This is a genomic window from Nakamurella flava (assembly GCF_005298075.1).
In the GTDB taxonomy this organism is placed as follows: Bacteria; Actinomycetota; Actinomycetes; order Mycobacteriales; family Nakamurellaceae; genus Nakamurella; species Nakamurella flava.
Window position 1 is genome coordinate 1,092,114 of the sequence record NZ_SZZH01000001.1, and the last position, 230,686, is coordinate 1,322,799.

Here is a 230,686-nt window from a genome sequence, read left to right on the forward strand (position 1 = left end):
CTGGTCGCGATCGCCGCGCTGATGCTGGTCTGGATGATCGCCGGCGAGGCCAAGGTCCGGGCGGACCGCCGACGGCGGCCGTAGCTCTCACGGCATCACCCACGTGGCCCGCGACCTCGGCTACCGCCGGAACCAGTGGCCGTCCGGGGTCACCCTAGTGGACCTCGACGGTCGCTACGCGGCGATCAGGATTCGCCCGTCCGGCGTGGGTCTGCGCCGCAAGCCCGGTGACGGTGACTGGGACACGGTCGACGTCACCGGGGCGCGCCGGGCCCGCCGGCCCTGGGTGGTGCGCATCTCGCGGGCCGACGGACCGGACCTACTGGTCAAGCCGTTCCGCCCCGGTGCAGCGGGAATGCCCGACATCGGTCACCGGGTCGGTCGTTCGTCCGGCGACGACGATCCGGATACGGCCGATCTCGGCGACAACCCGGTGACCGCAGTGCTGTCGTTCCTGTACGACCTCGCCGCGATCGTCGTCTTCCCGATCGCGATCACCGCAGTGTTCAAGGACAGCCGCGCCGCTCGTGCTCTGCGGGACGCGCTCCGCGCTGCAGCGACCGCCCCGGCCGGCCCGAAGGCCTGACCGGAGCGGCCGCCGTTACTTCTCGGCCGCGGCCAACTGGCCGCAGGCCGCGGCGATCTCCTGGCCGCGGGTATCCCGCACGGTGCAAGTGACGCCCGCCGCCCGGACCCGACGGACGAACTCGTCCTGCACCGGCCGGGGTGAGGCGTCCCACTCCGACCCCGGGGTGGGGTTGAGCGGGATCAGGTTGACGTGCACGAGCTGCCCGAGGCGCTCGCGGAGCAGGCGGCCGAGCAGGTCGGCCCGCCACGGCTGGTCGTTGACGTCACGGATGAGGGCGTACTCGATGGAAACCCGCCGGCCGGTGGTGTCGGCGTACGTCCGGGCCGCCGTGAGCACCTCGTCGATCTTCCACCGGTCGTTGACCGGCACCAGGGTGTCGCGCAACTCGTCGTCCGGGGTATGCAACGAGACGGCCAGCCGGACGGGCAACCCTTCCGCGGTGAGCTTCTCGATGGCCGGGACCAGACCGACGGTCGACACGGTGACCGAGCGCGCCGAGATGCCGAGGCCGTGCGGAGCCGGGGCGGTGATCAACCGCACCGCTTCCATCACACGCTTGTAGTTGGCCAGCGGCTCGCCCATGCCCATGAAGACGATGTTCGAGAGGCGTCCGGGCTCGCCCATGGCCCCGTCCCGGGCGGCGCGCGCGGCCAGCCGGACCTGCTCCACGATCTCGCCGGTCGACAGGTTGCGCTGCAACCCACCCTGACCGGTGGCGCAGAACGGGCACGCCATGCCGCACCCGGCCTGGGACGACACGCAGAGGGTGATGCGGTCCGGGTACCGCATGAGGACGGACTCGATGAGGGTGCCGTCGTGGGCGCGCCACAGGGTCTTGCGGGTGTCGCCGTCGTCGCACGCGAGGGAGCGGACCTCGGTCAGCAGCTCGGGGAGGACGGCGTCGACGAACTCGGCGCGGCCGTTGGCCGGCAGGTCGGTCATCTCCGCCGGGTCGCGGGTCAGGTTGCCGAAGTAGTGGCGGGCGAGCTGATCGGCCCGGAAAGCCGGCTGGCCGGCGGCGGTGACCGCGGTCTTGCGGTCGGCGGGCGACAGGTCCGCCAGATGCGTCGGTGGGCGGCCGCGACGGGGCGCGGTGAAGACGAGAGGAAGGGAGATAGCCATGGCCCACCCATTGTCCCCGATCCGGCCGCCCGCGGGTGCCGGGCCGGGGGACGAAATCGACACAGCCGCGACACAAGCAGCGTTCCCCCTCAGTTGCCCGCCGGACGGGCCATTCCCACACGAACCCACATCGCTTTGTGTCCAGATCGGCCCGAATATTTCTGAACGTGTTGACATGACACTCGAAGGTGGCTTATAACTGTGGCTGTCGCCACAAGATGTCTCCCCCCGCCCAGCGGGTCGAGATGCCGGGTGACGCCAGGTTTGCCACGATTCAGCGCGGTGCGACGGATGCGGTCCGTTCACCGGGTCGAGACAACGGAGTCGACATGTACGCACCGGAGCGCCAGCAGGCCATCCTCGGCCGTGCTCGCGCGGAAGGCCGTGTCGACGTCACCTCCCTGGCCGCCGATCTGGACGTCACGTCCGAGACCATCCGCCGCGACCTGCGTGAGCTCGAGCGCCGCGGCACCCTGCGCCGGGTGCACGGTGGCGCGATCGCGGTCGAGCGGCGGCTGGGCATCGAGCCCGCGGTCGAGGAGCGGTACTCCGTCCAGGCCGACGCCAAGGAGCGCATCGCCAAGGCCGCCGTCGAGCACGTGCTGGGCCTGCTGCCGGACGGCGGCTCGCTCCTGCTGGACGCCGGCACCACGACCGTCCGGTTCGCCGATCTGCTGCCGATGGACCGCACCTACACCGTCGTCACCCACGCGCTGCCCATTGCCAGCCTGATGGTCGGCCGCCCCAACGTGACCGTCCATCTGGTCGGCGGGCAGGTCCGGCCCGGCACCCTCGCCGCCGTCGGGCCGTGGGCCGAGCGGGCCTTCGCCGAGGTCAGTGCCGACGTCGCGATCGCCGGTACCAACGGCATCAGCGCCGGGCGCGGGGTGACCACGCCCGACATGGCCGAGGCCGCGACCAAGCGCGCCATCCTGCGGTCGGCCCGGCAGTGCGTGCTGCTGGCCGACTCCTCCAAGTTCGGTCGCGACGAGTTCGCCCACGTCGCCGACCTCTCCGAGATCGACACGATCATCACCGACAGCGAGGTGGCCTCTGACATGGTCGACGAAATCCGTACCGCCGGCCCCGAGGTGGTCGAGGCATGAGCAGGGACATCGACGCCCTCGCCGCATTCCCAGTGGTCACCGTCACCCCGAACCCGAGCCTGGATCACACGGTGGAAATCACCGTGCTGGAGCGCGGTGAGGTGCAGCGCACCAGCCGCGCGCTCGTCGAGGCCGGCGGCAAGGGCGTCAACGTGGCCCGGGTGCTGGCCAAGCACGGCCACGCCGCCACCGCGATCCTGCCGGCCGGTGACGACGCACAACGCATGGTCAGTCTGCTGACCCCGCAGGCCGTGAAGACCGTCACGGTGCCCATCAGCGGCGCGATCCGCACCAACATCGCGGTCGTCGAGCAGGACGGCACCACGACCAAGCTCAACGAGCCGGGCGCCGATCTGACGTCGGCCGAGGTGGACGCCCTGCTGGCCGCCGTCGACAAGGCGGTCGAGTCGCACCTGGTCGGCACCGGCGGTTGGCTCGTCGCCGCCGGCAGCCTGCCGGGCGGGGCGCCCGACGACCTCTACGCCCGCATCGCCCGGATCGCCGGCCAGGCCGGTGTGCCGCTGGCGATCGACACCTCGGGCGCCGCGCTCACCGCGGCGATCACCTCCGGCGCCGACGTGCTCAAGCCCAACCTGGAGGAGCTCGAGGAGCTCACCGGGCGGGACCTGCGCACCGTCGCCGACGTCACCGCCGCGGCCGCCGCCCTGCGTGACCAGGGGGCGCGCGACCTGCTCGTCAGCATGGGCCCGCACGGCGCCCTGCTGCTGACCGACCAGGGCACCTGGTGGGCCGGCGGACCGGCCCTGGTGCCCCGCAGCACCGTCGGCGCGGGGGACTGCACCCTGTCCGGCTACATCCACGCCAGCCGCTCCGGCGTCGACCCGGCCGAGAAACTCGCGACCGCCGTCGCCTGGGGCCGCGCGGCCTGCCTGCAGCCCGGTTCCACCGTGCCCGCGCCGGCCGACACCAGCCAGCAGCGCGCCGAGGTGCAGGTCGTCACCGAGCCCGACCCCGGTCAATCCGTCAAGGACGGCTGATGCCCGTGCCCCCCGCTCCCCCACCCGCAGCCGTCACCACACCCCCGACCCATCCCTCAGCGAAGAAGGAAGCCCCATGACCGACCTGATCACTCCCGAACTGGTGGTGCTCGACCTCGCCGCCACGGACAAGGCCGACGCCACCCGTCAGCTGGCCCAGAAGCTCGCCGACGCGGGTCGCGTCACCGACCTCGAAGGCTTCCTGGCCGACGTGGCCGCCCGTGAGGCGCAGATGGCGACCGGCATGCCCGGCGGCATCGGCCTGCCGCACGCGCGGTCCGAGCACGTCACCGTCCCGTCCCTGGGCCTGGCCCGGGTGCCCGCCGGTGTCGACTTCGGTGCGCCCGACGGCCCCGCCAACCTGGTGTTCCTCATCGCCGCCCCCGCCGGTGGCGGTTCCGAGCACCTGACCATCCTCGCGGCGCTCGCCCGGCGGCTCGTCCGCCCCGCGTTCAAGGAGACCATCCAGCAGGCCCCCGACGCCGCGTCGGTCGCCTCCTACGTTCAGGGAGAGGTGGCTGGCTGATGAAGTTCGTCGCCGTAACGTCATGCCCCACGGGCATCGCGCACACCTACATGGCCGCTGAGAACCTCGAGCAGTCGGCCAAGGCCGTCGGCCACGAGGTCCAGGTCGAGACCCAGGGCTCCGCGGGCACCGTCCCGCTGTCCGATGACGTCATCGCCGCCGCGGACGGCGTCATCTTCGCCGCCGACCTCGAGGTCAAGGGCAAGGAACGGTTCGCCGGCAAGCCCACCATCGACGTCGGCGTGAAGAAGGCCGTGCACGACGGCCCCGCCGTCATCCAGCAGGCCATCGCGGCCGTCGAGAACGCCCCCAAGGCCGGCACCCCGGCCGCTGCCGCCGCGACGGCGGCAGCCGCTGCGGCCCCCCGCTCCGGTGGGAACGACGCCCGCAAGGTCGGCGCCGGCACCAAGGTCCGCCAGTGGCTGATGACCGGTGTCTCCTACATGATCCCGTTCGTCGCCGCCGGCGGCATCCTCATCGCCCTGGGCTTCCTGTTCGGCGGCGACGAGATCGTCACCAAGCTGTACGGCGGTGATTTCGAGGGCGTCACCTACGAGAACGTCGCCGGTAACCTGCCGCTCGGCTTCCCGACCGGCCAGAGCTTCGACACCCTGCTGGCCCAGGCCGGTTTCGCCGGGCTGCTGTTCGCGCTGGGCAAGATCGCGTTCTTCCTGTTGGTCCCGGTGCTGTCGGCGTACATCGCCTTCGGCATCGCCGACCGTCCGGGTCTGGTCCCCGGTTTCGTCGGTGGCCTGCTCGCCGCCGTGCTGGGCGCCGGCTTCCTCGGCGGCCTGATCTCCGGTTTCGCCGCCGGTGGTGTCGCCTACGCGATGACCCGCATCCCGGTCCACAAGGGTGTCCGCGGCATCATGCCCGTGGTCGTCATCCCGCTGGTGTCGGTGATCGTGGTCAGCCTGTTCATGATCTTCGTGGTCGGCAAGCCGGTTGCTGCGCTGACCACCGCGCTCACCGATTGGCTGAACGGCCTGGGCGGCAGCAGCGGCATCATCCTGGGCATCGTCCTGGGCCTGATGATGGCGTTCGACATGGGTGGCCCGCTGAACAAGGTGGCCTACACCTTCGCGGCGGCCGGTCTGACCACGGCCATCACCAGCGAGAGCGGTGGCCCGGCCCTGACCATCATGGCCGCGGTCATGGCCGCCGGCATGACCCCGCCGCTCGGCATGGCCCTGGCCACCCTGGTCCGCAAGAACCTGTGGACCCAGGCCGAGCGCGACAACGGTCTGGCCTGCTGGCTGCTGGGTGCCTCCTTCATCACCGAGGGCGCCATCCCGTTCGCCGCCGCCCACCCGCTGCGCGTCATCCCCTCGTGCATGCTCGGTTCGGCCGTCACCGGCGGTCTGGTCATGGGCATCGGCAACGAGCTGCGCGCCCCACACGGCGGCATCTTCGTCCTGCCGCTGATCAGCAATCCGGTCATGTACGTCGTGGCCATCGCTGTCGGCACCGTCATCACCGCGGCCGCCGTCATCGGTCTGATGACCCTGGACGCTCGCAAGACCGAGGCGTTGGCGAAGCAGGAAGACGCCCGCGAGGGTCTCGCCGTCTGATCTGATCCCGGTCGGTTCCGATCGGAATCCGGCGGGGAGTGGCCTGAACCACACCCTGCTGCTGCGCGACTGGTCCGGGGCTGCGACGATAGATGTCGCAGCCCCGGCCGTCGTGAAGCAGCTACAGTGCCCCACGCCCGGTCATCGGGCCGCGGGTGCGACCGGCCACCGGCCGTCCGGCCACTCCGCCGCACTCCGTTCCACCTCGCACCACCTGAGCACTTCCCGGTCCGGCTCGCCGGACCGTCACGTCGTCCGATCCCCCGGCGGCCCGCACCCCTGTGCGGGTCAATCTCCGGAACGTCCCCCGAGGAGCATGAATGCCCAGCCGCACCGTCAAGGTCGCGTCCAAGGTCGGTCTGCACGCCCGGCCCGCCTCGCTGTTCGTCCAGGCCGTCACCGCCACCGGCCTGCCCGTCACCATCGCCAAGGGTGACAACGACCCGGTCGACGCCCGCAGCATCCTGATGGTCATGGGCCTCGGGGTCGGTAACAACGACGAGGTCACCCTGACGGCCGAGGGTGATGGCGCGGACGAGGCTCTCGACCAGCTGGTCGAGCTGCTCGAGATCGACCACGACGCCGCTCACTGACGTCATCGGGCCGACGACCCGGGTCCGCGACCCGGACGATCGGCCCACCGCGTGGCGGATGTCGCGAGCTGCGTTCTGAACAGAACGGCGGTGCCTTCCGGTGACGGGATGGCACCGCCGTTGTCGTTCCGGACGACAACCGCAACGCCGTACCGCCGGCGATCGACCGTTCCATCCCACCCCCGATACCTCGGGAACCATCTGGCGTCCGGCTCGTCCTGCGGGGCATCCGAAAAGGAGTTGAATAGGCGTTATGACCTCCACCACTGCGAAGGCCGCGAACAGCACCGGAAGTGACAGCGGATCCGCCGCGGCCGACCTGAGCGGGGTCGGCGTCGGCCGGGGCTCTGCGGTCGGCACGGTCGTCAAGCTCGCCCCGCCGGTCCGGCCGCCCGCCGACGAGGCGGCGCCGGAAAACCTCGACGAGAGCGCGTCCCTGGTCAAGCAGTCGTTCGACGCGGTGGCCACCGAACTGCGGGTCAAGGCGGCCGGCGCGGATCCGACGGTGGCGGCCGTCCTGGAGGCCACCTCGCTGATGGCCCAGGACCCGGGCCTGTACGCCGACGTCGAGCGTCGGATGAAGGCCGGTACCGGTCCGGCCACCGCGGTCGACCAGGCCGTCGAGGGGTTCTGCACCGTCCTGGAATCGATGGGCGGCTACATGGCCGAGCGCGTCACCGACCTGCGGGACGTCCGGGACCGGATCGTCGCCCACGTACTGGGGGTCCCCGCGCCGGGCCTGCCGACGATGACGGAGCCGTCCGTGGTGGTGGCCGCCGACCTCGCCCCCGCCGACACCGCCACCCTCGACCTGGACCACGTGGTCGCGATCGTCACCGAGCTCGGCGGCCCGACCAGTCACACCGCGATCATCGCCGCCCAGCTCGACCTGCCCTGCGTGGTGCGGGTGTCCGGCGCGCTCACCCTGTCCGACGGTGACGTCGTCGCGGTCGATGCTGCGGCCGGGTCGATCACCCGTGACCCCGATCAGGCGCTCCGCGACGAGGTGACCGCCCGCGCCCACGCCCGCGCGGCCCTCAAGACCGCCGGTTCCGGCCCGGGCCGAACCAAGGACGGCGTCGGCATCCAGCTGCTGGCCAACGTCGGCAAGGTCGAGGACGCCGAACGGGCGGCCAAGGAGGACGTCGAGGGCGTCGGACTGTTCCGCACCGAGGTGCTGTTCCTGGACTCGGCGACCGCACCGAGCGTCGAGCAGCAGATCAAGGCCTACTCGCGGGTGTTCAGCGCGTTCGGTGACCGCAAGGTCGTCATCCGCACCCTGGACGCCGGCGCCGACAAGCCGCTGGCCTTCGCGCCCAGCGACGAGGAGGAGAACCCCGCGCTGGGGGTGCGTGGCCTGCGGATGGACAAGAAGTATCCGCAGCTGCTGGCCGACCAGCTCGAGGCCATCGCGCAGGCGGCCAAGGAGACCGGGACCAAGCCGTGGGTCATGGCACCCATGGTGTCGACCGTCCACGAGGCGGAGTCCTTCGAGGCCCAGGTCAAGGCCCAAGGCCTACCGGTCGGCGGCATCATGATTGAGGTCCCGGCCGCCGCGCTGCGGGGTCGCCATCTCATCGAGAAGGTCGACTTCTTCTCCATCGGCACCAACGACCTGACCCAGTACGCGATGGCCACCGACCGGATGGCCGGGGAGCTGGCCGAACTGCTCGATCCGTGGCAGCCGGCGGTGCTCGACCTCATCGCCTACGCCGGGGAGGCCGGGCAGGGTGCCGGCAAGCCGGTCGGCGTCTGCGGTGAGGCGGCGCGCGATCCGCTGCTCGCCCTGGTGCTGGTCGGGCTGGGCATCACGTCGCTGTCCATGGCCCCCAACGGGGTGCCCGCCGTGCGGTTCGCCCTGGCGCGGACGGATCTGGCCGAGTGCCAGGCCATGGCCGCCGCCGCCCGCGACGCCGTCGACGCTGCGAGCGCCCGCGCCGCCGTCGAGGCTCTGGTCGACCCCGAGGTGCTGCTCGCCATCTGAACGAGCCGACCGGTGGTGCGCCGGTCGCGTGCGCGGGGCCCGGTCGTCATGACCGGGCCTCGTGTCGTTCCGGCTCCGATCGACCCTGGCCGGGGTGGCGGCCGGCCGACCGGGGTAGTGATCACCACATGACCGTCGACTTCCCCGCCCCGGGCACCGTACGGATCGAGGACCACGCCGTCCTCGGCGACAGCGCCACCGCCGCGCTGGTCGCCACCGACGGCACGATCGACTGGCTCTGCCTACCCCGGTTCGACGGCCCCGCCGTCTTCGCGGCCCTGCTGGACCCGGCGACCGGTGGCCGGTGGGTCGTCCGTCCCCGCGGTCTGCGATCCGTCCACCAGGTCTACGAGACCGACACCGCAGTGCTGCGCACCCGGCTCACGGCCGACAGCGGGATCGTCGAGATCCGCGACGCCCTCGTGCTGTCGGCCCCGTTCCGGTCCGGCACCAGCTCCGCGGCCGGCGAGCTGCTCCGCCGGGTCGAGGTGCTCGAGGGTGCGGTCGATCTCGAGGTCGAGATCTCCGTCCGGGGCGGGGCCGCCCCGGTTCGCGAGGCCGACAGCGGTCTGCGCTGGCCGGGCGGACCAGCCCCGGACGGCTGGTCGGCCGATGTCCCGGAGCTGCGCTGCTGGTCCACCCGTGCGATGCCCGGCCTGGTCGACGGCGCCGACCGACTGCACCTCGTCGCGGGTGACACCTGCGCGTTCGGACTGACCTGGGCGGCCGACACCGGCCCGGCGGGCGACGGTTCCCATGCGGCGCCGGGCACGGCCGCGGCGGTCGCCGCGGTCGACGTCGCTCTCGACCGGACCATCGGTCACTGGCGGACCTGGGCGGCCTGCATCGACTACGACGGGCCGCATCGGGAGCTCGTCCGGCGCAGCGCGATCACCTTGAAGGTGTGCGACTACGGACCGAACGGCGCACTGGTCGCCGCCCCCACGTCGTCACTGCCGGAGACCCTGGGCGGCGTCCGTAACTGGGATTACCGCTTCACCTGGGTCCGCGATGCGGCCTACACGGTGTACGCGCTCCGCCGCGTCGGCCTGGTCGCCGAGGGCGAGGCGTTCCTGCGGTGGGTGCTCGACCACTGCGTCCGCAACGACCGCCCCCATCTGCTCTACACGCTCGACGGTGAGCAGCCGCGGACCGAGTCGGAGGATCCGCACCTGGCCGGGTACGCCGGCTCCCGGCCGGTGCGATGGGGCAACGCCGCCAGCGACCAGATCCAGCACGACGTGTACGGCGAGATCATCGACTGCGCCTACCAGTGGGTGCGGGCCGGTGGCGAGGTCGATGACGAGATGTGGTCCGCCCTGTGCGATCTCGGCCACCGGGCGCTGGACCAGTGGCAGACCCCGGACCACGGCATCTGGGAGATCCGCCAGGAGGGCAGGCCCTTCACCTACTCGGTGGCGCTCTGTCAGGTGGCGGTCGACCGGCTCGCCCGGATCGCCCGGTCGACCGGTCGATCCGAAGAGGCCCAGGGCTGGTCCGATGCGGCCGACGAGATCCTCGCCGCCGTGCGCGACCGCGCCCTGGACGACGAGAAAAGTCACTACACCGAGCATCTCGATCAGGGCGGGACGGTGGATGCCAGCCTGTTGACGCTGCCGTTGCGGCGGGTCGTGCCGGCCGACGAACCGGCGATGGTCGCCACCGTCGAGGCCGTGGTCGCCTCCCTCGGTCACCCGGAACCCGGCGCCGATCTGCTGCACCGTTACCACCCCGACGTCAGCCCCGACGGGCTGCCCGGTGAGGAGGGTGCGTTCGTCCTCTGTTCGTTCTGGTGGGTCGAGAACCTGACCCGACAGGGTCGCGACGCGGAGGCGGCCGCACTGCTCGACCGTCTGTGCTCCCGGGCCAATCATGTGGGTCTGCTGCCCGAGCAGATCGATCCGCGGACGGGCGCCTTCCTGGGCAACTTCCCGCAGGCGTTCAGCCACATCGGGTTGATCAGCGCGGCCGTCGACCTGGAGCGCCGGCGAACCCCGGCCTGACCCGGAGACGGTTGTCCGCCAACGACATCGGCCCCCACCGCAGGGTGGGGGCCGATGTCGACGGCGCGACGAGAGGCCGATCAGCTGGCGCTGGTCGGTTCCGCCGCGACGGAACTCGACGAGCCATCGGTCGGCGGCATGTCGGCACTGCGCAGCACCACGGCCCATGAGCCGCAGCCCAGCAGGTAGGACGCGTCCACGGCCTGGGTGTCGAGGATCAGGCCGATGACCCGACCGTCGGACGGGTCGAAGTCCACGTCCTTGAGCTTGCCGATCTCGACACCGGCGGTGCTGAGCACCCGCTTCCCCAGCATGGTGTGCTTCTTGTCGCTGAGCCGGGCCAACTCCTCGTCAGGGACGACGATGGCGTCGGCGGATGCCACGGTCACGGCGTCGGTGCCGACGGCCTTCAGGTTGGCCCACGGCAGCGCCGTGCCCTCGCCCGGCGTCTTGGCCAGGGTGAGCCCCACGACGGTACGCGTCTGGGCGTCGACGACGACGTCGGCGACCTTCCCGACGGTCACGGCCGTGTCGGTGGCGACGACCTTCTGGCCCACCACATCGGTGAACATCATCAGCGGTTCCCTCCCTCGTTCTCGAAACCGCGCAGGCGGGCACGGAAGTCGTCGACGGCGGCGCCGAACCCGGCCAGGTCGTCGGTGACGAAGTCGCGGGCCACCGCCGGCACGATGAGGTGCTCACCGGACACGGCCAGCGTGTCGGGCAACGGGATGAACAGCCGGTTCTTGCCGCGGCCGAGGCTCTCGGCGGGGTCGATCTCGTAGCCGACGACGTCGGCCTTGCCATGCTGGTCCGATCCGGCGGGTGCACCGATGCCGAGGACGACATCGACGACCACGCCGAGCGCCGTGCCGTCGTCGGTGAGCACCTGGGAACGCAGGACGTCCCCGGCCGCGCCGCCCGTGCCGTCCTCCCCGGCTGCCGCGGCCAGTAGCTCCTCGGGCGGGACGAGGGCGTCCTCGTCGGCGATGATGGCAGCGTCGGGGCCGAGCCCGACGACCTTGGCCCAGGGCAGCGTCACCTTGAGGGCCCCGGCGAAGAAGCCGCGGCCGTTCAGCGTGAAGCCGGCCACCTCTCCGCCGTTGCCGACGTACACGACGTCCTTGATCTGGGCCACGTCCTCTCCGGCGAACGTGACGACCGGCAGTTTGGCCACTTCACTGGCGCGTAGCAGCACACCCATGGTCTTGGTCCCTTCCCGCCGATCCTGTCGACCGACTCCGCTTGGCATTTCCCCGGCGGGGCGCCGACGAATCCCGCGGCGGCCGGTCCCGAACCGCCCGGGCCGCCGCGATCACCACCGGCGACCCGAATCCGACACCGCTGCTCCCAACACTGGTTTCGCCACTGTCCGCGACAGCGTGTCAACCCGCCGTCACACCGGCGGGCAACGCCGTGATCGTTTCCTTGCGACTTCGAGAAATCACGAATTCGCGTGTACGGTGAGGTCATGCCGCCAGTGGACATTGCCGCCGGACCCGTCCATGTGCGGAAGGCCGCGCTCTTCCGCGCCCTGGGCAGCCCGCTGCGCATCCGGGTGCTGGAGCTGTTGGCGGACGGCGAGGGAATGACGGTGGCTCAGCTGTTGGCCGCGACAGCGACCGAACCGTCCACCCTGTCCAGCAACCTGGCGGTGCTCCGCGGGGTGGGGGTCGTCGTCGCCCGGCGGTCCGGGTCGAGCGTGAGCTACCGACTGACCAACCCCTCGGTGGCCGGATTCCTGCGGGCGGCGCGCGAGTTCCTCCTGAGCACCTTGGACGAGGACCAGCTGTTGCGGTCCGACCTGGAGTCCGAGTTGGGTCGCAGCCGGCCGGCCGACGCGGAGGTTCGCGAGTGAGTGCCGCCATCACCGGCGGTCCACCTGCGGGCGGCCCCGTTCCCCCGGGGCGCCCCCTGGCCGGCCTGCTCCGGCACCTCGGTGCCGTGGCCCTCCCCCGGGCCGCGGACTACCGCGGCGCTCGCACGTCCTGGCGCGCCGACCTGACGGCCGGACTGACGGTCGGCGTCGTCGCGCTGCCCCTTGCCCTCGGATTCGGGGTCTCCTCCGGGCTGGGCGCCGCAGCCGGGCTGATCACCGCGGTGGTCGCCGGCGTGGTCGCCGCGGTCTTCGGTGGTTCCCACGTGCAGGTGTCCGGGCCGACCGGTGCGATGACGGTCGTGCTGGTGCCCATCGTCGCCCACTACGGGCCGGGTGCGGTCGCCGTCATCGGGCTGCTGGCGGGCGTCCTGGTGATGACGGCCGGGCTGGCCCGGCTGGGCCAGCTCGTCGCCTACCTGCCCTGGCCGGTCCTGGAGGGCTTCACCCTCGGCATCGCCGCCATCATCTTCCTCCAGCAGATCCCGCTGGTCTCCCCGGTCGAGCACAGCGGAGAGTCGACGGTCGCGGCGGCGGTGACGGCCACCCTGCACGCGAGCTGGCCGGCGGTGTGGCCATCGCTGGTCGTGGTGGCGGTCGTCGTGGCGATCATGGTCGTCCTGCCCCGGTGGGTGCGCGGCATCCCCGCGTCCCTGGTCGCGGTGGTCGTGTCGTCGGTCCTGGTGGCCGAGACGGGGCTGGCCGTGCCGACCATCGGCCCGCTCCCGGAAGGCCTGCCGACGCCGTCCCTACCGGTGCTGTCGCTGTCGGCGCTGCCGTCGCTGCTGGGTCCGGCCCTGGCGGTGGCCGCGCTGTGCGCCATCGAGTCGCTGCTGTCGGCCCGGGTGGCCGACCGCCTGGCCGGGGCCCCACCGGCCCGCCGCACGGAGCCCGACCGGGAGCTGTTCGGTCAGGGGCTGGCCTGTGTGGCGTCGGCGATGGTGGGCGGGATGCCGGCCACCGGAGCGATCGCGCGGACGGCGGTCAATGTCCGCACGGGTGCACGCACCCGGGTGGCGGCCGTCGTCCATTCCCTGGTGCTGCTCGCGGTCGTGCTGTTCGGCGCGACACTGGTCTCCGGGATCCCCTTGGCCGCGCTGGCCGCCGTGCTGATGGTCACCGCGGTCCGGATGGTCGAGTCCCGGGTGGTGCGTTCGGTGATCCACGCAGGCCGGGCGGAATGGGCGATCTTCGCAGTCACCGCCGCGGTGACCGTGCTGGTGGATCTGATCACCGCCATCGAGGTCGGCATCGTGCTCGCCGGTCTGCTGGCGCTGCGGGCGGTCGCGCGCAGCAGCCGACTGACCCCGGGCGCTGCCGGCACCGGTATCGACCCGCCGCCCGGTGTGGAGGTGCAGCGGGTCGACGGTTCGCTGTTCTTCGCGGCGGCCCCCACGTTGTTCTCGACGTTCGCACTGGCCCCGTCGACGTCGGTACTGGTGCTGCGGCTGTCGTCGGTGCACGCCCTGGACATCAGCGGCGCAGCCCATCTGGCCGAACGGATCGACCAGTGGACGGCGGACGGGGTGACCGTGCTGCTCAAGGGCACCCGCCCGGACCACGCGGCGACCCTTGAGGCCGCCGGACTGCCGCAGCGACTGCACTGCTCACTGCCGGCCGACGACCCGGACCACGTCGTCGACCACTCGTTCGCCGAGCTGGACCGAGCCGTCCAGCACGCCGCCCGACACGTGCAGCGCTGCTGAGCAGGCTGCTCCTCCTGCCCGGGTTCTGATCTGTCACCCGGAACATCGAATGTCTCCTGATTTCCCGATGGCTACCGCCGCTGGCCGGCCGTCGACGAACGACGCCGTCCGGTCGAGCCCCTCGCCGACCGGGCGGCGTCCATCGGGCCCCGCGGTTCAGCAGCGCAGCCGCGGGGCCCCCTGATCCCGGTCCCGTACGTGCCCCGGTCGGGGGCGGCACGTCCGCGCCGGCGGACCCACCACTCAGTCGGGGGTGGTGGGTCCGGTGGTCCGGTCCTGCAGCACCACGACGAGGCAGTAGGCGGCCAGTAGTACCAGAACGACCGGCACGGCCAGGTAGGCCGAGCGCAGGCCGACCGCGTCCGCGAGGACGGCCAATCCGAGCGGGGCGCCCGCGATGGCCAACCCCGACATGAGGGTGCCGAAGCGCGAGGACCGATCGGTCTCCCCCGGCCGGGCCGCGACCACCCGTCCGAGCAGTAGCGGATACATCAGCGCCACCCCGCCCCCGGCGATGAGCAGGCCCACGGCCGACCCGGCGACCGACGGAACCGTCCAGAAGACGACGAACCCGGCGAGCGCCGCGAGGGCCGCCACCCCGACCACGGCCAACGGATGACGCCCGGCGCTGAGCGGCGTCGAGAGCGCCCGGACCACCGCCATGCCGACGAGGAACGCCGAGCTGAGGGCAGCGGCGACGGCGACGTCCGCGCCGTGCCAATCGACGAACGCGCGCGCCGCCCAGAGCACGAAGCCGAACTCGACGCTGACGGCCAGCAGCACGGCCGCGAGACGCGGGGCCAGGCGCCCGGGCGCCAGGCCGGGCGCGGTCACCGGGGCCGGCGCACCGCCGACCGACGGGTCGGCGACCGCGGGCGTCGTGCGCGGCCCGCTCAGCCCGAGAGGCCGGCGCACCAGCAGGAAGAGCACGACCAGCGCCACCGGCAGGATCGGCAGCAGGTACCCGACTCGCCAGCCCCACCCGAGCCCCAGTGCCGTGGCGACGCAGATGGGGGCCAGCAGCGAGGTGATGCTGGCGACCGCGTTGGCCTCGCCCAGGACGGCCGGTCCGGCCGACTGGTGGCGGCCGGTCAGGGCCACCGGAACGAGCAGGACGGACAGGGCCGCCCCCAGTCCCAGGACGACGGCCCCGACCAGGGTGAGGAGCCGCGCCGGACTGGCCAGCAGGGCGGCACCGGCACCCAGCAGGGCGATGGACAGGATCAGTCCGGAGCGATGCCCGAGTCGGTGGACCAGCGGCCCGCCGAGCAGGCCCACCGCGATGAGCGCGACTGCGAAAAGGGTGGGATAGAAGGCGACGTCGGCCGCCGTCACCCCCAGCTGTTCCTGCAGCGGGACGAGGATCGATCCCAGACCGTTCAGCAGGAACGCCATCACCCCGAGCGCGGCGAAGAGGGTCAACGTCAGGGTGTCCCGGACCACCCCCGCCCCGGTGCCGGGGACCGTCGCGGCGGAAGAATCGGGAGCCTTCACCGGACGACCGTAAGCCCGACCGGCGGGGCGCACAGCCGTCAGGGCCCCGGATCCGGTGGGATCTGAGGCCCTGAGGTCGAAGTGATGGCTTCGATGCGGGTGGCGGTCGGAACCGCCACCCGCATCGACGATCCAGCGATCAGACGGCCCGGGCGGCCGCCTTGGCCATGCCGCGCTCGATGGCCTCGATCAGGTACGGCCGGAGTTCGGCCGCGGCGATGATCGTGTGCACCGACCCGACGTCACGGGCCCGGTTGATGTCGTGGATGCCCTCGAACTCGGCCGCGACCTCGGTCAGCTTCTCGGACCGCACGACCGCACGCAGGTCGGACAGCTCGACCGTGAGCTCGCGCTTGCGGGCCTCGTCGGTCTCTCCGGCGATGGCCGCCTCGGCGTCGACGATGCGCTGGTCCTTGGCCACCCGGTTGTTGACGTCCCGGGTGAAGACCACCGCAGCCGCCGGAGCACCACCGATGACCGAGGCGAACGAGCCCTCGACCGCGACGACCTCCATGTTGTCGTTGAGCGCCCCGGAGAACACGACGAACGCGCCGCCGTGGTAGCGGGAGATCAGGCAGAAGACGATCGGGCCGTCGAAATTGACGATGGCGCGGCCGATCTCGGCGCCGTTCTCCAGCTGGACGTTGCGCAGCGACTCGGGCGAACCGTCGAAGCCGGACAGGTTGGCCAGCACGACCAGGGGCCGGTTGCCCGAGGCCGCATTGATCGCCCGGGCCGCCTTCTTGCTCGACTTCGGGAACAGCGTGCCCGCGGTGAACTGGTCGGGCCCGTCGGTCGGCAGGAAGCCCTTGCGGGCGATCGGCCGGGACTCGATACCGATCACCGCGACCGGGTAGCCGCCCAGGTGGGCGTCCACCACGACCGCCGTGTCGGCCTCGGCCATGCCGGCCCAGCGCTCGAGGGTCGCGTGGTCCTGGTCGACGAGCGCGTTGATGACCGCGCGGATGTCGAACGGCTTCTTGCGGTCCTTGTTCGTCTCCGCCGAGAAGATCTCGCCGACCGTGGTGAACGGCGAGTCCGGGTGGACGTGCGGGAACTCCTGCACGTCGCGGTCCAGCGGGTCGGTGGTGTTGGCCCGACGCGGGAACCGCTCGCCGGGGGCCAGGTAGGCGTGGTCGTAGTGGGCGAAGAGGATGTCCACGGCGGCCGACAGGTTCGGCGCCCAGTACTGGGCCTCGCCGTTCGGCCCCATGACCCGGTCGTACCCGCCGATGCCGAAGTTGTCCTCGGCCGAGACGCCGCCGGAGTAGTCCAGCGAGATCTTGCCGGTGAGCACCATCGCGCTGTCCGGGGTCATCACGAGGATGCCCTTGGTGTGCTGCAGCATCGTGGCCTCGGCGTTCCAGTACGGCTGGGCGCCCACGTTGATCCCGGCGACGATGACGTTGATCTCGCCGCCGTCCTGGGTGAACGTGACGATGCGGCGCAGCGCCTTGGCCACCCCGTCCATGTTCTCCGTGCCGGAGTCCATGGCGATGGTCGCGCCGGAGGACAGGGTGAACCATTCCACCGGGATGCTGAGCGAGTCGGCCAGATCGATGGCCGCGACGATGAGCTTGCACTCCTGGACACCGACCGTCCCCAGGGCCTTCGTCGGGTCGCCGAACAGCGCGACGCGCTGCATGCCCTCGGGGTAGAGCTCGGTGGGCGTGGAGATCAGGCCGGCCACGACGCCACAGCTGTTGAGGCCGGGTGCCCGGTCGACCGGCCCGAACTCGCCGTCGGCGTCGAAGTCGTACTCGGTAAAGGTGCCGTCCGCGCCGGTGAGCAGCGGGACGATCTCGTACGGGTACGCGGTACCCCGCGCGGCCGAGCGCTGCACCTTCTGGGCGTAGGCGTCCAGCGGCTTGATCGGCTCGGTGGGCGGATCGCTGACGGTGACGGTGACGCCGGCGCCGGCCTGGTAGGTGAACCGGATGGCGACGTCCCGCAGTTCCTGACCGGCGGAACCGTCGGGGATCCGGCACAGCACGGTGATCTCGGCCAGTCCCGTGCCCAGCGTCAGCGGGGACACGACCTGGGCGAACCCGTTGAGGTCGGACAGCGGCACGGTCAGCGGCGGCCAGACGTGCAGGAATACCCGGTTGCCGGCGAACTTACTGCCGCTGTGGCTGGCCTGCGCCCGCCGCATCGACTCCAGGCAGGCGGCCAGGACGCGCTCGGCCGCGGGGAAGCCGGTGACCCGACCGTCGGCGTCGCGCAGCGGGGTGACGTCGCGGACCTCGGCCAGCGCGGCGAGCCGCTGGTCGGAGGGGTTGTCCGGGGCGACCAGGTGGAACAGGTAGGTGCCCTCGGCGGCCGGCAGCCGACTGCCGTTGAACTCCTTGAGCCGCCACAGATCCAGTCGCTGGCCGGTCAGCGGGTGCATGCCCCGGATGACGCGTTCCTCGGCGAGCCCGTCCGGACCGGGACGGAACGTGAACTGCAGGACCTCGGGTTCGTCCACCGACCCGTAGGCGACGGTGACGGTGATGCGTCGGCCACCGGCCAGGGTCGGCGCGGAGGCCAGGGCGGAACGCAGGTGGTCGGAGATGTCGTCCGGGTCCTGCGGCGCGTCGGCCCAGGCCAGGTAGATGTCGGTGACCAGATCGGACGGTTCGCTGAGGTCCGCCGCCACCGCCTCGACGGCCGGCAGGGTCGCGGCCAGGCTGGCGTGGGTGGCCACCGCGGACAGCAGGGTCAGCCGGCTCCCGGACAGCTCGTAGCTGCCGGTCAGGTACGGGGCGCCGTTGCCCAACTGCCCCGTGCTGACGTCTTCCAGGGTGCGGATCTTGTAGTACCGCCGGCTCATTACCTCCAGCATCTGGGGGACGGCCGGTCCGTCGGCGAGCAGCTGTTCGGCGAGGATGCGGACCACCGGCTCGGCGCTGCTGACGAGCGCCTCGGTGAGCTGACGGCGCTGGGCGTCGTCCTCGGCCGCGGTGAGGGCGGCGAGGTTGTCACGCACCTGCTGGTAGACCGCGGAACGGTTGCTGGCGATGACGGGCCGCTCGTAGACCTCGTACCGCAGCGAGCGGGCCAGGTCGCCGATCTGGGGGTAGCGCAGCCGGGTGGCGACGACGAGCCGCTCGACGACCACGCCGATCCGCTCCTGCACCTCCGGGCTCATCGACGCGGCACGGGTGCGCCAGCGCTCGAGAAGTCCGGCCACGATGGGGATCTGGTCGCCCGCCCGTTCCTGCGCGATGAAGACGCGGTAGACCGCGTCGCGCAGCGCCGGACCGGGCTCGAGGTCGGTGACGCCGTAGTGGGCCAGCGTCCGTTCCAGGCGGGTGCGGAACGAATCGGGCAGACCGCCGAAGTCGACGTCCAGCGACTGCAGGTAGGTGTGGAAGTGCTCGCGCGGGCTGTGCACCTGCTCGTCGCCCGATTCCTCGGCGCCGGCGGGTCGGTTCCGGGACAGTTCCGACAGGTCGGCGAAGGTGTCGAGCACGTCGAGCGCGGCGCCCAGGAGCTCGTCGTCGTCGGTGGGCAGCTGCGAGCGGACCCGGTCGTAGCGGGTCCAGACGGAGCGCGCCTCCGATCCGGCGACGTCGTATCCGAGGACGAGGGCCTTCATGGTGGCCAGGTCGGCCAGGGCCTGCTCCCGCGCGTCGTCGGGCGACTGGACCGCGTCGGAGCTGAAGTCGACCGTGGGGCGGGCGTCCGCAGTCTCGGCACCGGCCTCCTCGAACTTGTCGATCCGCAGCAGTGCGCCGCCGGCGTCGACCTGCTGGCTGACGCCGACCATGACCTCACGGATCCGGCCCGCGTACGGGGCCTTGACCGGGGTCTCCATCTTCATGGCCTCGAGGATGAGGACCGGATCGCCGGCCTGGACCTCGTCGCCCGGGTTCGCGCGCAGGGCGACGACGACGGCGGGGGCGGGCGAGCGGACGATGCCGCCCTCGTCACGGTTGACGCGGTGGCTGACGCTGTCGACCTCGACGAGGTAGCCGGACGGCGTCTCGGAGGCGACGACGTTGTGGCGGCGACCGCCGACGGTGACCCGGCTCTCGAAGCGGCCGAGCCGCTCGACCTCGACCTCGGTGACCTGACCGTCGACGGCGATGCGGTAGCGGCGGGGGCTGACCTGGTCGACCGTCAGGGTGTAGGTGGTGCCGGCGTAGCCGAGTTCGACCTCGCGGCCGACAGTGTGTGAGGCGCGGGGGCGCCCGCCACGGGCGGATCGGAGGAACGCCTCGCGCTCGAGGGCCTCTTCGGTCTCGTAGACGTCGGCGCCGACGAACAGCAGGGCGACGTCGGCGTGCGGGGCGAGAGCGCTGACGTCCAGGCCGCCGCGGTCCAGCCAGCCGGTGTCGGCGGTGCCGTCGATGACGGAGGGCTCGTCGAGCAGGCGCAGCAGGAACGACTTGATGGTCGTGCCGCCCTTGATGACGACGGTGGTGTCGCGCAGCGCGACGCGCAGCCGGGCCAGCGCCTCGTCGCGGTCACGACCCCAGGCGATGATCTTGGCGACCATCGAGTCGTAGTCCGGCGGGATGGTGTCGCCGGCGGAGATGCCGGTGTCGACGCGGATCCCGGGGCCGGTGGGGACGGAGAACAGCTCGACGAGGCCGGGGGCCGGGGCGAACCCGTTGTCGGCGTCCTCGGCGTTCAGCCGGACCTCGACGGCGTGGCCGTAGACGGGCGGGCAGTCCCCTTCGAGCTTGTGGCCGTCGGCCACCATGATCTGCAGCTTGACCAGGTCGAGCCCGGTCGACTCCTCGGTGATGGGGTGTTCCACCTGCAGACGGGTGTTGACCTCCAGGAACGCGAAGGTCTTCTTCTCCGGCTGGTAGAGGAACTCGACGGTGCCGGCGCCGCGGTAGCCGGCTTCCTTGACGAGGTCGATGGCGCGGGCGGCCAGTTCGTCGGACTGTTCCTTGGTCAGCGCCGGGGAGAACGACTCCTCGATGAGCTTCTGGTTGCGCCGCTGGATCGAACAGTCGCGGACGCCGGGGGCCCAGGCGTTGCCGTAGTTGTCGGCGATGACCTGGACCTCGATGTGCCGGCCGCCCTGGACCAGGTGCTCCATGAAGATGACGTGGTCGTTGAAGGCCTTCTGCGCCTCGGACTGGGTCCGCTCGATGGCCTCTTCCAGCTCGCTGGGGTCGAAGACCATGCGGATGCCGCGGCCGCCGCCGCCGGAGCGGGCCTTGAGGATCATCGGGTATCCGATGGCCTTGGCGTGCTCGAGCGCTTCTTCCATCGTCTCGACCGGTCCGCCGGACCAGGGGGCGACGGGGACGTTGGTGGCCTCGGCGAGGTACTTGGCCTCGACCTTGTCGCCGAGGCGGCGCATGGCCTCCGGGGGCGGGCCGATGAAGGTGACGCCCAGTTCCGCGCACAGTTCGGCGAAGGCGGGATCCTCGGCGACGAACCCCCACCCGACCCAGGCGGCGTCGGCCTTGGACTTGATGAGTGCCTTTCGCAGCTCGGCGTGGTCCAGGTAGGGGCTGCCGAGGTCGCCCTTGTCCCGCAGGGTGACCGAGTCGTCGGCCAGCCGGACGAACAGTGCACGGCGCTCCGACTCGGTGTGCAGCGCGACGACCTTGATGTCGTAGCCGAATTCGGCGTTCAATTCGCGGACGGCGCGGATGAGCCGTACTGCCGGCTCACCACGGTTGATCACTGCGATCCGAGAGAACATGTGCTCGGTTCACTCCATTTCTGACCATCTAGCCACGGGGTAGCCCACCGGTCCGGCAAGGGGTGGCCGGACGGAGCGGGCGTTGCAACAGGTCTACCGCTCGCGCGCCCGTCTGTCCTGCTGAACGGACGGTCTGGCCGGTCCCGTCTCCGAGATCGGTCGGGGGACGATCGGATCAGGACACCAAGCGCACGCGCGGTCGAACCGCGACGACCCTATCGGGGGTGATCATGCGGGCGTGGACGGTGTGACGTCGTCGGCGGAGTGGTTCCCGCCACGTCCTCGTTTCGTGAGGCACCGTTCACCTGCGGGTTTGTTCGAACAACTCGTCGCCGGGCAGCGAGATTGTTCCGAATGGCATCGGCCGTGCTATAAGCCGGCGTCAGCGCCCCGGGGTGAGCAGGAGCCGGTACTCGGAGACGGCGACGGCATCCGCCGCGGTGCCGGTCAGCGTCGCCGTACCCGTCTGCCCGGTGGTGGCCTGCCAGGTCACACCCCAGGTGGTCGTGACGGTCACCGGCCACTTCTCGGAGCCGCCGGTCCGCTCATCCGTCGACCGCCACCGGAACATGTGCCCGCACAGCGGCTCCGTCCTCCAGTCCACGCTCGCGTCGTACGGCGCGCCCGGGCCGCTGCACGTCACCGTCGCCGCCGGCCCCGATTGGAACCCGTCGCCGTCATTGCGGGCCGCCGGCTCCCCCAGCGTCCACGTCGTCGACTGCAGGGTCGCGGTGGCCGTCACGGAGACGCCCTGCAGCTCGACGGTGCTGGTGACCGGGGCGGGCGCGTCGATCCACAACCACGTCCACAGCTGCACGGCGATCGTCGACCGGTCGGGGCCGAAGTGGGGCTGGGGCATGGGGATCACGAGTTGATTGATGGCCTGCTCCGCGAGCACCGCCGGATCCGGCGGCGGTGGGGCGGCAGGCTGCGCGGGGACGCCGGGCTCGGCGAACGCCACAAAGAAGGGGACCCTGATCGTCGGCTGCACCCCGGCTCGGCACCTCTGGTACGCGATGTATCCGTCTGCTGCCGTGTGCCCCTGCCAGACAGCCGCGGTTCCTACAGGAATGTCGGGGAGTTCCTCAGTCCAGCAATCGGATTGTGGCGCTTCAATCTGCGTCCCGACCACGGAATCTTCGGCGGCGGATGATGGAAAGCCCCCCTCCGCTGGCGGGTTGTTTCCCGAATCGGTGTGCGAATTCTCAGAACCGATGCCACCGAGACTTAGAACGCATGTCGCACCGCCACTACAATCCACAGGGGTCGTGGTGAGCTGAGCCCCATTCGAGCCCGATCCACTGTCGCCGCAGCCGAAGTATTGACCTCCGCATCTCTCGGCAGTTGGATCCCTATCGACAGCCGCAAGAGAGCCGATCGCGAATGTCCCAGTCAGCAGTATCGGCATCGAAACCAAGGTCAACCAGCGCCGGCAGTTCAGCACGGGGAACCCATTTCAAAGTAATTATCATCCACCTTCCAGCCGCTCGCATATTCGCCCACCCGCGCGGATCCAGCCGTGCGAGTCTTGGTCTCAATTTGCTGCTGCACCGGCGCGCCTGCGGCGTCAACCAGCCTCCCCCGGGATCCGTCGACGCACAGTGCAAGCTGAACAGCCCCTGACTCCACCCGTTCGATTGTCACGAGCACGGAGCCTTGACCCTCAACATGCAGGCCCCTCTCACGAAATTCTGTGGCCGAGGACTGAAGGTCATTCGCTGCCGTTCCTGTGGCGACCTCAGCGATTCGGTTCGTCCAGTCGAGGGTTGGATTGGCTCCAAGACTGTTGGACAACGACCAGAACTGGCCGTATGCCGCAATGGCGGCTTCCGCTTGTTTCGTGTCCTCGGTACTCAACCCAGCTGGAAGCGGTGCGGCCGAGAAATATGGGTTCGATCCTGCACCGGCGACGACACCCTGCAAGGACTGGCTGGGTAATGGTGTTTCGGCTAACGATGTGTCTGCCTGCGAAACGGTAGTGGAACCGGAGTCGGGTGGCTCGACCCACGCGCTGGCCGTGACACTCACCGCCGTCGACGGCGCCGCCTCCGGCGTCGACGAACACGACGCTGTCACCAGCAGCATGGTCGCGGCCAGGGCCATGAGAGCGGAACGCAGCGGAGCGTGCACGGATCACCTCGTCTGAAGGGGCTTCCACGGCACCGTAAACGCCGATCAGCAGGGGTTTCAAACCCGAAGCCGAGATGGGGACAACCCATCGGTGCAGGTCAACCGGTCGTGATCGAACATCGTCCGAACGCCGCCGGTGAAGCTGGTCCGGGAGTCGCTGCGTGGACCGGATGCTCGATCGGGGACGGCGGCTCAGCCGCGTCGCGCCCGCCAGCAGGCGGTGTGCCAGTGCCGCCGATCGTCGAGACCGGCCTGGTCGCCGAAGAGGTGGTCGGCCGGCCAGACCACCAGGTGCGCACTGCTGGCGGCGATCAGTTGCTGACATCCGGGGCAGCGGTAGGACTTGCCCGCCGATGAACTGCCGGTGGTCGGTCGGACCTTCCAACTGCGTCCGTCGCCGGTGGTCTCGTCCCGGGCCCACCCGTGGGTGACTGCCCCGACGTTCAGCGGGATATGGCCGGCGCCGTAGTCGCGCTTGCGGGATCGTCGGGCCACGAGTCGAGGATAGGCGGACCGCTTACTCGCCCGGCTCGATCGCCCGGTCGTACACCCACCGGCCGTCTTCCCGGACGAACAGGCTGTTCTCCTGGTGCACCCCGGCGACGCCGCGGTACTCGAAGTGGGCCCGGAACTCGACCGTTCCGGTCGAGTGGAAGGCGGTGCCCCCGGTGGAACCGAGGATCTCCAGCCCCGTCCAGCGCAGGGCGTCATCGAAGTCGAGACGGCCGGGCCGTTGGGCGGACGACCAGGTTCGCAACAGGTGGTCCCGATCGCGCACCACGAACGCGGCGTAGCGGGAACGCATCAACTCGGCGGGGGTGGCCGCCGCCGCCCCGGCGTGCAGGCGGCCGCACCCATCGGCATACGTGGCCGGCTCCCCGCAGGGGCAGGTAGCGGTGGGGGCGACGGCGAGTGCGCGACGGCGGCGGGAGCGGGACGACACCCCTGCAGTGTCGCGCTACTCAACCTGTCGCGTTCAGCCGGGCTGCCTGCCGCAACAGGTGATCGCGCTCGGCCGCGTTCGTCGCTGCCGCGCTCGCCTCGGCGTACAACCGGGCCGCCACTGTTGTCTCGCCGGCGCTTTCGTGCAGGTGGGCGGCGACGGCGGTCCACCTCGGCACGGTGCAGGGCACGTCATTCAGCGCAGCCAGACCAGCTCGCGGACCGTCGGCCTCACCCACGGCCACCGCCCGATTGAGCCGGGCGACCGGGGTGTCGGCGAGCCGCAACAGTTCGTCGAACCATTCGACGATCTGCACCCAGTCGGTCTCGCCGGTGCTCGGCGCGTCGGCGTGCAGGGCGGCGATGGCTGCCTGGGCCTGGTACTCCCCCAGCCGGTCGCGGGCCAGGGCTGCCTGCAGGATTTCGACCCCCTCGGCGATCAGCCCCGTGTCCCAGCGGGAACGGTCCTGCTCGGCCAACGGCACCAACTGTCCAGCGGCGTCGGTGCGGGCGGGTCGACGGGCGTGGTGCAGGAGCATCAACGCGAGCAGACCGGCCACCTCCGGGTGGTCGACGACGGTGGCGAGCTGTCGGGCGAGGCGGATGGCTTCGGCGGCGAGATCGACGTCGCCCGAGTAGCCCTCGTTGAAGACGAGGTAGAGCACCCGAAGGACGGTGGTGACGTCGCCGGGCTGATCGAGCCGCACCCCCGACACGGTCCGCTTAGCCCGCGAGATACGTTGCGCCATCGTCGCTTCCGGCACGAGGTAGGCGTCGGCGATCTGTCGCGTGGTGAGGCCACCGAGCGCCCGCAGGGTGAGCGCCACCGCCGACGACGGGGACAGGCCAGGGTGGGCGCACAGGAAGTACAACCACAACGTGTCGTCGGCCGGCACCGGAGCTGCGTCGGTGAGCGGCACGGTCTGGGCGTGTGAACGATCTTCCCGTCGACGCCGGGCCGTCTCCGAACGATGCCCGTCCAGGTAGCGACGCCAGGCGACGGTCGTCAGCCAGGCCCGTGGCTCGCGCGGCGGGTCGCCGGGCCAGACGTCGACGGCTTCGACCAACGCCTCCTGGACGGCGTCCTCGGCCGCCGCGAACTCGGCGCCACGGTGGACGAGGACGCCCAGAACCAGTGGGATCAGCCGGCGGAGCGCATCCGCATCGAGCTCATCCATGACGGTCATTCGGTGATGGTGGGGGGCGCCTCCAGGAAGGGACGCAACTCGATCCATTCGTGCAGGGGCCGACCGCCGGCCCCCGGCGCGGAGGACAGCTCGGCCGCGACCTGTAGGGCTCGTTCCTCGCTGTCGACGTCGATGGCCATCCAGCCGGCGATGAGGTCCTTGGTCTCGGCGAACGGGCCGTCGGTCACCGGCGGGCGCCCATCACCGTCGAAGCGGACGAAGGTCCCGGTGGGTGCCAGCGCCTGGGCATCGACGAACTCGCCCGAGGCCTGCAGGCGATCGGCGAGGTCCTGCATGAAACGAATGTGGTCCGTCACCTCCTGCGGCGCCCAGCGGTCCATCGGGACGTCGTTGGCCGGAGCCGGTGCGCCACGGTAGTGCTTGAGCAGCAGGTACTTGGCCATCATCGTTCCTCTCGGTGCTGCGACCCGGGTGGTCGCCTCGTAGGGAAGACGGAGACGCAACCCGGTTCTCGACATGGTCCGCCGATCTTTCTCCGGATTCCTCCGCGGCGGCCGCACCTCAGTACGTGAGAACGGCGATTCCGGTCGCGGCGACCGGACCCTACGGTGCAGATCCCGCAACGATGCGATCGAGGAGCAGCTCATGCCGCTGGACAACCCGTTCTACTCCGCTGAACAGCAGGGCCCGTACGAGCTGATCTCGATCGGGCGTTTCGAGCTGGAAGATGGCGGGGTCATCCCCGACCTGCAGCTCGCGGTCGCGACCTACGGTGAGCTGAACGGGGCCAAGGACAACGTCATCCTCATCCCGACCTGGTTCTCGGGGTCACACGCCACGTGGTGGCAGGTCTACATCGGTGAGGGTCGGGCCCTGGACCCGACGAAGTACTTCATCGTCGTCGTCAACCAGATCGGTAACGGCCTGTCGACATCCCCGCACACCACCGACGACCCGAGCATCGCGATGTCGAAGTTCCCGCACGTCCGTATCGGGGACGACGTCCGGGCGCAGGAGATCCTGCTCCGCCAGCACTGGGGCGTCGAGAAGCTCGCACTCGTCGTCGGCGGATCGATGGGCGCGCAGCAGACCTGGGAGTGGGCCGTTCGGTTCCCCGAGAAGGTCGAGCGGGCCGCACCGATCGCGGGGACCGCGCAGGTCACCCCGCACGACTTCCTGTACGTGCAGACCCTGATGGACGCGATGACCAGCGATCCCGGATGGGCGGGTGGCGATTACACGTCCAACACCGAGGTGGCCGACGGCCTGCGTCGGCACGCCGACATCTGGGCGATCATGGGCCTGACCACTGATTTCTGGAAGTCCGGGTTTTGGAAGACGATCCCGCCGGTCGTCGAGGGCCACGGCTGGGAAACGTTCGAGGAGTTCCAGCAGAACTTCACCCGGCTGCTGTTCGGCCTGATGGATCCGAACGCGCTGCTCACCATGGGCTGGAAGTGGCAGCGCGGCGACGTCGCCCGCCTGGCCGACGGTGACCTCGCCGCCGCCCTCAGGCGGGTGACGGCCAAGGTGTTCGTCATGCCCATCGAGCAGGACATGTTGTTCCCGCCGCAGGACTGCGTGCCGGAGGCCGACCTCACCCCAGGTGCGGAGGTGCGGATGCTGCACAGCATCGCCGGCCACTTCGGGCTGTTCGGCTTCGAGCAGTCGTACCTGGACGAGGTCGACGCGGCGCTCACCGAGTTGCTCGCGACACCGAACTGACTCGGGAAAGCCGAATTGGTCACCGTTGTCGACCCGCCGATCAGAACGGCTGATAGCCGGCCCGGGCGATCGTGAAACCGAAACCACCGGGGCTGACGCAGGCCATGCCGACCTCCTCGACGGTGCACACATAGCTACCCAGCGCGGCGACGTCGCCGTACTCGAGGGTGGTCGCGTCGACGCCGTCGAGGATCTCGGCGCCGCACGAGCTGATGTCGCTGGGCCCGGTGCTGGCCAGACTGATCAGTGCCCCGGAACTCGGGGAAGGGCAGGACGGCAGGTCGAAGTCGTAGACGCCGATGGTGCAGAACAGGATCCCACCGACCACCCCGCAGGTGATGTTCCCGCTCGGCGACACGAGGCCGGAGACCGTCCGCCGGGTTCCGCCACCGCCCCCGCCAGCGGCTGCGGTCACGGTGGCCACCTCGGTGTGGGTGACGACGACCGGAGCCGGTGGCGGTTCCGCCGTGGTCGTCACCACCGAGGTGACCGCAGCGGGCGGCGCCACCGTCCTGGTCACCTCGACGACCGCTACAGCGGGCACGCTCGGGGTGGGTGCGAGCGCGGCCGTCGACGGGGTGCCGACGGCCGCGGTCCCGGCCGTCGTGCCGGAACAGGCGACCGTCACCGCCAGGAGCAGCACCGAAAGGCTGACGGTCACGATCCGAGCACAGCGCTGACGGAAGGGGTGGCCGGCTCGGCCGGGGGTGAAGGTCATGCCGATGTGACGCCCGCAACAAGTCACCGTCACGCCCACTGTCGAGTGACCGCTTGTCCGGATTGGGTGATCTGCCGGGATAGCCCACCCTGAGTCATTCAGACGTCAGGATGCCGCCGAGGCCTCCTCCGAACGGAGACCGGCGAGAACGGGCTGCCGGCGCTCGCCGATCCGGATGCCCAGCCCCTCCAGCCGTTCCCACACCGGTTCCATTGCCAGGTCCGGGTCACGGTAGAAGGCCGATCCGCGGATGCGCTCGAAAGTCCAGCCCGCCCGCTCGAGCACCTGCTGCCGCGCGCGGTCGCGATCCCACTCGGCCTCGGAATGCCAACGGTCGCCGTCACATTCGATGGCGAGCCGGGCGTCGGGGCCGCTGACGACGATGTCCAGCCGGTACTGACCGACCCGGTGCTGGACGGTGACGTCGGTGTACCCGCGAGCCAGGAGCTTGCGGACGACGCGTCGTTCGAACTCCGATTCGCACCGCGCCAACAGGTCGCCGCGTTCGTCGTCGTCGGCGGCGGTGGCCGAGCAGTGCGCGATCAGCGCGGCCCGGTAATCCCCGGGCGACAGCACCGAAGGGTCGACCGAGGTGACCACCCACAGCTGATCGCGGGCCCGGGACGCGGCGACGTTGATGCGGCGCTTGTCGGCCTCGCTGGTCATGGCCCCGTACCGGGTGCGCTCCTTCGACGGGTCAACGGCGATCACCGTGCTGACGACCATGACGTCCCGTTCGTCGCCCTGGAAGCTGGCCGCTTCCCCGACCCGGATCTGTCGACGTTCCACGGCGGCCGGGCCGAGGCCGTCGTACAGCAGCTCCTTGATCAGTGCCGACTGCTGGGTGCTCAGCAGGGAGATGACACCGAAGCTCATACCGTCGTACTCGGGGCGTCCGTCGAGGTCGCGCAACAGAGCGACGACAGCTTCGGCTTCGGGTCGGTTGACGAAGCCGGACCGGTAGCCGTCGGGTACCCGGACGGTGCGTACCGGCTGCCACCCGGGATGGGGTGGACGATCCCGCAACGGCACGATGCGCCCGTTGTAGGACAGCTGATTGGAGAATTCGATGATCTGCGGCAGACAGCGGAAGTGTTCGGTCAGCATGATCGGCTGCGAGAAGCGCAGCAGCGCGAGGTCGTACAGGCTCTTGTCGGGATCGAAAACCGTCCGGTAACCCGGGATGTCGCGAAGGTGGTCGTCCATCAGACGGTAGACCGGTTCGCGGTCCAGGCCGACGTTCTCCGGGCTGGTCTGCTGGTCGTCACCCACCACGATCGTCCGGCGGGCCAGGGCTAGCAGCGGCAGAGCCGTCATGCCGATCTGCGACGCCTCGTCGATGATCAGGACGTCGAACGGCGGCTCGGCCGAGGGTCGGAAGTTCAGCAGGGCCCGAGCAGTCGGCATGATCCAGACCGGCACGGCGGTCGTGGCGTTGCCCATGGCGCGGCGCATCTCGGCGATCCAGCGGCTGGCGTGTTTGCCTCCGGTCTTGCCGAAGCGCTTACTGGCTTGGACGTACTCCTCCAACGCCTGACGTTGCGGGTGCCCGAGGTTGTCGACCAGCCGCCGCCACGCCTTCTCGGTCACCAGCTCGGTGACGGTGCGTCGGCGTTCCGCGGTGACCTCGTCCAGCAGGGCCTGCAGGACGGCGGGCGCGGGCCGATCGGCGACGGCCCGTACCCAGGTCTCGAGGTGGCGCCACTGCCAGGCGGCACCCAGGTCCTCGGGCTCACCGGCAGCGGAGTGGTCCTGCGTCATCTCGGTCGCCCAGACGGGCGCGACCGCCGCCAGCTCCGCCAGCAGAGCGTCACGCCGGTCGATGCTCGGGCGCATCTCCGTGAGGCGGCGGACCCGATCGATGCCCGACTGCCAGGCTTCGGTGTCTTCCCGGTCGAGGGCGTCCCGCAGGTCGGACCAACTCGTCGCCGTCGACGCGGCCGCGCCCTGATCCAGCTGGCACCTCAGTTGGCCCAGGATGCTGTCGATCTCGGCGGTCCGCGCCACGGCGGCGACGTCGGCGACGGTGCTCGCGGCGGCGGCGAGAGCACGTGGCTCGGGCGGCAGAGCGGGCAGCTGGAGCGCGGCGGCACGGGAAGTCAGGTCGGCCCACCGGCCGGCGGTGCGCCGCACCTCAGCCAGCGTGTCGAGGTGGGGGCCGACCGACGTCTCCGGGTAGCCCGACAGGGCAGGCGCGTCGACGTCGGCGGTCTGGTTCCGCCAGCGGGTGGCCAACCGGTGGCGGAGCTGTTCGACGGTCAGTGAGTCCAGGCAGACCTGAATGGCGTCGGCGGTCGTCGGTACCTGCCCGTCGACCCGGCACGATTCGACCGCGGCCTTGGCATCCCGGGCGAAGAAGCCCAACTTGCCGGTGGTGCGCATGCGATGAGCGGCGTCGGCCAGGTCCTTCTCGAACTCCGCGCCGGGCTGCGGCGGCAGTTGGACATCGTGGGCGCGCACGTTCTTGCGCAGGGTGAAGACCTGATCGCGCAGGTCGGCCAGTGCTGCAGTGGCGTCCGCCCATTCAGCGTCCAGCCGGGGGTCGCTGCACTGCTGCACGACGCGCGCGACCCAGGTGCCGTCGACGCTTTGTCGCCAGTGGGCCTCACGGTCAAGGTCGGCGGCCAGGGTCCGGGCACGGTCGGCGGTGTCCGGCTCCACGGGTAGCGGGCCGGGAAGAACGGTGCGGGCCCGGGCGACGGCCGGCGCCAGGGCGGTGCGTTCACTCAGCAGGCCGGCGAGGTCGTGGCCGGAAGGCAGCCCGTCGACCGGGGGCAGATCGAGTACGGCCTGCCGGGCATCGGCGGGGTCGATGGTCCGCAGGGTGGCGAGCAACTCCCCGAATTCGGCGTCGGTGAGCGGGCAGGCGGTGCCGGGGGTGATGGGATCGGGGATGTAGCCGAGGTCGGCATGATCATGGACCCAGCCGGCCGCGATCTGCGGAGTGACCGCCGATCCGGCCGACCACTGCCCGGGCAGCGTGTCGAATTCCGCCCACCGGCTGGCCCGCAGCTGTTCGCTGACCTCCGCGTATTCGCGGTCGAGCCGGTCGATGGTCTCGGTGAGGGTGCGAATGCGTTCGTCGGCGACCCGTCGGTCGACCAGCCCCACCTTGGTCTGGATGCTGCGGATCGCATCGCCCAGTCGCTTGCGGCCGTCCTCGTCGGCCCCCAGGACGGAGACCGTCAGGTCGCGGATGTCCTCCGGCACCTTGTCCGCCAGGACCTTCAGTGCCTGTTCCTTCTCGGCCGTCACCAGCACCCGTTGCCCCTCGGCGACGAAGTGGCTGATGAGATTGGCGATGGTGTGCGACTTCCCGGTACCCGGCGGGCCCTGGACGACGACTCCGGCCTGCCGACGGCTGGTCCGCAGGATGCGTTCCTGCTGCTCGTTCGCCGGCAGGGGCAGCAGGAGCAGTTCGTCGTCGATCGTGGTGGAGGTTTCACCGTCCGACGCGGGGACTCCCGCCAGCGTGGCCGGGTCCTCGCTGGTGAGGATCCCCCGCAGTGGCGGTGGGATCACCTCGGGCAGATCCCGGTACAGCTCGCGCATCTCGTGCAGGAAACCCTCGGAGTCCGGCTGCCGGCGGCGGAGGAACAGCGTCCAACCCGGATGGACGACGGCTCGGGCGGTCCCCCTGCCGTCGTCCGCTGACGGCTGGGTGTCGACGGTGCGGACGGTGCCGTGGTCGTCGACAGCGCGGACCAACCGCCGGAGCACGTCGGCGATCTCGTCGCTCACCCAGGGATCGAGATCGCTGTCGGCGATCTCCTGGCGGGTGGCCGCGTAACCGGCCGGGTCATGCACGTCGAGACCGTTGATCATCCGCATCTCGATCTCCGGGCCACCGGCCGGGCGGACGGTGACGCGTTGCGTCCGGACGTCGATGTCCACCTCGACCGGAACCGTCAGCAGCGGATGGTCGACGGTCTCGCCGGACGCCGGATCCGTCCACGTCAGGCGACCGAAACCCCACACCAGCTCGTAGGTTTCGCGATCGACGGCGAGGACCTCGCGCTGCTCGAACAGGGCCCGATGCAACGACTTGACTGCTGCTGCGTTGCGGTGATCGTCCCTATAGAGGGCCCAGACACCGGACACCCAGTCGCGGGCCGGCCGGGTCAGCTGCTCCCACGCCGCGACCTGCTCGACGGTGGCGTCCGCTGCGGCCGGGATGATCGACGGCTCGGTGTCCGGCCGGACGGACGGCTCCATCAGGAGCGCGGCGATCTCGTCCGGAACCGCGGGTGGCTCGGGGAGGTCGACGAAATCGACGGTGAGCCATCGATCCTCGCCCGGATGGACGGTGACCGCCGGGTGCGTGGGCAGCGCCGCGGCGTCGATCCGGAACAGTCGGTGGTCGGCGGTCCGCCGCACCGGCGGATTGCGGATCGCCTCGAACGCCACCAGGTAGTCGATGAGGCGCAGCGCCTGATCGCGCGGCGACAGCATCGCTCCCTCGCCCTGCTCCATGCAGCGATCCCCCGTCACCGTTCTCATCAGCCGAAACACATCCGTGTCATTCGAACGGCCATTCTACGGACGCGGTCCGACAGTGCGATCACACGGCGGGCCCACGCGATCCCCGGCTCCCGCCGGTCTACCCGGACGCCACACCGTCACGGGCAGGCTGCCGCCCGGAACTCGTCCACCGGTCGGCGCTGAGCCCACTGTCCCGAAGCGCTCTGCACGAGACCCGGTGTCAGTGAACGCAAGTCCTCGGAGCTGAACGACACGTCGGTCAGGACGGCCTTGTCGCTGCGGGCAGAAGCGATCACCAGCATCTGTCCGTCGAGGGTCGACTGGGTCAGGGGCGACCCTGTCTGCCAGCCCACCGAGGGATCGAGGAGATTGAGTTCCTGGTAGCCGGACACGGGATCGACTGACGTGTAGGTGGCCAACTCTTCGTTGAATTGCGGTGTGCGGTTTGGTCCGACCACCCTCACCCGGTCGATCGATCCGCGGCAGACCATCATGACGAGGATTGGTTCGCCCTGCGTTGTGACGGTCACGCCCATCCGCCCGATCCGGCCAGCGTCCTCGTCACGGGGCTGGATGATGCGGACCGCGATGTAGCCGATCAGAAGCACGACGACCATGACGGCAGCGCCCCATGACCAGGTCGACCATGTCCGCGGATGGAGGCCATCGGACGCCCACAGCGCGGTCACCCCACCGATCAGGGCGGCATAGCAGAGAAGGATCAGCAGGCCGCCACCGATGTTCGGTCCGCCCCAACGCAACGGGTAGTACCCGGCCAACAGGCGATCCACGATGAGCCACAGCAGGCCGACCACCATGACAGCGACCGCTACCCAGCGAATCCACCTCTGGGCGCGGGGACTGCGGGATTCATTCGGACCGGTTTCGCGCTCAGGCATGACCAATCCTTGCACCCGGGGGACGGCGTCGGCCGTTTCAACCAGTGCCACCGCAGTTATCCACAGGCCAACGAACGGCCATGACAATGATCGGCTCGCTGCTTACGGTCGGATCGCGCAACCATCAGGAGCCGATCATGCCAGTCCATCTCCGTCCCCGACGGCCCGAAATCCGTTCGATCACATGCATACTCGCTTTGACCCTGTCCGGGTTCCTGGCCATTGCCAGCTCGCACGATGGGGCGGGGAATGGAACACATCGACACGAGCCCGGTGATGCTCTCGTCGAGAAGCTGGCCCGAAGCTCGAATGTCGAGTTTCCCTGCCGCTGGGTGGAGGTCACCTCAGATCTGGCTCACGCCATCCCTGTCGACATCGACCCCACGGCCGGGAGGGTCGAGCAGAAGTCCTGTGGGGCACCTGCCGGCGACACCACAGGGATGGGCGGACCCGTCGAACGGCGCGTCGTGCCGACCTCATGACGTCGCGGTAGCCCTCCGGTCGTCTCCGACCCCTGGTTCCGACGGCCTTCATCTTTTCTCGTCATCACCAGCCATGAACCGAGAGGGGACTCGAGCAATTGTTGCGATTCTGCGGTCTCAGTGCCGCCGACATTGTGATGGCACAGGCTAGCGATCACAGTGCGCGAAGCAGAAGGTAGACGAAGGCCAATGCCGCCACGACGGCGAGCCCGATCCTGGTCATCGAGTTCCATTGTGGTGGCCTGACCGCGCTGGCAGCGCCGGTGACCACCGCACCGGCGGTAACGGTGGCGTTGGCGGCGATGAGCAGGAACCCCCCGCCGATGTTGGGGCCTCCCCATCTCAGCGGCTGAAACTTCCGCAGCAGCGGATCGACGACCATCCAGCACAGCCCCACGACGACAAGCACGACGCCACCGATGCGGAAGGCTCCGGCTTGTTGGCCCGTCAAGTCGGCGTCCGCGTCGCTCACCAGGTCATTCTTGCCGGACCGCACTCCGTCGGCTTTGTGGGACTTGTCAGCGGCCGCCATCGACAAGCAGGATGCGGTACTCCCCCACCTCGACAGCGTCCTCGCTGGTGGCGGTCAAGGTGGTCGTCCCCGCCTGCCCGGTGTTCGACTGCCAGGTGACGTCCCACGACGTCGTCGCTGTGATGGGCCACTTGCCCGTCCCGTTGGTCCGCTCCGGTAGCGAACGCCAGCGGAACGTGTGGCCACATTCCGGTTCGGTCTTCCAGTCCACACCGGCCGGCGGGGGCACACCCGCCCCCTGACAAGTCAATGTGACCGCCGGACCCGACTTGTACCCCGAGAAAGACGGATTGCGCTCGGGTTCCCCTAGCGTCCACCTCGTGGCTGTGAGAGTCGCGCTCGCCGTCACAGTCACGGTTCCGGCTGTGACCGAAGCGGTCAGTTGTCCAGGGTCGTCGATCCACAACCACGTTGGGATCTGAACGTAGACCTCACCCATATCCGGGCCAAAATGAATTTCAGGCGAAGGAACGGCGAGTTCTCGAATTGCTCTTTCGGCTAGAACCCGAGGATCAACAACTACCGGTGGAGCGAGTTCTTCGTTCGCGAAGAACTGGGTGACTACGGGTCGACCATCTAAGTTGCCAGGAGATCCAGGGACGCCGGGCCTCAACACGGCACAGCTCTTCCACCTGATCTCCCCGCTTGAAGGGTCGTGCCCCTCCCATAGGGGGTCACCTGCGGCGGGAGGGGGGATATAGCGAGTCCAGCCGCATCCATCCCCCCAGTCGTGTTGGCTATGCCCGTTGGAGGAGTTCGACTGGTCAAGGTCAGTGGAATCGTTGCCGACCGGCCCACTCGAGCTGGGTGCCACCTGCCGTTCATGTTCTAGGCCACCGTCGGAGGCCACAAGATCGACGCTCTGGTCTGAGAGACCGTCCAAGCCTGCGCTCCGGCCCGGTTGCTGCGCAGGCTCGGCCGTTTGAATAAGTAGATTACTCTCGCTCGTCCAAATATTCCGCGGTGAATTGGAACGACTTGCTTCAGGATGCAATCCAACGGTGGAAAGACCAACACATAATATGACTGTGGCCGCAGAGAGCTTGGTTGCTAGCATTGGAGGTTCTCGATCCACTGCACGTTTTGGACTCTCCAGACGCCGTCTGATCCGCGCTCGAAACCCGCTTGAACGAAGTGGCGGTCGGCACCAAGAGCGTGAACCTCGCCCGTGCTCACAGAAATAGAGCCCCAGCCAGATTGATCCTGGCAATCGCGAAGAAGTGCGAACTGCTCGCCGTCGATAGGTTGGGGCCAGAACGGACGAAGAATCACTTCGCCATACTGGCCTAGGCCCTCCGCTTCGAATTGCGCCGCTGCCGCTAGTAGCTTTGCCTTCTGCGGGTCAACCGCCACCGGTTCGAGCAGCTGTTCCCGATCTTCTGCGGGAACTTTTGTCAGTCCGGCTAGCACATCCCAGTACTTGGCCCACTGCGCCTCGATTGCCGCTCGATCTGCCTGTTCAACAGGACTGAGGTTTCCAGGCGAGTCGGTACCGGACGGCGTCCCTAACACGCTAGAAGATCGCGAGAGCGGAGTGGAGCTGGCGATCGATGGCACCGGTGACTGGGTGGGCGCCGAAACCGTTGCGGTCGGCGAGACCGGTTCCGACGCAGCGACGACCGACGGCGACACAGTGACCGACAAGGGTGCCGTCGAACTCGGACCGGCACCGTCAGCCGAGCTGCACGCGACGAGCGAGCAGCTCAGACCGGTCACGAGCACCGCGGCCGCCGTTCGACGGACCACCTGCGACCTACGGGTCAGACCCCCGATCACGACACCACCTCACATCTGTCACATGCACCTCACATGCACGAGTTCGCCCGACGATAACTACCGCGTCCGCCGTGGGAATTCTGAAATACGAATGATGTGGACAACTCGGACTCCGCCGCCGAACGGCTGCACGCTGGTATCTCGCGTTCCGCGATCGACGCACTACGGAGCGAAGAGAAATCACTGGATCGGGAAGCGTTGACAGCCTGATCGAGGTCGGGCTGATAGTCGGGCTGCGAGGTCGTCGCTGGCCGCTAGGCCATCTGACGGGTTTTCCCAGTCCCGGGGTCACGACCTCATCACGCTCACCGTCGAGCGGGCTTCCGACGCTGTACCGACACTGGACGACCGGACGACGGCACATCTCCTGTGGCCGCCACCGATCATGTGCAGTTGTCGTCCGACCGCCCCGACATACACGTCGTGCCGACCCGGGTTCGGCCTCGTGACGGCCTCATGGATCGGTACAGTCCTTCGGACGAAGCAGTTCGAAGGGGGCGCCGGTGGCGAGGGACGACGGCCGGGTCACCATCTATGAGGTCGCCGACCGCGCCGGCGTGAGCATCTCGACGGTGTCGAATGTCCTGAACAAACCGGACCGGGTCAGCCTGGACACCCGCACGCGTGTACTGGCCGCGGCCGACGCCCTGGGTTTCGTTCCGAAGGCCCACGCGGCGACGCTGGCCCGTCGGGGCACGGGCCGTATCGCCGTGATGGCCCCGTTCACCGCCTACGCCTCGTACCTGCGTCGGCTCGCCGGCATCCTTGCCCCGGCCGCCCAGGACGATCTGGACGTCGTCGTCCTGGATCATGAATCCGCCGCGGTGGCCTCCTCCCCGGCGTTGGCCAGCATGCCCGTCCACGGTCGGCTCGACGGGGTCATCGTGATGGGCCTCGGTCTGGAGCCTGGCATCAGCCAGCGGCTGCGGGAGCGACGGCTGCCCACGGTCGTGGTGGACGCCGACAGCGACGATTTCAGTCGGGTCCTGATCGACGACTCGGCCGGTGGCCGACTCGCCGCCGAGCACCTGCTCGGCCGCGGCTACCAGCGGTTCGGCTATCTGCTGGAGCGGCAGATCGCCGACTACGAATCCCAGGCCATCAAGCGGCTCAACGGTTTTCGGTCGACAGTGCGTGCCGCGTCGGCCGGTGACGTCATGGTCGCGACGTGCGAGAACTCGGTCAGCGCCGCCCGTTCCGCCGCGGCCGAACTGCTCGATCGACCCGACCGGCCGGCGGCCGTCATGGCCCACCACGACCTGCTCGCCGTCGGCGCGCTGCTCGCCGCCCGCGACCGTGGCCTGCGGGTACCGCAGGACGTCGCGATCATGGGTTTCGACGACGGTGAGGCCGCCGAGGCCGCGGACCTGTCGACCGTCCGGCAACCGTTCGAACAGTCCGGTGGCGCGGCCCTGGCGGTGCTCCTCGGATTGGTCAACGGCAACTCCCTGCGGTCCACCACGATGCTGGACGTGGCCGTCGTCCCCCGCGCCACCACCTGAAGCGCGGCGCGCCCGGTCCGTTTCGCGACACCTGCGTCGGTGTGACGGCTCCCGCGACCGGTCTATAAAAGTGCTTCGATGAAACCGCTTGACGAACGGCCCCGCCGTCGAGTTGAGTGACCACCACAGACAGATCCCGGCCGGCCGAACACCCCATCGCCTGCCGCTCCCACGCCGACGTGGTCCTCCGCTTCGGCTTCTCGCGTGAGGACTTCGATGTCGTTGCACCCTGTGGTTCGGCAGTTCCTCGACAGCGCCGAGGACATGGGCGACCCGCTGGCCCCGCCCGCTCGTCGCCGCGCCGAGATCATCGCTGCCGCCGACGAGATGTACCTGCGCACCGGGCTTCCCGGTGAGCCGGCCGATGTCGACGACCGGTGGATCGATGTCGACGGGGGCACCCTGCGGCTGCGCCGCTACCGCCCGGTGGGCGCGACCGACGCGGATGTGCTGCCGGTCCATGTCTTCCTGCACGGCGGCGGCTGGTGGCTCAGCTCGATCGACGAGCTCGTCAACGATGCGCTCTGCCGGGCCCGTTGCGCCCGCCTGGGGATCACCGTCGTCGCCGTCGACTACCGCATGGCGCCCGAGCACCCGTTCCCGGTGCCGTTCGACGATTGCTACGCCGCCCTGACCGACCTCGCCGAGCACGCGGCGCAGTGGCTGATCGACCCCGCCAATATCTCCATCGGCGGCGTCTCCGCCGGCGCCAACCTCGCCGCCGCCGTCGCCCTGGCCAGCCGGGACCGAGGTGGCCCGGCGCTCCGGCTCGTGCTGCTCGAGGTCCCCGTCGTCGACCTGACTCTCGACACGATGCGGTCCAGCGGCGTCCCCGACGATTACGGCATCACCGTCCCCGGGATGGAGCGCTGCGTCGAGCTGTATCTACCGGACGCCGCGCTGGCCCGGGATCCGCGGGTGTCGCCGCTGTTCGCCGCCGACCTCACGGGGTTCCCGGCCACCCGGGTGCTGACCGCCGAGTTCGACCCGCTGCGCCGCGACGGCCAACTCTTCGCCGACCGACTGCGCGCCTCCGGCGTGCCGGTCGAGCACACCGTCTACCCCGGCGCGATCCACGGCTCGCTGTCGCTCACCGGCGTCTGGGCGCCCGCCCGTCAGTGGTGGGACGACGCCGTCGACGCCCTGCGGACCGCCCACCGGTCCCCCGCCTTGTCGACGGCACCCGCCGTCGTCGACGTCTGACCCGCTCACCACCCCCGCACCGCTGCCGCAGTACGCCAAAGGAGGCGCCCCGCATGTCCCTTCTCCGCTCCGCCCGAATGTCCCGGTCAGGTCACCGCCTGACCGCCGTGTCCGCTCTGCTGGTCGGCGGAAGCCTGCTCGTCGCCGCCTGCGGCGCGCCCGGCAGCTCCTCCGAGACCGCCAACAGTGCAACGGCTTCCTCGGCCGCCGCGGCCAAGACCGCCACCTGCGGTACCGACCCGGTGACCATGTCCGGGTACTTCGAGACTGGTTTCGCGCTGCCCAAGGCGCTCACCGACGAGTTCACCAAGCAGTACCCGAACGTCACCTGGGACATCCGCGAGGACCAGTTCGCGGTCATCACCCAGAACGCCCCGCGCGTTCTGCAGGACAGCCCGCCGGACCTCATGCGGCTGCCCCAGGTCTCCGAACTGGTCAAGGACGGGCTGCTGCTCGACCTCGACGGGTACGCCCAGTCGCTCGGCTGGGACTCCTGGCCCGCCTCGCAGCTGTCGCAGATGCGGGTCAGCAGCACCGGCGAGCGCGGCACCGGCCCGCTGTACGCGATGGGCCTGAACTACAGCATGACCGGCGTCTTCTACAACAAGCAGCTCGCGGCCCAGATCGGCATGACCCAGGCCCCGACCACGCTGGCCGAGTTCGACGACGCCCTGGCCAAGGCCAAGGCCGCGGGGATCACCCCGATCGCCCAGTTCAACGGCGGCGCCACCGGTGGTCTGGCGTTCCCGCTGCAGAACCTGATGGCCGTCTACGGCGACCCGTCGGCGATCAACGACTGGATCTTCCAGAAGCCGGGCGCGTCCATCGACACCGACGCCACCAAGCAGGCCGCCCAGCACCTCAAGGGCTGGATCGACAACGGCTACTTCGCCAGCGATGTCAACTCGCTCGACTACGCGACCATGATGAGCCGCTTCATCGGTGGCCAGAGCCTGTTCATCTTCGACGGCGACTGGGAGTCCGGGAACCTGGACAAGCAGATGGCCGGCAACGCCGGGTTCTTCCTCATGCCCCCGAAGGAGGCCGGCGGCTCGGTCGCGGCCATGTCCGCCCCGCTCACCTTCGGCGTCAGCGCCAAGGCCGCGCACCCCGACTGCGCTGCGTTCTTCCTGAACTGGGTGGCCACCAACGACAAGGCCCGGGAGATCGACGTGACCGTCGGCGGTTCCCACCCGATGGGCCCGGCCGACGCCAGCATGCCGACCGTCGACGCCAACACCGTCACCGCGGCCACCCTGGCCGCCGGCGCCCAGATCGCCAAGGACAACGGGGCGATGGACTTCATCGCCAACGCCACCGGTTCGATCTACGCCAAGAGCTGGACCCCGGAGCTGCAGAAGCTGGTCGCCGGCGAGCAGACCCCCGAGGGCCTGCTGAGCACCGTGCAGTCGGACTACCAGAGCCAGATCGGCGGCTGACCGTCCCATGACGTCCCCCATCGACCCGGCCCCGCGGTCGGCCACCGCGCCGGCCGTCGCCGTCGGGCTCGCCCCGGCGCCGAAGACCGACCGACCGGCCGTCACCCCGGGCCGGGTCGGTCGGGGTCGCCGCTCCGGCCGCGGCCGCGGCCAGCTCATCGGCTGGCTGTTCGCCGCGCCCGCGCTGCTGTTCTACGCCGTCTTCGTCCTGCGCCCGCTGGTGCTGACCGTCCAGTACTCGTTCTACGACTGGAACGGCATCGGCGCGGCCAAGTCCGTCGGCTTCGGCAACTACGTCAAGGTCTTCACCGACCCCGACCTCTCGCAGTCGATCCTGCACGCGTTCGTCCTCATCATCTTCTTCAGCCTCATCCCGGTCGCACTCGGCCTGCTGGTCGCCGCGGCCATCCGCAGCGTCGCCACCAGCAAGCTCGGCGCGGTCGCCCGGGTCGTGCTGTTCCTCCCCCAGGTCATCCCGCTCGTCGCGGCCGGCATCATCTGGAGCTGGCTGCTGGCCTCCGACGGCCTGATCAACCAGCTGCTCGACCTCGTCGGCCTGGGCGGCGTCACCCGTGCCTGGCTGGGCGACTTCTCGACCGCCCTGCCGGCGGTCGGCATCATCGGCGCCTGGGTGCTGGTCGGCCTGTGCACGCTGCTGCTGTCCGCCGGCATGAGCAAGATCGACCCGTCGCTCTACGAGGCGGCCCGGATGGACGGCGCCGGCGCGATCCGGGAGTTCTTCACCATCACCGTCCCCGGCCTGCGCCAGGAGATCGGCGTCTGCGTCACGGTCACCGTCATCGCCGCGTTGGCCAGCTTCGACATCGTCTACATCGCCACCCAGGGCGGCCCCGGCAACCGCACGATGGTGCCGGGCCTGCAGATCTTCTACCTGGCCTTCTCCGAGCGGGAGATCGGGCTGGCCTCGGCCCTGGCCGTCGTGCTGGTCCTGCTCGTCCTGCTGGTGGTCGTCCCGCTGCAGTGGTTCACCCGTGAGGACGGATCATGATCACCTCCCGTCGCGAGGCGCTCATCGGGCGCGTCCTGCTCGTCGTCCTGATGCTCGTCACCGTCGTGCCGTTCGTGACGCTGTTCGTCACCGCCCTGCACCCGTCGGGCACCTACCCGTCCGGCCTTTCCTGGCCGGACGACCCCCAGTGGGGCAACTTCGTCACCGCGTTCACCTCGGCCCGGATGGGCGCGCTGCTGTGGTCGAGCACGCTCATCGTCCTCGGCGTCGTACCCCTGGCCCTGATCTTCGGCACCATGGCCGGTTTCGCCTTCGGCCAGATCCGGATGAAGGGCGGCCGGGTCGCTTTCCTGCTCCTGGTGCTCGGGCTGACCCTGCCGTTCGAGGGCATCATCACGCCGCTCTACTTCCAGATGCGCGACTTCGGTCTCCTCAACACCCGCTGGGCGATCATCCTGCCGCTCATCGGCCTGTTCATGCCGTTCTCGGTGCTCTGGATGCGGGCCCACTTCGTGTCCGTGCCCAAGGATCTCTCCGAAGCGGCGTCGATCGACGGAGCCGGGATCTGGCAGCTCTTCTGGCGCGTCCACGCACCGCTGGCCCGCCCGGCGCTGTCGTCCCTGGCGATCCTGCTGTTCCTGTGGACCTGGAACCAGTTCCTGCTGGCCATCGTCCTGGTCGACCAGCCTGACAAACGCACCATGGCCGGTGCTCTCGGTGCGTTCCAGGGTCAGTGGGGCACCGACATCCCGCTGCTGTGCGCGGGTTCGCTCCTCATCATGACGCCCACGGTGATCATCTTCGTGATCTTCCAGCGGCAGTTCGTGGCCGCCCTGCTGCAGGGGTCGGTCAAGGGATAGTCCGGGTATCGGGTCGTCGTGGGCGCACGACGACCCGATACCCATCCCCGGCGTCGGTCGCCGAAGCAGTCGTCGAAGCAAGACCCGGGTGTCACCGACCGAACACCCGGGTACCTCCCGGTATGACATTCGAGCCTCCGTCGACCGGCTCGCTGACCTTCATCGGCAACGCGACGCTGCTGATCCGCTGGGGCGAGCTCACCCTGCTCACCGACCCCAACTTCCTGCACCGGGGTCAACGCGCGTACCTGGGCTACGGACTGACCAGCAAGCGGCTGACCGAACCGGCTCTCTCGATCGCCGAACTGCCCACGCTCGACGGGATCGTGCTGTCCCACCTGCACGGCGACCACTGGGACCGCGTCGCCCACCGGGGCCTCGACCGCGATCTCCCGGTGCTCATCACCCCGCACGCCTCCCGCCGTCTGCAGTGGCGCGGCTTCCCGCGCGCCACCGGCCTCCGCACCTGGACCTCCCACACGCTGACCGGCGGGACCAGCCGGGTCCGGATCACCGCACTGCCGGGGCAGCATTCCCCCGGCCCGCTGCGCCGGCTGCTGCCCCCGGTCATGGGCTCGATGCTGGAGTTCGACACCCTCGCCGAACGCGGCTCCCCTGCCGCCATCACCGCACCCGCCCCGGTGCGGCTCTACGTCTCCGGCGACACCCTGGTCATCGACGAGCTGTCCGAGATCCCCCGCCGGTTCCCCGACATCGACACCGGTGTGCTGCATCTCGGCGGGACCACGCTGCCCGGCGGGCTGATGGTCACCATGGACGGGCGGCAGGGCGCCGACCTGCTCGAGCTCATCGACCCGCACACCGTCGTCCCCGTGCACTACGACGACTACACCGTCATGGCGTCCCCGCTGGCGGATTTCCGCGCCGAGGTGGATCGGCGCGGCCTGGGTGATCGGGTCCGCTACGTCGACCGGGGTCAGACCGTGCCGCTGTCCGCCACCCCCCGGAAAGGCACCTGATGACGTCGCTGTGGCTCGACCGCACTCAACCGTCCCACCCGCTGCCCGAGAACGGCCGTGAGTTCGACGTTCTCGTCATCGGCGCCGGCCTGACCGGGCTGACCACGGCACTGCTGCTCAGCCGGGCCGGCCACTCGGTCGGTGTGGTGGAGGCGAGCCGGGTCGGGGCCGGCACCACCGGTCACACCACCGCGAAGGTCAGTCTGCTGCAGGGCACCCGGCTGTCCACCATCCGGTCGCGACACTCCGCCGAGATCGCCCGCCAGTACGTCGAAGCCAACACCGAAGGGCAGATGTGGCTCCGGCACTACTGCGAGGAGAACGACGTTCCCTATCAGCTGCGCAGCGCCTACACCTACGCCGCGGGCGAGGACGGCATCCCGGCCGTGCAGGCCGAGCTGCGGGCGACCCACGAAGCGGGCCTGCCCACCACCTGGGTCACCGATACCGAACTCCCCTACCCCATCGCCGGCGCGGTCCAGCTGGCCGAACAGGCGCAGATCGACCCGCTGGACGTCCTGACCGCGATGGTCACCGACCTGCAGCGCCGAGGTGCGACGATCTACGAGGGCGCCCGGGTACGTTCCGTCGACCCCGGTACGCCGGTCACCGTGCGGACGGACGACGCCACCCTGCGGGCCGGTCGGGTCGTCCTGGCCACCGGGACGCCGATCATGGACCGCGGGGGGTTCTGGGCGCGTCTGCAACCGCTGCGGTCGTACGCCGTGGCCTTCCACCACCCCGGACCGATGCCGCAGGGGATGTACCTGTCGGCCGACTCCCCCAGCCGGTCCGTCCGCTCGGTCCCCCGGCCGGACGGCGACCGGCTGCTGATCGGCGGCAACGGCCACGTCGTCGGGCGGGAGCGGCATCCCGCCCGACAAGTGCAGGATCTGACCGACTGGACCCGGCGCTGGTTCCCCGGGGCCGAGCCCACCCACAGCTGGTCGGCACAGGACTACCACGCCGATCACGAGCTGCCGTTCGTCGGACCGCTCACCCCGACCGACGACCAGATCCTGGTCGCAACCGGTTTCGACAAGTGGGGCATGACGCTGGCCGTGGCCTCGGCGCTTGCGCTGTCCAGCCGGATCCTCGGTGGTCGCACCGACTGGGCCCAGGCGTTGCAGTCGTGGACCCGCCGGGAGTTCGCCGGCGCCCCGACCGCCGTGAAGAGCAACCTGCAGGTCGGCGCCCACCTGGTCGGCGGATGGGCGTCCTCGATCCTGACCCAGCAGAACCGGCGGCCACCGGCCGAGAACACCGGACGGGTGGAACGTCAGGGCCTGACGCCCACCGCGGTCTCGACCGTCGACGGCGCCACCCGGCGCCGATCGGCGGTCTGCACCCACCTCGGCGGAGTACTGACCTGGAACGACGCCGAATGCTCGTGGGACTGCCCCCTGCACGGCTCACGATTCGCGCCGGACGGGGCGGTTCTGGAGGGCCCGGCCACCAGGGACCTCCCCGAACAATGAGAACGGGACCCGGCTCCCCGAAGCAGCCGGGTCCCGGGCGGCACCGCCCCTGCCACTGCCGGCCGAACGAGCGGGCCGGCAGCGGTCGGGGAAGACGGCGTCAGTCGCGGGCCGCCGCGGCGGACCGCCGGTCGTCGAGATCGGTGACGCTGCCGTCCACCACACGCTCGGACACCGCGGTCGCCGAATCCACCAGACCCCGCTGGGCCAGCACGGTCTCGTCGGTCAGCCACGTCCCGATCGCCCGGCCGTGACCGGTGGCGAGGTCGGTCGGGGTCTGCAACGCGACCCGCGCGAGGTCGACCGGCGAACCCCAGGCCCGAGCCCATTTGCCCGCGATACGCCGGTTGACGGCCACGCCGTCCTGCAGGTACTCGAAGAAGCGATCGACGGCCGCCGGGAATGGCCCGGTGGACGTGGTCGACGCGTCAAAGCTGGTCATCTGACCTCCTTCTGAGTCGCCCGCACTCCGGCGAGCGACTCCTCCTCCATGGCGGTGGCCCCGGAGAACGGGACCAGGAGAGCGGGTCCTCCCGCATGTAGAGGACCCGCTCCGGGCGCCGTCACACCGTCACGAGACCGGCGCCACACCAGCCGCGCACTGGACGCCGGGCTCGTCGGCCGTATCCGACCTCACGAACCGGCCGACTGGACCGCGCTCTTCGACTGCTGGGCCTGCTCCTTCAGATCCTCTGCACCGGAGGCGGTCTCGTCCTTCACGGCCTGCGCCGCGTCGGTCGCGGTGCTCTTGACCTCCTCCACCGCCTGCTGGGCGGGCTCCTTGAGGTGACCGGCCGCCTCCTTCGCGACCTCCGTCAGCTCGTCGACGACGGGCTGAGCCTGCTCCTTGAGCTTCTGCGCGGCCTGCTGTTCCGGTTCGCTCGCCGGCAACAGGGATGCGGCGAGCAGGCCGGCGCCGAAGGCGATCAGGCCCGCCGCCACCGGGTTTCCGCGTGTCCGCCGCTTGATCGCCGAGGGTGCTTCCGCGACGTTGTCCTGCACCCCGCTGAGGGCGTGCTGGCCGCGATCGGCGACGTCGGAAGCCGAACCCATCACCGCCTCGCGCACCGATACAGCGGCGCCCCTGACCTTCTCTGTCTGACGGCGGGCGACGCTGGCCGGGTTGACCTTGTCGCCGAGCGCGTTGACGTCGTCACTGAGACCGGCCCGGGTGGCCTCGATCTCCCGGCGAATCGTTTCCGGGTCGTTGCTGGTGGTCATGCCGAATCCTCGTTTCCTTTCAGGGCGTCCGGGATCTTGGCGACGGTGTCGGCCGTGCGTGGCAGTCCACGGACCGACTGCAGCGCCTTCCGGCCGGTGACATACAGGACCGCACCGACGACACCCCAGATGACGGCGACGATGAGGGCCGACCAGCCCAGACCCGTGCCGGCACCGATGAGCCACCACAGCGCGATCGACAGGAAGAGCAAGACGAAGTAGCCGGCCACAGCGGCGCCGGACATCATCCCGGCCCCCTTGGCCGCCCGGGATGCCGACTGCTGCAGTTCGGCCCGGGCCAGCGCCACCTCCTGCCGCATCAACAGCGACAAGTCCTGGGTGACCTGCGAGATCAGGTCACCCAGCGAACGATCCGCCGGGTCCGGAGCCCGCACTCCGCCGGTCGGCTCGTACGCCGATGACCCCGTCATGGCAGATCGGTCCGGCGGACGGTGCCGCCCACGGATTCGCCGGGTCCCCGCAGCGGGGCCGACGCCGGGGTGATCGAGGCGGGAGGCACCAGGTCCGGATCTTCCTCGATGCCGCCGGTGCCCACGCCGAAGCCCGGTGTGTACCCGACGTCCGTCGGCGGGAGCCCGGTCCGGGCGCCGGTGTAGCCGACCGCGGGAGCTGGCGGCGGTACCCGGGTGGGCCGAGGAGCCGGATAGGTGGCCCCGGCGGGCACACCCGACCGGTTCGTGGAGTCCGAGGGCGAGTCGTCCCCGGCACTGGTCAAGCCGCGAGTGAACCGTCCGACCAGCAGACCGGCCGCGGCCGCCACACCGAGATACACCCCGGGGCGGCGCCGGGCGAAGCTCTGCAGTTCGCTCAGCAGGTCGCCCGGTTCGCGCGCCTGCAGCCAGTCGGCGATGCCGTGGGCCCGGTCAGCCGCCTGACGGGCCAGGTCGCTGGCCACACCGTTCTCCTGGGACCCCTGCGCCATCTGGTGCAGTTCGTCGGCCAGGGTGTGCAACCCACCGGCCACCCGTTGCTGCTGGGTGGTGGCCTGATCGGTGAATTCCGACCGGGCCTCGTGCCACACCTGCTTGGCCTGTCGGCCGGCCTCGGCGGTGACCTCCCCGGCCTGTTCCTTGACCGTCGACGCCACCTGCGCCCCGGTCTGCTGGGCGGTCTCGGCCACTTCGCCGGCCTGCTGGCGTGCCTGCGCAGTGGCGGAGTCGTCCGGCCCGCCCGGATGTGCCGGTGGGGTCGCGGAACCCGACACCGGCGGTGGTGCGCCCGCCGACGTTCCTGTCGGCAATGGCGGGATGTCGGTGCGCGAATGATCGGCCATACCCATCTCCTCCTGATCATGACGTCGGCCCGGATGACACTTTTGTCGTCGGCCGAGTCGCAGCGCTGTGCCGACAGAACTACCCGGGACCTGCGTCGATGACACCCAGAAGATTCTGCGGGCCGCTGGCGCGGCGGACAGCAGTGTTCCGAAAGAATGGTCCGCGGAATGCTGGTGGGAAAGGACGGCGGCATTCTGGTCGACAGATTCCCGATGCAATTCCCGGAGATCGTCGGGTGTCCGCGGCGCCGCTGGCCGTGCGGGAACCGCCGGTCAGCCGGGCATCGATCGAAGGACCCCGCCCTCCCTCGACGGCGAAGCTCCTCGTCACTCCGCGAAGGACCGCGTCACTCGTTGGTGGCACGAGCCTTCCTGCCAGCCCTTCGTGGACCCATCCTCACGTCGGGGGAAGGAGTGGCCACCCCGAGCGCGAGCCCGGGCGGCGGGCGGCGCCGGAGGGGGCCGGGCCGATGACACGACACCACTCACGCCGTACTCGCACCGCTGTGCGCGGGGATCTCGGTCCTCGACTTCTCGGATCCACCCTGGTCGGTGCGGTCGTGCTGAGTACCGCGCTGATCGGAGCCACCGGAGCGACCGGCGCCGAGTCGACCACCTCGTCGAGCGCGACCACGACCACCAGTCCCTCGACCGACCCCGCCGACACTCCGGCACCGGAGGCGGTGCCGATCCTCAGCGGCTTCTCCGACTTCTGGAACCTGGCCGCCTCCGGGCCGACGCCCGTCCTGAACCCGACGGTCCTCCAGCACAACGACGAGATCGTGGTCTGGATCAACAACCACGCGACCCCGGCGCAGCAGTTCACCGCTCTGCAGACGGCGGTCTTCGACGGCGCGTCCCCGGACAGCTACGACCAGTCGATCACGCTCGCTCCGGCCCTGGGGTCTGTGCTGGCCCCGCTGTACGTCACCGGGCGGCAGAGCGGCGCCCTGCCGTTGACCACGGCGCTGGTGAACGCCAAGACCGGGACCGCCGGCAACTACATCGATGTCGGCACGCCGAAGAACTACTTCGACGGTCTGCGGCCCTACTGGCCGACCGACGACAGCACCCCGCCGGCTGACAACGCCTGCCCGGCCGGGTTCCCCTCCGGGGACTACATGGGACCGATCCGGGACGGCCAGCCGTACGCCGACTCGAACGGCAACCTGCTCATCGATCAACTGGCCGACACCAGCGACACCACCGGGCAGTACACCTCCTCCTCGGTGACCCTCAGCGGTGGGTACGCGGGCCTCTGCGGCAATCCCCCCAGCCAGTACCCGGACGGACCGTCCTACTCGTTCCCCAGCGGGCACACCACGTCGGCCTACCAATCGGCCATCACGCTGGCCACCCTGCTGCCCGAGTTGGGTCCGGAACTGCTCGCCCGGGCCTCCGAGCACGGCAACAACCGGCTGGTGGTGGGTGTGCACTCCCCGCTGGACGTCATCGGCGGACGGATGCTGGGTGAGGCGTCGATCGCCGCCCGCTGGTCGCAGCCCGACTACGTCACCAGCTCACTGGCCCCGGCCGCCGTCGAACTGCGGACGTACCTGGAAACCCAGTGCGGCGGAACCATTACCGCCTGCCTCGCGCGGGGATCGGCATACCAGGACAACCCCTACGCCGGACAGGTCATGCCGGGTGGCACCGCCCAGATCGTCACCGATCGGAAGTCCGCGGTCGCCACCTACCGCGAACGGATGACGTACTCGTTCGCCCCGTCCGGGACGACGGGACTGCCGATGACGGTCCCGCCCGGGGCCGAGAACCTGCTGCTGACGACCTATCCCACGCTGACGGCCGCGCAACGGCAGGCCGTCCTCGCGCAGACGTCGATCGACTCGGGCTACCCGCTGGATCTGACCGACCAGGGCGACGCGGCCTGGCAGCGAATAGATCTCGCCGCGGCGATGAGCGCCAAGGTGCAGATCAACGCGGACGGCTCGGTCACCGTGCTGTCGGTCGGCGGGGCGGCGGAGGTCGTCACGGCACCTCCGACGACGACCAGCACCCCCACCACCACCACCACGACGACCCCCACGACGACGATCACCCCGGCGACCATCACGCTGGACCCGATCACCATCGCGCCCATCACCTTCACCGCGCCCCAGCCGATCATCGTCAACGTGCCCACCACCTTCACCTACTCCCCGGTGGTGGTGGCCACCGGACCCGCGGTCGTCGTGACCGGAACTACCGGCACCACCCTGGCGGCGACCGGTGCGTCGGTCGGTGCGCCGCTGGCCCTCGGGACGGTGGCGATCGGTACCGGCCTGCTGCTGATCACGGCCGTGGCGGCCCGGCGACGACCCCGGCACCGCTGAGGGGGCCGTCCCGGCAGGGTCACTCGGCGAGCGCAGCCTCGATGTCGGCGGCGATCGACGACGGCGTGGTGGTCGATCCGTAGCGGTGCCGGACCGTGCCGTCTTTGCCGACGAGGAACTTGGTGAAGTTCCACTTGATCCGGCTGGTGCCCAACGCCCCCCGGGCCTCCGAACGCAGCCAGACGAACAGCGGGTGCGCGTCGGGCCCGTTCACGTCGACCTTGGCGAACATCGGGAAGGTGACGCCGTAGTTGACCGAGCAAAACTCGCTGATCTGCGCCTCGGTGCCGGGGTCCTGACCGCCGAACTGGTTGCAGGGGAAGCCCAGCACCGCCAGACCGCGGTCACGGTAGGTTTGCCACAACTCCTCGAGGCCGCCGAGTTGCGGGGTGAAACCGCAGGCCGACGCGGTGTTGACCACCAACACCACGGATCCGCTGTACGCCGCGAGTGACCGGGGCGTCCCGTCGATGGCGTCGGCGGTGAAGTCGGCCAGGATCACGTGTCCTCCAGGTGCGGTGCCCGTCCGCTGGTCGACCCCCGACCGGGGAACCAGGACGGCGTGACGACTGTAACCAGCACCGCCGCGTCCACCCCCTCGCCGAACCCGTCGCCGGACCGCCCGCGTGTCGCAGTCCTCGGACTGGGCACGATGGGCGCCGCGATGGCCCGGCGGCTGATCGGCGCGGACCTGCCGGTCACCGTGTGGAACCGCAGCATCGGACGGGCCGAGCCTTTCCGGGACACCCCGGCCCGGGTGGCGGACGACCCTGAGGACGCGGTGGCCGATGCCGACGTGGTCCTGACGATGCTGTTCGACGGGGCGGCCGTCCGCGCGGTGATGGACCTGGCCCTGCCGCGGATGGCGCGGGGCTCGGTGTGGATGCAGAGTTCGACGGTCGGCGTCGCCGCGACCGACCAGTTCGCCGACGCGGCGGACGCCGCCGGCGTCACCTACGTCGACGCCCCGGTGCTCGGCACCAAGGGTCCGGCCGAGCAGGGCACCCTCACCGCCCTGGTCGCCGGACCACCGGCCACCGTCGAGCGCCTGGCACCGGTGCTCGACGCGATGGCGGCCAAGACCGTGCGGGTCGGCGGCGCGGCTCCTCTGGCCTCCGGGCTGAAGCTGGCGATGAACGCCTGGATCGCCACCCTGACCGCAGGGATCGCCCAGTCGTTGACGCTCGCGCGCACCCTCGGCGTCGAACCCGGCCTGGTCCTGGAGGCGCTGGCCGGTTCCGGTCCCGACAGTCCCTACGCGCAGCTCAAGGGGACGGCGATGCTCGGCGGCGACTTCGATCCGCAGTTCGAACTGGCCGGACTGCTCAAGGATGTCCGTCTCGTCCGGCAGGCCGTGCCGCAGCCGAACGCGCTGCTGGCCGCCCTGGAGCAGACCTACGCTTCAGCGGCGGACCGGGGGGCGGCCGACCTCGACATCGCCGCCGTCATCCGGGCTTTCGACCAGTAGCCCGGGCATCCGGAACCGCTTCGGTGAGCCCGGCCCGTCGGGCCAGAGACAGCAGGGCGGCGGCAACGCCGACGGGGTCCACCATCAGGTGCAGGTGCCCGCCGCCCAGGCGGAGCGTCGGCCAGCCGGCGTCGGCCGCGCGTTGCCGGTCGGCCTGATAGGTGTCGCCGAAGGACACGTACGCCGACCGGGTGCCGGCGAACGGCGGAACGATCACCGCGGCGGACAGGAGCGCGGCGGGCAGGCGGGGGGCCCGCCGTTCCACCTCGGCGCGCCATCGGGCACTCGGGAAGACACTGTCCCGATCGGCCGGCGACCACCAGAACGGCCACGCCACCGGCGCCCCGGTGGCGTCCACCGGGATCGACGAACGCAGCTGCGGGGGAACCAGCGCGACCTCGGTCGTTCGCGTCGGCTCCGTGGCCGGCAGCCGGGCATCCAGGAATACCGCCCCACGGACCGTGGCCTCCGCCAGCAGGTCCGGGACGAACAGTCCGGCGTTGCTGTGCGGGACCAGGATCGCTGGGCCGGCCGCCCGGACCTGGGACCGGTAGCGCTGCGCCAGATCAGTGGCGGACGACGGCACCCCCGGATCCGCGATCCGCACGTCCCAGCCGGCCTCAGCCAGCGCCGCGGCCAACGGCTCGACCGAGACCGGCCCCAGGAAGACACTGGGCAGCAGCACCGCCCGGTTGCGCGTACCCATCGGCACACCGTAGTGGGGACCGCGCCGCGGCCCCGGCACTACCGCGGACGGTGGTCAGCGGCGGGCGAGCGTCTCGTCCAGCCAGTCGAACACCCGCTGACCGAAGAGCGACGCCGCGCCCGCCTCGCAGTGCTCCCCGGCACCCTCGGCGTTCGTGAAGAGGATGAACTGTTTGTCGGTGGTCACCGCGTCGACGAGCGCCTGACCGGCCCCGCCGCGGACATCGTTCTCACCGCTGCAGACCAAAACCGGACAGCTGATGCGGTCGGCCAGGCCGTCGATCGTGTACGGCGCGGACGCCCGCAGATAGTCCAGCGGGGTCGAGAGACCATGAGTGAGCATGCCCCGATTGAGGGTGAAGTCGACAGCACCGTCCTGCTGCATCCGTTCGGTCAAAACCCGGTTGAGGACGGCCGGATCGCCGGTGTGCAACTGGTCCCGGTATTCCGGGGGCAGCAGAGAGGCCGCCCCGGCCCCCGGCGCGTACTGGGCGGCGTCCGCGATGACCGCCGCCACCCGGTGCTCGGCGGTGGCCGCCCGGGGCGCCAGGTAGCCGCCCCAGCTGCGGCCGACGAGGACGACCCGGGTGGGGTCGATCTCGGAGCGCTCCAGCAACCAGTCGATCTGCGGGGTCACCACGGCCTCCCAGTCCGGCCGGAACACCAGCCCCTGCTCGACCAGTGCACCGCCCTGCCCGGGACCGTCGACCAGCAGCACGGCATAGCCACGGCGGAGGGCGGCCACCGCACCGAACCAGGTCTCCTCCTTCGTGCCGTCGTATCCGTCGACCGCGACCACGACCGGGAACGGGCCGGCGCCACCCGGAACGACGTAGTATCCCTCCAAAGCCGTTGACTCGTAGGGGATCTCGACGATCTCGAGGCGTGTTCCACCCGCCCTGGGAGCCGGCAGTGCCCAGGCCCGCTGGAACGCGGCGCGTTGCCGGCGGTAGGCGGCCACGAAGCGCTCGTCCAGCGGCGGCCGGAACCCGAACAGGGCCGCCTGGCGGAAGTAGGTACTGGCCCGCAGGTACCCCTCGAACGCGCTGACCAGGTGGCCGTCCCGCTCGCACCGTTCGGCGATGGCGTGGACGCGTTCGGCCAGGGCTGACCATTCGGCGTACCAACTGTCGCGATCGCCCGGACAGATGCGACGGGCCGTGACGAAGCATTCGCCGACGTCGGCGCCACCGGCCGGTATCAGGTCCAGCGCGCGCAGGAACTGTCCGTCGAACTCGTCGTCCGCGAACGCCAGGCCCCGGAGGGTGATCGATCGCGCGGCCTTCGGGTCGCCACTGGGGACGTTCACGGGTCTTCCTCTCCGACGGGTCTGCCCGGGGGAACGACGGCGGCTCAACGCCTTTCGGGGCCGACCCCGGGGGCGCGGTCGTCGCACCACCCGGAGCCGGCCTACCGGACGGTCAGTCGACCACCGCCGCGGTGGCCGCCGCGACGATCCGCAGGTTCTGCGGCAGTGCCCCGTCGAACCCGGGGGTGCTCATCGTCAGAATGACGGTGTCCAGGGCCGGGTTGTTAACGAACTTCGTCGAGAAGAAGCCCTGCCAGCTGTAGGCCCCCGGACCACCGAGGTAGTGCAAAGACCCCGCGGGCGCGTTCTCACCCTCCTGGATGTCGACCTGATAGCCCCACTTGTTCTGCGTCAGCTGCCAGTTGCGGAGGTCCCCGATCTGGTTGGTGGTCATCAGGCGCACCGCGGCCCGGCTCAGCACGCGCACGCCGTCGAGCTCACCGTTGTTGAGCAGCATCTGAGCGAACCGGAAGTAGTCGGCCGTCGTGCCGTGCAGACCCCCGGCGCCGCTGAAGTACGTCTGGTGCTCGCTGAACGTGTAGTCCGGCCCCAGGTTGCCCAGTCCCAACGGCGACGTCCCGACCTGCTTCTCGTCGCGACCGGCCCAGTAGACGGCAGCGATCCGGTGGCGCTCCTCGGCCGGCGGGAAGAACCAGGTCTCCTGCATACCTAGCGGCTCGAAAACGTTCTCCCGCAGGTAACTGTCGAAGTCCTGCCCGGAGATGACCTCGACCAGCCGACACAGGGTGTCGACGGAGTTGTTGGAGTAGTCGAAGGCCTCGCCCGGGTGGGCGATCAACGGCAGGGAGGCCAGCAGCTTGACGTTCTGTTCCAGCGTGATCGGCGGTGCGTTCAGGTCATCCATCAGGCCGGCCTCGGCGTACAGCTTGGGCACCACGTGGTAGATCGGCGGCTCGAAAAGCCCGTGCCACCAGGTGTTGGTCATGCCGGCCGTCATGGTCAGCAGGTGGTGGGCGGTGATGGGCCGAGCCGCGGTCTCCAGATGAACCTCCTGCCAGTCCCGCACCACGGCGACCTTCATGTCCGCGAACTCCGGCAGATGATCGGAGATCGGCGCATGCAACGCCAGCCGACCCTGCTCCCACAACTGCAGCACCGCCACCGCGGCGACCACCTTGGACATCGAGGCCAGCCGGAAGATGGAATCGGTCTGCATGGGCACGTTCTCATCGGCCTTGCCGAAAGCCTTGAAATAGCCGACCTTGCCGTGCCGGGCCACCAGTACGACAGCGCCCTGGTGTATGTCGTCCGCCAGGTACTGCTCCTGCAGACGATCGATGTTCGCCAGAGCCCGGGCCGACAGACCGATCTCCTCCGGCGCCACCTCGGTGTACTCGGCCTTACCCATACGACAGTCCCTTCCCCGACGACGGTGTCGACGCCAGGTTAGGCGTGTCTCGCACATACGGCGAGACACGCTCTCCTGTGCCTTCCGGCGCCCTCGCAAGCTCGGGCGACTAGGCGTGGCGGCGGTGACCCGCTCAGCGACTGGGGTAAGTTCGTCAGGCTTCTCGTGCGCCGGTCAAAAGCCACCGGACCCCCGGGAAGGCGACCCCCGGGGTAAAAGTGCGACCAGTGTCCTTCCATACCGACATGCCCATCCCCGCTGCGGCAGCCCGAGGGGACTGATGGCAGCGGGAAGTGGTCCCGACCCGACCGAGTTCGCACGGTTGGCGTCGGACCTGCATCGGCAGCCCGACGTCGCGGCCGTTCTGGAACGGGTGGTCGCGGTAGCCGTCGGCGAGGTGCCCGGAGCCCGGTGGGCCGGGGTCACCGTGACGGACCGCGAGGGTGCCCGGACGCTGGCCGCCAGCGGACCGGTGGTCACCGCGGTCGACTCCCTGCAGTACGCCATGCGCGAGGGACCGTGCCTGAGCGCCGTCTCCGATGCCGATGTGGTGGTCTCCACCGATCTGCAGACCGACCCCCGGTGGCCGACCTTCGGGTCGCGCGCCCGGGAGTACGGGGTGCGATCCATGCTCGCCGTCCGGATGTTCAGCGATCACGGCACCGTGGGCGCGCTCAACCTGTACGCCGCCGAGCTCGACGCCTTCGGACCGGAGTCCGAGGCGGCCGCCGTCCCGTTGGCCATCCATGCGGGCACCGCTCTGGTGAGTGCCCGTACGGAAGCGAACCTGCGCCTGGCCCTGGCGTCGCGGGACGTCATCGGACAGGCCAAGGGCATTCTGATGGAACGCCACAAGCTCAGTGCCGACGACGCTTTCGTGCTGATGACCCGGGTGTCGCAGAGCCGGCACCGCAAGCTCCGCGAGGTCGCCGAACACCTGGCCAGCACCGGCGAACTCCTGGGCTCCCCCGCAGACAGCTCGGCGACCGACGCCGGCCGCGAACAGAACGGGCGGTCCGCACCGCCGGCGTCCGCCTGACCCGTCACCGACCTCAGGCGTAACGGCGCGCCACCGCGACCGCCTCCTGCGCGTAACTCGGGCCGTGACTGACCGCATGGACCAGCAGTGGATGGAGTTGGTGCAGACCGGTCCGCGACGCCCAGTCCGACGGCAGTCCGGCCGCCTGCGCATACGCCCCCGCCAGCACCTCCAGATGTGGCGTGCCGAAGAGCTCGAGCATCGCCAGATCGGTCTGACCGTGCCCGCCGTGGGCGGCCGGGTCGATGAGCACGGCCTGCACCATGTCCCCCGGCCGACCGGACCCGGCATAGAGGAGATTGCCGCCCCACAGGTCACCGTGGATGCGGGCCGGGGGGCGGTCGTCGTCGAATTCGCCGGCCGCCAGTCGATCGCACACCCGCTCGACGACCGTGGCCCCGTCCCGGCCGAGGTTGCCGTTGTCGACCGCGGCGCGCACGTAGGGCAGGAGCCGGGCGGTCGCGTAGAACGCGCCCCAGCGATCCCACCGACCGAGCGGCAGGCTCTGCCGCCCGATCCACCCGGTCGGATCCCGCCATTCCGGGGGCGGCGCACCGAACGCGTCCGCTCCGGCTGCGTGCAGAGCGGCCAGGTGACGACCGAAGCGCTCGGCCGCCGAACGGTCCGGCCGCACCGGATCGAGCCGGGTGAGCGTGATGGAGCCGGGGGTGACCGCGCGGACCTCGACGACCGTCGGGCCGCCGGCCGGCTCGGCCAACCAGCGCAGTCCGGCGGCCTCCCACTCGAAGAAGCCCGCAGGCGCACCCGTCCGACGTTTGACGAAGACCTCGCCGTCACCCATCGGCCCACCGTAACCACGGCCGGCCGGCCGGCGGGTACCGTCGCCGCCGTGCCCGAACTGCCCGAGGTGGAATCCGCCCGCCGTGTCCTGTCCGAGGGGGCGCTCGGGCGCACCATCACCGATGTGGACGACCACGACGAGTGGGTCACCCGCCCGCTCGGCCCGGGCGCCCTGCGGTCCGCCTTGGTCGGACGCCGCTTGACGGCCGCCCATCGCCGCGGAAAGTCGTTGTGGCTCAACACCTCCGGCCGTAGCGACGACCCGCAGGACGGTGTCGACCTCGGCCTGCATCTCGGGATGAGCGGCATCGTCGTGATCTCCGGTCCGGCCGACCCCGCACACACCCTCGACGAGACGGCCGCCGGCCACCCCCGGATCGCCCGGCGGCTGGTGGGGGGCGACTACCGCCCCGACCGCGAGGGTTTCGCCGACCGGGGGGCGTACCAGCGGTTCGCGGTGACCTTCGACGACGGCGGGGCGATGCGACTGCTCGACCCGCGCCGGCTCTCGCGGGTCCGGCTCGACCCCGACATCGACGCCCTCGGGCCCGATGCCCTGGACCTCGACCCGTCGGCCTTCCGCCGCACCGTCACCGCCGGCCGCCGGGTCAGCACCGCGCCGATCAAGGCACGCCTGCTCGACCAGTCCGTGCTGGCCGGTGTCGGCAACCTGCTGGCCGACGAGGCCCTCTGGCGCGCCCGGATCGGACCCGGTCGAGCCGTGGACACCCTGACCGCCCGCGAGTTGGACCGACTGGCCGTGGCCCTGCAGGATGCTCTGGGTGACGCACTCGACCGCGGCGGGGTGCACACCGGCGAGATCATCCCGTTCCGCAAGGCCGGCCAGCGGTGCCCCCGCTGCGGGGCGGAGATGGTGACCGGGACGGTCGGCGGCCGGACCACCTGGTGGTGCCCGAAAGAGCAGACCTGATCACGACGGCCGGTCGGGGCCTCATCGACCGACCTAGTCTCTCGGCATGACGATCGCACTGCTGCGGGAGATGTTCTCGCGGATGGTTGAGGGCAAGGACGCGACCCTCATCGAGCGGTACTACGACCCGTCGCTGCAGCTGTTCACCAACGGCCAGGTGCAGGACTACGAAGCGTTCTCCCGCGGACACCGGACGGTCTACGACACCCCGATCACCTACCGGGTGGAGTACGACGAACAGGCCTGGGTCCAGGACGACCGCCGACGGACCGTGGCCGCCCGGGTGTGGATCACGACGGCCCGTCCCCAGGAGGAGCCCACCCGCATCGAGGTCGTGCTCATCGCCGAATACACCGCCGACGGGCGGATCAGGCGGATCTGGGAGACGACCTATCCGGGCTGGGAAGATCTACCGGCGTTCGAGGACTACTGAACGGCGGGTCGGCTCAGGCCGGAACGACCAGCATCTCGATCGTCACCGTCATCCGCTGCGGCATCAACCGGGACAGGCCCGGGACGTCCACCCGCAATCCGTAGTCGTCGCGGTCCACCTCGCCCTCGGCGACGATGCGCAGGCCCGCCCGCTGCGGCATCCACCGCGCGGTCAACGCCAGCGGCCGGACGATCCCCCGGAGAGCCAGCTCGCCGCTGATCGCCGCCACCCCGGCCCCTGACTGCGCCACGCCCAGACCGTCGGCGCCCCCGCGAAAGCGGGCCACCGGATGAGCGGTCGCCGCGAACGGGTCGGCCGTGTCGATCAACTCGTCCCATACCGGATTGCCCGACGTGACCGTCGCGACTGCGATATCGACTCCGATGTCGACGGTTCCGGCCGCGACGTCGATGGTCAGTGCCCCGCTCACGTCGGGGAACCGGGCCGCCACCGTGGAGAGGAAACGAGAGACCCGACCCGAGAAGGCCACCCGGGACGCCGCCCCGTCCACCACCCAGTCGCCGTCCAGACCGGAGGTCATCGGACCACGGTTGTCCGCCGGGTGGGTGGGGTGGCGGTGCGATGCGAGAACTGCTGCGCTCATGACCGTTCCTGCGCTTCCGTGGGCCTGGGGTCGGATCGTCGGACACCCAGAACTCTCGCGGGACGCTCTGATACCTGACAGCCGGAAGCCCGCCCGGTCACGGTGCGGACAGCCACACCACGATCGAGCGGGCCGGTGACGGCAGACCGGTGGCGGACCCCTCGACCGCACCGGCAGGTCTCAGGCCGCGCAGGGCTCGGAGTCCACGACCGACAGCAGGACCCGCACGTCGGTGGTCTCGGCGATCTCCGGGTCCCGACGGAACTGCCGACCCGACGGCCAGTGCAACGACCAGCTGCCCGACTCGTCCTCGAAGCGCAGCCGGGCGATGGCGTCCCGACGCCACGACTCACGCCCCGGGCACCCCTCGCGCGGCGGCAGCACCTCGTAGATGGTGACGCTCCGGTCGGTCATGGCGCACTCCAGCCGGCGACCGCCACCCCTCGACGACGGTCGACCGGCCTGGCACCAGCGTCCCACCGTCAACAGGTCCGCGACCGGCCCCGGCGCGGTCGTCGCCATCTGACGGGGAACGAGAACCCCGGCTGCCGGGGACATCTCGGCAACCTGCGGCCTGACCGGCAAGTGTTGGGTGATCATGGCTCCTCCTCGGACCCGACAGTGGTGGCTGTGGTGTCCCGGTGCCTGGTGGGCGCCGGTGGCGCTGGTGAGCGCGCTGAGGAGAACTCTGCCGCCGGCGAGTCCGGGAGAGTGTCCACCGCCCGGCCGAGAGCGCGGGGGAACCGCGTGTCCACCGATCGGCGGATGCGCCGTTCCCGCCGATCGGGTCCGGACCGACTATGCCGCCGGGTCCGACCGAACCGGGCGATCAGGGGTGACGACCGGCCGTCACCGGTCGGCGATCAACCAGGTGTCCTTCGAACCGCCGCCGCGCGAGGAGTTCACCACCAGGCCCTCGGACTCCAGTGCGACCCGACTGAGCGCCACCGGCGGGACCACGATGGCGGCACCGTCGGGCGGTCCGTCACCCGGCCCGGCGGCCACCGAGCCGTCGAGGGCGAAGACCCGCAGGTCCACGTGCCGGGGTCGCAGCCCCTCCGACCGCACCGTCGGATGGGTCGAGAACCGGATGACCTCCTGGGCGATGAAGCGTTCCGGTGCGGCGTCGACCACCCGGCGCATGCGTCGGTGGTCGGCCGCCGTCATCTCCGGCCCGATCATCACCCCCGCTCCGCCGGACCCGTCGACCGGTTTGACCACCAGCTCGGCCAGCCGGTCACGCACCCCGGCGTACTGCGCCGGATCCGACAGCACCCACGTGCCGACGTCCGCGATGGCGGGGTTCTCCCCCAGGTAAAAGTGGATCATCGTCGGGACGAAGGCGTAGAGCGCCTTGTCGTCGGCGACACCCGTCCCGGGGGCGTTGGCCAGCGCGAGCGTCCCGGCCCGGGCGGCCGTCACCAGCAGCTCGCGGGTGGCGGCCGACAGGGCCACGACAGCCGGATCGTCGGGAACGACTGCGATCTCGTCGTCGCCCAAGCGGCGGTAGAGGACGTCGATCGGTCGCGACTGCCCGTCCACGGTGGCCCGCACCCCGTGGTCGTCACCGTGCAGATCGGCCGGGGTGACGACCGGCACGCCCATCAGTTCGGCGAGCAGTCGGTGCTCGAACCACGCGGAATTGGCGGGCCCGTCGGACAGGACGGCCACCTCGGCGACATCCCGGGGACAGCGCGGCGGTCGGGCGGCCTGCAGCGCGGTGAGCAGGGCGGTTCCGACCTCCTCCGGCGACCGCAGTCCGGGCCACGGGTGCAGCATGGGCAGGGTGGCCGCTGCCGTGCGCCGGTTGGCGACGGCGTACCCCAGCCCTGACGGCACCCGCAGGTTGTCCTCCAGTACACGCCAGGTGCCGTCGGGTCCGTGCACGAGATCGAAACCCAGGACCGTCGCCCGGGCGGCCCGGCCGGGCGCCAGGTCGGCCGCGGCCGGCAGGTAGCCGGGGCAGGAGGAGATCACCGTCGCCGGCATCAGACCGGCGCGGACGATGTCCGCCTGCTCGCCGTCGCCGGCGTCCGGCCGGCCCCGGTCCACGGCGTACACGTCGGCCAGGAACGCGTTCAGCGCCCGGGTACGCTGCCGCACGCCGGTCTCGATGGCCGACCAGTCCGCCGCCGACAGCAAGCGCGGCACCGGGTCCAACGGGAACGGCTGCTCCACCAGCTCACCGTCGACATCGGCGATGAAGGTGATCCCGGACGCGGCCCGGTGACGGTCGAGATCGGCCGCGGCCGCGCGTATCCCATCGAGGCCGGTGGACTGCAGGGCCTGCACGATCGGCTGGTAGGGCGCTCGTACCGCACCCCGGTCGTCGACCGCCTCGTCGAGCGGCACGACCGGGTAGCCGGCCAACAGGTCGCCGGCCGCCGGCGACCCGCCCGGGGATGATGCTCCCCCGGTCACGCCGACGGCGGTGTTCACCGCGTCCATCGGTGATGCCACGACGTCACTCCTCGGGTCAGGGCGATGCGCGCATCGCGTTCCACGATGGTGTGGCCCTGTCCGGGAAGCAGCAGCATCGACGCCGTCGCCCCCACCGCCAGCAACCGTTCGTAGGCCCGGCGGGACTCCCCCACCGGGACGTTGGTGTCCTGTTCGCCGTGCAGCAGGAGGGTCGGGGCCATGTCCGCCGTGAATCGCACCAGCGGCGACAACGCGCTGAGCATCGCGGGATCCGTCCGGGGGTCCCCGTACTCGGTCACCGACGCCGCGGCCATCCAGGTCTCGGTCTCGGCGAAGAACCCCGCGAGGTGGCTCATCCCCGCGTGGCTGGAACCGCAGGCGAACAGGCCCGGCCACCGGGTCAGCGCGATGAGGGCCAGGTACCCCCCGTACGACCACCCGTGCACACCGATCCGGTGGGGAGCGGCCAGTCCGGCGCCCACCAGGTAGTCGACGGTGGCCGGCACGTCCTGGAACGACGTCTCCCGGCGATCGAGATCGTCCGCGGCCATGAACGACCGGCCGAACCCGGACGACCCACGGACGTTGGGCGCGATGACGGTCAATCCGACCGCGCAGAGCGACTGGGCCAGGATCGAGAACGCCGGCCGTTCCTGGCTTTCCGGCCCCCCGTGCAACAGGACCACCGCCGCCCCGGGACCGGCGGCGCCGTCCGGTCGGTAGAGCCAGGCCTGGACCGAGCCACCGTCCGCGGCCGGGTAGGTCACGGACCGCGGCTCCACGAGCCCCTCGGGCAGGACGGGCTCCGGGGGCCCGGCCACCGGAGACGGGACCGGCACCAGCCCGCGGGTGCGCCCCGGGGCCAACAGGTGCAGATGATGCAGCCGCCGGGGACTCGTCGGGGCGGTCACCTCGAGGATCGCCGCGCGGCCGTTGCCGAGCAACGACCACCCGGGGACCACCTTCGCACCCAGGTCGACCAGGTCCCCCGGGGCGCCGACCGTCGCGGCCGCGATGGGCTCGTCGTGGTTCCCCGCTCGGGGCAGGGCCCGACGTTCGAGCACGCTCGCGCCGCCCACGTTCCAGAACAGGGTCGCGATGTCGACGTTCTGCACCGGGTCGTCGATCGCACCGGCGGAAGCTCGGGCGCTGACCGCGTACGAGTCCAGGTCGGCGTCCGCCCGGGCGGCCACCACCCGGAGCGGGCCGACGCTCCCGTCGGGGAACAGGTCGACCCGGCCGAGCGCCCACCGCTCCCGTCCACCCAGCACGCGCAGGTGCGCCGATCGTCCGTCCGGGGCGAACCGGCCGTCCTCGCTGACATCGCCGTCACAGTCGGGGAAGTCGGCGGCCAGCAGCCGCCGGGCCCGGGTACCGGCGGTCACGTCCAGCACGACGGTGGGCCCCGCCCCCTCCGTCGCGTCCCGGGCGGTGGCCCGGCGGGCGAGTTCCCGGTCGGCTCCCGCGGTCAGGTCGTCGAAGCCGCCGAACGGGCTGTCCAGGTCGGCCAACAGCAGGTGGCGGTGCCCGCGGGGGCCGGTGCGGGCCAGCAGTCGGCGTCCGTCACCCGACATCGACGTCAGAGCCAGGAATCCACCGTCCAGCACGCGGCGGATCTCGCCCGTGACCACGTCCACCAGGCAGATGTCGGCGTTCGGGCCGCGGCCATCGGCCAGCGAGAACGCGTACGTGTGCGGACGTCCCGTCCATCCGCCGGCGAAAACCGTTTCCCACTCACCGGTTCCGGCCAAGACGCGGTGGTCGGAGCCGTCGGGCCGGATCGCGTGCAGTTCCGAGCGGATGAGCCCGGACGGCGACACCAGATAGGCCAGCCACGCGCCGTCCGGCGACCAGGCCACCGACACGACCTCCTGGTCCGGCAGCGACACCAGACGACCCGGTCCGGGGCGGATGGACAACGGAGCGATCTCCAGCCGCGGCAGCCCGCTGCGGTCGGTGACGTAGGCCAGACGGGTGCCGTCGGGCGAGATGGCCGGACACCACGACCCGGCGACCCCGGAGATCTGATCGACCGCCGGGAGTGCCGTCGCATACCCCGGGTCGTCCGGCGGCGTCAGATCGACGAAGGGGTCCGCGGGCGCCGTCGGGACTGCTCGCGGGGTGGGGCGCTCCGACTGCCGGGTCGAACCGCCCGTCACCGACCGCCCCCGATCACGTTGCGCTGCAACCACATCTCCAGCAGTCCGAGCTGCCACAACTGGTTGGACCCCAGCGTGGTCCGGTGGCTGTTGGGGTCGGCGAGCAGCCGGTCGACGTACTCCGGACGGAACAGGCCACGCTGCCTGGCCGCCGGGTCGGTCAGTGCCTCGCGGACCCGTTCCAGGTAGGGACCCTGCAGGTTGATGATCGCCGGCACCGGGAAGTGGCCCTTCCGGCGGTCGATCACCGCGTTGGGCAGCACCCGCCGGGAGGCCTCCTTGAGGACTCCCTTGCCCCCGTGGGCCAGCTTGTGCTCCGGCGGGCAGGCCGCCGCCACCTCCGCGAACTCGTGGTCCAGGAACGGGGTGCGGGCCTCGAGACCCCAGGCCATCGTCATGTTGTCGACCCGCTTGACCGGATCGTCGACCAGCATGATCTGCGAGTCCAACCGCAGCACCCGGTCGAGCGCCGTGGTCGCCCCCGGCTGTTCCAGATGCTCGCGGACGAACGTCGCGCTCGGATCGGAGAACCGGTCGCCGGGGTCGGCCAGCGGGGCCAGCCACTGCGGCTGCAGGATGCCGGCCAGCGTCTCGTGATCCCGGTCGAAGAAGTGTTCGCGGTAGACCCGGAACGCCTGCTCGGGCGCGACACTGGCCAGCGGCGGATACCAGCCGTAGCCGGCCAGCAGTTCGTCGGCGCCCTGACCGGACTGCACGACGGTGAGGTACTGCGACACCTGTTGCGACAGCAAATAGAACGCGATGCAGTCGTGGCTGACCATCGGCTCCGACATCGCGCCGACCGCCCCGTCCAGACCATCCAGCACCACCGACGACGGCATCAGGATGCGGTGGTGATCGGTGTCGAACGTCTTGGCCACCAGATCCGAGAACTCGAACTCGTCGCCCTCGGTGTCACCCACCCGCTCGAATCCGATGCTGAACGTCTGCAAACCGTGCTGCCCGGCATCGGCCAGCAGGGCGACGATGATCGACGAGTCGATACCGCCGGACAACAGCACACCGACCGGGACGTCCGCCACCATCCGCCGCTGCACCGCCCGCTGCAGCGTCTCCAGGACCAGGTCCTCCCAGTCGGCCACCGACAGCCCGGAGTACCGGGCCAGGCGTTCGTGCCGGGGAGACCAGTAGACCCGTTCCCGGGCGACCCGGCCGTCGGCCTCGTAGACCCGGATCGTCGCGGGAGGCAGCTTGCGCACCCCGGCCAGGATGGTGCGCGGAGCCGGCACCACGGCGTGGAAGGTCATGTAGTGGTGCAACGCCACCAGGTCGATCGACGTGTCGATGTCCCCCGCCCGCCGCGCCCCGGCCAGCAGCGCAGGCAGGGTGGAGGCGAACCGCAACCGCCCCGGCTCCTCCACCAGGTACAGCGGTTTGATGCCCAGCCGGTCCCGGCCCAGCACCAGGCGACCGGAATCCCGCTCGTAGACCGCGAACGCGAACATCCCGAAGAAGTGGTCGACACACTCGACGCCCCAGCGGTGCCAGGCCTTGGCCACCACCTCGGTGTCGGAGCTGGAATGGAAGCGGTAGCCGTAGCCCTGCAGCTCCGCGCGCAGCTCGCGGTAGTTGTAGATGCACCCGTTGAACACCGTGGCCAGGCGCAGTTCCGGGTCGATCATCGGCTGAGCGCCGCTGTCCGACAGGTCGATGATGGCCAGCCGGCGATGAGCCAACGCGACCGGACCCTCGTGCCACAGGCCCGCCCCGTCCGGCCCCCGGGCCTTCATGCAGGCCGAGCATTCGGCCAGGGCTTCGGTGTCCGGGCGCTCTCCGTCGAACCGGATCTCGCCACTCAGTCCGCACATCCGGGCTCTCCCTCTCCTGGCCGCGCCGTCGGGATCAGCACTGCGGACCGCACCGGACGTGCGCCCCGCCGATCCCGCCCCTCACCGCGGGCGCCCGACCGTAACGTGGACATGTGGCCGGGCGATGACACGCGGTGTCCGCCGCGCACCGTCGCCGGCCGACCGGCCCTCAGGCCAGACCCAGCGACTTCATCCGTTCGGCGTGCCCCATCTGCAGGCGACGGAACAACGCGGCGATCCCGGCCAGGTCGCCCGAGCCGGTGACGATGAGTTCGGCCAGGGTGTCGCGCTCGGCGACGACGTACTGGGCCTGCGTCAGGGCCTCGCCCAGCAGCCGGCGGCCCCACAGGGCCAGCGGCCCGGCGACCCGCGAATCCCGCTGGCAGGCCTTGCGCACCTCACGGACCGCGAACGCCGAATGCCCGGAATCGCCGAGGACCTCGAAGACCAGGTCACGGGTGACCGGATCGAGCCACTCCGCGATCTCCCGGTAGAAATCGGCGGCCAGACCGTCGCCGACGTGCGCCTTGACCAGCGACTCCAGCCAGGAATGCGGGGCCGTCGAGTCGTGGAACGCGTCGAACGCGGCGACGAACGGCGTCATCGCGTCCTCGACCGCGACCCCGAAGTCGTCCAGGTGCCGGGCCAGGGCACGGAAGTGCCCCATCTCCGCCACCGCCATCTGCGACAACGCGACGCGTCCAGCCATCGTCGGCGCGTACCGGGCGTCCGCGGCCATCCGATCGAACGCCGACAGCTCGCCATAGGCGAGCACCCCGAGCAGGTCGACCACCGCCGCATCCGACGGAACCGGGATGCGGCCGGTCCGTTCCTGCGGCGCCGCAGTTCCGGCACCCACCTCCGACATCCGCCACCGTCCTTGCCTGCGGTTCGTGAACGGACCGAGCCTACTTCCCGCGGACGCACCGGGCCCGGGCCGGGGCGGTCGGACCGGGCGCTCCCCCGGTCGCCAGGCGCGGGGTCGGGTCCGACGTGACCCGTTCGACGGGCCGTGGCGCCCCGGTTGCCACCGGTCGGCCAGGTCGACCAGGTAGAATGGGCTTCCAAGCGACATGAAGGTGTGCGTGGCCGGCACTTCCGGGCCACCGAACGGCGCAGTCCATCGCGGCCCGTCACCGGAGAGATCGGCCGAGACCCTCGGCGGACCGCTCGGAAGACCACCGCACGAACATCGCCACCGGCACGTCGCCCACCGTCATCACCAGCACAGCGGCACTGTTAGTCCTCCTGGACCGCACGGCCGCCGCTGCCGCTGACACACTTGTGCGCGCGTCATCCGCGAGACGTACCGGACCCCTCCGGTCGCGGGCCGCCCGGCACGGGACCCTCCCTGCACCGCCGCAGGGCCCAGGTGGTCCCGGCCTCCCGGGCGTGCCCCTCCGCCGACTGCGAAGAACGCGCGCGGACGCGAAAGGCATTCCGTGACCCTGCACCCCGACACCACCGAGTCGACCCCGCCGACCGACACCGCGGCCACCGACCCGGACGGCGTGATCGCCGACGCCGCGATCGACCCGGACGACGCCGCGATCTCCCATCCGTTGACCGCCGCCGCGCCGGTCACCCCCGAAGCCCCGCTGTTCGCCGAACTCGGCGTGGACGACCGCATCGTGCGAGCCCTCGGCGAGGTCGGCATCGAGCGCACGTTCGCCATCCAGGCCCTCACCCTGCCGATCGCCCTCGGCGGCAGCGACCTCATCGGCCAGGCCCGCACCGGCATGGGCAAGACCCTCGGCTTCGGCGTGCCGCTGCTGCAGCGGCTCACCGGCACCGAGCTGGCGGCGGGCCGGGCCCCGCGTGCGCTGGTCATGGTCCCCACCCGTGAGCTCTGTGTGCAGGTCACCCGCGACCTGCACCAGGCGGCCAAGCACGTCGGCCTGACCGTGACCGCCGTCTACGGCGGCCGGGCCTACGAGCCGCAGGTCGCGGCCCTGCAGAACGGCGTCGACGTCGTGGTCGGCACCCCCGGGCGACTGCTCGACCTGGCCAAGAGCGGCTCCCTGGTGCTCGGCGGCATCCAGGTGCTGGTCCTGGACGAGGCCGACGAGATGCTCGACCTGGGCTTCCTGCCGGACATCGAGCGGGTCTTGGAACTGGTGCCGGACAGCAAGCAGACGATGCTGTTCTCGGCCACCATGCCCGGCCCGATCATCACGCTGGCCCGCACGTTCATGACCCAGCCCACCCACATCCGGGCCGAACTGCCCGCCGAGGGCGCTACCCACTCGAGCACCACGCAGTTCGTCTACCGGGCCCACGCGCTCGACAAGGTCGAGATGCTCGCCCGCGTGCTCCAGGCCGACGGTCGTGGACTGACGATGGTCTTCACCCGCACCAAGCGCACCGCCGCCAAGGTCGCCGAGGAACTCGCCGAGCGGGGCTTCGCCGCCGCCGCCGTGCACGGCGACCTCGGTCAGGGGGCCCGCGAGCAGGCCCTGCGCGCCTTCCGGTCGGGCAAGATCGACGTCCTGGTCGCCACTGACGTCGCCGCGCGGGGCATCGACATCGACGACGTCACCCACGTCGTCAACTACCAGTGCCCCGAGGACGAGAAGACCTACGTGCACCGCATCGGACGGACCGGCCGGGCCGGACGCACCGGTGTCGCCGTCTCGTTCATCGACTGGGACGACATCCCCCGCTGGGCCCTCATCAACGACGCGCTCAAGCTCGACCAGGCCGAACCGGTCGAGACCTACTCGACCAGCCCGCACCTGTACGCCGACCTCGGTATCGCCGAAGGGGTCACCGGCCGGTTGCCGCGCGGCCAGCGCACCCGGGCGGGTCTGGACGCCGAGCAGATCGAGGACCTCGGCGAGACCGGTGGTCGGCGGCGCAAGGCCGCCCCGGCCGGTCGGGACGGTCGGGACGGCGGACGGGGTCCCAGCCGCGAGCGCACCCGCACCCACGGTGCCGCCACCGACGGTGACAGCAGCGAGTCCCGCGAACCCCGTCGCCGCCGCACCCGCCGGAGCGCGGGCGGTTCCGACGCGGCCCACGCCGACGGTGCCGCCGTCGACGCCACCACCGCGCCGGCGACCGACGGCCACGCCCCCGCGGCGGACGGCGCTGCGCCGGCCCGCCGGCGTCGCCCCCGGCGGCGCACCCGTGGCGGTGGCGGCGAAGCCGCGGCCACCGTGGCCGGCGGTGAGGGCGCGTCGTCCTGACCTCACCCCACAGCAGTGCCCTGGACTGACGATGGCCGCCTCCCCGGAGGCGGCCATCGTGCTGCGTAGGCTCGCCGGGTGAGTGTCACCGGGGGACGGCGCATCGACCCTGCCCGTCAGAGTCCAATCGCCCGCCGCCGGCGGGATCGGATCATCGCGGCGGGCATCGCCGTCGTCGTCCTGGTCGCCGGGCTGCTGATCTATCTGACCAGCGACGGACGGGCCACCACCGACGCGACCGGCCCGGCGGTCCCGGCGCCGTCCACGGCCGCCGCCCCGCCTGCTGCCCTGGCCGAACGCTGGACGTTGACCACCGACCCGGCCCTCGGGGCGGTCGCCTCCCCGTATGGGGTCGTCGTCACCGCCGACACCACCACCGTCTACGGCCACGACGCCACCACGGGTGCCCTGCGCTGGTCCTACGGCCGCAGCAATCTGCCGTTGTGCGCGGTCGGCTCCGGCGACGTGGACGCCCCCGGGGTGACCCGGCGCGGGGTGGTCCGCGGCGTGATGGTCGTCTCGGAGGAGGGCGGGTGGTGCTCGCAGGTCATGTTGCTCGACCCGGACACCGGTGAGCGGCACTACGTCCGCACCAGCCCCGACCAGCCGGGGGGTGCTCTGGTCTTCGGTGGTCCGTACGCCGGCTGGGTCGGCCCCACGCTGACCGAATTGTGGCGCGACGACCTCGTCCGCACCATCCAGTACGGCGACGAACCCGCCCCCACCAAGCCCAACGCCCAGCGCCTGGGGTGCGTCTTCACCGACCTCGCCGTGGCCGACCGGCAGTTCGCCACCGTCGAACACTGCACCGACTCCACCTACGCCCAGGTCGTCATCAACTGGGCGGACCCCGGTTCCGCCCCGGACAAGCCGGCCGACCAGGACGTCTTCAAGCACACGCCCCGGGCGACCATCGATACCGGCGCGCAGTTCGCCCGGATCGTCGGCATCACCGCCGATTCGGTGGCCGTGCTCTTGCCGAAGAGCGATGGCGCCGAGGTGGTCGTCTACGACACGTCCGGTCAGGTCCAGTCACGCGCGGACGTCACGGTGCCCGCCGCCGCGATCGCCACCGCCGACCGATTGGTCGACGGCCGGGTCGTCCCGACCCCGGCGGTTCGCGCCGGCGCCCAGCGGTACTCGCTGATCGGCAGCAGTCTCCTCGAGGTCACCACCGCATCGAGTCAACGGACCGCGCCCGCCACGTCGACCAGCCCGGCCGGCACACTCACCCCGGCGCCCGGGTCGACCGTGCCCACCAGCGAAGCGCTCGCGCCCAGCACGGTGACCGTGTCCGACCTGCAGGCCGGGTGGGTCCATGCCGACGTGACCGGGCTGCCGGCCGTCTACCCCGACCAGCTCCTGGTGCCGGTGGCCGCCGGTCTGCAGCCGGTGACCCGGTCGGACGGCCTTGACGATCCGAGTCGGCCACTGCTGTCCGTCGACCGGGGCGGCTGGGCCGGGCGGGTGGACGTGAGCGCCGTCGGCGACGTGGTCGTCGAGACCCGTGGGGACCAGGTCGTCGGCCTGAGCTGACCGCAGGGCTGCTCAGCGGCCCCAGACGAACCAGAGCACCGCGGCCACTGTCGCGATCACCGCCAGGTCGACGACCAGACGCGGCCCTGCGCGGCGATTCGACCGGCGTCGCAGCGCGAACTCACCGAGAGCCCCGACCAGCAGGTGTAGGCCGATCCCCCACCAGGGCCCTGAGCCGCCGGCCGCCCCGGCGGCCGGGACGAACGACGGCGCCAACAGACGTCCGACCAGCCACACCGCGCCGACCACCAGCATTCCGGCCGTCAGCAGCCCCGCCAGGCCGTCGATCCACCGCACCGCGGCGGGTCGACGGGGCGACGACTCGTCGACGCGGCACACCGAGCCGGCCATCACCAGAGCGAGCCGCCCGGTCCGACCGGGGCCACCACCCCGCTCGATGCCGCCAGGATCCGGCCCAGTTGTTCCTCCCGTGTCGTCTCCTGGCCGAGCCGCAGCACCTTGTTCGTGCCGTGGTAGTCCGAAGACCCCGTGGCGATCAGGCCCAGCCGCTCGACGAAGGAACCCAGTTCGGCCCGCGCGGCGTCGTCGTGGTCGGGGTGGTCGACCTCCAGTCCGCCCAGGCCGTGATCGACCAGCATGGCGACGGTGTCGAAATCCAGGGCCCGGAACTCGCCCCGCCCCCGGGGGTGGGCGATGACGCTGACCCCGCCCGCCGCGGCGATCATGTCCACGGCCGAGATGAGGTCGGTGTCGGCCTTGGGGACGTAGAACTGGCTGCGCCCGGCCAGGTACGAGGCGAACGCCTCGTCGACCGAGGCGACCACGCCCGAGGCGACCAGGGCCCGACCGATATGCGGTCGACCCACCGGGGCGTCCCCGGCGATCTCCATGACCTGCTGGCGGGAGATGGGGACGCCCGCCGCCACCATACGATCGACGATTCCCATGCCCCGGTGCAGGCGTTCGTCCCGCAACCGCGCCTGCTCGGCCACGATCGCCGGCGCCGCCGGGTCGAACAGATAGCCCAGCAGGTGCACGCTGACCAGCCGGCCACCGCCCGGGATGAGGGTCGAGAACTCGGCTCCCCGGATGACGGCCAACTCGGCCGGACGGGCCGCGAGGGCCGGCGCCCACCCACCCGTGTTGTCGTGATCGGTGATGGCGATGACGTCGAGACCGGACGCGACGGCGGCGGCCATCAGCTCGGCCGGACTGTCGGTGCCGTCCGACGCCGTGGAATGGGTGTGCAGGTCGATGCGCATCGCGGTCCATCTTCGCCTACCCACCGGGGTGGGACGGACACACACACGCGCGGCGTTCACCGACCGGCCACCTCGCCGTCGCCCGACACCCGAAGGTGCGGACTATGGTCCGGCGGGCCCTCGGAACCGTCGCGACTCCGCGACGCTCGGCATCGAAGGGGTCAGGAGGAGGTCGTCGTGTTGCCGTCACTGCGGGTACGTCAGGGCCTGGGTCGCGTCCGTCCGCCCCTCCCGTCGGGTGTCGATACCGACGACCGGGCCGCCGTGTCCCGGGAGTCCGCTCTGGTCGACTGCGCCGCGTACATCGACGGCCGCCGAGTGGCCTGCGACCCGTCGACCGACGCGGCGAAGCACGCGGTCGGCGAGGCGGACAGCGGGTTCGTCTGGCTGGGCCTTTTCGAACCGGAACCCGACGAGATGGCCGCCGTGGCCCGCCAGTTCGGTCTGCATGAGCTGGCCGTCGAGGACGCCGTCCACGCCTACCAGCGGCCCAAGCTCGACCGGTACCGCGAATACCTGTTCATGGTCTTCAAGACGGTCACGTTCCGCGAACCCGACCAGCCGGACCGGACGGCGGAGGTGGTGGAGACCGGGGAGGTCATGGTCTTCCTCGGCCGCAGGTTCGTCATCACCGTGCGGCACGGCGAGCACCAGGCCCTCGGGACGCTGCGCGCCCGGCTCGAGTCCCATCCCGACCAGCTGGCCCTGGGCCCGGTCTCCGTCCTGCACGCCATCGCCGACAACGTCGTCGACCGGTACGTCGAGGTGATCGCCGCGCTGGAAGACGACATCGACGAGGCCGAGAACGCCGTCTTCAACCCGGACCGGGCCATCGACATCGAGGAGATCTACCGGCTCAAGCAGCAGGTGCTGCAGCTGCGCCGGTCGGTCGCACCACTGGCCAACCCGCTGCACGTGCTGTCCCACACCCCGCATCCGTTGTTGCCCGCCGGCATCCGGGAATACTTCTCCGACGTCGAGGACCATCTGTCCGGAGTGCGCGAACAGGTCAACACGGCCGACGAACTGCTGACGACCCTGATCAACGCCGCACTGACCGAGGTCACCACCCGGCAGAACGAGGACATGCGGAAGATCTCGGCCTGGGCCGCGATCGCGCTGATCCCCACCGCCATCGCCGGCATCTACGGGATGAACTTCGAGAACATGCCCGAGCTGACCTGGACGTACGGCTACCCGATGGCGCTGGGCCTGATCGTCACCATCTGCACGCTGCTGTACGTCGTGTTGCGCCGGAAGGGCTGGCTCTGACCCACGCCCCGGGCTGACGCAGCGAACCCCGCCGGCCAGGCCGACGGGGTTCGGTGACACGAGGTGCGGGCGTCAGCCGCGCTGACCGAGTTCCATGCGGGTGAGCAGGTCACGCGCCTGCTCCGCCGAGCGCGGCTCGCACAGCACGTCGTAGCGACGGGCGACGACCTGGGAGGCCGAGGTGAAGTCCCGGCGGCCCTTGGCCACCGAATACCCCAGGTACCCCATGACCGCGCCGAAGGCCGCGCCGATCAGCACCGACACCAGCATCAGGACCAAGACACCACCCTGGACGGGCGCGAAGAAGCCCATCAGCAGACCGACGAACAAGCCCATCCAGGCGCCGGATGCAGCGCCCGCGGCGGCCAGCTTGCCGGCCGTCAACCGGCCGATGACCCGCTCCACCAGCTGCAGATCGGACCCGACGATGGTCACGTCCTGGATGGAGAACTCGTTCTTGATCAGGTACTCGACCGCGCCCTGGGCCTGCGCGTAGGTCGGATAGGCAGCGACGGCGAACCCGGTCGGCGGAGTCGGAAGGCTGGGAACCGCGGTGGCGGCGCTCCGAAAGCTGATCGGTGAGGTCACGGCGGACCACTCCCTTCATGACTGACCATTTCACGATGGCACGGACGGATGTGCGATGCATGGGAACCGGTGATCGGAGCACTGCGGATCAGCGGCCGATCGCCCCGCCGTCGTCCTGCCGGTTTGCGTTCCGGACGGGGACCGGGCAGTACCGTGAAGGAGTCGGTCCGTGGCGCAGGTCCGGACCGGACACCTCGTCATCCACGTGAAAAAGGTATCGATGTCTGTTCCCGGTTCCGCCGGTCCCCTCCCGGACGTCGCCGGCGTACGCGCCGCGCTGGCCACGGTCAAGGACCCCGAGATCCGCCGGCCCATCACCGAACTCGACATGGTCGCCGACCTGGCCGTCGACGAGCGCGGCGGCGTCGATCTGACCGTCCTGTTGACCATCGCCGCCTGTCCCCTGCGCGACACGCTGGTCAACGACGTCACCGCCGCCGTGCGAGGCGTTCCCGGGGTGACCGACCTGCGCCTGACCCTCGGCGTGATGACGGATGACCAGCGCACCGCTCTGCGGGAGAAGCTCCGGGGCGGCCCCGGCCGGGAGATCCCGTTCGCCAGGCCGGAATCGCGGACCCGGGTGTACGCGGTCGCCTCCGGAAAGGGCGGGGTCGGCAAGTCCACCGTCACCGTCAACCTGGCGGCCGCACTGGCCGCCCGCGGCCTGGCCGTCGGGGTGCTCGACGCGGACGTCTACGGCTTCTCCGTCCCCCGGATGCTCGGCGTGACCGGCCGTCCGACCCGGGTCGGCGACATGATCCTGCCGCCGCAGGCCAACGGGGTGAAGGTGATCAGTGTCGGCATGTTCGTCGACGGCAACACCCCCGTCGTCTGGCGCGGGCCCATGCTGCACCGTGCCCTGCAGCAGTTCCTGGCCGACGTGTTCTGGGGCGACCTGGATGTGCTGCTCCTCGACCTGCCGCCCGGTACCGGAGACATCGCCATCTCGACCGCGCAGCTCATCCCCACCGCCGAACTGCTGGTGGTGACCACCCCGCAGGCGGCGGCCGCCGAGGTCGCCGAGCGGGCCGGGGCGATCGCCCTGCAGACCCGTCAGCGGGTCGTCGGGGTCGTCGAGAACATGGCAGCGCTGGTGCTGCCCGACGGCAGCACCCTGGACGTCTTCGGCACCGGCGGCGGCGACACCGTGGCGGCATCGCTCAGCCGGCTGACCGGGACCGATGTTCCCGTGCTCGGCCGGATTCCTCTGGAAGTGGGCGTCCGCACCGCCGGGGACGCCGGTGTGCCGGTGGTGGCGGCGGAGGGAAGCAGCCCGGCGACCGACGCGCTCCGGCAGGTGGCGGCAGCGTTGGCGGCGCGGGCGCGTCCGCTGGCCGGCGTCTCTCTGGGCATCTCCCCGGCCGCACGACGCTGACCGGTTCGCGGGTCGCTCAGGTGCCGTCCGGATCGAAGGGCGGCGGGGCCGATGGCGCGCGGGTGGCGGTCGCGCCGTCGGGCGGCGTGGCGCCGGATGCGGGGGCCGACGGGGCAGCGGCGGCGGTCGGCACCGCGGACACCGGCTTGATCAGCCCGTCGCGACCGCTCGTCGCACCGGTCCCGGGGGGCGGCTGCTGCGCACTGTTCGGCTGATCCTTCAGCCCGAGGAAACCGCTGACCCCGCCGGAGAACTCCTCGCCCAGCAGGTTCCGCCCGATGATGCGCTTGGGGTGCAGGTCGCGGAGCTCCCGCAGTTCCTGGATCTCCTTCAGCGACTGCAGTTCGGCGATCTGCCGCCGCAGTTCTTCCATCTCCGGCCCGATTTCCTTACGGAGCTCGGCCTGGGCGCCGACGGCCATGCCGCGCACCTTGCGCAGGGTGCTGGTCACCCAGGTGACCGCGGTGGGGATGCGCTCGGGGCCCAGCAGGAAAACGCCGATCACGACGATGATCCCGATCTGGGTCCAGGACAGACCGAACACGGACCCGGCCACCTCCCCGTCTCGACGGCGCACTCGTCGGTCACGCCGCCGGCTCCGTCAGGCTACCTGCGACCGGCGGCGCATCAGGAACTCCGGTCAGACCGCAGCCATCGTGACGTTCACCGTGGCCTCGCGCCCCGCCCGTAGAAGGGTCACCGGGACGGTCGCGCCGACCGCCTGGGCCCGTTCGGCAACGATCAGCTCGTTGGCGTTGCCGACCGTGCGGTCGCCGACCTTGGTGATGATGTCGCCTTCGGCGATACCGGCCGCCGCTGCCGGGCCCCCGGCCTGCACGTTCTGCACCTGCGCACCGTCGGTGACGCCGTCGGTGGCCGATCGGGCGTTGACCCCCATGGTCGCGTGCTGGACCGACCCGGTCCGGATGAGCTGTTCGGCGATACCGCGGGCGAAGTTCATCGGGATGGCGAAACCGAGACCGATCGACCCGCTGGACTCGCCGCCGAGAGTGCGGATCGCCGAGTTGATCCCGACGACGGCACCGGAGGCGTCGACCAGCGGCCCCCCGGAGTTGCCCGGGTTCACCGCGGCATCGGTCTGGATCGCGTCGATGACGGCGTCGGTGTCCGACCCGCCACCGGACAGCTTCACCGGGCGGTTCTTGGCGGACACGATCCCGGTGGTGACGGTTCCGGCCAGTCCGAGGGGCGAACCGATCGCGATCACCGGATCGCCGACCGCCAGTGCGTCGGAGTCCCCGAGCTGGGCGACCGTCGGATTGCTGACGTCCACCTTGACGACGGCGAGATCCGTGAGCGGATCGCGGCCGACGATGGTCCCGGGCACCCGGGTGCCCGCCGCGTCGGCGAACACCACCGTCAACTGCGCGGACGGGTTGGTCGCCGCCGACGAGATCACGTGGTTGTTGGTCAGCACGTAGCCGGCCGGATCGATGACCACGCCGGAGCCGGTGTCGCCGGTGTCCCCGGCCCGGATCTCCAGCGAGACGACCGCCGGGGTCACGCGTGCGGCGATCTCGGACACCGATCCGGGCTCCCGGACAACGCCGGGATCAACCGCGGTGAGGGTCGCATCGGGGTCGATCACCGCAGCCGGGAGGCGATTCGCCGCCAGGACGCCGATGACCGCGCCCACCGCTCCGATCACCAGGGCGGCGACGAGCATTCCGATCAGGGCGGACAACCGCAGTCGACGTTGGAACAGCGCCTCGCGGAGGGTGAAGCGTTCGGCCGGAGGTCGGTCGTCCGCCGGTGCGTCCTCGTCATGGGGCGGAGTCAGGGCCACGGGCGCGGCGGGATTCCGCCACGGATTCGGGGGCGGCGGCACCGGCGCTTCCGGTGGTGTTCGCCGGGGGCGCTGCAGGCTCTCCGTGTCAGGCGACGGGCGTCCGAACGCTTCGGACAGATGAGCCGGCAGCGGGGGGTCGCCGAGGGCGATGCCGCCCACCGCGGAAGCGCCCGGCGCGAACGAACCCGGCACGCCGGCCGGACGGCCGAAAGCGCTCGCCGACGGCCGGCTGTCCGGCGGCCGTGGTGTGCGCTGCGGCTCGGGAACGGTACGGCCAGGGCCGTTGCCGTCGGCGGCTTGCATCGTGGACGCGTCCCCCTGCTCGTGCGCGTGGTGTCACGGAAAAGGACCGATCAGATCCGCTCCGCGACGACCGCGACGGGTCATCGGCGCCAGGCTACGTGAGCGGCCACAGCGCAGGGGTCGACCAAGCCGGCGACACCACCGTCCCGACCCGATCAGGAGAGAACGTCAGGGCGATTCGAGGGGCCAACTGGCCGGTTGCACGTGATCCGGGCGCGGAACCGGCTGACTCTGCTGATCCGCGGAGGAGGTGACGACGACCGCACCCACGGCCAGTCCGATGACCAGCGCGCCGGTCCCGATGCGGAAGAGGCGGCCACGTCCCGTGGACCGCAGACCGTCGGCCGTGCGGTAGGCCCGGCCGGTGCGGGGGTCGATCGACACACCCGGCAGCGGGCCGGGGGGTGGGGCCGCCACCGGGATGGACCGCAGACTGGCCATGAGGTCGGGTGGCATGGTCGGACAGGCCGCTGACCGCAGCCAGCTGCGAGCAGCCTGCTGTTCGGCGACCTCGGCCCGGCACTGCGGGCAGTGTTCGATGTGCGCGGCCGCTCGCTGGAACGGTGTCATACCCAGTTCGCCGTCGACGAACGCGACGATCGTGTCCAGGTTCAGGTGGTCGGGGAAGGCGGACGTCACCGCATCACCTCCACGGGTTGCCTCGCGCCCGGACCGACCTCCTGAGATCGGGCCGCGCGACGTCGTTCGTATCCGTCCCGCAGGGCCAGACGCCCCCGATGGATCCGGGAGCGCACCGTGCCCAGCTTCACTCCCAGGGTTGCTCCGATCTCCTCGTAGGACAACCCCTCGACATCACAGAGCACGACGGCGGCCCGGAAATCGGGGTGCAGGTCGTCCAACGCGGCCTGCAGGTCGGGGTCGAGGTTCGCGTCGGAGAACGCCTGTTCCGGGGACGGCTCGCGACCCGCGATGCGCTCGGTCTCCTCGGGCAGGGCCTCCATGCGAATGCGCTGACGGCGCCGCACGAGGTCGAGGAACACATTGGTGGTGATGCGATGCAACCAGCCCTCGAAGGAACCGGGACGGTACCCCTCCAGGGAACGGAAGACGCGGATGAAGGTCTCCTGGGTGATGTCCTCGGCGTCGTGCACGTTGCCGGACAACCGGTAGGCGAGCCGGAAGACCCGATCACCGTGGTCGCGGACCACCTGGTCCCAGGCCGGTACCACCCACTCGGCCGGCTGGGCCGCACCGGGCTCGACGGCCAGGGACGGGTCTCGGTCTGATCTGTCGGCTCCGACCGGCTCGATGCCGTTCGGGGCGGGCAGGATGGGCAGGGGAACCACCTCCGGGTCGCGCGACCTTCCGGTCGCTCCGTCATTTTCGACCAGCCGGATGTGAGCCGAGTGTGAACTCGACCCGCCGCGGCCGCGAGCCGTCCCCCGTGGGGCCGGTGCGCCTGGCCGAGGCGACTCGCCCCGCCCGGTAGTCTTCGCCAGCGGCGGCGGCGACCACGACGGCGCACCCGCACACCAGGAGGTTCCCCGTTGACGAGCAGCCGGACATACGCGGAGTTCTTCGTGCCCGAGTCCGAGACGGTGGTCGCCGCGCGTGATCGCGCCGCCCAGCTCGGTTGCGCGGCCACCGGGTCCGGGACCGCGGCCGCTCTCACCTTTCTCGCCGCATCGGTGAACGCCCGAGCGGTCGTCGAGATCGGCACGGGTGTCGGCGTCAGCGGCGTCAGTCTGCTCGCGGGCATGACCCCGGACGGCATCCTGACCACCATCGACATCGAGGCCGAACACCAGCGGGCGGCCCGCCGGGCGTTCGCCGACGCCGGCATCGCTCCCGGCCGCACGCGACTGATCAACGGCCGAGGGCTCGACGTCCTGCCCCGGCTGACCGACGGCGCCTACGACGTCGTATTCATCGACGGCGACCGCAGCGAGTACCCGCAGTACGTCGCCGAGGCCGTGCGGCTCCTGCGACCGGGCGGGCTACTGGTGATGGACGGCGCTTTCGCCGGCGACCGGGTGGCCGATCCGACACAACGCGACGCCGACACAGTGGCCGTGCGTGATGCCGGACGGGCCGTGCGCGACGACGAGACACTGGTCGCCGCACTGCTGCCGGTCGGTGACGGCCTGCTCACCGCGGTCCGCCGCGGCTGATGCCCCGTCGTCCCCACCGCCGCATCACTGCCCGACTGTCTGTCCGGCGATCCACTCCTGCCGGGCGTCGCTCGGCGGCCGCAGCCCTGGCCGTCCTGACGATCGCGTCGGCCACCGCCGCCTGCGGCGCATCCGAGGCCGAAGTCGCCGCGTCCGCCGCTGCGGCGTCCTCCGCGGCCTCTGCCTCGTCGGCGTCGTCGGTCTCCGCCGCGTCGGTGGCCTCGCTCGCGTCCGCGTCCTCGGCCGCGTCGGTGTCCTCGGTGGCAGCGGCCTCGGCGGCCGCTGCGGCGTCCTCGTCGGCCGCTTCGATCGCCGCGGCGGCATCGGCCTCGGCGGCCGCAGCCACATCGTCCGTCGGGACGACCGCGCCCGGGCTCCCGCTCGCCGCGCGGCAGTCGGTGGCGGACGCCGCCGTCGCGGCGGCAGCCGCCGCGGTGGACCAGACCGCGGCCGTCGATCCGGATACCGCCGGGGACGACAGCGGCACCCCTTGTGCCGTCGACCCGCGGTACACCGACGAGACCACCCAGGGCCTGCGCACGGACATCGCCGCGGCATGGACGGCCGCGCGCGCACTGGCCGCCGTGGACGACGTGCAGATGTGCCTGGCCGACGGCAAACGGAGCCGAGGCCAGCAACAGGCCACCTTCGACGACTACGTCCAGAAGTACGGCGCCGAGATGGCCGCCCAGTACGTTCTGCCGCCCGAGAAGTCCGCCCACGTCCTGGGACGTGCCATCGACGTCCAGCCCTACGCGGCCTACACCTGGCTGGAGGAGACCGACGGGCGACTGGGCTTCTGCCGCATCTACGACAACGAGGCCTGGCACTTCGAGTACGACCGTTCGTACACGTCCGGCTGCCCCGTTCGGCTGCCCCGCCCCACGGCCTGAGGTCGCCCGCACCGGCCGCGCCGGAGCCCGACACGACGACGCCCCGACCGGTGGTCCGGCCGGGGCGTTCGTGCACCGTCGTCAGTGGGCGATGGTGATGTTCTTGCCGACCACCGTGATGCCGCCGGGGCTGACGGTGTAGAGGTCGTTGTCCAGATCCACGTCGACGCCGACCTTGGCCCCGTCGGGGACCACGACGTTCTTGTCGAGGATGGCGTGCCGGACGACGGCATTACGGCCGATGCGCACGCCAGGCAGCAGCACGGAACCCTCCACGCGGCTCCCGGCATTGATGTGCACGTCCTCGGAGACCACCGACCGCGTCACCGTGGCCCCGGAGATGATGGAACCAGCGGAGATCATCGAGTCACGCGCGGTGCCGTCTTCGACGAACTTGGCCGGCGGCAGGGTCGGCGGGAGGGACAAGATCGGCCAGGCCCGGTTGTAGAGGTTGAAGATCGGCTCGACCGACACCAGGTCCATGTGCGCGTCGTGGTAGGCGTCGAGGGTACCCACGTCGCGCCAGTATCCGGCGTCCCGATCGGTCGCACCCGGCACCTTGTTGCGGGCGAAGTCGTAGACGTGCGCCGTCCCCCGCTTGACGAACATCGGAATGATGTTGCCGCCCATGTCGTGCGCGGAGGACTCGTCGGCGGCGTCCTCCTTCAGCGCCTCGATCATCGCCTTGGTACTGAAGACGTAGTTGCCCATGGACGCATAGGCGACGTCCGGGTCGTCCGGCACCGCGGGCGGGTCGGCAGGCTTCTCCAGGAACTGGTCGATCGTGTAGCCGTCCGCCCCGGTCTGGATGACGCCGAAGGCGGTCGCCTCCCGACGCGGTACCCGGATACCGGCCACCGTCGCCTCGGCACCTGACTCGATGTGCGCCTGCACCATCTGGGACGGATCCATGCGGTACACGTGGTCCGCACCGAAAACGACGAGATAGTCGGGGTTCTCGTCGTACACCAGGTTCAGCGACTGCAGGATCGCGTCGGCGCTGCCGGTGTACCACCGCGGACCGAGGCGCTGCTGCGCCGGCACCGGCGTCACGTAGTTGCCGATCAACTGGCTCATCCGCCACGACGTCGTGATGTGGCGGTCGAGCGAGTGCGACTTGTACTGGGTGAGCACGCAGATCTTGAGGTAGCCCGCGTTCACCAGGTTGGACAGGACAAAATCGATCAGTCGGAAGTTGCCACCGAACGGCACCGCGGGCTTGGCCCGGTCCGCGGTCAACGGCCAGAGCCGTTTGCCTTCGCCGCCGGCCAACACGATCCCGAGCACCTTGGGCTTCGCCATGGGGCAGACAGTAGACGGGGCGGCGAGCTTTCGCGCGGCACCCCCCACCCGAGACCGACCCGGTCCGAAACGGGCAGCGCCGGCGGCTGAACCGGACCCGTTCGCGCCCGAACGTGTCCGCTCCTCGGCCCCCTCACACCCACCCGGGTCCTCGCGCGGCGCGGGCCCCGTCGCGTCGTTACATTGCCCAGGTGCATACGGCGATCCTCACCCGCGAGTTCCCACCGGACGTCTACGGCGGCGCCGGCGTCCACGTCGAATACCTGGTGCGCGAGCTGCGCAAGCTGATCGACGTCGACGTCCACTGCTTCGGCGACGACCGCCCCGGCGCGGTCGGCCATCGGCCGGACGCCACCCTGACCGGCGCCAACCCCGCGTTGACCACATTGTCGGTGGACCTGTCGATGGTGGCGGCCACGGCCGGGGTGGAGCTCCTCCACTCGCACACCTGGTACGCGAACATGGCCGGGCACCTGGGCAAGCTCCTGCACGGGGTCCCGCACGTGGTCACCGCGCACTCACTGGAACCGCACCGCCCGTGGAAGGCCGAGCAGCTGGGCGGCGGCTACCGGTTGTCGTCCTGGGCCGAGAAGACGGCCTACGAGGCGGCCGACGCGATCATCTCGGTGTCGGCGGGCATGAAGGACGGAATCCTCGAGAGCTACCCCGCGCTGGACCCCGACCGGGTCCACGTCATCCGTAACGGCATCGACACCGAGATCTACCAGCCGTCGGCCGAGCGGGACCTGCTCGTCGACAAGGGGGTGAATCTCGACGCGCCGATCGCCTCGTTCGTCGGACGCATCACCCGCCAGAAGGGCGTCGGGCACCTCATCGCGGCGACGCACCACTTCGACCGGGAGATCCAGCTCGTCCTGTGCGCCGGGGCGCCGGACACGCCGGAGATCGCGGCCGAGACCAAGGCGGCGATCGAGGAGCTGCAGGCCGCCCGTCCCGGCGTGTTCTGGTTCGACGGGATGCTGACCCTGCCACAGGTCAAGCAGGTGCTGAGCGCATCGACCGTGTTCGTCTGCCCTTCGGTGTACGAGCCGCTGGGCATCGTCAACCTGGAGGCCATGGCCTGCGGGGCGGCGGTCGTGGCCAGCGACGTGGGCGGCATCCCCGAGGTCGTCGACGACGGGGTCACCGGGACGCTGGTGCACTACGACAGCGCGGACGCCGAGGGCTTCGAGCGCGGCATCGCCGACGCGGTCAACGCGGTCGTCGCGGACCCGACCAGGGCTCGGGAATACGGGCGGGCCGGTCGCGAGCGGGCTCAGTCCCAATTCTCCTGGACGGCCATCGCCGAGCAGACCGTGGAGCTTTACCGGTCCCTGCTCTAGACCGGGTGTTCGACCGGGCAGACGGCTGCGCCCGGGTCGGTGGGGACCCCACCGCCCGGGCGCTCACGGTCTGCGCAGCCTGGCGACCGCAGACGTCAGGAGACGACAGCCTTCAACGCGTCACCGAGGGCGGAGGCTTCGTCGGCCGAGATCTCGACCACCAAACGACCGCCACCCTCGAGGGGAACGCGCATGACGATCCCGCGGCCCTCCTTGGTGACTTCCAGGGGACCATCCCCGGTACGGGGCTTCATGGCCGCCATCTGCGACTCCCTCCACCATCTTCTGACTTCACGGCCCCGCCGGACGGGTCCGGCACGGGCGATCTGACCCGCGATCGATCGCGGACGGTCCATTCTCCCCCATCGAACGGACCAGCGGGAACTCGCCGGTCCGGACGGCACCGGACAATCTTCTGCGGATCTGCCTCTGGCTGGTCAGCGTGGCCGCCTGCGTGCGGACGGACTCCGGGTCGCACCACTCCCGCCGGGCCGGCAAGCCCGACCCTCGACGGTCGGGTGACGTAGCCTGACCAGGTGGGACCGATGGGAGAACTGGGGGCGCTCTTCAACCCCGGCATGCGTCACGAGCAGGAAGAACGCCGGGCCAAGGCCCTCATCCGCGAGGAGGAGGGTGATTCGCGCGAGGTGGATCCCCGGATCGACCTGGAGTCCGGAGTCGCGGTGATCACCACCGGCGATGCCGATGACGACGAAGATTCCGGACACGCGGCCGCCGCTGACATGTCCCCCGTACATCGATCGATTCACGCCAGCACGACCGCCAGCGACGCCGACCCGGCAGCCGATGACGACGAACCGGTGGCCACACCGCCTCGACCACGACCACGGGGCAAGCGCAGTCTGACCTCCGATACCCGCTGATCCCGTCCACGTGGCCCGGCGGTTCAGCCGCTCGTGCTGATGGGCTCCGCTTCCGCCCGCCAGCAGGTGGCGACGTGGTCGTCGACCATGCCGGTGGCTTGCATCAGCGCATAGGCGGTGGTGGGGCCGAAGAAGCGGAAGCCCCGCTTCTTCAGGGCCTTGGCCATCGCGGTGGACTCCGCCGTCATCGCCGGGACATCGGCCAGCTGGGTCGGCCGGTGGGTCCGACCGGTGGGGGCGAACGACCACAGCAGGGCGTCGAGTCCGTCGGGGAGTTCGGCGGCCACGCGGGCGTTGCTGATGGTGGCCGTGATCTTGGCCCGGTTGCGGACGATCCCGGTGTCGGCCAGTAGCCGAGCCTCGTCGTCCGGGCCGAACCCGGCCACCCGGTCGATCGAGAAGCCGGCGAAGGCGGACCGGAAGTTGTTCCGCTTGCGCAGAATGGTCAACCAGCTGAGCCCGGACTGAAAACCTTCCAGGGCCATCCGTTCGAACAGGGCGTCGTCGCCGTGGAGCTCCCGGCCCCACTCGTCGTCGTGGTAGGCGACGTAGTCGGGTGTGGACAACGCCCAGGCGCAACGCTCCCGGCCGTCCGTCACCGACACGGTCATCCCGCCACCGGGCGACGGGCGAGCTGCTCGGCCTCGCGCGCCAGCCGCTGCAACGAGAACCACACGCCCAGCCGGGCAAGGGGGCGCACCAGGGGAAAGCCGAGCCGGCCGATGATGCCGAAAGGCAGTTGAAGATCCTCGATCCACGTCACCCGGGTTCGCCCGTCGACCGCCTCGACGAGGAAGATGCCGACGCCCTGCACGAACGCGCCGTCGTGGCGGACCACCCACCGGTGCGGCGGGTCGTACTCGGTGACCGACATGACGTCGAGGAAGCCGACGTCGCCCAGGCCAGTGAACGCGGCCAGTCGCGCCCCCACCGCCGGGAGATCGACGTCACCGGCCAACGGGTACAAGCGGGTGCCGACCATCCAACGTTCCTGTATCGCCAGGTCGACGATCGCCGCGAACGCCGCTTCCGGATCGGCCGTCGTCATGACCGCGACCTCCACGCGGGCCGTCACGATGCCGACCCAGAGTCCGAGGAACCCGGCTCGACGCGACCCGACTCCGGCCCGGTGCCATCGGCGGCCGGGTGAGTGGCCACCGCTACGCCCACCGGCACTCCCGGTGGCCGGCCACCCGCACTCGGGTCGCCGCCGAGTTCGCTGACCTGGCTTCGCAGCCGGTCGATCTCAGCGCCGAGCCGGGACAGCGCCCAGTCGACGTCGCTCATCCGGTATCCACGCAAGGCCATGGCGAATCGCAGCGACTCCACGTCCGACCCGGTCATCGCACCGTCCGGCAGCTCGGTCGGTGACGTCCGCGGGGAGAGCGGGGCCAGCTGTTCGCCGCGGCCGAAGACGAAGACCGCGATCGCGAAGACGACCGCCCCGATGAGGGCGGCCACGATCACGTACTGCAGGACGGTGGTCATGGTCGCGATGGTGCCATGTGGCACCGACAGCGGGCCGGGAACGACGCTCGACAGCCGGTTCCGCGTCGGATGGTGGCTGGTCCACGATCCGACGGGTTGGGAGGACGCTCGTCAGACAAGGCCGCGCAGAGGGGAGGACGGGTCCCGGGTGCCGGCGATCGCCGCGGCCATGTCGACCACCCGTCGGGTCGCCCTCACCTGGTGGGCACGGAAGACGGCCGCCCCCTGCCATGCGGCGATCGCAGTGGCGGCGAGCGTGCCTTCCACCCGCTGGTCGACGGCCAGGTCCAGGGTCTCGCCGATGAAGTCCTTGTTGGACAGGGCCATCAGGACCGGCCAGCCGGTGGCCACCAGGTCCCGCGTGCGGTGGACGAGTTCCAGACCGTGCCACGTGTTCTTGCCGAAATCGTGGGTGGGGTCGATGAGGATGCCGGCGCGCGGAACGCCCAGCCCCACCATCCGCTCGGCGGCGGCGGTGGTCTCGGCGATGACCGCGGCCACGACGTCGTCGTACTCGACGCGGTACGGGTTGGTTCGGGGGGCCGCACCTCCGGTGTGCGAACAGACGATCCCGGTGCCGTACTCCGCGGCGACGGCGGCGACCTCGGGGTCGGCTCCGGCCCACGTGTCGTTGATGAGGTCCGCTCCGGCTCGGCACACCGCCTCGGCAACCGGGGCCCGCCAGGTGTCGACGCTGATGATCAGGTCCGGATGCCGTTCGCGGACAGCGGCGACGAACGGCACGACCCGCCGTATCTCCTCGGCGATGGAGACCGGTTCCCCGACTCCGGCTTTCACTCCCCCGATGTCGACCAGATCAGCCCCCTCGGCGACGGCACGGTCGACCGCGGCCATCGCCGCGCTGTCGGTGAACGTTGCACCCCCGTCGTAGAAGCTGTCCGGAGTGCGATTGACGATCGCCATCACAGCCGCTCGACCGGCGGGCAGGGGGCGGCCACGCAACACCACGGCGGACTCGACAGGGACGGGCGCAGCGCTCATGCCGACCATGGTGACTGCCCGGCGCGATCCCCGGCATCCCATTCGTCATGGGCCGCTGATGGTGTCGGTGGTCCTGCGTCGGGTTCAGTGTCCGCTTCAGTGTCCTCTCCCGCATCGGTGACGACGGCGGATGCGAGCAGTCGACCGATGCCGGCGGCGTCCAGCAGCCGCCGCGGAGCGACGGTGCGGTTCGAGCCCACGTAGTGGAAAACCGCCCGCACCAGCTCGACCGGGATGCCGGTCAGCTCGCTCATCGCCAGGCGGTAACAGGCGAGCTGGACGTCGCCGGCGTCCCGGTGCTCGGACGGCGGCGGGGCCCCCGTCTTCCAGTCGACGACGGTGATGCCGCCATCGGGATCGGCGAAGACGGCGTCGATCCGGCCGCGCACCCCGGTCCCCGCGATCCGCGTAGAGAACGGCACTTCGATGTCGATGGGGACCCGACCGGCCCAGTCGCTGCGGCGGAAGGCGTCCTGTAACCGGGACAGGTCCGGGTCGGCGCCGACGGCCCGGTCCTCGGCTCCGGGGAGTTCCTCCAGCCCGACCAGCGCGTCGCCGCGGAAGAACGTCTCCAGCCAGGAGTGGAACGCCTGACCCCGTCGGGCCTGGCTCGACGGCGCGAGCGGCATCGGTCGGCGCAACCGCTGGGCCACAGCCGCCGGATCCTCGGCCAGATCGACCAGGCGGGACACCGACAGGTCGGAGGGCAGGGGGACATCGATACGGGGTTGTTGGCGGGCGGCCCGTTCGGCGAGCAGCACAGTGAGGTCGCGGCGCCATCCCCGTGGGTCGGCGGCGGAGACCGCTGATCCCGCGGCGTCCGATTGGTCGGCGTCGACGGCAACGGTGAGGGCACTACCGGCGTCGGGCCGGGTGAGCAGGTCGGCCCGCGACTCCGACGCCGGGTGGCCGGGGCGGGCGGCGCTGGCGAGTGCGGCCAACACGCGGGCGGCACCCGCTTCGACGAAAGCTCGCCGTTCGCCCAGCGGGTCGTACGGCCACGTCGAGGTCCGGGGAACCAGGGGGGCGCTGTCGCAGTCGGTGGGCGTCGGTTCCCAGGCGTCGGGTGCCCCGAACTCGGTGGCGACGGGGGCGAGCTCGGTGAGGAACGGGCTGGGACCCGCGGGTTTGCTGGTGCCGGCACCCCAGTGATGGCCCGACAGCAGCAGGACCCGCTCGGATCGGGTGAGCGCCACGTACAGCAGGCGGCGTTCCTCGGTGAGCCGGAACTCTCGGAAGGCCTCGACGTGATCGGCCAGTCGATTGGCGAGCTCCTTCTGGTCGGCGCCGGGCGGCAGGTCGAAGGCCGGCAGGTCCGCCCGGTCACCGCGCAGCGTGGGGGGCAGTTGTGACGGGTCGCCGAACCACGTCCCGCCGCGGCCACTGGGGAACACCCCGGCTGTGAGGTGCGGGACGGCGACGATCTCCCACTCCAACCCCTTCGCCGCGTGCACCGTCAGCACCTGCACCTGACCGGCGGGAGCGGGCACCTCCCCCGGCGAGAGCCCGTCCTCACGCTCGGCGGCGGCGTCCACGTAGTCCAGCAGCTCCAAGGGGCCGGCACCGGTCGCCGCCACGGCGGCGACCACGTCGGCGAAGGCGTCGAGATGGGCGCGACCCGCCCCACCGGTGAGCTGCACCTCGATCTCCACACCGATGGTCCGCTCGATGTCGGACACCAGCTCGGCCAGGGGTTGCTGTAACCGAGCCCGGAGCCGGTCCAGCTCGGCGCCGAGTCGGGACAGCCGTCGATGACCTTCGGTCGAGTACGCGGCGGCGTCGCCCGGGTCGGCCAAGGCGTCGACGAGCGAGGCCGCGTCGATGTCCTCGCCCTCGGACAGCTCGCCCAGCGCCGATCTCACCGCGGACACCGCGCTCGTACGGCCAACCGCCCCTGCGGCGTCGGCGACTCGGCCGGCCAATGACGCCGCGCGGCGGTGCAGCGCTTCCAGGTCGGCCGGACCCAGACGCCAGCGCGCACCGGTGAGGATGCGGAGGGCGGCTGCGCCCGCGGTCGGATCGACCAGGACCCGCAGCGTCGCGATCAGGTCGGCGACCTCCGGTTCGTCGATCAGGCCACCGAGTCCGACGACCTCGACCGGTAGCCCCTGCTGCCGCAACGCCGCGGCGATACCGGCCATGTCGGCTCGGCGCCGTACCAGGACGGCCGTGGTGGGTGGTTCCGGCGGTGTCCCGCCGACGGGGAGAGCGGGCAGTTCGCTGGTCTTCACCGAGGTCGAGCCGTCCGGCAGGTCGCCGGGATCACGAGGTAGGGCGCCGGCCGCTCGCCATAATTCAGCGATCTCGGCGGCCACCCAGGTGTCCTCGTCGGCGACGGTGCGGAACAACCCGTGTCGCACCGTCCCGGCGGAGGCACTCGGAGCGGGGCGCAGTTCGCCGACCACGGCGGCGCCACCCCCGCCCGCCCCGGGAGCAGCCGCAGGTAGGTCCGTACCCGGGCCCGGCTGGCGAATCGGCGCGGAGGCGACATTGGCCAAGGTCAGGACCGAGATCGGATTGCGGAAGCTGGTCAGCAACGTGAACGTCGGAGCCGCTCGACCGTCGGACAGCGGGAAATCCCGGCCGAAGGCCGGCAGGTTGGAGGCGGACGCGCCTCGCCAGGAGTAGATGGACTGCACAGGATCGCCGACCGCGGTGACCGGATGGCCCAACGGTGGCGGCGCGGCCAGCGCTGCCGTCCCGGCAGCGGGCGGTCCCGCGCCCGGACGGGAGGTCGGCAGTGTCCCGGCGCCGAAGACGCCGCGCAACAACACCCGCTGGGCATGGCCGGTGTCCTGGTACTCGTCCAGCAGGACCACGCGGTACCGATCGCGCAGGCTCTCCCCGATGCCCGGATGCTCGGCGACGAGACGGGCGGCGATCTGCATCTGGTCCGCGAAGTCGATGACCCCTCGTTCCTGTTTCGCGGCCCGGAACGCCCGGACCAGCGGCAGGATCCACCGGCGGTCCTGCAGCGGTTTGACGTGCTTGGCCAAGCCGCTGTGCAGCAGGGACTTCTGGCGCGGCGATGGTGGGGCGGACTGCAGCGACAACAGGATGCGGTCCAGTTCGCGTTCCAGGTCCGCCGGCTCGACGAGGTGATCGGCGAGAGAACCGGAGATCGCCAGTAGGCGTTCGGTGACGGCGTCCGGGCTGAGATCGGCGTCGAGATCGCCGTCCCACCGGGCGACGACCCGACGGGCGAGCTGCCAGGCGGCAGTGGGGGTCAACACGGTGGCGGCCGATTCCACCCCGGCCAGGGCCCCGTACTCGGAGATCAACCGGCCGCCGAAGGCGTGGTACGTCGACACCACGGGCTCGCCGGCGGACTCGCCGGCCCGCGGTACCGACGCGTCCATGGGCCGATGGGCCGACCGGTCCGGACCGGCGGACGAGGGCGGGGCGGGAAGGAGTGGGACACCGGCCTGGGTGAGAGCCCGCAACCGCCGACGGACCCGTTGGGCCAATTGGGCTGCGGCCTTGCGAGTGAACGTCAGACCGAGGATCTGATCCGGGCGCACCAAACCGTTGGCGACGAGGAACACCACCCGCGCCGCCATCGTCTCCGTCTTGCCCGAACCGGCCCCGGCGACCACCAGGGCCGGATGCAGGGGCGCTTCGATGACGATGGTCTGCTCCGGGGTCGGGCCGGGCAGACCGAGCAGACCGGCCAGTTCGGCCGCGGACAGCGCCGGGGTGTATCTCATCGCGTCACCTGGCGCCCCTCAGGGCGCAATGGACACGACCCGCGGACGGGACACCGATCGCAGCGGGCGTTCTCGACCGCCGGCAGCACAGCCGACGCCAATGCCTCGGCGGCACCCCGTACGGCGTCCTGCCAGATGCCCATGCTGGTCGGGTCGATGGGCGGTTGCTCCAGAACCTGCGGGCGCCCGCCGCGCAGGTAGACCAGTTCCGCACCGCCGCTTCTCCTGCCCGTCGCGGGGACGTCCGATTCGTCGGGGCCGCCGGAGCTCGACCGACCGATGACATCGTCGAACGCCCCCCACTCGACAGCCAATTGGTAGACGGCCAGCTGGGGGTGCTCGGCCGCCTGCGCCTTGGTCACCTTGGTAGCCGCCGTCTTGAAGTCGACGATCACCACGCGACCATCGGCGCGGCGCTCCAACCGATCGACCCGACCGGTCAGCCACACCCGCCGATCCGGTGCCCCCGGCGGAGCCGGTTCCGGCGGCGGCGGGCCGTCAGGGTGAGGGGCTTCGGGGCCGGGCGGCGGCACGGCGACGCGCAGCGCCACCTCGGATCCGATCGTCTGCCGATGGATGGCGTTCTCGGCGTGCCAGATGACCGCGGCATCGAGCATCGCCAGCAGGACGCGGCGGTGCCGAGCCCGCAGCCAGGCCGCCTGCCCCTGACGCGTGTCGAGGAAGCGGTCGAGCTCGACGGTCAGCTCGTCCTTCGTCAGCCCCCGGGCGAGGCCGTCGACCAGGGCGTGCACGACGATCCCGTCGACCTGCGGCTGCTCGACCCGACCGCGGCCGCCCCGCCGTTCCAGGACGGCACGCAGCGGGCAGGTCAACACGGCCTCGACCGCGGACGGGGAAACGGTGACCGCCGCAGAATCCGCGACCGGGGCGCGGTCCGTCGACACCTCGTGCTGCCCGTACCAGTCCTGCGGATGAGCCCCCGGTACACCGGCGAGGGCCAGCGTCGCCAGATGCTCCGCGGCCGTCCGGGCCTCCCCCGGCGGCGTCGCCGGATCGCAGACGGCCCGCCGGAGGTCGGCGACCAGATCGACGAGGCGCAGGCCCCGCCGGCGGCCGTGGTCGGCCGCTTCGGGCCACCCTGTCGGCAGATCCTCCGACCCGGCCAGTTCGGTGAGAAACCGGGACGGCACCGTGTCCTGATCGACCGCGGTGGTCGCGATGAGACGTCGTCGGGCCCGGGTGATGGCGACGTAGAACAACCGTCGTTCGTCCTCGAGCCGGTCCGGCGGGTCGATGCCCGCGGGTACCCCGAGCGCCGCGTCGAGGGCTTCCGCCACTCCGAGCATCGACGTACCGGACTGGAGCACGGGCCACCGGCCCTCAGCCACTCCCACCACCGCGACGACGTCCCATTCCAGTCCCTTGGCCGCATGCGCCGACAGCACAGCGACGCCCGATGCGGACCGCCGTTCACGGGCCGTGGGGTCGCTCGCGATGCGCTGGCCGGTGACGGCGTCGATGACCGCGCCGACGCCGGCGTGCGGCAGTCGTTCGGCGAGGTCGGCGGCCAGGGCGAACAGGCCGATGACCCCGTCCAGACCCGCATCGGCCCGCTGGGCCGCACGGCCACCGCGCAGCGATTCGGCGAGGTAGCGGTCCGGGAGACCGGTGGCCTGCCAGAGATCCCACAGCACTTGTTCGCCAGACGGATCAGCGGCACCGTCGCGAGCGATCTGCACCATCGACCGCAGGCGCCGCAGGGGGGCCGCGACGTCGTCGGGCAGGTCGTCCGGCAAGGGACCGCCGGCGATTGCCGCGGCGAGCAGGTCGGAAGACGAACCCGCTCCGGGGCGCCAACGCCGCAGGCTGCGTCGCAACCGTCGGATCTGAGCCAGGCCCAGTTCGGCCACCGGTGAAGCGAGCAGCTCGAGCGCGATCTCACCGGTCAGCGACTCCGGACGGCGACCGATGTCCAGCACGCAGACCAAAGTGGCGACTACCGGCTCGTCCACCAGCCGCGCGGAACCGGCGGCCGCGGCGAGCGGAATGCCGGCAGCGGCGAAGGCCCGTCGCACGGCCGGGAGCACTGCCGCCGGCGAACGGGCGAGCACGGCCATCGAGGACCACGGCACGCCGTCCTTCAGGTGGGCGCGACGCAGTTCATCGGCGACGAAGGCGGCTTCCTGGGCGGGACTGGACAGCAGGCGAACTACCGGCTCGCCGGAGAACGGAGAGGACGTGGTCTGCAGCGACCGGTGTTCTGATTGACCGGGCAACCGGCCGGAGATTCGTTGGGCAGCCGCCGCCAGGCCCGGGGGCAGACGGTGCGTCCGCGTCAGATGAACGGTGCGGTCGACCACCAGATCACGAAGCGCCGACGGATCGGCCCCGCGGAAGGCGTAGATGGCCTGGTCCGGATCACCGAAGACCACCAGTTCGTCCGCTGCGGAGGCGATGGCCGAGATGAGCCTCGCCTGCGCCGGATCCACATCCTGGTACTCGTCGACGAAGATGCGTCGTACCCGGGCCTGTTCCTGAGCCAGCAGCACGGGATCGGCCAGCAGCGCAAGCGCCGCCCCGGTCAGCTCGGCCTGGTCGAGGGCGGCCCCGAAACCGCTGCTGCCCTGCCGCAGATCGGCAACGTCCTGGTACTCGATGGCGAATCTGGCGGCCGCGACCCACTCCGGGCGACGCCGCCGACGCCCCCACTCGGCCAGTCGCGCGGGTGTGACCCCGCGTTCAGCCGTGCGCAGCAGGAGATCGCGCAGCTCGGCGGCGAAAGCGGGGGTCCCGATGGCCCCGCGGAGCCAGTCCGGCCACTCCTCACGACCGTCCTCCCGCTGCCCTTGCAACAGTTCCCGGACCATCAGGTCCGACTCCCCGGCCTGCAGCAGTCGCGGCGGCGGTTCGCCCTGGCGGGCCGCACGGGCCCGCAGCAGCGAATAGGCGTACGAATGCAGTGTCCGCACGATCGGTTCGCGCGTCGTCAACGACAGCCGACGGGTGATGCGGTCGGTCAACTCGCGTGCGGCCCGCCGCGAGAAGGTCAGGACCAGGATGTTCTCAGGGGCGACCCCCGCCCCTTCGATGCGCTCGGCCACGGCTTCGACCAGAGTGGTCGTCTTTCCCGTCCCCGGACCGGCGAGAACCCGCAACCGCCCGCTGCGGTGCGACACCACGGCGTGCTGCTCGGCCGACAGCGGGACCGTCGAGGCCTGTGCCGGGAGCGGCCGCAACCGCAACCGCGGTATCGCGGCGTGATTTTCCGTCACCAGCACCATGGTGCGATCCCATCACGGGTCACCGACAGCCGGTTCCGCCGGCGACCCGGGCCAGGTCCGACCGGGCGCGCCGTGTGAACTGCAAGCATGGATCGCGCATTGGCCGCTCGAATGCTCGAGGTGGTGCAGGACATCCCGCCCGGCCGGGTCGCGACCTACGGCGACGTCGCCGCCCGCGCGGGATCCGCCTCACCGCGGTTCGCGGGCTGGGTGCTGGCCCATCTCAGCGACGAGACCACTCCGTGGCACCGCGTCATCCGGGCGGACGGCCGGCTGGTGGCGGCGCTACGCGAGGAGCAGTCCCGGCGTCTGCGGACGGAGGGCGTCCCGGTCGACGACGGACGGGTCGACCTCGCTCACTATCGCCTGCGCGAGTAGAGCGTCGTTGGTGAGGCGGGACACTCACGCTGTCCTTTCTGGTGCCTCGGCAACCTCGGGACGGCTAGCACCTCGGCCGGTCCGACCGACAGATCTATCCACACAAGCGGAATTTTCCGATCATTTGTCCACATGATCGGATGCCGCTGGCGTTGCCGCTCGCCGTCCACGACGGTCTGCTCATGACAACAATCGACGCCCCCGACCCGCTCGTCGTCCGGGGAACGGCCGGCCTCCTGGCCGCCATCCCGGCCACGCTCGGCTTCCCGCCGCGCGACAGCCTGGTGCAGGTCTGTCTCGCCGGACCCCGCGCCCAGGTGGGCCCGATGGGCCGGGTGGATCTCGACCCACCCCACGGCGCGACGCCCCGGGAATACGCCGACGGCGTCACCGGCACTCTGCTGACCGTCGCTCGCCGACACGCCGACAGCGTCGTTCTCGTCTGGTACCGGAGCCTGGTCGATCGACGGCCGCCGCTGGTCGACGCCATGGTCGGGGCGCTGGACGGGGCGGGCATCTCTGTCCGGGACGTCATCGCCGTCAGCGGGGGGCGGTACCGCCACGAGGGAGTGTCGACCAGCACCCCACGTGTGCCGCCCGGACCGTCCTACCCCCTCCTGGGTGCGGGCGACCCCGACGTGCTGCGACTTCGGGCATCGGCCGCACTGCGGGGCCGCACCATCCTTGGCGACCGGGACGATCTGCGTCGTTCGATCGACGGGCCCGCAGCCGGGGCGGCCCTCGATCGGGCATGGGCGGAGTTCGACCGGTGCGCCGGTCGGGCGCCCCAGCAGCTCGACGACTACGCAGCCGAACTCGACCTGGCCCTGGTCGAATGTGCGTCCCACCACTCACTCACTGCTCGGCGCGCCGCGACGATCGTGCTCGGACTCGACGACCCGGCGCTGTGCAGTCATCTGGTCGCGCGGTCGGTGAGCGCTCGTGACGAGCCGTGGACCGCGATGCTGGCGGCCTGTGCCCGTCAGACCCCCACCGAGCTGGCTGGGGACCTGTGCGCCCTGCTCGCTTTAGTCGCGTACTGCGACGGGGACGGCGCGCTCGCGCAGGTCGCCGTGGATCGATCGCTGCTGTCCCGGTCCGGACACAGCATGGCCCGGCTGCTGATGCAGGTCATGGCCGCAGGGGTGCATCCCGATGCGGTAGCCGCCCGGTTCCGGGGTGCCGCCCGGCCGTCCGACTGCGGCCGATGAGGGGAAAGCCTCCTCACCCCAGGGCCGGCCCGAGACGGTCGACCGCGACCAGAAGCGGGACGAGTGCTGCGGGTTCCGGAGTAGGGCCGCAGACGGCCAACGCCAACCGGAACAGCAGCGCTCGCCGGACGAGTTCGCGCCACTGGCCGTACCGCTCCCCCAGCCCGAGCACTTCGGTGGGTGCGCCGTCCGAGACGATGGAATCCACGACGACGATCGCGCTGGCCCACACCGAGGGGCGCCAGAATGGCTCGATGTCGACGACCGCGGGCAGCGCGTCACCGGCGAACAGCACGCCACGCCTCAGTTCGGCATGGATCAGCTGTGACGGCAGGCTGACGTCGGTCCGCCCGGCTTCGAGGTCGCCGATGCGGCGCGCAACCTCGCCCTGGTCGATGGGATGGAGGGAACGTTCGGCCGGGCTCAACTCACCCCAGGCCAGCCGATCCGCCCAACCCACCGGATCGAGCCGGGCTCGCAGCACCCGCGGTTCCGCCAGACCGGCCACGCCGCGGTGGAAGGCTTCGCCAGCGATGATGATGTCGTGCGGACGGGCGGCCGGGGTTCCGGCGACGAAACGGGACGCCGACCAGCCGGACAGCACCCACCGACCGTCTGACGACCGCACCGGCCGGGCCAGTCGAACCCCGGTGGTCTGTACCTGTTCGATCCCGGACGCCAGCCACGCCGCGCGGCCGGAATCGTCGACCCGTTGGAGGACCAGGTCGCCGAGCTTCCAGGTCCGCGGATGCTCTGCGGTCGCTTCCGTTGACCCCGTTTCCTCAATCCGCGCCCGCAATGGTTCGGCCGACGACGAGGACACGCCGAAGCCGGCGCGCACATGGTCCGGCGGGCCGGCCGCGGCAGCAGTCACGCGGCGACGCTACCGCGCAACGGCGAGCCGTATGGGACGGCCCGTCCGCCCCGGGGGCATGTCGCACCCCCGGGGCCGGAACCGGATGATGGAAGGATCGATCACACCCGGTTTGTCAGTACACCGGCAGGCTGGGGTCGACCTGCTTGATCCAGGCCAGTACACCGCCACCGACATGTACCGCATCGCCGAAACCGGCCTTGTGCAGGACCGCCAGGGCCTCCGCGGAGCGCGCTCCAGACTTGCAGTGCAGGATGACCTGCTTGTCCTGCGGGAGGGTCGAGAGCGCCTCGCCCGACAGGATGTCGCCCTTGGGGATCAGAACCGCGCCAGGGATGTTGACGATCTCGTACTCGTTGGGCTCGCGAACGTCGACCAGGAGGAAGTCGTCGCCGGAGTCGATCTTCGATTTCAGGTCACGCGCCGAGATGGTGTGACCGGACGCAGCAGCGGCCGCGTCATCGCTCAGCGAGCCGCAGAAGGCTTCGTAGTCGATGAGACCGGTGATTGGCTCGCCGGCCGGGTCCTTGCGGATGCGGACCGTGCGGTAGGTCATCTCCAGCGCGTCGTAGACCATCAGGCGGCCGAGCAGCGTCTCGCCGATTCCGCAGATGAGCTTGATGGCCTCGTTGACCATGATGGATCCGATGGATGCGCAGAGCACACCCAGCACCCCACCCTCGGCGCAGGACGGCACCATGCCGGGCGGCGGCGGCTCGGGGTACAGGTCGCGGTACTGGACACCCTCGGAGCTGGCTCCGGTCGGTTCGGCCCAGAACACGCTGGCCTGGCCCTCGAAACGATAGATCGAACCCCACACGTAGGGCTTGCCGAGCAGCACGCAGGCGTCGTTGACGAGGTAACGCGTGGCGAAGTTGTCCGTGCCGTCCAGGATCAGGTCATAGGGCGCGAAGATCTCCAGCGCGTTTCCGGAGTCCAACCGCTCGGTGTGCAGGTTGACCTGGACGTAGGGGTTGATCTCGGCGACGGACGCAGCTGCGGACTCCGCCTTGGACCGGCCGACATCGGACTGGCCGTGGATGACCTGGCGCTGCAGGTTGGACTCGTCGACGATGTCGAAATCCAGGATGCCCAGCGTGCCGACACCGGCCGCCGCCAGGTACAGCAGGGCCGGAGAGCCCAGCCCACCGGCGCCGACGACCAGCACCTTGGCGTTCTTCAGACGCTTCTGCCCGATCATCCCGACGTCCGGGATGATCAGGTGGCGCGAGTAGCGCTCCACCTCGGCCTTGCTCAACGTTTCAGCTGGTTCCACCAGCGGGGGCAACGACACGACACTCTCCTCGAACACCGGCATGGGTCTGGTACCGGGGCAACGGTTACCGGCCGTCAATTCTTCCCCACCGGCCGAGCACTGCGATCCACCGATGTCGGATCGAGGCGCCGATCACCCGGCGGCCACGCTCGCAGCAGCCGCAGCGGGGTTGTCGGGGAACGGGTACGGGTTGGGAGCGCACACCGCCCCGTCCCGTGGGATGAGCTGCGGGTTGAGGAAGTTCAGCTGATCGTTCGACACGCTCCACGACTGCTGCATCATCACCGGCGCCGGCGCGCCGTTGCCCTTGCACGGCTCGTGTCCGAAGCCGAGCGCGTGGCCGACCTCATGGTTGATCGCGTAGACGCGGTAGTCGGCCAGATCGGTGCCGTAGGTCTCGGCTCCCCGTGTCCAGCGGGCCACGTTGATCATGACCCGCCCGGCCGCGCTGCTGTAACACGACGACTCCAACGGGATGTCGAAACCGCAGACGGAACGGATGGTCATCTGGCTGGCCAATGTCACCCGGAAGGAGGGGGTGCCGGAGTCGACCCGGGCCAGACTGAACTCGCCACCGCCGACCCAGGAGCGCTGGTCGGACAGGGCCGAGTCGACCGCGGCGGCGAATTCGGCATCGGCCTCGGGGCTTTGGATCCCGTCCTCGACGTCGATGGCGTAGGTGTACGCACGCCCGCCGGTGCCGTGGACCGGTGTCGTCCCGGGCACTACGTGCCAGGTTCCCGGTCCGGTCTCGGCGAACGGGGGGCCATCGGGCAGGGTTCCGGCCGCCTTCATGAACTCCTCGAGCGTCGTCGCGGACGCGAGGGCGGCCGCGGGCTGTGGGGTCGTGGTCGCGGGAGGCGCTGCTTGACCGGCGGTGTCCGTCGTGGCCGGGGCCGGCGCGGTCGTCGCGCCGCCGGTGTCCGGGCTCAACGAGCTCTGGGCGACCGGCGCGACGTCCGCGGCCACCGGAGCCGGTGTCCCGGTGTCGGGGCGGCTCGCCACCTGCACGATGGCGATCACCGTCAGGACCGCCAGGACGGGGATGAGAATCGCGCGCCAGGAACGACCCGGCCGGCGCTGGGGCGACCGGGAGCCGCGGGCCGACGGGGCCTGGGCGCTTCGACGCCGACCCCGTCCGTCGGTCCACGGCCCGGCACCCTGGACCGGGGGCCATTCCCCTTCGGCCGGTGCGCGGCGGGCCCGACCCGACGAACCCGCCGCGCGCGTCGACGACGACGCGCGTCCGGGTCGCCGGTGCACTGGCGGGTGCTGGTCGGATGGCCGGTCGTTAGGGTGCTCGTCATCCGGGACCCAGCCCGCAGCCGGCGACCGCCGAACGCGGCTCGGCGCCGGCTCGACTGTGGGGTGAGAATCGTCACTCTGTGTGGACCGGCGAGGCGCCGGAGTGGGCGGGGGGCGGCGACGCACTGGAGGTGTCGAGATGTGGGGGCTACCTCGGTCGTCCCACAGAGTGGAACGGTCGACAGGACGGTGAGAACCCGACGAGTGCGACTCGCTGTCGTTGGGTGTCCACCGGTAGCGGGGAGAATCTGATCCGGAGGACGTCACGACGACGAGCCTGCCACAGCCCGCTGTGCGTCCACGGACGGCGCGCTGTCCGCCGGACCCGCGCCGATCTGTACGGAGCGAGATCGCAGTAGCGCCCGAAGGGCTCGCGCCACCAGCTCCGGGTCCTCCATCTGGGCGACGTGACCGCTGCCGGCGACGACCAGCAACCGGCTGTCGGCGAACGCCGCGGCGGTCGAACGGGCCAAGCGGACGTCCACGAGCCGATCGCGCGTACCCCAGATCACGAGGACCGGCGCTTGCACCCGGCTGGCCGCCGCGAGGAACGAATGGCGGCCGGGACGGAAGTATCCAGCGATGAGCGAGCGGGCGGCCCCGATCGTCGAGGTGTGTACCCAGGGTAACGATGCTCGTTCGCCGACCTCCGCCGCGGCCGCCCGTAAGCCCTCCGGCGGCACCAGATCCGGGCGCCCGAAGCAGACCATGGCCAGCGACCTGGCCCGCCTGTCCGGGTCGACGCGGGCGAGCTGACGAACCGCCGGCCCCGCGGTCCCGGGGACGAGCAACAGTCCGATCCGTGGATCGGCCCCCCGTTCTCCGATCAGGCGGAAATCGGGGACCGCCGGCGAGATGAGGGTGAGTGTGCGGACCAGCTCCGGGCGCTCAGCGGCGAGCAGCGTCGCGACGATGCCACCGTAGGAGTTGCCGACGAGGTTGACCGGACCGCCACCCACGTGATCGATCAGCATGCCCAGCAGGCGGGCCTGAGCGGGCAGGTCGTAGTCGTCCCGAGGCGACGGATCGGACCACCCGTGTCCGGGGAGATCGACCGCGAAGGTGGGAGCCACATCAGACAGGGCGCGTGCCAACCGGTTCCAATTGGTGGACGAACCCGCCAGTCCGTGCACACACCACACGGGTGCAGCTGACTGCGGCGCGTGGCCCGACGTCCGGCGCACGTAGAGGCCCTGCCCCTCGATCACCTCCCACCAGCCCGCGGGGGACGGTGCACTCAGAGAGGGGATCTCGGGCAACGGACCGTCGTCGAGGACCGCGGTGGTCCACGACGCGAGTTCGTCACGCGGTCGGGGCCCCGGTAGGCGGCGGTACGGCCCGGCAGTTTCCACCGTCCCATCGTGCCCGGTGCTGTCCGAGATGGGTCCCACCGGACGGGTTCGCCAGCTCAGCTATCCACATCCGTGCCGCGGTATGCACACGGACCCACATCAGGCGCGTGGAGATCCGCGACCGCTGCAGGGTGGACCGAGCCATTCCGGATGAAGGAGCCCCCATGTCAGACCTGACGGTGGACACCGTCCGCCTGCACCAGGCGGCGGGTCACCTCGACGAGGCGGTGGCCGCGCTGCGACGCACCGACGATCGGCCCGTCGGCATCCACTTCGATTCCACCGCCTTCGGCACCAGCGGTGCGGCCCTCGAAGCCGCCGACCGACTCGAACGGAGCCTGATGCAGGGCGCTGAATGCGCCCGCCTGTTGGCCGACCGCGCGGCCCGTCTCGGCGATGCGCTACGGACCACCGCCGCCCAGTTCGACGCCACCGAAACGGCCCTCGCCGGCGGACCCCGGTGAGCGGCACCGTCTTGAGCGCCGCCGCAGCGGCCTGCCGGGTGCCCGACCCCGGGGTCATCGCCGACCGCATCGAACGGCTGCCGGTCGACGAACTGGCCACCTGCGCCCAGTTCGCGAACGCGGCATCGGTCGCCCTGTTCCAGGGTTCGAAAGCCGCGCAGTCGGCGGCCGGAGTGACGGCCAGTGGCTGGACGACGGGCCGATCGGCGGTCACCGCGATCGGGCAGACCGCGATGGCGGCCATGGCCGGCCGGGCGACCATGGATGCGATGGCGGGAGCGATCGGCGGCGCGCGCGCCACCTTCGCCCAGCTGCAGTTCCAGAGCCAGGCCACCGTTGTCGAAGCCGAGAGTGCCTTGACAGCAGCCGGTTTCGACCCCTCCACCGGGCGAGTGGCGAACGCGCCGGCGACGACGTTGCCGTACCCGCTGTCCAATCCGTCCGGCACCACCATCGACGGCACGGCCGCCACGGTGCTGCCCACCGTGACCGCGGCCCACGAGCGCCTCACCGCCCTGGAAGCGCGGCTCGAAAGCGCACTCCGCGAACTCGTCACGGTCCTCCGGACCGATCCGCGGGACATGCTCCAGCGCATTCCGCAGTTGCCACCGGACTCCGCCCCCACGATCGCCGGGCCGGGGCTCTCCGATCTGGCCCACCACGGCTTCGACCTCATGACGGATGCCGCTGCGCTCACCATCGGCGCGCTGGGCGCCGCCATCGGCTCGGCCCTGGCCGGCGGGAAGGCCGGATCCGGCGCGAACATCGGTGGCGTGCTGGTCGATGCCACTCGCCGAACGGGCGCGGCTCTGGAGGCCGCGGTGCAGTCGGCGGCCCGATCGGTCGACGACATCATGGCCCCGGCCCCGGCGACGGCGACGCAGGCCGACGCCGAGGCGCGAGCGCGCCTGGAGGCCGATCTGGCTTCCCCCGAACGTGTCACTCGGCACCGCGCCGTCAACATCCACGCCGCTCTCGTCCAAGCCGAAGCCTCCGGGCAAGCGGTCCAACTACTGACTTACACCCCCGCCACCGCGAGCAGCCAGGGCACCGCCGCGATCGGCATCGGAGACATGGGGGCGGCTGACACGGTCACCACCATGGTTCCCGGCGTCCAGAACAGTGCCGACGACATGTCCGGCGCGCTGGGCGAAGCTTCCCGACTGCAGACGGAGGCGCACCGCCGCAGCCCCGGGCAGACCACCGCCGTCGTGGCCTGGTTCGGCTACGACATCCCGCTGACCAACGGGTACACCCCTGACCGAATAGCCAACATCGCCGCTGCCGAGGACGACCGAGCTGCGGTTGCCGGGGGTGCCGCGCTGGCGAGCGACTTGTCGCGATTCCGGCTGTACGCGCCGGACACGGCCCGGCAGGTGGTGATCGGCCACTCCATGGGTTCGGTGGTGGCCTCAGCCGCCGCCGTGCGGGGCGCAGTCATCGACGACCTGGTTCTGTTGGGATCTCCCGGAGCGAGCCGGCTCGCCGACACCGTGCGCGACTACCCCGGAGTCCCCACGGGCCACACCCACGTGGTGGCACTGGACGACCCGGTGACCCGATCCGGACTGGACAATGTCGCCATGGCGAGCGATCTCGTGTCCAAGGCCACGAGGCTGGCCACCAGCCGCGTCAACGATTTGCCCCAGGCGATGGCCGAGATGATCACGGACCCGGCCGGACCCCAGTTCGGACCGGACCCGGCAGCCGCACCATTCGGGGCTTCTGTCATCGACGCCAACGCTGGTCACAGCGACCACACCATCTCCACGGTCGGTTCCTACGCCGCACCACTGTTCGGGCTGGCCGCTCCGTTGATCGGCTACGCCGCCGATCAGGCCGACGACCTGCAGAACCATCCGCAGAGCGTCTACCTCGGTGATGAAGCGCTGACGGCGGTCGCCGACATCACGGTCGGGAACATCGCCGACGTACCCATCAAGCCCGGCCGCTGATGGGACCGAGCGGGCAGGGACGACGCCCCTGGTTCCACCTCCCTGACCGGCCGGGTCACTGTGTCGCTGGGTCGTTCCGCCCGAACGGCCCGACAGCGGCGATGCCCGGGCCGGGCTCCGTGACCGGACGGTTAGGGTGGATCGAGCCCTGACCAGCACCGCACCGCCAGACCCCGCCGCTACCCGGGGTCGTGACGAAGGAACGACCGATGACCGACGCCGGCCCGCGGGCCACCCCCCGGCTGTCCCGGTCGGCCCGGCGCGCCTCCTTGATCGACGCGGCGCGGGAGGTGTTCGTCGTCCAGGGCTATCACGCGGCGGTGATGGACGACATCGCCGACCGGGCCGGCGTCAGCAAACCCGTGCTGTACCAGCATTTCCCGTCGAAGCTCGAGCTGTACCTGGCGTTGCTGAACGAGTCGGCCGACGAACTGCTGCGAATGGTGCGGGCGGCGCTAGCCGCCTCGGTGGACAACCACGAGCGGGTGGACAACGCGGTCGCCGCCTATTTCTCCTTCGTCGCCGACCGTGGGCAGGCCTACCGGCTGATCTTCGAATCGGACCTGCGGGGACAGTTGGAGGTCGCCCAAGTGGTCGACCGCGTCACCGACGACTGCATCTCGGCGATCACCGAGACGATCACCGCCGACACCGGCGCCGACGTGGAACACGCCCGCCTGCTCGCCTCGGGCCTGGTCGGACTCTCCCAGGTGGGCGCCCGCTACTGGATGCAGCAATCACCGCACGTCTCCCGGGGCGAGGCCATCGAGCTGCTGTCGACCCTGATGTGGCGGGGCATCTCCCGATTTCCGCGCCAGGTCGAGCCGGACCGGAACGGCGAACCGCCCACCGCGTCCTGACGGAGCGATGGGCGGTTCGGGGACCTCACGTCGCCGGTGCCCCCGGCGGCCGGACTCAGCCGGAGAAGCTGAACCCCACGCGCCGGGTGTCGGCCGGCGCGATCTCCACATAGGCGATCCGAGCGGACGGCACGATGACCCGTCGTCCCTTGTCGTCCACCAGTACCAGCGTGTTCGAAGTGGCCTTGAGAGCGTCCGAGATCTGCGCCTCGATCTCCTCAGGGCTGGCCGGCGAGTTCACCAGCAGCTCACGGCCGGTGTCGGTGACCCCGATCTTGACCTCCACGCCTTACCTCCGTCGTCTACGAACGGGCCCGAACGAACCCACGACCAGGCTAGTTCAGTACCTGGGGAGCGAACCGACCACCGGGCCGACGCGCGCTCCGCCATGAGCGAACCCGCGGTCTGTGTCACCCCTGGGGCGTCGACGCCGGCTAGAACAGCGTGCCGTCGCGCTCGATCCCCCGGAGCTGGTCGTAGTCGAGCACCACGCACCGGATGCCCCGGTCCTCGGCCAGCACCCGCGCCTGGGGCTTGATCTGCTGAGCAGCGAACACCCCGCTGACCGGAGCCAGCAGGGGGTCACGGTTCAGCAGGTCGAGGTAGCGGGTCAACTGCTCGACCCCGTCGATCTCGCCCCGCCGCTTGATCTCGACGGCCACGGAGCCACCGGCGGCGTCCCGACACATCAGGTCCACCGGTCCGATCGGGGTGGGGTACTCCCGCCGCACCAGGGTCCACCCCTCCCCCAGGGTGAGCACGTGCTCGGCCAGCAGGGCCTGCAGATGGGCTTCGACGCCGTCCTTCACCAGACCGGGATCCAGCCCGAGGTCGTGTCGGCTGTCGTGCAGCACCTCGGACATGGTGATGACGAGCTGCTCACCCGCCTTGTTCTGCACCGTCCACCGGCCCGGCTCCTCGACCAGCCAGCAGGGCGGGGACATCCAGTTCAACGGCTTGTACGACCCACCATCGGCGTGGACCAGCACGGAACCGTCCGCCTTGACCATCAGCAGCCGGACCGCCGGAGCGAGATGGGCGGTGAGCCGACCGATGTAGTCGACCGAACAGCGAGCAACCACCAGACGCACGAGCAGAACCCCTCAGGACGTGAAGGCCGGCGCGGCAGCCACGCCGGTTCCGGCCGGCTCATCGGTCACCCGCTGGATCTGCCCACCGAGCTTCTGGAGGTCCTCCACGAAATGCGGGTAGCCCCGATCGATGTGGCCCACCTCGTGGACCTCGGTGACGCCCTCGGCGGCCAGACCGGCCAGCACCAGGCCGGCACCGGCGCGAATGTCGGTGGACCACACCGGCGCGCTGGACAACTGCTCCCGACCGCGGATGGACGCGTGATGCCCATCGGTCCGGGCGTCCGCACCCATGCGGATGAGCTCGTCGACGAACCGGAAGCGAGCCTCGAAGACGTTCTCGGTGATCAACGAGTGGCCGTCGGCCACGGCGGCGAGAGCCAGCGCCATCGGTTGCAGATCGGTCGGGAAGCCCGGGTACGGCATGGTGATGAAGTCCACCGCCCGTGGACGCCCGTTCATGGTCACCGTCGTGATCCCGTTCTCCGGGTCGAGCTCGACGTCGGCCCCGGCCTGGACCAGCCGCTCGAGCGGCGCGCCCATGTACACCGGATCGACCCCGATGACGCGAACCGACCCTCGGGTGATGGCCGCCGCGTACGCCCAGGTGCCGCCGACCACCCGGTCGCCCACCGTGTGATGACGGGTCGGCTGGAGCCGGTCGACGCCCTGGATCGTGATGGTCGCCGTACCGGCGCCCGAGATCTCGGCTCCCATCTGCTGCAGCATCTGCACCAGGTCGATGATCTCCGGTTCGCGTGCGGCGTTGTCGATCACCGTGATGCCCTCAGCCAGTACCGCAGCGGTGAGGATGTTCTCGGTGGCACCCACGGACGGGAAGTCGAGACCGATCTCCGCCCCGCGCAACCGATCGGCGCGTCCGACGACCTGGCCGTGCTCGATGCCCATCTCGGCGCCCAGCTTGCGCAGACCCGACTGATGCATGTCCAAGGGGCGTGAACCGATGGCGTCACCACCGGGCAGCGCGACCCGCGCCCGCCCGCAGCGGCCCATGAGGGGACCCAGCACACAGACCGACGCCCGCAGCCGACCCACCGCCGGGAAATCGGCCGACCAGGACAACTCGGCCGGAGTGTCGATGGTGACGACCTGACCATCCAGGACGACGTCGCATCCCAGGCCACGCAGTACGTCGGCCATCAGCGGCACGTCGAGGATCTCGGGGCAGTTGGTGATGGTGGTGGTGCCCTCGGCGAGCAGCGCGGCGGCCATCAGTTTGAGAACGCTGTTCTTCGCCCCGGCCACCTCGACGCTGCCCTCGAGCCGGGCTCCACCGGTCACCACGAAGCGTTCCACGCCGACGATGCTATCCGGCGGGCGCGGCAGTCCCGGCAGCCCCGAGGCGTCCGGCGCGGCGTCTGCCCGTCCGCCGGCCCCTGCCCATCGGCGCGACCCGTCCGGCGACCCGGCCGCGGCTCTCCGTAGAGTGCGGCCCATGGCAGTTCATCTCACGCGGATCTACACCCGGACCGGCGACGACGGCACCACCGGCCTAGCTGATTTCAGCCGGGTACCCAAGACCGACCCGCGCATCGTCGCGGCAGCCGACTGCGACGAGACGAACGCCGTCCTGGGGCTGGTCTTGACGTTAGGAGCACCCGACGAGCGCCTGACCGGTGTGCTGCGTCGGTTGCAGAACGAGTTGTTCGACGTGGGTGCCGATCTCGCCACCCCGGTCGTGGCCGAGCCCGCGTATCCGCCGTTGCGGGTGACGCAGGAGTACATCGACCGGCTCGAGAGGGAGTGCGACGAGTTCAACAGCCAGTTGTCACCCCTGCGCTCGTTCATCCTGCCCGGCGGTACCGCCGCGGCCACCTTCCTGCACCTGGCTCGCACCGTGGCGCGACGCGCGGAGCGAAGTGCGTGGGCGTTGCGGGAGGCCGACCCGGACGGTTCGAATCCGTTGGCCCCGGCGTACCTGAACCGGCTGAGCGACCTGTTGTTCATCCTGTCGCGGACGGCGAACCCGGACGGCGATGTGTTGTGGGTCCCTGGGGCGTCACGGACGACCGACTGACAGAAGTCGGTACGGAGCCGGGTCAGTCCCGTCGGCGACCGGCGGCGTCGCGTGAATGGTGTCCACCGCCGGGATTGACCACCGGCGGGACGCTCTCCAACCAGGACCGCAACCCGGTGAGGGTGGACTCCGACACCGCTATCTCCAGTGGTCGGCCGCCGTGCGTACATCGGATGATGACCGACCCGGCCGGCAGCAAATCGGGTTCGGTGCCCTCGGCGGCGCGCCGTCCGCCGAGGACGAGCTGGTCCCGCCGCAGCCGCCGGGCCGGGCCGGGCAGCGGCGACAGCGACCGGTACATCAGGAACTGGTTCTCGTGGAACAGTGCCTGGCCGAGAACCCACGATCCGCCGCCGGGCGAGAGATCGAACCGCCACGACACATCGACACTGCCCGACCGCATCAACACGGAGCGTCGCACAGCGATCACTGCGACTGCCGCCACGAGGGCGATCAGTATCGCCAGCCCGAGGAGCTCTGCCAGCGATACGACGTCCATCGTGAGTGTGCCGTTCGGGCGATCAGATCTCGTTACCCGTGGCGAGCAGCTGGGCTCGAGCCCGACGCAGCTCGGCCTCGGCGTCCGCCGAGTCACCACCCACGGCCTTCGCATCCTGGTACGCCTGGCGGGCCCGGGAGACGTCGATCTCGTCCGACAGCTCCGCGTCCTCGGCGAGGATCGTGACGCCGTCCTTGGTCACCGAAAGGAACCCACCGTGCACGGCTACGCCGAGGATGTCGGTCCCGTTCGCCGGCACGATCCGGGCGGCGAAGCCCTCTTTCAGCTGCGCCAGCAGGGGCGCGTGCCCCGCCATCACACCGATGTCGCCGTCGACGGTTCGGGCGACCACCATCTGGGCGGTACCGCTCCACAACTCACGCTCGACCGCCACCAGGCTCACCTGGATCTCAGCCATGACCAGTCCTCCGCTCGAAATGCCCGCCACCCGGATGGCGCACCGGGTCGGCTTGATAGCGGCAAGGTCCGGCGGTCCCCGAACCTGGGCCCAGTCTAGGCGACCGCGCCCCGGCTCCCCGAACCGTTCCTGCCGGTACTGCTGTCCGCTCTGTCACTGTCCGGTGAGACCCCGGCCACCCACAGGTGTCTCGTCTGCCTCACCGTGCACGAACGCCCCGGGCTTTCGCCCGGGGCGTCGCGACACCCCCGCTCCGACCGAGACGGAGGTCAGCTGAGGCTCTTGGCCTTCGCCATCACGTCGTCGAGCCCACCGACGTTCAGGAAGGCCTGCTCCGGGATGTTGTCGAACTCGCCCTTGGCGATCTTGTCGAACGCCTCGATCGTCTCGTCGATCTCGACGTACGAGCCGTCCTGACCGGTGAACTGCTTCGCCACGAAGAAGTTCTGGCCGAGGAAGCGCTCCATACGACGGGCGCGGCCGACGAGGAGCTTGTCCTCCTCGGACAGCTCGTCCATGCCGAGGATCGCGATGATGTCCTGCAGTTCCTTGTACTTCTGCAGGATCCGGATGACCTCCTGGGCGACCCGGTAGTGCTCGTCACCGACGTACTGCGGATCGAGGATCCGGGAGGTCGACGACAGCGGGTTCACCGCGGGGTAGATGCCCTTCTCGGTGATCGCCCGGTCGAGCTCGGTGGTCGCGTCCAGGTGGGCGAACGTCGTCGCCGGCGCCGGATCGGTGTAGTCGTCCGCGGGGACGTAGATCGCCTGCAGCGAGGTGATCGAACGGCCCTTGGTCGAGGTGATCCGTTCCTGCAGCTCGCCCATCTCGTCCGCCAGGGTCGGCTGGTAACCGACCGCGGACGGCATCCGGCCGAGCAGCGTGGAGACCTCGGAACCGGCCTGGGTGAACCGGAAGATGTTGTCGATGAACAGCAGCACGTCCTGGTTCTGGACGTCGCGGAAGTACTCAGCCATGGTGAGAGCGGACAGCGCCACCCGCATCCGGGTCCCCGGCGGCTCGTCCATCTGACCGAAGACGAGCGCGGTGTCGTTGATGACGCCGGACTCGGTCATCTCGGTGAAGAGGTCGTTGCCCTCACGGGTGCGCTCGCCGACCCCGGCGAACACCGAGGTGCCACCGAAGTTCTTGGCGACCCGGGTGATCATCTCCTGGATGAGCACCGTCTTGCCGACACCGGCGCCACCGAACAGACCGATCTTGCCGCCCTGCACGTACGGGGTCAGCAGGTCGATGACCTTGATACCGGTGACGAGCTGGGTGGTGCGGCCCTCGAGCTGATCGAACGTCGGGGGCTTGCGGTAGATCGGCCAGTGCTCGGAATCCTGACCGGTACCCGGGACGTCGAGGCACTGCCCGAGCGCGTTGAACACGTGTCCCTTGACGACATCGCCGACCGGCACGGAGATCGGGCGGCCGGTGTCGGACACCGAACTCCCGCGGACGAGACCGTCGGTGGGCTGCATCGAAATGGTGCGGACGATGTCGTCGCCGAGGTGCAGGGCGACCTCGAGGGTCAGCACCCGGTCGTCGCCGAGGCCGCTGACGGAGACGTTCAGCGCATTGAACAGCTCGGGAACCTCGCCGCGCGGGAACTCGACGTCGACGACCGGCCCGATGACCCGGACGACCCGGCCGGTGGTGGCTGGTGCTTCGGTGGTGGTCATGGCGATCCTCTAATCCTCTTCGTTGCCGAGGGCGGCGAGAGCGTCGGCACCACCGACGATCTCGGACAGTTCCTGGGTGATCTGCGCCTGGCGGGCCTGGTTGGCTTCCCGGCTCAGCTTGCGGATGATGTCGTTGGCGTTGTCGGTGGCCGCCTTGCAGGCGGCGCGCCGGGCCGCCGACTCGGACGCGGCCGAGTCGAGCAGCGCCGCGAAGATCCGCGTCTTGATGTACTTCGGCAGCATCTCGTCGAGCAACCGGTCGGCCGACGGCTCGAACTCGTAGGCCGGGAGCAGAGTCTGCTGTGCGGAATTCTCCGACGAGTCGACGTACTCGACCTCCAGCGGGGCCATCCGCCGGGCCTGGGCCGTCTGCGTGATCATCGAGACGAAGTGGGTGGAGACGAGATGAATCTCGTCGACACCCGCGGTGCCGTCCTCGGTCTCCCCGTTGCTGCCGACGTGGAATGCCGGCAAGAGCGCGTCAGCCGCCGCCTCGGCGTCCGCGTAGGTCGGCTTCTCGGAGAAGCCGGTCCACGACTGCACGATCGGCCGCTGCCGGAACGTGTAGTACCCGACGCCCTTCCGACCGATGATGTACAGCACCGGCTCCTTGCCCTGCGAACGCAGCAGCGCTCCGAGCTCCTCGGCCGCCTTGATGACGTTGGCGTTGTAGCCACCGCACAATCCGCGGTCCGAGGTGATCAGCAGGATGGCCGCACGCTTGGGCTCCGGCCGCTCGGTGAGCAGCGGGTGGTCGAGCGTGGAGGCCGACGCCAACGCAGTGAGCACGTCGGTGATCTGCCGCGAGTAGGGAGCCGCCGCCGCGACCTTGGCCTGGGCCTTGGCGATCCGCGAGGTGGCGATCATCTCCATCGCCTTGGTGGTCTTCTGGGTCGACTTGACCGCGCGCACCCGCTGACGCAGGACACGTACCTGAGCCGCCATCACTCACCTTCCCTGGGTCGGCCGACGCTTGCCTGCACCATCTACTTGGCCGGGGCAGCGCGACGGACCTGGACCTTCTCCTGGCCGACGTCCGCGGCATCCATCGCCTTGGCCTCGGCCTGCCGTCCGAGGATGACGCCCTCGGAGGTGGTGAAGGTGTCGGAGAACTCGGCCAGCAGGTCGATCAGCTTCTTCTCGGACTCGTCCGAGAGGACCTTGGTCTCCTTGATGGTGGCCAGCGGGCTGCCGGTGGCGTGCCGCAGGAACTGCAGGTACTCGCCCTCGAAGCGACGGACGTCCTGGACCGGGACACGGTCCAGGTGGCCACGGGTGCCGGCCCAGATCGAGACGACCTGTTCCTCCACCGGGTACGGCGTGTACTGGGGCTGCTTCAGCAGCTCGACCAGACGCGATCCCCGGGACAGCGAACGCTTGGAGGCGTCGTCCAGGTCGGAACCGAAGGCGGCGAAGGCCTCCAGCTCGCGGTAGGCCGACAGATCCAGACGCAGGGTGCCGGACACCGACTTCATGGCCTTGATCTGGGCGGCGCCACCGACGCGCGACACCGAGATGCCGACGTTGACGGCCGGGCGGACACCAGCGTTGAACAGGTCGCCCTGCAGGAAGCACTGGCCGTCGGTGATCGAGATGACGTTGGTCGGGATGTACGCCGAGACGTCACCCGCCTTGGTCTCGATGATCGGCAGACCGGTCATGGAGCCCGCACCCAGGTCGTCGGAGAGCTTGGCGCAACGCTCGAGCAGGCGGGAGTGCAAGTAGAAGACGTCGCCGGGGTAGGCCTCGCGGCCCGGCGGGCGACGCAGCAGCAGGGAGATCGCGCGGTAGGCCTCCGCCTGCTTGGACAGGTCGTCGAACACGATCAGGACGTGCTTGCCCTGGTACATCCAGTGCTGGCCGAGGGCCGACCCGGTGTAGGGGGCGAGCCACTTGAAGCCGGCCGAATCGGAAGCGGGAGCGGCGACGATCGTCGTGTACTCCAGCGCGCCGGCGTCCTCGAGGGACTGGCGGATGCCGGCGATCGTGGTGCCCTTCTGGCCGACGGCGACGTAGATGCAGCGGACCTGCTGCTTCGGGTCGCCGGTCTCCCAGGCCTGCTTCTGGTTGATGATGGTGTCGACGCAGACGGCGGTCTTGCCCGTCTTGCGGTCACCGATGATCAGCTGGCGCTGGCCGCGGCCGATCGGCGTCATGGCGTCGATGGCCTTGATGCCGGTCTGCAGGGGCTCGTGCACACCCTGTCGCTGCACGACGGTGGCGGCCTGGATCTCCAGCGCGCGCTGACCCTCGGAGGCGACCTCGCCCAAGCCGTCGATCGGCTGACCGAGGGGGTTGACCACCCGGCCGAGGAAGGCGTCGCCGACCGGCACCGAGAGAACCTCGCCGGTGCGGGTGACCTGCTGGCCCTCCTCGATGGTGTTGGCGTCACCGAGGATGACCGCACCGATGTTGCGGACGTCCAGGTTCAGCGCCACACCGAGTACACCGCCGGGGAACTGCAGCAGCTCGTTGGCCATGGCGCTCGGCAGACCCTCGACGGTCGCGATGCCGTCGCCGGTCTCGGCGACGATGCCGACCTCTTCCCGGGTCACCTCCGGGCTGTACTGGGTGACGTAGCTCTCGATCGCGGAGCGGATCTCGTCCGGGGAGATCGTCAACTCGGTCATCGCTGTTCCTGTCCTGTCGCTTCCGTCTGCACTTCAGTTCGTCGTGGATGGGCCGGGGTGGCCCGACCGGGTCAACCGGCCAGGCGCCGCCGCAGGCCTTCCAGTTTGGCCGAGACCGTGCCGTCGATGACCTCGTCACCGACCTGCACGCGGATGCCACCGAGCACGGCCCGGTCGACCTCCACATGGATCGACACCGGCCGGCCGTAGATCCGGCCGAGGGCGCCGGTCAACCGTTCGGTCTGCTCGGGGCTCAGGGCCACCGCGCTCCGCACGATCGCCACCACCTTGTCGCGACGCTCAGCGGCCTGATCGACCAGTTCGCGGATGCCGTGGGTGAACGACCGACCGGCCGTGTCCCGAGCGAGCGCGTCGGTCAGCTCGACGACGAGCGGGTGGGCCTTACCGGCCAGCAGCCGGTCGACCAACGCACTGCGGGCCGACGGGTCGGCGGTCGGGTCGTCGAGGATGACAGACAGCTCGGGCGCGCCGTCGACGATGCGGGCGAACCGGAAGAGCTGGTCCTCCACCTCGTCGAGCTCGCCGGAGCGCTCGGCCCGCAGGAACAACGCGGTGCGGCTGACCCGCCGCAGAGCCTCCTGCAGGTCGCGAGCGCTCGACCAGTCCTGGCGCGCCGCGAACTGCACGACATCGACGGCCGGGTCGCCCACCTTGCCGTTGAGCAGACGACCGGCCAGGGAGGCCCGGTCGTCACCGCCGACGGTGGACTCCGACAGTGCCCGGCGCAGCGGTACCTGCGTCAGCAGCAAGTCCGAGACGGCGTTGAGCTGCCCACCAAGGGTGGACAGGCCCGCGTCGTCCAGCGGCCCGGCCACCTGCAGCAGGTGCGCGGTGACCCGGGCGAGGGAGTCACGGCTGGCGAGGTGCTGCATCAGCGCTCCAGATCCGCGAGGAAGCGCTCGACGGTCTGCCGCTGCCGGGCTTCGTCCTCCAGGGACTCACCGACGATGCGACCGGCCAGGTCGACCGACATCCGACCGAGGTCTCCGCGGAGCTCGGCCACGATCTGCGCCCGCTGCGCCTCGAGCTGGGCCCGACCGGAGGCGGCGACCCGCTCGGTCTCCTCGTGGGCCTTGGCCAGCATGTCGTCCCGGATGGCCTGGGCCTGAGCCCGGGCGTCCTCCCGGATCTTGGCGGCTTCCTCGCGGGCCCCGGCCAACTGCTGGTTGTACTGGTCCAGCGCGGCCTTGGCCGCATTCTGGGCCTCCTCGGCCTTGGCGATGCCGCCTTCGATCGCCTTGGTGCGGGCCGCGTAGGCCTTTTCGAACTGCGGCCAGACAAACTTGGCCAGCACGAACACCAGGATGGCGAAGGCGACCGCACCGATGATCACCTCACCGATCGGCAGGCCGATCGGGTTGGTGGCTTCAGCAGCTACGTACATGACGATCCTCGACTCTCTCGCCTCGACGATGAACGGAGGGGCGAGATCAGGTCAGGATGAACGGCACGACGAAGCCCAGCAGGGCCAGCGCCTCGGACACCGCGAACCCGAGGAACGCGTAGGTCCGGGTCAGGCCGGCGGACTCCGGCTGGCGCGCCGTCGACTGGATGTAGGACGCCCACACGATGCCGACACCGATACCGGGGCCGATGGCCGCGAGACCGTAACCGACGGTGCCGATGTTGCCGGTGAGTTCGGCCAGTTGATCCATGGGGGTGCTTCTCCCTTTCAGGCGATCCGTCAGCCGGATCTGATCGGTCCCTGACCTTCGATGGATGGAGGTCAGAGGGGCGGTACAGACGGGTCGACGCTCGATGAACGTCCGGGGTGGTGCGGGGTGGTGCTGGTCGTGCGGGTGGTGCGTGCGCCGGCGGACCGGGCGGGATCAGTGCGAGTCGGCGAGCGACGACTCGAGGTAGATGGCCGTGAGCAGAGTGAAGACGTAGGCCTGCAGGCTGCAGATCAACAGCTCGAAGAACACCAGCCCGATGCTGCCGACTGCCGGCAGCACGCCCAGGGCGTAATTGAGCGCGGTGCCGGTCCCCCACAGGTACAGAGTGCCGACGCCCGCGATGGTGATCAGCATGTGACCGGCGAACATGTTGGCGAACAACCGGATGGCCAGGGTGAACGGCCGCAGGATGATGTTCGACAGGAATTCGATCGGGATCAGCAGCGCGTGCATGGCGACCGGGATACCCGGGATGTAGCACATCAGCTTGAAGAATCCGAAGAACCCGTGCTTGCGGATCCCGACGAACATGTAGAGCACCCAGACCAGCACGGCCAGGAAGACCGGGATCGCGAAGTGCGAGGTCACCGGCAGCTGGGCGACCGGGACGATGCCCCAGATGTTCTGGATCAGGATGAAGACGAAGAGGGTGCAGAGGAAGCCGGCCCACTTGCGGCCGTTCGGTCCACCGAGGATCTCGATGGCCACACCGTTGCGGATGAAGCCATAGATGCCCTCGCCGGCGAACTGGAGCTTGCCGGGCAGGATCGCGGCCCGACGGGACGCGGCGAGGAAGAACGCGATGATCAGGACGGTGCCGAGGACCAGCAGCACCATCGCCTTGACCGACGCGATGACGGTGCCGTCACCGATCCGGTCGAAGAAGAAAGCATGCTCGACGGACGGAGCCTCGAACTCGTCTGCCGCGACCATGACGGTTTGCGACAGCTGGCTCAGGGACACTCGGTCTCCCTTCGGGTGCCGGCCGGAGGTTGGCCTTGGTGGCTCGGCGCCGTCGGGAAGACGGCGGCGGTGCCGGAAGTCGTACGGGGCGGGGTGCTGCTGGTGCTGCTGGTGTTCGGCTTCTCGCGCTGCGAAGTGCTCGACGCGGCCGTGGTCTTCGTCGTCGGATCAACGCCCGTGGCCCCGAAACGCATGACCACGGCATAGATGCCGAGCCCCATGCCGATCAGCAGGCCGATCGGGGTCATCAGGCGGGTGCCCCACCAATGATCCAACAGCCAGCCAAGGCCACCCCACACCACGAAGCCGGCGATGAGAGTGGACAGAACCGCCCAGCCTTCGTTCGACGCCGGTGATGGAGCCTTGGCGAGCGAACGCGGTCGGGCGGTGATCTTCATGGCGTAGGGGACCCTATCAGGTGGTTCCTCGCTCGTCGCGCTCACACGATCCGCATCTTCTACACAGTGTCGAAGGTTACTCCGCACGATGTGACGGGGCCGCTGGCAACAGGTCTCGGCCTCTGTTGTATCAGGACCTGCGGCACCGGCCAGCGGCGCGCGGCCCGCCCGGATGGCCCACCCACGGTCGTCCACGGGCGGGATCACTGCGGATCGACGTAGAAGATCTTCAAGGTCCAGACGTACCGCAGATGCGCCGCGAGCCAGGTGAAGACGCCGAGGGCGACCGCGCCGGCGAGCCATCGGGTGTCGACCGGGCCGTCGACGGGCATCAGGACCAGCACCACCCCCAACGCGATCACCTTGGCGACATAGGTGGTGAGGGCGCCCATCATGACGGCCTGCGGGTTGCGGCTGCCGACCCGGGCCAGGACGACCGCCGACACGGTGAAGAACAGCCCCACGATTGCCGTGCCCAGCGCGACGCCGGCCAGCGCGCGACTTCCGGCTGTCAGCCCACCGATCACCCCGAGAACGGCACCCGCGGCCAGCAGCGCCGTCCAGCAGAGTCGGAGGTGGGCCAGGCTCCACATACCCCGGGTCCGGCTGCGCTCCGCGATCTGCCGGGTGGCGTCGATGGACGGAGTGAGATCGACCCGTCGGGGGTCCGACGGTGATTCGGTCACGGCGTGTGGTGCCCTTCTCTTCGCAGTCCGGCGACGTCCGTCGGACCCGGTCTGGCTGTCGGCGTCTCCCGCCGCTCGCGGCCGCCGGGTGACGGGCGCCGGTCAGGCGGCGATCCGCTCCGGCGGCGAATCGGCCCCCGGGCTCCGGCGCTGTACCCGCCGGGCCCGGATGCGGGGCCACACCGACAGGCCGGCGGCCGCGATGAGCAGCACGACCATCGCCACGACTGCTATCACGATGCCACGGTCGGTGGTGAGGAACGCCAACGAGACCGCGCCGCCGGCCAGGATCGCCGCCCACAGGTAGAAGACGAGGACGGCCTGCCGTTGGGTGTGGCCGATGGCCAGCATGCGGTGGTGCAGGTGCTGCTTGTCGGCGCTGAACGGATGCCGGCCCTCCTTGGTGCGCCGGATGACGGCCATCAGGAAGTCCAGGACCGGGATGAAGACCACGGCCAAGGCGACCACCAGCGGGGCCAGCAGGGCGATCGTGGAGCGTGGGCCGAAGGTCGAGGTGTCGAGACGTCCGTTGGCGCTCACCGTCGCGGCGGCCATGGCCAGGCCGATGAACATGGCGCCCGAGTCGCCCATGAAGATGCGGGCCGGCCAGAAGTTGTGGGGCAGGAACCCGATACAGGCCCCGACCAGCGCCGCGGCCATCAAGGGCGGTTGCGAGGCGTACGTGTCGTTGCCGGACAGGAACAGCTGCCGGGTGGAGAACACGAACAGGGCCAGGGCGGAGATCGCCGCCACCCCGGCCAGCAGCCCGTCGAGGCCGTCGATGAAGTTCATGGCGTTGGTCAGGATGACCGTCAGCAGAATGGTCAGCACCACGCCCTGCGTCTGGTCGAGGAAGACGACCTGCCCCCCGGTGTCACTGTCCGGCAACCAGAGTGACTGCCACTGCACGCCGAACAGCACGAGGACGCCAGCGGCCAGGATCTGGCCGGCGAGCTTGGCCACCGCGTCCAGGTCGAACCGGTCGTCCAGGACGCCGACCAGACAGATCACCGCTCCGGCGACCAGGACGCCGACGATCTCCGAGGACGCCCGGAACGCCGCCGACAGCGCCGGCAGCTGCAGGGCCATGAGCACGGCGCCGGCGAAACCCAGATAGACCGCGACCCCGCCCATCCGCGGGATCGGCAGACTGTGCACGTCCCGGTCCCGGATCGGGGTGACCGCTCCCACCCGGACGGCCAACAGACGGACCAGCCCGGTCAGGACGAACGTGACGACGACGGCGGTCCCGAAGACCAGCGCGTACTCGCGCGCCGGGATCACATACGCCGCCACGGGCGCCACCCTAACGGCGTCCGGCACACCGGTCGGGTTCCTGCTGGTCGGGCGCGGCGCGGAGCCGGCCCCGCGACATCACCGGCGCGGGACGCCGGACGGGTCACCGAACGGGGTGTATTTCGGTTACGGCATCGTCACGGGGCAACCGGCCGGCGCCCGCGGAGTCTCTTCAACGGCGGGAACGGCGGTCGTCGACTCCGACCCGACGCCCGGGACCACGCGGTACCGACGCCGCCGTCACCCGAAACCCCACGCCGGGGGTGCACGAAGGCCCGGACCGATCGCTGTCGGTCCGGGCCTTCGGCGATGACCGGGGCGGCGCTGGTCAGCCGGCCGACAGCTGTTCGACCTCGCCGACGACCTCGCGCAGCCGATCGATCGACACCGCCCCCTCGCGCAGCACCCGGGGCACCGGTCCGGTGACGTCCACCACGGTCGATGCGACCCCGATCGGCGCCGGTCCCCCGTCCAGGTAGACGTCGACACGCTCACCGAGCTGTTCCACGGCCTGGTCGACGGCGGTCGCCGGGGGGTGGCCGGACCGGTTCGCGCTCGACACCGCCATCGGGCCGACCATCCGCAACAGATCCAGGGCCACCGGGTGCAGCGGCATCCGCAACATGACGGTGCCGTGGCTGTCCCCGAGGTCCCAGCGCAGCGACGGGGCGTGTTCGACGACGAGCGACAGGCCCCCGGGCCAGAACGCCTCGATGAGGGTGCGGGCCACCGGGGGGACGGCGAGCACCAGGCCGTCGATCGTGCTCCAGGACCCGACGAGGACCGGGACCGGCATGTCCGGGCCGCGGCCCTTGGCGGCGAGCAGGGCGCGCACGGCGGCGGCGTTGAAGGCGTCGGCCCCGATGCCGTAGACGGTGTCGGTGGGCAGCACCACCAGGTTGCCGCTACGAGCGGTCCGGGCGGCCGCCTCCAGCCCGCTGCGGCGGGTGACGGGATCGGCACAGGAATAGACACGGTCACCGGCGTGGTCGGACGGGACGGCACCGGTCGCGGGGTCGGGGCTGGTCACCCCGCCATCCCATCACGTCGTCGCCGCGGCAGGCACGGGAAGGCCGCGGCGGGGCGCTCGATCACCGGGCCGGGCGTCGTGCCTATCCTCGATCCCGACGCCCCCGGCTCCCGCCGACGGCCCAGCCACGGAACGGAATGAGGACCGACGATGATCGCGCATCTGGTGGCTTTCACCTTCAAGCCGGAGGTGACCGACGAGCAGATCTCCGGACTCACGGCCGCCCTGACCGCCCTGGGGGCCGAATTGCCGTCGGTCAAGGCCTACCTGGCCGGGCCGAATCTGCACCTGCGGCCCCAGGGCGCCGACTACGGGGTGCTGGCCGTCGTCGAGGACCAGGCCGGGCTGGACGCCTACCTCGACAGCCCGCAGCACAAGCAGGCTTTCACCGACTATCTCGGACCGATGACCCAATCTCGGTCCGCCGTCCAGATCCCTTTCAGCGCAGACGTTTTCGCAGCGCTGACCGGCTGAGCCACAGCTCCGGCGGAGGACCGGCGCCCAGGACTCAGCGGCGCTGGTCGGCCGCGGCCAGCGGCACCCGGCGGGCGGTGACGAAACGCGGACGTCCGGTCAGATCGCGGTGGTCGGCGACGTCGGCCAGCACCCGGCGCCGGCGCAACATCTCGGGCACGGTCTCGCCGTGGGTGTCGTCGTGCTCGATGGCGAGCCATCCGTCCCGTTGCAGCAGGCTCGCGGCGACCGAGACGAGCGGACGGATGACATCCAGACCGTCGGCCCCGGCGAAGACCGCCTCGGCCGGGTCGTGGTCGGCCACCTCGGGCTCGACCGGGGTCGCGGCCGGCACGTACGGCGGATTGGAGACGACCACGTCGGCCGCACCGTCCAGATCGGACAGCAGGCGCTCGTCGAAGACGTCACCGCCGCGCAGCTCGATGGGGGTTCCGCCGGACTCGGCGTGGGCCGTGAGGTTGCGGCGGGTCCAGACCAGCGCCTCGACGGACTTCTCGACGGCGATCACGCGCGCGTCGGGCCGGGCCAGGGCGACGGCGATGGCGATGGCTCCGGTGCCGGTGCAGAGGTCGACCACCAGCGGCCGCTGGCGACCGCGGAGCGCACCCACCACCCACTCGACCATGGACTCGGTCTCCGGACGCGGGATGAAGACTCCTGGTCCGACCGCGACGCGGGCGCGGCCGAGGTACCCGAACCCGGTCAGGTGCTGCAGCGGCACCCGCTCGGCCCGGCGGGCGACGAGCTCGGCATAGGCGGACACCCAGTCCGGCTCGACCAGCGGGGTCAGACCCAGCCGGGTCCGCTCCACCCCGAGCAGGTGGGCGGCGAGCTCCTCGGCATCCACCCCGGGCGACGCCACGCCCGCCTGTCCCAGCGTCACGGCCGCAGCCCGGACGGCGGCGCGCAGCGACTGCCGCTGCCCGGGAGCGGTGACCCGGCCGGGCACCGAATGCCGGCTCGGCACCTCCCCGGCCTCGACCTCCACCGGTCCGGTCACGACGAGGCGCCGAGACGCTCGGCACGATCCGCGGCGGCCAGGGCGTCCAGCACGGCGTCCAGCTCGCCGTCCAGCACGGCGTCGAGGTTGTAGGCCTTGTACCCGACCCGGTGGTCGGCGATCCGGTTCTCGGGGTAGTTGTACGTCCGCACCCGTTCGGAGCGGTCGACCGTGCGTACCTGGGAGCGGCGGGCGTCCGCAGCAGCGGCCTCGGCCTCGGCCCGGGCCGCGGCCAGGATCCGCGAGCGGAGGATCCGCATCGCCTGTTCCTTGTTCTGCAGCTGGGACTTTTCGTTCTGGCAGGACACGACGATGCCGGTGGGCAGGTGCGTGATGCGCACCGCGGAATCGGTGGTGTTGACCGACTGACCGCCGGGGCCGGACGAACGGAACACGTCGATGCGCAGGTCGGCATCGGCGATGGTGACCTCGTCGTCGGTGTCCTCGGCCTCGGGGGTGACGAAGACGCCGGCGGCGGAGGTGTGCACCCGGCCCTGCGACTCGGTGACCGGGACCCGCTGGACGCGGTGGACGCCGCCCTCGAACTTCAGCCGCGCCCAGACACCGTCCGCCGGAGCCGGCGAGCCCGGCGCCTTGACGGCCACGGTGACGTCCTTGTAGCCGCCGAGGTCGGAGTCGGTCGCGGAGAGCACCTCGGTCTTCCAGCCGTGGCGTTCGGCGTAGCGCAGGTACATCCGGATGAGGTCGCCGGCGAACAGGGCCGATTCCTCGCCGCCCTCCCCCGCCTTGACCTCGACCAGCACGTCCTTGGCGTCGTCCGGATCCCGGGGCACGAGCAGCTCGGCCAGCCGGGCTTCGAGCTCGTCGACCCGGACGTCGAGTTCCCGGGCCTCCTCGGCGAAGGAAGCGTCCTCGCCGGCCAGCTCGCGGGCGGCCGCCAGATCCCCGCGGGCCGTGGCCAGCTCGTTGGCGGTCGTCACGATGGGCGTCAGCTCGGCGTACCGCCGACCCAGGCGACGGGCCCGGCCCTGGTCGGCGTGCACCGCCGGGTCGGACAGGGCCTGTTCGAGTTCGGCGTACTCGCGGACGAACTCCGCCACTCGGGACGACGTGGGCGTGCTCGTCATTCGGGCCTCTCAGGTGTCGATCGAAACTGCTGGGACCACGGACCGCCGGAAACGCCGACGGCGCCCGGCGACCACTTTCGGTCGCGGGCGCCGTGGACGAGCTCGGACAACGCTCGGCGGGCCGGTCGGGACCGGCCCGACCAGGTCAGCGGCTGCGCTTGCCGTACCGGGCCTCGAAGCGGGCCACGCGGCCGCCGGTGTCCAGGATCTTCTGCTTGCCCGTGTAGAACGGGTGGCACGCCGAGCAGACCTCGACCGTGATCTTGCCGCCGTCGGCGGTGCTGCGGGTGGTGAAGGTGTTGCCGCAACCGCAGCTGACCTCGGTGGTGCCGTACTGGGGGTGAATGCCGGACTTCATCTCTTGGGATCCTTTCGTGGCGCCGGGTCGCCCGTCACGGCCGTTCCGAGATGGACGCGGGAGAGGGACGTGAACCGGTACCGGGAGTGGGTGCGGGTCGCACGGGTACTGCAACGCGGATGACGGACAGTCATCGCGCGCCGACCGTCCAGTATTCCATGAGCGGAACGGTCTGCCGCACCAGCCGGAATCCAGCCGGCGCGACACCGCGGACAACGCCCGCCCCCGGCCAGGTATTCCGGCTGCGGGAGCGAGCGTTTGCCTGCGGTACGCAGATCAGTCGCGTTCCCCGCCGGGGGCGTTCTTGGCCACCTGCATGAGGAACTCGACGTTGCTGCGGGTCTTGCGCAGCCGGTCCAGGACCAGCTCCAGCGCCGGCTGGGTGTCCAGCGCGGCGAGCAGCCGACGGAGCTTGACCACCACGGCCAGCTCGTCCGGCGACATCAGCAGGTCTTCCTTACGGGTCGACGACTGGTCGACGTCGATCGCCGGGAAGATCCGCTTGTCGGCGAGGCGCCGGTCGAGCTTGAGCTCGGCGTTGCCGGTGCCCTTGAACTCCTCGAAGATCACCGTGTCACCGGCCGACCCGGTCTCGACCAGGGCCGAGGCGAAGATGGTCAGCGAGCCGCCGTTCTCGATGTTGCGGGCCGCGCCGAGGAAACGCTTCGGCGGGAACAGCGCGGTCGAGTCGACACCACCGGACAGGATGCGCCCGGACGCCGGGGCGGCCAGGTTGTAGGCCCGCCCGAGCCGGGTGATCGAGTCGAGCAGCACCACGACGTCCTTGCCCATCTCGACGAGGCGCTTGGCCCGCTCGATGGACAGCTCGGCGACCAGGGTGTGGTCGGCCGGCGGGCGGTCGAAGGTCGAGGCGATGACCTCGCCCTTCACCGACCGCTGCATGTCGGTGACCTCCTCCGGCCGCTCGTCGACGAGCACGACCATGAGGTGGCATTCCGGATTGTTGGTCGCGATGGCGTTGGCGATGGCCTGCATGACCATCGTCTTGCCGGCCTTGGGCGGCGACACGATCAGCGCCCGCTGGCCCTTGCCGACCGGCATGACCAGGTCGATGACCCGGGTGGTCAGCAGATGGGACTCGGTCTCCAGGCGCAGCCGCTCGTTCGGGTACAGCGGGGTGAGCTTGGTGAACTCGGGCCGCTGGCGGGCCTCCTCGGGGGTGAGGCCGTTGACGGTGTCCAGCCGGACCAGGGCGTTGAACTTCTGCCGGGACTGCTCCCCGTCACGCAGCGCCCGCACCGCACCGGTGACGGCATCGCCGCGCCGAAGGCCGTTCTTGCGGACCTGGGAGAGCGAGACGTAGACGTCGTTCGGCCCGGTGAGGTAGCCGGAGGTCCGGATGAACGCGTACGAATCCAGGACGTCCAGGATGCCTGCGACGGGCACCAGCACGTCGTCCTCGCGGATCTCGGGGTCACGGCCACCGCCGACGGGCTCGTTGTCGGCGAAGCGGTCCCGGCCCCGGCGGTTGCGATCCCGGTACCGACGACCACGCCGGCCGCGGCCGTCGCCCTCGTCGTCGTCCCGATCGTTGCGGTCCCGATCGTTGCGGTCGTTGCGACGGTTGTCGCCGCGGTCGTTGCGAGTGTCGCCGCGGTCGGTCTGGCGGTCGTTGCGGTTGTCGCCGCCCCGATCGTTCTGCCGTTCGCTGCGGTTCTCACCCCGGTTGTCCCGGTTGTCGGAGCGGCCGCCCTCGGCCCGGGTGTCGGTGCCGGCGTCGGCGGAACCGTCCGTGGACCGGTCACCGGCGTCGGTGGTGCCCTCGCTGTTATCCGTGCGGTCCCCGCGATCCCGGTCCCGCCGGTTGCGGCGTGAGCGTCGGTTGCGGGGGTTGTCGTCACGGCCATCGGCGTCGGCCCGCTCGGCCCGCTCGTCGGTGCGAGCGGGTGCGGCGCTGTCGGCGCCGTTCACGGTCGCCTCGGGGGCGGAGGCCTCCGAGCGGGGCGTCGTCGACGCCGGCGCGGGCTGGTCGACGACCGGCGGGGCCACCTCGGTCAGCGGGAGCTGCGGCTCGGCACCGTTGCTGCCGGCCGCGGCGGTGTGCCCGTTGCTGGTCGCGGCGCCGTTGCGGCGCCGGCCGTTGCTGGTGGCGGCGGAGGTGGTGTCCGCCGGAGTGGAGGCCGCCGCGGGCGCGGCGGAACCGCCACCCTGCTTGGCGGAGATGGCGGCCACGAGGTCGCCCTTGCGCATGCCCGACGTGCCCTTGATGCCGAGCTCGCCGGCGAGGGTCTTGAGATCGGCCAGGACCATTCCCGTCAGACCGGGGCCGCGACGACGGCTCTTGGTGGCCGTGGAAGCCGACCCGGTCTCGGTGACCTGGGGGGCGTCGAGCGACTCAGTGGTCTCGCTCACGCGAATCCTTTCGTGTCCGACGCAGCGTGCGCCGGAGGTTGTGCACCGCGGACCGATGGCCATGCGGTGGACTGCCGTTCCGCGTCCGGAGGATGCGGAGGAGGGGTGATCACCGTCGACCGCGTGGACCTGAGTGTGTCGGTGGACATCGACTCGGGGATCGAGGCGGCCGAACCTGCGGCAGGGGTTCCGGTTCCCACTCGGGATACGAGAGGAGACGGAAGGCCCGGTCTTGTGCGATGGATGACCGTGCCCCGGTGCCCTGGCGTGCCTCACCCCGGGAACCGAGGCAGCGGGAGGAGGTACATGACGCCCGGCGAGCACAGCCGGTGATCAGTGTCCACAGTAACCGCTGCTGACGCCGGTCAGCAACCGACACGCCATCACCCGTGGGCGAACGGCGTCGCACCACACGATCTCACCGCACCGGCGGCCCGGTGCGACCTGATCAGGACGAACGTCGGTCACCTTCGGTGACGACGACCGCGCCTGCCGTGTCGACCGTGAGCTCGGCCGCGTCGAAACCCGGGCGTCGCCAGGCCTGGACGTCCAGCGCGGACGTCGTCAGCACCAGCACCGACGGACCCGCACCCGAGATCATGGCCGGGTAACCGGCGGCCCGGAGTTCCCGCACCAGGGCGGCCGACGCCGGCATGGCCGCCGCCCGGTAGTCCTGGTGCAGCCGGTCCGCCGTCGCGGCCCACAGGTGAGTCGGATCGGCGGTGACGGCGTGCACGAACAACGCGGCGGCCCCGACGTTGGCGACGGCGTCCCGGTGCGGGACCGACGCCGGCAGCAGACCCCGGGCGTGTTCGGTGCTGCTGGCGGTGTGGGCCCCGAACAGGACTGCCCTGATCTGCGGGTGCACCGTCCGGGACACCACGGCGGGACGACCGTCGGCACCGGTCGCAGCGATGGTGAATCCGCCCAGCAGGGCCGGCGCCACGTTGTCGGGGTGCCCCTCCATGGCGACGGCCAGATCGAGCACGTCGGCCTCGGACAGCTCGATCGGCGCACCCAGCTGGACCGACAGGGCGCGGCCGACCAGCAGTCCACCGACGATGGCGGCGGCCGACGAGCCCTGGCCCCCGCCGTGCGGGATGCGGTTGGTGCACGACAGGCGCAGCCCGGGCAGCGGACCGGGACGACCGGCCGCGGCGAACGCCCGGGCGATCGCGCGGACCACGAGATGGTCGGCGGTGCGCGGAACCTCATCGGCGCCCTGTCCGGTCACCTCGATGACGAGTTCGCCGTCGGCACCGCCGGTGAGCTCGGCGCTCAGCTCGTCGTGGCGACCCAGCGCCAACCCGAAGCAGTCGAAGCCGGCCCCGAGGTTGGCCGACGTGGCCGGGGTCTGGACGACGACCGGCGGATGTCCCGGTCGTCCCGTCGCCGGGTCGACCGTCACGGCGGAGTCGGTCATCGCAGTTCGAGGGCCTCGGCCACGGCCTCGGCGGCCACCGGGACGACCGTCGGCGGGGTCATCCACCCCATGGCGGTGTCCGGGTCCTTCAGGCCGTTGCCGGTGACCGTGCAGACCACCAGCGGACGGTCCCCGCCGGGCCCGCCGGTGAGGCGTCCGTCGGCGGCGGTGACCAGGAGGCCGGCCACGGAGGCGGCCGATGCCGGCTCGACGAACACCCCCTCGGTGGTGGCCAGCAGCCGGGCGGCCGCCAGGATCTGCTCGTCGGTCACCGCGTCGATCAGCCCACCGGACTCGTCCCGGGCGCCGGTCGCGCCGTTCCACGAGGCGGGGGCGCCGATGCGGATGGCCGTGGCGATGGTCTCGGGTGCGGACACCGGGTGACCGAGGACCAGCGGCGCCGCTCCGGCCGCCTGGAACCCGAACATGCGCGGCGTCGTCTCGATGACGCCGTCGGCCGCGTACTCCCGGTAGCCCTTCCAGTAGGCGGTGATGTTGCCCGCGTTGCCGACGGGCAGGCAGTGCACGTCGGGCGCGCGACCGAGCACGTCGCAGATCTCGAACGCGGCGGTCTTCTGGCCCTCGATGCGCACCGGGTTGACCGAGTTGACCAGCGCGATGACGTCCTCCTGCGCGGCCGCCGTCTTGCGGGCCAGCTCCAGACAGTCGTCGAAGTTGCCCTGGACCTGCAGGATCCGGGCGCCGTACGCCACGGCCTGGGCCAGTTTGCCGGCGGCGATCTTGCCCTGCGGCACCAGGACCGCGCTGGTCAGTCCGGCACGGGCCGCGTAGGCGGCGGCCGAGGCCGAGGTGTTTCCGGTGGAGGCGCAGATGACGGCCTGCACCCCGGACGCGAGGGCGTGGGTGACGGCGACGGTCATCCCGCGGTCCTTGAACGACCCGGTCGGGTTCGCGCCCTCCACCTTGAGGTAGACATCCGCGCCCGTCCGGCGGGACAGTTCGGGAGCGGGGACCAGGGGTGTCCCACCCTCGAGCAGGGTGATCACCCGGGCGCCGTCGGGGACCGGGACCCGGTCCGCGTAGGCGGCGATCAACCCCGGCCAACCGGCCTGGGCCGGCACTCGATCGATCCGTCGTTCGTCCACCGTCGTGTGCTGCACCGGTGTCATCACCCCATCACCTGCATCACCGACGTCCTGCTGCCGCACCGAAGTCGTCATCCCATGACCCGCATCACCGACGTCACCTGGCGAACCGATTCGAGATCGGCCAGCGAGGCCACCGTACCGGCCAGGGCGGCGTCCGGAGCGCCGTGCGTGACGACGACCAGGCTCGCGTCGTCGTCCCGACCCTCCTGCCGGACGGTCGAGATCGAGACCCCGGCCTCGGCGAACGCCCCGGCGACGGCGGCGAGGACCCCGGCCCGGTCGGCGACGTCGAGGTCGATGTGGTAGCGGCTGAGGACCTCCCCCATGGGCTGGACGGGCAACGCCGCATAGGCCGATTCGCGGGGGCCGCGGCCGCCGGCGACCCGGTTGCGGGCGACGGCGACGAGGTCGCCGAGGACGGCCGACGCGGTTGGGGCGCCACCGGCGCCGGGACCGTAGAACATGAGCCGACCGGCGGCCTCGGCCTCGACGTAGACGGCGTTGTAGGCGCCGTCCACGACGGCCAGCGGATGGCTGCGCGGGACCATGACCGGGTGCACGCGGGCCGACACCGACTCGACGGGCCCGCCGTCCGGGCCGGTCGCCGTGGTGCGCTCGCAGATGGCCAGCAGCTTGATGACGCTGCCCAGCCGGGCGGCGGCGGCGACGTCCGAGGCGCTGACGGCCGAGATGCCCTCCCGGTAGACGTCGGCGGCGCCGACCCGGGTGTGGAACCCGATGGACGCGAGGATCGCGGCCTTGGCCGCGGCGTCGAACCCGTCGACGTCGGCAGTCGGGTCGGCCTCGGCGTAGCCGAGCCGGGTGGCCTCGGCCAGCGCCTCGTCGTAACCCATCCCGTCGGCGGTCATCGCCGACAGGATGTAGTTGGTGGTGCCGTTGACGATGCCGAGGATGCGGGTGATGCGGTCACCGGCCAGCGACTCGCGGAGCGGCCGGATGAGCGGGATGGCCCCGGCCACCGCCGCCTCGAAGTACAGGTCGGTGCCGACCGCGTCGGCGGTGGCGTACAGCTCCGGACCGTGCTCGGCCAGCAGCGCCTTGTTGGCGGTGACCACTCCGGCCCCCCGGCGCAGCGCGGTGAGCAGCAGGTCCTTCGTCGGCTCGATCCCGCCGATGACCTCGACGATCACGTCGACGTCCTCGCGGGCCACCAGGGCGGCGGCGTCGGTGGTGAGCAGCTCCGCCGGGATGTCGGCGTGCCGATTGGGGCGACGGACCGCCACCCCGACCAGTTCCAGCCGCGCACCCACCCGGGCGGCGAGTTCGTCGGCCTGCTCGGTGAGCAGCCGGACCACCTGCGATCCGACGACCCCGGCCCCGAGCACCCCGACCCGGACGACCTGTTCGGCGCTCATCGGGCACGTCCGCGACGGGTGGTGGCGCGGAAGACCCACACGGCGTAGCCCAGCAGGGCGATGACGACGGCCACGGCCAGCACGGCGATCGTGGTGTTCAACCAGTCCGGCATGGCCGGCTTGATCAGCACCACCACGATGAGAACGGCGGCCAGTCCGAGGAGGACGACCCCGGGCACCAGGGACGGCGGCTTCGGCTCACTGAGCGGGGCGGGTTCTGGGGTGGTCACCATTTCTCCAGCAGCATGAGGTCGTCGTCGGTCTCGCGGCGCAGCATCAGACGGGTGTCCCCGGCCGCCACGGTCACCACGGGCGGGCGGGGAACGCGGTTGTAGTTGCTGGACATCGCGTAGCAGTAGGCCCCGGTCGCGGCCACGGCCAGCAGGTCGCCGACGACGAGGTCCGCCGGCAGGTAGCAGTCCCGGACCACGACATCGCCGGCCTCGCAGTGTTTGCCGACGATCCGGCAGAGCACGGGGGCGGCGTCCGAGTCGCGGGAGGCCAGCACGGCGGTGTAGTCCGCGTCGTAGAGCGCGGTCCGGATGTTGTCGCTCATCCCGCCGTCGACGGAGACGTAGCGGCGCACCAGCCCGCCGTCCAGCGCGACGTCCTTGATGGTGCCGACCTGGTAGACGGTGACCCCACCCGGCCCGGCGATGGCCCGGCCCGGCTCGACGACCACGTGCGGGGTGGCGACCCCCGCGAACTGGCACTCCCGGGACACGATGTCGAGCAACGACTTCGCCATCGCGTCGGGCGCGGGGGGATCGTCGGAGCCGACGTAGGCGATGCCCAGGCCGCCCCCGAGATCCAGCTCGGTGAGCGTATCGGCCAGCTCCGGGTGCTCCTGCTGGATGGCGGCCAGCAACCCCACCAGGCGGTGGGCGGACACCTCGAAGCCGGACGGGTCGAAGATCTGCGATCCGATGTGCGAGTGCAGGCCGATCAGTCGCAGGCCCCGGCAGACGACGATCCGCCGGACGGCCTCGGCGGCCGCTCCCCCGGCCAGGGAGAACCCGAACTTCTGGTCCTCGTGGGCGGTGGCGATGAACTCGTGGGTGTGCGCCTCCACACCGACGGTCACCCGGATCATCAGCGGGATCGGGTCGTCCTCGCCACGATCGGCGCTCTCGACCAGTCCGGCCAGCCGGGCGATCTCGTCGAAGGAGTCGACGACGATCGCGCCGATCCGCGCCTCGACGGCCAGGGCCAGTTCGGCGTCGGACTTGTTCGATCCGTGCAGGGTGATCCGGCCGGCCGGGAAGCCGGCCCGCAGCGCCAGATTCAGCTCGCCGCCGGAGCAGACGTCCAGCGACAGTCCCTCCTCGGTCAGCCACCGCAGCACCTCGGACGACAGGAACGCCTTGCCGGCGTAGTGCACGGCCTCGGCCGACCCGTAGGCGTTGGCGAAATCCCGGCAGCGCGAGCGGAAGTCGGCCTCGTCCATGGTCATCAGCGGAGTGCCGTAGTCGCCGGCGAGATCGCGCACGTCGACGCCGGCCAGGCGCAGGGCCCCACCCGGGCCGCGGTCGGCGTTGCGGGGCCAGACGTGCTGGTCCAGCCGGTTGGGATCGGCGGGTGCCTGTTCGGTCGGGCGGTCGGCATGCAGTTCGCCGGACCGGGGTCCGGCGGGGTGTGCTCTCATCGGTGTCTCGTCACATCCGTTCCGGGGCCGAGACGCCGAGCACGCCCAACCCATTGGCCAACACCTGACGGGTCGCCGCGCACAGCCAGAGCCGGGCGACATGCGAGGGGCCCCAGGGCTCGTCGCCCATCGGCAGGACCCGGACCGCGTCGTAGAACTTGTGGTACCCGGACGCCAGGTCCTCCAGGTACCGGGCGACACGGTGGGGTTCGCGGAGTTCGGCCGCCGTGGCCAGCACGCCCGGGTAGGCGGCCAGCAACGCGATGAGTTCGGACTCGCGCGGCGTGTCGAGCACTGTCGGGTCGAAGGCGCCCGCTCCGGAACCCGTTCCCAGTACGTCGATCTCGATGCCGAGCTCGGCGGCGTTGCGGGCCAGCGACGCCAACCGGGCGTGCGCGTACTGCACGTAGAACACCGGGTTGTCGCTGGTCTGCCGGGTCCACAGGTCGAGATCGAGATCGAGCGTGGTGTCCACGGAGTAGCGGATCAGCGCGTACCGGGCGGCGTCGACCCCGAGCGCATCGATGAGGTCGTCCAGGCTGATGACGGTGCCGGCGCGCTTGCTCATCCGCATCGGCTGCCCGTCACGCACCAGGTTGACCATCTGCCCGATGAGGACCTCGACGACGGACGGGTCGTCGCCGAACGCGGCAGCCGCCGCCTTGAGCCGCGAGATGTAGCCGTGGTGATCGGCGCCGAGCATGTAGATGCACAGGTCGAACCCCCGGGACCGCTTGTCCAGGAAGTAGGCCAGGTCGCCGGCGATGTAGGCCGGGTTGCCGTCGGACTTCAGGACGACCCGGTCCTTGTCGTCGCCGTACTCGGTCGACCGCAGCCACCACGCGTCGTCCTTGGCGTACAGGTGCCCCGACTCCTTCAGCCGGGTCGTGGCCGCCTCCACCGCTCCGGAGGAATGCAGGGAGTCCTCGTGGAAGTAGACGTCGAAGTCGGTGCGGAAGTGGTGCAGCGTCTTCTTGATCTCGGCGAACATCAGCCCGACACCCTCGCGCCGGAAGAGTTCGGTCGCCTCCGTGTCCGGCAGTTCGGCCGCATCGGGGTGGTCCTGCAGGATCCGGCCGGCGATGTCGGCGATGTAGTCGCCGCCGTAACCGTCCTCCGGGGCGGGCTGATGCCGGGCGGCGGCGAGCAGCGAGCGGGCGAACCGGTCGATCTGGGCCCCGGCGTCGTTGAAGTAGTACTCGCGGACGACCTCGCCACCCTGGGCGGACAGGATCCGGCCCAGGGCATCCCCGACGGCCGCCCAGCGCGCACCACCGATGTGCACCGGCCCGGTCGGATTGGCCGAGACGAACTCGAGGTTGATGCGCCGGCCGGCGAGGGCCGCGCCGTTGCCGTACTCACCGCCGACGCGGACGATCTGCTCGACGACCGACGCCGCCGCCGCGACGTCGAGGGTGATGTTGAGGAAGCCCGGGCCGGCGATGTCGACCGCGGCGATGCCGGGGACCGCGGCCAGGTGGCGCTGCAGCACCGCGGCGATGTCGCGGGGCGACCGGCGGGTCGGCTTGGCCAGCTTGAGCGCGACCGGGGTGGCGTAATCACCGTGCTCCCGGGAGCGCGGACGGTCCACCGGGATCTCGGCCAGCAGTGCGGTCGTGGCGTCGGCGGACAGGTCCAGGGGGAATTCGTCGGCTTCGACCGCGGCGACCAACGCCGACCGGACGGCCGCGACCAACTGCTCGGGATTCACCCCGACATTCTAGGAAGCCCACCGGGACTCTCCGACCACGTACCGACGGGCCCCGGGCCGACACGGCCCGGGGACGGCCGTCTCCCCTCCCGCCCCGCGCGCTCACAGGGGGTCCTCGCTTTCCTTCCGTACACTTTCACCGGTTGCGGAGCGTGACCACGAGCGCGTCCCGGGGTCTCCACCGAGCCGGACGACCGACGATCGACGGACAGGACAGGCGATGATGGCCAGCGGCAAGAACACCGGCAGACCGCGCGGGCGGGCTCCGGTCGTCAGCAAGCGCCAGGGGCTGCCCTGGGTCACCATCGGCGCGGTCGTGGTGGTCCTCGTCCTGGCCGGCAGCATCTTCGCAGTCGTGCTGACGAAGAACAACGAGAACAAGGCGCAGGCCGACGCCCTCGCCGCCTGGGTGCCCTCGGCCTCGACCCCGGACCCGTCGGTCAACATCCCCGGCATCTACGTCGGGGCGGCCGTTCCCGCGGCCGGCGACACCCCGGCGACCTACCCGGAGTACAAGGCGGCCCTGCACATCACGTCGGACCAGCGCGTGGCCTACAACCGTTTCCCGCCCGTGGGTGGCCCGCACGACGGGATCTGGGCCAACTGCAACGGCGTCGTCTACCAGACCGCGGTACGCAACGAGAACATGGTCCACACCCTCGAACACGGGGCCGTCTGGATCACCTACAACCCGGACACCATCGCCACCGGTGATCTGGAGGTCCTCAAGGGCCTGGTGGACGGTCAGTCGTACATGAGCCTGTCGCCCTACCCGGGCCTGGACTCCCCCATCGCGCTGCAGGCCTGGGCCCATCAACTGAAGGTGAATTCGGCCACCGACGAGCGGGTCCAGCAGTTCATCACCGCGCTCCGGCAGAACCGCTGGGTCTACCCGGAGACCGGCGCGACCTGCCAGCAGCCGAGCTTCGACACCACCAACCCGCCGGCGTTCGACCCGAGCACCCCGGGCGCCGATGCCATCCAGATGGACGGCCAGGGCGCCACCGCGGCGACCTCCGAGGTGAACGGCGCCTCGGTGACCGAATCGGCCGAGTCGTCGGCCGGTGTCCCGGGTGTGCCGGCGACCGACACCGGCGGCACCACCGACCCGGCCGTCGGCTCGACCGACGCGGTCCCGACCCCGGCGGCTTCCTCGCCCGCCGCGGGCTGACGCCGTGGCCGCACCGATCACCCGGCGCACCGGCATCGTGCTCGCCGCGGCCGGCGCGGTCGCCCTGCTCCTGGTGGGCGCGACCATCGGGTTGCTGCTGTCCGGGCGGATCGGCGGTTCGACCGCCGCCACCGCCCCGGGCACCGACTCGGTGGACGCCGGGTTCGCGCGGGACATGATCGTCCACCACGACCAGGGTGTGCTGATGGCGCACTACGCCGAGCAGAACACCACCGACGACGAGATCTCGGTGATGGCCTACGACATCGGGGCGACCCAGAGCGATCAGGCCGGCCAGATGAAGGGGTGGCTGAGCCTCTGGGACGTGCCGGAGTTCGCGAGCGGTCCCCACATGGCCTGGATGGGCAGCGACGGACACGGCGGTCACGACATGGCCGCGATGTCGGGCAGCGCCGGCGCCAGCACGCCGGCGTCGACCGCACAGGACGGCGCGTTGATGCCCGGGATGGCGACCACCGAGCAGATCGACCAGCTGCGGTCGGCGTCCGGACCGGCGTCGGACGTGCTGTTCCTGCAACTGATGATCCGCCACCACCAGGGGGGCCTGCCGATGATGGAGTACGCGGCGTCCCACGCGCAGTCCACGGTCGTCGCCAATTTCGCGGCCAAGATGGCCGACGCCCAGGAGTCCGAGATCTCGGTGATGACGCAGATGCTGCAGGCCCGTGGGGCGGCGCCGCTCCCGGCTCCCTGATCCACCACCGCGACCGCCGCTCGATACCTCGAGGCCAGGCGGGCCTGGCGGCGACAACGGAAAAAGCCCCGGTCACTCGTCGAGATCGACGTGGTGACCGGGGCTTTCGCTGTGCCCCCGGCAGGATTCGAACCTGCGCACCCGCCTCCGGAGGGCGGTGCTCTATCCCCTGAGCTACGGGGGCGCGAGGGAGAACTCTACCTGATCGTCGACCGTGCTCGCTCCACTCGGCTCGCGGGGCGGTCGGCGCCGGATCGCGGCGGGGTCCTGCACCCCGGCTCACCGGCCAAGATCATCCGGCACGGACCCGAACGTGGTGCTCGTCACTCGTCCGCGCCGGCCGTGGCGACCGAGTGGGTGGCCAGCTGAACATTCGGTGCCATCTCAGTCCATCTATTGCCACGAAGGGTGGTCAATCCAGTACTCTTCGAGACATTCTGCGCGGCGATGCGCACTCCAGGCACCGCCTGTCCCACGCACCGGCCCGAGTACCCGCGGCTGGATCCGTATCGACAGCGGGCTCTCGACCAGCGGGGGGACGACCGCGATGCGTCAACGACTCGACATCCTGACCCTGCCGCTGGCCGACGTGCAGGCCGCCACGGCCGGCATCGTCGCGCTCATGCAGGACGGCACCTACGACGGCTTCGTCCGGCGGCACATGGACGCCATGATGGTCGCGATGCCCGCGGGGTCACAGGCCAACCAGGCCCACCGGGGCCCGGTCTTCCTGGCCTGGCACCGGGCGTCGCTCTGGGAGTTCGAGACGAAGTGGCTCGCGACCCCGGCCGTGCAGGCCCGTCCCTCCCTCACCGGCTTCCCCTACTGGCGATGGGAATCCGAGACCGCACTGAACGGCGGGGACCCGAAGAAGTCGAAGGTCTGGACCAACGACTACTTCGGCGGAGACGGCGCGGCCGCCAGCCAGAGCCGGGTGCTGGACGGGCCGTTCACGTCCTGGAAGGCGCTGTTGTACAGCTCCACCAACAAGTCGTACTACAAGCGCGGGGTCACCGGGGTGGTGCGCAAGCTCGCCCGGGACTCGGCGGGTGTTCCCACCCTCCCCGACCAGGCCCAGGTCAACGACACGTTCACCTACACGCGGTACGAGGTGTCGCCCTTCAACTACGACTCGCCGAGCTTCCGCGGTCGGATGGAGGGCTGGGCCAGCGGGCCGCGGATGCACAACCAGGTGCACCGCTGGATCGGCGGCGACATGATCGTCGGCACCTCCCCCAACGACCCGGTCTTCTGGTTCCACCACGCCAACGTCGACCGGCTGTGGTGGCGCTGGCAGACCCGGGCGACCCCGATCCGGCCGTACCAGCGCAGCGGCGACGTCTACCCCGCGGGGCACCGGTCGACGGACGTCCTGCAGGGTTTGCTGAACGCGTCCGGCTCGTGGACCCCCGGTGCCGTCGAGGACATCCGGGTGGCCCCGCTCGGTTACGAGTACGTCCAGTGACCGGCATCCAGTTCTCCGCGGCCGCCCACCGGCCCGCGGTCGCACGACTCCGGACGGTCAGTCCGGTCGAGGGGGACGCCGCATGACCGCCATCAACCGTCGGGTGCTGATCGGCGGCGGACTGGCCGTCGTCGGGACCGCTGCGTTGGCCACCGCGCTGGGGCCGACCTCACCGGCCGACGCCGGACCGGCCGCCGGTGACCGCATGTTCGTCTACCGCGGCCGCACCGTCGTCGTGTCGGTGTCGTCCGACATGGTGATGGTGACCGTCGACGGACGTCAGGAGTTGCACATCGAGCGGCTGCCGAACGGGAAGTACTTCACGCACCTCATGCCGTTCCAGGAGTTCGGCAGCTTCCGGTCGCTGATCACGGCCGTGGTGGACCGCGACGAGGACGACCTGTTCTCGCTCTGACCCCGATCCGACGCCGCACCCAGGAGTTGAACGCCATGCACCGCGCCCCGACGCTCCGTCGGCGCGATCCGCTGTCCCCGTTGCAATCGCTGCTGCGGGATCTCGCCCGGCGGGCGGACGAAACGGCTGTCCGTGTGCTGGCGGCGGGTGGAGCAGGCACCGCCGGCCTGGCCGGCTGGTGGGACGGCGTGGTGCTGCGTCATCGCATGCGACAGGCGCTCGGTTACCGCCCCGACGTCACGACCCCCCGCACCTACAACGAGAAGCTGGCCTGGCGCATCCTGCACGATGCCAATCCCCTGCTCGCCCTGACGACCGACAAGCTCGGTGTCCGGGAGTACGTCGCCGACCGCGTCGGGTCGGACGTCCTCATCCCGGTACTCGGCGTGTACGAGCGGGCCGAGGACCTGCCGTGGGACGAACTACCCGAGCAGTTCGTCCTCAAGGCCACCCACGGATGCGAGATGACCGCGGTGGTGCGGGACAAGTCCGCCGCCGACCGGCGGGCCGTTCTCGCGGAGGCCCGTTCCTGGCTGGGCCGTGACTACTACGAGTTGTCCCACGAGCGGGTCTACCGGGGCCTGCCCCGCCGGCTGATGGTCGAGTCGCTGCTGACCGATGAGGACGGCGGCCAACCCGCCGACTTCAAGCTGCTGGTCTTCCATGGACGGGTCGCACTGGTCCGGGTGCATTCCGACCGGTTCGCGGACCACCGCGTCAACTTCTTCGACAGCGAGCTCCGACCCTTGCGACTCACCCAGGTCTACCCCGAGCGGCCGGGTCAGCATCTGCCGGTCCAGGCGGCGAGCCTCGTGACCGTCGCGGAGAAGCTGGCTCACGATCTCGACTACGCCCGGGTGGATCTCTACCTGGCCCGGGGCCGCATCTGGTTCGGCGAGATCACCCATCACGACGGCAATGCCTGCGTGCCGTGGCGGCCGTTCGAGATGGACGAAGCCCTGGGCGACCTGTGGCGGGTGCCGATCACCGGGGGGCGAGAAGGGCATTCGGAGCCCGTCTCATCCGACGAGGCGTGGGCCCGGTTCGACCGGCTCGTCGCGGACCTCCGTCGGGAGACCGCGGACCACTGAGCCGGCGGTCACCGCGGCTCAGGACGCGACGACGGCGGCGATGCCCCGCAGCGGGATGCTGCGGTACGTCTGGACCTGACCCGGGGTGTAGCCGTCGGTGAGGTCGTCGGGGGTCGTCCACACCCGGGTGGTCTCGATCGCGACCGTGTCGAACTCGGCCGCGGCGTCGCTCTCGAGGTGGATGTCGGGGATGAGCACGGTGATGCGCACGTCGGACTGCATGCCCGGGAGCTGGGGTCCGGTGTCCGGCCAGTCGCAGTCGAAGCCGACGGCGACCGGCTCGATCGCGACCGTGATCTCGGTCCCGAGTGCGGTGCTGCTGGCGTGGATCTCCTCGTCGCGGGCATCCGCGGCCCGGTTGCCGTCCCGGTAGGTGAAGACGGCGGAACCGTCGATCGTCATGGTCGAGTAGACGATGGAGACCCCGGGCCCGTACAGATCGAACCGGGTGGGGCTCTGCGTACACAGCGGAACGGTCATCGCCTGGGCTCCCGGTCGGGTCGTCTGGACATCGCGTCGTGTCTGGTCGGTGGTGGGTCGTTCTGGTGGTGCGGGGTACCCCGGGCCCGGTCGGGCCATGCGCGGTACCGGTCGGACCTGGCGACGACAGCTCCGTCGACGGGGCGGCCGGCCGTCACGAAGGGTCGGGCCCGCCGCCATCGGAAACGATTCTGCCCGCCCGTGGGTACTCACCGCGACGGTCCCGCCCGTTGGAGTGGCGGACAGTGACTTGACGGAGCGCACGTTCGGGGACGCCGGTGACTCGGTCGGTGGACCCCCGCTGCGGTGACGACACTCCGGTCGGCCCCCGGCAGCGTGAACCTGCACCCGCCGCCCGGGGCCGGTACGCGCGCCCATCCGGGGAACGCCACCCGATACGGCATTTTCGCCGGACTTACCCCGGTCTTCGCCGGTCCGAGTGACGGGTGGATCGAGGTGGGGCTCCTCGTCCTCACCGCCATCACCCTCAGGCCCCCCTGTCGGGACCGACGGCGGGCGTGATGACGCGGTCGATCGAGCGCCGTCCTACGCTGGCCGCCGTGACGGAATCCGGTCTGCCCGCTTCCTCCCCGCCCTCGCGGGGACGGAAGGTCCTGCTCAGTGTCGACGACGACCCCGGTGTCTCCCGCTCGGTGGCGCGCGATCTGCGGCGCCGGTACGGCGCCGAGTACCGCATCGTGCGGGCCGAGTCGGGTCCACAGGCCCTGGAGGCACTGCGCGAGATGAAGCTGCGGGGGGACGACGTGGCCGTCCTGCTGGCCGACTACCGCATGCCGGGGATGAACGGCCTGGAGTTCCTCGAGCAGGCCATGGACCTCTACCCGGTGGCCCGTCGGGTGCTGCTGACCGCGTACGCCGACACGGATGCGGCCATCCAGGCGATCAACATCGTCGATCTCGACCACTACCTGCTCAAGCCGTGGGATCCGCCGGAGGAGAAGCTCTACCCGGTGCTGGACGAGCAGCTGGCCGCCTGGCGGGCGACCGACCACCGCGCTCTGCCGGAGATCAAGGTGATCGGCCATCGGTGGTCGCGGCGGACGTCCGAGGTCCGGGAGTTCCTGGCCCGCAACCAGGTCGCCTACCACTGGCTCCCCAGCGACTCCGGTGATGGTATGCGGCTGCTGGTGGCGGCCGAGCTGACGACGCCGGACACCCCGGTCGATCCGGCCCTGCTGCCGGTGGTGGTGACCCCGGACGGCGAGGTCCTGCCGGCTCCCACCGACGCCCAGGTAGCGCAGCGGGTGGGTCTGGAGACCCGGCCGGCCACCGACTTCTACGACCTGATCGTGGTCGGCGCCGGGCCGGCCGGGCTGGGGGCGGCGGTCTACGGCGCATCCGAGGGTCTGCGGACGATCCTGGTCGAGAGTTCGGCCGCCGGGGGTCAGGCCGGGCAGAGCTCGCGGATCGAGAACTACCTCGGTTTCCCGGACGGGGTGAGCGGCGCCCAGCTGACCGACCGGGCCCGCCGGCAGGCGGCCAAGTTCGGGGCCGAGTTCGTGACCACTCGCCAGGTCGACGCGCTGGAGATCAACGGCTCGGCCCGCACCGTGCGCTTCGTCGATGGTGACCGGCTCAGCGGGCACGCCGTCATCCTGGCCACCGGGGTCTCCTACCGGCAGCTGGAGGCGCCCGGTCTGTCCGAGCTCACCGGCCGCGGCGTCTACTACGGCTCGGCCATGACCGAGGCGCCGAACTGCCGGGACCAGGACGTCTACATCGTCGGCGGCGCGAACTCGGCCGGTCAGGCCGCGGTCTACTTCTCTCGGTACGCCCGGCGGGTGCACCTGCTGGTCCGCGGCGCCTCGTTGGAGGCGTCGATGTCGCACTACCTGGTGGAGCAGATCGCCGGGATCGACCGGATCGTCGTGCACACCGGCACCGAGGTGATGGGGGCCTCCGGCGACGGCCACCTCGAGCACCTGACGCTGCGGGTCCGTTCAAACGACCCGGACGGGGGCCAGGAGATCCGGGAGGAAATAGTCCCGGCGTCCCATCTGTTCGTCTTCATCGGAGCGGCGCCGCGGACGGACTGGCTGGACGGGGTGGTCACCCGGGATCCGCGCGGTTTCGTGGTGGCCGGCCCGGACCTGACCGTCGACGGCAGCGCCCCGGTGGGGTGGCCGGCGGACCGGGTGCCCTACCACCTGGAGACCAGCGTTCCCGGTGTGTTCGTGGCCGGCGACGCCCGGGCCGAGTCGGCCAAGCGGGTGGCGTCGGCCGTCGGCGAGGGTGCGATGGCCGTGATGCTGGTCCACCGGTACCTGGAGGGTCTGGAATGACGACTGGATCGAGCACTTGGTCGAGCACTGGGTCGAGCACCGAACCGACAACGGGATCGACCCGGATGCCCTGCTCCCCCGACGAGCTGCGCACGCTGTTCCTCTTCGAGTCGCTGAGCCAGGAGCAGCTCGAGGAGCTGTGCGCCAATGGGCACGTCGAACGGGTCGAGCCGGGGTGGGTGATCCGCGAGGGCGAGAAGGCGACCTGCTTCTACGTGCTGATGGACGGCGAGCTGGTGATGAGCCGCACCGTGGGCGGCAGCGAGGTGACCGTGACCCGCACCGACCAACGGGGCGTCTATGTGGGTGCCTGGCGTTCCTACCTCGGCGACCGCGCCACCCAGACCTACGAGTCGTCGGTGCGGGCGGTGGTGCCTTCGACGTTCTTCGTGCTCGACGCGGACGCGTTCGCCCGGCTGACCCGCACCTGGTTCCCGATGGCCATGCACCTGCTGGAGGGGCTGTTCTTCGGGATGCGCAACACCCAGGCGCGGGTCAACGAGCGGGAACGCCTGCAGGCGCTGGGCTCGCTGTCGGCCGGCCTGACCCACGAGCTCAACAATCCGGCCGCGGCCGCGGTCCGCGCCACCTCGACGTTGCGCACCCGGGTCGCCGGGATGCGGCACAAACTGGGGATGATCGCCGCCGGCCCTTACGATCGCGCGACGCTGGAGGTGCTGGTGCACCTGCAGGAGAAGGCCGTGGAGATGGCGGCCAAGGCGAGCCGTCGTGACCAGCCGCTGACGGCGATGCAGACCGCCGACGCCGAGGACGTCCTGATCGACTGGTTCGACGACCACGCCATCGGCGCCGGCTGGGATCTCGCCCCGACGTTCGTGGCCTCCGGGCTGGACACGCAGTTCCTGGACAAGGTGGCGGCCTGTGTGAGCGGCGAGACCCTGGAGGGCGCGATCCGCTGGCTGAACTATTCGCTCGAGACCGAGCTGCTGATGGACGAGATCGAGGATTCGACCACCCGCATCTCCACCCTGGTCACCGCGGCCAAGCAGTACTCGCAGATGGACCGGGCGCCGTTCCAGGTCGTCGACGTGCACGAGCTGCTGGACTCGACGCTGATCATGCTCGGCCGCAAGATCGGCGCCGGCCCGTCGTCCGAGGACGGCCCGGCCGCTCCCGGCGAGGCCGGCGTGACCGTCCACAAGGACTACGACCGCACCCTGCCCCGGGTACCGGCCTACGCGGCCGAGCTCAACCAGGTGTGGACCAATCTGATCGACAACGCGATCGCGGCCATGGACGGCCATGGCGTGCTGACCATCCGCACCGCCCGGGAGGACGATCAGCTGCTGGTCGAGATCGGGGACACCGGGCCCGGCGTGCCGGAGGACATCCGCTCGCGCATCTTCGAGCCGTTCTTCACCACCAAACCGGTCGGCCAGGGCACCGGCCTCGGCCTGGACATCTCCTGGCGCATCGTCGTCAACAAGCACCACGGCGACCTGCGGGTGCTCTCCGAGCCGGGGGACACCCGTTTCCAGGTCCGCATTCCCCTGACCGTGCCCGCCCCGACCGAAGCCGTCCCGGCGGATGCGCTACCCACCCCTGCCCCATCCGCCGTCACCTCGGAGGCCTGAGATGTCCGACGCCGCCATCGATCCCACCGCCGCGCCCAGCGGCACCGGCTGCGTGGAGTGCCTGGACAGCGGGGGCTGGTGGTTCCACCTGCGCCGCTGCGCGGCCTGCGGGCATGTCGGTTGCTGCGACTCGTCGCCGTCCCAGCACGCGACGGCGCACTACCGGGCGAGCGGCCATCCCGTCATCCAGAGTTTCGAGCCCGGCGAGGACTGGTTCTGGAGCTTCCCGGATGAGAATGTCGGAAGTGGACCGGATCTCGCTCCGCCGACCTCGCACCCGGTCGATCAACCGGCGCCGGGACCGGCCGGTGCGGTGCCCCGGGACTGGCAGCGTCACCTGCACTGACGCGGTGGGGGCGGTCGTCGGCCCGCCCGAACGGATCAGCGGTGCTCGGAGATCAGCACCGCGCGGGTGTCGGGTTCCAGCGCGATGAAGACGTGCGGTTGGTCCCCCGGGTAACTCACGTAGTCCCCCGGCCCCAGTTCCACGTCGGCGTCCACCGGTCCGACCCGGGCCCGCCCCTGAGTGATCACCAGGTGCTCCACGGTGCCGGGTAGGTGGGGGTCGGAACGCTTCTCCGGGCCGGGTTCGGCCACCAGCTGATAGAGGTCGCGCCGGGTCCCGGGCGGGGCGGCGGTCAACAGGGTGGCCGCGTAGTCCGCGTGCTCCGACCGTGCGGTGGTGCCCTGGCCGAAGCGGATCACCTCGACCCGGACCGGAGTCGGATCGACCAACCGGGAGAAGGGCACGCCCAGCACGTTGCTCAGGGCCCAGACCGTTTCCACGCTCGGATTGCCGACGCCTGACTCCAGTTGTGACAGCGTCGATTTCGCCACTCCGGCCCGTCGGGCCAGCTCGGTCAGGGTCAGGCCGGCCCGTTCCCGCTCGCGCCGCACGGACGTCGCCAGAAAGCTCACCGCGTCCATGACGTCCCCTCGTTCTCTGCATCGAACAGTCGGTCGCCTTGACGAACATGCCGACCTGTGTTCACCATAGCGACCATGCGGACGGATTGGCGAACTGCAAAGCGGGTGTCCGCGGACCTCTGGCGGGACGGCGCGATGCTGGGCGTGGCGGTGGCCCTGCCCGGGGTGTCCTTCGGGGCGCTGAGTGTGGCCGGCGGACTACCCGCCTGGGCGCCGATCGTCATGTCGGTCGTCGTCTTCGCCGGTGGCGCCCAGTTCGCGGCCGTCGGGGTGCTGGCCGCCGGAGCCGGCGCCGTGCCGGCCATCCTGACGGGACTGCTGCTCAACCTGCGCCTCCTGCCGTACGGCCTGACCATGGCCGATACCGTCGCTCCGGTTCGTGGGCCACGGGAAGGCGCCGCGCCTGGATCCTCGGCGGAGCGGGATCGGCGACAGCCAGGCGCGATGGATCGGTGGTTGCTGCCGCACCTGCTGGTCGACGAGTCGGTGGGCCTGGCCCAGACCCGTCGCGACCCGGCGGAGCGGCGGGCGGCGTTCCTGTTGGGCGGGTGGGGGGTCTTCCTCGGGTGGAACCTCGGGGTGCTGGCCGGGGTCGCGGTGGGGCAGACCGTCGGCGACCCGGCGCGGCTCGGTCTGGACGCGGCCCTGCCTGCCGTCCTGGCCGCCTTGATCGTCGGGTCGGTGCGGGGGCCCGCGGCGGGACGAGCCGGGCCGGACGGTGAGCGGACGGATCCCTCCGGGTCCGCACCATCGCGGTCCGGGGTCGACACCCGGTTGGCCCTGGCGGCCGTGACGGGCGGAGCCATCGGCGTCGGCGCCCACGGGCTGCTGCCGCCGGGCCTGGACGTCGTCGCCGGTCTGGCCGGCGGGCTCGTGGCCCTGGTGCCCAGCCGTCGGACAAGTGCGACGAAGGTCGATATCCGGACGGGCCGGTCATGACGACGGCGGTTGTCGTGACGATGGCCGGACTGGCCGTCGGTACCTGGTTGCTGCGGGTCGCCGGGGTCAACCTGGCCCAGCGGTTCACCCTGTCGCCGCGCGTCGAGCGGCTGCTGTCCGCTGCCGCGGTGGCGGTGCTGGCGGGTCTCGCGGTGACCGCGACCGTCTTCACGGCCGACGGTGTCGCCGGACCGGCGCGCATCCTGGCGGTCCTGACGGCCGTCGGTCTGGCCTGGCGCCGGGCTCCACTGCCGGTCATCGTGGTCGTCGGCGCGGGTGGAGCGGCTCTGCTGCGGGCCGCCGGGATGGCCTGACCGGTCCCGGTGGCGGGAGCCGCCGAGAACCGAAGGCAACCTACGAGGACTGACGCGGATCACCGTGGTCGGCGTGGGTGAACCCCACTCTGTGACCGAAGCCCAAGGCCCGACCCGGCTGCCCACGGAGCCGGCGTGTTCACAAGAAGGCCGAGCCGAAGGCCCGACCCGGCTGCCGCAGGGTGGGTGGGTGAACCCCGGCAGCCGGGCGGGTGGGTTGACGGTACGACGGGCAGCAAATCGGACGCATCGTGCAAGTGCACCGGACTGCGATGATGCGAATGCACCATCTCGTTCCGCGGCTCTGACCCTGGCCCGGCCGACGCGGAGCTCGCCGGCCGTCAGGTGGGTCAGGCCGTCAGGCGGGTCAGGGGCGACGCGGGAACTTCTCGAACTCGGGTCGGCGGCGGGCCTTGAACGCCTCGCGGCCCTCCTTGGCCTCCTCGTTGGCGTAGAAGAGCAGGTTCGCGTCGTGGGCGAGTTGCTGGATGCCGGCCATGCCGTCCTCGGCGGCGTGGAAGCTGGCCTTCATCAACCGCAGCGCGAACGGGGAGAGGGCGAGCATCTCGCGACACCACTGGACGGTCTCGCGTTCGAGGTCGGCCAGCGGGACGACGGTGTTCACCATGCCCATCCGTTCGGCCTGGTGGGCGTCGTACTGACGGCAGAGGAACCAGATCTCCTTGGCCTTCTTGGCCCCGACGATCTCGGCCAGCAGGCTGGCGCCGTAGCCGCCGTCGAAGGAACCGACCCGGGGGCCGACCTGACCGAAGCGGGCGTTGTCGGCGGCGATGGTGAGGTCGCAGACCAGGTGCAGGACGTGACCGCCGCCGATGGCGTAGCCGGCGACCATGGCGACGATGGGTTTGGGCAGCCGCCGCATCTGGATGTGCAGGTCGGTGACGTGGAACCGACCGACGGCACCGGCGGCGCCGGGCTCACTGAGGTAGCCGGTGTCACCGCGAACGCGTTGGTCGCCGCCGGAGCAGAACGCGTTGGGGCCCTCCCCGGTCAGCACGATGACGCCGACGGCCGGGTTGTCGCGGGCCTCGGTGAGGGCCTGGGAGATCTCGACGATGGTCTGCGGCCGGAAGGCGTTGCGGACCTCGGGACGGTTGATCGTGATCTTGGCGATGCCTTCGGCGGAGTGCTCGTAACGGATGTCGGTGAAGTCGCCGACCGGCGTCCAGACGACGGGTTCGGTGCTGATCTGCGGGGTGTGACCTGCCATGGACGTCACCCTAGTTCGCAGGGTCCGGACGGCCGGAAGGCCGCACCCGCCGGGACGGGATGCGGCCTTCCGGTTCGCGCGGTCGGTGACCGCGCGATCAGCGGAACGGCAGGGTCACCGTCGATCCGGCGCCCACCGAGGCGGGGGCGGTGGTGGACAGCGCGCTCCACACCTCGACCTTGACCGACCCGTTCTTCAGGTCGGCCCAGTCGCCGGTGGCGTTCGCCGGGCCGCCGGTGGCGGTGTACTGCTCGGCGCCGGGCACCGGATCGGTGGCGAAGTACCGGTAGGTCTCGACGCGGTCCCAGCTGCCGTTGCCGGTGAAGTCGAACGACACCCGGATCTGCACGGCGTTGCCGACGGCGGTGCCGGAGTCGACGGCCAGGGCGAAGGCGGTGCCGGCGGACTGCTTGGTGCCGCTGACTCCGGTCGCCGTCCAGGTGAGCGGCTTGTAGGGCGTGCCGTCCCGGGTCGCTCCGTCGGCCGGGTTCAAGGTGACGGCCCGGCCCTGGTCGGCGCTGGTGACCAGAGCTCCGTTACCACCGAGATAGCGCACGCTGGAACCGGTTCCGCCCGGGGCCGTGGTGCTCGGCGCCGTCGAGCTGGGCGCCGTCGTGCTCGGCGGTGTGGTGCTCGGCGGCGTGGTGCTCGGCGCCGTGGTGCTCGGCGGGGTGCTCGGTCCGGTGGTCGTCCCCGGGCCACCGGGAACGCCGCCCTGACCGTTGCCGCCGGACCAGGTGATGGCCCCACGGGTGGCGGTCTTGCCGGCCGGCACCGACAGTGAGGTGCCGTCGGAGAACTTCACCGTCATCGCCTGCGACGTGACATTGCTGGCCACGTAGGTCTTCTTGCCGCTCTTGCTGAACGTGACGGCCAGCGGATGGTCGGCGGTGACGGTGGTGTCGATGGTGCCGAGCGCGGCGAGATTGCGGATCCAGTGGAAGGTGTGGGCCCGGGTCTCGCCCTCCTCCGGTGAGTAGTTGCTGCCGGCCCGGAACAGGCGGAGGGCCTGGTCGGGATCGCCGGTAGCCAGGAACTCCCAGATGATGTCCTGCCAGACGGTGGGCGCACCGCCCGCCCGCTGGGCGACCTCGGCGTAGTTCTTCTTCACGTACTCGGGGTGGTAGCCGAGGTACAGGTGGCCACCGGTGACGGGCAGCATGTTGATGCCCTGGATCTTCTCCGGCTGGTCGGAGAACCAGGTCGCGTACGACCCACCGTCGCCCCACACCATGCCGACCGTGCTGTGGTCGAAAGCGGAGGGGAAGGTGGTGTTGTCGACGTCGAACCAGTAGTTCTGGATGGCCTGCGCCTGGGTCGTGTAGATGTAGATGCCGGCGTCGCGGACGGCCCGGTTGCCGGTGACCTCGCCCCACTGGATCAGGGCGTTGGCGAAGTTCATCCCCTCGGAGGACGACTCCTGGTTGTTGCCGGCGGCGAAGGCGCCGTGCCCGGAGGCCCAGTCGTGGCCGGCGTAGATGTCGAAGTCCCGCAGGTACGGGAAGCGGGTGTCGCCCCGGTCGTAGTTGTTGGCGTCGCGGATCAGCAGGTCGACCATGCCGCCGTACTTGGCCGAGCTCGCCCACTGCGGGTCGAACCGGGCCAGGGTGGCGGCTGCGGCGATGAAGTAGCCGTAATGGAAGTGGTGGTCGTTGAGTTCCTGGTCCGAGCCGTAGGAGGCTGGGTAGCCGATCAGGGTGCCCCAGTTGGCGTTGTAGGCGAAGACCTGCTCGGTCTGGCCGGGTGCGGCGGTGAACCAGTCGTTCAGCGTGGCCTTGATGGCGGCCAGCGCGGTGTCCCGGGTGCCGGTGTCCCCGATCTGGTCGGCGATCTCGGCGATGCGGGCGGCCCGGCCCATTCCCTTGCCGGCCCAGTAGGTGTCGGCCCGTTGCATGGCCATCGGGTCGGCCTTGACCTCGGCGAGGTACGCGTCCAGAGTGGCCCGGTCGGCCCCGGTGGAGTCGCCCACGGCGGGCACCTCGGGGAGCACGCCGGAGAACTTCATGCTGGTGGTGAACGACTGCGTCCCGACGGCGATCTTCATGGGTCCGCGGGGCGAGACGTACTGGCGCGAGCTGGTCGTCGTCCCGGTCAGCGACTTCCACTGGTGCGGGTAGAGGGCGAGCACGGTTGACCGCTGGGTGCCCTCCCACGGTGTCGTCGCGATGCGGTAGGTGCTCTTCATGGTGGCCGACGGCTCGTCGTAGGCGTAGGACAGCGAAGAGCCGGTGACCTTGGCGTAGGCGTAGCGCGCGTAGTTGGAGGCGATGGTGTTGCGCTGGGCGTCGGAGTCGACAGGCGTCGTCGGCAGTACGGCGAGGCTGTAGTACTTCTTTCCGGACAGGTTGCTGCTGAACGTGTTTCCGCTCTGCTGCCATCCGGATCCGGACGGCGCGAACGCGACGTAGTCGTGTCCGTTGACGGTGAAGCCGATCGAGCTGCCGCTGTTGCGCCAGACCTTGGGCGGAGCGGCGGTGGTCAGCGTGCCGGCGGCTCCGGCGGTGATGCCGTCGACGTACACGAACGGCAGGCCGTGTCCGATGGTCGCCTTCATGGTGCGCGACCCGCCGGTCCACGCCGGGGTGACGGTCCAGTCGGTCCACCCGTCGACCTTGACCATCGGCGCGTCGAGGCCGGCCACGCCGGCGGTGACGTCCTGGGCGTAGGCGTAGTGGTACTCCTGCAGGCCCTTGGCCGGGGTGGTGACGGTCGGGGTGGTGCTGTAGGAGATGCCCAGCCCGTTGGCGCCGGGCAGGAACGACAGCGGGTGCGCGTGCAGGTTCTCGCTGTAGGCGCAGTTGAGTCGCTTGTAGGCCAGTGACGACCACCAGTCGTTGGTGGGAATGGCGCCCTTGGGGGCGTTCTCGGTGAGGAACTGCCGCGGGTCGGTGGAGATGCTCCCGCAGCCGCTGGGCAGCGGACCGACCTGGTCGGTGGTGTAGCTACCGGCTCCGACACTGACGACGCCGGCGGCGGCGGCCGGCTGGGCGATGACGACGAGCCCGGCCACGCTGGTGGCGGCGGCGGCCACGAGGGCGAGCACCCGGCGACCGGTCCGTCGCCCCGTCGTGCGGTCGGTCCGACGACGCTGATCGGCCCGCACCTCGCCGTCGACATCTCTGGCTCGTCGCATCATGGGGAACCTTTCACCAGGGTGTGGGATCGCTCCCACCTTGCGCAGACGCAGGGCAACGCCACCTCCGGTCGTGACTGGTCGGAGGCGGTGCAGGCGAGTGCGGTGCCTTCGACGCTAGGTTCGCCGCCGACCGCTCGCAACGGCGGACGGGGGATTTCGTTCCATCGCTGGGTCCGGTCACTGACCGTGGGAGGACCCTTCGAGCCGTCCATCGCGAACGCCCACGATCGGGATTGGACCACCCGATCGTTGACATCCGAGCCCGAAGGAGCCTCACGTAGTAGCCCGTTCGGCCCAGGAACGCCCGGGCCGCACCGGTATGCCACCCGGGCACCGTGTACCGGCGTCCCGGCCCGGCGGTCGGCCGCCGGGCCGGGCGACGTGCTGATCGACCGGGCCTACGGGCAGGCGCGCAGCATGGCCCTGCGGACGGCGTCGTGCACCTCGGTGTTGCGGAGCACGCGACCGAGATCGGCTGCCCCCGGCCCACTGGCCGTGATCGGGGTGGCCGCACCGGTGTGCCCGTTGGTCGTCCAGTCGACGGACATCACCAGATCGGAGTTCGCGATCGGGATCTCGTCCTCGGCCTGTTCCCCCGGGGCGTTCTCGTCATCGGGGTCGACGTTCTCGATGGCCAGTCCCCCGGTCTCGTGGTCGCCGACCACGAGCACCAGTGTCCCCGGAGTCCGGGCGGCGAAATCGAGAGCCAGCCCGACGGTCTCGTCCAGCGCCTGCCCGGCGGTCACCGTCAGGTGGGCGTTGCCGTGGTGTGACATCTCGTCGATGCCCTCCTCCTCGATGAGCAGGAAGAAGCCGTCGGGGTCCGTCGACAACAGGTCCATGGCCTTGGCCGCCATGTCCGGCAACGGGACAGCCGGCTCGTAGAGGTCGCCCTCCCCCTCGTTGTGGTGTTCGAACATCTCCTCGTTGGCGAACAGACCGAGGACGGGGGTCTGCTCGATCCCCGCCAGCTCGTCCCCGGTGGAGACGTACTGGTAGCCCAGCTGCTGCGCGCGATCCACCAGGTTGCCCTCGGTGCCCTTGCTCTGCTCGGTCGGGTCCTTCGGCGGGTTGTCCGGCCAGGCCCCGGCGTCTCCTTCGGGGTACCACCAGTCCTCGCCCCCGCCCAGCACGAGGTCGACCTGCGTCTGTTCGATGATCTGGCGGGCGATCTCGCTCTGGTCGCCGCGGTCGGCGACGTGGGCCGAGAACGCCGCCGGCGTCGCGTCCGTCACCTGTGAGGTGGTGACGAGCCCGGTGGCCCGTCCCCGGTCGCGGGCCTCCTCCAGCAGGGTCGGCAGCGGGTTGCCGTCGACGTCCACGCCGACGGCTCCGTTGTAGCTGCGCACGCCGGTGGCGTAGGCGGTGGCGGCGGCCGCGGAATCGGTGACCGCCTCCTCGGTGTCGGCCGAATCGGTGTGCACGAAGCCGGTGCGGTCCATCCGGTTCATCCGCAGGTCGCCGTCCTGGCCCTGGGTGGCCAGGCGGATGAGTTCCCGGTGGGCGATGCCCATGCCGTCGCCCTGGATGAAGATGACGTTGCGCGCTCCGTGCGGATTCCGGTCGCCGCCGGCCTGCGGGGCGACCGTGGCCGTTCCAGCGGTCGGGGCCGCCGCGGTGGACCAGGAGGTGGTCAGCGGCCCGACCGCGGCGGTGGCGACCGCCAGTCCCAGCACCCCCAACGGAGCCAGCAGGCGCCCCCGCCTCCGGGGCCGGTGGTGGTCGTCGTGGGGTGCTCGCCAGTGGGGTGTCGCGTTCACGCGCGCCTCCGGGTGTCGGCCGGACCTCGTTGTCCGGACGCGGAGAAACGTCACCCGATCAGGGAAGGTTCAACCCCCCGAATCTCGGGGAGACCCGGCGCAGTGGTCACCCCCAGGACAGGATCCAGGCGTACGCGGCCATGGAGACGACGTAGACGGCGATCACGATGGCGAAGCCGGCCGCGTTCACCTGCCAGGTCGGCCGCGGGCGGGTCCACCAGGACAATCGACGAAAGGCCCACGGGACGAGGAACCAGCCGAGCAGCTGGGTGCTGACCAGGTTGCCGACGAACAGCGTCAACCAGAACGGCACCCCGTGCGCGGAGAACAGCGGGTCGGCGACGAAGTACCCCCAGAGGAAGACCACCGGGTAGAGCATCATCAGCACGATGAGGTTGCTCTTGAACACCGGTTCCGGGGCCGGGGCGTCACCGGACCAGAAGCCGAACCCGTAACTGGCCTTCTGGAGGGTCATCTGCTCGTTGAAGCGTTCCCCCTCGGCCAGCAGGGTCCGGCGTTCCTCGGAGTCCAGCCAGGCCTGCAGGTGTTCGTCCGTGTCGAAGGACAGCACGACAGTCCAGTTGTCCTGGACGCCCGGGATGGGCCGCTCCACCTTGTGGCCGATGAAGCCGTCCAGTCGTGCCTCCTGGGCGGAGATCCGCCGTTGCCAGGCCAGGAACTCGTTCTCGAGCTCCGGAGCGACCCGGCTGGAGATCAGCACGGACGCGGCCTGCGCCCGTCGGGTGGGGTCCTCCTGGATGAGGTGGATGTCGTCGTTGCCGACGAAGTGCCCGCTGATCTCGGCGGCCAGCTCGGCCCGCTCGGCCGACTGCAACCAGTTGCGCGCCGACCGGACATCGACGAACCGCTGCACGATGACCCAGTCGACCTGCTCGGGCGGGTTCGGCCGGATGACCTGACGGTCCAGGAATCCCGGCCACCCGGCCAGCACCTGACCCACCCGTCGCTGCCAGGCCTCGTACGCGTCGTAGGACGTCTCGGCCAACCGTCGGTGGACGACCAGCGCGACCGGAGCCGACGAGTTCGATGTCGCAGCCGCCCCGGCCGGGGACGGCGAGCCGATGGTCGATCCCATCGCGGGTCAGGCCTTCCGGTAGGCGCGACGCCCCATCACCCAGGTCTCGTCGACGGCCCGCTCGTCGCTGACCATCATGATCGAGAACAGCAGCTCCCCCGCCTGCTCGACGGTCTGCGGGCCGCCCTGCTCGGCGAGCAGTGAGGCGTGCCAGGCCACGGCCGGCGGTCCGGCCGTCCAGTCCAGGACGACGAAGTCGGCTTCCTTGCCGATGTCGAAATTCCCGACGAACTCGTCGATGTAGAGCGCCTCGGCGCCGCCCTGGGTGATGGACCAGAACCCCCGGAACGGAGACAGCTTGTTGCGCTCGGACTCGGCCAGGTTCTGCTGGCTCGGGATGAGGCTGCCGTCCAGCATGCAGTTGTTGAGCATGCCGACCTTGTACGCGTCCTCCAGCACGTTGATCATGCTGAACCGGTTGCCGCCACCCATGTCGGTGCCGAACGTCAGGCGCACGCGGTGCTCGGGATCGGTGGCCTTGCCCAGCCGGAACAGCCCGGACCCCAGGAAGAGATTGGAACAGGGACAGAACGTCACGGCGGCTCCGGACTCCGAGATGCGCCGGAACTCGTCGTCGCTCAGCCAGACCCCGTGCCCCCCGGTGAACTTGGGCCCGACCAGACCGAATTTCTCGTACATGCCGAGGTAGTCGGTGCAGTCGGGGTGCAGGTCGAGCACACCCCGGATCTCCGCTGGGTTCTCGCTGATGTGGGTGTGCACCCACAGGTCCGGGTTCTCCTGCTTCAGGCGCTGACAGGTCTCCAGCAGCTCGGTGGTGGCGCCGAAGGCGAACCGGGGGGTGATGGCGTAGAGGTTGCGGCCCTTGCGGTGGTAGCGCTCGATCTGCTCGGTGGCCGCCGCGTAGTAGTCCTGCGGCGAGATGGTGAACCAGTCGGGTGCGTTCTGATCGATGGCGGTGATGCCGGCGATCGCCCGCATGTTGCGGCGGGACGCCTCCTCGAACAGTTCTTCGGTGCACACCGGGGCCGACGAGGTGAACGCCTGGAAGGTGGTGGTTCCCGACGCCAGCAGATTGTCGAAGAAATGCCGGGTGCCCTCCTGGGCGTACTCGCGGTCGGCGTACTTGCGTTCCTCGGGAAACACCGACTTCTGCAACCAGGGCAGCAACTGCTCACCGTAGGCGCCGAGCACCCGGGTCTGCGGCAGGTGGATGTGGCCGTCGACGAAGCCGGGCACGATGATCCGATCAGTGATCACCGTCGTGTCGACACCCTCGTGACGCGAACCGATCTCGTCGTAGGCGCCGAAGTCGACGATGATCCCGTCGTCGACGACCAGCAGCCCGTCGGCGAAGAACCGCACCGCCGCCTGCTCATCCCCGACGTGCTTCCACGGGTCGTCCACGAAGTCCAGGAATGTTCCGCGGACAGCAGAGATGGTCATGCGTTCCCCCTCGCCCGCCGAACGGGCTCCTACGCCGGCCGACGCACAGTGATATGCGTCGAAAAGCATTGTCGCAGCCCGAATGCCGGGCTGATCGACCCCGTTGGGGTGGCGGAGTGATGCCTTTCGGGTCATCGGCTCGCGCTGCGATCGGAATTGCACCCGATCGTGGACGGCCGGGCATCTCGTGGACCGGCACTTGCGGCCGGCCCCGCTCGACCCGGCACGCTCCGGTGCCGGTCAGAACCGCGCGGTCGAGCCGGGAGGCACATCGCCGCGGGCGGCGTCGTCGCCCACCGACGACGCCCGCCGGGCGGTCGCCGCGGTCATCTCGGCCATCAGACGGGCCCGCCGGTCCGACCACCACCGGACTCCGGCGATGACGCCGTTCGCGATGGTGAGCACAGAAACCACGCGCCACGACACCACACCGCCGGCCGCCAACCCGAGCGCGATCAGGCAGACCAGCGCCCAGGCCACCGCCAGAGCCGGCAGCCACGGTCGACGAGTCATCCGACCATCATTCCCCGGCGGCCTACCGACGCGGTGCCACCCGGGTCGGTCGCGCGACGAAGAAGACCACCACGGCCAGCGCGGCGAGCATCGGCAGGGCCGCGGCTCGGTCGGCCACGGCGTAGCAGGCCAGCCCGCCGACCAGGCAGGCGAGGAGGAACCCGACGATCAACGGCCAGGTCCGCCGCCAGGCGTCCCGGTCGGGGTCGGGGACCGGCGTGGTGCGCCGCACGAGCAGGCGCACACCGGCGACGGTCGCACCGACCACGTTGCCGGTCATCACGGCGGTCGTCGGTGAGTGGGCGAAGACGACGTGTAGCAGGGCGTTCTGCACGGCCATCGCAGCCACCGCCAACAGTCCCGTGACCACCCCGACCGCGCTGTCCGGCCGGGCGGAGACGGTGCAGCCGATGCCCACGGCGGCAGCCGCGGTCAGCAGGACCGCCTGGACGATCAGCAACGGACCGGCCCAGTCCGACGCCGGACGGGTCGACCGGGTGGTCACCGCGGTCACCACCGCCGCGGTCACCACGAAGCAGGGGATCGCCAACAGGCCGGTCAGCCCCATGGGCCGGCCGGCCGCGATGTCGGCGGCGAGGACCACCAGGTTGCCGGTGATGTGCGCGCTGAAGACCCCGTGCAGCAGCACGAACGTCGTCACGTCGGTCAGCCCGGCGACCACGCTCAGCAGCAACGGCAGCGCGGCCAGCCGCCGGTCCGAGATCGCCGTCGACGCACCGAGCCGTTCGGACGCGGTCATCCGCGGAGTCCGCGCCGCCGAGCCGCCTGGTAGCAGGCCGCCGGGACCAGGAACCCTAGAGCCATCGCGAAGATCGTCAGGAAGGCCACGTTGGCGTCGTTGACGATGGTCTGCAGCAACGGGGCCACCTCCACGCCCTTCGCCCCCGGGAGCATGGACAGACCGGCCAGCACGCGGAACACCAGCAGGCCGGGCATCAGCGAGACGACCGACGCGAAACCGATGGCCGAGAACGGCACCTGGAAGCGCTGGGCGACCGGCATCAGGACGAAACCCGCCACCAGGCAGGCCAGACCGGCGCCGGCCCACGCCGGCAGGTGCCACTCGTACAACGCCACCCAGCGCAGGGCGTGAACCCCCGCCCCGACGACGAACGGCCACACCAGGATGCGCAGCGGAGCCGAGTAGAAGATCCCGTAGCAGACGGCGACCACCGCGGCGGCCGACGCATCCAGCCACAGCGGCACGTCCCGGCCGGCCGGGTCGAGGACGAGATCGGCGCCCCCGAGGGACAGACCGAGCAACAGCCCCGCCGTGATGGACAGCAGGGTCACGGTGGCGAAGGTCAACCGGGCCAACCCCAGCGGGATCCGCAGATTGGCGACATCCAGCGAGCCGTTGAGCAGGTGCGGCCCGGGCACGAGCACCATGCACGGGCAGACGGCGGCCAACCGCAGCGGCGAACTCACGTCCGCGCCGACCGCGATGGCCCCGAACAGGCCGGCCAGTAGCCCGGCCACACCGACCTGCCAGAAGTTGTTCGCCCCCCACGAGCCCAGGAGCCGCCGGACGATCCCGCCGAGCCCGGCGGCCAGGGCGATGAGTCCGAGCGCGGCCCAGTCGTCGGCGCCGAAGATGACGGCCAGGCCGCAGGCGCCCACCGCGCAGGCGAGAGCGAAGAGCAGGGTGCTGCTCGCCGGCTGCCGGCCGGCGTCCTGGACCGCGGTGGCGGCCGCTGAGGTCGACAGTCGGCCGGCCGCCCGGTCCTCGATCGCGGCGTCGACGGCCATCACCCGGTTCATCCCCACGCCGGTAGGGCTCGCGGCGAACCGTCGCTCCTCGACAGAGCTGTCGGAACCGGTGTAAGAGCAACGACTCTCGGTCCATCCGAGGGTCAGCTCGACCCGCCCGCCAGCGGCCCGGGCCAGCTGGTCGGCCCGTTGGACGATCCGCTGCGACTCGGCTCCGTTGGCCAGCAGACAGGCCGAGGCAGCGGTGATCAGGTCGGCCACTGCGGTGGTGTCGGTCGTAGCCACGGCCGCCCCGGACGGGGACGGCCGGGACGACGCCGCGGGCGCGGCCGGCCGGGGAACGACACCCGGGACCGGGCCGGCGGGGCCGCGCCCTGGGGTCATCAGGCGCCTTCCACCCCGTGTCCGACCAGATCGGCCGGCACCACGATGGAATCGAACTGCTCCTCGGTGACGTGTCCCGAGGCCAGCGCCGCCTGCTTCAGCGTCTGATCGTTGGCCAGCGCGTTCTCGGCGATGTGCGCGGCGTTCTGGTAGCCGATCACCGGGCTGAGCGCGGTGACCAGCATCAGGCTCTCGCCGACGTAGCTCTCGATCTTCTTGCGGTTCAACTCCGTCCCGGAGACGGAGAACTTCACGAACTTCTCGATCCCGTCGCCCAGGATGCGCGCCGAATGCAGGAAGTTGTTGATGATCACCGGGCGCATCGCGTTCAATTCGAAATTGCCCTGGGTGCCGGAGAACGCGATCGCGGTGTCGTTGCCCAGCACCTGGATGCTGATCATGACCATGGCCTCGCACTGGGTCGGGTTGACCTTGCCCGGCATGATCGAGCTGCCCGGTTCGTTCTGCGGCAGCAGGAGTTCGGCGAAACCGGTGCGCGGACCCGAAGCGAGCCAGCGCATGTCGTTGGCGATCTTCATCAGAGCCACGGCCAGGCTGCGCAACGCCGCGCTGGCCCGGACCATCGGATCGAGCGAGCCCTGCGCCATGAACTTGTTCGGCGAAGTCACGAACTCCTTGCCGGTCAGCTCGGCGATGGTCAAAGCGATGTCCTGGCTGAAGCCTTCCGGTGCGTTCAGACCGGTGCCGACCGCGGTACCACCGGCGGCGAGCTCGAGCAGACCACCACGGCTGTGCTCGATCTCGCCGATGCACGCACGGATCTGCGCGGCCCACCCGGACCATTCCTGGCCGACGGTCAGCGGGACGGCGTCCTCCAGGTGCGTGCGGCCGATCTTGACGACGTCCATCCACTCGATGGACTTGCGCTCCAGCTCGTCGGCCAGCTCGGTCACCCGGGGCAGCAGCTTGGAGTCGATCTCGGTGATCGCGGCGATGTGCATCGCGGTCGGGAACGTGTCGTTGCTCGACTGGCCCATGTTGACGTCGTCGTTCGGGCCGACCGGGTGCTGGGTGCCCAGCTCGCCGCCGAGCAGCTGGATGGCCCGGTTGCTGATGACCTCGTTCACGTTCATGTTGCTCTGGGTGCCGGAACCGGTCTGCCAGACGAACAGCGGGTAGTTCTCGTCGAGCTGGCCGGAGATGGTCTCTTCGGCGGCCTGGATGATGGCGTCGGTTTTCCACTTGGGGAGCCGGCCGGCGGCGTGGTTCACGATCGCGGCGGCCTTCTTGACGTACCCGTAGGCCCGGTAGACCTCCTTGGGCATGTGGTCGCCGCCGATGTCGAAGTGGATGAGCGACCGCTGGGTCTGAGCGCCCCAGTAGCGGTTGGCCGGCACGTCGACGGTCCCCATGCTGTCGAACTCCGACCGGGTGCCCGTGGCATCGAGCCCGATCGGGACGTCCCGCAGCACCGGGGTGGACCCGTTGGACGATCCGTTCTGCGCGGCACCGTTCTTCGCGGCACCGTTGGTGGCGGCCCCGTTGGTTCCGGCGGGCTGCGGAGCAGGGTGGGACTGTGGGTTCACGGCTCTCGACCTTTCGCGTCAGGGAGCGGGGGCCCACGCCCCCCTGAGCGTGCCGGCGACCCACTCCCGCCGCTCAGTGGAAGCCACGCAGGGTAATCGGGTCAATACGCCGAGCAATCATCTGCCGCAAGGTGTGGTCCGGACCGAAGACGGGTAGCGCTTCGGTCACCGAGGGAGGCGATCACGCTGCGCCACCGACCTACCCGGTCGATCCCTCACCCGGCCGGGGATACCTCCGCACCGCCGGCGCGACCGCTGGAGGGGGCTTCTGGAGTGGGCGCGGACGGGTTCGAACCGCCGACCGCCCGGGTGTAAACCGGGTGCTCTCCCGCTGAGCTACGCGCCCCAGATCCTCGTCCCGACCGTCGCAGGTCGACGGATGGGCCCGAAGGAGTATGTCACCGCCATCCCGGACCCGGGACCGGAACAGGCCGGGCCGGGCACGCGTGGCGCGCCCGGCCCGTAGGTTCTACCGCTGCCGACTCATCCGAGCAGCGCGGCCACCGCTTGCTTCCACTGCGACTGGTCGCGACGCTCGCCGGGCATGTTGACCTCGGCGAACCGGATGACGCGATCGGCATCGAGCAGGAAGGTGCCCCGCAGCGCCATGCCGGCCTTGTCGAAGAACACGTTGTACTGCTGGGCGACCGCACCGTGCGGCCAGAAGTCGGACAGGAACGGGAAGGTGTACCCCTGGTCGGCGACCCACGGCTTGAGCGACTGGGCCGTATCGGTGGAGACCCCGAAGACCTGCACACCGGCGTCGGTGAAGACCGACAGATCGTCCCGCAGCTCGCAGAACTCGGTGGTGCACACCCCGCTCCACGCGAACGGGAAGAAGACCAGCAGCACGGGGCCGTCGATCTCGGACAGCGTGACCGGGCGCTTGTTCTCGTCCGGGAGAGTGAAGTCGGGAGCCACCGATCCGACCGGCAGACCGGTTCCCGGAGCGAGGGAGGTGTCAGGAGAAGTCATGCGCGGCGGGCCTTTCCGGATTTCTGCCGGGCCAGGCGGGCGATCATCCACCCGTTGCTGACCGGGACGCTGGTGGTCTGGGCCAACCCGGCGGTCCGGGTGGCCTCGGCGATTTCACTCGATTCGACGTAGCCGTCGCGGCCGGTCTTGGGGGTCAGCAGCCAGATCACTCCATGGTCGGCCAGCATGGTGATGCCGTCGACCAGGGCGTCGGTCAGGTCACCGTCCTCCTCGCGCCACCACAACAGCACCGCGTCCACGACGTCGTCGGCGTCCTCGTCCAGCAGATCGGATCCGATCTCCTCGATGATCGCCTCGCGCAGGTCGTGGTCGACGTCGTCGTCGTACCCGATCTCCCCCACCGCGTCACCGGGCTTCAATCCGAGCCGGGCAGCGGGCGTCGCCACCTGCCCCGCGTCGTCCTTCACGATCGTCGGCGTCCTTTCGACTCCTGGGTCCGGACCGGAAAGCCCCCGAAAGCTCCCGGTCCGGGTCAAAGGTTGTATGGGGGCCTACCTTATGCATCTTGATCTCCGACCGGTACCTCGGCCCGCCGCGTGTGCCCCGCAATGGCGCCTGGAACCGCGGGGCGAAGACGCAAAAAGTGGTCTGCGTCGCCCTGGATGGCAGCGAACGGGCGGGCAGGGAAGGATGAGCGCGGGCGGCACGCGGGTCCGACACATCGTCGGGCGCCACCCGACGACGTGCCCACCGCACCACCACGGACATCACACCCCGATGCCCGACCGACCAGCCCATCCCCACGGCTGGTCACCCGACAGATGCCGGCTGTGGTCACCACAGCCCCGATGCCTCACCCCGCGGGCCAACCCCGCACCGATCGGAATCGAGGAGCCGCCTTGTCCGCCTCAGTACCCGAACCGCGTCGCATGCGCCTGATCAAAGATGGATTCGCCGCGCAGCTGACCGACGTCGACCCGGAGGAAACCGAGGAGTGGCTCTCCTCCTTCGACGCGATGCTCGATTCCGGTGGCACCCAGCGGGCCCGGTACCTCATGCTCCGCCTGCTGATGCGCGCCCGTGAGTCCCACGTCTCGCTCCCCCCGCTGACCGCGACGGACTACATCAACACCATCCCGACCGAGTCGGAACCGTTCTTCCCCGGCGACGAGGACATCGAGCGGCGCTACCGTCGCTGGATCCGCTGGAACGCCGCGATCATGGTGCACCGCGCGCAGCGACCCGGCATCGGCGTCGGCGGCCACATCTCCACCTACGCCTCGTCGGCCACGCTGTACGAAGTGGGCTTCAACCACTTCTGGCGCGGCAAGGACCACCCGGGCGGCGGAGACCAGGTCTTCTTCCAGGGCCACGCCTCCCCCGGCATGTACGCCCGCGCGTTCCTCGAGGGCCGGCTGTCCGAGCACGACCTGGACGGGTTCCGCCAGGAGAAGTCGCACCCGGGCGGCGGCATCCCGTCGTACCCGCACCCGCGCCTGATGCCGGACTTCTGGGAGTTCCCCACGGTGTCCATGGGCCTCGGCCCGATGAACGCCATCCAGCAGGCCCGGGTCAACCGCTACCTGCAGCACCGCGGCATCAAGGACACCTCCGAGCAGCACGTCTGGGCGTTCCTGGGCGACGGCGAGATGGACGAGGTCGAGTCCCGCGGTCTGGTCCACGTGGCCGCGGTCGACGGACTGGACAACCTGACCTTCGTCGTCAACTGCAACCTGCAGCGCCTGGACGGACCGGTCCGGGGCAACGGCAAGATCATCCAGGAGCTGGAGTCCTACTTCCGGGGCGCCGGCTGGAACGTCATCAAGGTCATCTGGGGCCGCGATTGGGACAGCCTGCTGCAGTCCGACCGCGACGGTGCGCTGGTCAACCTGATGAACACCACCCCGGACGGCGATTTCCAGACCTACCGGGCCAACGACGGCGGCTACATCCGGGACCACTTCTTCGGCCGTGACCCCCGCACGAAGCAGCTCGTCGCCGACCTGTCCGACGACGACATCTGGCGCCTGCGACGAGGCGGCCACGACTACCGCAAGGTCTACTCGGCCTACCAGGCGGCGATGCAGCACACCGGCCAGCCGACCGTCATCCTGGTCAAGACGGTCAAGGGCTTCGGGCTCGGCCCGTCGTTCCAGGGTCGCAACGCGACCCACCAGATGAAGAAGATGACCTCGCAGAATCTCCACGAGTTCCGCGACAGCCTGCAGCTGCCCATCCCGGACAGCCAGCTCGAGGACGTCTACCGTCCGCCGTACTACAACCCCGGACCGAAGTCCGAGGAGATCCAGTACATGCTGGACCGCCGCAAGCGCCTGGGCGGCTTCGTCCCCGAACGCCGCGTCACCGCCAAGCCGCTGGTGCTGCCGGGCGACAAGGTCTACGACGTCCTGAAGAAGGGCTCCGGCAAGCAGGAGATCGCCACCACCATGGCGTTCGTCCGGCTCGTCCGAGACCTGCTCAAGGACAAGGAGATCGGCAATCGCGTCGTGCCGATCATCCCGGACGAGGCCCGTACCTTCGGCATGGACTCGTTCTTCCCGACGGCCAAGATCTACAACCCGTCCGGCCAGCTCTACACCGCGGTCGACGCCAACCTGATGCTCGCCTACAAGGAGTCCGAGCAGGGCGTCATCCTGCACGAGGGCATCAACGAGGCCGGCTCGGTCGCCACCTTCACGGCCGCCTCGACCAGCTACGCCACCCACGGCGAACCGTTGATCCCGATGTACATCTTCTATTCGATGTTCGGGTTCCAGCGGACCGGTGACGGATTCTGGGCGATCGGCGACCAGATGGGCCGCGGTTTCGTCCTCGGCGCCACCGCCGGGCGGACGACCCTGACCGGCGAGGGCCTGCAGCACGCCGACGGTCACAGCCACCTGCTGGCCGCGACCATGCCGCACGTCGTCGCCTACGACCCGGCCTACGGCTACGAGATCGGGCACATCGTCAAGGACGGTCTGCGCCGGATGTACGGCGGGAGCGAGGACTTCCCGCACGGGGAGAACATCTTCTACTACCTCACCCTGTACAACGAGCCGTACCAGCAGCCGGCCGAGCCCGAGGGCATCGACATCGACGGCCTGCTCAAGGGCATGTACAAGCTCGCCCCCGCATCCGACACCGATGGCAAGGCCCGGGCCCAGCTGCTCGCGTCCGGTGTCGGCCTGCGCTGGGCCCTGGAGGCCCAGGAGCTGCTGGCCAACGACTGGAACGTGGCCGCCGACGTCTGGTCGGTGACCTCGTGGACGGAGCTGCGCCGGGACGCCGAAGCAATCGAGCGGGCCCGCCTGCTCGACCCGGCCGGCGACGTGGGCACGCCGTACGTCACCCAGGCCCTGGTCGACGAGCCCGGTCCGGTGCTGGCCACCAGCGACTGGCAGCGGGCCGTGCAGAACCAGATCGCCCCGTGGGTGCCGACCGACTTCACCGCGCTGGGCGCGGACGGATTCGGTTTCTCCGACACCCGGCAGGCCGCTCGTCGCCATTTCCTCATCGACGGTCCGTCGCTGGTGGTGGCCACCCTGGCCGCGCTGGAACGGCGGGGCGAATACCGCGAGGGCGCGGCGGCCGAGGCCGCGGAGAAGTACGAGCTGAGCAACGTGCTGGCCGGTCGGTCCGGTAACGCCGGAGGCGATTCCTGATCTGATGCCGCAGCTTTGGTGTTTCGGCGGGAACCGTCGAATCACCATCGCTGGAGAAATGGCGACGCAGTACCCGCGGGGGCGTCGGACGCACTGACGTCCGACGCCCCCGCGGCGTTCTCGGCCACTGCCCGGGCGGCGGTCGGCGGACCCTCGTCGGGTCCCTGGCAGGCGGAGCGGGCGGTGTCCGTCATCACCACCGATCGCGCGGGCCGGAACCGCCCACGGTGTTCGCACGACGGTCCCCACCTGCGGTTCCTGCCTCCGGACCGCGATCGGCTCCGTGGCGGTGCCGCGGCGCCGCCACCGGAAAGCGAAGGGGAAAGACAGGCGACGCCGATGCTGGTGCGCGAGAGAGTGATGCCTGTAGGGTCGCCTCGTTGTCGCCTTTCCATGGCTTCTGAGTGAATTCAGGGCGGGGCGCATCCCCCCGGTCGACGAGGGATACGGCCGGGGTGTTCGACAACGCGGGAGTTGTTCCGCGAACACACGCTCGAGGAGAGCACGCATGGCGCAGGGAACTGTGAAGTGGTTCAACGCGGAGAAGGGCTACGGCTTCATCTCCCCGGACGATGGTTCGGGTGATGTGTTCGTGCACTACTCGGCCATCACCTCGACCGGCTACAAGTCGCTCGAAGAGGGCCAGCGGGTCAACTTCGAGGTCGAGCAGTCGCCGAAGGGACCGCAGGCCACCGGCGTCAGCGCGGCCTGAGCGCACCCAGACTTCGACGAACGGGGTCGGCATCCACGCGGATGCCGACCCCGTTCGGCGTTCCCGGCCCGGCCCGTACACATGGGACGCTGAAGCCGTGACTCTGCCGGCCGACATCAGCCCGGCCACGCTCCGACGGGTCGAGCGGGCCGCCAGCGCGCTGGCCACCCGTTCCGTGGCCCTGATGGACGACCGGCTGTCCTGGTTCCGCGCCCTGCCCGCCGAACAGCGCTCCTGGGTGACCCTCGTCGCCCAGGCCGGGATCTCCGGCTACGTGGCCTGGGTGACCGCTCCCCACCCCGACCACCGCATCACCGGGCAGGTCTTCGGCACCGCCCCGCGCGACCTCATCCGCGCTGTCTCGCTGCGCCGCACCGTGGAACTGGTCCGGATCGCGATCACCGTCGCCGAGGAGGAACTGCCGGCCCTGGCCCGGAACGAGGCGGAGCACGAGGCACTGCGTGACTCACTGCTGCGCTACAGCCGGGAGGTCGCCTTCGCCGCTGCCTCCGTCTACGCGGCCGCCGCCGAGACCCGCGGCGCCTGGGACGCCCGGGTGGAGGCCGGGGTCGTCGACGGCATCGTGCGGGGCGAGGACATCGGTTCGCTGTCCTCGCGGGCGGCCGCGCTGGACTGGGATCCCGGAGCCCCGACCCAGGTGGTGGTGGGTGCGGCCCCGGCCGGTGACCGGGCCGAGACGGTGGCGGCCGTCGCCGAATGGGCCCGCTCCACGGGACGGGCGGCGCTGGCCGGCGTCCACGGGGACCGGCTCGTGGTCGTGCTGGCCGGACCGGAGGTGAGCACCGACGAACAGGACACCGGCGGTCTCGCCGACCTCTTCGGCCCCGGCCCGGTGGTCCGCGGACCGATCGGCAACGGCCTGCTGGGAGCGGTGGTGTCGGCGGCGGAGGCGTTGGGCGGGCTCGACGCGGCCGTGGCCTGGCCGTCGGCACCCCGCCCCGTCGACGCCGACGACCTGCTGGCCGAGCGGGCCCTGGCCGGCGACCGTCGCGCGGTGGAACGTCTGCGCACCCTGGTCTTCGCGCCGCTGGCGGCCGCACCCACCCCGCTCCTGACCACCCTGGAGGCGTACCTGCAGGCGGGGGCCGCCCTGGAACCGACCGCACGGAATCTGTTCGTCCACCCCAACACCGTGCGTTACCGCCTGCAGCGGATCACCGACCTCACCGGGCGGTCGCCGTGGGAGCCGCGCGATTTGCTGATCTTGCAGAGCGCGGCCATCGTGGGCCGGCTCGGTCAGCCGGGCTGAACCGGACCAACCGCCGTCCGGTTTGGATCATCTGCTGAGAGCCTTTGTAGGGCTCACACAAATTGGCCGTCGCGACTTGGTGCTCCGCCCCCTGCCCCACCCGATCGGGGTTCTGGTTGTGTTCTCTTCGTGCTGGCCATCGTCACGCCCGGACAGGGCGCCCAAAAGCCGGGGATGCTCTCCAGTTGGCTCGAACTCGACGGGATCGCCGACCTCGCGGCGGCCATGTCGGAGCGGGCCAAGCTGGATCTCGTCACCCTCGGTACCACCGCCGGCGCCGAGGAGATCAAGGACACCGCGGTCACCCAGCCGCTGGTCGTCGCGGCCTCGCTGCTCGCCGCCGACCGGCTGACCTTCCCCGCCGGGGCACCCGTCGCCGGCCACTCCGTGGGCGAGCTCGCGGCGGCCGCGATCGCGGGGGTCCTGCGCCCGCTGGACGCCGTGGAACTGGCCGGGGTCCGCGGACGCGCGATGAGTGCGGCCTGCGCCCTCACCCCGACCGGGATGGCCGCCGTCATGGGTGGCGACCCGGAACAGGTCGTCGCCGCCCTGGCCGAGCTGGACCTGGTCGGCGCCAACGTCAACGGCGGCGGGCAGATCGTCGCCGCCGGCAGCACGGCCGCCCTCGATGCGCTGGTCGCGAACCCGCCCGCCGGTACCCGGGTGATCCCGTTGCCGGTGGCCGGTGCCTTCCACACCTCGTTCATGTCGACGGCCCAGCAGGCCCTGGGCGAGCACCTGGACCAGCTGGTCGAGACCACGCCGCCGGTCGATCCGACCCGCCCACTGCTGACGAACTCCGACGGCAGCGTCGTCGGCGGCACCGGCTCAGGCGTCACCTACCTGCGGCTGCTGCAGCAGCAAGTCACCTCACCGGTCCGCTGGGACCGGTGCATGGCCACCCTGCGTTCGCTCGGGGTCACGGGAGTCCTGGAGCTCCCGCCGGCCGGCACCCTCGTCGGTCTGGTGAAGCGCGAGCTCAAGGGCATCGCCACGCTGGCGGTCAAGTCGCCGGCGGATCTGGACGCCGCGGCCGCCTTCTTCGCCGAACACGCGGGGGTCTCCGCGTGAGCGCGACCATTCGCACCGTCCCGGGTCGGGCCGGCTCCAAGATCGTCGGTCTCGGCTCGTACCGTCCCGAGAAGGTCGTCACCAACGACGATCTCGCCCAGATCATGGACACCAACGACGAGTGGATCCGCACCCGGGTGGGCATCGCCGAACGCCGTTTCGCCGGCCCGGACGACACCGTCGCCTCCATGGGCGCCAGCGCGGCGGCCAAGGCCATCGCCGAGGCCGGGCTCGGGCCGGCCGACATCGACGCGATCATCGTGGCCACCTGCACCCCGGAGAGCACCACCCCGCACACCGCGACGCAGATCGCCGCCATCCTGGGGATCCACGCCGCCGGCACCTTCGACCTCAACGCCGCGTGCGCCGGGTTCTGCTATGCCCTGGCCCAGGCCGACATGATCGTGCGGACCGGATCCGCGCGGAACGTGCTCGTCGTCGGGTCGGAGAAGTTGACCGCCTGGACCGAACCCACCGATCGGGCCACCGCCATCATCTTCGCGGACGGGGCCGGCGCCGCCGTGGTCACCGGCGCGGACGAACCGGGCATCGGCCCGGTCTCCTGGGGCAGCGACGAGACCAACACCGACGCCATCCGCATCGACGGCCGCGACGGCTACTTCTTCCAGGCCGGGCAGACCGTGTTCCGCTGGGCGACCACGGCGATCGCCCCGGTCGCCGTCCGGGCCGCGGAACTGGCGGGGGTCGCGCTGTCCGACATCGACGTGCTGGTCACCCACCAGGCGAACCTCCGCATCATCGAGGCCATCGCCAAGAAGGTGAAGGCCGCCGGCGCGCGTGACGATCTGCGGGTCGGTACGGACATCGTCACGTCCGGCAACACCTCGTCCGCGTCGATCCCGCTGGCGCTGGACCGGATGCGGCAGGCCGGTGAGGTGCACAGCGGAGATCTGGTGCTGTCGGTCGCGTTCGGTGCCGGCCTGACCTACGCCGCGCAGGTCTACCGGTGCCCGTGATCGACGGGCACCGTCGGCTGACCGGGTGCCGGGAACTGGGACACCTGCTCATCCGGCTCCCGGGCGGCCGTCCGGCCGGGGGCTCACCGACCCGGCTGCCGGCGGGCGAACTCCCGGTACGGCAGAATGCGCCGCGACCGTCGTGCCGGAACGTCCGGCCGGGGACGTGTGCCACCGGCTCCTTCGGCGATCCCGACGGACCCGGCCCCTACGTCCGCCGGCAATGACGCCCGGACGACGTCTTCACCCCCCGCAGGACCACCCCGCAGGGACCACCCCCGAAAGGAAACACCGTGAGCACTGAGGACACCCTCGCCGGACTCGGCGAGATCGTCGAAGAGGTTGCCGGCGTCACCGCCGCCGACGTCACCGCCGAGAAGTCGTTCACCGACGACCTGGACATCGACTCGCTGTCGATGGTCGAGATCGCCGTGCAGGCCGAGGACAAGTTCGGCGTCAAGATCCCGGACGACGAGCTGGCGAACCTGAAGACCGTCGGCGACGCCGTCTCGTACATCGAGGCCAACAAGGCATGAGCAATAGCCCTGACGTCGTCGTCACCGGAATCGGGGCCACGACGCCCATCGGTGGCACCGCGCCGGAGACCTGGCAGGCGATGCTGGACGGCCGGATCGGCGTCACGGCGCTCACCGAACCCTGGGCGGAGAAGTACGACCTGCCGGTGCGTATCCACGCGCCGCTGGCCGTCGATCCGTCCGAGGTGCTCTCCCGGGTCGAAGCGCGGCGGCTGGATCGCTGCCAGCAGGTGGCGCTGGTCGCCGCGCGCGAGGCCTGGGCCGATGCCGGTGCACCCGAACTCGACCTCGAGCGTCTCGGTGTCGTGGTCGGCACCGGCATCGGCGGGGCCCTGACCCTGCTCGGTCAGGACGACCTGCTGGAGCAGGACGGGGTCCGCAAGGTCGCCGTCCTGACCGTCCCGATGCTGATGCCCAACGGCCCGGCCGCCGCGGTCGGTCTGTGGGCCAAAGCCCGCGGCGGCGTCCACGCCCCGGTGTCGGCCTGCGCCTCCGGCGCCGAGGCACTGGCCTGGGCGTTCCGGATGATCCGCGACGGCGACTTCGACATCGCGATCGCCGGTGGGGCCGAGTCCTGCACCCACCCGCTGCCCATCTCCGGCTTCTCGCAGATGCGCGCGATGAGCACCCGCAACGACGACCCGCTCGGCGCTTCCCGCCCGTTCGACGTCGAGCGCGACGGCTTCGTGCTCGGCGAGGGCGCCGGGATGATGGTGTTGGAGAACGCCGATCACGCCCGGGCGCGGGGCGCGAAGATCTACGGCCGCCTGGCCGGGGTCGGTATGTCCAACGACGCCTTCCACATCACCGCACCCGAGCCCCAGGGCGAGGGCGCGAGCCGCGCGATCGGTAAGGCCCTGCGGATCGCCGGCCTGGACAAGAAGGACATCGGGCACGTCAACGCGCACGCCACGTCGACCCCGGTCGGCGACGTCGCGGAGTCGAACACGATCCTGCGGTCCATCGGCGAACATCCCGTCGTCACCGCGACCAAGTCGATGACCGGGCACATGCTCGGCGCGGCCGGTGCCGTCGAGGGCATCGCCACCCTGCTGGCCGTCCGGGACGGGATCGTCCCGGGGACCCGCAACCTCAACAAGCTGGACCCGGAGGTCGGTGTGGACGTCGCGATCGAGAACCGCGAGGTTCCGTCGCTGCGAGCCGCGGTCAACGACTCGTTCGGGTTCGGGGGCCACAACGTGGCCCTGGTCTTCACCAAGGACTGACGCGCGACCCGGCCCGCTGCTCCCCCGATCAGGGAGTGCGGGCCGGTCGCCGGGAACGTCGCCCGCACCCAGGCGACGCTGGCCGGCCGGTCGTCCCGCCGACACCACGGCGGGACGGCGCACCCTCCTTCTCGACGGGCGTGCCTGCCGCCGTTCCGTCATCCCGCCCGCGCACGGTCTGCTTCGGCGCACCCGTCGCGTGGGACCGTCACCGGTTTGCACTGGAGCCCACCGTGACCTCTCTGGCCGATCCCCTGCCCGACCTGCTGCCGCCGCCCCGCACCCTCGACCCGCGGGAACCGGAGGTCCGGCTGGCCGCGCTCTTCGACGTCGACTCATCGGTGCCGCTGTTCCCGGGTGACACCTCGGGCGTCTCGGCCGCTCGCGGCCGGATCAACGGGGCCAAGGCGGTGGCGTTCTGCACCGACGCGACCCGGATGGGCGGAGCGCTCGGCTCCGAGGGCTGCCGGCACATCGTCGAGGCCATCGACACCGCGTTGCGGGAGCGGATTCCCGTCATCGGCCTGTGGCACTCGGGCGGCGCCCGGCTTGCCGAAGGGGTCGAGGCGCTGGACGGCGTCGGTCAGGTCTTCGCGGCCATGATCCGGGCGTCCGGGCGCGTGCCCCAGATCTCGGTCGTCCTCGGTGCGGCCGCCGGTGGCGCCGCCTACGGGCCGGCGCTGACCGACATCGTGATCATGGCCCCGGAGGGCCGGGTCTTCGTCACCGGTCCGGACGTGGTCCGTTCGGTCACCGGCGAGCAGGTCGACATGGAGGCCCTGGGCGGGCCGTCGGCCCACGAGAAGAAGTCCGGGGTCGTGCACATCATCGCGGCTTCGGAGGCCGACGCGTTGGCCCGGGCCCGGCACGTGACGACCCTGTTCGCGCGCCCCGGTATGGCTGTCCTGGACAACATGCCGGACGACGAGGGTCTCGCCGCACTGCTGCCCGAGCAGCGCAACCGGGCCTACAACGTCCGGCCGCTCATCAACCGCATCCTCGACGAGCCGCTGGAGGAGCTCCAGGCCAAGTGGGCGCCCAACATCGTGGTCGGCCTGGGCCGGCTGGGTGGCCGGTCGCTGGGCGTCGTCGCCAACAACCCGCTTCGGCTGGGTGGTTGCCTGGATTCGACGTCGGCGGAGAAGGCCGCCCGCTTCGTGCGGATGTGCGATTCCCTGGGCCTGCCGCTGCTGGTGCTGGTCGACGTCCCCGGCTACCTTCCCGGGGTCGGTCAGGAATGGGACGGCGTCGTCCGCCGCGGGGCGAAGCTGCTGCACGCCTTCGCGGAGGCGGTGGTGCCGCGGGTGACGCTGGTGACCCGCAAGGCGTTCGGCGGTGCCTACATCGCCATGAACTCCAAGTCCTTGGGCGCGACCACGGTGTTCGCCTGGCCGGACGCCGAGATCGCCGTGATGGGCGCCAAGGCCGCCGTCGGCATCCTGCACCGCCGCAAGCTCGCCGCCGCCGCCCCCGAGGACCGCGAGGAACTGCAGGCCCAGCTGGCCGCCGAGCACGAGAAGCTGGCCGGCGGAGTCGACCGGGCCGTCGCGCTCGGACACGTCGACGAGGTCATCACCCCGGCGCAGACCCGTCGCCGGCTGGCCGAGGCCCTGGCCGCCGCGCCCGCCGGGCGGGGGGCGCACGGCAACATCCCGCTGTGAGTGCGCCGTCTGCGTCGTCGGTTCATAGCGCAGAGGGCCGAACGCTCAGCTACTGCAAGGTCGCGTCCGCGACTAAGCCGCTGGTGCTGCAACAGCACGGCGGGCCGACAGCCGACTCAAGGCCGGCCCTTTCGCTGACGTAGGAGCCCGGTTCAGCCTGCGGCTGGTCTCACTGCGGTCCGCGAATGAGGTCAGCGTCGCCGGCATTCGGCGAGTCGACCCGGCAGCGGGACCGGCCATCTGCGGGCTGGGCCGACGACCTGCCGACGGTGGCCAACGTCCTCGGGGCCGAGCGGTTCGCCGTCACCGGCTGGTCGGAAGACGAGCCGTGGATGCTGCTCACCACGGCCCACCTGGCGCCCGAGCGGCTGCGCCACATCACGGCGGTCTTCCGAGCCGGGCGCCGGGTGGTACCCGGTCGACGGCGCTGGTTTGACGAGATCCTCGCGGTGGTGGCAGCGGACCTGTCACGCTGACGGGTCGATCTCAGGTGCCGCCTGTGCAGCCCGCTCACCCGTCCGCCTCATCCGGTTGCCCTATTGGTTACACATCGACAGTCGAGGTAGCTTTCGATTTCCTCGTGCGGCCTCCGCCAGCTCGACATCATCGACGGGACCCCCATGAACAGGTCGCTCTTTCGCGCCTTCATCAGCATTCTCGCGGCCGGTTTGCTGGTCGCCTCCACCACTACCTCCGTCAGCCAGGCAGCCACCACTGCGTCCGCTGCGTCCACGAAGCCGACATACACCTTCACAGTGGACATCGCCGTTGCGCAGACGACTGCACAACGTTACGGGGGTTTGGATGCGACTATCTCTCTGCTGGCCGACCAATGGAAGAAGGTGAATTCCCAATTCAACGGCGACGGTCGACTGCAGGCGGTCTACCAGTTCAGCGTCGTGAGTAGCCATCAGTACGCCGACGACGCACCGAGTGAAGTGGGCAGGCTCCATCCGTCGACGAATGTCAAGGTCATCTATGACGAAGACACGTCCATGACGTTCGGATGGAATCGAAACGAACAAACCATCGTCGTCAAGCCGTTTCCCGGAACTGGCGGGATCCTCGGTTCAGACACGACTGACGGCGTGGTTCACGAGCTCGGCCACTACCGCGGCGCTGTCGACGAGTACGCCTGCAACATCACCGAACCCCCGAAAAACCCCGTCAATGGGTGGACGTTTCGAGAGATCCCCTCCATCATGAGCGTCTCCCAAAAGGCGACAAGCTGGTCACCGTACGCGGCCGGCCTCATCAATCTGCAGGGTTCCCGTAAGGACGAGCCTTACCCGTCACTCGCGTCGACCGCACTTCCGCCGCTGACCGTCTCGACGACCACCAACGCATTCCGGACCCCTGTGCAGGCGAGAGTGAGAATGTACCCGGTCATCTGGTATTCGGGGCAGGTCAACGCGACACCGTCGCAGCAGGTCCAGACGAACAAGAACGGACACTACACCTTTTCGGTGAACCCATTCACAGCAGATCCGGACATCAATGTGCCGTGGAACCTGCGCTACTGCCTGTTGCTGGTGAGGGCCGAATGGAACGGCAAGGTGAACTATTCGTGGTTGCCACTGGCCGCCGTAGGCGGCGCCTACTTCAACAGCCGCACCAAGCCCTACGTACACATGATCAACTTCTGACACCGCCTTCATCACTGAGGAACGCAACTCATCGGGCCACCTGCCCGGTCTGACTCGCGATGAGTTCCGCCGATCTCGCAGGTCTATCTGGGGCGAGCGTGTCGACGGGAGAAGCCCATGCGCGTAATCGTGATCAACCACCTGAGCCTCGACGGGGTCCTTCAGGCCCCGGGCGGTCCGGACGAGGACCCGCGCGACGGGTTTCGGCACGGCGGATGGGCCGCGCTGGGCGGCGACCCGTCGATCCCGGAGGCGATGGGGGCGTCGATGGGCGCGGAGTTCTCCTGGCTGTTCAATCGCCGCACCAATGAGCAGCTGCTGACCCGTTGGAATCAGGTGGGCGGACCGTTCGCCGACAGCTTCAACCAGCTGCCCAAGTACGTCGTGTCCGGCCGGCCGGACACGGTGCTGCGCTGGCCGAACAGCACCCTGCTGCACGGCGACGTGCCGGCCGGCGTGGCCGAGCTGCGCGAACAGTCGGGCGGCAACCTGATGATCCTCGGCAGCGGTGCGCTGGTCCGTTCCTTGTTGCCGCACGGTCTGATCGACGAGCTGCTGCTCATGATCCACCCGGTCGTCCTGGGCTCCGGGCAGCGGCTGTTCGGACCGGACGACTACACACGTCGTCTCGAACTCGTCGACAGTCGCAGCACGGCAACGGGCGTCCTGCTGGCGACCCACCGATCGACCGACGCCCGACCGAACCTGGCTCAGCCCGCGGATCGGGCCTGCGCGGCGGTGGCCTGGTGCTCGGCCGAGTCGACGACGTCCAGCGACGGCGCCGGAACCCGGCCGAGGGCCAACCGCAACGCATAGACCCGGGTGGCCGCCTCGGTGAGCCGTTCGGCCGGGAGTCGGCCGTCGTTCGCGGCCGCGACGATGCCGTCGACGGCACCGTCCGGATCGACCGGCATCAGGACCAGGTCCTGACCGGCGGCGATCCCCCGCCACGGTGCCTCGTTCTTGCCGTAGGCCTCGACGACCGGGGCCATCTCGAAGGAGTCGGAGACGGCCACCCCACCGAAGTCCAGTCCCTGGCACCCGCCGGTGCCGGACCCGTGCACCAGATCGGTGAGCACGGTGCGGGACAGGCTGGTCGGCAGCTCGCTGGCGCCGGCCGCCGGCCACCGGATGTGCCCGGTCATCACCAACGGCGCCCCGGCAGCGACCCCGTCCCGGAACGGCACGGCCTCGGCCGCGTTCCACTCCTCGCAGGACGAGTCGAGCTGGGGCAGGGCGACGTGGGTGTCGGCGGCGAGCCGGCCGATCCCCGGGAAATGCTTGATCGTCGGGGCGACCCCACCGGCCGAGTAGCCGCGGACGGCCGCGCCGACCAGTTCGCCGACCCGATCGGGATCGGAGCCGAACGTGCGGCCGGCCACCCCCGATGCGCCGGAGCGCGGGGCGATGTCGGCGTCGGGGGCGAAGTCGACGTTCACCCCGACGGCGCGCAGCTCGCGCCCGGCCGCGGTGGTGACCGCCTCCGTCGCGGCCACGGCGGCAGCAGTGTCGGTGATGTCGCCGAGTTCGTCGGCGCCCGGGAAGTCGGTGAACCCGTTGACCATCCGCGTGACCAGCCCGTACTCCTGATCCGTGGCGACCAGCAATGGCGCCCCCGCCTGTCCGGCCGGGACCTGGGCCTGCAGCGCGGCGGTCACGGCGGCGACCTGTGCGGGGGTGCCGGCACTCGTGCCGTCGATGGTGCCCTGCGAGCCCATGAGGATGACGCCACCGAGGTGGCGGCGCTGGACGAGATCGCTGCCGACGGCGTCGGCGGAGCTGGCCATCACCACGGTCCCGGCGCGATCCTCGACGCTCATGGCGGCGACGGCCGCGGCTGCGGCCGCCTGGTCCGCCGCGGTGACCAGGCCATTCGTCGCTGCGGGGGCCGCCGGGGTGGGGGCCGGGCTGGAGGTGGACACCGGCACGGGGGCGGCGGATGAGGTCGTGGTCGGATCGGCGGCCGTCGACTCACTCGTCGGCACCGTCGGGGACGGGGATTGGACGGTAGGCGAAGCGGAGCGGTCGTCCTCGGACAGGACGAAGGAACCACCCGAGGATGCGGTCCCGGTGAGCGCATCGGCGGACGGCGACGGTGAGCCGCCGCAGGCCACCAGGACGAGCGACCCGGCGACGATCAGCGCGCTGACTCGGAGGACCCGGCCATGGTGCCCGGTCACGAGCACGCGACCATCGACTGCGCCGAGGGATCCAGTCCGCTGATGACGAGCTGGCCGTCCCGTTCGACGACGAGGTAGGTCAGGTCCCAGTTGATGCAGTCCGACCGCAACGCCGACGGCGCGAGATCCACCGATTGCTGCGAGCTGAACTTGACGCGGACCCGCAGGGGTTCGTCCTCGATGCTCATGACCAGCACATTAGAGTCCACGGTCGTCGCGTAGGCCGCTGTCCAGTGCCCGGCGTCCTGGGCATGGGCCTGGTCGTCGGTCACCCGGGCCCGCCAGGCGGGGTAGTCGCGGTCGTTGATGGCGTCGAAGTACTGCTGGAAGAGCTGCCCGACCGCGGCGGCCTCGGGATGGCCCTGCGCGACCGCCGACACCGCGACCGTACGGTCGGCGGTCGGGCCGGCGCTGTAGGCGATCGTCGCGACCGGGTCGTACTGCTGTCGTCCGACGACCCATGCGCCGCCGGCGGCGATGGCCGCCACTGCGACCACGGCCACCAGCAGCCGAAGGGTGCCTCGATCCGCCATTCGCATCCGCCGGGATACCTCTCGTTCATCGTCCGTGCCTGGCCCCCGGACAGAACGACGCCGCGTGCCCACGGCAGTTGCCCACCAGCCGTCAGAAACCCGGTGGACGTGAGATGACTCGCACCCGATGAACGCCCCGTTCGCCACGGTTCAGCAGGCGAGGACCCCGACGCGGGAGGTCAACCGACCTGGTGCAGCCAGGTGACGGCGGTGCCCTCCCCGGCGCGACGGTAGGGCTCGAGTTCGGCGTCCACGTCGGTGCCGAGCAGATCGTTCAGACGGTGCTGGACGACGTCGACGCTGGTGGCGCCGGCCAGCAGGGCCCGCAGCCGATCCTCGTTGACGACGACGTCGCCGTTGGCCGACGTGCTCGATCGCCAGACCTTGCGGCCCGGCACCTGGCAGATGCGCTCACCGTCGACTCCCGGGCTGGCTTCCTCGGTGATCTCGAAGCGGAGCATCGGCCAGGCGGTGAGCGCCTTGGCCAGTTTGCCGGCGGTGCCGACGGGTCCACGCCAGCCGATATCGGCGCGCAGCAGCCCGGGCGCAGCCGGCTGAGCCGTCCACGACAGGGACACCCGCGTGCCGACCACCCCGCTGATGGCCCACTCGACGTGCGGACACAGCGGCGCCGGGGCCGCGTGCACGTACACCACACCTCGCGTCACGTCTCTCCACCTCCGCTCGTGCTCCGTCGTCTTCCCCAACGCGGATGCTCGAACTCTCGGTGGCACCACCGGGACAGACACGCCCGGCTCTCGTACCGGCGCGCCGACCCGCGACATCAACGATCGCGTGCCAGCTCTGTGGTACGTGGTGACATTGTGCATGGTGGGACGACGGTGGACCAGCCCCGAGATGCGCGGCCACCCATCTGAGCCATCGCCGCCCGCGATCTCACTCTCCGTCACTGGGTCGGGAATGTCGTGCGGTCCGGCACGCTCCGCTCACGCGCTGACTCGGCCGGCCACAGCGGCGCAGCGTGACGAGAGCCGTTCCAGCCACCGGGCGACCGGGTGTCGGCACCCCATCGGGGCCCGGCGACAGCGAGGGCGGCGAGGAGGACGACGACCATCAGCAGGGTCAGTGAGGCGCTCATGGCCTCAGCCTCGATGCCGCATCGCTCCCCGTCCATCTACTCTTTCTGTCTCTGATCATGCAGATCGACTTCACGATGGGAGGCTGCCCATGATCGATGTCCGGCGGCTGGAGATTTTGCGGGAGCTGGATCGGTGCGGGACGGTGGCCGCTACCGCCCAGGCCGTGCATCTGACTCCGTCGGCGGTGTCCCAACAGCTGGCGGCGCTGGCCCGGGAGGCCGGGACCCCCATGCTGGAACGGGACGGACGGCGGGTCCGGCTGACGGAGGCGGCCCGGATCCTGCTCAGCCATGCGCACGCGATCTTCACCCGGCTCGAGCACGCCGAGGCGGATCTGGCGGCCTTTCGTCGGGGCACCGGCGGGTCGGTCCGGGTCGGCACCTTCAATTCGGCGATCGAGCGCCTCGGCGTACCCGCCGTCGACGTACTGGCCCGCGACCACGGCATCCGGGCGGAGTTGCAGGACGTCGACTCGGATCTCGTGGCCGACTCCCTCCTGCTGGCGCGTGGGATCGACGTCGCGATCATGGAGGGCGAGCAGCGGCTCGGGCAGCCGGGCGGCGTCACCGACCCACGCCTGCAGGACGACCACCTGGTCGACGACCCGATGGACCTGCTGCTGCCGATGGGGCATCGGCTGGCCGACCGCAGTCAGGTCCGGCTGGCCGACCTGGCCGACGACGACTGGATCCTGGCCCGGCCGGGATCGTCGTACTCACGGATCGCCGCCACCGCCTGTGCCGATGTCGGATTCACCCCGCGCGGTCGGCACCACACCACCGAATTCGTCGGTCTCGTCGCCCTCGTCGCGGCCGGTCAGGGGGTCGCGCTGCTCCCCCGGCTGGTGCAGCACGTCTTCCGTCACGAACCGGTCGTGCGCAAGCAGCCGGCCGATCGGATCCCGGTGCGCCGCATCGGTCTCCGGATCCGGGCCGGGACCGGCCAGCAGCCCCACATCGGTCCGACCATCGCGGCGATCCGCAGCGCCGCCGACGCTCTGCGCCCGGGTTCGACGGCCGACTGAGCCGAACCGCGCTGCCAGACTGTCCGGCATGTCCGAACAGACGCTGCTGGTTCTGATCCGCGGGATCAACGTGGGCACCGCGAAGCAGGTCGGGATGGCCGATCTGCGGGACGCCCTAGGGGCGGCCGGGTATGTCGACGTCCGAACCCACCTGCGGAGCGGCAACGTGCTGATCCGGACCGACCGGTCGCCGCTGATGGTCGCCGGGCACGTCGAGGACGTCCTCGCCGGACCGTTGGGCGTGCCCGCGCGGGTGCTCGTCCGCACGGTGAGTCAGGTGCGGTCCGCGGTGGCGGCCGACCCGTTCGCCGCCGACGCCCCGGACGGCGCGAAGCACTTCCTCGGCTTCCTGGACCACGTCCCCGATTCGGCGGCCGTGCGGGCCGTGGCCGGGCTGGACACCGCCCCGGATCGAGCCGAGCTGATCGGGGACCACCTCTACCTGTGGTGTCCGAACGGCATCTCCAAGGGTCCCCTGTCGCGGATCGACTGGGACCGCCGGCTGAGGGTGACGGTGACGATGCGGAACTGGAACACCGTCAACAAGCTGCTCGAGCTGGCCGGCGCCTGAGCCCACGCTCAGGACGCCCGGAGGGCCCCGTCCAGGGCGGTGACCTGCCGTCGCGCCCACGCCGACAGCGGACTGTCGGTGTCTGCCGCCGCGGCCAGCACGTCGGCCCACGCCCACCACTGGACGTCGTCGACCTCGTCGGCGCGCGGGCGGGTCACGAGGCCGGCCGGGACGACACCGATCAGCACCGGGCAGAACTCGTTCTCCTCCACCTGACCGTCGAACGCCCGGTAGGAGAAATCGGGGAGGACGAGATCCAGCGCGGGAACATCAGCCGGGTCGATGCCCAGTTCATAGACCAGGCGGCGGGTGGCGGCGTCGACGAGCGACTCGCCGGGCGCCGGGTGACCGCAGCAGGTGTTGGTGAGCACCCCGGGGAACGTCGACTTGGTGGCGGCGCGATGGGTCATGAGCAGACGCGGCGCCGCCCCGCCGGCGGCGAGGGTCGGCCCCGACGGGCCGGGTACCAGACCGTCGTCGGCGAACAGGTAACACGAGAAGGCAAGGTGGCGTGGGGTTGTGGGGCCGTGCACGGTGGACTTGGGGGCGACACCGATCGGCTGACCGGCATCGTCGACCAGGACGACCTGTTCGTCGGGGAGCCAGTTCGTCGGCGCAGACAGCGGGATCTCCGGGACGGTGCGGACGGACGGGGGCAACGGAGCAGTGGCCACCTGGCCGACAGTACCCAGCGCCGACGGCCCACGGGGACGGTCGGTTCGTTCACCGCGGGGTTCGCCGGGACGCCGATGCCGGTCCGCACCACGCAAGGCGGCGCGAACCGGCTCGGATCGTCAGTGGGCTTCGGCCTTCCGATCGGCCTGGTCGGCGACGACGGCGTCGGCGGCGGGGCGGGTACCGTGCCAGGCCGCGAAAGCGACGAGGACGAGCGCGAGCATGGCGTAGCCCAGCGCGACCCCAGGGGCGGCAGCCCAGGCGACCTGTGGCGCGTGAATCAGACCGATGAACGACAGCACCGCACCGACCCCCGCCGCGATGGCCGAGGCGTAGAACCGCCTCTCCAACAGGAAGGCGACGATGGCGCCGAGCACCATGCCGGCCAGCACGGCACCCTCGCCCAGGGTCTTGAGCCCCCCGTACACGAGACCGGCGTTGGACAACGCGGTCTCGCCGACCTGCGCAGCGGTGGTGCCCGCCGCGGACAGGGCGTTGTCGATCTGGCCGACGCCCCAGGAGGCGACGTTGGGGAGCAGCGCGGCGACGACGGCGGCCGCTTGGATGCGGGGAACCGCCTGGAAGGCCTGGGCTCCGATCAGCAGACCGATGTACAGCAGGATCGGGACGATGGCCGGGGTGGGCAGCACGGTGGCGAGCACGCCGAACAGGCCGAGGAAGCAGAGCACGGCGATGAACAGGCCGCTGGCCATCGAGTAGCTGCCGCGCCCGCCGGCCTCCTTCCACCCCGGGTGACCGATGTAGACAGCGGGCGGGAAGGGGGATCCGAGGGCCGACCCGATGATGGCGCCGGCTCCGTCGGCCAGCAGCACACTGCGCAGGTTGTAGCTGTCACCGGCGGCGGCCGCGCTCTCGACGTTGCTCATCGCCTCGGCGAAGTTGTAGACCCCGAGCGGGATGGCGGTGGCCAGGAGTGGGGCGAGGTCGGACAGCCCGTTGAGCAGCAGGTCGACGTGCAGGGTCGGGACGGCCACAGCGATGTTCGACACCGCGGCGGTCACGTCGGGGACCGACATGTATCCGCCGATCCAGCCGATGGCGGTGCCGACCAGCAGGGCGGCCAGACCGATGGGGATGCCGCCGGGCAGGCGGATGTTGGTGAAGAACCCGACCAGGATGATCCCCAGGACGGGCAGACCGATCCAGGCGGCGTCCCAGATCTGCCCGGCCGGGCGCATGGCGATGAAGGTGATCGAGATGCCGGCCAGGGTGCCCAGCATCGCCGCGCGCGGCGTGATCCGGCGGATGAACGGCCCGATGAACGCGCCGATGAGGACGATGACCCCGATGACGAAGCACCAGGCCAGGCCGGCCTCCCAGGCCCGCACCGGATCCCCGGTGGCCAGGAAGATCGGCAGCATGATGACGAAGACGACGATGAACATGTGCGGCACGCTCGGCCCGTAGGGCAGAGCCGTGACGTCCGAACGGTTCTCGCGGCGCGCCAGCCGCCGGGCGAGAACCGTGTAGTAGACGTTGCCGACCACCAGGGCGATCCCGAGGGCGGGCAGCACGGTACCGAGGACATCGGCGGTCGGCAGCTGCACGACGACGATGAGCAGTGTGGTGAGGGTCAGGACGTTGACCAGGATGTTGAAGGCCAGACCGAAGAACGCGTTGGTCTCGCCCCGGGTCCAGACCGGCAGTTTGAGGGCGTTCTCGGGGCCCGACCCCGAGCGCAGGGAGGGAAGCTGCATCGTGATGCCTCTCAGGCGGAAGCGCTGATGGGAAGGGGGGTTTCACCGGGAGCGACCGCGGCCGGGGCAGCTGGCAGTGCGGCGCGGACGGCGGCGGAATCGGCCACCCAGCCGAAGATCCCGCCCTGCGCCTTGATCATCTCCAGACCGATGCGCTGGAACTCCGGGAAGTACGAACCGACGCAGTCGGAGACGACCAGGCAGTCGTATCCGCGGTCATTGGCCTCCCGGACGGTGGTGTGCACGCACACCTCGGTGGTGACGCCGGTGACGATGAGGCGGGTGATGCCCGCCCGGTCGAGGATGCCGGCGAGATCGGTGCCGTAGAACGCGCCTTTGCCGGGCTTGTCCAGGACGGTCTCGCCGGGCAACGGGGCCAGCTCGTCGACGATGTCGTGGCCGTACTCACCGCGGACGAGGATGCGGCCGAGGGGCCCGTCGTCGCCGATGCGGATCGACGGCTTGCCCCGCCGGAGTTTGGCCGGTGGACAGTCGGACAGGTCCGGGACGTGGCCCTCACGGGTGTGGATGACGGTCATCCCCGCCGCGCGGGCCGCAGACAGCAGCGTGACCAGGGGTGGGACGACGGCGGCGAGTTGGTCGACGTCGTTGCCCAGGGTCTCGCCGAATCCCCCGGGCAGCAGGAAGTCTCGTTGCATGTCGATGATGACCAGGGCGGTGGAGTCCAGCGGCACCGGGAACGGCGAGGGTTCGGCCGGGACGAGCGGGGCGGACATGGGCGGCTCCCGGAGGGGTGGGGTGGATGGAACGGCAGGCGGCCCGACGCCTCACTGCGCCGGACCGTCGGTGGCCTGGTCAGCGAGTGGATCTGATGGCCGCGGACCAGGCGGCCGCCAGGGCGAGGATGCGATCGTCGGCCAGCGCCGGGCCGAGGATCATCAGCGACACCGGTCGCCCATCGGTGGTCAGTCCGGCCGGGACGGCGACACCGCACAGGTCGAGCAGGTTGCCGAAATGCGTGTAGTGGCCGAGCACGGTGTTGGTGGCGATCGGGTCGGCCAGCACCTCGTCGACGGTGAAGGTGGTCCCGATGGTCGGCAGGACGAGCACGTCCATCTGCTGCCACAGGTGCGCGACCTGGGCCTTCAGCTCACCCAGTCGGTGCTGAGCGGCGAACACGTCGAGCGCGTCGTACCGGCTGCCGCCCTGCAGGATGTCGCGGACCACGGGGACGATGGCGTCGGCGTGGTCGGTGACGAAGTCGCGGAACTCGGTCAGGCGCTCGGCCACCCACGGCCCGGCGTAGAGCAGTTCACCGGCCGCGGTGAACGGGGCCAGCGGCGCATCGACCGTCGAGCACACTTGCCGCAGCAGCGCTCTGGCCGTGAGGTGCGCATCACGCATGACGTTGTCGCCGAAGAACTGCAGCTCGTCCGGGTCGGGCAGGCCGACGCGCACATCGCTCGACGGTGTGGTGTCCGGGCGACGTTCCCGGGTGTACGGGTCGTCGAGGTCGACCGCGGCCATCACGTCGAACGGCACGGTCAGGTCCGCGACCCGGCCGGCGATCAGGGTGACGCAGTCCAGCGAGCGACAGGCGGGGACCAGACCGACGGTGCTGAGCAATCCGCGGCTGGGCTTGTAGCCGACGATGCCGTTGAGCGCCGGCGGCACTCGCCCGGAGCCGGCGGTGTCGGTGGCCACGGCGAACGGCACCTGACCGAGAGCGACGGCCAGCGCGGAGCCCGAGCTGGATCCCCCGGAAATCAATCCCTGCCCGTAGACGCTGCGCGGTACCGGGTAGGGCGTGCGGGTGCCGTTCAGCCCGGTGGCGAACTGGTCGAGGTTGGTCTTGCCGATGCAGATGGCGCCGGCGTCGATCAGCCGCTGGACGGCCGGGGCGGTGGAGTCCGGAACGTACGCGAACTCGGGGCAGGCCAGCGTCGTCGGCAGGCCGGCGACGTCGAGACTGTCCTTGACCCCGAACGGGATGCCGTACAGCGGCAGGGTTGTCGGGTCGGTGTGCTGCTCCATGTCGCGAGCCCGCCGCAGCAGCCGGTCGCGTTCGACGACGGTGATCCAGGTCCCGTCAGCGCCCCGCTCGTCGATGGCGGCGAGCACGGCGAGGACCGTGTCGGTGGGGGTCCGCTCCCCCGATCGGTAGGCGGTGAGGAGGTCCTCGATCGACGGGCCGAGGGTGGGTCCGGGACCTTCCGGGGTCGGGGTGACCGGGGGGCTTGCGGTATCCGGGGCGAGCCCGGCCGTGGCCGTCATGCGGTCGATTGTCGACAATCTGCGTTGCGAGGGAAGGCCTGCCGTGTCAACGTCCTGTTACGGGACCCGTTACCGCCCGGCGCGCTCGGCGGGCGGAGCGAGGAACCGCTGGCCGCCATGATCGGTGAGAGCGCGGAGAATGACGGCGGCGTCGTTGGTCTCGAGCGCGGCCAGGATGGCTTCATGACGCCGCAGCCCCTCCTCGGGCCCGACGAGGTGCGCTTCGCGGCGCAGATTGATCGCCATCGGGCGCTGCAGCTTCAACAGGATGGGCTCCAGAGCGAGGTCGAGTTGGCGGTTGCCGGCAAGCGCCACGATCGCGGCGTGGAAGTCCCGGTGGGCATCGTCCTTGCCCAGCTGGTCACCGGCCGCGTCGGCGTCGCGCATGCGCTGCAGATGTCTGCGCACCTCGATCAGTGCGTCGACGCCGGGTGCCGGCGTCAACGGGAACGTCGAGACGACGGCGTGGCGTTCGAGCACGGCCCGCACCTCGAACAGCTGCGTGATGTCGATCTCGGACCAGGTGGCGACCCGCGCTCCCCGGCGGGGCAGGTGCTCGACCAGCCCCTGCTGGGCCAGTAGCCGCAGGGCCTCACGTAACGGGGCGCGGCTGATGGCGAAACGCTGCCGGATCGACTCCTCGATGAGCCGCTCCCCGGGTTGCAGCTGACCGCTGAGGATCTCGTCGCGCAGGCGGCGGGTGGCGACCTCGACCAGGCTGGGGGCGAACAGCTCCTCATCCGGGGAGACCGTGGTCCAGCCCGGGGACGTCGCGGCGAAGGACGTCACTCGGCACCCCGATCCCGGAACTCGCGAGCGTCGTTTGACCCCGCTCTGCCGACCATGCCCGCCAGTGTAGGAGGGCAGGTCTCGATCGGGCCGTCGTGGGCGTCGCGGGTCACCGAGCCGGGAGAGGTGGGGTTCAGCGAGCCGACCCCACGGCGAACTCGTCGGCCCGGGGCCGAACATCGCGGGTCGATGATGCCGCGGCCGACCGGTCCACGGCACGACGCAGGGTCGGCCGGATGACGTGTTCCCACCAGGACCCCGCGGTGAACTGGATCAACGACCCATAGAGCGTGGCCAGTCCGGGCATCTCGGGCGGCGCCGGGGCGGGTCCGGCGATCGGCCGGCCCCCGGTCGTGCGCGGCGACTCGTCTCGGTTCGCCGGCACGTCGGTGGTCACCCGCTCCCGCAGGCAGACGATCTCGTGGACCAGTTGCTCCAGCGTGTCCGATAGGTCCTCCCCGGTGTCCGAGAGCCGGTTCCCGAAGGTATGGACCCGGTCCTCGAGGCGGGCCAGCCGGTCGAAGACCTCCGCCTCATCCGGGGCCGGACGCGTCGCGACCGGGAGGTCGTCAGCGGGTCGAGGAGGGCGGATGTGACCGTCGGAGGGGTCAGGGTTGATCGGGGCACCGTTCAACACGGCATCTCCTTCCCGGGAGTGTGGGGCGCAACCGAAGGTCCCCGCACCGCGATCAACGGCCGCACACTGTCCCCCGACGGTACGACCGGTTCCTCATTCGGCCTAGTCCGCCGGACGGGGGTATGTCGTCGCCGTCGGGCTGTGGTTCGACGGGGGTTCCGTGACGTCGAGTCACCGTCCGGCTGACAGTTCCCGGTTGGGGTGGGTCCCGCACTCTCTTCGCCCGACCTTGTGGCGACGGTCCGTCGCGGGAAGCTTCCGATGCCAACCCGAGTGACTTCCAGCACTCCGATATGCAGGTGACCGATCGGCGGACGGGGCCGACGATGGGCCTCATGCCCGGTCATCGCCCAGTCGTACTCGACACCTGGCCGCGTCGGCCCCACTTCGAGCACTATCTGCGTCAGGTGCCGTGCACCTTCTCCCTCACGGTCGAGCTCGACGTCACCGACTTCGCGGCTGCCCTGGCCGACTCGCCCCTGAAGACCTACCCCGCACAGATCTGGGCGCTCGCCACCGTTGTCAATCGGCACGAGGAGTTCCGGATGTTCGTCGACGACGACGACACCCCCGCGGTGTGGGACGTGGTGCACCCGAGTCTCACGGTGTTCAACCCGGAGCGGGAGACGTTCGCCAGCGTCTGGGTTCCGTACGCGACCGACCTCTGCGCGTTCCACCGCGCAGCCGCCGACCTGCTGACCACGCACCGGTCGGCGACGGAACTGTTCCCTCAGGGTGATCCCCCGCCGAACACGTTCGACGTCTCGAGCCTGCCGTGGACGTCGTTCACCGGCTTCACCCTCGACATCCGGGACGGGCACAGCCATCTGGCCCCCATCATCACCCTGGGCCGCTACGCCCGGCGGGACGGACGCACGCTCATGCCCGTGGCCCTGCAGGTGCACCACGCCGTCGCGGACGGGTTCCACGCCAGTCGGCTGCTGGCGGACTTCGCGCGTGAACTCGCCGACGTGGCTGCGTTCGTCCGCCACGGAGGCTGACCGGCGCAACCGGCGCCGCCGGCAATCCGAAGAGTGGGGCGGGTGGGGCTCGAACCCACGACCTGACGGATTATGAGTCCGCTGCTCTGACCAACTGAGCTACCGCCCCGGAACGGACGACGGCCCCTCCGGCGTGATGCCGAAAGGGCCGTGACGTTCCTGCTCCCCCGGTTGGACTCGAACCAACAACCGTCCGATTAACAGTCGGATGCTCTGCCAATTGAGCTACAGGGGAACGCTGCGCAGCAGCGCCGAATCAGCATAGACCACCGACGGTCCCGGTACGAATCGGCTGGTCACAGGCCTGGAGCAGAACCGCGGGCGAGGCCGGCGCCAGGTCTCACGACGGTGCCGCGACGTCACCCGATGGGGGAGGATGGACCGATCCCCCCGGGGACCGTGCAAGCAGGAGGTCAGTACATGTTCCGGTTGGGTCTGGGAATCGCCGTGGGGTACGTCCTCGGCTCGCGCGCGGGTCGACAGCGTTACGAGCAGATCAAGAAGGCCGCGAACACGGTGGCCGACCATCCCGCGGTGCAGGGCGCGGCCGGCGTGGTGCAGGCGAAGGTGAGTCAGCTGGTCGGCCGTTCCGGCAGCTGAACTTCCCATCCGTACGCATTGATTGCCCTGATCGAGCGACCCCCGTCACCCCGATATATCGCTACTGTGCGTTCATGACTGATGACGCGCTAGCGATTCGCCAACCACAGGACGGCGACATCGTCGGCACCGCCATCGGCGTTGCCGGGGTCGGGATTGCGTTCGAGGCCAGCTGGGGCTGGCGGCTCGTCGGGGGCGGACGCACCCTGGCCGAAGGCATGTTCACCGCCGGGTCGGGCGGGGCCATGAGCCCGTTCGCGACCACGCTGAGCGTGCCCGAGCACGGCCACAACGGACCGGCCACCGTCGAGATCTGGGCCGACGACCCGTCCGGCGCGGCCCCGCGTCCCGCCGGCGTCCCGGTGATCGCGATCTCCGGTGCCGCCGGCTACCGTCCGGTTCGGGTGCAGGCGGGTGACACGCTGACCGCGATCGCCGAACGTCACGGTTCCACCGTCGAGCGCATCGTCGCCGCCAGCCACCTCGTCGACCCCGATCAGATCGAGATCGACCAACTGCTGCGCGTTCCCGTCTGAACGGCCCGCGTCGGCGTCACTTCTCCAGGGAGATCCGTCCGTCACCCTCGACGGCCCGGGGCTTGGCCCGCTTGATCTCGACCCCACCCCAGAACGCCAACCCGTTGACCCGGATGACCGGCGCTCCGGGCGGTCCCTGCACGTGGGCCTTGTCGTCGAACCCGCCCATGATGCCGACCCCGTTGCACACGACCGTGACGTCGTCGGGCACCACGATCTCGATGCCGCCCATGATGGCCACCGCGGTGATGGTGACCGTCGGGGTGGCGAAGGTGGCCTGCGTGAGATCCAGTTCCACCCCGCCCCAGAACGCCACCGCGTTGAACTGGGCCGGCACTCCCCAGGGGCCTTTGCGCTGCGCGCCGGACATGACGGCGACTGCCCCACTCGAGGTGGCGGCACCGCCGATGCGACGGACCGGAGCCGCCGGCGCATTCGGAGAAGCCGACCGGGCCGCCGATTCCGGTGCGGAGATCGCCGGTGGGATCAGCGGCCGATGCTCGGGCAGGTCCCGGGTCAGCGGCTCCAACTCCCCCAGCGTCCGGGCGGCATAGACCTGGTCCAGACGTTCGGCCAGTTCCACCGGGGTCAGTCGGCCTTCGGCCATCGCCGTGTTCAGCGTCCGGGCCACCTGTTCGCGGTCGTCGTTCGACGCCCGCATCCTGGTCGGTTCGACGGAATTGCCGGGCTCGATCGTCACCCGACCGATGGTAGCCACCCGGCTCGACGAGGCGGTCCCCCGGCTGCCAACGGCCCAGGATTGCGGGTCCGGCGACGTCTGGAACCCACAAGAGCATCCCGGGAGCCGGCCACATGTGGATCCGGGACGCCACCAGCGTGGATCTGGGGCCCTTCGTTGCAGGTGGCAGGCGGTCAGCCGGCGGATCCGGCCGGATCGACCCGGCCGGGACGCCGGGCCCGCCGGCCCGACTGCGCCCGGGCCGGCCGATCCTCCAGCGGCGCGGCCGAGAGCTCGGCGGCCACTACCGCGGCGGCGGCCAGGAACCCCGGCGACTGCGGATTCATCCCCGGATCGACCCGCACCTGGGGCGTCAGCCCGTCCTGACCGGGCACCCGACGCAGCACCACCCAACCGCCGCCGCCCGCCCAGTCGACCCGGCGGCTGGCTGCGACCGACCGGCGGACGCGGGTGTGCACAGCGTCGGTCAACCCGCTGCGCACACTGAGCGGGAAGGACCGTTCCGGTTCGTCGGCGAGCACCACCAGACCGTCGGGGTGGCCGAACGCCTCGAACGTCCCGACCGGTCGGGCGTAGGTGACGGCCAGCACGCGCGCCGCCAGTCGGGCCTTCGAAATGTGCTGCCACCGCAGGCGTTCCGGCTCACCCCACAACTCCGGGTGGGTCGGCGCGCCGGCCGCCACCTCGGGTGTGCCGTGCGGCACCACCCAGAGGCCGAACCGGGACACGGCCAACAGCGTGCCGTCTGTGCAGGTCGCCACTGCCTGCACGTCCTCCTGGGGGTCGAGCTGCGCCGTCAGGGACGGCGGCAGCGCCGCCCGACGCCGAAACAACCCGAACGACCACGACCGGTCGCCATCCCGGCGGGCTCGCCGTTCGACCGCTCCACCCTGCGACGGGGACATCTGCACCTTCCCGTTTGCGTACCCATTGCGCACCGTCTCGATCGACCCGTTGGCCGACCGCCCGACCTGCCGTCAGCCGCTCTCAGGCCTCGCCTTTGGCTCGGTCGGCCAACGCGTTGCGATACAACACCATCTGACTCAGATCCCGCGCCAGGTCCTGCGCCCGCTCCCGGTCGCCGGTGGCCTCCGCACGCTGTAACTCCGACTGCAACCGCTTCACCTCCAGCACCGCGATCCGCCACGCCATCCGGGCCAGGATGGCGCCCGCGTACTGGGCGTCCGCCTGGTCGACGGTGTGCCGCAGGGGTTCCACGGCCAGCTCGCTGACCAGCGACCGCAGCACACCCGCCGGCAACGACTCGGACACCGCCTCCAACCAGGCGCTGCCCTGTCGACCCGACTGCGGTCCGCCGGCGGCCAGGACCGCTTCGTGCACCCGCCCGTACGCCGGAGCCGTGAACGCCTCCGGCTCCACCTGCTCATACCCGTCGGCGACCAGATCCGGTTGCTGCAGGACCAGTTTCAGTGCCTCGCGCTCGGGTTCGGTCCGCGGATCCCGTGGATTCGGCCGGGCGACCGCGGCCGTCCCCGGCTCGTCCCCCGGGCTCCCGGCGTCGTCCGGACGATCGTCCTGCACATCGGCGCCCTGACGGCCGCTGCCGGCGGCCCGCGGGTCGGGGGTGTCCGAGCGGTAGGCCGACCGGGAGTCGCGCGCCCGCGGACCGGGTTCGGCGGGTCGGTCCCGCTCACGGCGCTGCTGCTGCTCGAACCGCTCGGTCTCCTGGCGGACCCGCAGGCGCAGCGGATCCAACTCGACCCCCAGCCATCCGGCGAGCTCCCGGGTGTACTCGTCCCGCAGCGGCGCTTCCTTGATGCGCGCGACCAACGGGACGGTGTGGGTGGTCGCGGCGACCCGTCCCTCGGCGGTGTCCAGGTCGTAACCGGCCAGGGCGCTGGTGATGGCGAAGGCGAACAGTGGCTTGCGCTGCTCCACCAGCGCCCGCACCGCGTCGTCGCCGCGGGCCTGCCGCATCTCGCACGGGTCCATACCGGCCGGTGCGACCGCGATGAAGGTGTTGGCGGCGAACTTCTGGTCCGAGTCGAACGCCTTCAGCGCGGCCTTCTGCCCGGCGGCGTCCCCGTCGAAGGTGTAGACGACCTCACCGCGGATGACGTCCGAGTCGAGCAGGTACCGGCGCAGGATGCCGATGTGGTCCTCGCCGAACGCCGTTCCGCACGACGCGACCGCCGTCGTCACCCCGGCCAGGTGCATCGCCATCACGTCGGTGTAGCCCTCGACGACCACGGCCCGCCGCTGCCGGGCGATCTCCCGCTTGGCCAGGTCCAGTCCGAAGAGCACCTGCGACTTGCGGTAAAGCGGGGTCTCGGGAGTGTTGAGGTACTTCGCCGGGGAGCGGTCGTCGTCGTACAGCCGACGCGCGCCGAACCCGACGACGTCACCCGCGGCATCCCGGATCGCCCAGGTCAGCCGCCGGTGGAACTGGTCGATCGGCCCGCGCTGGCCCATCCGGCTCAACCCGGCCTTCGTCAGCTCGGCCGCGGTGAACCCCTTGCCCAGCAGGGCCTTGGTCAGCACGTCCCAGCCGTCCGGCGCGTAGCCGCAGCCGAAGTGGGTGGCCGCCGCCGCGTCGAACCCGCGTTCGGCGAGGAAGTCCCGGGCCTTCGCCGCCTCCGGGGTGCGTAGCCGCTCGGCGTAGAACTCGGCAGCAGCCGTGTTCGCCGCCAGCAACCGGGCCCGGGATCCGCGATCGGACTGGGTCGACGACCCCCCTTCCACCAGGCTCAGCGTGATGCCGCTGCGATCGGCCAACCGCTGCACCGACTCGACGAACGTCAGGTGCTCGATCTGCTGCAGGAAGCGGAAGACGTCGCCGCCCTCCCCGCAGCCGAAGCAGTGGTAGAACCCGCGGGCCGGGGTGACCTGGAAAGACGGCGTGCGCTCGTCGTGAAACGGGCACAGACCCTTCAGGTTGCCGCCGCCGGCGTTGCGCAACGCGACGTACTCACCGACCACGGTCTCGATCCGATTGGCGTCGCGGACCTTCTCACGATCACTGTCGGAGATCCGGCCGGCCATCCTGGCAGTCTAGAACGAGTGTCGGCCCGGTCTCAGAACGGTCACGGAATGTGGACGACCGACGCAGGGGTCACCGCGTGCCCACCCCGATCAGGCGGTGGTGGCGGGCGACCGCCTGCGCGTCGGTGAGCAGCGAGACCTGATCGAGCGCCACCCGGAGCCGTTGGGCGTCGTCGGCCGCCGCCTGGAACGCCGGCACGAACGCCGCGTCCAGGGCTGCGGCGCCCCGTTCGGTGATGGCACCGACCAGTTCGGCCAGCAACTCCTGCTCCCGCACCTGCCCCCGCAACCGGTGCGGGTCACCCATCACGTACCGCACGGCGATCGCCTTCAACATGGCCACCTCGGCGCGCAGTCGGCGCGGGACGACCAGGTCGGCGTCGTAACGGCCGAGCGGTCCGGGACCGGCGACCGCTTGGGTGCTGGCGATCACGCCCGTCGCCAGCCGACCGGTCAGCTCGCTGGTGAACCGCTTGGTGGCCACCCGACCCGCCGAACCCGGCTCCCCGATCGCCGGTAGGCAGTCGGCGACGCCCGGCAGGGCCAGCAGATCGGCCAGCACGACGGCCAGATCGGCCACCGACTCCGACGAGTACGGGGCGGCCTGGGTGGCGACCGCCAGGCGTTCCTCCGGGTCCGCCAACCGGGCCAGGTCGACCCGCCCGGCCTCGATCCCGTCCTCGACGTCGTGCACGGAGTAGGCGACATCGTCGGCCCAGTCCATGACCTGCGCCTCCAGGCACAGCCGCCGCCCACGACCCGGGTCGCGGAGCCAGCCGAAGACCGTCAGCTCGTCGACGTACACCCCGAACTTGCCGCCACCGTCCGGCCGCGGCCACGGGTACTTCACCACGGCGTCCAGGGAGGCCCGCGTCAGGTTCAGTCCACCCGGCGTCCCGTCGGGGCCGACGACCTTGGCTTCCAATCGGGTCAGCAACCGCAGGTTCTGCGCGTTCGCCTCGAATCCCCCGGCCGCCGCGCCGGCCGCGTTCAGCGCCGCCTCGCCGTTGTGGCCGAACGGCGGATGCCCGATGTCGTGGGCCAACCCGGCCAGGTCGACCAGATCCGCGTCGCACCCCAGTTCGTGACCGATCTCCCGGGCGATCTGCGCGACCTCCAGCGAGTGGGTGAGCCGGGTCCGCGGGACGGCCAGGTCGTCCGGAGTGCCGTCCGGACCGACCACCTGCGTCTTGCCGGCCAAGCGACGGAACGCACCCGAATGCAGCACCCGGGCCCGGTCACGGGCGAACGGTGTCCGGTGGGACCTGCCCGGGGCCGGCGCGCGATGGTCGGGACTGCCGACCGCCACGAAGGCGGCGGTCTTGACCGACTCGGCCAGGACCCGGGCCGTGTCGTCGTCGGTGTAGCGGTATCCGGTCACAGGACCGGGGAGCCGAGGCCGGACGAACCGCCGACGGCGAGATAGAAGAGCGTGGCGAGGGTCTCGCGGAACAGGTAGCGGGGCTGCAGATCGGGGTCCACCGACGGGCCGGTCCGCACCGGTGACACCTTGGCGTCGAATCCGAGGTCCCGCGCCATGAGCGAGGCCCGGGCCGCGTGCGCCGGATCGGTGACCACCACGATGTCGTCCCAGCCGCGGGCGGCCAGGTCGGTGCGTGCCGCCCGCAGACTGACCAGCGTGTCCGAGCCGGTACCGACGGCGACGAGCGCCTCGGCCGGCAGACCCGCTGCCAGCAGGTAATCGCGGCCGGCGGCTCCCTCCGTCGTGCGGTCGGCCGACTTGCCCCCGCCGATGGTGACCACCCGGCTCGCGACTCCCCTGTCGTAGAGATCCTTGGCGTGATCGAGGCGGGCCCGGTACACCGGCGACGGGTCCCCGTCGTACTGGGCGGCGCCGAGCACCACGATGGCGTCGGCCGCGCCGGCCGGCAGGGCCAGGTCCGCCATCGCCGCACGCACCACCCGCCAGCCGACCAGGCCGGCGATGAGGGTCGCCACCAGGAGCGCTCCCGCGCCGCATCGCACCGCGGTCCGCATGCCTCCCCCGTCTGTCGTCCGCCGTTCGGGCTCCGCCAGGCTAACGGGGCCGCGGGATGTCCCCACTCTCCCGGTGGCGATGTCACCGACCCGGGCGCGTCTGCGGGGCGATGGGGCGGCGGCACCGTCGCCCGCGACATGGACGTGACCGACGCTGGGTACGGTCGGGGCATGGCAACGGCGCGGGGGGCAAGTGGCCGCAGGTGGGTCCGTCGACGGCGGATGTCGGCGGGTCTGGCCATCGTGTGCCTGGCCACGGCCTGCTCGTCCACCGTCGCCGGTCGCGCCACCGTCGGCAGTCCACTGGCCACCAGCAGTTCCGCAATTCCCTCGGCAACCGACGTCCCGAGCACCACCTCCTCCGCGGCGCCCACCACCGCGGCCGCCCGGGAACCCGACGGCGCGGTCGGCACCATCGGCGACGACGGGATCGGCGACCCCTATTACCCGCTGTCCGGTAACGGCGGCTACCAGGTCGACGCCTACGACGTCGACGCCCGGTACGACCCGGTCAGCAACGACTTCTCGGCCACCACCACCATCACCGGCACGGTGCTGTCCACCGAGGGGCTCAGCCGGTTCAACCTCGATCTGTCCGGGGCCATGGACGTCAGTGCGGTCACCGTGAACGGCGCCCCCGCCGCCGACGTCGAGCACGACGAGGACGAACTCGTCATCACCCCGGCCGACCTGGCGGCGGCTGGTTCGGCCTTGACCGTCACCGTCACCTACGCCGGCAACCCCACGGTCGTCGACGGCGGGACCGGCGGACTCGGCGACGGCGGCTGGTATCACCTCGACGGCGGGGGCGCGCTGGCCGTCGGGGAACCGTTCTCGGCATCGGCCTGGTACCCGGTCAACGAGCACCCCTCCGACCCGGCGACCTTCGCGGTCACCATGACGGTCCCCGAGGGATGGCAGGTCATCTCCAACGGCCGCCAGCAGACCGACGGCCTGCCCGCGGCCCCCGCTGGATCCACCGTCTTCCGGTGGGCCATCGACAAGCCCATCGCCAGCTACCTGACCACCGTGTACGTCGACAAGTTCACCGTCCTGACGGACCAGCTCGCCGACGGGACCCCGATCGTCAGCGCCCTGGGCCCCACCGCCGTCGGGGACCGCGCCGCGGCGGAGAGCACGCGAGAAGTCATCGCGGCACTGGAGGAATGGTTCGGCCCCTACCCGTACGACTCCGCAGGCGGCATCTTCCCGGGGCAGGACCTCGGCTTTGCCCTCGAAACCGCCAGCCGCCCGGTCTATTTCGCCGGGACGAGTATCGGCATCGTGGCCCATGAACAGGCCCACCAGTGGTACGGCGACCTCGTCAGCATCGACCGCTGGGCCGACATCTGCCTCAACGAGTGCTTCGCCTCGTACGCCGAATGGTTGTGGGACGCCCGCACCAATGGGGTCGACCTGGACGCCCGCTGGAAGGTGGCCATGGCCGACACCGTGCGCGAAGCCCGGTTCTGGCGGTCGCCACTCGTCGACATGGGCGCGGGTGAGGAGTTCACCCGCGTCTACGACCGGGGTCCGCTCGCAGTGCACGCCCTGCGGGCGGAGATGGGCGACGAGGCCTTCTTCGCGCTGCTCAAGGGGTGGCCGGCGACCCACGGCGGGCAGGTCGTCGACTGGACGGAATTCGAGAACTACACCTCGAGCATCGCCGGCCGGGACATGAAGCCGTTCCTGGACGCCTGGTTCCGGTCGACCACCGTCCCGGACGAGCCCTATCGGACCCCGGGATCCCTGGGCGGCTGAGCGGCCCAGGTCAGACCAGTTCGGCCAACAGCACGGTGGGGCCACCCCGCCACGCACCGACCAGCCGTGCACCGGAGCCGATGTCCTCGCCGGTCGACGGGTGACGCCACACGCGCAGGGCCCCGCCGGGGAACGTCATCACCGCTACCTCGCCGGCTTCTTCGGGAACGACGGCGCGGCGGGGATCCAGACCGGGCACCCGGGCGGCACCCGCAGGCACGCCCCGCAGTTCGCCCCGGGTGGGGAGATGTTCGCCGTCGCGGATCAACTCCGCCTCTCGGCCACCGCCGTCGATCGCCGCCACGACGGTGCCGACGTAGACCGGATCGGTGATGCCGTCGTAGACGTAACGTCGACCCAGAACGGAGTGCTCCATGACGCCGATCGGGTCGACCCCGTCGAGTGGGACACCGCGGTAGGTCACCGGCACCTGTAGGACCGGGCCGTCACCGAAGCGGACGAAGAAGGTCTCGACGCCGACCTGACCGTCCGGGTCGTCGAGCCGCGGCGAGCCGAGGATCTCCGGGCCCACGCTGGCGTCACCGACGAACCACGACTGCCGGGGCACCCAGGCGGCCAGGGTCTCCGGCTTGCTTGGGGTCAGCTCGGCGTGGTGGATGATCGCCACGGTCGTCTCCCTGTATCCCGGTCGTGCGGTGGACGGTGCCGTCCCGGCCGGCTGGGCGGCGGGCCTGATCGGCGCATCCCGTCAGGCGCCGATCAGGCGGGCGGCCAGGTAGGACTGCACCTGATCGAGCGCGATCCGCTCCTGCCCCATCGTGTCCCGCTCGCGGATGGTGACGGCCTGGTCGGTGGCGGTGTCGAAGTCGACGGTGATGCAGAATGGCGTCCCGATCTCGTCCTGGCGGCGGTAACGCCGCCCGATCTGACCGGCGTCGTCGAAGTCGACGTTCCAGGTCTTGCGCAGGGAAGCGGCCAGGTCGCGGGCGATCGGCGTCAGGTCGGCGTTCCGGGACAGCGGGAGCACCGCCGCCTTGACCGGCGACAACCGCGGGTCGAGCCGCAGCACCGTGCGCTTGTCCACCCCGCCCTTGGTGTTCGGGGCCTCGTCCTCGGCGTACGCGTCGATGAGGAAGGTCATCAACGACCGGGTCAGGCCGGCTGCCGGCTCGATGACGTACGGCATCCAGCGCTCACCGGTGGTCTGGTCGAAGTACGACAGATCACTCCCGGAATGCTGCGAATGGGTGGACAAGTCGAAATCGGTGCGGTTGGCGATGCCTTCGAGTTCGCCCCATTCGCTGCCCTGGAATCCGAAGCGGTACTCGATGTCGACGGTGCGCTTCGAGTAATGCGACAGCTTTTCTTTCGGATGCTCGAAATGACGCAGATTGTCGGCGTCGACACCCAGATCGACGTACCAGCGGGTGCGCTCGTCGATCCAGTACTGGTGCCATTCCTCGTCGGTACCGGGCTGGACGAAGAACTCCATCTCCATCTGCTCGAACTCGCGGGTCCGGAAGATGAAGTTGCCGGGGGTGATCTCGTTGCGGAACGACTTGCCGATCTGACCGATGCCGAACGGCGGCTTGCGCCGGGCCGAACCCATCACGTTCTGGAAGTTGACGAAGATGCCCTGCGCCGTCTCCGGGCGGAGATAGTGCAAACCGCTCTCGTCCTCGACCGGCCCGAGATAGGTCTTCAACATCATGTCGAAATTGCGGGACTCGGTCCACTGGCCGCGCACACCACAATTCGGGCAGCTGATGTCCGCGAGACCGTTCTCCGGGGCACGCCCCTTCTTCTCCTCGAATTCCTCCTCGAGATGATCGGCGCGAAAACGCTTGTGACAGCTCAGGCATTCGGTGAGCGGGTCGGTGAACGCGCCGACGTGGCCGGAGGCCACCCACACCTGGCGGGGCAGGATGATCGAGGAGTCGAGGCCGACGACGTCGTCCCGGCCGCGGACGACGGACGCCCACCACTGCCGCTTGATGTTCTCCTTCAGTTCGACGCCCAGCGGACCGTAGTCCCACGCCGACCTGGTGCCCCCGTAGATCTCACCGCTGGGGAAGACGAAACCTCTCCGCTTGGCGAGCGATACGACGGCATCAATGCGGTTGGCGGGTGCCACGGCGAGTACTCCTGTCTGGAACTGACGGTGCGTGTCGAGGGTACTCAGCCCGGACGCCCCGTTCTGACGCCTGCGGGACCGGACCCGCCGGTCGGGGGGTCAGCGGCCGGGGACCGGAACGATGGGGTCGAGGAGGCTGAGCACCCCGTCGTCGGCGACCGCGTCGACCTCGTAGACGGCACTGGTCGCCGTGATGGCCGGCTCCGTCGCCCCGGACAGCCAGGGGATGAGCGTGGCCCGGACCTCCATCGGTGAGGTGGCGGACCGGTAGGCCGCGGCCGAGTCGAACTCGGCCACCAGCACGCGCAGGTCCTGGTCCTCGGTGGATCGGGCCCACCGCAGCCTTCGGGTCTGCGGTTGCGCGGCCAGCGCGGCGACCATGGCATCCGCGCCGGCCTCGGCGAGCTCCCGGTCGACAGCGGGGAACCGGACGGTGATCACGAGCAGGAACATCGGCTCACGCCACCTCCGTCCGCAGCGTCGAGCCACTGGCCGAGCGATGCACCGACAGCCGGCTCGAGATGCGCTGCCGGAGTTCGGGCACGTGGGAGACGACCCCGACGACGCGACCGGCTGCCCGCAGGTCGTCCAGCGTATCCATCACCAGGTCGAGAGCATCCGTGTCCAGGCTGCCGAACCCCTCGTCCACGAAGAGGGTGTCCAGAACGCGGCCGCCGGACTCCGCCGCGACCACGTCGGCCAAGCCGAGGGCCAACGCCAGGGACGCCAGGAAGGACTCTCCCCCCGACAGCGTCTTCACCGAGCGGATCCGCCCGGACCACCCGTCGACGATGTCGATGCCCAATCCCCCGGCCTTGCCCCGGTACTCCCGCTCGGTCGTGGGGACGAAGCCGTAGCGACCGGCCGACATGCGGGTCAGGTGTGCCCCGGCGGCATCGGTGACCTGCCGCAGTCGGGCGGCCAGCACATAGGTGCGCAGCGCCAGTCCCGGACCGTTCTGGCCGCGCCCGGCCAGTGTCTCGGCCAGGGCCCCCACCTCGGCGGCCGCGGCGGCCAGGGGTCGCCGTGCCTCCCAGGCCTGCAGGAGTCGACCGGCCAGGTGCCGCACCCGGTCCCGGCGGGTGACGGCGGCGACCGCCAGAGCGGCGGTCTCCTCGGTCAGTGACCGAGCGGCGGCGGCCCGGTCGGCCAGCGCGGACAGATCGACGTCCGCACCTTCGAGGTCGGAACGCAGATCGGCGAAGACGGGGTCGGCCAACCGCGCCAGCACCCGGGTTCGGCGATCCTCGGCGGCTCGCAGCTCCTCAGCCAGCTGATCGGCGTCCTCGGCGGCCGCGGTCAGGGCGTCGTCCAGGCCGGCGAATCCGGCCGTCCGAACGGTGTCGTCGAGGCGCCGCTGGGCGTCGACCAACCGTCGGTGGGCCTCGTCATGACGGTCGGCGGCGTCGGCCAGTTCCTCGGCCGCCCGCGCACGGTCCTGGAGGTACCGGCGTCGGGCACCGATGTCCGGGAAACCGCCGGCGGCGTCGGCCAGTCGCGCCTTGCGGTCCCGCAGGACGGCCGTCAGCGCCTCGATCTCGCTCTGCACGGCCGTCAGCCGGGCCGTGACGCCCTCCCTCCGCAGGCCCGCGTCGTACAACTGCCGGGTCGCGGCATCGAGGCGTTCGCCCAGGGCCGTGCACTGGCCGGACACCGTGACCAGTTCGTCCAGGCGGGCGGCCGCTTCGCGGAGTCGTGCCCGGACGTCGGCGATGTCGGGCAGTCGGTCGAGCAGCGCATCGAGATCGTCCGCTGCGGCGTCGTCGGGCTCGACCGCTCCGCCGCCAGCGGCGCCGGGCGCACCGGCCAGAACCGCGGGGTCGGTCGGGTCGAAGAGGGTGAACGGCACGTCGTCGGCTGTGGCCGATGGATCGGTGGTCGCGGTGGCCGGCTCGTCCTGCGACTCGCTCGCGACCGCTCGATACGGCTCGGCCATGGCGGCGTCGAGCAACTGCCGCAGACGGCTGTACTGCTGGGCGTGAGCGGCGGCCGCTGATTCCCGTTCGGTCGCTGTCTCTTTCACCCGCTGTTCCGCGCCGCGCAGTTCGGCCGGACCAACCGGCGACCCCCCGGGCGCGGCGGGCGACGGGTGCGATTCGGAACCGCAGACCGGGCAATCGGCCCCGTCGACCAGCTGGGCGGCCAGCTCCGCGGCGATGCCGGCCAGCCGCCGCTCGATCAGCGTCTGACTGGCGTCGACGGCCGCCTGATGGGCCGTGACCGCGGCCTGGCGACGGCGCTCGGACCGGTCGAGGTCACGACGGGACTGCGGCACGGCGGCCACCGCGTCGGTCAGCCGTTGCAGTGACTCCACTGTTCGCCGCGCCTCGGGTAGCTCTTCGCGGGCGGCGCGGGCCCGACCGACCTGGTCGGTCAGGGCAGCGATCCGTTCGGGCAGACCGACGAGGGCCTGCTCGATCTCCGCGGCCTCCGTCTCGGCGCGGTGGTGTCGTCGGCGGGCGTCGGCCCACCGCTGGGAGTCCGCGGCCTGCTCCTGGGCCAGCGAGGACAGGGCGACCAGTTCGCCGGCCCGTTCCCGGTCGGCGACCGCCGCGCGCCGCAGGACCGCCGGATCAGGCTGATGCGCTGCCGAGGCGCCGGTCGATACCGGTGCGCGCTGGCCTGGTGGAGCCGGCAGCAGTGCATCCATGGTCTCGTCCACGGCTCCCGCCGGCGCGGTGGCGCGGACGGCGCGGAAGCGCTGGTGGGCGCGCTGCCTGGACGCCGAGAGTTCCCGGACCTCGGCCCGGGCAGTGACCACCTGGGCCTGCGCGGTGGTCACCGGGTGGGCGCGCTGGTGCCGGTCGATCCGCACCGGATGCTGGGTGAACCGGACGGCCGACTGTTCGACATCGGCCAGCTCGGCGTGCAGACCGACCCACCGCGCGCGCCGTTCGGCGTCGGCCCGGGCGGACCGGAGTTGTTCCCCCGCCGCCGCGTGATCACGGGCGGCGGTTCGGGCCACCGCCGCGGTCAGATCGGCCTCATCAGCCAGCCGATCGCGCAGGTCGGCGACCCAGGTCGGATCGGCATCCTCCGGGGGCTCGCGGTGCGCGGCCTCAGCCACCCGGGCGACCAACTCGCGGACCGCATCGTCGGCGGAACGCAGTTCGGCGGTCGCTGATCGGCGGCGCTCGGCGAACCACTCCTCGATGGCCCCGAAGCGACCGGTGTCGAAGAGCTTCTCCAGCAGGACGGCACGCTCGGCGGTGTCGGCCCGCAGGAAGCGGGCGAAGTCTCCCTGTGGAAGCAGCACCACCTGGAAGAACTGGTCCGCCGACATCCCCAGCAGGTCGGCGACCGTGTCGCCGACCTCGGCAGCCCTCGACAATCCGGACGGCGGGCGGCCGTCCGGAGCGGCATCCAGGAAGCGGAGCAGGACCCGCGCCCGTTCCAGGGTGGTCCCGGTTCCCCGCGTCTTCGGACGCTGGTATTCCGGTGCCCGCACGATCTCCACCCGGGACCCGCCCAGGGTCGCCAGCAGACGAACCTCGGTGCGCTGCTCGGGTGTGGCCTGGTCGCACCGCAACCGCCGGGCCTCGTGGCGAGCCCCGGGGACCCGACCGAAGAGGGCGAACGCGACGGCATCGAGCACAGTCGTCTTCCCGGCACCCGTGTCGCCGTGCAGCAGGAACAGCCCATCGGCGCCGAGCCGGTCGAAGTCGACCTCGACCCGACCGGGGTACGGGCCGAAGGCTTCGATCTCCAGACGGTGCAGCCTCATCGGACGGCCTCGGTGACGCGGCCCGACTGGATGGCCGCTGCCAGCAGAGCGACCTCCGACGGGATGGGGGCCGAACCCCGGCAGTCCTGCAGGAACGCCTCCACCACCGTCAGGTCGTCCGGAGCGGCCCGCGTCCCGGACGTCGCGGCGGTCCCCGGTCCCGGCGGGACGGCTTCGGGTACCCACTGGACGTTCACCGTGTGCGGTAGGACCGCCTGCAGCCGGCGCATCGGTTCCACCGGCCGGACCGGATCGGTGAGTTGCGCCGCCACCCAGGCGTCGGCCAGATCCGTTCTGGTCAGCAGATCGGCCAGCTCGCCGCGCACGGTCACCAGGCGGCGGCTCGCCGGCAGGTCGCGGGACGTGACGACGGGAAGGACGTCCCCAGGCGCCAGTTCGACCAGCAGCACCTGCTTGGTCTGACCGGCCTCCGAGAACGAGTACGGCAGCGGCGATCCGGGGTAACGGATGGTGGGCGTCACGGCCTGTGGCCGGTGCAGATGCCCCAGGGCGACGTAGTCGACCCCGTCGAAGACGTCGGCCGTCACCGACTCGACGCCCCCGACCGCAATAGAGCGCTCCGACCCACCGGGCATCGCCCCGACGACGAACGCGTGGGCCAGGACCACCGACCGCGTGCCCCTCGGCCGGGCGGCCAGGTCGGCCCGAATCCGGTCCATGGCGGCCGCCATCACGTCCTGATGATGCAGCCGCCCGCTCAGCGCCCACTCGTCCCGCACCAGCTCCGGTTCCAGGTAGGGGATCGCGTAGACGGCCACCGCCGCAGCTTCCGGGGCGTCGGCCATCGGTAGCAGCACCGGGGTGGCGACGTCCGCCGGCCGGGTCCGCAGGTGCAGGCCGCCGGCGGCCAGGAACTCGGTGAACGCGCCTAGCCGGGGGGCGGAATCGTGGTTGCCGGCGATCACCACGACCGGGATCCCCGCGCCAGCCAGCCGGGCCAGCACCCGCGACGCCGTCTGCACCGTCTCCGGCGACGGCACCGCCCGGTCGTAGAGGTCCCCGGAGACGAGGACGGCGTCGACCCGCTCGGCCACGGCCAGATCGATCACCGCATCGAGCACGGCCTGCTGCTCCGCCAGCAGGCTGTGACCGTGGAACGTCCGGCCCAGGTGCCAGTCGGAGGTGTGCAGCAATCGCATGATCAGAACCGTAGGTCGAGTGTCCGACAGCGGGTTCTCCGCGCGGTTCGGCGTGTTGCCGGTCGGTGGGACGACCGGTCAGGACCATGCTGCGGATGCCGCCGCCGGGTCGTGGCCCGCACCGGTCAGGCCGACCGGACGGACACGATGGCGAAGCCACCGGCGACCGCCCGCAACACCAACACCGACCTGGTCGGATCCACCGCAGGGGTATGACCGACCGGTTGTCCGGACCCGTCGACGACCGGGTACGACGGCAGCGACTGCTCCACTTCGACCGAGATCTCGTCGCCCGGGTTGGAAGGTGTGGTGTCCCCCGAGCTGACGCGAGCCGCCGAGATCACGTGGGTGCCGCCGTCGATGTGCAACCCACGCCTCCGCAGGTCGGCGACCAGCGCCCGATCGGCCTCCAGCGGGGGACCGGCGACATACACGGCGTCCAACGGCGCGGGATCGGCCGAGCTCAGCGCCTGGGCCCGGCGTTGGTCGAGCGAGCGGACGACATCGAGCCAGTCGATGACCGCCGATCCGGGAACAGCCGCCGACGGCGGGTCGTCCGTCGACGACGATGCCGCCGCCGCCGCGGACGACACCAGCGGATCGCCGGAGGTCGGATCGCCAGGTGCCGGACTCCCCGGCGGATCGCTGAGCGCGGTCGTCACCGCGGCAGCGAGCTCCGGCCGGGGGGTGCCCAGTTCCTCCGTAGGCCCGGAACCCGGCTGCTGACCGGCGGACGCATCGCCCGAGCTGGGCTGCGTCAGGGCCGCCGAGGCCGGTTCCTCCCCCGCGGCCCACCACCACCCCGCTCCGACCGCGACACCTCCCCCCACGAGGACAGCGACGCCCAGGACCGCTGCCCGGGTCACGTGGCGGCGGCCTCGACGACGACGGCGCCCCGACGATGCCGCCGACGGACCCCGCCGCCCGCCACGTGGCGACCCCGACCGGGTCGGGCGCGGCGGACCGCTGGCCGAGACACCGGTCCCCGGGACCGCCTCGGAGACCGACGGGCCGCTCGGCGGCCCCGGCCTCCCGTCCGATCGGCGCCCGGACGCCGCATCGACGGTCGCCGTCGGCACGTCGTCGTCGGCGTCGGTCAGCTGCATCGAGCCGACGGGTTCCTCACCGACCGAGGTGACCGGGCCGGCGTCAGCGGCGCCGACACCAGGGGTCTGCGCTGCGGCCGCCACGGCGAGATCGACCGGCAACGGACGGCCGGCGGCGCGCAGTTCGACCTGCAGCACTGCCGGCGGCGGACGGAGCCCAGGGTCGGCGGCCAGCAGACCGCTGATGGCGACGGCCAGCTCGGGCGACGTGAGGGAGGGGTCGGGCTGCGGCCACAACCCGGCCGCGGACTGGACCAGCACCTCGGCGGCGCTGACGGCTGGCCACGCCGGCCGGCCGCTGACGGCCAGCAGTGCCACGGAGCCGAGGCTGAACAGGTCGGAGCGGAGATCGGGCCGCGCCCCCCGGGCGACCTCCGGAGCCAGATGCGGTGCCCCCACGGGGACGATGACCTCATCGCCGGCGGCCTCGGCCAGGGCCAGCCCCGCGGTCAGCCCAGCCAGGCGGGGGCGCCCGTCGTCGTCGAACCAGATCAGCTCGGGGATCAGAGCCCCGTGCTGCAGACCGGCGTCACCGATGGCGGTCAGTGCACCGGCCAGCGGACGCAGCACGGTCAGCGCCTCGCCGGGGGTGAGGCGATCCCGCCGTCGCAGCAACCCGTCCAGGGTGCCCCCTGTGGTCCATGGCGCGACCACTGCGACCCGGCCGCCCTGCTCGACGACCTCCAGGTCCGGGACGAGGTGCGGATGGTCGACGGTGCGGGCCCGCTGCAGCGAGCGTCGGACCAGTTCGCCGTCCACCGGTGGTAGCAGGACGAGCCGCACCCGCTGCTCGGAACCGACCGGAATGGCGTCGTGCACCCGGAGCCGGCCCGGCGGGACCGAGGGGTGGTCCGCTGCCTGATCGACGGTCGCGGTGACGCCGTCGAGCGGGCCGGCAGCGCCCCCGACCACGTCCAGCAGCCGGTATCCGGCGAACGTGAGGTCCATGCCGGTGAACCTAGGTGCTGACCGTCGGACCGCGTGGGTTGTCCCCAAACCGCAGCTCAGGGGCTCGTGGACCCGCTGTCGCCGGTGGGGCGTACGGTCAGCACCATGCGCGATGTCTCCAGTCCCTTGTCCGTGGTCGATGCTGGACTGGTCGAGTACACGGACGCGTGGGCCCGGCAGCGTGAGCTGGTCGCCGGGCGGCTCGAGGGCACCGCACCCGACACCGTGCTGCTGCTGGAGCATCCCGCCGTCTACACCGCCGGCAAGCGCACGAAGCCCGAGGACCGGCCGACCGACGGCACCCCGGTCGTCGATGTCGACCGGGGCGGCCGCATCACCTGGCACGGACCGGGCCAGCTGGTCGGGTACCCCATCCTGCGGCTCCTCGAGCCGGTCGACCTGGTCGGCTACGTCCGCGAACTCGAACAGATCCTCATCACCGCCTGCGCCGACCTCGGTCTGGCCACCCGGCGCATCACGGGCCGCAGCGGGGTGTGGGTCCCCGGCGACGAGCGTCGACCGGACCGCAAGGTGGCGGCGATCGGCGTCCGGGTCGCCCGCGGCGTCACCATGCACGGTTTCGCGCTGAACTGCGATCCCGACCTGACCGCGTTCGACCGCATCGTTCCCTGCGGGCTGACCGACGCCGGTGTCACCTCGCTGTCGCTCGAGCTCGGTCGCACCGTGAGCGTGCAGGATGCCCGGCCGATCGTCATGCGCCGGCTCCAAGAGGGCCTGAACGGGCACATTCCCGTCGTTCCGGACGACATCGCCCCACAATCGGAGCGGGTCACCGCCACGGTTCCGGGCGTGTCCTGGCACATGGAGGGTGCGCTGCAGCGCTGACGCACCGGGCCGGCGCCGGACGTCGGCATTCCGGTGTGGCCGGTCGCTTGATCGGATCTGCGGCGGGGCACACAGGGAGGGGCTTGCACGGGGACGGCGGTGAGCAGCACCGACTGACAAGATGGAACAATCGACCATCTGCCCCCTGCTGCGGCCGCGGCCGATCCGCATCGGATCCGGTCGCGCCAGCAGGACAAGTGCGTAGTACGGACGTCGGGTCTGGCCCCGACCGGCGGCCGGCCGGACAGCCGTCCCGGCCGGAGGCACCACGGAGATCACGAGGAGCAACGCATGAGCACAGCGTCGAACGCGCGGTCCACGGCTGCGGATCTGGCCGACAAGGCTTCGGGCCTGGCCGACAAGGTGGTCGACAAGGTCGCCGATCTGGGGGCGGACGCAGCCAGCAAGGCCGCCGCGCTGGCCAACGACGCCGCCCACAACGTCTCCCAGGCGGCCGCGCCGTACGTGGCCAAGGCCGGTGAGACCTTCGACGAGCAGGCCCAGGTGCTGCGGCGCCGCGCTCGCCGGGCAGCGCGCAAGGCCGCCAAGCAGGCCCGCGCCCAGGCGTCGACGGCCGCCGACTCCGGTCAGAAGTCGCTGCACAAGGCCGCCGGACAGGCGGAGAAGTCGCTGCACAAGGTTGCCGGACAGGCGGAGCAGAAGGCCACCGACACCGCGCACCACCTGCGGGAGCTGGCCCAGGTGGGCGCTGCGCAGGCCGCGGCGGCCCTGACCGGCCGAGCCGCGAAGGCCGCACGCAAGGCCAGTAAGGCCTCCGACCAGGCTGCCGCGCGGGCCGCGAAGGCCAGCCGGAAGGCCACCCGTCGGGCCGAGGGTGGTTCGCCCATCAAGAAGATCGTGATCGTCGCCATCGTCGGCGCCATCGGCGCCGTGTTGTTCAAGAAGCTGCGCGCCGACCAGACCGCCACGGCCAACCAGCAGCCCTCGCCGACCTCCTTCCGCGCCCCCGACGCCGTCAACAAGGCGGCGGACACCGCAGCGGAGAAGGCCGACAGCCTGAAGGACAAGGCGGCCGACCTCAAGGACAAGGCCACCGAAGCGGTCAAGGACGGCGCCGACAAGGTCGCCGAGGTCGCGGAGAAGGCGACCGATGCCGTGAAGGACGGCGCGGCTGCGGTGGCGGACAAGGCCGAGGATCTGAAGGACAAGATCGCGGACAAGGCCGACGACGCCGCCGACAAGGCCAAGGACGTGGCCGACAAGGCGAGTGACAAGGCCGCTGACGCCGCCGATGCGGCCAAGGACGGTGCGGACAAGGCCGCCGACAAGGCCAAGCATTCCGCCGACAAGGCGGGCGACTCGGCCAAGTCGGCCGGTGGCTCGCTCTCGTCGGCCGCCGACGACGCGCTGGCGGCCGTGAAGAAGAACATCGCCAAGGACTGAGCGGGGATTGAACGTCGTATGACACTGGCGCCGGAAGGCCGCAAGCTCCTCCGACTGGAGGTCCGCAATGCGGCTACACCGATCGAGAAGAAGCCCGAGTGGATCAAGACCCGGATGAAGACCGGGCCGGAGTACCAGAACCTGCAGGCTCTGGTGAAACGGGAAGGTCTGCACACGGTCTGCCAGGAGGCGGGCTGTCCCAACATCTACGAGTGCTGGGAAGACCGCGAGGCCACCTTCCTCATCGGCGGCGACCAGTGCACCCGGCGGTGCGACTTCTGCCTCATCGACACCGGCAAGCCCGGCGAGCTCGACCGTGACGAGCCTCGCCGGGTCGCGGAGTCCATTCAGACCATGGACCTGCGGTACGCGACGATCACCGGCGTCACCCGGGACGACCTGCCCGACCAGGGCGCCTGGCTGTACGCCGAGACCGTCAAGCAGGTGCACGCGCTGGCCCCGAACACCGGCGTGGAGATCCTGACGCCCGATTTCTCGGGTATCCCGGAGCTGTTGCGGCAGGTGTTCGACGCCCGCCCGGAGGTGTTCGCCCACAACCTGGAGACCGTGCCGCGGATCTTCCGGCGGATCCGGCCGGCGTTCACCTACGAGAAGTCGTTGGACGTCATCCGCCAGGGTCGGGACGCCGGGATGGTCACGAAGTCGAATCTGATCCTGGGTATGGGCGAGACCCGCGAGGAGATCACGCAGGCCCTGCAGGACATGGTCGACGCCGGCTGCGACCTGGTGACGATCACGCAGTACCTGCGGCCCACTCCGCGCCATCATCCGGTGGAACGGTGGGTCAAGCCCCAGGAGTTCATCGAACTGCGGGCCGAAGCCGAGGAAATGGGCTTCGCCGGCGTCATGTCCGGTCCGCTGGTGCGTTCGTCGTACAAGGCGGGGACGCTCTACCAGCAGGGCGCTCAGGCCCGCGATCGGCGACAGGCCGCGGCTACCGCCGCGGTCGACTGACCGCTCCACACGCTGTCGTCCGAAGGGACCCGGCCACATCGGCCGGGTCCCTTCGTCGTCCCCGTCGGTTCCTCTGCGCCGGCGCCGGGTGAGCCGTCGACCCGACGGCGCCGACCGGTGTCCGTCGCCCGGAGCGGCCGGCGGGCCCCTCACCCGTTTCCGGCACTATCCTGAGCACATGGCCAAGAAGGACACGGGTTCGTCAGCACCGGACAAGCAGGCGAAGAAGGCCCTCAAGGCCGAGAAGAAGGCGCAGAGCAAGGAGCGTCGCAGCCAGCTGTGGCAGGCGTTCCAGATGCAGCGCAAGCAGGACTCCAAGCTGCTGCCGCTGATGATCGGCGCGGTGGTCCTCACGGCCCTGGTGTTCGTGGGGATCGGCCTGCTGCTGAACCTGTGGTGGTGGTTCATGCTGATTCTCGGTCTGCTGCTCGGTGCGATGCTCGCCATGATCATCTTCTCCCGGCGGGTGCAGGCGAACGTCTACAAGCAGGCCGAGGGACAGCCGGGAGCCGCGGCCTGGTCGCTGCAGAACAACCTGCGCGGCAAGTGGCGGGTGACCCCGACCATCGCCGCCACCTCCCATCTCGACGCCGTCCACCGCGTGGTCGGTCGTCCGGGGATCATCCTGGTCGCCGAGGGAGTGCCGCACCGGGTCAAGCCGCTGCTGGCCCAGGAGAAGAAGCGCTACGCCCGGATCGTCGGGGAGACCCCGATCTACGACATCGTGGTCGGCAATGAGGAGGGCCAGGTCCCGCTGGCCAAGCTGAACACGTACCTGATGAAGCTGCCCCGGAACATCGCCGCCAACTCGGTCTCCGAATTGGATAACCGGCTGCTCGCGCTGACCGCCCGCACCAGCCAGGGTGGACTGCCCAAGGGCCCGATGCCGGCGGGCGCCAAGATGCGCAACGTCCAGCGGACCATGCAGCGTCGCGCGCGCTGATCCAGTTCTCACCGGGAGGGGCCCGGGCCGCAGGGCGGCTCGGGCCCTCTCGCGTCCCCGGCCGGCGTCAGCGGGTGTGTACGACGACCGTTCGGCACCAGCGGTCGTGCAGGCCCCGGATGTCGGGGTCGACGACGAGCACCGGCACGATGACGAAGATCAATGCCGTCCGTGGGATGGCCCACCACCCGACCAGCGAACGGCCGTCGACCGGCGCCACCCGGATGCCCAGTACCGCCTGGCCCGGCGTGAAGCCGAACAACCCCACGGCGAGCACCGTCATCCCTGCCCAGACGAGCAGGCTGAGGTTCTGCGGGGCCGCGGGCGCCGTGAAGAACCACGCCACCAGCGCCGACAGGACGATGTCGAGCAGCCAGGCCAGCGTCCGTGTGCCCATGGAGGCGACGGAACCGGGCCCGTCCTGCGGCAGTCCCAGCCGCTCGCCGGCGTACGGCGCGGGTGACCCGGAGGACGGGGAACGGGTGGGTCCGGGAGGGGCGGCCATGACGCCAGGGTAATTGCGGCCGCCCGACCACCGGCCGTGACGACGACGACCGTTTCGCCCCTCCGGTCGAGGTCCTTCTAGGCGGCGCAACGCGATGGACACCGCACGCAGGCCCGGTTAACAAGCCGGACACATGCGGGACCTGCGATGGCAACACGCTCTGCTTAGCGTTGCCGAGCGCATGAAGGTGCATCCCGGTGTCCGGGCCGAGTTCCTGCCCTGACAGGATGCAACCGACCTGCGTCCTCCCGTTTCGCCCGACCCGGCGGCGTTCGCGCCGCCACAGTGCCGGGCGACGGTGGTCCCACCCGACGACAAGGAGCGTGCGTGTTCCAAACTCCCGAAGAGCTGGTCGCCTACCTCGGCGAGAACGATGTCGAGGTCTTCGACATCCGCTTCTGCGACCTGCTGGGCTCGATGAACCACCTCACGGTCCCGGCGAAGACGGTCACCGTCGAGTCGCTGGCCAACGGCATGGCGTTCGACGGTTCGTCGATCAAGGGCTTCCAGTCCATCCACGAGTCCGACATGACGCTGCTGCCCGACGTCACCACCGCGCGGCTGGACCCGTTCCGCAAGCGCAAGACGGTGACCTGCAACTTCTTCGTGCACGATCCGCTGACGCTGCAGCCGTACTCGCGTGACCCCCGCAACGTCGCCCGCAAGGCCGAGGAGTACCTGGCCAGCACCGGCATCGCCGACACCTGTTACTTCGGGGCCGAGGCCGAGTTCTACATCTTCGACAACGTGCAGTTCGGTACCTCGATGAACGGCGCGTTCTACAAGATCGACTCCGAAGAGGGCTGGTGGAACACCGGCCGCGAGGAGGAGGGCGGCAACCTGGGCTACAAGGTCCGGGTCAAGGGCGGGTACTTCCCCGTCCCGCCGTACGACCACCAGGCCGATCTCCGCGAGGACATCACCGCGAACCTGATCGACATGGGCTTCGACGTCGAGCGTGGCCACCACGAGGTGGGCACGGCCGGTCAGGCCGAGATCAATTACAAGTTCAACACCCTGCTGGCCTCGGCCGACGAGGTGGAGCTGTTCAAGTACATCGTCAAGAACACCGCGTGGCAGGCCGGCAAGTCCGCGACCTTCATGCCCAAGCCGGTCTTCGGCGACAACGGCTCCGGCATGCACGCCCACCAGTCCCTGTGGCTGGGCGGCAAGCCGCTGTTCTATGACGAGACCGGGTACGGCGGCCTGTCCGACACCGCCCGGTACTACATCGGCGGCATCCTGCATCACGCCCCGTCGCTGCTGGCCTTCACCAACCCGACGGTGAACTCCTACCACCGTCTGGTCCCGGGCTACGAGGCCCCGGTCAACCTGGTCTACTCGGCCCGGAACCGGTCCGCCTGCATCCGTATCCCGCTGACCGGCACGAACGCCAAGGCCAAGCGCCTGGAGTTCCGCTGCCCCGACCCGTCGGCGAACCCGTACCTGGCCTTCGCGGCGATGATGATGGCCGGCCTGGACGGCATCAAGAACAAGATCGAGCCGCCGGCACCGGTCGACAAGGACCTGTACGAGCTGCCGCCGGACGAGGCCGCCAACATCCCGCAGGTCCCGTCGTCGCTGGCTGCGGTCATCGACCGGCTGGAGCAGGATCACGACTACCTGCTCGAGGGTGGCGTCTTCACCCCCGACCTCATCGAGATGTGGATCAAGCTGAAGCGCGAGGAGATCGACGCGATCCGCCTGCGTCCGCACCCCTACGAGTTCGACATGTACTACGACATCTGATCCTCCCGATGTCCGACCGCGGCCCGGTCACCCCACGCGGGGTGGCCGGGCCGTCGGCGTTCCCACTCCCACGTCGAGTGCTGGCCGGGGACCGGTGATCGGGCCGGCGCCGGAGTCCGGCACCATGACGACCATGTCAGCCCTGTCAGCGGACCGCTCGCCCGCGCCAGTCGTCGTCCTCGGTTCGCTCAACATGGATCTGATCGGCCGGACCGTCCGCTTCCCGGAAGCGGGCCAGACGGTGCTGGGATCGACCTTCAGCACCGCCCCGGGCGGTAAGGGTGGGAACCAGGCGGTGGCTGCGGCCCGCGCCGGAGCGACCGTACGTCTGGTCGCCGCACTGGGGGACGACGCTTTCGCGGTCGAGCTACGCACCCACCTGCAGGCCGCGGGGGTGCGGACCGAACTGGTGCGCACCGTCCCCGGTGCCAGTGGCGTCGCCATGATCACGGTGGATGACACCGCGGAGAACACCATCGTCGTTCTCCCGGGTGCGAACGGGCGTCTCGATGCCCTCGACACCGCGACCACCGCCGCGATCGGACGTGCAGGCGTCCTGCTCGCTCAACTGGAGGTGCCCCCGGCGACCGTTCTGGCGGCAGCGCGGACCGCCCGTGAGGCCGGCGTACCGGTCATCCTCAACCCCTCCCCCGCCATCGACGTACCGGCCGAGCTGTGGCCGTTGGTCTCGGTCGTCGTCGTGAACGAGACCGAAGCAGCCGTCTACGGCAACCATCTCGACGCCGTCGATCACCTCATCACCACCCTCGGCGCCCGCGGCTGCACCGTGCGCGGACCGGGTGGCGAGGTGCACGCCGTGGAGGCGTTCGCCGTCGAGCCGGTGGACACCACCGGGGCCGGGGACGCCTTCGCCGGCACCCTGGCCGCGGCCTGGGCGGCCGGAGTGGAGCCGGCCCAGGCGGTCCGCCGGGCGTGCGCGGCCGGCGCGTTGGCCACGACCGTCCCGGGCGCCGGAACCTCGGCGCCGACATCCAGCGAAGTGGACGCCCTGCTGGCCCACAGCTGACCGATCGACGGGTAGTTCGTAGCGTCTGGTCGCCCGGCCCATGCCTGTCTCTCAGTCGTTCCTCGCGCAGCGCTCCTAGCCTCCGGCGCGGGACGACGGGCGAACCGCGTCCTGACACGGACGACGGAGCGAATCGATGCACATGAGTCTGGCGTTGTGGTTCGCCGCGGCGGCCCTGGCGTTGCTGTTCGCGGCCACCGGGGTCATGAAGCTGTTCGAGTCCCGCGAGATGCTGGTGGCCGACGGCCAGCGGTGGGCGGCCAGCGCCTCCCCGACGTTCATCCGGGCTCTGGGGGCGGCCGAGATCCTGGGTGCGTTCGGCCTGGTGCTGCCCGGCATCGTCGGTGTCCTCCCCCAGGTGACCGCGGTCGCGGCGGCCGGCCTGGGCGTGATCATGGCGGGGGCGGCTGTCGTGCACATCCGGCGCGGCGAGCAGCGGGCCGCTGCGTTCGCCGTCGTCCTGCTCGCCGTCACCGTCTGGATCGCGTGGGACCGGGCCGGCGCCGTGCCGTTCTGACCCGGTCTCGCAGCCGCTTCAGGCGTAGGGGTCGGTGATCTCGCGGAGGGCGAGCAGTGATCGGTGCAGATCGGCCCAGGCCCGAGGACCGAGATGGGCGACCCATTCCTGGTGGACCCGCTGCAGTTCGGCTTCGGCGACTGCCCACGCGTCGGCGCCGGCGGGGCTGATGCAGACCAGCCGGGCGCGGGCGTCGGTCGGGTCGGGTCGTCGTTCGACGTACCCGGCGGCCTGGAGCTGGTCGACCAGGGCCGATGCGGTTTGTTTGGTGACCTGCGCCTGTTCGGCGAGTTCGGTCAGCCTCGTCCCCTGCGGGCCGATCCGCTGGAAGATTCGGGCCTGCGCGAGAGTGATCTGGAACCCGGCCGCGAGAACGGCAGCCAGCACTCGGTTCTCGACGTGCCGGTAGGCGATGAAGAGCAGTGTCGGCACGTTCGGCGCCGAGGGTGGGAGGTCGTCGGACCCGGTCACCCGTCCCCCTTGACGATGGTCAGATATTCGAACTACTTTGGTTCGTAGATCGTACTACCTCCGGGTCGTGCTCGGCCTGTCGTCGAGGAGACGCCTCATGGACACCACCGACATCTGGTCGACCATCGCTGTGGAGCGGACTCGGCTGGCCCATCTGCTGGCCGGACTGACGGAACCGGAATGGGACACCCCGTCACTGTGCGACGGGTGGCGGATCCGCCACGTCGCCGCTCACGTGATCATGCCCGCGACGACGTCACGGCCGGCAATGGTGCTCGAGATGGTCCGCGCCAGAGGCAATTTCAACCGCATGGTGGACACCACTGCGCGCCGGGGCGGCGACCGGCCCACGGCGGACATCCTGGCCGACTTCCAGACCCACGCGGGGTCCCGCCGCCGACCACCCGGCACGACCCCCCTGGACCCGCTCATGGACACGCTGGTGCACAGCCAGGACATCGCCATCCCGCTCGGACGTGATCATCCGATGCCCGTGACGGCCGGCGTGGCCGTGGCCCGCCACATCCACGGGCGGGGGTTCCCCTTCCACGCCGCCCGCCGCTTCGCCGGCATGACGTTCGTGGCCACCGACGCCCAGCTCGAACTGGGCTCCGGCCGTGAGGTTCGCGGCCCGGTCGCCGCCATCGTCCTGACGCTGACCGGCCGCACTGCGCTGCTCGACCGCTTCACCGGTCCGGGGGTCGACCACCCCGCCCTCAACCCCTGAGCACGGACATCTGCTGGGATCGCCGGATGGACGGCTATCAACTGTTGTTGTCCAGCACCGTGCCCGGACGTCCCGGGGTCGGGCTGGAACTGTTCCGTGCCGACGGGACCCGCCTGGCCGAGGTGTTCCGCGACGACGCCACCGGCGGGCGGACGTTCCGCACCTTCACGGCGGTGATCCTGCCGCTCACCGTGGCCACGTGGTTCCTGCAGCAGGCCGAGCAACGCCTCCGTCGGTGACGACGTCCGGGCCCTGTCGGATCCGGGGAGCCGGTTCCGGGGTCACGCCGAGAGCGGCGGCCACCCGTCGAGACGAACGGCCAGTCCAGTCGGGTCGTCGGCGATGGGTCGCAGCTGATCGAGCGCGTGCGGCACCGTCATCCGAAGCGCCGGTGACTTGACCAGCAGCCCGTTGATCACCGGGGCCAGCGCACCCGCGCGCGGGGCCGGCGGTACCGGGTCGTTGAGGACCGAACGGAACGTCTCCTGGGCCGTGTCGGACGCGAACGGCGGATGGCCCTCGACCGCGGCGAACAAGGTCCCCCCCAGGCTCCACGCATCCGTGGGCGGTCCCGGCTCGACGCCGGCGGCCAACTCGGGGGCCAGGTAGGCGGGCGAGCCGCGCACCTGACGGCCGACTGCGTGACCGGGTTCCGCCGCCCTGCGCGACTCCTCGGCGAAGGCGGCGGAGGTCGAGCGCATCCGTCGGGCGATGCCGAAATCGGTGAGCTTGACCCGCCCGTCGCCGGCGACGAGGACGTTGGCCGGTTTGACGTCACGGTGGACGACGCCGACCTCGTGCACCGCGAGCAGGGCCGACGCCACCGCGACCCCGATGGTCGCCACCGCACCGACCGGCAGACCGCCCCGGTCACGCACCACGTCGGCCAGGGAGCTGCCCTCGACGTACTCCATCACCAGCACCGGCCCGGTCGTCGTACTCGGCAGGATGTCGTAGATGGTGACGACGTAGGGACTGGACAGCAGAGCCAGCGCCCGCGCCCCCCGCAGGGTCAGTTCACGCAGCTCGCGTTCGCGCGCCGCTGGCAGGTCCCGCGACAGCAGGATCTGCTTCAGTGCCACCCGACGGCGCAGCACCTCGTCCTGGGCGATCCAGATTGTGCCACCCGGCCCGTGGAACAACAGCCGCTCGAGTCGGTACCGGTCGGCCACCAGCCGCCCCCGCCGGTCGACGCCCAGCCGGTCACCCCAGACCGGGGGTGGGGCGATCGGCGACTCCATCCTCCGATTGTGGACCGGCGGGGCCCCTCGCGGTGCGGACGCGAGGCGGGTTCAGCCCGACGCGCTCGACGGGGGCGGCGGCGGGAGCGGAGCAAAGACACAGCTCGGAGACAGTTTGACGACTGCATCGTCGGACACCATTGTCGGTAACCCCGGGGGGAGTTGGAGGCGGCTCCCCCTCATGAAGGTGCTCTCACGGACCGCTATCTGCGGTCGACGCACGGTCAGACGCACCACCTTCTTCCTCATCGTCGCGTGGTGTTTGACTTCCCTCGCTGCGTCTCCGGCCACCGCCGACCCGGTGGCCACGACCCTGGGACCGGACGCGGGCGTCGGACCCGCTGAACCCGACGCGGACTGCAGCCGGGCGGCCGACCTGGCCGAGGCCGGGGCCCGCTACGCGGCTTCGCGCGACGTGACCCAGTCCGTGGCCGTCGTCGACCGTCGCAGCGGCACCCTCATCGCGGCGATCGGGGCCGACCGCGGCTACAACACCGAGTCCCTGCTCAAGACCTTCACGGCGACCTACTACCTCACGACGGAGGCTGACGCGAGTGTGTCCCCGCTCGCGCTCCGCGAGCTGATCAGTCGGTCCGACGATGCGGTGCAGACCGATCTGTGGACCGCGAGCATCGTCCCCACCATCGCCGGCCGCTACGGGCTGACGAACACGACGACGTCCTCGTACCCGACGTCCCGCAACTGGGGTTCGGACCGCACCACGGCGGCCGACCAGGCCCACTTCCTCGCCGCCGTGCTGGACGAGCCGGCGGTCGGGCCGTCCCTGTCGACCTGGATGCGGGCGGTGACGCCCGTGGCAGCGGATGGTTTCGACCAGCATTTCGGGCTCGCGGCGCAGAGTGGTGACCGCGGCGCCAAACAGGGGTGGAGCGATCCCGGGTGGGAGCCCGCCAACCTGCACTCGGTGGGGTGGGTCGGCCATTCGGCCATCGCGATCCTGCAGACGTCCTGGACCGCCGACTACGCCACGATGCGCAGCACCTCCACGATGACCGCGTCCCTGCTGGCCGCCGACGCCCGCTGCGACAGTCCACTGCGACAGACCAGCCAGCTCCGCGCCGTCTGATCGCGTTGCTGTTGTGATCGCCGAACCCGTCGTCCATGCTGTTGTCGGCTGGGCATGCACCTGACAGGGGGATGGTGGTGATGCGCCGACCGATGGCCGTCGTTGCTGCGGCGGCAGCCACCACGATGCTGGTGGCTTGCGGGTCGCCCGGGACGGGCTGGTTGGCCGCGGACACCACCTTCGTGAGGCCGTCCGGCACGGTCGCCCCGCCCCCGACCACCGTGGACTCGACCGACCCCCTGCTGCGCACCCTGGTCGGGACCGAGTGGGAGGTCGTGACGCTGGACGGAACGTCGGTGGCCGACCGCCTCGGCCCGGTGAGCCTGCGCTTCTTCGGCGACGGCACCTACGGCTTCCAGGGTGGTTGCCCTGGTGGGGGCTACCAGATCACTGGCCGGCACATCGACTTCGATCCTGCGACCGGCGGCCCCGGCCCGGCATGGGTCGAGGATCCCCCCGAGCTGACGGTCCTGATGCAAGGCCGCGTGTGCAGCATCGTCGACCACGGCATGAACGTGTCCGCGTTCTCCAAGGAGGAGATCCACGCCGCCACCGTGTTCCCGAACGCCTTCGCCCTGCTGCTCCGACCGGTGGCCACGCCGAGCCCCTGACCGGCCTGCGATCATCGGCTGGCCGTGGCACTGTGCCGGAATGACCATCCAGGTGCGACCGGCCACGGTCTTCGCGGACGTGGCGACGATGGTGGGACCGAAACGTCCGGACGCGAACGTCTGCTGGTGCCTGAGTTATCGGATTCCGTCCAAGGAGAACCAGCAGCTGGCCGGACCGGCCCGCGGTGAACGCGTCCGGGCGCTGCTGGCGCAGGGACCGCCGGGCGTCCTGGCCTATGACGGCGACGAGGTGGTCGGCTGGGCGGCGGTGCATCCCCGGTCCGACACCACGTTCGCGACCAACCGCCGCATCCCGCACGTGGACGATCAGCCCGTGTGGAGCATCTGGTGCATTCGCGTGCGGCCCGGGCACCGCGGGCAGGGCCTGTCCCACCAACTGCTGGCCGGCGCCGTCGACTTCGCCCGCGAGCAGGGCGCCCCGGCCGTCGAGGGCTACCCGGTCGACAACCGTGGCGCCAAGGTCGATCTCACGATGGCCTACGTGGGTACGCGGGCCCTGTTCGAGGCGGCCGGTTTCTCGCACGCCGTGGACACCACGTCGGTGCTGAACGGGTTCCCCCGGGTGCTGATGCGGAAGAACCTGGCCTGACGGCGCTCACGAGGTGGGCGTCCTCCGGTGACGCCCACCTCTGGGCGGGTCAGCGGTGCCGGTAGGACTGTCCGGCCTGACCGAAGACCTGCATACGGTCAGCCACCATCTGCTGCATCGCGACCCGACCCTTCGAGCCGTAGAGCGCAGGGTCGCACCCGATGCCGTCGGCGTCCAGGTACGCCCTGACCTCTGCGGTCCAGGCCATGTGGGAGTCCATTCCCTGGTTGATCTTGCGGATCCCGAGCTGAGTCGAACGGGCCTTCTCGCTCTCCGGGACACCCCACGACTCGGGCAGCTTGCCCCCGAAGGCGTTGATCCGCTCGCGCAGGTCGGCCGGCAGCGACGAGGAGCCGTGCATGACCAGGTGAGTCTTCGGGATGCGTTGGGCGATCTCGCTGATCAGATCCATGCGCAGCACCGTCCCGTCCGGCGGGCTGGTGAACTTGTACGCCCCGTGCGACGTGCCGATGGCAACAGCGAGGGCGTCGACGCCGGTCTCGGCGACGAACCGCTCGGCCTCGTCGGGGTCGGCCAGCACGATCTCCTTGCTGCTGGCGCCGCCGTCCTCCGAACCACCGATGGTGCCGAGTTCACCCTCGACCGAGACCCCGTGCTGGTGGGCGTACTCCACCACCCGGCGGGTCACCGCGACGTTCTCCTCGAACGTCGCGGGGGTCGTGTGGTCCCGCATGCTGCCGTCGATCATCACACTGGTGAAACCGGCGTCGATGGCCCGCACACAGTCCTCGTAGCTCGCGCCGTGATCCAGGTGCAGCACCGTCGGCACCTCCGGGTACCGCGCCACGAGGGTGACCAGGGCCTCCCAGAACAGTTCGTCACGACCATGGACGGATGCCCCGGCGATGGTCTGCACGATGACGGGCGAGTCGGTTTCGGCGGCGGCGTCGAGCACGGCCTCCGCCTGCGCGAGGTCGGTCACGTTGAACGCGCCGACCCCGTAGTTGCCCTCCCGGGCAGCTTCCAGGGCGGCAGCGAGAGTGATCAGGGCCATGAGGGGTTCTCCGATTCGACGGACTCGACGGTGAGGAATTGCGTCTGACAACGGTGGACAGACTAGAACCGGCGGTAGTAGCTTGTCCATCGATGGACAGAATGAGTGGTCCACACCGACGTCAAGGAGGACGGCATCCGATGCGCGACGACCTGTTGCTCGGCGTTGATCTCGGTACGTCCACGATCAAGGCCAACGTGATCGACCGGCACGGTCGGTCGCTGGGCATCGGCGTCGCCCCGACCCCCTTCGCGACCCACTCGCACGGCGTGCAGATGAGTACGCAGGACCTCTTCACCGCCGTCGGCGCGGCCATCGCCGATCTGGGGGTGCTGGCCGGTCGCGTTGTCGGTGTCGGGGTCGCGAGCATGGGCGAGACGGGCACCATCATCCGTTCGGACGGACCGAGCGATCTCCCCCTCGTCGCCTGGCACGACGAGCGCGGCACCGAGATCGTCGACGAATTGATCGCCGAGTTCGGCGTCGAGGACATCCGCCGCCGCACCGGGCGTCAGCCGCGCAGTGTCACCAGTGTGGCCAAGCTGGGGTGGTTGCTGCGCAACGGATTCCGCACCGGCGGGACCTGGACCGGCGTCGCCGGTCTGACGGTGTGGAAGCTCACCGGCGCGCTCGGTCAGGAGCAGTCCCTGGCCGCGACCAGCGGCGCCTACGACCCCGTGACGGGCGAGTACGACCGCCAGATCCTGTCGTTCCTGGGTCTGGACTCGCTGGTGTGGGCACCGGCCCGCGTCGCCGGCACCACCTTCGGTCGGGTCAGCGCGGCCGGCCACGCCTGGAGCGGCATTCCCGAAGGCGTGCCGGTCACCATCGCCGGTCACGACCACGCCGTCGGCGTCATCGGGGCGGGCGGAGACCGTTCCGAGGTCATTGACTCGATGGGAACCGGGGAGCCGCTGGTCGTGTCCTTCGACGCGAGTCGATCCGACGGCCGGCATCCACAGTGGCCCGACCAGTTCGGCGACCTCACCGTGACCTCCTGGCCGGGCACCGCTGGCCACATGCTGCTGTGGGAGGTGCTCCGGCCCGGCCTGGCGATGCGGACACTCCAACGGGCACTGGGCATCTCGCGGGACGATGTGGAGTTCTCGGCGATTCGCGTCGACGCGGAACCGGCGGATCTGTCGGCCCTGCTGCAGATGCAGGACGGCATCGTGCCCGCCGAGTTGCTGGCCCGTCCGGCCGACGTAGCCTGGGCCGCGACCCTGGAGGGATTCGCGCACGCCACCGCGACGGCCGAGGTCCGTCTGCGCGAACTCTGCGGGGTGACCGGTTCCACGCTGCTCATCGGTGGCGGTCTGCGGAGCCGCCGGTGGGTGGAGGCCAAGATGCGGCGAGCCCGTCACCCGCTGGTCATGGCGTCCGAGCGGGAGGCGGTCTCCCGAGGCGCGGGTCTGCTGGCCGGCGTCGCCGCGGGCTGGTGGAGCGCCGAGCAGTACCCGCCGGCCGACGTCGTCCCCCTGTCCTCACCGACGGACCGACCCGCCGGCGCCGCCGTCGTCAGCGACGCCGGGGTGCTGCGGTGAACGTCGAACGCGGGCCGGGTCTGCGCCCGCCGGCTCGGCTGATCGACATCGCCCGGCACGCCGGCGTGTCGACCAAGACCGTGTCCCGCGTCCTCAACGAGGAGGCCTACGTCGCCCCGGCCATGCGGGAACGGGTGATGGCCGCGGTCACCGCCCTCGCCTACGTGGGCGATGCAGCGGCGACAGGTCTGCGGACCCGCCGCTCGGGCTTCATCGGCCTGATCATTCCCGACGTCCGCAACGGGTTCTTCGCCCTGCTGACCCGGGCCATCGAGGAACGTCTGTCCGACGCCTCCCCCACGCTGCTGCTCGGCGATTCCGACGAGGAGGCCGACCAGGAGGAGCGGTATCTGCGGATCTTCCGGCAGCAGCGGGTCGACGGCCTGATCGTGCTGCCCAGCGGCGCTCCCAGCCTGCCGGATGCCGTGTCGGAGATCCCGACCGTCATCGTCGACCGGACCGTTCCGTCCGTACGGCGGGCGGCCGACCACGTGCTCGCCGGCAACCGCCGGGCCGCCGAGCGTCTCGTCGAACACCTGGTCAAGCACCACGCCCTGCGCCAGGTCGCCCTGGTCGCCGGGAACACGTCGGTCTCGAACGTGCGCGACCGGCAGGCGGGATACCGGCGCGTCGTCAACGCCGCCGGCCTGCCGGCCTTCATCACGGCCGGACACGCCACCCCCGATGATGCGGCTGCCGGATCGATGGAGCTGTTCCGCACGATGACCCCACCGTTCGGCGTCTTCGCCACCAACAACCGGATGTTCTGGGGGGCAATGGCCGCCATCGCCCGGCTCGGCCTGCACGTCCCCCGCGACGTCCTGGTCACCACCATTGACTCCATCGGCGAAGCGAGCGTGACCGGCCTCAAGCCCACACAGGGGGTCATACCGGTCCAGACCGTCGCCGCGAAGGCGATGCGTCTGCTGTCCGAGCGCACCCAGGACCCGACACTCCCGCCTCGTGACGAGAACGTCGACCTGGACATCGAATTCGGCACGACCTGCGGCTGCATACCGATGACCGCCCCCCTGATGTTGGGCCCGATCGGAGCCGGGTCGCCCGAGCCTGAGAGCGCACCGGAAGGCACAGGCGAGCGTGTCTGGCCGCATGTGCCGGACGCGCTCTAGCAGACCTCCGTCCCCCACCCGACGGATACGGACCGGAGTCGTCCCGACCAGGGAGAGATCACCGCTCCTCGCACCATCCGCATTCCCCCGCGTACTCAAAGGAGAGAGAAATGACGCGAACCCATCGGCTCCGGACAGCGGCGACGGCCGCGGCCGGCATCCTGGCCGTCTCACTGGCGGCCTGCTCGAGCGGCGGCTCGACGGCCGCCTCGACCACGGCGACAGCCGCCGCGGCCAGTGGCACGTCGGCCGCCGCGTCGACGTCGGCCGGCGGCGGGACGTCCTCGGCCGCGGGTACCAGCTCGGCGGCGGGGGGTGGATCGGCCGGGGGCAAGAAGGTCGCGTTCGTCATCAAGCCGCTGGACAACACCTACTTCGGGGCGATGGCCGAAGGGGCTCAGAAGGCCGCCGACGAGGCGGGTGTCGAGCTCACAGTGGTCGCCGCGGAGAACGTGACCGACGACTCCGGGCAGGCGTCCAAGCTGAATGCCCTGGTCACCGCCGGGTACGGCTGTTATGTCGTCAACCCGACGAGCCAGACCAACCTCATCACCGGCCTGGTGCCGGTGTCGCAGGCCGGTACTCCGATCGTCAACCTCGACCTGCCGATCGACCTGGACGCGGCGAAGGCGGCCGGCGTGAACGTGACGACCTACGTCGGGACCAACAACGAGACCGCCGGCCAGGCCGGCGGCGAGGCCATGGTGAACCTCCTGCAGCCCAACGACCAGGTGGCTCTGATCGGCGGCCTGGTGGCCGACCCCGGCAACATCGCCCGGCTGGCCGGATTCACCAAGGCCGTCGACGGCAAGCTGAACGTGACCCAGACCGTGGCCGCGGACTTCGACAAGGCCAAGGCCAAGAGCGCGGCATCGACCATCCTCATCGCCAACCCTGACATCAAGGGCTTCTTCACCCCGTCCGGCGACATGGCCATGGGCATCCAGCAGGCGGTCGCCGAGGCCGGCAAGACCGGCCAGGTCGCCGTCGTCGGCATCGACGGCACCCAGGAGCAGCTGCAGGACATCGTGGCCGGCGGTCAGCCCGCGGCGATCGAGCAGTTCCCCTACCTCATGGGTGTTCAGTCCGTGCAGGCCTGTGTGGCCGCCATGGACGGGAAGCAGATTCCGGAGAAGGTCGAGACCCCGGTCCTGACCGTCACCAAGGACAACGCGCAGGCCGCGCTCGACGCCTTCCCGGCGCCGCCCGCCGGTTTCGAGGTTCCGAACCCGTTCAACTGAAACCTGTCTCGCGCATGACCGTGAGCCCGTCGTGCCTGCCGATCCGAGGCGGCCGGCACGACGGGCCCACCGCATCGCATCATCGAAGGAAGCGGGAGTCGTTCGTCTGATGGCCATCCACCCACCCCAGTCCCAGCTCAGTCCGCCCCCGTCGCGAACCAGCGGATCGCTCCGGCGGACGCTGGGATCCGAGGACATCTGGATGAAGCTCGCGGCGCCGGTGGCGCTCGTGATCCTCGTCGTCGTCTTCGGATCGTTGAACTCCCGCTTCCTGTCCTGGCCCAGCATCACCAGCATGTTGGCGGACTCGTCGATCCCGATCGTGCTGGCGCTCGGGGCGACGTTCGCGGTGTCGTTGGCCGGCATCGACCTGTCGCTGGCCGCCACCGTGGCCCTGGGCAGCGTCACCATGGCCACCGCCTACCAGGCCGGTCTCCCCCTGCTCGTGTGCTGCGCCGTCGCCCTGCTCACCGGGCTGGCGATCGGCACCATCAACGGCGGCTTCATCGGATGGGTCCGGATTCCCGATTTCATCGTGACCCTGGGCAGTCTCAGCGTCGTGATGGGGCTGAGTCTCATCGTCTCGCAGGGCAAACCGGTCAGGATCGGCGAGCAGGCGCTCACCGCGCTCAGCACCGGCAACATCGGTGGGATCCGGTACAACTTCCTGCTGGCCATCGCCGTGGCGGTCGTGCTGCACGTGGTGTTGTTCCACACTCGGTTCGGCACCCATCTGCTGGCGGTCGGTGACAATGCCGACGCGGCCAAGGCGATGGGCCTGAAGGTCCCCCGGATCAAACTGGCCGGCTACATGATCTGCGGGGCGATGGCCGGGGTCGGCGCGATCCTGCTCACCTCCTACATCGGTTCCAGCCAGCCGGCCACGAACACCGATTACCTGCTCAAGGCGATCGCCGCGGTGGTCCTGGGCGGCGTCAGCCTCTTCGGTGGCCGAGCGACCATCTACGGCCCGGTGATCGGGGCGATCCTGCTGACCTTCCTGCAGTCGGGCCTGACCCTGCTGGGGGTGGACGCCTTCTACTCGCCGCTCGTGATCGGCGTCGTGGTGCTGGCCGCCGCGACCCTGATGAGAGGACGCAAGTGACCGACAAGATCATCGTGGACGACCTCCAGAAGTCGTTCGGCAACGTGTACGCCCTCAAGGGCGCGTCATTGACCATCAGGGCCGGTGAGATCACCGCCATCGTGGGCGACAACGGCGCCGGCAAGTCCACTCTCGTCAAGTGCTTGACCGGGCTGTACACGCCGACGTCGGGCCGCATCCTCATCGACGGCGCGCCGGTGCATTTCGCCTCGCCGCGGGACGCTCGCGAGCAAGGTATCGAAACGGTCTATCAGGACCTCGCCCTGTGCGATCAGCTCAGCGTCTGGCAGAACATGTACATGGACCGCGAGCTGACCTACGGGATCCCAGGCCTGAAGCTGCTGCGACGCAAGGAGATGCGCGCCCAGGCCGGCAAGCTGGTCGCCGACCTCGCCGTCAACGTCCCCGGGGTGTCCCGCAGCGTCAAACGCCTGTCGGGTGGTCAGCGGCAGGCGGTGGCCATCGCCCGCGGCGTCATGTGGGCGAAGAACATGATCATCCTCGACGAGCCGACCGCGGCCCTCGGTCTCAACGAGACGGCGCAGGTCGAGGCCCTCGTCCGCCGGGTCGTCGAGACGGGGAAAACGGTGCTGGTGGTGTCGCACAACTTCGAGCAGGTCAAGCGGCTGTCCCAACAGGTCTGGGTGATGCGCGGTGGTCGGGTGGTCGGCGGTACCCGCACCGCGGACGTGACCGGAGAGCAATTGGTCGGCATGGTGACCGGCGCCGTGACCACCGACCTCTCGACGACGTGACTCACCAGGTCGGGGCCCGCTCGCCCCGTACGGGCGTGACCGCCACGGCCATCAGCGGTGCGGCGGCCGCCACCACGAAACCGGCGGCATAGCCGGCCATCCCGATGAGCGCCCCCAGGGCGATCGGCGTCAGCGATGCTGCGACGTTCTGCCCGGTGTTCTGGATGCCGAGGGCCCGACCGGCCCAGAAGGGGCCGGCGATCTCGGCGACCGCGGTGAAGGCCAGACCGTTGTCGGCCACCGTGACGATCCCGCCGACGACCAGCGCCGCCACGGCCAGCCACGGAACGATCACGTCACCGAGCGCGAACGCGAGCACCACCGTCGTCGCGGCGATGGCGAGCAGGCGCATGGGCCGCAACCGGGATCCGACGCGGTCCGACCAGATACCCGCTCCGATCCGGGACAGTGCGCCGGCGATCTGGACGGCGGCCAGGAACGCACCGGCGGCCGCCACTCCCCATCCCTGCTGGCGGACCAGGTACTCGGCACCGAAGGCGCTGAACGCGAACTGGGGGACGACCAGCAGCGCACTGGCCGCGTGCACCCGCCAGAGCACGGGCTGCCGGTAGGGCGATCCCGCCGACGCCACCTCGGACCGGGCGGGCCGGGCCGGGTCCCGCACCGCCACCAGGACCGCGACGGCGGCGAGCAGACACAACCCGGCGGGTAGCAGGAGAGCAGCGATCGCTCCCGTCCGCTGGGCCAGACCGGGCAGCGCCAGGCCGGCGACCGCCACGCCCAGAGGGGTCGCCGTCTGCCGGATACCCATGGCCAGACCGCGTTCGGCCCGCGGGAACCAGCCCATGATCATCCGGCCGCTGGCGGCGAAAACCGACGCCGCGGCCGCGCCGCCGGCACCGAGCAGGACGAGGACGGCGCCGTGGCCGCCGGGCTGCGTGATGGCCAGCAGTCCGAGTGACAGGGCCGTGATCACCAGGCCCGTCACGAGCACGCGACGCTCGCCGTACCGGTCGGCGGCCGCGCCCCAGGCGATGAGGGTCACCAAAAGCCCGATGGTCGGAGCGGCGACGTAGCCGCCGGCCCCGGCCAGTGACAGCCCGAGCTGGTCCCGCAGGGTGGGCACCAGGAACGGCACGCCGTAGACGAAGGCGCAGGCGGCCGTCTGGGCGAAGACGCCGACCGCCAGGACGATCCAGCGCCGGGAACTGGCTGACATACCCGGGACGCTACTCCGCAGTCCACATATTGAGCATTTTGTCTCAACTAGTGAGACGGAATGCAGCCCGGCCCGGGTGGTCGGGCTCCGTCGCCGCACGTCAGGACGTGACGAACTCCGAGCACGCCGGGATCTGCTTCATGTACTGCTGCAACTCGGCTCCGGACAGGCTGTTCAGGCCGATGTCCTCCTGGCTCAGGCCGTCGATCTCGAACTGGATCTGCTCGACAACAGCCTGGATGCCGGCGATGTCGGTCGCCTCGTCGATGGCGATCGAGCCGCTCCCGGTGATGTCGGCCAGCCGCTTGAGGTAGTACTGGTAGGCCTCGTGCAGGGCGGGTCCGTCGGTGACGGCGGGCGGGTCGATACCGACCAGGTTGCCGTTGACCTGCAGGGCGGTATCGGCGACGGTGGCGTAGTAGTCACGGTAGGCGGTGCGGAACTCCTCCACCGGCGTCGTCGTCTGGTCGAGGGTCGGGACGGCCAGCAGCACCGGCAGCAAGGTCGTGAGATCGGTGCACGCGGTGTCCAGCCAGACGGCGGTGGCCTGATCGACGGTACCGACATCGACTGTGGGATCCACCGTCTCGAACTCGGAGGGCTCCGCCGACGGCGTGCTGCTCGGCCGCGTCGGCCGGGCACTGGTCGACGCGCTGCCGGACGAGTCTCCGCCGGGTCGGGCGGAGGTGGACGCCGACGCAGCGGAGCTCGACGCCGTGACGGTGACGGTCGCGGGGGCGGGGGCGGGGGCCGCGGTACCCGCGGTGGTGCCGCCGCAGGCGGCCAGACCGCAGGCCGCGGCCAGGGCCACACCGGCGGTGAACACGCGCAGGGAAACGGTGGAGAACGTCATCGGGCAGCCTTCACGTCAGGGCGGGGACGCCGGTCCCCGAGAGGAGAGACGGTCGGTGCCACCGACCGCACCCGGTGGGCGGGACGACCCCCTCACCGGCACCGGCCCCTCTCGGGCACCGGCAGCTGACCAGAGCGACCGGACGGCGGGTCGATACCCCGAACCGTCGCCGTCCGCGAACCGGTCGGTTGGCCACCCGGACCGGGTGGTGCCAGCACCCCGGGCAGCCGCCTCAGGAGCGGTCGGTCGGCGGCCCACCGGGCCCGGGCGGCACTCCCCCGGCGTCCGGTCGTTGCGCGACCGGGGTCGTCGCGGCATGGATCGCCTCGGCCACCGTCTCCGACAACGCGGCCGCCGGCGTGATCGAACCGCCGACGAGGTCGCGCAGACGATCCATCCTGCGCTCGTGGCCCTCGTGCCGGACCCTGGCCCGAGCCCGTCGCCGCCGCCCGTACAGGTGCCGGGCCCACCACGACCGCTCCTTGGCCAGGCGGAGGGACCCGACCCAGGTCAATGGCGGATACAGGAAGCCCAGGGCGCCGGTGATCCACTTGCCCTTCAGGAAGCAGACCAGCGCCGGCCCGAACACCACGGCGACCAGCACCCACACCCAGCCCACATAGTCGCCGGCATCGTCGAGACCCTCGCCGATGAGGGCGAAGTCGACGACGATGCGCGCCGAGGCGGCGACCACCAGCACCACCGCCACCGCATCGATGGACTTGCGGCCCTTGTCGCTCCAGTAGACGTCGTCCAGGTGCACCCACAGGGCGAACTCGTCGAACGCCAGGCCCACCCCGACCCCGAAGACCAGGGCCAACAGCGCGCCCGCCACCCCGTCCCCGGGGGTGGTGACCAGGGCCAGCAGGCCGGTGACGAACATGGTGACGATGCCGAACACCTGGTGGTGCACGTGCACCCCGCCGATGACGATGTCCTTGACCGGCCCCGTGGCCGGGGCGCCGGTCGCGCCGCGGTGACGGATGAACCGGGTCACCGCCCGGGTCACCAGGAACGAGGTCAGGATGCCGAGGAACACCCACAGACCCGGGCCGAGCGACACCAGCCCGCCGGACACGATCGCCACGAAGATGGCCCAGGCGATCTCCCCGTTGCTCATCCCGTCGGCGAGTTCGATGGCCGCGTCGTCCGACCCGTCGTCGGCGGCTCCGACATCCGTCGGCACCGTCACGGTGACCGTCACCGTCGGCGGCGCCGCGTCGGTGGCGGCCGGGGCGGCCGTGGACAGCTGATGCAGAACGGCACCGAACGGATCGGGCAGACCGGCGGTGACGTGGCTGACCGTGTCGTGCAGCGTGGGTGCCGCGGCGGCCAGGACGGTCAGCATGTCGGCACGCTCAGGCCGACGAGGCCACGGCCGCGGCGGTCTCGTCCGGTGCCGTGGCCGGGTCGGAGGCGGCCCCGGCCGGCGGGCGTTCCCGGATGCGCTGGCTGATGACCGCCGTGATGCCGTCGCCCCGCATGGAGACCCCGTACAGCGCGTCGGCGGCCTCCATCGTGAACTTCTGGTGGGTGATGATGATCAGCTGAGACGAGTCGCGCAGCTCGGTCAGCAGGCCCACCAGCCGGGTCAGGTTGACCTCGTCCAGAGCCGCCTCGACCTCGTCCATGACGTAGAACGGGCTGGGCCGGGCACGGAAGATCGCGACCAGCAGCGCCACGGCGGTCAGTGACCGCTCGCCGCCGGACAACAGCGAGAGCCGCTTGACCTTCTTGCCCGGCGGCCGGGCGTTCACCTCGATCCCGGTCAGCAGCATGTCGTCCGGGTTGGTCAGGACCAGCTCGCCGTCACCGCCGGGGAACAGGGTCGCGAAGACCGTCTTGAACTCGCGTTCCACGTCCCAGTAGGCCGAGGTGAACAGCTCGAGGATCTTCTCGTCGACCTCCTTGATGACGGCCAGGAGTTCCTTGCGGGTCGATTTGAGGTCCTCGAGCTGGGTGGACAGGAACGCGTGCCGCTCCTCCAGGGCCGCGAACTCCTCGAGCGCCAGCGGGTTGACCTTGCCCAGGGTGGTCAGGTCGCGTTCGGCCCGCTTGGCCCGCCGCTGCTGGGTGGGCCGGTCGAACCGCATCGCCGGTGGGGCGCTGACCTGTTCACCGCGCTCGCGGGCCGATTCGTACTCGGCGACCTCTTCCGCGGTCGGCGGCACGAGCACGTCCGGGCCGTGGGACGCGACGAGATCCTCGGCGCTGACGGCGAAGTCGGCCAGCGCCTGCTCGGCGAGCTGTTGGGCCCGCACGGCCTGCTGGGCCCGGACCACCTCGCCGGCGTGCACCGCGCCGGTCAGCCGGTCGAGGTCGGCCTGGAGCTCGGCGACCTGACCACGGGCGGTGGCGGCGGCCTGCTGGGCCTGGGCCTGCCGCGCGGTGGCCTGCTCCCGACGCTGCTCGGCCTGCGCCAGCGACTGCTCGAGGCGGGCCAGGATGCGTTCGCCGTCGGTCACGACCCGGCGCGCCACGGCCAGGCGCCGCTCCCGTTCCGCGGACTCGGCGGCCGCCCGGGCCCGCCGGGCACGCTCCATCGCCGCGGTCCGCCGCAGCCCCTCGGCCTTGCCGGCGACGGCCCTCACCCGTTCCTCGGCGCTGCGCAGGGTGAGCCGGGCCTCGACCTCCCGCTGTCGCACGACTGCCGTGCGATCGGCGAGTTCGTCCCGACGGCTCGCGTCCGGCTCCTCCGACTCGTCCTCGGAATCGGCCTGCGCGGCGTGCAGACGGGCCTCGAGATCGGCGACCGCCTGGCGGTTCTCGGTCCGGGCGGCGTCGGCCGCGGCCCGCTGCTGTTCGAGCCGGGAAAGTTCGGCCTTGGCCGAGCGGGCCGCACCGGCGAGCCGGTTCAACTGCTCCTCGACGGCCGACATGCGGGCATCCGAGTCGTGCAGAGCGGCGAGCGTGGCCGTGGCCTCGGACTGCCGCTGGCCCACTTCGGCCGTCGCTCCGGCCAGCGCGGCCTCGGCGGCCGCGACCGTGGCGCGGACATGGGTCCGCTGCTCCTCGGCCCGGTCGACCGCCAGTTGGCGTTCTAGCGTCGACTGGGCGCTGTCGGTGCCACCGGCCGCCCAGCCGGCGCCGATCAGGTCCCCGTCCGCGGTGACCGCGCGCACCGCCGACTGGGCGGCGACGAGGGCCTGGGCGGCGTCGAGATCGTCGACGACGGCCACCCCCGCCAGCGCCGCGACCACCCCGGTCCGCAGCCGCTCCGGCGCGGTCACCAGGTCCAGGGCCCAGCGGGCGCCCGCCGGCAGGTCCGGGCGATCCGAGGCCTCGCCCGATCCGGGGGCCTGCTCGACCATCAGGCCGGCCCGTCCGCCGTCGGACTCCCGCAGCAGCCGCAGTGCGGCCGCCGCGTCGGCCACCGTGGTGACCACGATCGCGTCGGCCAGCGGGCCGAGCGCGGCGGCCACCGCCCGTTCCGCGCCGGCGGCCACCTTCAGCTGACCGGAGACCGGACCGACGACGCCGGTCAACCGGTCCGTCGCACCCAGCACGGCGCCGCGCCCGTCCTTCGGATCCAGTCCGAGCCGCAGGGCGTCGATCCGGGCCCCCAACTCGGCGTCCTGCGCCCGGGCGGCGCGCAGCTCCTCGGTCAGGGTGGACACCCGGGCCTGCGCCGCCTCCAACGCGGCCACCGCGTCCTCGTGGTCGGCGTCGAGCCCGATCTCGGACGAGTCGAGGTCGCCGACCGAACCCTGCAGGCCGGCGAACTCCTGCTCGGCGGTGGTCGCCCGGCCGGCGGCCTCGGCGATGGCGCCGGCCAGCCGGGCGGCCGCGTCGTCGGCGGCCGACAGCCGGGAGCGCGCCGCCTGGACCTGACCGGCCAACCGGGCGAGTCCTTCGCGCCGGTCGGCGATCGCCCGACTGGCCGACAGCAGCTCCTGCTCGGCGGTGCGCAGCATCGACTCGAGTTCACCGCGTTCGGCGGCGACGGCGTCGACCGTCTCCTGCGCCCCTTCGCGGGCCGCCTCGGCCGCCTCCTCGTCCATCTCGGCCCGTTCGGCCGCCGCCTCCAGTTCCTCGGGCTCCCGGCCGGATCCGGCGTTCGGCAGCGGAGCCGACAGGTGCCGGGACCGTTCGGCGGCCAGCGAGACGGTGCCGCGGAACCGTTCGGCCAAGGCGGACAGGGCGAACCAGGTGTCCTGGGCCCGTTGCAGGGCCGGCGCCACCTCCTTGAGCGCGGCCTCCGCCGTCTCCCGGGTGGCCGTGGCCTCGGTCAGCGCGGCGGTGATCCGGTCCCGCTGCTCGTCCAGGGCCTGCTCGTCGACGGCGTCCTTGGCGATCTGCGCGGTCAATTGGGCGATGTCGTCGGCCAGCAGCCGCATCCGCGAGTCCCGCAGGTCGGCCTGGATCCCGGCGGCCCGACGGGCCACCGCGGCCTGCCGGCCCAACGGTCCGAGCTGCCGGCGGATCTCGGTGAGCAGGTCCGACAGTCGGGTGAAGTTCGCCTGGGACGAGTCCAGGCGACGCTGGGCCCGTTCCTTGCGCTTGCGGTGCTTGAGGACGCCAGCGGCCTCCTCGATGAACGCCCGGCGGTCCTCCGGCCGGGCCGACAGCACGGCGTCCAACTGGCCCTGCCCGACGATGACGTGCATCTCCCGGCCGATGCCGGAGTCGGACAGCAGCTCCTGGATGTCCAGCAGCCGGCAGGCCTTCCCGTTGAGCTCGTACTCCCCGGCGCCGTCCCGGAACATCCGGCGGGTGATCGAGACCTCGGTGTAGTCGATGGGCAGCGCGCCGTCGGAGTTGTCGATCGTCAGCGTCACCTCGGCCCGGCCCAGCGGCGGCCGGTCGGCGGTGCCGGCGAAGATGACGTCCTCCATCTTGCCGCCGCGCAGCGCCTTGGCGCCCTGCTCCCCCAGCACCCAGGCGATGGCGTCGACGACGTTGGACTTCCCGGAGCCGTTCGGCCCGACGACCGCGGTGATGCCCGGCTCCAGGCGCAGCGTGGTGGACGACGCGAAGGACTTGAACCCCTTCATGGTCAGGGATTTCAGGTACATGCGGCGGTCGTCCCCCTGTCCGTTCTGTTCGGCCGGCTCGGCGCCCCCCGGCGACCGTCGGCCACGCGGAGCATGCCGGGGCCGGCGGGTACGTCCGGTCGCACGCTACCGGCTCCGGGCGGCCCCGGGGTGCAGGCTCAGCGCACCCCGAAGCCCGTGGCCCCCCGCGCCTCGTCCCACCGTTCGACGACGGTGTCGACCGACCCCGGGGTGCGGGGACCCCGCAGATCGTCCAGCAGGGCCTGGCAGTCGGCCCGGGGTCCCTCGACGACCACCTCGACCCGGCCGTCGACCAGGTTGCGGGCGTACCCGGCCAGGCCGTGTTCGCCGGCCCGGGTCCGGGTCCACCAGCGGAACCCGACCCCCTGGACGACCCCGTGCACCCAGGCGGTCAACCGGGCCGGTGCTGCGGGATCGCGGGTCGGCTCGCTCATCGTGCTGCTCCTCGAGGGGTCGGGGGTGCCGGGGTCAGAGACGTGACGGGTCGAACGGTCAGCCCCGGTACACCGTGAGCCGGGTGTCGGAGATCTGGATGTCCAACCGGTCGACCGGTGCGGTGGTCTCGCCGTCGTGGGCCACCGGGCGGGGCCCTTCCGGGAGCTGGATCCGGACGCGGCCGGCCTCCACCGCCTCGTACACCCCGCTGAAGCGGGGCAACCCGATGAACGACATCAGGACGGCGCGGGTGCGGGACAGCGGTCGGTCGGCCCGCAGGAACTGGACGTCCAGTACTCCCCCGGCCAGCTGATCCCGCCAGCTCGGGGTCAGTCCCCGAGGGGTGTAGCGGCCGTTGCCGACGAAGACGATCCACACCTTGAACTTGCGGTCGTTGATCGTCACCTGCCACGGCGCGGTGTGCCGCAGGGTGCGGAACACGGCCAGGGCCGTCGCGGGCCACTTTCCCATCCGCTGCGAGTAGCGGTCGCGCCGGTCGACCATCTCCGGGTAGGTCCCGACGCTGGCGGTGTTGAGGAAGGCGGCGCCGTTGAGGAAGCCGAGGTCGACCATCCCGGCGCGGCCCTCCTCGACCGCGCTCGCCATCTGCTCGACGGTGAGCGCTCCGATGGACTTGGCGAAGTTGTTGAACGTGCCGGCCGGGAACACGGCCAGCGGTATGCCACGGTCGTGGGCGATGGCGGCGACCGACGCGACGGTGCCGTCGCCGCCGGCCACCCCCAGCGCCCGCAGGCTGCCCTCACCTTCGGCCGGCAGCGCGTCGGCCAGGTCGGTGTCCGGGTCCCACTCCACGATCCGCACGGCGGGCAGGGCCGCACGGAGGGCGTCAGCGGCGCCGTCGCTGCTCCCGGACCGGGCGTTGACGACGACGGTCAGGCCCTCGCCCTGTGGCAGGGCCGGGGCGTCGCCCGCGGCCATCAACGCCGGCGAGGTCGGCTTGACCGGCCACAGCCGCTTGCCCAGCAGGGCGGCAGCCACGCCGACGGCGGCACCGGCGACGACGTCGGAGCGGTGATGAACCCCGACGTGCACCCGCGAGTAGGCGACGGCCGCAGCCAATGGCCCCAGGCCGAGCGCCGAGAGCGGCAGTTCCAGCGCCGCGCCGGTCGCGAAGGCGGCGGCCGACGCCGAGTGACCGGACGGGAACGACGACGTCCACGGGCGGCGCTCGATCCGCCGGCCCATCGCCGTCCGCTCGATCTCCGGGCGGCGCCGACCGATGATCGGCTTGAGGATCGCGTTCGAGGTGAAGCTCGCGATGGCCAACGAGGAGATGCCACGCAGGGCGGCCCGCCGGGTGCGGCCGGGCACCAGGGCCCCCACGATCCCGATACCCAGCCAGAGCCGGCCGTGATTGGCCGACGTCGTCAGGGCCCGCAGGGCACTGTCGACGGTCCGCGACTCCGCAGACGGCAGCTCGGCGGGGGTGCGGGCGAGGGGGCCGTCGACGGCCGGCAGACGCCGGGCCACCGCCGACCACAGCGACGGGGAGGTGGGGTTCACCCCCGCACTCTACGAACCCGCACCAGAGCGGCCCGGGCGGCGGGGGCCTTCCGGTCACCCCGACCGAGCGGGGACCTCCGCCGCCCGCGCCGTGTCACCCCCGGCGACCGGCACTCCGGGTCAGGGCCGTGCGCACCGGGCCCGGCAGCAACGCGGCCGGCCAGTTCTGGAAGGTGACCGGACGCTGCCAGCGGCGGGCGGCGTCGGCGCCGATCGAAGTGGAGGACGGTGCGGTGCTCGCCGGGTAGGGACCTCCGTGGTGCAATGCCCGCGTCACGGCGACGCCCGTCGGCCAGCCGTTCCAGATGACCCGGCCGACCCGTTCGGTCAGGGCCGGCACCAGGGCGGCGGCGACCGGGTCGGCGGGCTCCCCGTGCACCGTCGCGGTGAGGGCGCCGTCGATCCGGTCGGCCAACGCCGTCAGGTCAGCGGGGTCATCGTACTCGACCACCACCGCCGCCGGGCCGAAACACTCCTCGAGAGTCACTGCGCCGAAGAGAATCTCGGCCGCCGGTATCGTGACAAGCGCCGCCTGGGTGGCGGCACCCCCGGCGTGGACCGTCGCCCCGGGCAGGGCCGCTAGCGCCTTCACCCCCTCCTGGTAGGCGTGTGCGATCCGGTCGGTGAGCAGGTCGACGTCGTCCGGGCTCATAGCGGCCGCGGCGGCGGCCGCCAGTCCACTGCCGGCCGGAGCGAACAACACCCCCGGCTTGGTGCACAACTGACCGCCGCGTCCGGTGACGCTGGCCGCGAACCCGGCGGCGATCTCGGCCACCCGGGCCTGGGCCGCGGCGGGAGTGACGTAGACCGGGTTGAGTGAGGCGAGCTCACCGAAGAACGGGATCGGGTCGGGTCGGCCGACCGCGAGGTCGAACAGGACCCGGCCACCGGCCAGACTGCCGGTGAAACCGCAGGCCCGGATCCGGCCGTCGACCAGGGCGGCTGTCCCGGCGGCCACGCCGGTCAGATGACCCAGGGTGCCGTCCGGGGCACCGGCCTTCCGCAGGGCGGCGACGGCCACCTCGAAGGTCCGCCGGGACAGCTGCGGATGCCCGGGGTTGCCCTTGACCACCACAGGACAACCCGCCGCCCAGGCCGAGGCGGTGTCGTTGCCGACCACGGAGAACGCGAAGGGGAAATTGCTCGCCGTGAACACCAGGACCGGGCCGATGGGCAGGGCCGCACGCACCAGGGCGGGACGCGGCGCGACGGGATAGTCGGCATCGGCCTCCTCGACGACCAGGTCCAGGAGCTCCGGGGACGCTGCCCGGTCGGCCAGGTGCTGCAACTGGAAGACCGTCCGGGTGACCTCGACGTCCAGCGCCGCCCGGGGTAGGCAGGTCTCGGCCACGGCGAGATCGAGCAGTTCAGCACGGTGCTCGTCGACCGCCGCAGCGACGGTCCGCATCCAGCGCGCCCGTTCGGCGCCCTCCTGCGCGGCCAGGACCGGCGCCGCGGCATCGGCCGCTGCCAGGACGAGATCCGTGTCGTACGTGGTGGTGTCGGCCGGGGCCGCTGCGGTGGTCGTCATGATGGCGACCCTAGGGCAAACCGTTGACAGAGTGAAGATCTTCACTATAGTTCCACCATGACCACGGCCCCGGGAGTGACCGACCAGGAAGCTCCCAACCTCACCGTGATGGTCGCCGCCATCGGCGCGACCGTCCGTCAGCTCCGCAAGGAAGCGGGACTCACCCTCGAGCAGCTCGCCGACCGCGGCCAGCTGTCCGTCGGACTCGTCAGTCAACTGGAACGCGGAAAAGGCAACCCCAGCTTCGCGACCCTGGTGCAGATCGCCCATGGACTCAACGTCCCCGTCGGCCGTCTGATGCTGATCGAGAACACCCCCAGCCCGGTCGTCCGCGCCTCCCAACGACGACGGGTCGACTCACACGGCATCCCCGGCGACCTGTGCGTCTACGAGATGCTGACCCCCGACCTCAACGGCGCTCTGGAAGCGACCTGGGTCCGCGCACTCCCCGGTCATGACACCAGCGCCACCCCCTTCGTGCACCACGGCGAAGAGATCGGAATCGTCCTCTCGGGCTCCCTCGACGTGCACGTCGGGGACACGAGTTACCGACTGGACGCCGGCGACTCCATCCGCTTCTCCTCCACCGTCCCCCATTGGTTCGCCAACCGGGGCACGGAAACCGTTGACGCCGTGTGGGTGTCGACTCCCCCGAGCTGGTGACCGACCGCCCCTACGGGGCGGCCCCTGCACAGTCCTCCCACCGCCCCTCCCGCGACCGCCGCCGTCGTCGCGCGCCCGAGGGCCGGTGTCCTCGACGACCCCTGCGACCGGGTTGACGCCTGCCGTCACCGGGAAGGCCCAGTCATGTCCGTGACCTCCAAGCCCGAACCCACGGGCGCCCCTCGCCCCCACGTCCCCACTGCCTCCGCACCCTCGCCCACCGAGCGCCAGAGCCTGCGCCGCTCCATGCTGGGCCTCGGTCTCGGCAACACCCTCGAGTGGTACGACTGGCAGATCTTCGGTCTGCTGGCCGCCGTCATCGGCCCGCACTTCTTCCGGACCGACACTGTCCTCGAAGCCACCCTCGCAACCCTGTCGGTGTTCGCCGTCGGCTTCGTCGCCCGACCCATCGGCGGGATCCTGCTGGGCGGGGTCGCCGACCGCATCGGCCGCAAAGCGGTCATGCTGTGGTCGGTCGGCCTGATGGCCGTCACCACCCTGGTCATCGGCGTCCTGCCCGACGTGCACACCATCGGCGTCGCCGCCCCGATCATCCTGGTGGTCTGCCGCCTGCTGCAGGGCCTCTCGACCGGGGTCGAGGCGCCCCTTTCCACCGCGTACGGCGTCGAGATCATGCCGCACGACAAGTCGGGCCTGGCCGCCGGCATCATCAGCGGCTTCGTGAACCTCGGCATCATGGTCGGCTCGCTGCTGAACTTCCTGCTCAGCCTGACCCTCGGCTCCGCCGTCATGTCGGACTGGGGCTGGCGCATCCCGTTCTGGGTCGGGGCCGCCATGGGCGTGGTCGTCGTCTGGCTCCGGCGCTCGCTCCCCGAGACCCTGGAGACCTCGGAGCCGGAGTACGTCGGCGTCACCCGCGACATCTGGCGTCAGGTGTTCGGCCGCTGGCGCAGCCTGCTCGCGGTCATCTTCATCGTCGGCGCGGCCCAGGCGTTCAACTACGGCTGGAACGTCGGCCTGCCCAACCTGGCCCGCTCCACTTACGGCGAGAACCTCACCGCTGTCTTCGGTCTCACCGCCGTACTGTCGCTGTTCATGGTCCTGGGCTCGCCGATCGTCGGCCAGTGGACCGACCGCTGGAAGCTCGGGCGCACCTTCGTCATCGGCCGGTGGCTGATGATCCCGACCGTCTTCCTCATGCTGCTCTACACCGGGCCCGGCCTCGGTGGCTTCGCCGCCGTGCTGCTGCTCGGCGCCCCGGTGCTGCTGCTCAACATGACCCTCTACGTCGTCACCAGCACCTCACTGTTCCCCAAGGGCATCCGCGCGGCCGGCGGGGGCCTGGGCTACGGCGTCGCCGTGGCCAGCATGGGCGGCACCGCCAGCTACCTCGTCGTCTGGCTCGGCAGCAAGGGTCTCGGCTGGATGTTCCCGGTCTACGCCGCCGCCCTCGCCCTCATCAGCATCGTCCTGTACCGCAGTGCCCGTGAGAAGGAAGGGATCTTCGTCGGTGAATGACACCCTGACCGTCAAGGAACATCTGGCCGACACCCCGGTCGTCGCCCAGTGCGACGTCGTGGTGGTGGGCGGCGGTCCGGCCGGCGTTTCGGCCGCCGTCAGCGCCGCCCGCAACGGGCTGTCGGTGACGCTGCTCGAGCGGTATCCGTCCCTCGGCGGACTGGCGTCCGGCGGCATGGTGCTCGTGCTGGACGACATGATCAACGGCTCGGAGATCACGGTCACCGGCATCTGCAGCGAGTACGTCGAACGCCTGGAACGGATCGGCCTGGCCGTCCTGCCCCCCGAGGAGGACCGACGCAGCTCGGTCGAGACCTGGAACCGCTGGGGCCGTTACGGCACCTTCGACTTCCATTCCACCGAACACCCGAAACCGGTCTGCTACGCCGTCGCTTTCGATCCCGACGGCTGGAAGCGGGTGTCCAACGATCTGGTCCGCGAGGCCGGGGTGAACCTCCGCCTGCACAGCTGGTTCTCGCGGGTCGTCATGGAGGACGGCCGGATCCGCGGCGTGGTCGCGGAGACCAAGAGCGGCCCCCAGGCCGTGCTGGCCGATGTCGTCATCGACACCACCGGCGACATCGACGTGGCCGCCCGCGCCGGCGCCCCGTACGTCAAGGACTCCTACCTGACCACCCTGGTCTTCCGGCTCGGCGGGGTCGACACCGACGCCGCGGAAGCCTTCGAGCAAGCCGATCCCAAGCAGGCCCGGGCGATCAACAAGGCCATCAAGCGGGCCCTGGGCGGGGCCTGGGAGCTGTGGTGGCTCAAGACGCCCATCCCCGGCGTGGTGTGGTGCAACGCCCCCCACATGACCGGATTCGACGGCACCGACCCGGCCTCGCTCACCGAAGCCGAATACGTCTCCCGCGAGAAGATCGCCACCGCAGTCGAACTCACCCGGGCGACGCTCCCCGGATTCGAGAACTGCTACGTCCTGGATGTCGCCGAACAGATGGGTGTCCGGCAGACGCGGTTGCTGCAGGGTGAGTACGTGATGACCGTCGACGACGTCCGCAACCGCAGGCACTTCCCTGACAGCGTCGCCCGCGGCCGGGACTACTACTACCCCTACCGCAGCCTGCTGCCCCGTCGGGTCGATCAGTTGCTCGTCGCCGGGCGCCACTACTCGGCGACGCCCCAGGCCCAGAAGATGTCGCGGGAGATCCCACCGTGCATGGCCATGGGTCAGGCCGCCGGCATGGCCGCCAGCCTGGCGGTCGAACAGGGCATCGTGGTGCGTGACGTCGACCCGCTCGACATCCAGCGGCTGATGCGCAAACACGGGGCCGACCCCGGTGACGTCCCCAGCACCAACGCCGGGGTGGCCTCCCCGGACTCGCTCGAATCGGAGGTCGAACAGTGAGCGACGAGACACCTTTCCCGCCCGGGGCCCTGGACGGCGTGACCGTCCTGGACTTCACCCAGGTCTACATGGGCCCGTCGGCCACCCAGCTGCTCGGCGACTTCGGGGCCGAGGTGATCAAGGTGGAGCGGCCCCGGTGGGGAGACCTGTCGCGCAACTCCTTTCCCGACCGCAGTGGCCAGGACAACCCGATCTTCTATTCGATCAACCGCAACAAGCGCAGCATCAGCCTGGACACCCGCGGCGACGCCGGCAAGCAGGTGCTGTACGACCTCATCGGTGACATCGACGTAGTGGTCAGCAATTTTCGCGCCGGAGTCATGGAACGCATGGGCCTGGGCTACGAGCGGCTGCGCCAGATCAACCCCGGCCTGATTTGGGCGTCGGGTACCGGATTCGGCGAGACCGGGCCCTACGCCCACAAGGGTGGCCAGGACGTCCTGCTCCAAGCCCTCTCCGGCGTCATGTGGCGACGACAAAGCGAGGACACCCCGCTCTCGGTCTACCCGACCACCTTGTGCGACTACACCACCGGGATGCACCTGACCCAGGGGATCCTGCTGGCCCTCCTGGCCCGGGGCCGCACCGGCCAGGGGCAGCGGGTCGACGTGCGGATGTTCGACTCGATGCTGCACATGCAGATGCAGGAGGCGGCGACCCAGCTCAACCGCGGCGCCGAGGTCAACTGGGCGGCCATGCCGCTGTCCGGCGTGTTCCCCACGACCGACGGGGCCGTCTGCTTCGTCGGGGCCTTCAAGCAAGAGCC

Annotated in this window: 210 protein-coding genes and 4 tRNA genes (2 of these 214 only partly in view); 87 read left to right on the forward strand and 127 right to left on the reverse strand. The window is 70.8% G+C overall.

Annotated features, from left to right (window positions below; all coding sequences use genetic code 11):
- Both FDO65_RS04880 and FDO65_RS04885 read left to right on the forward strand, forming a co-directional pair.
- Window positions 1-84: the 3' portion of a DUF2631 domain-containing protein gene (locus tag FDO65_RS04880; RefSeq protein ID WP_166442032.1), read on the forward strand. The gene continues 255 nt to the left of window position 1, outside the view; only the last 84 of its 339 coding nucleotides appear in the window; its start codon lies beyond the left edge, outside the window; it ends in the stop codon at window positions 82-84.
- A 19-nt stretch (window positions 85-103) separates the two neighbouring features.
- On the forward strand, window positions 104-586 hold the full coding sequence (locus tag FDO65_RS04885) for a hypothetical protein (RefSeq protein WP_137448292.1): 483 nt from the start codon (window positions 104-106) through the stop codon (window positions 584-586).
- A 15-nt stretch (window positions 587-601) separates the two neighbouring features.
- Here FDO65_RS04885 and rlmN read toward each other — a convergent pair whose 3' ends face one another.
- The gene (gene rlmN / locus FDO65_RS04890; RefSeq protein ID WP_137448293.1) at window positions 602-1,711 is read right to left on the reverse strand and encodes a dual-specificity RNA methyltransferase RlmN; all 1,110 of its coding nucleotides are present in this window, start codon (window positions 1,709-1,711) and stop codon (window positions 602-604) included.
- A gap of 329 nt (window positions 1,712-2,040) precedes the next feature.
- On the opposite strand from rlmN, the gene FDO65_RS04895 reads away from it, so the two are divergent.
- The 7 genes from FDO65_RS04895 (at window position 2,041) to FDO65_RS04925 (ending at window position 10,492) form a co-directional block, all read left to right on the forward strand.
- The gene (locus FDO65_RS04895; protein WP_137448294.1) at window positions 2,041-2,817 is read left to right on the forward strand and encodes a DeoR/GlpR family DNA-binding transcription regulator; all 777 of its coding nucleotides are present in this window, start codon (window positions 2,041-2,043) and stop codon (window positions 2,815-2,817) included.
- A complete protein-coding gene (pfkB, locus tag FDO65_RS04900; protein WP_137448295.1) occupies window positions 2,814-3,815 on the forward strand; it encodes a 1-phosphofructokinase in 1,002 nt (333 codons plus the stop codon). The genes FDO65_RS04895 and pfkB overlap by 4 nt, the downstream gene beginning before the upstream one ends.
- Before the next feature lie 76 nt (window positions 3,816-3,891).
- The gene (locus FDO65_RS04905) at window positions 3,892-4,341 is read left to right on the forward strand and encodes a PTS sugar transporter subunit IIA (RefSeq protein WP_137448296.1); all 450 of its coding nucleotides are present in this window, start codon (window positions 3,892-3,894) and stop codon (window positions 4,339-4,341) included.
- Complete coding sequence (locus FDO65_RS04910; protein ID WP_137448297.1) at window positions 4,341-5,912, forward strand: PTS fructose transporter subunit IIC; 1,572 nt, start codon at window positions 4,341-4,343, stop codon at window positions 5,910-5,912. Before FDO65_RS04905 ends, FDO65_RS04910 begins: the two co-directional genes overlap by 1 nt.
- 320 nt (window positions 5,913-6,232) lie before the next feature.
- Window positions 6,233-6,505 carry an HPr family phosphocarrier protein gene (locus FDO65_RS04915; protein WP_137448298.1) on the forward strand — a complete coding sequence of 91 codons (273 nt, stop codon included), beginning with the start codon at window positions 6,233-6,235 and terminating at the stop codon, window positions 6,503-6,505.
- A gap of 253 nt (window positions 6,506-6,758) precedes the next feature.
- Window positions 6,759-8,489, forward strand: a complete 1,731-nt coding sequence (gene ptsP / locus FDO65_RS04920) for a phosphoenolpyruvate--protein phosphotransferase (RefSeq protein ID WP_137448299.1) — start codon at window positions 6,759-6,761, stop codon at window positions 8,487-8,489.
- 128 nt (window positions 8,490-8,617) lie between these two features.
- On the forward strand, window positions 8,618-10,492 hold the full coding sequence (locus tag FDO65_RS04925) for a glycoside hydrolase family 15 protein (RefSeq protein WP_137448300.1): 1,875 nt from the start codon (window positions 8,618-8,620) through the stop codon (window positions 10,490-10,492).
- A gap of 80 nt (window positions 10,493-10,572) precedes the next feature.
- Here FDO65_RS04925 and FDO65_RS04930 read toward each other — a convergent pair whose 3' ends face one another.
- Together FDO65_RS04930 and FDO65_RS04935 are read right to left on the reverse strand one after the other, a co-directional pair.
- Complete coding sequence (locus tag FDO65_RS04930; RefSeq protein WP_137448301.1) at window positions 10,573-11,067, reverse strand: PRC-barrel domain-containing protein; 495 nt, start codon at window positions 11,065-11,067, stop codon at window positions 10,573-10,575.
- On the reverse strand, window positions 11,067-11,696 hold the full coding sequence (locus tag FDO65_RS04935) for a PRC-barrel domain-containing protein (RefSeq protein WP_137448302.1): 630 nt from the start codon (window positions 11,694-11,696) through the stop codon (window positions 11,067-11,069). The genes FDO65_RS04930 and FDO65_RS04935 overlap by 1 nt, the downstream gene beginning before the upstream one ends.
- Window positions 11,697-11,963: 267 nt before the next feature.
- Here FDO65_RS04935 and FDO65_RS04940 point away from each other — a divergent pair, with 267 nt between their 5' ends.
- On the forward strand, window positions 11,964-12,350 hold the full coding sequence (locus FDO65_RS04940; RefSeq protein WP_137448303.1) for an ArsR/SmtB family transcription factor: 387 nt from the start codon (window positions 11,964-11,966) through the stop codon (window positions 12,348-12,350).
- Complete coding sequence (locus FDO65_RS04945) at window positions 12,347-14,074, forward strand: SulP family inorganic anion transporter (protein ID WP_240757428.1); 1,728 nt, start codon at window positions 12,347-12,349, stop codon at window positions 14,072-14,074. The genes FDO65_RS04940 and FDO65_RS04945 overlap by 4 nt, the downstream gene beginning before the upstream one ends.
- Before the next feature lie 243 nt (window positions 14,075-14,317).
- On the opposite strand, the gene FDO65_RS04950 is transcribed toward FDO65_RS04945, so the two are convergent.
- From FDO65_RS04950 to FDO65_RS04985, 8 genes are all read right to left on the reverse strand, one after another.
- Window positions 14,318-15,568, reverse strand: coding sequence for an MFS transporter (locus FDO65_RS04950; RefSeq protein ID WP_137448304.1), 1,251 nt, complete (start codon window positions 15,566-15,568; stop codon window positions 14,318-14,320).
- Window positions 15,569-15,707: 139 nt separating this feature from the next.
- Window positions 15,708-21,221 (reverse strand): ATP-binding protein, encoded by a 5,514-nt coding sequence (locus FDO65_RS04955; RefSeq protein WP_137448305.1) that lies wholly within the window; start codon window positions 21,219-21,221, stop codon window positions 15,708-15,710.
- Between the two features lie 382 nt (window positions 21,222-21,603).
- The gene (locus tag FDO65_RS04960; RefSeq protein WP_137448306.1) at window positions 21,604-22,182 is read right to left on the reverse strand and encodes a hypothetical protein; all 579 of its coding nucleotides are present in this window, start codon (window positions 22,180-22,182) and stop codon (window positions 21,604-21,606) included.
- Window positions 22,183-22,658: 476 nt separating this feature from the next.
- Window positions 22,659-23,351 (reverse strand): hypothetical protein, encoded by a 693-nt coding sequence (locus FDO65_RS04965; RefSeq protein ID WP_137448307.1) that lies wholly within the window; start codon window positions 23,349-23,351, stop codon window positions 22,659-22,661.
- 192 nt (window positions 23,352-23,543) lie between these two features.
- On the reverse strand, window positions 23,544-23,846 hold the full coding sequence (locus FDO65_RS04970) for a hypothetical protein (protein WP_137448308.1): 303 nt from the start codon (window positions 23,844-23,846) through the stop codon (window positions 23,544-23,546).
- A 22-nt stretch (window positions 23,847-23,868) separates the two neighbouring features.
- A complete protein-coding gene (locus FDO65_RS04975) occupies window positions 23,869-24,294 on the reverse strand; it encodes a YchJ family protein (protein WP_137448309.1) in 426 nt (141 codons plus the stop codon).
- 19 nt (window positions 24,295-24,313) lie between these two features.
- Complete coding sequence (locus FDO65_RS04980; protein ID WP_137449471.1) at window positions 24,314-25,471, reverse strand: RNA polymerase sigma factor; 1,158 nt, start codon at window positions 25,469-25,471, stop codon at window positions 24,314-24,316.
- Between the two features lie 5 nt (window positions 25,472-25,476).
- Entirely contained in the window at window positions 25,477-25,884 is a 408-nt protein-coding gene (locus tag FDO65_RS04985; RefSeq protein WP_137448310.1) for a YciI family protein, read from the reverse strand.
- A 202-nt stretch (window positions 25,885-26,086) separates the two neighbouring features.
- Here FDO65_RS04985 and FDO65_RS04990 point away from each other — a divergent pair, with 202 nt between their 5' ends.
- The gene (locus tag FDO65_RS04990) at window positions 26,087-27,166 is read left to right on the forward strand and encodes an alpha/beta fold hydrolase (protein WP_137448311.1); all 1,080 of its coding nucleotides are present in this window, start codon (window positions 26,087-26,089) and stop codon (window positions 27,164-27,166) included.
- Window positions 27,167-27,206: 40 nt separating this feature from the next.
- Here the strand turns inward: FDO65_RS04990 and FDO65_RS04995 are convergent, their stop codons facing one another.
- The 6 genes from FDO65_RS04995 to FDO65_RS05020 all read right to left on the reverse strand — a co-directional run bounded on the left by FDO65_RS04995 (window position 27,207) and on the right by FDO65_RS05020 (window position 35,836).
- On the reverse strand, window positions 27,207-27,827 hold the full coding sequence (locus tag FDO65_RS04995; protein ID WP_137448312.1) for a hypothetical protein: 621 nt from the start codon (window positions 27,825-27,827) through the stop codon (window positions 27,207-27,209).
- A gap of 162 nt (window positions 27,828-27,989) precedes the next feature.
- Entirely contained in the window at window positions 27,990-32,357 is a 4,368-nt protein-coding gene (locus tag FDO65_RS05000) for an AAA domain-containing protein (protein WP_166442033.1), read from the reverse strand.
- Window positions 32,358-32,503: 146 nt separating this feature from the next.
- Window positions 32,504-33,265: a cell division protein CrgA gene (locus tag FDO65_RS05005; protein ID WP_137448314.1), complete on the reverse strand. Its 762-nt coding sequence runs from the start codon at window positions 33,263-33,265 to the stop codon at window positions 32,504-32,506.
- 636 nt (window positions 33,266-33,901) lie between these two features.
- Window positions 33,902-34,219 carry a hypothetical protein gene (locus tag FDO65_RS05010; RefSeq protein WP_137448315.1) on the reverse strand — a complete coding sequence of 106 codons (318 nt, stop codon included), beginning with the start codon at window positions 34,217-34,219 and terminating at the stop codon, window positions 33,902-33,904.
- Window positions 34,220-34,265: 46 nt separating this feature from the next.
- Window positions 34,266-34,508 (reverse strand): hypothetical protein, encoded by a 243-nt coding sequence (locus FDO65_RS05015; protein ID WP_137448316.1) that lies wholly within the window; start codon window positions 34,506-34,508, stop codon window positions 34,266-34,268.
- Window positions 34,509-35,329: 821 nt separating this feature from the next.
- Complete coding sequence (locus tag FDO65_RS05020; RefSeq protein ID WP_137448317.1) at window positions 35,330-35,836, reverse strand: hypothetical protein; 507 nt, start codon at window positions 35,834-35,836, stop codon at window positions 35,330-35,332.
- Window positions 35,837-36,558: 722 nt separating this feature from the next.
- Here FDO65_RS05020 and FDO65_RS05025 point away from each other — a divergent pair.
- The 7 genes from FDO65_RS05025 to FDO65_RS05055 all read left to right on the forward strand — a co-directional run bounded on the left by FDO65_RS05025 (window position 36,559) and on the right by FDO65_RS05055 (window position 44,487).
- On the forward strand, window positions 36,559-37,557 hold the full coding sequence (locus FDO65_RS05025; RefSeq protein WP_137448318.1) for a LacI family DNA-binding transcriptional regulator: 999 nt from the start codon (window positions 36,559-36,561) through the stop codon (window positions 37,555-37,557).
- Window positions 37,558-37,773: 216 nt separating this feature from the next.
- Window positions 37,774-38,760 carry an alpha/beta hydrolase gene (locus FDO65_RS05030; protein ID WP_137448319.1) on the forward strand — a complete coding sequence of 329 codons (987 nt, stop codon included), beginning with the start codon at window positions 37,774-37,776 and terminating at the stop codon, window positions 38,758-38,760.
- 53 nt (window positions 38,761-38,813) lie between these two features.
- The gene (locus FDO65_RS05035) at window positions 38,814-40,199 is read left to right on the forward strand and encodes an ABC transporter substrate-binding protein (protein WP_205849787.1); all 1,386 of its coding nucleotides are present in this window, start codon (window positions 38,814-38,816) and stop codon (window positions 40,197-40,199) included.
- 7 nt (window positions 40,200-40,206) lie between these two features.
- On the forward strand, window positions 40,207-41,208 hold the full coding sequence (locus FDO65_RS05040; RefSeq protein ID WP_137448320.1) for a carbohydrate ABC transporter permease: 1,002 nt from the start codon (window positions 40,207-40,209) through the stop codon (window positions 41,206-41,208).
- Window positions 41,205-42,029, forward strand: a complete 825-nt coding sequence (locus FDO65_RS05045) for a carbohydrate ABC transporter permease (protein WP_137448321.1) — start codon at window positions 41,205-41,207, stop codon at window positions 42,027-42,029. Before FDO65_RS05040 ends, FDO65_RS05045 begins: the two co-directional genes overlap by 4 nt.
- A gap of 122 nt (window positions 42,030-42,151) precedes the next feature.
- Window positions 42,152-43,009, forward strand: coding sequence for an MBL fold metallo-hydrolase (locus tag FDO65_RS05050; RefSeq protein WP_137448322.1), 858 nt, complete (start codon window positions 42,152-42,154; stop codon window positions 43,007-43,009).
- A complete protein-coding gene (locus tag FDO65_RS05055) occupies window positions 43,009-44,487 on the forward strand; it encodes an FAD-dependent oxidoreductase (RefSeq protein WP_137448323.1) in 1,479 nt (492 codons plus the stop codon). Before FDO65_RS05050 ends, FDO65_RS05055 begins: the two co-directional genes overlap by 1 nt.
- Window positions 44,488-44,587: 100 nt before the next feature.
- Here the strand turns inward: FDO65_RS05055 and FDO65_RS05060 are convergent, their stop codons facing one another.
- The 4 genes from FDO65_RS05060 to FDO65_RS05075 form a co-directional block, all read right to left on the reverse strand.
- Window positions 44,588-44,929 (reverse strand): hypothetical protein, encoded by a 342-nt coding sequence (locus tag FDO65_RS05060; RefSeq protein WP_137448324.1) that lies wholly within the window; start codon window positions 44,927-44,929, stop codon window positions 44,588-44,590.
- A gap of 191 nt (window positions 44,930-45,120) precedes the next feature.
- The gene (locus FDO65_RS05065) at window positions 45,121-45,708 is read right to left on the reverse strand and encodes a DUF3618 domain-containing protein (RefSeq protein ID WP_137448325.1); all 588 of its coding nucleotides are present in this window, start codon (window positions 45,706-45,708) and stop codon (window positions 45,121-45,123) included.
- On the reverse strand, window positions 45,705-46,139 hold the full coding sequence (locus FDO65_RS05070) for a phage holin family protein (protein ID WP_137448326.1): 435 nt from the start codon (window positions 46,137-46,139) through the stop codon (window positions 45,705-45,707). The genes FDO65_RS05065 and FDO65_RS05070 overlap by 4 nt, the downstream gene beginning before the upstream one ends.
- A complete protein-coding gene (locus FDO65_RS05075) occupies window positions 46,136-47,002 on the reverse strand; it encodes an ATP synthase subunit B family protein (RefSeq protein ID WP_137448327.1) in 867 nt (288 codons plus the stop codon). The genes FDO65_RS05070 and FDO65_RS05075 overlap by 4 nt, the downstream gene beginning before the upstream one ends.
- 560 nt (window positions 47,003-47,562) lie before the next feature.
- Here FDO65_RS05075 and FDO65_RS05080 point away from each other — a divergent pair.
- Complete coding sequence (locus tag FDO65_RS05080) at window positions 47,563-49,335, forward strand: phosphatase PAP2 family protein (RefSeq protein WP_166442034.1); 1,773 nt, start codon at window positions 47,563-47,565, stop codon at window positions 49,333-49,335.
- 19 nt (window positions 49,336-49,354) lie between these two features.
- Here FDO65_RS05080 and FDO65_RS05085 read toward each other — a convergent pair whose 3' ends face one another.
- Window positions 49,355-49,837, reverse strand: a complete 483-nt coding sequence (locus tag FDO65_RS05085) for a glutathione peroxidase (RefSeq protein WP_137448329.1) — start codon at window positions 49,835-49,837, stop codon at window positions 49,355-49,357.
- A 60-nt stretch (window positions 49,838-49,897) separates the two neighbouring features.
- Here FDO65_RS05085 and FDO65_RS05090 point away from each other — a divergent pair, with 60 nt between their 5' ends.
- The gene (locus FDO65_RS05090) at window positions 49,898-50,803 is read left to right on the forward strand and encodes an NAD(P)-dependent oxidoreductase (RefSeq protein WP_205849788.1); all 906 of its coding nucleotides are present in this window, start codon (window positions 49,898-49,900) and stop codon (window positions 50,801-50,803) included.
- On the opposite strand, the gene FDO65_RS05095 is transcribed toward FDO65_RS05090, so the two are convergent.
- The 3 genes from FDO65_RS05095 to FDO65_RS05105 form a co-directional block, all read right to left on the reverse strand.
- The gene (locus FDO65_RS05095) at window positions 50,781-51,509 is read right to left on the reverse strand and encodes a hypothetical protein (RefSeq protein WP_137448330.1); all 729 of its coding nucleotides are present in this window, start codon (window positions 51,507-51,509) and stop codon (window positions 50,781-50,783) included. The two genes, FDO65_RS05090 and FDO65_RS05095, sit on opposite strands and share 23 nt — an antisense overlap.
- A gap of 54 nt (window positions 51,510-51,563) precedes the next feature.
- Window positions 51,564-52,817 carry an alpha/beta hydrolase family protein gene (locus FDO65_RS05100; RefSeq protein ID WP_166442035.1) on the reverse strand — a complete coding sequence of 418 codons (1,254 nt, stop codon included), beginning with the start codon at window positions 52,815-52,817 and terminating at the stop codon, window positions 51,564-51,566.
- 112 nt (window positions 52,818-52,929) lie between these two features.
- Window positions 52,930-54,186: a serine hydrolase domain-containing protein gene (locus FDO65_RS05105; RefSeq protein WP_137448332.1), complete on the reverse strand. Its 1,257-nt coding sequence runs from the start codon at window positions 54,184-54,186 to the stop codon at window positions 52,930-52,932.
- A gap of 280 nt (window positions 54,187-54,466) precedes the next feature.
- Here FDO65_RS05105 and FDO65_RS05110 point away from each other — a divergent pair, with 280 nt between their 5' ends.
- On the forward strand, window positions 54,467-55,225 hold the full coding sequence (locus FDO65_RS05110) for a GAF and ANTAR domain-containing protein (RefSeq protein WP_166442036.1): 759 nt from the start codon (window positions 54,467-54,469) through the stop codon (window positions 55,223-55,225).
- A gap of 13 nt (window positions 55,226-55,238) precedes the next feature.
- On the opposite strand, the gene FDO65_RS05115 is transcribed toward FDO65_RS05110, so the two are convergent.
- Window positions 55,239-56,027 carry a fructosamine kinase family protein gene (locus tag FDO65_RS05115; RefSeq protein WP_137448334.1) on the reverse strand — a complete coding sequence of 263 codons (789 nt, stop codon included), beginning with the start codon at window positions 56,025-56,027 and terminating at the stop codon, window positions 55,239-55,241.
- A 48-nt stretch (window positions 56,028-56,075) separates the two neighbouring features.
- Here FDO65_RS05115 and FDO65_RS05120 point away from each other — a divergent pair, with 48 nt between their 5' ends.
- Together FDO65_RS05120 and FDO65_RS05125 are read left to right on the forward strand one after the other, a co-directional pair.
- A complete protein-coding gene (locus FDO65_RS05120) occupies window positions 56,076-56,957 on the forward strand; it encodes an Fpg/Nei family DNA glycosylase (protein ID WP_137448335.1) in 882 nt (293 codons plus the stop codon).
- Window positions 56,958-57,003: 46 nt separating this feature from the next.
- Window positions 57,004-57,390, forward strand: a complete 387-nt coding sequence (locus FDO65_RS05125; RefSeq protein WP_137448336.1) for a nuclear transport factor 2 family protein — start codon at window positions 57,004-57,006, stop codon at window positions 57,388-57,390.
- 13 nt (window positions 57,391-57,403) lie between these two features.
- Here the strand turns inward: FDO65_RS05125 and FDO65_RS05130 are convergent, their stop codons facing one another.
- The 6 genes from FDO65_RS05130 to FDO65_RS05155 form a co-directional block, all read right to left on the reverse strand.
- Window positions 57,404-57,994: a YceI family protein gene (locus tag FDO65_RS05130; RefSeq protein WP_137448337.1), complete on the reverse strand. Its 591-nt coding sequence runs from the start codon at window positions 57,992-57,994 to the stop codon at window positions 57,404-57,406.
- A 180-nt stretch (window positions 57,995-58,174) separates the two neighbouring features.
- Complete coding sequence (locus tag FDO65_RS23380) at window positions 58,175-58,594, reverse strand: DUF3024 domain-containing protein (RefSeq protein ID WP_137448338.1); 420 nt, start codon at window positions 58,592-58,594, stop codon at window positions 58,175-58,177.
- 249 nt (window positions 58,595-58,843) lie between these two features.
- Entirely contained in the window at window positions 58,844-60,454 is a 1,611-nt protein-coding gene (locus tag FDO65_RS05140; RefSeq protein ID WP_205849789.1) for a circularly permuted type 2 ATP-grasp protein, read from the reverse strand.
- Complete coding sequence (locus FDO65_RS05145) at window positions 60,430-62,574, reverse strand: alpha/beta hydrolase family protein (RefSeq protein WP_166442038.1); 2,145 nt, start codon at window positions 62,572-62,574, stop codon at window positions 60,430-60,432. Before FDO65_RS05145 ends, FDO65_RS05140 begins: the two co-directional genes overlap by 25 nt.
- Window positions 62,571-64,403, reverse strand: coding sequence for an N-acetylglutaminylglutamine amidotransferase (locus tag FDO65_RS05150; protein WP_137448340.1), 1,833 nt, complete (start codon window positions 64,401-64,403; stop codon window positions 62,571-62,573). The genes FDO65_RS05145 and FDO65_RS05150 overlap by 4 nt, the downstream gene beginning before the upstream one ends.
- Window positions 64,404-64,572: 169 nt before the next feature.
- Window positions 64,573-65,271: a ferritin-like fold-containing protein gene (locus FDO65_RS05155; RefSeq protein ID WP_240757430.1), complete on the reverse strand. Its 699-nt coding sequence runs from the start codon at window positions 65,269-65,271 to the stop codon at window positions 64,573-64,575.
- Window positions 65,272-65,845: 574 nt separating this feature from the next.
- Between FDO65_RS05155 and FDO65_RS05160 the strand changes: the two genes are divergently transcribed.
- Both FDO65_RS05160 and FDO65_RS05165 read left to right on the forward strand, forming a co-directional pair.
- On the forward strand, window positions 65,846-67,591 hold the full coding sequence (locus tag FDO65_RS05160) for a DEAD/DEAH box helicase (protein WP_166442039.1): 1,746 nt from the start codon (window positions 65,846-65,848) through the stop codon (window positions 67,589-67,591).
- A gap of 78 nt (window positions 67,592-67,669) precedes the next feature.
- Window positions 67,670-69,127 (forward strand): Rv3212 family protein, encoded by a 1,458-nt coding sequence (locus FDO65_RS05165; RefSeq protein ID WP_137448341.1) that lies wholly within the window; start codon window positions 67,670-67,672, stop codon window positions 69,125-69,127.
- Window positions 69,128-69,139: 12 nt separating this feature from the next.
- Here the strand turns inward: FDO65_RS05165 and FDO65_RS05170 are convergent, their stop codons facing one another.
- Both FDO65_RS05170 and FDO65_RS05175 read right to left on the reverse strand, forming a co-directional pair.
- Window positions 69,140-69,478: a hypothetical protein gene (locus tag FDO65_RS05170; protein ID WP_137448342.1), complete on the reverse strand. Its 339-nt coding sequence runs from the start codon at window positions 69,476-69,478 to the stop codon at window positions 69,140-69,142.
- Window positions 69,478-70,350, reverse strand: a complete 873-nt coding sequence (locus tag FDO65_RS05175; protein ID WP_137448343.1) for a PHP domain-containing protein — start codon at window positions 70,348-70,350, stop codon at window positions 69,478-69,480. The genes FDO65_RS05170 and FDO65_RS05175 overlap by 1 nt, the downstream gene beginning before the upstream one ends.
- A 180-nt stretch (window positions 70,351-70,530) precedes the next feature.
- On the opposite strand from FDO65_RS05175, the gene corA reads away from it, so the two are divergent.
- A complete protein-coding gene (gene corA, locus FDO65_RS05180) occupies window positions 70,531-71,622 on the forward strand; it encodes a magnesium/cobalt transporter CorA (RefSeq protein WP_420847517.1) in 1,092 nt (363 codons plus the stop codon).
- Between the two features lie 72 nt (window positions 71,623-71,694).
- On the opposite strand, the gene FDO65_RS05185 is transcribed toward corA, so the two are convergent.
- On the reverse strand, window positions 71,695-72,210 hold the full coding sequence (locus FDO65_RS05185; RefSeq protein ID WP_137448345.1) for a YflT domain-containing protein: 516 nt from the start codon (window positions 72,208-72,210) through the stop codon (window positions 71,695-71,697).
- Between the two features lie 220 nt (window positions 72,211-72,430).
- Between FDO65_RS05185 and FDO65_RS05190 the strand changes: the two genes are divergently transcribed.
- Window positions 72,431-73,585, forward strand: a complete 1,155-nt coding sequence (locus tag FDO65_RS05190; protein ID WP_137448346.1) for a P-loop NTPase — start codon at window positions 72,431-72,433, stop codon at window positions 73,583-73,585.
- Between the two features lie 16 nt (window positions 73,586-73,601).
- Here the strand turns inward: FDO65_RS05190 and FDO65_RS05195 are convergent, their stop codons facing one another.
- The 4 genes from FDO65_RS05195 to sigE all read right to left on the reverse strand — a co-directional run bounded on the left by FDO65_RS05195 (window position 73,602) and on the right by sigE (window position 76,927).
- Window positions 73,602-74,129: a twin-arginine translocase TatA/TatE family subunit gene (locus FDO65_RS05195; RefSeq protein WP_137448347.1), complete on the reverse strand. Its 528-nt coding sequence runs from the start codon at window positions 74,127-74,129 to the stop codon at window positions 73,602-73,604.
- Window positions 74,130-74,225: 96 nt separating this feature from the next.
- Entirely contained in the window at window positions 74,226-75,392 is a 1,167-nt protein-coding gene (locus FDO65_RS05200) for a S1C family serine protease (RefSeq protein WP_240757432.1), read from the reverse strand.
- 474 nt (window positions 75,393-75,866) lie between these two features.
- Window positions 75,867-76,337: an anti-sigma factor family protein gene (locus tag FDO65_RS05205; RefSeq protein WP_137448349.1), complete on the reverse strand. Its 471-nt coding sequence runs from the start codon at window positions 76,335-76,337 to the stop codon at window positions 75,867-75,869.
- Window positions 76,334-76,927 carry an RNA polymerase sigma factor SigE gene (gene sigE, locus FDO65_RS05210; protein ID WP_137449482.1) on the reverse strand — a complete coding sequence of 198 codons (594 nt, stop codon included), beginning with the start codon at window positions 76,925-76,927 and terminating at the stop codon, window positions 76,334-76,336. Before sigE ends, FDO65_RS05205 begins: the two co-directional genes overlap by 4 nt.
- Before the next feature lie 312 nt (window positions 76,928-77,239).
- Here sigE and FDO65_RS05215 point away from each other — a divergent pair, with 312 nt between their 5' ends.
- Entirely contained in the window at window positions 77,240-77,830 is a 591-nt protein-coding gene (locus tag FDO65_RS05215; RefSeq protein ID WP_240757434.1) for an O-methyltransferase, read from the forward strand.
- On the opposite strand, the gene FDO65_RS22430 is transcribed toward FDO65_RS05215, so the two are convergent.
- Window positions 77,808-78,176: a hypothetical protein gene (locus FDO65_RS22430; protein ID WP_205849790.1), complete on the reverse strand. Its 369-nt coding sequence runs from the start codon at window positions 78,174-78,176 to the stop codon at window positions 77,808-77,810. The two genes, FDO65_RS05215 and FDO65_RS22430, sit on opposite strands and share 23 nt — an antisense overlap.
- Before the next feature lie 52 nt (window positions 78,177-78,228).
- Here FDO65_RS22430 and FDO65_RS22435 point away from each other — a divergent pair, with 52 nt between their 5' ends.
- On the forward strand, window positions 78,229-78,723 hold the full coding sequence (locus tag FDO65_RS22435) for a D-alanyl-D-alanine carboxypeptidase family protein (RefSeq protein ID WP_205849791.1): 495 nt from the start codon (window positions 78,229-78,231) through the stop codon (window positions 78,721-78,723).
- 81 nt (window positions 78,724-78,804) lie between these two features.
- On the opposite strand, the gene glgC is transcribed toward FDO65_RS22435, so the two are convergent.
- Window positions 78,805-80,025: a glucose-1-phosphate adenylyltransferase gene (gene glgC / locus FDO65_RS05225; protein WP_137448352.1), complete on the reverse strand. Its 1,221-nt coding sequence runs from the start codon at window positions 80,023-80,025 to the stop codon at window positions 78,805-78,807.
- Window positions 80,026-80,216: 191 nt separating this feature from the next.
- Here glgC and glgA point away from each other — a divergent pair, with 191 nt between their 5' ends.
- A complete protein-coding gene (gene glgA / locus FDO65_RS05230; protein ID WP_137448353.1) occupies window positions 80,217-81,368 on the forward strand; it encodes a glycogen synthase in 1,152 nt (383 codons plus the stop codon).
- A 95-nt stretch (window positions 81,369-81,463) separates the two neighbouring features.
- Here the strand turns inward: glgA and FDO65_RS22030 are convergent, their stop codons facing one another.
- A complete protein-coding gene (locus FDO65_RS22030) occupies window positions 81,464-81,631 on the reverse strand; it encodes a DUF3117 domain-containing protein (protein WP_090479970.1) in 168 nt (55 codons plus the stop codon).
- A gap of 282 nt (window positions 81,632-81,913) precedes the next feature.
- On the opposite strand from FDO65_RS22030, the gene FDO65_RS05240 reads away from it, so the two are divergent.
- Window positions 81,914-82,252 (forward strand): DUF6191 domain-containing protein, encoded by a 339-nt coding sequence (locus FDO65_RS05240; RefSeq protein ID WP_137448355.1) that lies wholly within the window; start codon window positions 81,914-81,916, stop codon window positions 82,250-82,252.
- 23 nt (window positions 82,253-82,275) lie between these two features.
- On the opposite strand, the gene FDO65_RS05245 is transcribed toward FDO65_RS05240, so the two are convergent.
- The 6 genes from FDO65_RS05245 to FDO65_RS05270 all read right to left on the reverse strand — a co-directional run bounded on the left by FDO65_RS05245 (window position 82,276) and on the right by FDO65_RS05270 (window position 91,682).
- Window positions 82,276-82,863 carry a DNA-3-methyladenine glycosylase I gene (locus FDO65_RS05245; RefSeq protein ID WP_137448356.1) on the reverse strand — a complete coding sequence of 196 codons (588 nt, stop codon included), beginning with the start codon at window positions 82,861-82,863 and terminating at the stop codon, window positions 82,276-82,278.
- Window positions 82,860-83,300, reverse strand: a complete 441-nt coding sequence (locus FDO65_RS05250) for an SRPBCC family protein (RefSeq protein ID WP_137448357.1) — start codon at window positions 83,298-83,300, stop codon at window positions 82,860-82,862. Before FDO65_RS05250 ends, FDO65_RS05245 begins: the two co-directional genes overlap by 4 nt.
- Window positions 83,301-83,323: 23 nt before the next feature.
- Complete coding sequence (locus FDO65_RS05255) at window positions 83,324-83,740, reverse strand: DivIVA domain-containing protein (RefSeq protein ID WP_137448358.1); 417 nt, start codon at window positions 83,738-83,740, stop codon at window positions 83,324-83,326.
- A 111-nt stretch (window positions 83,741-83,851) separates the two neighbouring features.
- Window positions 83,852-84,742, reverse strand: a complete 891-nt coding sequence (gene folP / locus FDO65_RS05260; RefSeq protein WP_137448359.1) for a dihydropteroate synthase — start codon at window positions 84,740-84,742, stop codon at window positions 83,852-83,854.
- The gene (locus tag FDO65_RS05265; RefSeq protein WP_137448360.1) at window positions 84,739-88,449 is read right to left on the reverse strand and encodes an ATP-dependent helicase; all 3,711 of its coding nucleotides are present in this window, start codon (window positions 88,447-88,449) and stop codon (window positions 84,739-84,741) included. The genes folP and FDO65_RS05265 overlap by 4 nt, the downstream gene beginning before the upstream one ends.
- Window positions 88,446-91,682, reverse strand: a complete 3,237-nt coding sequence (locus FDO65_RS05270; RefSeq protein WP_166442040.1) for an ATP-dependent helicase — start codon at window positions 91,680-91,682, stop codon at window positions 88,446-88,448. The genes FDO65_RS05265 and FDO65_RS05270 overlap by 4 nt, the downstream gene beginning before the upstream one ends.
- A gap of 96 nt (window positions 91,683-91,778) precedes the next feature.
- Between FDO65_RS05270 and FDO65_RS05275 the strand changes: the two genes are divergently transcribed.
- Entirely contained in the window at window positions 91,779-92,069 is a 291-nt protein-coding gene (locus tag FDO65_RS05275; RefSeq protein ID WP_137448362.1) for an MGMT family protein, read from the forward strand.
- Between the two features lie 182 nt (window positions 92,070-92,251).
- On the forward strand, window positions 92,252-93,280 hold the full coding sequence (locus FDO65_RS05280; RefSeq protein ID WP_166442041.1) for a DUF4192 domain-containing protein: 1,029 nt from the start codon (window positions 92,252-92,254) through the stop codon (window positions 93,278-93,280).
- A gap of 13 nt (window positions 93,281-93,293) precedes the next feature.
- Here the strand turns inward: FDO65_RS05280 and FDO65_RS05285 are convergent, their stop codons facing one another.
- The 4 genes from FDO65_RS05285 to FDO65_RS05300 form a co-directional block, all read right to left on the reverse strand.
- Window positions 93,294-94,154, reverse strand: a complete 861-nt coding sequence (locus tag FDO65_RS05285) for a TIGR02569 family protein (protein WP_137448364.1) — start codon at window positions 94,152-94,154, stop codon at window positions 93,294-93,296.
- 115 nt (window positions 94,155-94,269) lie between these two features.
- Entirely contained in the window at window positions 94,270-95,472 is a 1,203-nt protein-coding gene (gene moeZ, locus FDO65_RS05290; protein ID WP_137448365.1) for an adenylyltransferase/sulfurtransferase MoeZ, read from the reverse strand.
- 90 nt (window positions 95,473-95,562) lie between these two features.
- Entirely contained in the window at window positions 95,563-96,453 is an 891-nt protein-coding gene (locus tag FDO65_RS05295; RefSeq protein ID WP_205849793.1) for a DUF3152 domain-containing protein, read from the reverse strand.
- Window positions 96,454-96,998: 545 nt separating this feature from the next.
- Complete coding sequence (locus tag FDO65_RS05300; protein ID WP_338101038.1) at window positions 96,999-98,126, reverse strand: alpha/beta fold hydrolase; 1,128 nt, start codon at window positions 98,124-98,126, stop codon at window positions 96,999-97,001.
- A gap of 125 nt (window positions 98,127-98,251) precedes the next feature.
- Here FDO65_RS05300 and FDO65_RS05305 point away from each other — a divergent pair, with 125 nt between their 5' ends.
- The 3 genes from FDO65_RS05305 to FDO65_RS05315 all read left to right on the forward strand — a co-directional run bounded on the left by FDO65_RS05305 (window position 98,252) and on the right by FDO65_RS05315 (window position 101,366).
- A complete protein-coding gene (locus FDO65_RS05305; RefSeq protein WP_137448367.1) occupies window positions 98,252-98,551 on the forward strand; it encodes a type VII secretion target in 300 nt (99 codons plus the stop codon).
- Window positions 98,548-100,506, forward strand: coding sequence for an alpha/beta hydrolase (locus FDO65_RS05310; protein ID WP_166442043.1), 1,959 nt, complete (start codon window positions 98,548-98,550; stop codon window positions 100,504-100,506). Before FDO65_RS05305 ends, FDO65_RS05310 begins: the two co-directional genes overlap by 4 nt.
- A gap of 209 nt (window positions 100,507-100,715) precedes the next feature.
- A complete protein-coding gene (locus tag FDO65_RS05315; RefSeq protein WP_137448369.1) occupies window positions 100,716-101,366 on the forward strand; it encodes a TetR/AcrR family transcriptional regulator in 651 nt (216 codons plus the stop codon).
- Window positions 101,367-101,421: 55 nt separating this feature from the next.
- Here FDO65_RS05315 and FDO65_RS05320 read toward each other — a convergent pair whose 3' ends face one another.
- The 3 genes from FDO65_RS05320 to murA form a co-directional block, all read right to left on the reverse strand.
- The gene (locus tag FDO65_RS05320) at window positions 101,422-101,652 is read right to left on the reverse strand and encodes a DUF3107 domain-containing protein (protein WP_137448370.1); all 231 of its coding nucleotides are present in this window, start codon (window positions 101,650-101,652) and stop codon (window positions 101,422-101,424) included.
- Window positions 101,653-101,800: 148 nt separating this feature from the next.
- Window positions 101,801-102,457 carry an endonuclease NucS gene (nucS, locus tag FDO65_RS05325; protein ID WP_137448371.1) on the reverse strand — a complete coding sequence of 219 codons (657 nt, stop codon included), beginning with the start codon at window positions 102,455-102,457 and terminating at the stop codon, window positions 101,801-101,803.
- 12 nt (window positions 102,458-102,469) lie between these two features.
- Window positions 102,470-103,774 (reverse strand): UDP-N-acetylglucosamine 1-carboxyvinyltransferase, encoded by a 1,305-nt coding sequence (murA, locus tag FDO65_RS05330; RefSeq protein WP_137448372.1) that lies wholly within the window; start codon window positions 103,772-103,774, stop codon window positions 102,470-102,472.
- Window positions 103,775-103,913: 139 nt separating this feature from the next.
- Between murA and FDO65_RS05335 the strand changes: the two genes are divergently transcribed.
- Window positions 103,914-104,495, forward strand: coding sequence for a cob(I)yrinic acid a,c-diamide adenosyltransferase (locus FDO65_RS05335; RefSeq protein ID WP_137448373.1), 582 nt, complete (start codon window positions 103,914-103,916; stop codon window positions 104,493-104,495).
- 22 nt (window positions 104,496-104,517) lie between these two features.
- Here FDO65_RS05335 and FDO65_RS05340 read toward each other — a convergent pair whose 3' ends face one another.
- The 13 genes from FDO65_RS05340 to FDO65_RS05400 all read right to left on the reverse strand — a co-directional run bounded on the left by FDO65_RS05340 (window position 104,518) and on the right by FDO65_RS05400 (window position 115,803).
- Window positions 104,518-105,108 (reverse strand): DUF2550 domain-containing protein, encoded by a 591-nt coding sequence (locus tag FDO65_RS05340; protein WP_137448374.1) that lies wholly within the window; start codon window positions 105,106-105,108, stop codon window positions 104,518-104,520.
- Window positions 105,017-105,412, reverse strand: a complete 396-nt coding sequence (locus FDO65_RS05345) for a F0F1 ATP synthase subunit epsilon (protein ID WP_137448375.1) — start codon at window positions 105,410-105,412, stop codon at window positions 105,017-105,019. Before FDO65_RS05345 ends, FDO65_RS05340 begins: the two co-directional genes overlap by 92 nt.
- Window positions 105,413-105,681: 269 nt before the next feature.
- A complete protein-coding gene (gene atpD / locus FDO65_RS05350) occupies window positions 105,682-107,103 on the reverse strand; it encodes a F0F1 ATP synthase subunit beta (protein WP_137448376.1) in 1,422 nt (473 codons plus the stop codon).
- Between the two features lie 9 nt (window positions 107,104-107,112).
- Window positions 107,113-108,048, reverse strand: coding sequence for a F0F1 ATP synthase subunit gamma (locus FDO65_RS05355; RefSeq protein ID WP_137448377.1), 936 nt, complete (start codon window positions 108,046-108,048; stop codon window positions 107,113-107,115).
- 41 nt (window positions 108,049-108,089) lie between these two features.
- Window positions 108,090-109,733, reverse strand: a complete 1,644-nt coding sequence (atpA, locus tag FDO65_RS05360) for a F0F1 ATP synthase subunit alpha (RefSeq protein ID WP_137448378.1) — start codon at window positions 109,731-109,733, stop codon at window positions 108,090-108,092.
- A 71-nt stretch (window positions 109,734-109,804) separates the two neighbouring features.
- Window positions 109,805-110,626 (reverse strand): F0F1 ATP synthase subunit delta, encoded by an 822-nt coding sequence (locus FDO65_RS05365; RefSeq protein WP_137448379.1) that lies wholly within the window; start codon window positions 110,624-110,626, stop codon window positions 109,805-109,807.
- Window positions 110,626-111,138, reverse strand: coding sequence for a F0F1 ATP synthase subunit B (locus FDO65_RS05370; RefSeq protein WP_137448380.1), 513 nt, complete (start codon window positions 111,136-111,138; stop codon window positions 110,626-110,628). Before FDO65_RS05370 ends, FDO65_RS05365 begins: the two co-directional genes overlap by 1 nt.
- 46 nt (window positions 111,139-111,184) lie before the next feature.
- On the reverse strand, window positions 111,185-111,409 hold the full coding sequence (atpE, locus tag FDO65_RS05375) for an ATP synthase F0 subunit C (protein ID WP_137448381.1): 225 nt from the start codon (window positions 111,407-111,409) through the stop codon (window positions 111,185-111,187).
- A 174-nt stretch (window positions 111,410-111,583) separates the two neighbouring features.
- The gene (gene atpB / locus FDO65_RS05380) at window positions 111,584-112,393 is read right to left on the reverse strand and encodes a F0F1 ATP synthase subunit A (RefSeq protein ID WP_137448382.1); all 810 of its coding nucleotides are present in this window, start codon (window positions 112,391-112,393) and stop codon (window positions 111,584-111,586) included.
- Entirely contained in the window at window positions 112,384-112,791 is a 408-nt protein-coding gene (locus FDO65_RS05385; protein ID WP_137448383.1) for an AtpZ/AtpI family protein, read from the reverse strand. Before FDO65_RS05385 ends, atpB begins: the two co-directional genes overlap by 10 nt.
- A gap of 203 nt (window positions 112,792-112,994) precedes the next feature.
- Window positions 112,995-113,477 (reverse strand): hypothetical protein, encoded by a 483-nt coding sequence (locus FDO65_RS05390; RefSeq protein WP_137448384.1) that lies wholly within the window; start codon window positions 113,475-113,477, stop codon window positions 112,995-112,997.
- Window positions 113,478-113,579: 102 nt separating this feature from the next.
- Window positions 113,580-114,782, reverse strand: a complete 1,203-nt coding sequence (locus FDO65_RS05395) for an MraY family glycosyltransferase (RefSeq protein WP_137448385.1) — start codon at window positions 114,780-114,782, stop codon at window positions 113,580-113,582.
- A 319-nt stretch (window positions 114,783-115,101) separates the two neighbouring features.
- A complete protein-coding gene (locus tag FDO65_RS05400; protein ID WP_137448386.1) occupies window positions 115,102-115,803 on the reverse strand; it encodes an L-threonylcarbamoyladenylate synthase in 702 nt (233 codons plus the stop codon).
- 150 nt (window positions 115,804-115,953) lie between these two features.
- Here FDO65_RS05400 and FDO65_RS05405 point away from each other — a divergent pair, with 150 nt between their 5' ends.
- Entirely contained in the window at window positions 115,954-116,277 is a 324-nt protein-coding gene (locus FDO65_RS05405) for a Dabb family protein (RefSeq protein ID WP_137448387.1), read from the forward strand.
- Window positions 116,278-116,311: 34 nt separating this feature from the next.
- Here the strand turns inward: FDO65_RS05405 and prmC are convergent, their stop codons facing one another.
- The 10 genes from prmC to argS all read right to left on the reverse strand — a co-directional run bounded on the left by prmC (window position 116,312) and on the right by argS (window position 128,360).
- Window positions 116,312-117,226 (reverse strand): peptide chain release factor N(5)-glutamine methyltransferase, encoded by a 915-nt coding sequence (prmC, locus tag FDO65_RS05410; RefSeq protein ID WP_137449486.1) that lies wholly within the window; start codon window positions 117,224-117,226, stop codon window positions 116,312-116,314.
- Window positions 117,227-117,273: 47 nt separating this feature from the next.
- A complete protein-coding gene (gene prfA, locus FDO65_RS05415; RefSeq protein WP_137448388.1) occupies window positions 117,274-118,365 on the reverse strand; it encodes a peptide chain release factor 1 in 1,092 nt (363 codons plus the stop codon).
- Window positions 118,366-118,510: 145 nt separating this feature from the next.
- The gene (gene rpmE / locus FDO65_RS05420; RefSeq protein WP_137448389.1) at window positions 118,511-118,723 is read right to left on the reverse strand and encodes a 50S ribosomal protein L31; all 213 of its coding nucleotides are present in this window, start codon (window positions 118,721-118,723) and stop codon (window positions 118,511-118,513) included.
- A gap of 276 nt (window positions 118,724-118,999) precedes the next feature.
- Window positions 119,000-121,096: a transcription termination factor Rho gene (rho, locus tag FDO65_RS05425; RefSeq protein WP_240757437.1), complete on the reverse strand. Its 2,097-nt coding sequence runs from the start codon at window positions 121,094-121,096 to the stop codon at window positions 119,000-119,002.
- Between the two features lie 448 nt (window positions 121,097-121,544).
- On the reverse strand, window positions 121,545-122,519 hold the full coding sequence (gene thrB / locus FDO65_RS05430; protein ID WP_137448391.1) for a homoserine kinase: 975 nt from the start codon (window positions 122,517-122,519) through the stop codon (window positions 121,545-121,547).
- Complete coding sequence (thrC, locus tag FDO65_RS05435; RefSeq protein ID WP_137449488.1) at window positions 122,516-123,649, reverse strand: threonine synthase; 1,134 nt, start codon at window positions 123,647-123,649, stop codon at window positions 122,516-122,518. Before thrC ends, thrB begins: the two co-directional genes overlap by 4 nt.
- 47 nt (window positions 123,650-123,696) lie before the next feature.
- Entirely contained in the window at window positions 123,697-125,004 is a 1,308-nt protein-coding gene (locus FDO65_RS05440; protein WP_137448392.1) for a homoserine dehydrogenase, read from the reverse strand.
- A complete protein-coding gene (locus FDO65_RS05445) occupies window positions 125,001-125,234 on the reverse strand; it encodes a hypothetical protein (protein WP_137448393.1) in 234 nt (77 codons plus the stop codon). Before FDO65_RS05445 ends, FDO65_RS05440 begins: the two co-directional genes overlap by 4 nt.
- The gene (gene lysA / locus FDO65_RS05450; RefSeq protein WP_137448394.1) at window positions 125,231-126,649 is read right to left on the reverse strand and encodes a diaminopimelate decarboxylase; all 1,419 of its coding nucleotides are present in this window, start codon (window positions 126,647-126,649) and stop codon (window positions 125,231-125,233) included. Before lysA ends, FDO65_RS05445 begins: the two co-directional genes overlap by 4 nt.
- Window positions 126,650-126,659: 10 nt before the next feature.
- On the reverse strand, window positions 126,660-128,360 hold the full coding sequence (gene argS / locus FDO65_RS05455) for an arginine--tRNA ligase (protein ID WP_205849796.1): 1,701 nt from the start codon (window positions 128,358-128,360) through the stop codon (window positions 126,660-126,662).
- A gap of 220 nt (window positions 128,361-128,580) precedes the next feature.
- Here argS and FDO65_RS05460 point away from each other — a divergent pair, with 220 nt between their 5' ends.
- Together FDO65_RS05460 and FDO65_RS05465 are read left to right on the forward strand one after the other, a co-directional pair.
- Window positions 128,581-129,531, forward strand: coding sequence for a DUF3105 domain-containing protein (locus FDO65_RS05460; protein WP_240757439.1), 951 nt, complete (start codon window positions 128,581-128,583; stop codon window positions 129,529-129,531).
- A 4-nt stretch (window positions 129,532-129,535) separates the two neighbouring features.
- A complete protein-coding gene (locus tag FDO65_RS05465) occupies window positions 129,536-130,246 on the forward strand; it encodes a DUF305 domain-containing protein (RefSeq protein WP_205849797.1) in 711 nt (236 codons plus the stop codon).
- A 112-nt stretch (window positions 130,247-130,358) separates the two neighbouring features.
- Here the strand turns inward: FDO65_RS05465 and FDO65_RS05470 are convergent.
- Window positions 130,359-130,430: transfer RNA gene (locus FDO65_RS05470), tRNA-Arg, on the reverse strand.
- Window positions 130,431-130,793: 363 nt separating this feature from the next.
- On the opposite strand from FDO65_RS05470, the gene FDO65_RS05475 reads away from it, so the two are divergent.
- The 3 genes from FDO65_RS05475 to FDO65_RS05485 all read left to right on the forward strand — a co-directional run bounded on the left by FDO65_RS05475 (window position 130,794) and on the right by FDO65_RS05485 (window position 133,217).
- Window positions 130,794-131,711 carry a tyrosinase family protein gene (locus FDO65_RS05475; RefSeq protein ID WP_137448395.1) on the forward strand — a complete coding sequence of 306 codons (918 nt, stop codon included), beginning with the start codon at window positions 130,794-130,796 and terminating at the stop codon, window positions 131,709-131,711.
- An 82-nt stretch (window positions 131,712-131,793) separates the two neighbouring features.
- Window positions 131,794-132,126 carry a hypothetical protein gene (locus FDO65_RS05480; RefSeq protein WP_137448396.1) on the forward strand — a complete coding sequence of 111 codons (333 nt, stop codon included), beginning with the start codon at window positions 131,794-131,796 and terminating at the stop codon, window positions 132,124-132,126.
- A gap of 35 nt (window positions 132,127-132,161) precedes the next feature.
- Window positions 132,162-133,217, forward strand: a complete 1,056-nt coding sequence (locus FDO65_RS05485; RefSeq protein ID WP_137448397.1) for an ATP-grasp fold amidoligase family protein — start codon at window positions 132,162-132,164, stop codon at window positions 133,215-133,217.
- 18 nt (window positions 133,218-133,235) lie between these two features.
- Here FDO65_RS05485 and FDO65_RS05490 read toward each other — a convergent pair whose 3' ends face one another.
- Window positions 133,236-133,697 carry a hypothetical protein gene (locus FDO65_RS05490; protein WP_137448398.1) on the reverse strand — a complete coding sequence of 154 codons (462 nt, stop codon included), beginning with the start codon at window positions 133,695-133,697 and terminating at the stop codon, window positions 133,236-133,238.
- A gap of 521 nt (window positions 133,698-134,218) precedes the next feature.
- On the opposite strand from FDO65_RS05490, the gene FDO65_RS05495 reads away from it, so the two are divergent.
- From FDO65_RS05495 to FDO65_RS05505, 3 genes are all read left to right on the forward strand, one after another.
- On the forward strand, window positions 134,219-136,000 hold the full coding sequence (locus FDO65_RS05495; protein WP_137448399.1) for an NAD(P)/FAD-dependent oxidoreductase: 1,782 nt from the start codon (window positions 134,219-134,221) through the stop codon (window positions 135,998-136,000).
- A gap of 65 nt (window positions 136,001-136,065) precedes the next feature.
- Complete coding sequence (locus tag FDO65_RS05500) at window positions 136,066-137,595, forward strand: ATP-binding protein (RefSeq protein WP_137448400.1); 1,530 nt, start codon at window positions 136,066-136,068, stop codon at window positions 137,593-137,595.
- A 1-nt stretch (window position 137,596) separates the two neighbouring features.
- Window positions 137,597-137,941 (forward strand): UBP-type zinc finger domain-containing protein, encoded by a 345-nt coding sequence (locus tag FDO65_RS05505; protein ID WP_137448401.1) that lies wholly within the window; start codon window positions 137,597-137,599, stop codon window positions 137,939-137,941.
- Between the two features lie 35 nt (window positions 137,942-137,976).
- Here FDO65_RS05505 and FDO65_RS05510 read toward each other — a convergent pair whose 3' ends face one another.
- A complete protein-coding gene (locus FDO65_RS05510; RefSeq protein ID WP_137448402.1) occupies window positions 137,977-138,522 on the reverse strand; it encodes a helix-turn-helix domain-containing protein in 546 nt (181 codons plus the stop codon).
- Window positions 138,523-138,627: 105 nt separating this feature from the next.
- Here FDO65_RS05510 and FDO65_RS05515 point away from each other — a divergent pair, with 105 nt between their 5' ends.
- Both FDO65_RS05515 and FDO65_RS05520 read left to right on the forward strand, forming a co-directional pair.
- Window positions 138,628-139,461 carry an AzlC family ABC transporter permease gene (locus tag FDO65_RS05515; protein WP_137448403.1) on the forward strand — a complete coding sequence of 278 codons (834 nt, stop codon included), beginning with the start codon at window positions 138,628-138,630 and terminating at the stop codon, window positions 139,459-139,461.
- The gene (locus tag FDO65_RS05520; RefSeq protein WP_137448404.1) at window positions 139,458-139,775 is read left to right on the forward strand and encodes an AzlD domain-containing protein; all 318 of its coding nucleotides are present in this window, start codon (window positions 139,458-139,460) and stop codon (window positions 139,773-139,775) included. Before FDO65_RS05515 ends, FDO65_RS05520 begins: the two co-directional genes overlap by 4 nt.
- 367 nt (window positions 139,776-140,142) lie before the next feature.
- Here the strand turns inward: FDO65_RS05520 and menB are convergent, their stop codons facing one another.
- The 12 genes from menB to FDO65_RS05580 all read right to left on the reverse strand — a co-directional run bounded on the left by menB (window position 140,143) and on the right by FDO65_RS05580 (window position 153,980).
- Window positions 140,143-141,006, reverse strand: coding sequence for a 1,4-dihydroxy-2-naphthoyl-CoA synthase (gene menB, locus FDO65_RS05525; RefSeq protein ID WP_137448405.1), 864 nt, complete (start codon window positions 141,004-141,006; stop codon window positions 140,143-140,145).
- Between the two features lie 97 nt (window positions 141,007-141,103).
- Window positions 141,104-144,142, reverse strand: a complete 3,039-nt coding sequence (locus FDO65_RS05530; protein ID WP_205849798.1) for a glycosyl hydrolase — start codon at window positions 144,140-144,142, stop codon at window positions 141,104-141,106.
- Window positions 144,143-144,540: 398 nt separating this feature from the next.
- Window positions 144,541-145,779: an alkaline phosphatase gene (locus FDO65_RS05535; protein ID WP_420847518.1), complete on the reverse strand. Its 1,239-nt coding sequence runs from the start codon at window positions 145,777-145,779 to the stop codon at window positions 144,541-144,543.
- 229 nt (window positions 145,780-146,008) lie between these two features.
- Window positions 146,009-146,998, reverse strand: coding sequence for an antibiotic biosynthesis monooxygenase (locus FDO65_RS05540; RefSeq protein WP_137448408.1), 990 nt, complete (start codon window positions 146,996-146,998; stop codon window positions 146,009-146,011).
- A gap of 6 nt (window positions 146,999-147,004) precedes the next feature.
- On the reverse strand, window positions 147,005-148,402 hold the full coding sequence (guaD, locus tag FDO65_RS05545) for a guanine deaminase (protein ID WP_137448409.1): 1,398 nt from the start codon (window positions 148,400-148,402) through the stop codon (window positions 147,005-147,007).
- Between the two features lie 240 nt (window positions 148,403-148,642).
- Complete coding sequence (locus FDO65_RS05550; RefSeq protein WP_137448410.1) at window positions 148,643-148,915, reverse strand: hypothetical protein; 273 nt, start codon at window positions 148,913-148,915, stop codon at window positions 148,643-148,645.
- Window positions 148,916-148,937: 22 nt separating this feature from the next.
- The gene (locus FDO65_RS05555) at window positions 148,938-149,675 is read right to left on the reverse strand and encodes a YoaK family protein (protein WP_137448411.1); all 738 of its coding nucleotides are present in this window, start codon (window positions 149,673-149,675) and stop codon (window positions 148,938-148,940) included.
- Window positions 149,672-150,931 (reverse strand): threonine/serine exporter family protein, encoded by a 1,260-nt coding sequence (locus FDO65_RS05560; RefSeq protein ID WP_166442045.1) that lies wholly within the window; start codon window positions 150,929-150,931, stop codon window positions 149,672-149,674. Before FDO65_RS05560 ends, FDO65_RS05555 begins: the two co-directional genes overlap by 4 nt.
- Window positions 150,932-151,029: 98 nt before the next feature.
- Window positions 151,030-152,463, reverse strand: a complete 1,434-nt coding sequence (gene fumC, locus FDO65_RS05565; RefSeq protein ID WP_420847519.1) for a class II fumarate hydratase — start codon at window positions 152,461-152,463, stop codon at window positions 151,030-151,032.
- A gap of 388 nt (window positions 152,464-152,851) precedes the next feature.
- A tRNA-Val gene (locus tag FDO65_RS05570) sits at window positions 152,852-152,923 on the reverse strand.
- A 137-nt stretch (window positions 152,924-153,060) separates the two neighbouring features.
- Window positions 153,061-153,552, reverse strand: a complete 492-nt coding sequence (locus tag FDO65_RS05575) for a peroxiredoxin (protein ID WP_137448413.1) — start codon at window positions 153,550-153,552, stop codon at window positions 153,061-153,063.
- Entirely contained in the window at window positions 153,549-153,980 is a 432-nt protein-coding gene (locus FDO65_RS05580) for a DUF3052 domain-containing protein (protein ID WP_240757442.1), read from the reverse strand. The genes FDO65_RS05575 and FDO65_RS05580 overlap by 4 nt, the downstream gene beginning before the upstream one ends.
- 381 nt (window positions 153,981-154,361) lie before the next feature.
- Between FDO65_RS05580 and aceE the strand changes: the two genes are divergently transcribed.
- The 11 genes from aceE (at window position 154,362) to FDO65_RS05635 (ending at window position 167,093) form a co-directional block, all read left to right on the forward strand.
- Entirely contained in the window at window positions 154,362-157,178 is a 2,817-nt protein-coding gene (gene aceE / locus FDO65_RS05585; RefSeq protein WP_137448414.1) for a pyruvate dehydrogenase (acetyl-transferring), homodimeric type, read from the forward strand.
- 508 nt (window positions 157,179-157,686) lie between these two features.
- Complete coding sequence (locus FDO65_RS05590; RefSeq protein ID WP_137448415.1) at window positions 157,687-157,890, forward strand: cold-shock protein; 204 nt, start codon at window positions 157,687-157,689, stop codon at window positions 157,888-157,890.
- A gap of 97 nt (window positions 157,891-157,987) precedes the next feature.
- Window positions 157,988-159,160 carry a PucR family transcriptional regulator gene (locus tag FDO65_RS05595; protein ID WP_240757443.1) on the forward strand — a complete coding sequence of 391 codons (1,173 nt, stop codon included), beginning with the start codon at window positions 157,988-157,990 and terminating at the stop codon, window positions 159,158-159,160.
- Window positions 159,161-159,289: 129 nt separating this feature from the next.
- On the forward strand, window positions 159,290-160,231 hold the full coding sequence (locus tag FDO65_RS05600) for an ACP S-malonyltransferase (RefSeq protein WP_137448416.1): 942 nt from the start codon (window positions 159,290-159,292) through the stop codon (window positions 160,229-160,231).
- Window positions 160,228-161,208, forward strand: coding sequence for a beta-ketoacyl-ACP synthase III (locus tag FDO65_RS05605; protein ID WP_137448417.1), 981 nt, complete (start codon window positions 160,228-160,230; stop codon window positions 161,206-161,208). The genes FDO65_RS05600 and FDO65_RS05605 overlap by 4 nt, the downstream gene beginning before the upstream one ends.
- 293 nt (window positions 161,209-161,501) lie before the next feature.
- Window positions 161,502-161,744 carry an acyl carrier protein gene (locus FDO65_RS05610; RefSeq protein WP_137448418.1) on the forward strand — a complete coding sequence of 81 codons (243 nt, stop codon included), beginning with the start codon at window positions 161,502-161,504 and terminating at the stop codon, window positions 161,742-161,744.
- Complete coding sequence (locus FDO65_RS05615) at window positions 161,741-162,970, forward strand: beta-ketoacyl-[acyl-carrier-protein] synthase family protein (protein WP_137448419.1); 1,230 nt, start codon at window positions 161,741-161,743, stop codon at window positions 162,968-162,970. The genes FDO65_RS05610 and FDO65_RS05615 overlap by 4 nt, the downstream gene beginning before the upstream one ends.
- A gap of 233 nt (window positions 162,971-163,203) precedes the next feature.
- On the forward strand, window positions 163,204-164,631 hold the full coding sequence (locus tag FDO65_RS05620; protein ID WP_240757444.1) for an acyl-CoA carboxylase subunit beta: 1,428 nt from the start codon (window positions 163,204-163,206) through the stop codon (window positions 164,629-164,631).
- Between the two features lie 185 nt (window positions 164,632-164,816).
- Window positions 164,817-165,107 carry a hypothetical protein gene (locus FDO65_RS05625; RefSeq protein WP_137448420.1) on the forward strand — a complete coding sequence of 97 codons (291 nt, stop codon included), beginning with the start codon at window positions 164,817-164,819 and terminating at the stop codon, window positions 165,105-165,107.
- 144 nt (window positions 165,108-165,251) lie between these two features.
- Window positions 165,252-166,277: a hypothetical protein gene (locus FDO65_RS05630; protein WP_137448421.1), complete on the forward strand. Its 1,026-nt coding sequence runs from the start codon at window positions 165,252-165,254 to the stop codon at window positions 166,275-166,277.
- A 117-nt stretch (window positions 166,278-166,394) separates the two neighbouring features.
- Window positions 166,395-167,093 (forward strand): dihydrofolate reductase family protein, encoded by a 699-nt coding sequence (locus tag FDO65_RS05635; protein WP_137448422.1) that lies wholly within the window; start codon window positions 166,395-166,397, stop codon window positions 167,091-167,093.
- On the opposite strand, the gene FDO65_RS05640 is transcribed toward FDO65_RS05635, so the two are convergent.
- From FDO65_RS05640 to FDO65_RS22035, 4 genes are all read right to left on the reverse strand, one after another.
- On the reverse strand, window positions 166,988-168,457 hold the full coding sequence (locus tag FDO65_RS05640) for a glycoside hydrolase family 3 protein (protein WP_137448423.1): 1,470 nt from the start codon (window positions 168,455-168,457) through the stop codon (window positions 166,988-166,990). The genes FDO65_RS05635 and FDO65_RS05640 overlap by 106 nt on opposite strands.
- Entirely contained in the window at window positions 168,454-168,990 is a 537-nt protein-coding gene (locus tag FDO65_RS05645; protein WP_137448424.1) for a hypothetical protein, read from the reverse strand. Before FDO65_RS05645 ends, FDO65_RS05640 begins: the two co-directional genes overlap by 4 nt.
- 179 nt (window positions 168,991-169,169) lie before the next feature.
- Window positions 169,170-169,658, reverse strand: a complete 489-nt coding sequence (locus FDO65_RS05650; RefSeq protein WP_240757445.1) for a DUF3145 domain-containing protein — start codon at window positions 169,656-169,658, stop codon at window positions 169,170-169,172.
- Between the two features lie 239 nt (window positions 169,659-169,897).
- Window positions 169,898-170,089, reverse strand: a complete 192-nt coding sequence (locus FDO65_RS22035; RefSeq protein WP_166442046.1) for a hypothetical protein — start codon at window positions 170,087-170,089, stop codon at window positions 169,898-169,900.
- A gap of 89 nt (window positions 170,090-170,178) precedes the next feature.
- Here FDO65_RS22035 and FDO65_RS22040 point away from each other — a divergent pair, with 89 nt between their 5' ends.
- Window positions 170,179-171,114 carry a LysR family transcriptional regulator gene (locus FDO65_RS22040; RefSeq protein ID WP_166442047.1) on the forward strand — a complete coding sequence of 312 codons (936 nt, stop codon included), beginning with the start codon at window positions 170,179-170,181 and terminating at the stop codon, window positions 171,112-171,114.
- A 28-nt stretch (window positions 171,115-171,142) separates the two neighbouring features.
- A complete protein-coding gene (locus FDO65_RS05660; protein ID WP_137448427.1) occupies window positions 171,143-171,685 on the forward strand; it encodes a DUF1697 domain-containing protein in 543 nt (180 codons plus the stop codon).
- Between the two features lie 8 nt (window positions 171,686-171,693).
- Here FDO65_RS05660 and idi read toward each other — a convergent pair whose 3' ends face one another.
- From idi to FDO65_RS05690, 6 genes are all read right to left on the reverse strand, one after another.
- Window positions 171,694-172,314, reverse strand: coding sequence for an isopentenyl-diphosphate Delta-isomerase (gene idi, locus FDO65_RS05665; RefSeq protein ID WP_137449504.1), 621 nt, complete (start codon window positions 172,312-172,314; stop codon window positions 171,694-171,696).
- A gap of 165 nt (window positions 172,315-172,479) precedes the next feature.
- The gene (locus FDO65_RS05670) at window positions 172,480-174,078 is read right to left on the reverse strand and encodes a regulator (RefSeq protein WP_240757447.1); all 1,599 of its coding nucleotides are present in this window, start codon (window positions 174,076-174,078) and stop codon (window positions 172,480-172,482) included.
- Between the two features lie 11 nt (window positions 174,079-174,089).
- A complete protein-coding gene (locus FDO65_RS05675; RefSeq protein WP_137448428.1) occupies window positions 174,090-174,815 on the reverse strand; it encodes a cysteine hydrolase family protein in 726 nt (241 codons plus the stop codon).
- Window positions 174,816-174,894: 79 nt separating this feature from the next.
- Window positions 174,895-176,313 carry an allophanate hydrolase gene (locus FDO65_RS05680; protein WP_137448429.1) on the reverse strand — a complete coding sequence of 473 codons (1,419 nt, stop codon included), beginning with the start codon at window positions 176,311-176,313 and terminating at the stop codon, window positions 174,895-174,897.
- Window positions 176,314-176,382: 69 nt separating this feature from the next.
- The gene (locus tag FDO65_RS05685) at window positions 176,383-177,045 is read right to left on the reverse strand and encodes a GntR family transcriptional regulator (protein WP_420847520.1); all 663 of its coding nucleotides are present in this window, start codon (window positions 177,043-177,045) and stop codon (window positions 176,383-176,385) included.
- A gap of 190 nt (window positions 177,046-177,235) precedes the next feature.
- Window positions 177,236-177,739 carry a hypothetical protein gene (locus FDO65_RS05690; RefSeq protein WP_137448431.1) on the reverse strand — a complete coding sequence of 168 codons (504 nt, stop codon included), beginning with the start codon at window positions 177,737-177,739 and terminating at the stop codon, window positions 177,236-177,238.
- Between the two features lie 326 nt (window positions 177,740-178,065).
- On the opposite strand from FDO65_RS05690, the gene FDO65_RS05695 reads away from it, so the two are divergent.
- Window positions 178,066-178,740 carry a CatA-like O-acetyltransferase gene (locus tag FDO65_RS05695; protein ID WP_137449505.1) on the forward strand — a complete coding sequence of 225 codons (675 nt, stop codon included), beginning with the start codon at window positions 178,066-178,068 and terminating at the stop codon, window positions 178,738-178,740.
- A 34-nt stretch (window positions 178,741-178,774) separates the two neighbouring features.
- Here FDO65_RS05695 and FDO65_RS05700 read toward each other — a convergent pair.
- Window positions 178,775-178,849, reverse strand: a tRNA-Ile gene (locus tag FDO65_RS05700).
- A 53-nt stretch (window positions 178,850-178,902) separates the two neighbouring features.
- Window positions 178,903-178,975: transfer RNA gene (locus FDO65_RS05705), tRNA-Asn, on the reverse strand.
- A gap of 185 nt (window positions 178,976-179,160) precedes the next feature.
- Here FDO65_RS05705 and FDO65_RS05710 point away from each other — a divergent pair.
- Together FDO65_RS05710 and FDO65_RS05715 are read left to right on the forward strand one after the other, a co-directional pair.
- On the forward strand, window positions 179,161-179,340 hold the full coding sequence (locus FDO65_RS05710; RefSeq protein WP_137448432.1) for a hypothetical protein: 180 nt from the start codon (window positions 179,161-179,163) through the stop codon (window positions 179,338-179,340).
- A gap of 74 nt (window positions 179,341-179,414) precedes the next feature.
- Window positions 179,415-179,876, forward strand: coding sequence for a Gmad2 immunoglobulin-like domain-containing protein (locus FDO65_RS05715; protein WP_137448433.1), 462 nt, complete (start codon window positions 179,415-179,417; stop codon window positions 179,874-179,876).
- Window positions 179,877-179,892: 16 nt separating this feature from the next.
- Here FDO65_RS05715 and FDO65_RS05720 read toward each other — a convergent pair whose 3' ends face one another.
- From FDO65_RS05720 to FDO65_RS05740, 5 genes are all read right to left on the reverse strand, one after another.
- Window positions 179,893-180,576, reverse strand: coding sequence for a DUF1707 SHOCT-like domain-containing protein (locus FDO65_RS05720; protein ID WP_240757449.1), 684 nt, complete (start codon window positions 180,574-180,576; stop codon window positions 179,893-179,895).
- A 173-nt stretch (window positions 180,577-180,749) separates the two neighbouring features.
- On the reverse strand, window positions 180,750-181,481 hold the full coding sequence (locus FDO65_RS05725; RefSeq protein WP_137448434.1) for a hypothetical protein: 732 nt from the start codon (window positions 181,479-181,481) through the stop codon (window positions 180,750-180,752).
- 82 nt (window positions 181,482-181,563) lie between these two features.
- Entirely contained in the window at window positions 181,564-183,579 is a 2,016-nt protein-coding gene (gene dnaG, locus FDO65_RS05730; protein WP_137448435.1) for a DNA primase, read from the reverse strand.
- Between the two features lie 70 nt (window positions 183,580-183,649).
- Window positions 183,650-184,960, reverse strand: a complete 1,311-nt coding sequence (locus FDO65_RS05735) for a deoxyguanosinetriphosphate triphosphohydrolase (RefSeq protein WP_137448436.1) — start codon at window positions 184,958-184,960, stop codon at window positions 183,650-183,652.
- Window positions 184,957-185,538, reverse strand: coding sequence for a YdcF family protein (locus tag FDO65_RS05740; protein WP_240757450.1), 582 nt, complete (start codon window positions 185,536-185,538; stop codon window positions 184,957-184,959). The genes FDO65_RS05735 and FDO65_RS05740 overlap by 4 nt, the downstream gene beginning before the upstream one ends.
- Window positions 185,539-185,748: 210 nt before the next feature.
- On the opposite strand from FDO65_RS05740, the gene FDO65_RS05745 reads away from it, so the two are divergent.
- Complete coding sequence (locus tag FDO65_RS05745; protein ID WP_166442048.1) at window positions 185,749-187,338, forward strand: M1 family metallopeptidase; 1,590 nt, start codon at window positions 185,749-185,751, stop codon at window positions 187,336-187,338.
- A gap of 10 nt (window positions 187,339-187,348) precedes the next feature.
- On the opposite strand, the gene FDO65_RS05750 is transcribed toward FDO65_RS05745, so the two are convergent.
- The 6 genes from FDO65_RS05750 to FDO65_RS05775 form a co-directional block, all read right to left on the reverse strand.
- The gene (locus FDO65_RS05750) at window positions 187,349-187,966 is read right to left on the reverse strand and encodes a maltokinase N-terminal cap-like domain-containing protein (protein WP_137448439.1); all 618 of its coding nucleotides are present in this window, start codon (window positions 187,964-187,966) and stop codon (window positions 187,349-187,351) included.
- Window positions 187,967-188,047: 81 nt separating this feature from the next.
- Window positions 188,048-189,433 carry a glycine--tRNA ligase gene (locus FDO65_RS05755; RefSeq protein WP_137448440.1) on the reverse strand — a complete coding sequence of 462 codons (1,386 nt, stop codon included), beginning with the start codon at window positions 189,431-189,433 and terminating at the stop codon, window positions 188,048-188,050.
- A gap of 99 nt (window positions 189,434-189,532) precedes the next feature.
- Window positions 189,533-189,886, reverse strand: a complete 354-nt coding sequence (locus FDO65_RS05760; RefSeq protein ID WP_137448441.1) for an antibiotic biosynthesis monooxygenase — start codon at window positions 189,884-189,886, stop codon at window positions 189,533-189,535.
- A 4-nt stretch (window positions 189,887-189,890) separates the two neighbouring features.
- On the reverse strand, window positions 189,891-193,157 hold the full coding sequence (locus FDO65_RS05765; RefSeq protein WP_137448442.1) for an AAA family ATPase: 3,267 nt from the start codon (window positions 193,155-193,157) through the stop codon (window positions 189,891-189,893).
- Window positions 193,154-194,317, reverse strand: a complete 1,164-nt coding sequence (locus FDO65_RS05770; protein ID WP_137448443.1) for an exonuclease SbcCD subunit D — start codon at window positions 194,315-194,317, stop codon at window positions 193,154-193,156. The genes FDO65_RS05765 and FDO65_RS05770 overlap by 4 nt, the downstream gene beginning before the upstream one ends.
- A gap of 125 nt (window positions 194,318-194,442) precedes the next feature.
- The gene (locus FDO65_RS05775) at window positions 194,443-196,371 is read right to left on the reverse strand and encodes a serine/threonine-protein kinase (RefSeq protein ID WP_137448444.1); all 1,929 of its coding nucleotides are present in this window, start codon (window positions 196,369-196,371) and stop codon (window positions 194,443-194,445) included.
- 84 nt (window positions 196,372-196,455) lie between these two features.
- Here FDO65_RS05775 and lipB point away from each other — a divergent pair, with 84 nt between their 5' ends.
- From lipB to FDO65_RS05795, 4 genes are all read left to right on the forward strand, one after another.
- Window positions 196,456-197,217 (forward strand): lipoyl(octanoyl) transferase LipB, encoded by a 762-nt coding sequence (lipB, locus tag FDO65_RS05780; protein WP_205849800.1) that lies wholly within the window; start codon window positions 196,456-196,458, stop codon window positions 197,215-197,217.
- A 291-nt stretch (window positions 197,218-197,508) separates the two neighbouring features.
- Window positions 197,509-198,621, forward strand: coding sequence for a hypothetical protein (locus FDO65_RS05785; RefSeq protein WP_137448446.1), 1,113 nt, complete (start codon window positions 197,509-197,511; stop codon window positions 198,619-198,621).
- Between the two features lie 18 nt (window positions 198,622-198,639).
- The gene (lipA, locus tag FDO65_RS05790; RefSeq protein WP_137448447.1) at window positions 198,640-199,596 is read left to right on the forward strand and encodes a lipoyl synthase; all 957 of its coding nucleotides are present in this window, start codon (window positions 198,640-198,642) and stop codon (window positions 199,594-199,596) included.
- Between the two features lie 178 nt (window positions 199,597-199,774).
- Complete coding sequence (locus tag FDO65_RS05795) at window positions 199,775-200,539, forward strand: DUF4191 domain-containing protein (protein WP_137448448.1); 765 nt, start codon at window positions 199,775-199,777, stop codon at window positions 200,537-200,539.
- Between the two features lie 67 nt (window positions 200,540-200,606).
- On the opposite strand, the gene FDO65_RS05800 is transcribed toward FDO65_RS05795, so the two are convergent.
- A complete protein-coding gene (locus FDO65_RS05800) occupies window positions 200,607-201,044 on the reverse strand; it encodes an RDD family protein (RefSeq protein ID WP_137448449.1) in 438 nt (145 codons plus the stop codon).
- Window positions 201,045-201,371: 327 nt separating this feature from the next.
- On the opposite strand from FDO65_RS05800, the gene glnA reads away from it, so the two are divergent.
- From glnA to FDO65_RS05815, 3 genes are all read left to right on the forward strand, one after another.
- The gene (glnA, locus tag FDO65_RS05805; protein WP_137448450.1) at window positions 201,372-202,793 is read left to right on the forward strand and encodes a type I glutamate--ammonia ligase; all 1,422 of its coding nucleotides are present in this window, start codon (window positions 201,372-201,374) and stop codon (window positions 202,791-202,793) included.
- A 133-nt stretch (window positions 202,794-202,926) separates the two neighbouring features.
- A complete protein-coding gene (locus FDO65_RS05810; protein ID WP_137448451.1) occupies window positions 202,927-203,820 on the forward strand; it encodes a ribokinase in 894 nt (297 codons plus the stop codon).
- Window positions 203,821-203,956: 136 nt separating this feature from the next.
- A complete protein-coding gene (locus tag FDO65_RS05815) occupies window positions 203,957-204,337 on the forward strand; it encodes a DoxX family protein (RefSeq protein ID WP_205849802.1) in 381 nt (126 codons plus the stop codon).
- Between the two features lie 18 nt (window positions 204,338-204,355).
- Here FDO65_RS05815 and FDO65_RS05820 read toward each other — a convergent pair whose 3' ends face one another.
- A complete protein-coding gene (locus tag FDO65_RS05820) occupies window positions 204,356-204,808 on the reverse strand; it encodes a MarR family winged helix-turn-helix transcriptional regulator (RefSeq protein WP_205849803.1) in 453 nt (150 codons plus the stop codon).
- A gap of 97 nt (window positions 204,809-204,905) precedes the next feature.
- Here FDO65_RS05820 and FDO65_RS05825 point away from each other — a divergent pair, with 97 nt between their 5' ends.
- Together FDO65_RS05825 and FDO65_RS05830 are read left to right on the forward strand one after the other, a co-directional pair.
- Window positions 204,906-205,535, forward strand: a complete 630-nt coding sequence (locus tag FDO65_RS05825; protein WP_137448452.1) for a maleylpyruvate isomerase family mycothiol-dependent enzyme — start codon at window positions 204,906-204,908, stop codon at window positions 205,533-205,535.
- Window positions 205,536-205,561: 26 nt separating this feature from the next.
- A complete protein-coding gene (locus tag FDO65_RS05830) occupies window positions 205,562-205,774 on the forward strand; it encodes a hypothetical protein (RefSeq protein WP_137448453.1) in 213 nt (70 codons plus the stop codon).
- A 42-nt stretch (window positions 205,775-205,816) separates the two neighbouring features.
- On the opposite strand, the gene FDO65_RS05835 is transcribed toward FDO65_RS05830, so the two are convergent.
- Window positions 205,817-206,776, reverse strand: coding sequence for a serine/threonine-protein kinase (locus FDO65_RS05835; protein WP_137448454.1), 960 nt, complete (start codon window positions 206,774-206,776; stop codon window positions 205,817-205,819).
- A gap of 301 nt (window positions 206,777-207,077) precedes the next feature.
- Here FDO65_RS05835 and FDO65_RS05840 point away from each other — a divergent pair, with 301 nt between their 5' ends.
- The 3 genes from FDO65_RS05840 to FDO65_RS05850 all read left to right on the forward strand — a co-directional run bounded on the left by FDO65_RS05840 (window position 207,078) and on the right by FDO65_RS05850 (window position 209,084).
- Window positions 207,078-207,863: a hypothetical protein gene (locus FDO65_RS05840; protein WP_137448455.1), complete on the forward strand. Its 786-nt coding sequence runs from the start codon at window positions 207,078-207,080 to the stop codon at window positions 207,861-207,863.
- Window positions 207,864-207,955: 92 nt separating this feature from the next.
- The gene (locus tag FDO65_RS05845) at window positions 207,956-208,474 is read left to right on the forward strand and encodes an META domain-containing protein (RefSeq protein ID WP_166442049.1); all 519 of its coding nucleotides are present in this window, start codon (window positions 207,956-207,958) and stop codon (window positions 208,472-208,474) included.
- 40 nt (window positions 208,475-208,514) lie between these two features.
- Entirely contained in the window at window positions 208,515-209,084 is a 570-nt protein-coding gene (locus FDO65_RS05850) for a GNAT family N-acetyltransferase (protein WP_137448457.1), read from the forward strand.
- A 49-nt stretch (window positions 209,085-209,133) separates the two neighbouring features.
- Here the strand turns inward: FDO65_RS05850 and FDO65_RS05855 are convergent, their stop codons facing one another.
- Window positions 209,134-210,099, reverse strand: coding sequence for a ketose-bisphosphate aldolase (locus FDO65_RS05855; protein WP_137448458.1), 966 nt, complete (start codon window positions 210,097-210,099; stop codon window positions 209,134-209,136).
- A gap of 140 nt (window positions 210,100-210,239) precedes the next feature.
- Here FDO65_RS05855 and FDO65_RS05860 point away from each other — a divergent pair, with 140 nt between their 5' ends.
- From FDO65_RS05860 to FDO65_RS05880, 5 genes are all read left to right on the forward strand, one after another.
- Complete coding sequence (locus FDO65_RS05860) at window positions 210,240-211,643, forward strand: FGGY family carbohydrate kinase (protein ID WP_166442050.1); 1,404 nt, start codon at window positions 210,240-210,242, stop codon at window positions 211,641-211,643.
- A complete protein-coding gene (locus tag FDO65_RS05865; RefSeq protein ID WP_137448460.1) occupies window positions 211,640-212,773 on the forward strand; it encodes a LacI family DNA-binding transcriptional regulator in 1,134 nt (377 codons plus the stop codon). The genes FDO65_RS05860 and FDO65_RS05865 overlap by 4 nt, the downstream gene beginning before the upstream one ends.
- Window positions 212,774-212,883: 110 nt before the next feature.
- Window positions 212,884-214,014 carry a substrate-binding domain-containing protein gene (locus FDO65_RS05870; protein WP_137448461.1) on the forward strand — a complete coding sequence of 377 codons (1,131 nt, stop codon included), beginning with the start codon at window positions 212,884-212,886 and terminating at the stop codon, window positions 214,012-214,014.
- Between the two features lie 202 nt (window positions 214,015-214,216).
- Entirely contained in the window at window positions 214,217-215,119 is a 903-nt protein-coding gene (locus FDO65_RS05875) for an ABC transporter permease (protein WP_166442051.1), read from the forward strand.
- Window positions 215,116-215,874, forward strand: a complete 759-nt coding sequence (locus FDO65_RS05880) for an ATP-binding cassette domain-containing protein (protein WP_137448463.1) — start codon at window positions 215,116-215,118, stop codon at window positions 215,872-215,874. The genes FDO65_RS05875 and FDO65_RS05880 overlap by 4 nt, the downstream gene beginning before the upstream one ends.
- Before the next feature lies 1 nt (window position 215,875).
- Here FDO65_RS05880 and FDO65_RS05885 read toward each other — a convergent pair whose 3' ends face one another.
- The 7 genes from FDO65_RS05885 to FDO65_RS05915 form a co-directional block, all read right to left on the reverse strand.
- Window positions 215,876-217,054 (reverse strand): MFS transporter, encoded by a 1,179-nt coding sequence (locus FDO65_RS05885; protein ID WP_137448464.1) that lies wholly within the window; start codon window positions 217,052-217,054, stop codon window positions 215,876-215,878.
- 100 nt (window positions 217,055-217,154) lie between these two features.
- Complete coding sequence (locus tag FDO65_RS05890) at window positions 217,155-217,907, reverse strand: hypothetical protein (protein WP_137448465.1); 753 nt, start codon at window positions 217,905-217,907, stop codon at window positions 217,155-217,157.
- A gap of 232 nt (window positions 217,908-218,139) precedes the next feature.
- On the reverse strand, window positions 218,140-219,255 hold the full coding sequence (locus FDO65_RS05895; RefSeq protein WP_137448466.1) for a hypothetical protein: 1,116 nt from the start codon (window positions 219,253-219,255) through the stop codon (window positions 218,140-218,142).
- Between the two features lie 10 nt (window positions 219,256-219,265).
- Complete coding sequence (gene smc / locus FDO65_RS05900; RefSeq protein ID WP_137448467.1) at window positions 219,266-222,922, reverse strand: chromosome segregation protein SMC; 3,657 nt, start codon at window positions 222,920-222,922, stop codon at window positions 219,266-219,268.
- Between the two features lie 137 nt (window positions 222,923-223,059).
- On the reverse strand, window positions 223,060-223,356 hold the full coding sequence (locus FDO65_RS05905) for an acylphosphatase (RefSeq protein ID WP_137448468.1): 297 nt from the start codon (window positions 223,354-223,356) through the stop codon (window positions 223,060-223,062).
- 58 nt (window positions 223,357-223,414) lie between these two features.
- Window positions 223,415-224,881 carry a bifunctional phosphatase PAP2/diacylglycerol kinase family protein gene (locus FDO65_RS05910; RefSeq protein WP_240757451.1) on the reverse strand — a complete coding sequence of 489 codons (1,467 nt, stop codon included), beginning with the start codon at window positions 224,879-224,881 and terminating at the stop codon, window positions 223,415-223,417.
- A gap of 94 nt (window positions 224,882-224,975) precedes the next feature.
- Complete coding sequence (locus FDO65_RS05915; RefSeq protein WP_137448469.1) at window positions 224,976-226,412, reverse strand: aldehyde dehydrogenase family protein; 1,437 nt, start codon at window positions 226,410-226,412, stop codon at window positions 224,976-224,978.
- 57 nt (window positions 226,413-226,469) lie between these two features.
- Here FDO65_RS05915 and FDO65_RS05920 point away from each other — a divergent pair, with 57 nt between their 5' ends.
- From FDO65_RS05920 to FDO65_RS05935, 4 genes are all read left to right on the forward strand, one after another.
- The gene (locus FDO65_RS05920; protein WP_137448470.1) at window positions 226,470-227,075 is read left to right on the forward strand and encodes a helix-turn-helix domain-containing protein; all 606 of its coding nucleotides are present in this window, start codon (window positions 226,470-226,472) and stop codon (window positions 227,073-227,075) included.
- Between the two features lie 144 nt (window positions 227,076-227,219).
- Window positions 227,220-228,554, forward strand: coding sequence for an MFS transporter (locus tag FDO65_RS05925; protein ID WP_420847502.1), 1,335 nt, complete (start codon window positions 227,220-227,222; stop codon window positions 228,552-228,554).
- Entirely contained in the window at window positions 228,547-229,920 is a 1,374-nt protein-coding gene (locus FDO65_RS05930; protein WP_276606821.1) for an FAD-dependent oxidoreductase, read from the forward strand. The genes FDO65_RS05925 and FDO65_RS05930 overlap by 8 nt, the downstream gene beginning before the upstream one ends.
- Window positions 229,917-230,686 carry the 5' portion of a CaiB/BaiF CoA transferase family protein gene (locus FDO65_RS05935; RefSeq protein WP_205849805.1) on the forward strand. It continues 433 nt past the right edge of the window, so 770 of the gene's 1,203 nt are visible here — the first part of the coding sequence; its start codon is at window positions 229,917-229,919; the stop codon falls past the right edge of the window. The genes FDO65_RS05930 and FDO65_RS05935 overlap by 4 nt, the downstream gene beginning before the upstream one ends.

Excerpts from the sequence above, each read along its gene's own strand:
- FDO65_RS05370 (WP_137448380.1), bottom strand. The coding sequence starts at position 111,138 with ATGTACGTAGCTGCTGAAGCCACCAACCCGATCGGCCTGCCGATCGGT.
- FDO65_RS05765 (WP_137448442.1), bottom strand. The coding sequence starts at position 193,157 with ATGAGGCTGCACCGTCTGGAGATCGAAGCCTTCGGCCCGTACCCCGGT.
- FDO65_RS05480 (WP_137448396.1), top strand. The coding sequence starts at position 131,794 with ATGACCGCCATCAACCGTCGGGTGCTGATCGGCGGCGGACTGGCCGTC.
- rpmE (WP_137448389.1), bottom strand. The coding sequence starts at position 118,723 with ATGAAGTCCGGCATTCACCCCCAGTACGGCACCACCGAGGTCAGCTGC.
- FDO65_RS05505 (WP_137448401.1), top strand. The coding sequence starts at position 137,597 with ATGTCCGACGCCGCCATCGATCCCACCGCCGCGCCCAGCGGCACCGGC.
- FDO65_RS05555 (WP_137448411.1), bottom strand. The coding sequence starts at position 149,675 with ATGACCGCGTCCGAACGGCTCGGTGCGTCGACGGCGATCTCGGACCGG.
- FDO65_RS05250 (WP_137448357.1), bottom strand. The coding sequence starts at position 83,300 with ATGACGACGGCCGATCCGGAAGCGGCGTTCGCGGCGATCGTCGACCTG.
- FDO65_RS05770 (WP_137448443.1), bottom strand. The coding sequence starts at position 194,317 with ATGCGATTGCTGCACACCTCCGACTGGCACCTGGGCCGGACGTTCCAC.
- FDO65_RS05850 (WP_137448457.1), top strand. The coding sequence starts at position 208,515 with ATGACCATCCAGGTGCGACCGGCCACGGTCTTCGCGGACGTGGCGACG.
- FDO65_RS05905 (WP_137448468.1), bottom strand. The coding sequence starts at position 223,356 with ATGAGCGAGCCGACCCGCGATCCCGCAGCACCGGCCCGGTTGACCGCC.
- FDO65_RS05175 (WP_137448343.1), bottom strand. The coding sequence starts at position 70,350 with ATGCGCATCGACCTGCACACCCATTCCACGGCGTCGGACGGCACCGAC.
- FDO65_RS22040 (WP_166442047.1), top strand. The coding sequence starts at position 170,179 with ATGATCGATGTCCGGCGGCTGGAGATTTTGCGGGAGCTGGATCGGTGC.
- FDO65_RS05190 (WP_137448346.1), top strand. The coding sequence starts at position 72,431 with ATGTCTGTTCCCGGTTCCGCCGGTCCCCTCCCGGACGTCGCCGGCGTA.
- FDO65_RS05590 (WP_137448415.1), top strand. The coding sequence starts at position 157,687 with ATGGCGCAGGGAACTGTGAAGTGGTTCAACGCGGAGAAGGGCTACGGC.
- FDO65_RS05510 (WP_137448402.1), bottom strand. The coding sequence starts at position 138,522 with ATGGACGCGGTGAGCTTTCTGGCGACGTCCGTGCGGCGCGAGCGGGAA.
- FDO65_RS05475 (WP_137448395.1), top strand. The coding sequence starts at position 130,794 with ATGCGTCAACGACTCGACATCCTGACCCTGCCGCTGGCCGACGTGCAG.
- menB (WP_137448405.1), bottom strand. The coding sequence starts at position 141,006 with ATGGCAGGTCACACCCCGCAGATCAGCACCGAACCCGTCGTCTGGACG.
- FDO65_RS05925 (WP_420847502.1), top strand. The coding sequence starts at position 227,220 with ATGTCCGTGACCTCCAAGCCCGAACCCACGGGCGCCCCTCGCCCCCAC.
- FDO65_RS05550 (WP_137448410.1), bottom strand. The coding sequence starts at position 148,915 with ATGACTCGTCGACCGTGGCTGCCGGCTCTGGCGGTGGCCTGGGCGCTG.
- FDO65_RS05795 (WP_137448448.1), top strand. The coding sequence starts at position 199,775 with ATGGCCAAGAAGGACACGGGTTCGTCAGCACCGGACAAGCAGGCGAAG.
- FDO65_RS05670 (WP_240757447.1), bottom strand. The coding sequence starts at position 174,078 with ATGCAGCTTCCCTCCCTGCGCTCGGGGTCGGGCCCCGAGAACGCCCTC.
- FDO65_RS05500 (WP_137448400.1), top strand. The coding sequence starts at position 136,066 with ATGCCCTGCTCCCCCGACGAGCTGCGCACGCTGTTCCTCTTCGAGTCG.
- FDO65_RS05540 (WP_137448408.1), bottom strand. The coding sequence starts at position 146,998 with ATGGGATCGACCATCGGCTCGCCGTCCCCGGCCGGGGCGGCTGCGACA.
- FDO65_RS05490 (WP_137448398.1), bottom strand. The coding sequence starts at position 133,697 with ATGACCGTTCCGCTGTGTACGCAGAGCCCCACCCGGTTCGATCTGTAC.
- FDO65_RS05760 (WP_137448441.1), bottom strand. The coding sequence starts at position 189,886 with ATGTTCCTGCTCGTGATCACCGTCCGGTTCCCCGCTGTCGACCGGGAG.
- FDO65_RS05800 (WP_137448449.1), bottom strand. The coding sequence starts at position 201,044 with ATGGCCGCCCCTCCCGGACCCACCCGTTCCCCGTCCTCCGGGTCACCC.
- FDO65_RS05775 (WP_137448444.1), bottom strand. The coding sequence starts at position 196,371 with ATGGACCTCACGTTCGCCGGATACCGGCTGCTGGACGTGGTCGGGGGC.
- FDO65_RS05530 (WP_205849798.1), bottom strand. The coding sequence starts at position 144,142 with ATGATGCGACGAGCCAGAGATGTCGACGGCGAGGTGCGGGCCGATCAG.
- FDO65_RS05125 (WP_137448336.1), top strand. The coding sequence starts at position 57,004 with ATGACGATCGCACTGCTGCGGGAGATGTTCTCGCGGATGGTTGAGGGC.
- FDO65_RS05130 (WP_137448337.1), bottom strand. The coding sequence starts at position 57,994 with ATGAGCGCAGCAGTTCTCGCATCGCACCGCCACCCCACCCACCCGGCG.
- atpE (WP_137448381.1), bottom strand. The coding sequence starts at position 111,409 with ATGGATCAACTGGCCGAACTCACCGGCAACATCGGCACCGTCGGTTAC.
- FDO65_RS05635 (WP_137448422.1), top strand. The coding sequence starts at position 166,395 with ATGCGCGTAATCGTGATCAACCACCTGAGCCTCGACGGGGTCCTTCAG.
- FDO65_RS05060 (WP_137448324.1), bottom strand. The coding sequence starts at position 44,929 with ATGACCAGCTTTGACGCGTCGACCACGTCCACCGGGCCATTCCCGGCG.
- FDO65_RS04935 (WP_137448302.1), bottom strand. The coding sequence starts at position 11,696 with ATGGGTGTGCTGCTACGCGCCAGTGAAGTGGCCAAACTGCCGGTCGTC.
- FDO65_RS05055 (WP_137448323.1), top strand. The coding sequence starts at position 43,009 with ATGACGTCGCTGTGGCTCGACCGCACTCAACCGTCCCACCCGCTGCCC.
- FDO65_RS05890 (WP_137448465.1), bottom strand. The coding sequence starts at position 217,907 with ATGACGTTCTCCACCGTTTCCCTGCGCGTGTTCACCGCCGGTGTGGCC.
- thrB (WP_137448391.1), bottom strand. The coding sequence starts at position 122,519 with ATGACCGACTCCGCCGTGACGGTCGACCCGGCGACGGGACGACCGGGA.
- FDO65_RS05170 (WP_137448342.1), bottom strand. The coding sequence starts at position 69,478 with ATGGCCGGCTCGGTGTGCCGCGTCGACGAGTCGTCGCCCCGTCGACCC.
- FDO65_RS05625 (WP_137448420.1), top strand. The coding sequence starts at position 164,817 with ATGAGGTCAGCGTCGCCGGCATTCGGCGAGTCGACCCGGCAGCGGGAC.
- atpA (WP_137448378.1), bottom strand. The coding sequence starts at position 109,733 with ATGACCGAGTTGACGATCTCCCCGGACGAGATCCGCTCCGCGATCGAG.
- prfA (WP_137448388.1), bottom strand. The coding sequence starts at position 118,365 with ATGACGAGCACGCCCACGTCGTCCCGAGTGGCGGAGTTCGTCCGCGAG.
- pfkB (WP_137448295.1), top strand. The coding sequence starts at position 2,814 with ATGAGCAGGGACATCGACGCCCTCGCCGCATTCCCAGTGGTCACCGTC.
- FDO65_RS05440 (WP_137448392.1), bottom strand. The coding sequence starts at position 125,004 with ATGAGCGCCGAACAGGTCGTCCGGGTCGGGGTGCTCGGGGCCGGGGTC.
- FDO65_RS05335 (WP_137448373.1), top strand. The coding sequence starts at position 103,914 with ATGGCAGTTCATCTCACGCGGATCTACACCCGGACCGGCGACGACGGC.
- guaD (WP_137448409.1), bottom strand. The coding sequence starts at position 148,402 with ATGACCATCTCTGCTGTCCGCGGAACATTCCTGGACTTCGTGGACGAC.
- FDO65_RS05835 (WP_137448454.1), bottom strand. The coding sequence starts at position 206,776 with ATGGAGTCGCCGATCGCCCCACCCCCGGTCTGGGGTGACCGGCTGGGC.
- FDO65_RS05065 (WP_137448325.1), bottom strand. The coding sequence starts at position 45,708 with ATGACCACCAGCAACGACCCGGAAACGATTCGCCGGGAGATCGAGGCC.
- FDO65_RS05365 (WP_137448379.1), bottom strand. The coding sequence starts at position 110,626 with ATGCAGCACCTCGCCAGCCGTGACTCCCTCGCCCGGGTCACCGCGCAC.
- FDO65_RS05715 (WP_137448433.1), top strand. The coding sequence starts at position 179,415 with ATGACTGATGACGCGCTAGCGATTCGCCAACCACAGGACGGCGACATC.
- FDO65_RS05785 (WP_137448446.1), top strand. The coding sequence starts at position 197,509 with ATGAGCACAGCGTCGAACGCGCGGTCCACGGCTGCGGATCTGGCCGAC.
- FDO65_RS05675 (WP_137448428.1), bottom strand. The coding sequence starts at position 174,815 with ATGTCCGCCCCGCTCGTCCCGGCCGAACCCTCGCCGTTCCCGGTGCCG.
- FDO65_RS05035 (WP_205849787.1), top strand. The coding sequence starts at position 38,814 with ATGTCCCTTCTCCGCTCCGCCCGAATGTCCCGGTCAGGTCACCGCCTG.
- rlmN (WP_137448293.1), bottom strand. The coding sequence starts at position 1,711 with ATGGCTATCTCCCTTCCTCTCGTCTTCACCGCGCCCCGTCGCGGCCGC.
- FDO65_RS05815 (WP_205849802.1), top strand. The coding sequence starts at position 203,957 with ATGCACATGAGTCTGGCGTTGTGGTTCGCCGCGGCGGCCCTGGCGTTG.
- FDO65_RS05095 (WP_137448330.1), bottom strand. The coding sequence starts at position 51,509 with ATGGGTACGCGCAACCGGGCGGTGCTGCTGCCCAGTGTCTTCCTGGGG.
- folP (WP_137448359.1), bottom strand. The coding sequence starts at position 84,742 with ATGAGCGCTGCGCCCGTCCCTGTCGAGTCCGCCGTGGTGTTGCGTGGC.
- FDO65_RS05615 (WP_137448419.1), top strand. The coding sequence starts at position 161,741 with ATGAGCAATAGCCCTGACGTCGTCGTCACCGGAATCGGGGCCACGACG.
- FDO65_RS05110 (WP_166442036.1), top strand. The coding sequence starts at position 54,467 with ATGGCAGCGGGAAGTGGTCCCGACCCGACCGAGTTCGCACGGTTGGCG.
- glgC (WP_137448352.1), bottom strand. The coding sequence starts at position 80,025 with ATGGCGAAGCCCAAGGTGCTCGGGATCGTGTTGGCCGGCGGCGAAGGC.
- FDO65_RS05830 (WP_137448453.1), top strand. The coding sequence starts at position 205,562 with ATGGACGGCTATCAACTGTTGTTGTCCAGCACCGTGCCCGGACGTCCC.
- FDO65_RS05240 (WP_137448355.1), top strand. The coding sequence starts at position 81,914 with ATGGGAGAACTGGGGGCGCTCTTCAACCCCGGCATGCGTCACGAGCAG.
- FDO65_RS05345 (WP_137448375.1), bottom strand. The coding sequence starts at position 105,412 with ATGGCTGAGATCCAGGTGAGCCTGGTGGCGGTCGAGCGTGAGTTGTGG.
- FDO65_RS05695 (WP_137449505.1), top strand. The coding sequence starts at position 178,066 with ATGGGCCTCATGCCCGGTCATCGCCCAGTCGTACTCGACACCTGGCCG.
- FDO65_RS05680 (WP_137448429.1), bottom strand. The coding sequence starts at position 176,313 with ATGACGGCCACGGCCGGGCTCGCCCCGGATACCGCAAGCCCCCCGGTC.
- FDO65_RS05150 (WP_137448340.1), bottom strand. The coding sequence starts at position 64,403 with ATGTGCGGACTGAGTGGCGAGATCCGGTTCGACGGAGAGCGCCCGGAC.
- FDO65_RS05495 (WP_137448399.1), top strand. The coding sequence starts at position 134,219 with ATGACGCGGTCGATCGAGCGCCGTCCTACGCTGGCCGCCGTGACGGAA.
- FDO65_RS05460 (WP_240757439.1), top strand. The coding sequence starts at position 128,581 with ATGATGGCCAGCGGCAAGAACACCGGCAGACCGCGCGGGCGGGCTCCG.
- FDO65_RS04895 (WP_137448294.1), top strand. The coding sequence starts at position 2,041 with ATGTACGCACCGGAGCGCCAGCAGGCCATCCTCGGCCGTGCTCGCGCG.
- FDO65_RS05725 (WP_137448434.1), bottom strand. The coding sequence starts at position 181,481 with ATGTCCCCGTCGCAGGGTGGAGCGGTCGAACGGCGAGCCCGCCGGGAT.
- FDO65_RS05105 (WP_137448332.1), bottom strand. The coding sequence starts at position 54,186 with ATGGGTAAGGCCGAGTACACCGAGGTGGCGCCGGAGGAGATCGGTCTG.
- FDO65_RS22030 (WP_090479970.1), bottom strand. The coding sequence starts at position 81,631 with ATGGCGGCCATGAAGCCCCGTACCGGGGATGGTCCCCTGGAAGTCACC.
- FDO65_RS05575 (WP_137448413.1), bottom strand. The coding sequence starts at position 153,552 with ATGACTTCTCCTGACACCTCCCTCGCTCCGGGAACCGGTCTGCCGGTC.
- FDO65_RS05075 (WP_137448327.1), bottom strand. The coding sequence starts at position 47,002 with ATGGCCGATCATTCGCGCACCGACATCCCGCCATTGCCGACAGGAACG.
- lipA (WP_137448447.1), top strand. The coding sequence starts at position 198,640 with ATGACACTGGCGCCGGAAGGCCGCAAGCTCCTCCGACTGGAGGTCCGC.
- FDO65_RS04910 (WP_137448297.1), top strand. The coding sequence starts at position 4,341 with ATGAAGTTCGTCGCCGTAACGTCATGCCCCACGGGCATCGCGCACACC.
- FDO65_RS05920 (WP_137448470.1), top strand. The coding sequence starts at position 226,470 with ATGACCACGGCCCCGGGAGTGACCGACCAGGAAGCTCCCAACCTCACC.
- moeZ (WP_137448365.1), bottom strand. The coding sequence starts at position 95,472 with ATGCCGGTGTTCGAGGAGAGTGTCGTGTCGTTGCCCCCGCTGGTGGAA.
- FDO65_RS04905 (WP_137448296.1), top strand. The coding sequence starts at position 3,892 with ATGACCGACCTGATCACTCCCGAACTGGTGGTGCTCGACCTCGCCGCC.
- FDO65_RS05245 (WP_137448356.1), bottom strand. The coding sequence starts at position 82,863 with ATGACCGTGTCGGTGACGGACGGCCGGGAGCGTTGCGCCTGGGCGTTG.
- atpD (WP_137448376.1), bottom strand. The coding sequence starts at position 107,103 with ATGACCACCACCGAAGCACCAGCCACCACCGGCCGGGTCGTCCGGGTC.
- FDO65_RS05645 (WP_137448424.1), bottom strand. The coding sequence starts at position 168,990 with ATGGCGGATCGAGGCACCCTTCGGCTGCTGGTGGCCGTGGTCGCAGTG.
- FDO65_RS05875 (WP_166442051.1), top strand. The coding sequence starts at position 214,217 with ATGAAGCTCGCGGCGCCGGTGGCGCTCGTGATCCTCGTCGTCGTCTTC.
- FDO65_RS04915 (WP_137448298.1), top strand. The coding sequence starts at position 6,233 with ATGCCCAGCCGCACCGTCAAGGTCGCGTCCAAGGTCGGTCTGCACGCC.
- FDO65_RS05520 (WP_137448404.1), top strand. The coding sequence starts at position 139,458 with ATGACGACGGCGGTTGTCGTGACGATGGCCGGACTGGCCGTCGGTACC.
- FDO65_RS05660 (WP_137448427.1), top strand. The coding sequence starts at position 171,143 with ATGTCCGAACAGACGCTGCTGGTTCTGATCCGCGGGATCAACGTGGGC.
- FDO65_RS05040 (WP_137448320.1), top strand. The coding sequence starts at position 40,207 with ATGACGTCCCCCATCGACCCGGCCCCGCGGTCGGCCACCGCGCCGGCC.
- FDO65_RS05280 (WP_166442041.1), top strand. The coding sequence starts at position 92,252 with ATGACAACAATCGACGCCCCCGACCCGCTCGTCGTCCGGGGAACGGCC.
- FDO65_RS05045 (WP_137448321.1), top strand. The coding sequence starts at position 41,205 with ATGATCACCTCCCGTCGCGAGGCGCTCATCGGGCGCGTCCTGCTCGTC.
- FDO65_RS22035 (WP_166442046.1), bottom strand. The coding sequence starts at position 170,089 with ATGAGCGCCTCACTGACCCTGCTGATGGTCGTCGTCCTCCTCGCCGCC.
- FDO65_RS05895 (WP_137448466.1), bottom strand. The coding sequence starts at position 219,255 with ATGCTGACCGTCCTGGCCGCCGCGGCACCCACGCTGCACGACACGGTC.
- FDO65_RS05050 (WP_137448322.1), top strand. The coding sequence starts at position 42,152 with ATGACATTCGAGCCTCCGTCGACCGGCTCGCTGACCTTCATCGGCAAC.
- FDO65_RS05315 (WP_137448369.1), top strand. The coding sequence starts at position 100,716 with ATGACCGACGCCGGCCCGCGGGCCACCCCCCGGCTGTCCCGGTCGGCC.
- FDO65_RS05340 (WP_137448374.1), bottom strand. The coding sequence starts at position 105,108 with ATGCGAAGGCCGTGGGTGGTGACTCGGCGGACGCCGAGGCCGAGCTGC.
- FDO65_RS05070 (WP_137448326.1), bottom strand. The coding sequence starts at position 46,139 with ATGACGGGGTCATCGGCGTACGAGCCGACCGGCGGAGTGCGGGCTCCG.
- FDO65_RS05745 (WP_166442048.1), top strand. The coding sequence starts at position 185,749 with ATGGCAACGGCGCGGGGGGCAAGTGGCCGCAGGTGGGTCCGTCGACGG.
- FDO65_RS05385 (WP_137448383.1), bottom strand. The coding sequence starts at position 112,791 with ATGAAGATCACCGCCCGACCGCGTTCGCTCGCCAAGGCTCCATCACCG.
- FDO65_RS05915 (WP_137448469.1), bottom strand. The coding sequence starts at position 226,412 with ATGACGACCACCGCAGCGGCCCCGGCCGACACCACCACGTACGACACG.
- FDO65_RS05825 (WP_137448452.1), top strand. The coding sequence starts at position 204,906 with ATGGACACCACCGACATCTGGTCGACCATCGCTGTGGAGCGGACTCGG.
- lysA (WP_137448394.1), bottom strand. The coding sequence starts at position 126,649 with ATGAGAGCACACCCCGCCGGACCCCGGTCCGGCGAACTGCATGCCGAC.
- FDO65_RS05005 (WP_137448314.1), bottom strand. The coding sequence starts at position 33,265 with ATGCCTGAGCGCGAAACCGGTCCGAATGAATCCCGCAGTCCCCGCGCC.
- FDO65_RS05355 (WP_137448377.1), bottom strand. The coding sequence starts at position 108,048 with ATGGCGGCTCAGGTACGTGTCCTGCGTCAGCGGGTGCGCGCGGTCAAG.
- FDO65_RS23380 (WP_137448338.1), bottom strand. The coding sequence starts at position 58,594 with ATGATCACCCAACACTTGCCGGTCAGGCCGCAGGTTGCCGAGATGTCC.
- FDO65_RS05275 (WP_137448362.1), top strand. The coding sequence starts at position 91,779 with ATGGATCGCGCATTGGCCGCTCGAATGCTCGAGGTGGTGCAGGACATC.
- FDO65_RS04925 (WP_137448300.1), top strand. The coding sequence starts at position 8,618 with ATGACCGTCGACTTCCCCGCCCCGGGCACCGTACGGATCGAGGACCAC.
- FDO65_RS05485 (WP_137448397.1), top strand. The coding sequence starts at position 132,162 with ATGCACCGCGCCCCGACGCTCCGTCGGCGCGATCCGCTGTCCCCGTTG.
- FDO65_RS05810 (WP_137448451.1), top strand. The coding sequence starts at position 202,927 with ATGTCAGCCCTGTCAGCGGACCGCTCGCCCGCGCCAGTCGTCGTCCTC.
- FDO65_RS05710 (WP_137448432.1), top strand. The coding sequence starts at position 179,161 with ATGTTCCGGTTGGGTCTGGGAATCGCCGTGGGGTACGTCCTCGGCTCG.
- smc (WP_137448467.1), bottom strand. The coding sequence starts at position 222,922 with ATGTACCTGAAATCCCTGACCATGAAGGGGTTCAAGTCCTTCGCGTCG.
- dnaG (WP_137448435.1), bottom strand. The coding sequence starts at position 183,579 with ATGGCCGGCCGGATCTCCGACAGTGATCGTGAGAAGGTCCGCGACGCC.
- FDO65_RS05860 (WP_166442050.1), top strand. The coding sequence starts at position 210,240 with ATGCGCGACGACCTGTTGCTCGGCGTTGATCTCGGTACGTCCACGATC.
- FDO65_RS04940 (WP_137448303.1), top strand. The coding sequence starts at position 11,964 with ATGCCGCCAGTGGACATTGCCGCCGGACCCGTCCATGTGCGGAAGGCC.
- FDO65_RS04990 (WP_137448311.1), top strand. The coding sequence starts at position 26,087 with ATGCCGCTGGACAACCCGTTCTACTCCGCTGAACAGCAGGGCCCGTAC.
- FDO65_RS05155 (WP_240757430.1), bottom strand. The coding sequence starts at position 65,271 with ATGTCGGAGGTGGGTGCCGGAACTGCGGCGCCGCAGGAACGGACCGGC.
- FDO65_RS05630 (WP_137448421.1), top strand. The coding sequence starts at position 165,252 with ATGAACAGGTCGCTCTTTCGCGCCTTCATCAGCATTCTCGCGGCCGGT.
- FDO65_RS04930 (WP_137448301.1), bottom strand. The coding sequence starts at position 11,067 with ATGATGTTCACCGATGTGGTGGGCCAGAAGGTCGTCGCCACCGACACG.
- FDO65_RS04955 (WP_137448305.1), bottom strand. The coding sequence starts at position 21,221 with ATGTTCTCTCGGATCGCAGTGATCAACCGTGGTGAGCCGGCAGTACGG.
- FDO65_RS04985 (WP_137448310.1), bottom strand. The coding sequence starts at position 25,884 with ATGGCCAAGTACCTGCTGCTCAAGCACTACCGTGGCGCACCGGCTCCG.
- FDO65_RS05855 (WP_137448458.1), bottom strand. The coding sequence starts at position 210,099 with ATGGCCCTGATCACTCTCGCTGCCGCCCTGGAAGCTGCCCGGGAGGGC.
- FDO65_RS05870 (WP_137448461.1), top strand. The coding sequence starts at position 212,884 with ATGACGCGAACCCATCGGCTCCGGACAGCGGCGACGGCCGCGGCCGGC.
- aceE (WP_137448414.1), top strand. The coding sequence starts at position 154,362 with ATGCCTCACCCCGCGGGCCAACCCCGCACCGATCGGAATCGAGGAGCC.
- FDO65_RS05030 (WP_137448319.1), top strand. The coding sequence starts at position 37,774 with ATGTCGTTGCACCCTGTGGTTCGGCAGTTCCTCGACAGCGCCGAGGAC.
- FDO65_RS05885 (WP_137448464.1), bottom strand. The coding sequence starts at position 217,054 with ATGTCAGCCAGTTCCCGGCGCTGGATCGTCCTGGCGGTCGGCGTCTTC.
- thrC (WP_137449488.1), bottom strand. The coding sequence starts at position 123,649 with ATGACACCGGTGCAGCACACGACGGTGGACGAACGACGGATCGATCGA.
- FDO65_RS05405 (WP_137448387.1), top strand. The coding sequence starts at position 115,954 with ATGATCGCGCATCTGGTGGCTTTCACCTTCAAGCCGGAGGTGACCGAC.
- FDO65_RS05000 (WP_166442033.1), bottom strand. The coding sequence starts at position 32,357 with ATGGAGCAGGGCGAGGGAGCGATGCTGTCGCCGCGCGATCAGGCGCTG.
- FDO65_RS05845 (WP_166442049.1), top strand. The coding sequence starts at position 207,956 with ATGGCCGTCGTTGCTGCGGCGGCAGCCACCACGATGCTGGTGGCTTGC.
- FDO65_RS05115 (WP_137448334.1), bottom strand. The coding sequence starts at position 56,027 with ATGGGTGACGGCGAGGTCTTCGTCAAACGTCGGACGGGTGCGCCTGCG.
- FDO65_RS05265 (WP_137448360.1), bottom strand. The coding sequence starts at position 88,449 with ATGAGATACACCCCGGCGCTGTCCGCGGCCGAACTGGCCGGTCTGCTC.
- FDO65_RS05255 (WP_137448358.1), bottom strand. The coding sequence starts at position 83,740 with ATGACCACCGTCCTGCAGTACGTGATCGTGGCCGCCCTCATCGGGGCG.
- ptsP (WP_137448299.1), top strand. The coding sequence starts at position 6,759 with ATGACCTCCACCACTGCGAAGGCCGCGAACAGCACCGGAAGTGACAGC.
- FDO65_RS05305 (WP_137448367.1), top strand. The coding sequence starts at position 98,252 with ATGTCAGACCTGACGGTGGACACCGTCCGCCTGCACCAGGCGGCGGGT.
- FDO65_RS04980 (WP_137449471.1), bottom strand. The coding sequence starts at position 25,471 with ATGGATGAGCTCGATGCGGATGCGCTCCGCCGGCTGATCCCACTGGTT.